The organism is Sphingomonas sp. 67-41 (assembly GCF_001899725.1).
Taxonomy (GTDB): domain Bacteria; phylum Pseudomonadota; class Alphaproteobacteria; order Sphingomonadales; family Sphingomonadaceae; genus Sphingomonas; species Sphingomonas leidyi.
This window is the reverse complement of sequence record NZ_MKWJ01000022.1, coordinates 906,842-1,131,276: the sequence shown is the minus strand read 5'-3', so window position 1 is coordinate 1,131,276 and position 224,435 is coordinate 906,842. Positions and strand designations below refer to the sequence as shown.

At 68.6% G+C, this 224,435-nt stretch carries 215 protein-coding genes, 1 tRNA gene and 1 riboswitch (2 of these 217 running past the window's edge); of the genes, 130 read left to right on the top strand and 86 right to left on the bottom strand.

All coding sequences use genetic code 11. The features are described from left to right. Both atpD and BGP17_RS16435 read left to right on the top strand, forming a co-directional pair. Positions 1–1,194, top strand: partial view of a F0F1 ATP synthase subunit beta gene (gene atpD / locus BGP17_RS16440; protein ID WP_286712730.1) — the 3' portion only. The gene continues 333 nt to the left of window position 1, outside the view; 1,194 of the gene's 1,527 nt are visible here — the last part of the coding sequence; the start codon falls outside the window, past its left edge; it ends in the stop codon at positions 1,192–1,194. Between the two features lie 126 nt (positions 1,195–1,320). Next, on the top strand, positions 1,321–1,578 hold the full coding sequence (locus tag BGP17_RS16435; RefSeq protein WP_167299498.1) for an ATP synthase F1 subunit epsilon: 258 nt from the start codon (positions 1,321–1,323) through the stop codon (positions 1,576–1,578). A gap of 117 nt (positions 1,579–1,695) precedes the next feature. On the opposite strand, the gene BGP17_RS16430 is transcribed toward BGP17_RS16435, so the two are convergent. Further along, positions 1,696–2,139, bottom strand: coding sequence for a DUF6265 family protein (locus BGP17_RS16430; protein ID WP_286712729.1), 444 nt, complete (start codon positions 2,137–2,139; stop codon positions 1,696–1,698). Between the two features lie 84 nt (positions 2,140–2,223). On the opposite strand from BGP17_RS16430, the gene BGP17_RS16425 reads away from it, so the two are divergent. The 5 genes from BGP17_RS16425 (at position 2,224) to BGP17_RS16405 (ending at position 8,293) form a co-directional block, all read left to right on the top strand. Beyond that, entirely contained in the window at positions 2,224–2,931 is a 708-nt protein-coding gene (locus BGP17_RS16425; RefSeq protein ID WP_286712727.1) for an AraC family transcriptional regulator, read from the top strand. 75 nt (positions 2,932–3,006) lie between these two features. Further along, a complete protein-coding gene (locus BGP17_RS16420) occupies positions 3,007–4,497 on the top strand; it encodes a hypothetical protein (protein ID WP_286712725.1) in 1,491 nt (496 codons plus the stop codon). A 56-nt stretch (positions 4,498–4,553) separates the two neighbouring features. Continuing rightward, positions 4,554–6,113 (top strand): TadA family conjugal transfer-associated ATPase, encoded by a 1,560-nt coding sequence (locus BGP17_RS16415; RefSeq protein ID WP_167299502.1) that lies wholly within the window; start codon positions 4,554–4,556, stop codon positions 6,111–6,113. 25 nt (positions 6,114–6,138) lie between these two features. After that, a complete protein-coding gene (locus tag BGP17_RS16410; RefSeq protein WP_286712723.1) occupies positions 6,139–7,293 on the top strand; it encodes an aspartyl protease family protein in 1,155 nt (384 codons plus the stop codon). A gap of 106 nt (positions 7,294–7,399) precedes the next feature. Then, the gene (locus BGP17_RS16405; protein ID WP_286712721.1) at positions 7,400–8,293 is read left to right on the top strand and encodes a retropepsin-like aspartic protease; all 894 of its coding nucleotides are present in this window, start codon (positions 7,400–7,402) and stop codon (positions 8,291–8,293) included. An 11-nt stretch (positions 8,294–8,304) separates the two neighbouring features. On the opposite strand, the gene BGP17_RS16400 is transcribed toward BGP17_RS16405, so the two are convergent. Continuing rightward, a complete protein-coding gene (locus tag BGP17_RS16400; protein ID WP_243857276.1) occupies positions 8,305–8,514 on the bottom strand; it encodes a hypothetical protein in 210 nt (69 codons plus the stop codon). A gap of 30 nt (positions 8,515–8,544) precedes the next feature. On the opposite strand from BGP17_RS16400, the gene BGP17_RS16395 reads away from it, so the two are divergent. Together BGP17_RS16395 and BGP17_RS16390 are read left to right on the top strand one after the other, a co-directional pair. After that, the gene (locus BGP17_RS16395) at positions 8,545–9,366 is read left to right on the top strand and encodes a class I SAM-dependent methyltransferase (RefSeq protein ID WP_167299505.1); all 822 of its coding nucleotides are present in this window, start codon (positions 8,545–8,547) and stop codon (positions 9,364–9,366) included. A gap of 49 nt (positions 9,367–9,415) precedes the next feature. Next, positions 9,416–10,471, top strand: a complete 1,056-nt coding sequence (locus BGP17_RS16390; RefSeq protein WP_286712720.1) for a methyl-accepting chemotaxis protein — start codon at positions 9,416–9,418, stop codon at positions 10,469–10,471. 37 nt (positions 10,472–10,508) lie between these two features. Here the strand turns inward: BGP17_RS16390 and phaR are convergent, their stop codons facing one another. After that, positions 10,509–11,087, bottom strand: a complete 579-nt coding sequence (gene phaR / locus BGP17_RS16385; RefSeq protein ID WP_286712719.1) for a polyhydroxyalkanoate synthesis repressor PhaR — start codon at positions 11,085–11,087, stop codon at positions 10,509–10,511. A 70-nt stretch (positions 11,088–11,157) separates the two neighbouring features. Between phaR and BGP17_RS16380 the strand changes: the two genes are divergently transcribed. The 3 genes from BGP17_RS16380 to BGP17_RS16370 all read left to right on the top strand — a co-directional run bounded on the left by BGP17_RS16380 (position 11,158) and on the right by BGP17_RS16370 (position 16,857). After that, on the top strand, positions 11,158–12,171 hold the full coding sequence (locus BGP17_RS16380) for a polyhydroxyalkanoate synthase family protein (protein ID WP_286712718.1): 1,014 nt from the start codon (positions 11,158–11,160) through the stop codon (positions 12,169–12,171). Positions 12,172–12,208: 37 nt separating this feature from the next. Then, positions 12,209–13,390 (top strand): acetyl-CoA C-acetyltransferase, encoded by a 1,182-nt coding sequence (locus BGP17_RS16375; protein ID WP_167299509.1) that lies wholly within the window; start codon positions 12,209–12,211, stop codon positions 13,388–13,390. A 242-nt stretch (positions 13,391–13,632) separates the two neighbouring features. Further along, entirely contained in the window at positions 13,633–16,857 is a 3,225-nt protein-coding gene (locus BGP17_RS16370; protein WP_286712717.1) for a TonB-dependent receptor domain-containing protein, read from the top strand. Positions 16,858–16,908: 51 nt separating this feature from the next. Here BGP17_RS16370 and alr read toward each other — a convergent pair whose 3' ends face one another. The 3 genes from alr to BGP17_RS16355 all read right to left on the bottom strand — a co-directional run bounded on the left by alr (position 16,909) and on the right by BGP17_RS16355 (position 20,899). Then, positions 16,909–17,925 carry an alanine racemase gene (gene alr / locus BGP17_RS16365; RefSeq protein ID WP_286712716.1) on the bottom strand — a complete coding sequence of 339 codons (1,017 nt, stop codon included), beginning with the start codon at positions 17,923–17,925 and terminating at the stop codon, positions 16,909–16,911. A 50-nt stretch (positions 17,926–17,975) separates the two neighbouring features. Next, entirely contained in the window at positions 17,976–19,562 is a 1,587-nt protein-coding gene (locus BGP17_RS16360) for an MFS transporter (RefSeq protein ID WP_243857277.1), read from the bottom strand. A gap of 74 nt (positions 19,563–19,636) precedes the next feature. Further along, positions 19,637–20,899 (bottom strand): NRAMP family divalent metal transporter, encoded by a 1,263-nt coding sequence (locus BGP17_RS16355; protein ID WP_167299513.1) that lies wholly within the window; start codon positions 20,897–20,899, stop codon positions 19,637–19,639. 181 nt (positions 20,900–21,080) lie between these two features. Here BGP17_RS16355 and BGP17_RS16350 point away from each other — a divergent pair, with 181 nt between their 5' ends. Next, positions 21,081–21,383, top strand: coding sequence for a fucose-binding lectin (locus BGP17_RS16350; protein ID WP_167299514.1), 303 nt, complete (start codon positions 21,081–21,083; stop codon positions 21,381–21,383). Positions 21,384–21,401: 18 nt separating this feature from the next. On the opposite strand, the gene metH is transcribed toward BGP17_RS16350, so the two are convergent. From metH to BGP17_RS16325, 5 genes are all read right to left on the bottom strand, one after another. Further along, positions 21,402–24,017 (bottom strand): methionine synthase, encoded by a 2,616-nt coding sequence (metH, locus tag BGP17_RS16345; protein ID WP_286712715.1) that lies wholly within the window; start codon positions 24,015–24,017, stop codon positions 21,402–21,404. Positions 24,018–24,039: 22 nt separating this feature from the next. Further along, positions 24,040–24,564 (bottom strand): GNAT family N-acetyltransferase, encoded by a 525-nt coding sequence (locus BGP17_RS16340; protein WP_286712713.1) that lies wholly within the window; start codon positions 24,562–24,564, stop codon positions 24,040–24,042. 2 nt (positions 24,565–24,566) lie between these two features. Beyond that, positions 24,567–25,613 carry a homocysteine S-methyltransferase family protein gene (locus BGP17_RS16335; protein WP_167299518.1) on the bottom strand — a complete coding sequence of 349 codons (1,047 nt, stop codon included), beginning with the start codon at positions 25,611–25,613 and terminating at the stop codon, positions 24,567–24,569. A 150-nt stretch (positions 25,614–25,763) separates the two neighbouring features. Beyond that, positions 25,764–26,678: a methylenetetrahydrofolate reductase gene (gene metF, locus BGP17_RS16330; RefSeq protein WP_243857278.1), complete on the bottom strand. Its 915-nt coding sequence runs from the start codon at positions 26,676–26,678 to the stop codon at positions 25,764–25,766. Further along, on the bottom strand, positions 26,675–27,628 hold the full coding sequence (locus tag BGP17_RS16325) for an ArsR/SmtB family transcription factor (protein WP_167299520.1): 954 nt from the start codon (positions 27,626–27,628) through the stop codon (positions 26,675–26,677). Before BGP17_RS16325 ends, metF begins: the two co-directional genes overlap by 4 nt. Positions 27,629–27,746: 118 nt before the next feature. On the opposite strand from BGP17_RS16325, the gene BGP17_RS16320 reads away from it, so the two are divergent. Genes BGP17_RS16320 through BGP17_RS16310 form a run of 3 tightly spaced genes read left to right on the top strand, consistent with a single transcriptional unit; the run spans position 27,747 to position 29,113 of the window. Continuing rightward, on the top strand, positions 27,747–28,001 hold the full coding sequence (locus BGP17_RS16320; protein WP_167299521.1) for a hypothetical protein: 255 nt from the start codon (positions 27,747–27,749) through the stop codon (positions 27,999–28,001). Between the two features lie 3 nt (positions 28,002–28,004). Further along, the gene (locus tag BGP17_RS16315; RefSeq protein WP_167299522.1) at positions 28,005–28,169 is read left to right on the top strand and encodes a hypothetical protein; all 165 of its coding nucleotides are present in this window, start codon (positions 28,005–28,007) and stop codon (positions 28,167–28,169) included. Next, a complete protein-coding gene (locus tag BGP17_RS16310) occupies positions 28,166–29,113 on the top strand; it encodes an aldo/keto reductase (RefSeq protein WP_286712711.1) in 948 nt (315 codons plus the stop codon). Before BGP17_RS16315 ends, BGP17_RS16310 begins: the two co-directional genes overlap by 4 nt. Here BGP17_RS16310 and BGP17_RS16305 read toward each other — a convergent pair. Continuing rightward, on the bottom strand, positions 29,110–29,952 hold the full coding sequence (locus BGP17_RS16305; protein ID WP_286712709.1) for a LysR family transcriptional regulator: 843 nt from the start codon (positions 29,950–29,952) through the stop codon (positions 29,110–29,112). The two genes, BGP17_RS16310 and BGP17_RS16305, sit on opposite strands and share 4 nt — an antisense overlap. Positions 29,953–30,040: 88 nt before the next feature. Between BGP17_RS16305 and BGP17_RS16300 the strand changes: the two genes are divergently transcribed. Beyond that, on the top strand, positions 30,041–30,814 hold the full coding sequence (locus BGP17_RS16300) for a nuclear transport factor 2 family protein (protein ID WP_286712708.1): 774 nt from the start codon (positions 30,041–30,043) through the stop codon (positions 30,812–30,814). A gap of 6 nt (positions 30,815–30,820) precedes the next feature. Here the strand turns inward: BGP17_RS16300 and BGP17_RS16295 are convergent, their stop codons facing one another. Beyond that, entirely contained in the window at positions 30,821–31,966 is a 1,146-nt protein-coding gene (locus BGP17_RS16295; RefSeq protein WP_286712707.1) for a serine hydrolase domain-containing protein, read from the bottom strand. 173 nt (positions 31,967–32,139) lie between these two features. Here BGP17_RS16295 and BGP17_RS16290 point away from each other — a divergent pair, with 173 nt between their 5' ends. Beyond that, positions 32,140–34,509, top strand: a complete 2,370-nt coding sequence (locus BGP17_RS16290) for a TonB-dependent receptor (RefSeq protein ID WP_286712706.1) — start codon at positions 32,140–32,142, stop codon at positions 34,507–34,509. A 126-nt stretch (positions 34,510–34,635) separates the two neighbouring features. After that, positions 34,636–35,037, top strand: a complete 402-nt coding sequence (locus BGP17_RS16285) for a hypothetical protein (protein ID WP_286712704.1) — start codon at positions 34,636–34,638, stop codon at positions 35,035–35,037. A 7-nt stretch (positions 35,038–35,044) separates the two neighbouring features. Here BGP17_RS16285 and BGP17_RS16280 read toward each other — a convergent pair whose 3' ends face one another. Then, positions 35,045–35,452 carry a GFA family protein gene (locus tag BGP17_RS16280; RefSeq protein WP_167299528.1) on the bottom strand — a complete coding sequence of 136 codons (408 nt, stop codon included), beginning with the start codon at positions 35,450–35,452 and terminating at the stop codon, positions 35,045–35,047. An 89-nt stretch (positions 35,453–35,541) separates the two neighbouring features. On the opposite strand from BGP17_RS16280, the gene BGP17_RS16275 reads away from it, so the two are divergent. From BGP17_RS16275 to BGP17_RS16255, 5 genes are all read left to right on the top strand, one after another. After that, positions 35,542–36,228 (top strand): helix-turn-helix transcriptional regulator, encoded by a 687-nt coding sequence (locus BGP17_RS16275; protein WP_167299529.1) that lies wholly within the window; start codon positions 35,542–35,544, stop codon positions 36,226–36,228. A gap of 68 nt (positions 36,229–36,296) precedes the next feature. Beyond that, positions 36,297–37,415 (top strand): DUF47 family protein, encoded by a 1,119-nt coding sequence (locus tag BGP17_RS16270; RefSeq protein WP_286712789.1) that lies wholly within the window; start codon positions 36,297–36,299, stop codon positions 37,413–37,415. Between the two features lie 9 nt (positions 37,416–37,424). Next, complete coding sequence (locus BGP17_RS16265) at positions 37,425–38,438, top strand: inorganic phosphate transporter (protein ID WP_167299530.1); 1,014 nt, start codon at positions 37,425–37,427, stop codon at positions 38,436–38,438. An 83-nt stretch (positions 38,439–38,521) separates the two neighbouring features. Continuing rightward, positions 38,522–38,887, top strand: a complete 366-nt coding sequence (locus tag BGP17_RS16260) for an ArsR/SmtB family transcription factor (RefSeq protein ID WP_167299531.1) — start codon at positions 38,522–38,524, stop codon at positions 38,885–38,887. Next, a complete protein-coding gene (locus BGP17_RS16255; RefSeq protein WP_167299532.1) occupies positions 38,868–39,356 on the top strand; it encodes an SRPBCC domain-containing protein in 489 nt (162 codons plus the stop codon). The genes BGP17_RS16260 and BGP17_RS16255 overlap by 20 nt, the downstream gene beginning before the upstream one ends. 117 nt (positions 39,357–39,473) lie before the next feature. Here BGP17_RS16255 and BGP17_RS16250 read toward each other — a convergent pair whose 3' ends face one another. Beyond that, the gene (locus tag BGP17_RS16250; protein WP_286712703.1) at positions 39,474–40,847 is read right to left on the bottom strand and encodes a helix-turn-helix domain-containing protein; all 1,374 of its coding nucleotides are present in this window, start codon (positions 40,845–40,847) and stop codon (positions 39,474–39,476) included. 234 nt (positions 40,848–41,081) lie between these two features. Between BGP17_RS16250 and aceA the strand changes: the two genes are divergently transcribed. Both aceA and BGP17_RS16240 read left to right on the top strand, forming a co-directional pair. Then, entirely contained in the window at positions 41,082–42,368 is a 1,287-nt protein-coding gene (aceA, locus tag BGP17_RS16245) for an isocitrate lyase (protein WP_286712702.1), read from the top strand. A 23-nt stretch (positions 42,369–42,391) separates the two neighbouring features. After that, positions 42,392–42,544 (top strand): hypothetical protein, encoded by a 153-nt coding sequence (locus BGP17_RS16240; protein ID WP_167299535.1) that lies wholly within the window; start codon positions 42,392–42,394, stop codon positions 42,542–42,544. Between the two features lie 41 nt (positions 42,545–42,585). Here the strand turns inward: BGP17_RS16240 and BGP17_RS16235 are convergent, their stop codons facing one another. After that, on the bottom strand, positions 42,586–44,046 hold the full coding sequence (locus BGP17_RS16235; protein WP_286712701.1) for an MFS transporter: 1,461 nt from the start codon (positions 44,044–44,046) through the stop codon (positions 42,586–42,588). 151 nt (positions 44,047–44,197) lie between these two features. Between BGP17_RS16235 and BGP17_RS16230 the strand changes: the two genes are divergently transcribed. Both BGP17_RS16230 and BGP17_RS16225 read left to right on the top strand, forming a co-directional pair. Next, positions 44,198–45,343: an acyl-CoA dehydrogenase family protein gene (locus BGP17_RS16230; RefSeq protein WP_286712700.1), complete on the top strand. Its 1,146-nt coding sequence runs from the start codon at positions 44,198–44,200 to the stop codon at positions 45,341–45,343. Between the two features lie 109 nt (positions 45,344–45,452). Further along, entirely contained in the window at positions 45,453–46,241 is a 789-nt protein-coding gene (locus tag BGP17_RS16225; protein ID WP_286712699.1) for an SDR family NAD(P)-dependent oxidoreductase, read from the top strand. Here BGP17_RS16225 and BGP17_RS16220 read toward each other — a convergent pair. From BGP17_RS16220 to BGP17_RS16205, 4 genes are all read right to left on the bottom strand, one after another. Then, entirely contained in the window at positions 46,238–46,540 is a 303-nt protein-coding gene (locus BGP17_RS16220) for a UrcA family protein (protein WP_167299538.1), read from the bottom strand. The two genes, BGP17_RS16225 and BGP17_RS16220, sit on opposite strands and share 4 nt — an antisense overlap. 84 nt (positions 46,541–46,624) lie before the next feature. Continuing rightward, the gene (locus BGP17_RS16215) at positions 46,625–48,067 is read right to left on the bottom strand and encodes a M56 family metallopeptidase (protein ID WP_286712697.1); all 1,443 of its coding nucleotides are present in this window, start codon (positions 48,065–48,067) and stop codon (positions 46,625–46,627) included. Beyond that, entirely contained in the window at positions 48,064–48,438 is a 375-nt protein-coding gene (locus tag BGP17_RS16210) for a BlaI/MecI/CopY family transcriptional regulator (RefSeq protein WP_167299540.1), read from the bottom strand. The genes BGP17_RS16215 and BGP17_RS16210 overlap by 4 nt, the downstream gene beginning before the upstream one ends. Before the next feature lie 77 nt (positions 48,439–48,515). After that, positions 48,516–50,771, bottom strand: a complete 2,256-nt coding sequence (locus BGP17_RS16205; protein WP_167299541.1) for an NADP-dependent malic enzyme — start codon at positions 50,769–50,771, stop codon at positions 48,516–48,518. A 227-nt stretch (positions 50,772–50,998) separates the two neighbouring features. Between BGP17_RS16205 and mutS the strand changes: the two genes are divergently transcribed. Together mutS and BGP17_RS16195 are read left to right on the top strand one after the other, a co-directional pair. Next, on the top strand, positions 50,999–53,578 hold the full coding sequence (gene mutS / locus BGP17_RS16200; protein WP_286712788.1) for a DNA mismatch repair protein MutS: 2,580 nt from the start codon (positions 50,999–51,001) through the stop codon (positions 53,576–53,578). Further along, on the top strand, positions 53,575–53,799 hold the full coding sequence (locus tag BGP17_RS16195) for a hypothetical protein (protein WP_167299542.1): 225 nt from the start codon (positions 53,575–53,577) through the stop codon (positions 53,797–53,799). Before mutS ends, BGP17_RS16195 begins: the two co-directional genes overlap by 4 nt. 51 nt (positions 53,800–53,850) lie before the next feature. On the opposite strand, the gene BGP17_RS16190 is transcribed toward BGP17_RS16195, so the two are convergent. Then, complete coding sequence (locus tag BGP17_RS16190) at positions 53,851–54,753, bottom strand: LysR family transcriptional regulator (protein ID WP_167299543.1); 903 nt, start codon at positions 54,751–54,753, stop codon at positions 53,851–53,853. Positions 54,754–54,852: 99 nt separating this feature from the next. On the opposite strand from BGP17_RS16190, the gene BGP17_RS16185 reads away from it, so the two are divergent. After that, positions 54,853–56,019 (top strand): MFS transporter, encoded by a 1,167-nt coding sequence (locus tag BGP17_RS16185; protein WP_167299544.1) that lies wholly within the window; start codon positions 54,853–54,855, stop codon positions 56,017–56,019. Positions 56,020–56,040: 21 nt separating this feature from the next. After that, a complete protein-coding gene (locus tag BGP17_RS16180; protein ID WP_286712696.1) occupies positions 56,041–58,104 on the top strand; it encodes a S9 family peptidase in 2,064 nt (687 codons plus the stop codon). Between the two features lie 11 nt (positions 58,105–58,115). On the opposite strand, the gene BGP17_RS16175 is transcribed toward BGP17_RS16180, so the two are convergent. After that, positions 58,116–58,436, bottom strand: coding sequence for a hypothetical protein (locus BGP17_RS16175; protein WP_286712694.1), 321 nt, complete (start codon positions 58,434–58,436; stop codon positions 58,116–58,118). Here BGP17_RS16175 and BGP17_RS16170 point away from each other — a divergent pair. Together BGP17_RS16170 and BGP17_RS16165 are read left to right on the top strand one after the other, a co-directional pair. After that, positions 58,435–58,911 (top strand): c-type cytochrome, encoded by a 477-nt coding sequence (locus BGP17_RS16170; RefSeq protein WP_286712692.1) that lies wholly within the window; start codon positions 58,435–58,437, stop codon positions 58,909–58,911. The two genes, BGP17_RS16175 and BGP17_RS16170, sit on opposite strands and share 2 nt — an antisense overlap. A gap of 148 nt (positions 58,912–59,059) precedes the next feature. Beyond that, entirely contained in the window at positions 59,060–60,007 is a 948-nt protein-coding gene (locus BGP17_RS16165) for a lipase family protein (protein ID WP_286712691.1), read from the top strand. A gap of 132 nt (positions 60,008–60,139) precedes the next feature. Here BGP17_RS16165 and BGP17_RS16160 read toward each other — a convergent pair whose 3' ends face one another. Beyond that, positions 60,140–60,772, bottom strand: coding sequence for an outer membrane protein (locus BGP17_RS16160; RefSeq protein ID WP_286712689.1), 633 nt, complete (start codon positions 60,770–60,772; stop codon positions 60,140–60,142). A 198-nt stretch (positions 60,773–60,970) separates the two neighbouring features. Here BGP17_RS16160 and BGP17_RS16155 point away from each other — a divergent pair, with 198 nt between their 5' ends. Together BGP17_RS16155 and BGP17_RS16150 are read left to right on the top strand one after the other, a co-directional pair. Beyond that, positions 60,971–61,147 (top strand): antitoxin, encoded by a 177-nt coding sequence (locus BGP17_RS16155; protein WP_286712688.1) that lies wholly within the window; start codon positions 60,971–60,973, stop codon positions 61,145–61,147. Position 61,148: 1 nt separating this feature from the next. Then, a complete protein-coding gene (locus BGP17_RS16150; RefSeq protein ID WP_286712686.1) occupies positions 61,149–61,427 on the top strand; it encodes a type II toxin-antitoxin system RelE/ParE family toxin in 279 nt (92 codons plus the stop codon). A gap of 111 nt (positions 61,428–61,538) precedes the next feature. Here BGP17_RS16150 and BGP17_RS16145 read toward each other — a convergent pair whose 3' ends face one another. Genes BGP17_RS16145 through BGP17_RS16130 form a run of 4 tightly spaced genes read right to left on the bottom strand, consistent with a single transcriptional unit; the run spans position 61,539 to position 63,683 of the window. Continuing rightward, on the bottom strand, positions 61,539–62,597 hold the full coding sequence (locus BGP17_RS16145; RefSeq protein WP_286712685.1) for a ribonucleotide-diphosphate reductase subunit beta: 1,059 nt from the start codon (positions 62,595–62,597) through the stop codon (positions 61,539–61,541). A 20-nt stretch (positions 62,598–62,617) separates the two neighbouring features. Beyond that, entirely contained in the window at positions 62,618–63,124 is a 507-nt protein-coding gene (locus BGP17_RS16140) for a hypothetical protein (protein WP_286712684.1), read from the bottom strand. Further along, positions 63,121–63,342 carry a hypothetical protein gene (locus BGP17_RS16135; RefSeq protein WP_167299551.1) on the bottom strand — a complete coding sequence of 74 codons (222 nt, stop codon included), beginning with the start codon at positions 63,340–63,342 and terminating at the stop codon, positions 63,121–63,123. Before BGP17_RS16135 ends, BGP17_RS16140 begins: the two co-directional genes overlap by 4 nt. Further along, positions 63,339–63,683 carry a hypothetical protein gene (locus BGP17_RS16130; protein ID WP_286712682.1) on the bottom strand — a complete coding sequence of 115 codons (345 nt, stop codon included), beginning with the start codon at positions 63,681–63,683 and terminating at the stop codon, positions 63,339–63,341. Before BGP17_RS16130 ends, BGP17_RS16135 begins: the two co-directional genes overlap by 4 nt. A gap of 101 nt (positions 63,684–63,784) precedes the next feature. Here BGP17_RS16130 and BGP17_RS16125 point away from each other — a divergent pair, with 101 nt between their 5' ends. After that, entirely contained in the window at positions 63,785–64,048 is a 264-nt protein-coding gene (locus tag BGP17_RS16125; RefSeq protein WP_286712680.1) for a DUF2171 domain-containing protein, read from the top strand. A gap of 2 nt (positions 64,049–64,050) precedes the next feature. Here BGP17_RS16125 and BGP17_RS16120 read toward each other — a convergent pair whose 3' ends face one another. After that, on the bottom strand, positions 64,051–64,527 hold the full coding sequence (locus tag BGP17_RS16120; protein ID WP_286712679.1) for an endonuclease domain-containing protein: 477 nt from the start codon (positions 64,525–64,527) through the stop codon (positions 64,051–64,053). Positions 64,528–64,591: 64 nt separating this feature from the next. Further along, complete coding sequence (locus tag BGP17_RS16115; protein ID WP_286712677.1) at positions 64,592–66,526, bottom strand: ribonucleoside-diphosphate reductase subunit alpha; 1,935 nt, start codon at positions 66,524–66,526, stop codon at positions 64,592–64,594. A 676-nt stretch (positions 66,527–67,202) separates the two neighbouring features. On the opposite strand from BGP17_RS16115, the gene BGP17_RS16110 reads away from it, so the two are divergent. The 3 genes from BGP17_RS16110 to BGP17_RS16100 all read left to right on the top strand — a co-directional run bounded on the left by BGP17_RS16110 (position 67,203) and on the right by BGP17_RS16100 (position 71,953). Next, a complete protein-coding gene (locus tag BGP17_RS16110) occupies positions 67,203–68,876 on the top strand; it encodes an MFS transporter (RefSeq protein ID WP_286712676.1) in 1,674 nt (557 codons plus the stop codon). Continuing rightward, positions 68,869–70,032 carry an HlyD family secretion protein gene (locus BGP17_RS16105; RefSeq protein ID WP_286712675.1) on the top strand — a complete coding sequence of 388 codons (1,164 nt, stop codon included), beginning with the start codon at positions 68,869–68,871 and terminating at the stop codon, positions 70,030–70,032. The genes BGP17_RS16110 and BGP17_RS16105 overlap by 8 nt, the downstream gene beginning before the upstream one ends. A gap of 289 nt (positions 70,033–70,321) precedes the next feature. Continuing rightward, complete coding sequence (locus tag BGP17_RS16100; RefSeq protein WP_286712674.1) at positions 70,322–71,953, top strand: amidase; 1,632 nt, start codon at positions 70,322–70,324, stop codon at positions 71,951–71,953. Between the two features lie 85 nt (positions 71,954–72,038). Here BGP17_RS16100 and BGP17_RS16095 read toward each other — a convergent pair whose 3' ends face one another. Beyond that, entirely contained in the window at positions 72,039–72,500 is a 462-nt protein-coding gene (locus BGP17_RS16095; protein WP_167299572.1) for a DUF2721 domain-containing protein, read from the bottom strand. Between the two features lie 42 nt (positions 72,501–72,542). Between BGP17_RS16095 and BGP17_RS16090 the strand changes: the two genes are divergently transcribed. The 3 genes from BGP17_RS16090 to BGP17_RS16080 all read left to right on the top strand — a co-directional run bounded on the left by BGP17_RS16090 (position 72,543) and on the right by BGP17_RS16080 (position 74,938). Beyond that, entirely contained in the window at positions 72,543–72,902 is a 360-nt protein-coding gene (locus BGP17_RS16090) for a SpoIIAA family protein (protein WP_286712673.1), read from the top strand. A gap of 51 nt (positions 72,903–72,953) precedes the next feature. Beyond that, positions 72,954–74,168, top strand: coding sequence for a GNAT family N-acetyltransferase (locus BGP17_RS16085; RefSeq protein ID WP_286712672.1), 1,215 nt, complete (start codon positions 72,954–72,956; stop codon positions 74,166–74,168). Between the two features lie 77 nt (positions 74,169–74,245). Continuing rightward, positions 74,246–74,938, top strand: coding sequence for a Crp/Fnr family transcriptional regulator (locus BGP17_RS16080; protein WP_286712671.1), 693 nt, complete (start codon positions 74,246–74,248; stop codon positions 74,936–74,938). Between the two features lie 28 nt (positions 74,939–74,966). Here the strand turns inward: BGP17_RS16080 and BGP17_RS16075 are convergent, their stop codons facing one another. The 6 genes from BGP17_RS16075 to lnt form a co-directional block, all read right to left on the bottom strand. Continuing rightward, a complete protein-coding gene (locus BGP17_RS16075) occupies positions 74,967–76,190 on the bottom strand; it encodes an aminotransferase class V-fold PLP-dependent enzyme (protein WP_353681879.1) in 1,224 nt (407 codons plus the stop codon). Between the two features lie 67 nt (positions 76,191–76,257). Beyond that, positions 76,258–76,938, bottom strand: coding sequence for a tRNA (guanine(46)-N(7))-methyltransferase TrmB (trmB, locus tag BGP17_RS16070; protein ID WP_286712669.1), 681 nt, complete (start codon positions 76,936–76,938; stop codon positions 76,258–76,260). Positions 76,939–76,976: 38 nt separating this feature from the next. Beyond that, the gene (locus BGP17_RS16065; RefSeq protein ID WP_286712667.1) at positions 76,977–77,807 is read right to left on the bottom strand and encodes an EAL domain-containing protein; all 831 of its coding nucleotides are present in this window, start codon (positions 77,805–77,807) and stop codon (positions 76,977–76,979) included. Positions 77,808–78,057: 250 nt separating this feature from the next. Then, a complete protein-coding gene (locus BGP17_RS16060; RefSeq protein ID WP_286712666.1) occupies positions 78,058–78,819 on the bottom strand; it encodes an EAL domain-containing protein in 762 nt (253 codons plus the stop codon). Between the two features lie 160 nt (positions 78,820–78,979). Continuing rightward, positions 78,980–80,194 (bottom strand): methionine adenosyltransferase, encoded by a 1,215-nt coding sequence (gene metK / locus BGP17_RS16055; RefSeq protein ID WP_167299580.1) that lies wholly within the window; start codon positions 80,192–80,194, stop codon positions 78,980–78,982. A gap of 72 nt (positions 80,195–80,266) precedes the next feature. Beyond that, the gene (gene lnt / locus BGP17_RS16050; RefSeq protein ID WP_286712787.1) at positions 80,267–81,805 is read right to left on the bottom strand and encodes an apolipoprotein N-acyltransferase; all 1,539 of its coding nucleotides are present in this window, start codon (positions 81,803–81,805) and stop codon (positions 80,267–80,269) included. 187 nt (positions 81,806–81,992) lie between these two features. On the opposite strand from lnt, the gene aguB reads away from it, so the two are divergent. Next, positions 81,993–82,844: an N-carbamoylputrescine amidase gene (aguB, locus tag BGP17_RS16045; RefSeq protein ID WP_286712665.1), complete on the top strand. Its 852-nt coding sequence runs from the start codon at positions 81,993–81,995 to the stop codon at positions 82,842–82,844. Between the two features lie 66 nt (positions 82,845–82,910). On the opposite strand, the gene BGP17_RS16040 is transcribed toward aguB, so the two are convergent. Then, positions 82,911–83,606, bottom strand: coding sequence for an aspartate/glutamate racemase family protein (locus tag BGP17_RS16040; RefSeq protein WP_455431359.1), 696 nt, complete (start codon positions 83,604–83,606; stop codon positions 82,911–82,913). Then, the gene (locus BGP17_RS16035; protein WP_286712664.1) at positions 83,603–84,208 is read right to left on the bottom strand and encodes a uracil-DNA glycosylase; all 606 of its coding nucleotides are present in this window, start codon (positions 84,206–84,208) and stop codon (positions 83,603–83,605) included. Before BGP17_RS16035 ends, BGP17_RS16040 begins: the two co-directional genes overlap by 4 nt. Positions 84,209–84,231: 23 nt before the next feature. On the opposite strand from BGP17_RS16035, the gene folK reads away from it, so the two are divergent. From folK to BGP17_RS15935, 20 genes are all read left to right on the top strand, one after another. Further along, positions 84,232–84,699 carry a 2-amino-4-hydroxy-6-hydroxymethyldihydropteridine diphosphokinase gene (gene folK, locus BGP17_RS16030; RefSeq protein WP_167299584.1) on the top strand — a complete coding sequence of 156 codons (468 nt, stop codon included), beginning with the start codon at positions 84,232–84,234 and terminating at the stop codon, positions 84,697–84,699. Further along, positions 84,696–85,100 (top strand): nuclear transport factor 2 family protein, encoded by a 405-nt coding sequence (locus BGP17_RS16025; protein ID WP_167299585.1) that lies wholly within the window; start codon positions 84,696–84,698, stop codon positions 85,098–85,100. The genes folK and BGP17_RS16025 overlap by 4 nt, the downstream gene beginning before the upstream one ends. A gap of 37 nt (positions 85,101–85,137) precedes the next feature. Then, positions 85,138–85,213, top strand: a tRNA-Lys gene (locus BGP17_RS16020). A gap of 388 nt (positions 85,214–85,601) precedes the next feature. Further along, positions 85,602–87,542: a TonB-dependent receptor plug domain-containing protein gene (locus BGP17_RS16015; RefSeq protein ID WP_286712663.1), complete on the top strand. Its 1,941-nt coding sequence runs from the start codon at positions 85,602–85,604 to the stop codon at positions 87,540–87,542. Positions 87,543–87,562: 20 nt separating this feature from the next. Next, a complete protein-coding gene (cobO, locus tag BGP17_RS16010) occupies positions 87,563–88,171 on the top strand; it encodes a cob(I)yrinic acid a,c-diamide adenosyltransferase (protein ID WP_286712662.1) in 609 nt (202 codons plus the stop codon). A gap of 190 nt (positions 88,172–88,361) precedes the next feature. After that, entirely contained in the window at positions 88,362–89,183 is an 822-nt protein-coding gene (locus tag BGP17_RS16005) for an ABC transporter substrate-binding protein (RefSeq protein ID WP_286712661.1), read from the top strand. After that, positions 89,180–90,172, top strand: a complete 993-nt coding sequence (locus tag BGP17_RS16000) for a FecCD family ABC transporter permease (protein WP_286712660.1) — start codon at positions 89,180–89,182, stop codon at positions 90,170–90,172. The genes BGP17_RS16005 and BGP17_RS16000 overlap by 4 nt, the downstream gene beginning before the upstream one ends. Continuing rightward, positions 90,166–90,939 (top strand): ABC transporter ATP-binding protein, encoded by a 774-nt coding sequence (locus BGP17_RS15995; RefSeq protein ID WP_286712659.1) that lies wholly within the window; start codon positions 90,166–90,168, stop codon positions 90,937–90,939. Before BGP17_RS16000 ends, BGP17_RS15995 begins: the two co-directional genes overlap by 7 nt. Next, positions 90,936–91,631, top strand: a complete 696-nt coding sequence (locus tag BGP17_RS15990; protein WP_286712658.1) for a phytanoyl-CoA dioxygenase family protein — start codon at positions 90,936–90,938, stop codon at positions 91,629–91,631. The genes BGP17_RS15995 and BGP17_RS15990 overlap by 4 nt, the downstream gene beginning before the upstream one ends. Continuing rightward, positions 91,630–91,813, top strand: a riboswitch (cobalamin riboswitch). (Overlaps the previous gene by 2 nt.) 144 nt (positions 91,814–91,957) lie before the next feature. Next, complete coding sequence (locus tag BGP17_RS15985) at positions 91,958–93,913, top strand: TonB-dependent receptor plug domain-containing protein (RefSeq protein WP_286712657.1); 1,956 nt, start codon at positions 91,958–91,960, stop codon at positions 93,911–93,913. A 14-nt stretch (positions 93,914–93,927) separates the two neighbouring features. Next, positions 93,928–94,464, top strand: a complete 537-nt coding sequence (locus tag BGP17_RS15980; protein WP_286712656.1) for a hypothetical protein — start codon at positions 93,928–93,930, stop codon at positions 94,462–94,464. Next, positions 94,464–94,871, top strand: coding sequence for a DUF1636 domain-containing protein (locus tag BGP17_RS15975; protein ID WP_286712655.1), 408 nt, complete (start codon positions 94,464–94,466; stop codon positions 94,869–94,871). Before BGP17_RS15980 ends, BGP17_RS15975 begins: the two co-directional genes overlap by 1 nt. After that, positions 94,868–95,881 carry a nicotinate-nucleotide--dimethylbenzimidazole phosphoribosyltransferase gene (gene cobT / locus BGP17_RS15970; RefSeq protein WP_286712654.1) on the top strand — a complete coding sequence of 338 codons (1,014 nt, stop codon included), beginning with the start codon at positions 94,868–94,870 and terminating at the stop codon, positions 95,879–95,881. Before BGP17_RS15975 ends, cobT begins: the two co-directional genes overlap by 4 nt. Continuing rightward, positions 95,878–96,432 (top strand): histidine phosphatase family protein, encoded by a 555-nt coding sequence (locus tag BGP17_RS15965; protein WP_286712653.1) that lies wholly within the window; start codon positions 95,878–95,880, stop codon positions 96,430–96,432. The genes cobT and BGP17_RS15965 overlap by 4 nt, the downstream gene beginning before the upstream one ends. Further along, positions 96,429–97,148: an adenosylcobinamide-GDP ribazoletransferase gene (locus BGP17_RS15960; protein ID WP_286712652.1), complete on the top strand. Its 720-nt coding sequence runs from the start codon at positions 96,429–96,431 to the stop codon at positions 97,146–97,148. The genes BGP17_RS15965 and BGP17_RS15960 overlap by 4 nt, the downstream gene beginning before the upstream one ends. Further along, positions 97,145–98,110: an aminotransferase class I/II-fold pyridoxal phosphate-dependent enzyme gene (locus tag BGP17_RS15955; protein WP_286712651.1), complete on the top strand. Its 966-nt coding sequence runs from the start codon at positions 97,145–97,147 to the stop codon at positions 98,108–98,110. The genes BGP17_RS15960 and BGP17_RS15955 overlap by 4 nt, the downstream gene beginning before the upstream one ends. Beyond that, entirely contained in the window at positions 98,103–99,041 is a 939-nt protein-coding gene (gene cbiB, locus BGP17_RS15950) for an adenosylcobinamide-phosphate synthase CbiB (protein WP_286712650.1), read from the top strand. Before BGP17_RS15955 ends, cbiB begins: the two co-directional genes overlap by 8 nt. Further along, positions 99,029–100,486 (top strand): cobyric acid synthase, encoded by a 1,458-nt coding sequence (locus tag BGP17_RS15945; RefSeq protein ID WP_286712649.1) that lies wholly within the window; start codon positions 99,029–99,031, stop codon positions 100,484–100,486. The genes cbiB and BGP17_RS15945 overlap by 13 nt, the downstream gene beginning before the upstream one ends. Next, positions 100,483–100,989, top strand: a complete 507-nt coding sequence (gene cobU / locus BGP17_RS15940; protein WP_286712648.1) for a bifunctional adenosylcobinamide kinase/adenosylcobinamide-phosphate guanylyltransferase — start codon at positions 100,483–100,485, stop codon at positions 100,987–100,989. Before BGP17_RS15945 ends, cobU begins: the two co-directional genes overlap by 4 nt. A gap of 67 nt (positions 100,990–101,056) precedes the next feature. Further along, a complete protein-coding gene (locus tag BGP17_RS15935; RefSeq protein ID WP_286712647.1) occupies positions 101,057–102,025 on the top strand; it encodes a hypothetical protein in 969 nt (322 codons plus the stop codon). On the opposite strand, the gene BGP17_RS15930 is transcribed toward BGP17_RS15935, so the two are convergent. Further along, positions 102,019–103,410: a LytR/AlgR family response regulator transcription factor gene (locus BGP17_RS15930; RefSeq protein WP_286712646.1), complete on the bottom strand. Its 1,392-nt coding sequence runs from the start codon at positions 103,408–103,410 to the stop codon at positions 102,019–102,021. The two genes, BGP17_RS15935 and BGP17_RS15930, sit on opposite strands and share 7 nt — an antisense overlap. 126 nt (positions 103,411–103,536) lie before the next feature. On the opposite strand from BGP17_RS15930, the gene BGP17_RS15925 reads away from it, so the two are divergent. Further along, complete coding sequence (locus tag BGP17_RS15925) at positions 103,537–104,613, top strand: serine hydrolase domain-containing protein (protein ID WP_286712645.1); 1,077 nt, start codon at positions 103,537–103,539, stop codon at positions 104,611–104,613. Positions 104,614–104,658: 45 nt separating this feature from the next. On the opposite strand, the gene BGP17_RS15920 is transcribed toward BGP17_RS15925, so the two are convergent. The 4 genes from BGP17_RS15920 to BGP17_RS15905 form a co-directional block, all read right to left on the bottom strand. Continuing rightward, positions 104,659–105,021 (bottom strand): EF-hand domain-containing protein, encoded by a 363-nt coding sequence (locus BGP17_RS15920; protein WP_167300467.1) that lies wholly within the window; start codon positions 105,019–105,021, stop codon positions 104,659–104,661. A gap of 33 nt (positions 105,022–105,054) precedes the next feature. Continuing rightward, positions 105,055–111,111 (bottom strand): autotransporter-associated beta strand repeat-containing protein, encoded by a 6,057-nt coding sequence (locus BGP17_RS15915; RefSeq protein WP_286712644.1) that lies wholly within the window; start codon positions 111,109–111,111, stop codon positions 105,055–105,057. 732 nt (positions 111,112–111,843) lie between these two features. Next, complete coding sequence (locus tag BGP17_RS15910; protein WP_286712643.1) at positions 111,844–112,590, bottom strand: FadR/GntR family transcriptional regulator; 747 nt, start codon at positions 112,588–112,590, stop codon at positions 111,844–111,846. Between the two features lie 96 nt (positions 112,591–112,686). Continuing rightward, positions 112,687–115,560: a TonB-dependent receptor gene (locus BGP17_RS15905; protein ID WP_286712642.1), complete on the bottom strand. Its 2,874-nt coding sequence runs from the start codon at positions 115,558–115,560 to the stop codon at positions 112,687–112,689. Between the two features lie 129 nt (positions 115,561–115,689). Between BGP17_RS15905 and BGP17_RS15900 the strand changes: the two genes are divergently transcribed. Beyond that, on the top strand, positions 115,690–116,724 hold the full coding sequence (locus BGP17_RS15900) for a sugar kinase (protein ID WP_286712641.1): 1,035 nt from the start codon (positions 115,690–115,692) through the stop codon (positions 116,722–116,724). Between the two features lie 14 nt (positions 116,725–116,738). Here the strand turns inward: BGP17_RS15900 and BGP17_RS15895 are convergent, their stop codons facing one another. From BGP17_RS15895 to BGP17_RS15865, 7 genes are all read right to left on the bottom strand, one after another. After that, a complete protein-coding gene (locus BGP17_RS15895) occupies positions 116,739–117,512 on the bottom strand; it encodes a TSUP family transporter (protein WP_286712640.1) in 774 nt (257 codons plus the stop codon). A gap of 81 nt (positions 117,513–117,593) precedes the next feature. After that, entirely contained in the window at positions 117,594–118,472 is an 879-nt protein-coding gene (locus BGP17_RS15890; protein WP_286712639.1) for a rhamnogalacturonan acetylesterase, read from the bottom strand. Between the two features lie 36 nt (positions 118,473–118,508). After that, a complete protein-coding gene (locus BGP17_RS15885; protein WP_167299610.1) occupies positions 118,509–119,261 on the bottom strand; it encodes an SDR family NAD(P)-dependent oxidoreductase in 753 nt (250 codons plus the stop codon). After that, the gene (locus tag BGP17_RS15880) at positions 119,258–120,553 is read right to left on the bottom strand and encodes an MFS transporter (protein ID WP_286712638.1); all 1,296 of its coding nucleotides are present in this window, start codon (positions 120,551–120,553) and stop codon (positions 119,258–119,260) included. The genes BGP17_RS15885 and BGP17_RS15880 overlap by 4 nt, the downstream gene beginning before the upstream one ends. A 3-nt stretch (positions 120,554–120,556) precedes the next feature. Continuing rightward, a complete protein-coding gene (locus BGP17_RS15875; protein ID WP_286712637.1) occupies positions 120,557–122,752 on the bottom strand; it encodes an alginate lyase family protein in 2,196 nt (731 codons plus the stop codon). Continuing rightward, on the bottom strand, positions 122,752–124,110 hold the full coding sequence (locus BGP17_RS15870; RefSeq protein ID WP_286712636.1) for a polysaccharide lyase 6 family protein: 1,359 nt from the start codon (positions 124,108–124,110) through the stop codon (positions 122,752–122,754). The genes BGP17_RS15875 and BGP17_RS15870 overlap by 1 nt, the downstream gene beginning before the upstream one ends. A 147-nt stretch (positions 124,111–124,257) precedes the next feature. Further along, entirely contained in the window at positions 124,258–124,773 is a 516-nt protein-coding gene (locus tag BGP17_RS15865) for a hypothetical protein (protein ID WP_286712635.1), read from the bottom strand. Between the two features lie 238 nt (positions 124,774–125,011). On the opposite strand from BGP17_RS15865, the gene BGP17_RS15860 reads away from it, so the two are divergent. After that, positions 125,012–127,126, top strand: a complete 2,115-nt coding sequence (locus BGP17_RS15860; RefSeq protein WP_286712634.1) for a TonB-dependent receptor — start codon at positions 125,012–125,014, stop codon at positions 127,124–127,126. A 43-nt stretch (positions 127,127–127,169) separates the two neighbouring features. Beyond that, on the top strand, positions 127,170–127,871 hold the full coding sequence (locus tag BGP17_RS15855) for a phosphatase PAP2 family protein (protein WP_286712633.1): 702 nt from the start codon (positions 127,170–127,172) through the stop codon (positions 127,869–127,871). Here BGP17_RS15855 and galE read toward each other — a convergent pair. Next, complete coding sequence (gene galE / locus BGP17_RS15850) at positions 127,862–128,860, bottom strand: UDP-glucose 4-epimerase GalE (protein WP_167299617.1); 999 nt, start codon at positions 128,858–128,860, stop codon at positions 127,862–127,864. The two genes, BGP17_RS15855 and galE, sit on opposite strands and share 10 nt — an antisense overlap. Before the next feature lie 68 nt (positions 128,861–128,928). Between galE and msrA the strand changes: the two genes are divergently transcribed. Then, positions 128,929–129,474 (top strand): peptide-methionine (S)-S-oxide reductase MsrA, encoded by a 546-nt coding sequence (msrA, locus tag BGP17_RS15845; RefSeq protein WP_167299618.1) that lies wholly within the window; start codon positions 128,929–128,931, stop codon positions 129,472–129,474. A gap of 19 nt (positions 129,475–129,493) precedes the next feature. Here the strand turns inward: msrA and aqpZ are convergent, their stop codons facing one another. After that, positions 129,494–130,225: an aquaporin Z gene (gene aqpZ / locus BGP17_RS15840; protein WP_286712632.1), complete on the bottom strand. Its 732-nt coding sequence runs from the start codon at positions 130,223–130,225 to the stop codon at positions 129,494–129,496. Between the two features lie 138 nt (positions 130,226–130,363). Here aqpZ and BGP17_RS15835 point away from each other — a divergent pair, with 138 nt between their 5' ends. Continuing rightward, entirely contained in the window at positions 130,364–131,071 is a 708-nt protein-coding gene (locus BGP17_RS15835) for an HAD-IA family hydrolase (RefSeq protein WP_286712631.1), read from the top strand. Here the strand turns inward: BGP17_RS15835 and BGP17_RS15830 are convergent. Further along, positions 131,068–131,946 carry an L-threonylcarbamoyladenylate synthase gene (locus BGP17_RS15830; RefSeq protein ID WP_286712630.1) on the bottom strand — a complete coding sequence of 293 codons (879 nt, stop codon included), beginning with the start codon at positions 131,944–131,946 and terminating at the stop codon, positions 131,068–131,070. The two genes, BGP17_RS15835 and BGP17_RS15830, sit on opposite strands and share 4 nt — an antisense overlap. Before the next feature lie 82 nt (positions 131,947–132,028). Between BGP17_RS15830 and BGP17_RS15825 the strand changes: the two genes are divergently transcribed. Further along, positions 132,029–133,720, top strand: coding sequence for an acyl-CoA dehydrogenase family protein (locus BGP17_RS15825; protein ID WP_286712629.1), 1,692 nt, complete (start codon positions 132,029–132,031; stop codon positions 133,718–133,720). A gap of 79 nt (positions 133,721–133,799) precedes the next feature. Here the strand turns inward: BGP17_RS15825 and BGP17_RS15820 are convergent, their stop codons facing one another. Then, positions 133,800–134,477, bottom strand: a complete 678-nt coding sequence (locus tag BGP17_RS15820) for an ArsR/SmtB family transcription factor (protein ID WP_086130533.1) — start codon at positions 134,475–134,477, stop codon at positions 133,800–133,802. Between the two features lie 97 nt (positions 134,478–134,574). Between BGP17_RS15820 and BGP17_RS15815 the strand changes: the two genes are divergently transcribed. Further along, positions 134,575–134,904, top strand: a complete 330-nt coding sequence (locus tag BGP17_RS15815) for an NIPSNAP family protein (RefSeq protein ID WP_286712628.1) — start codon at positions 134,575–134,577, stop codon at positions 134,902–134,904. Then, entirely contained in the window at positions 134,901–135,221 is a 321-nt protein-coding gene (locus BGP17_RS15810; protein WP_167299623.1) for an antibiotic biosynthesis monooxygenase family protein, read from the top strand. The genes BGP17_RS15815 and BGP17_RS15810 overlap by 4 nt, the downstream gene beginning before the upstream one ends. Here BGP17_RS15810 and BGP17_RS15805 read toward each other — a convergent pair. Together BGP17_RS15805 and BGP17_RS15800 are read right to left on the bottom strand one after the other, a co-directional pair. Then, positions 135,212–135,508 (bottom strand): hypothetical protein, encoded by a 297-nt coding sequence (locus tag BGP17_RS15805; protein ID WP_167299624.1) that lies wholly within the window; start codon positions 135,506–135,508, stop codon positions 135,212–135,214. The genes BGP17_RS15810 and BGP17_RS15805 overlap by 10 nt on opposite strands. An 8-nt stretch (positions 135,509–135,516) precedes the next feature. Then, positions 135,517–136,548: a glycerophosphodiester phosphodiesterase gene (locus tag BGP17_RS15800; protein WP_286712785.1), complete on the bottom strand. Its 1,032-nt coding sequence runs from the start codon at positions 136,546–136,548 to the stop codon at positions 135,517–135,519. 94 nt (positions 136,549–136,642) lie between these two features. Between BGP17_RS15800 and BGP17_RS15795 the strand changes: the two genes are divergently transcribed. Both BGP17_RS15795 and BGP17_RS15790 read left to right on the top strand, forming a co-directional pair. Beyond that, positions 136,643–137,554, top strand: a complete 912-nt coding sequence (locus BGP17_RS15795) for an XdhC family protein (RefSeq protein WP_286712627.1) — start codon at positions 136,643–136,645, stop codon at positions 137,552–137,554. Further along, positions 137,541–138,188: a nucleotidyltransferase family protein gene (locus tag BGP17_RS15790; protein ID WP_286712626.1), complete on the top strand. Its 648-nt coding sequence runs from the start codon at positions 137,541–137,543 to the stop codon at positions 138,186–138,188. Before BGP17_RS15795 ends, BGP17_RS15790 begins: the two co-directional genes overlap by 14 nt. Here BGP17_RS15790 and BGP17_RS15785 read toward each other — a convergent pair. From BGP17_RS15785 to BGP17_RS15770, 4 genes are read right to left on the bottom strand one after another with little or no spacing between them, the layout of a single operon-like run. Further along, a complete protein-coding gene (locus BGP17_RS15785; protein WP_167299627.1) occupies positions 138,157–139,365 on the bottom strand; it encodes an ABC transporter permease in 1,209 nt (402 codons plus the stop codon). The two genes, BGP17_RS15790 and BGP17_RS15785, sit on opposite strands and share 32 nt — an antisense overlap. Then, entirely contained in the window at positions 139,365–140,159 is a 795-nt protein-coding gene (locus BGP17_RS15780; protein ID WP_380925532.1) for an ABC transporter ATP-binding protein, read from the bottom strand. The genes BGP17_RS15785 and BGP17_RS15780 overlap by 1 nt, the downstream gene beginning before the upstream one ends. Continuing rightward, a complete protein-coding gene (locus BGP17_RS15775) occupies positions 140,077–141,492 on the bottom strand; it encodes an efflux RND transporter periplasmic adaptor subunit (RefSeq protein ID WP_286712624.1) in 1,416 nt (471 codons plus the stop codon). Before BGP17_RS15775 ends, BGP17_RS15780 begins: the two co-directional genes overlap by 83 nt. Next, on the bottom strand, positions 141,482–142,957 hold the full coding sequence (locus tag BGP17_RS15770; protein ID WP_286712623.1) for an efflux transporter outer membrane subunit: 1,476 nt from the start codon (positions 142,955–142,957) through the stop codon (positions 141,482–141,484). Before BGP17_RS15770 ends, BGP17_RS15775 begins: the two co-directional genes overlap by 11 nt. Before the next feature lie 157 nt (positions 142,958–143,114). Between BGP17_RS15770 and acs the strand changes: the two genes are divergently transcribed. The 4 genes from acs (at position 143,115) to BGP17_RS15750 (ending at position 148,473) form a co-directional block, all read left to right on the top strand. After that, on the top strand, positions 143,115–145,058 hold the full coding sequence (gene acs, locus BGP17_RS15765) for an acetate--CoA ligase (RefSeq protein ID WP_286712622.1): 1,944 nt from the start codon (positions 143,115–143,117) through the stop codon (positions 145,056–145,058). Then, the gene (locus tag BGP17_RS15760) at positions 145,055–145,558 is read left to right on the top strand and encodes an O-acetyl-ADP-ribose deacetylase (protein ID WP_167299632.1); all 504 of its coding nucleotides are present in this window, start codon (positions 145,055–145,057) and stop codon (positions 145,556–145,558) included. Before acs ends, BGP17_RS15760 begins: the two co-directional genes overlap by 4 nt. Before the next feature lie 73 nt (positions 145,559–145,631). Then, the gene (locus BGP17_RS15755) at positions 145,632–147,662 is read left to right on the top strand and encodes a M13 family metallopeptidase (protein WP_286712621.1); all 2,031 of its coding nucleotides are present in this window, start codon (positions 145,632–145,634) and stop codon (positions 147,660–147,662) included. Between the two features lie 139 nt (positions 147,663–147,801). Then, positions 147,802–148,473 (top strand): spermidine synthase, encoded by a 672-nt coding sequence (locus BGP17_RS15750; RefSeq protein ID WP_167299634.1) that lies wholly within the window; start codon positions 147,802–147,804, stop codon positions 148,471–148,473. Positions 148,474–148,806: 333 nt separating this feature from the next. Here the strand turns inward: BGP17_RS15750 and BGP17_RS15745 are convergent, their stop codons facing one another. Together BGP17_RS15745 and BGP17_RS15740 are read right to left on the bottom strand one after the other, a co-directional pair. Next, entirely contained in the window at positions 148,807–150,603 is a 1,797-nt protein-coding gene (locus BGP17_RS15745) for a peptide MFS transporter (RefSeq protein ID WP_286712620.1), read from the bottom strand. 153 nt (positions 150,604–150,756) lie between these two features. Beyond that, on the bottom strand, positions 150,757–151,068 hold the full coding sequence (locus BGP17_RS15740) for a hypothetical protein (RefSeq protein ID WP_286712619.1): 312 nt from the start codon (positions 151,066–151,068) through the stop codon (positions 150,757–150,759). A gap of 130 nt (positions 151,069–151,198) precedes the next feature. Between BGP17_RS15740 and BGP17_RS15735 the strand changes: the two genes are divergently transcribed. The 4 genes from BGP17_RS15735 to BGP17_RS15720 are packed head-to-tail and all read left to right on the top strand — an operon-like array spanning position 151,199 to position 153,116. Continuing rightward, entirely contained in the window at positions 151,199–151,798 is a 600-nt protein-coding gene (locus BGP17_RS15735; protein ID WP_286712618.1) for a nitroreductase family protein, read from the top strand. An 18-nt stretch (positions 151,799–151,816) separates the two neighbouring features. Next, complete coding sequence (locus BGP17_RS15730; protein ID WP_086128472.1) at positions 151,817–152,173, top strand: GntR family transcriptional regulator; 357 nt, start codon at positions 151,817–151,819, stop codon at positions 152,171–152,173. Positions 152,174–152,181: 8 nt separating this feature from the next. After that, positions 152,182–152,823: a hypothetical protein gene (locus BGP17_RS15725; protein ID WP_167299638.1), complete on the top strand. Its 642-nt coding sequence runs from the start codon at positions 152,182–152,184 to the stop codon at positions 152,821–152,823. Beyond that, positions 152,817–153,116: a putative quinol monooxygenase gene (locus tag BGP17_RS15720; RefSeq protein ID WP_286712617.1), complete on the top strand. Its 300-nt coding sequence runs from the start codon at positions 152,817–152,819 to the stop codon at positions 153,114–153,116. Before BGP17_RS15725 ends, BGP17_RS15720 begins: the two co-directional genes overlap by 7 nt. Here the strand turns inward: BGP17_RS15720 and BGP17_RS15715 are convergent. Continuing rightward, positions 153,113–153,823 (bottom strand): alpha/beta fold hydrolase, encoded by a 711-nt coding sequence (locus tag BGP17_RS15715; RefSeq protein WP_167299640.1) that lies wholly within the window; start codon positions 153,821–153,823, stop codon positions 153,113–153,115. The two genes, BGP17_RS15720 and BGP17_RS15715, sit on opposite strands and share 4 nt — an antisense overlap. Beyond that, positions 153,820–154,449, bottom strand: a complete 630-nt coding sequence (locus BGP17_RS15710) for a TIGR02117 family protein (RefSeq protein WP_286712616.1) — start codon at positions 154,447–154,449, stop codon at positions 153,820–153,822. The genes BGP17_RS15715 and BGP17_RS15710 overlap by 4 nt, the downstream gene beginning before the upstream one ends. A 50-nt stretch (positions 154,450–154,499) precedes the next feature. Here BGP17_RS15710 and phhA point away from each other — a divergent pair, with 50 nt between their 5' ends. After that, positions 154,500–155,369 (top strand): phenylalanine 4-monooxygenase, encoded by an 870-nt coding sequence (gene phhA / locus BGP17_RS15705; RefSeq protein ID WP_286712615.1) that lies wholly within the window; start codon positions 154,500–154,502, stop codon positions 155,367–155,369. A gap of 118 nt (positions 155,370–155,487) precedes the next feature. On the opposite strand, the gene BGP17_RS15700 is transcribed toward phhA, so the two are convergent. The 5 genes from BGP17_RS15700 to BGP17_RS15680 form a co-directional block, all read right to left on the bottom strand. After that, positions 155,488–156,462: a 50S ribosomal protein L11 methyltransferase gene (locus tag BGP17_RS15700; RefSeq protein WP_167299643.1), complete on the bottom strand. Its 975-nt coding sequence runs from the start codon at positions 156,460–156,462 to the stop codon at positions 155,488–155,490. Continuing rightward, entirely contained in the window at positions 156,462–157,169 is a 708-nt protein-coding gene (locus tag BGP17_RS15695) for a hypothetical protein (protein ID WP_286712614.1), read from the bottom strand. Before BGP17_RS15695 ends, BGP17_RS15700 begins: the two co-directional genes overlap by 1 nt. Next, positions 157,159–157,860 carry an SDR family NAD(P)-dependent oxidoreductase gene (locus tag BGP17_RS15690; protein WP_167299645.1) on the bottom strand — a complete coding sequence of 234 codons (702 nt, stop codon included), beginning with the start codon at positions 157,858–157,860 and terminating at the stop codon, positions 157,159–157,161. Before BGP17_RS15690 ends, BGP17_RS15695 begins: the two co-directional genes overlap by 11 nt. A gap of 118 nt (positions 157,861–157,978) precedes the next feature. Further along, positions 157,979–159,346 (bottom strand): methyl-accepting chemotaxis protein, encoded by a 1,368-nt coding sequence (locus BGP17_RS15685; RefSeq protein ID WP_286712613.1) that lies wholly within the window; start codon positions 159,344–159,346, stop codon positions 157,979–157,981. Between the two features lie 14 nt (positions 159,347–159,360). Next, on the bottom strand, positions 159,361–160,704 hold the full coding sequence (locus BGP17_RS15680) for a methyl-accepting chemotaxis protein (RefSeq protein ID WP_286712784.1): 1,344 nt from the start codon (positions 160,702–160,704) through the stop codon (positions 159,361–159,363). Positions 160,705–160,895: 191 nt separating this feature from the next. Here BGP17_RS15680 and sdhC point away from each other — a divergent pair, with 191 nt between their 5' ends. The 3 genes from sdhC to sdhA are packed head-to-tail and all read left to right on the top strand — an operon-like array spanning position 160,896 to position 163,502. After that, positions 160,896–161,321: a succinate dehydrogenase, cytochrome b556 subunit gene (sdhC, locus tag BGP17_RS15675; protein ID WP_167299646.1), complete on the top strand. Its 426-nt coding sequence runs from the start codon at positions 160,896–160,898 to the stop codon at positions 161,319–161,321. Further along, the gene (gene sdhD / locus BGP17_RS15670) at positions 161,314–161,703 is read left to right on the top strand and encodes a succinate dehydrogenase, hydrophobic membrane anchor protein (protein WP_167299647.1); all 390 of its coding nucleotides are present in this window, start codon (positions 161,314–161,316) and stop codon (positions 161,701–161,703) included. Before sdhC ends, sdhD begins: the two co-directional genes overlap by 8 nt. Beyond that, entirely contained in the window at positions 161,700–163,502 is a 1,803-nt protein-coding gene (sdhA, locus tag BGP17_RS15665) for a succinate dehydrogenase flavoprotein subunit (protein WP_167300471.1), read from the top strand. The genes sdhD and sdhA overlap by 4 nt, the downstream gene beginning before the upstream one ends. Positions 163,503–163,571: 69 nt before the next feature. Here the strand turns inward: sdhA and BGP17_RS15660 are convergent, their stop codons facing one another. Continuing rightward, positions 163,572–163,784: a helix-turn-helix domain-containing protein gene (locus BGP17_RS15660; protein WP_286712612.1), complete on the bottom strand. Its 213-nt coding sequence runs from the start codon at positions 163,782–163,784 to the stop codon at positions 163,572–163,574. 99 nt (positions 163,785–163,883) lie between these two features. Here BGP17_RS15660 and BGP17_RS15655 point away from each other — a divergent pair, with 99 nt between their 5' ends. From BGP17_RS15655 to BGP17_RS15640, 4 genes are all read left to right on the top strand, one after another. Next, positions 163,884–164,435, top strand: coding sequence for a hypothetical protein (locus BGP17_RS15655; RefSeq protein WP_286712611.1), 552 nt, complete (start codon positions 163,884–163,886; stop codon positions 164,433–164,435). A 113-nt stretch (positions 164,436–164,548) separates the two neighbouring features. After that, positions 164,549–165,523 carry a C13 family peptidase gene (locus tag BGP17_RS15650; protein WP_286712610.1) on the top strand — a complete coding sequence of 325 codons (975 nt, stop codon included), beginning with the start codon at positions 164,549–164,551 and terminating at the stop codon, positions 165,521–165,523. Position 165,524: 1 nt separating this feature from the next. Next, complete coding sequence (locus tag BGP17_RS23885) at positions 165,525–166,388, top strand: ATP-dependent Clp protease proteolytic subunit (RefSeq protein WP_353681878.1); 864 nt, start codon at positions 165,525–165,527, stop codon at positions 166,386–166,388. Between the two features lie 59 nt (positions 166,389–166,447). Beyond that, complete coding sequence (locus BGP17_RS15640) at positions 166,448–167,233, top strand: succinate dehydrogenase iron-sulfur subunit (RefSeq protein WP_167299651.1); 786 nt, start codon at positions 166,448–166,450, stop codon at positions 167,231–167,233. Positions 167,234–167,300: 67 nt separating this feature from the next. Here BGP17_RS15640 and BGP17_RS15635 read toward each other — a convergent pair whose 3' ends face one another. Beyond that, positions 167,301–167,492 carry a hypothetical protein gene (locus BGP17_RS15635; protein ID WP_167299652.1) on the bottom strand — a complete coding sequence of 64 codons (192 nt, stop codon included), beginning with the start codon at positions 167,490–167,492 and terminating at the stop codon, positions 167,301–167,303. Positions 167,493–167,622: 130 nt separating this feature from the next. On the opposite strand from BGP17_RS15635, the gene BGP17_RS15630 reads away from it, so the two are divergent. From BGP17_RS15630 to BGP17_RS15615, 4 genes are all read left to right on the top strand, one after another. After that, positions 167,623–168,081: a PaaI family thioesterase gene (locus BGP17_RS15630; protein WP_167299653.1), complete on the top strand. Its 459-nt coding sequence runs from the start codon at positions 167,623–167,625 to the stop codon at positions 168,079–168,081. A gap of 103 nt (positions 168,082–168,184) precedes the next feature. Beyond that, the gene (gene zapE, locus BGP17_RS15625) at positions 168,185–169,297 is read left to right on the top strand and encodes a cell division protein ZapE (protein ID WP_167299654.1); all 1,113 of its coding nucleotides are present in this window, start codon (positions 168,185–168,187) and stop codon (positions 169,295–169,297) included. A 30-nt stretch (positions 169,298–169,327) separates the two neighbouring features. Then, positions 169,328–170,104 carry a COG4705 family protein gene (locus BGP17_RS15620; RefSeq protein WP_286712609.1) on the top strand — a complete coding sequence of 259 codons (777 nt, stop codon included), beginning with the start codon at positions 169,328–169,330 and terminating at the stop codon, positions 170,102–170,104. Position 170,105: 1 nt separating this feature from the next. Then, positions 170,106–172,007 (top strand): glycoside hydrolase family 2 protein, encoded by a 1,902-nt coding sequence (locus BGP17_RS15615; protein ID WP_286712608.1) that lies wholly within the window; start codon positions 170,106–170,108, stop codon positions 172,005–172,007. On the opposite strand, the gene BGP17_RS15610 is transcribed toward BGP17_RS15615, so the two are convergent. Next, on the bottom strand, positions 171,964–172,503 hold the full coding sequence (locus BGP17_RS15610) for a winged helix-turn-helix transcriptional regulator (RefSeq protein ID WP_286712607.1): 540 nt from the start codon (positions 172,501–172,503) through the stop codon (positions 171,964–171,966). The two genes, BGP17_RS15615 and BGP17_RS15610, sit on opposite strands and share 44 nt — an antisense overlap. 61 nt (positions 172,504–172,564) lie before the next feature. On the opposite strand from BGP17_RS15610, the gene BGP17_RS15605 reads away from it, so the two are divergent. After that, the gene (locus BGP17_RS15605; protein ID WP_167299657.1) at positions 172,565–172,972 is read left to right on the top strand and encodes a VOC family protein; all 408 of its coding nucleotides are present in this window, start codon (positions 172,565–172,567) and stop codon (positions 172,970–172,972) included. Between the two features lie 4 nt (positions 172,973–172,976). Here BGP17_RS15605 and BGP17_RS15600 read toward each other — a convergent pair whose 3' ends face one another. Continuing rightward, complete coding sequence (locus tag BGP17_RS15600; protein WP_286712606.1) at positions 172,977–174,119, bottom strand: glutathionylspermidine synthase family protein; 1,143 nt, start codon at positions 174,117–174,119, stop codon at positions 172,977–172,979. Then, complete coding sequence (locus BGP17_RS15595; RefSeq protein ID WP_286712605.1) at positions 174,119–174,481, bottom strand: hypothetical protein; 363 nt, start codon at positions 174,479–174,481, stop codon at positions 174,119–174,121. The genes BGP17_RS15600 and BGP17_RS15595 overlap by 1 nt, the downstream gene beginning before the upstream one ends. A 100-nt stretch (positions 174,482–174,581) precedes the next feature. Between BGP17_RS15595 and BGP17_RS15590 the strand changes: the two genes are divergently transcribed. From BGP17_RS15590 to BGP17_RS15550, 9 genes are all read left to right on the top strand, one after another. Next, positions 174,582–174,911 carry a YbjQ family protein gene (locus BGP17_RS15590; RefSeq protein ID WP_086128170.1) on the top strand — a complete coding sequence of 110 codons (330 nt, stop codon included), beginning with the start codon at positions 174,582–174,584 and terminating at the stop codon, positions 174,909–174,911. Between the two features lie 5 nt (positions 174,912–174,916). Then, positions 174,917–175,207, top strand: a complete 291-nt coding sequence (locus BGP17_RS15585) for a hypothetical protein (RefSeq protein ID WP_286712604.1) — start codon at positions 174,917–174,919, stop codon at positions 175,205–175,207. Positions 175,208–175,367: 160 nt separating this feature from the next. Continuing rightward, the gene (mdh, locus tag BGP17_RS15580; protein WP_286712603.1) at positions 175,368–176,330 is read left to right on the top strand and encodes a malate dehydrogenase; all 963 of its coding nucleotides are present in this window, start codon (positions 175,368–175,370) and stop codon (positions 176,328–176,330) included. A gap of 110 nt (positions 176,331–176,440) precedes the next feature. Then, positions 176,441–177,016, top strand: coding sequence for a hypothetical protein (locus BGP17_RS15575; RefSeq protein WP_167299662.1), 576 nt, complete (start codon positions 176,441–176,443; stop codon positions 177,014–177,016). Between the two features lie 105 nt (positions 177,017–177,121). Next, on the top strand, positions 177,122–178,006 hold the full coding sequence (gene sucD, locus BGP17_RS15570; RefSeq protein WP_137862635.1) for a succinate--CoA ligase subunit alpha: 885 nt from the start codon (positions 177,122–177,124) through the stop codon (positions 178,004–178,006). 166 nt (positions 178,007–178,172) lie between these two features. Next, positions 178,173–181,109: a 2-oxoglutarate dehydrogenase E1 component gene (locus BGP17_RS15565; RefSeq protein ID WP_167299664.1), complete on the top strand. Its 2,937-nt coding sequence runs from the start codon at positions 178,173–178,175 to the stop codon at positions 181,107–181,109. A gap of 28 nt (positions 181,110–181,137) precedes the next feature. Further along, on the top strand, positions 181,138–182,340 hold the full coding sequence (gene odhB, locus BGP17_RS15560) for a 2-oxoglutarate dehydrogenase complex dihydrolipoyllysine-residue succinyltransferase (RefSeq protein WP_286712602.1): 1,203 nt from the start codon (positions 181,138–181,140) through the stop codon (positions 182,338–182,340). 198 nt (positions 182,341–182,538) lie between these two features. Continuing rightward, on the top strand, positions 182,539–183,933 hold the full coding sequence (gene lpdA, locus BGP17_RS15555) for a dihydrolipoyl dehydrogenase (protein ID WP_286712601.1): 1,395 nt from the start codon (positions 182,539–182,541) through the stop codon (positions 183,931–183,933). 87 nt (positions 183,934–184,020) lie between these two features. Continuing rightward, positions 184,021–185,349: a serine hydrolase gene (locus BGP17_RS15550; protein ID WP_286712600.1), complete on the top strand. Its 1,329-nt coding sequence runs from the start codon at positions 184,021–184,023 to the stop codon at positions 185,347–185,349. 101 nt (positions 185,350–185,450) lie between these two features. Here BGP17_RS15550 and BGP17_RS15545 read toward each other — a convergent pair whose 3' ends face one another. Next, positions 185,451–186,116 (bottom strand): YoaK family protein, encoded by a 666-nt coding sequence (locus BGP17_RS15545; protein WP_286712599.1) that lies wholly within the window; start codon positions 186,114–186,116, stop codon positions 185,451–185,453. 63 nt (positions 186,117–186,179) lie between these two features. Between BGP17_RS15545 and BGP17_RS15540 the strand changes: the two genes are divergently transcribed. Further along, positions 186,180–186,815, top strand: a complete 636-nt coding sequence (locus BGP17_RS15540) for a trimeric intracellular cation channel family protein (protein WP_167299669.1) — start codon at positions 186,180–186,182, stop codon at positions 186,813–186,815. Positions 186,816–186,826: 11 nt separating this feature from the next. On the opposite strand, the gene BGP17_RS15535 is transcribed toward BGP17_RS15540, so the two are convergent. From BGP17_RS15535 to sppA, 3 genes are read right to left on the bottom strand one after another with little or no spacing between them, the layout of a single operon-like run. Further along, positions 186,827–187,213: a hypothetical protein gene (locus BGP17_RS15535; protein ID WP_167299670.1), complete on the bottom strand. Its 387-nt coding sequence runs from the start codon at positions 187,211–187,213 to the stop codon at positions 186,827–186,829. 56 nt (positions 187,214–187,269) lie between these two features. Next, a complete protein-coding gene (locus tag BGP17_RS15530) occupies positions 187,270–187,845 on the bottom strand; it encodes a GNAT family N-acetyltransferase (protein WP_167299671.1) in 576 nt (191 codons plus the stop codon). After that, positions 187,842–189,734 (bottom strand): signal peptide peptidase SppA, encoded by a 1,893-nt coding sequence (gene sppA / locus BGP17_RS15525; RefSeq protein WP_286712598.1) that lies wholly within the window; start codon positions 189,732–189,734, stop codon positions 187,842–187,844. The genes BGP17_RS15530 and sppA overlap by 4 nt, the downstream gene beginning before the upstream one ends. A gap of 277 nt (positions 189,735–190,011) precedes the next feature. Here sppA and groES point away from each other — a divergent pair, with 277 nt between their 5' ends. The 4 genes from groES to pepF all read left to right on the top strand — a co-directional run bounded on the left by groES (position 190,012) and on the right by pepF (position 194,325). Then, positions 190,012–190,299 carry a co-chaperone GroES gene (gene groES / locus BGP17_RS15520; protein ID WP_086128153.1) on the top strand — a complete coding sequence of 96 codons (288 nt, stop codon included), beginning with the start codon at positions 190,012–190,014 and terminating at the stop codon, positions 190,297–190,299. Positions 190,300–190,378: 79 nt separating this feature from the next. Continuing rightward, positions 190,379–192,022, top strand: a complete 1,644-nt coding sequence (gene groL / locus BGP17_RS15515) for a chaperonin GroEL (protein WP_167299673.1) — start codon at positions 190,379–190,381, stop codon at positions 192,020–192,022. A gap of 86 nt (positions 192,023–192,108) precedes the next feature. Then, entirely contained in the window at positions 192,109–192,345 is a 237-nt protein-coding gene (locus tag BGP17_RS15510; protein ID WP_286712597.1) for a hypothetical protein, read from the top strand. Between the two features lie 117 nt (positions 192,346–192,462). Continuing rightward, a complete protein-coding gene (pepF, locus tag BGP17_RS15505; protein WP_167299674.1) occupies positions 192,463–194,325 on the top strand; it encodes an oligoendopeptidase F in 1,863 nt (620 codons plus the stop codon). Positions 194,326–194,362: 37 nt separating this feature from the next. On the opposite strand, the gene BGP17_RS15500 is transcribed toward pepF, so the two are convergent. Then, positions 194,363–194,659, bottom strand: coding sequence for an HNH endonuclease (locus BGP17_RS15500; protein ID WP_286712782.1), 297 nt, complete (start codon positions 194,657–194,659; stop codon positions 194,363–194,365). A gap of 35 nt (positions 194,660–194,694) precedes the next feature. Beyond that, entirely contained in the window at positions 194,695–195,282 is a 588-nt protein-coding gene (locus tag BGP17_RS15495; RefSeq protein WP_286712596.1) for an aspartyl/asparaginyl beta-hydroxylase domain-containing protein, read from the bottom strand. A 65-nt stretch (positions 195,283–195,347) separates the two neighbouring features. Here BGP17_RS15495 and BGP17_RS15490 point away from each other — a divergent pair, with 65 nt between their 5' ends. After that, entirely contained in the window at positions 195,348–196,487 is a 1,140-nt protein-coding gene (locus BGP17_RS15490) for a sulfotransferase family protein (protein ID WP_286712595.1), read from the top strand. Here BGP17_RS15490 and BGP17_RS15485 read toward each other — a convergent pair. Beyond that, positions 196,484–197,545 carry a mannose-1-phosphate guanylyltransferase/mannose-6-phosphate isomerase gene (locus BGP17_RS15485; protein WP_286712594.1) on the bottom strand — a complete coding sequence of 354 codons (1,062 nt, stop codon included), beginning with the start codon at positions 197,543–197,545 and terminating at the stop codon, positions 196,484–196,486. The genes BGP17_RS15490 and BGP17_RS15485 overlap by 4 nt on opposite strands. Positions 197,546–197,705: 160 nt before the next feature. On the opposite strand from BGP17_RS15485, the gene BGP17_RS15480 reads away from it, so the two are divergent. The 6 genes from BGP17_RS15480 to BGP17_RS15455 all read left to right on the top strand — a co-directional run bounded on the left by BGP17_RS15480 (position 197,706) and on the right by BGP17_RS15455 (position 206,571). Next, positions 197,706–199,094, top strand: coding sequence for a TIGR03013 family XrtA/PEP-CTERM system glycosyltransferase (locus BGP17_RS15480; protein ID WP_167299678.1), 1,389 nt, complete (start codon positions 197,706–197,708; stop codon positions 199,092–199,094). Continuing rightward, positions 199,095–201,152 (top strand): XrtA/PEP-CTERM system histidine kinase PrsK, encoded by a 2,058-nt coding sequence (gene prsK, locus BGP17_RS15475; RefSeq protein WP_167299679.1) that lies wholly within the window; start codon positions 199,095–199,097, stop codon positions 201,150–201,152. Further along, entirely contained in the window at positions 201,149–202,519 is a 1,371-nt protein-coding gene (gene prsR, locus BGP17_RS15470) for a PEP-CTERM-box response regulator transcription factor (RefSeq protein WP_167299680.1), read from the top strand. Before prsK ends, prsR begins: the two co-directional genes overlap by 4 nt. Continuing rightward, on the top strand, positions 202,503–204,584 hold the full coding sequence (locus BGP17_RS15465) for a tetratricopeptide repeat protein (RefSeq protein WP_286712593.1): 2,082 nt from the start codon (positions 202,503–202,505) through the stop codon (positions 204,582–204,584). The genes prsR and BGP17_RS15465 overlap by 17 nt, the downstream gene beginning before the upstream one ends. Before the next feature lie 85 nt (positions 204,585–204,669). Then, the gene (locus tag BGP17_RS15460) at positions 204,670–205,482 is read left to right on the top strand and encodes a DUF815 domain-containing protein (RefSeq protein WP_286712592.1); all 813 of its coding nucleotides are present in this window, start codon (positions 204,670–204,672) and stop codon (positions 205,480–205,482) included. A gap of 72 nt (positions 205,483–205,554) precedes the next feature. Beyond that, on the top strand, positions 205,555–206,571 hold the full coding sequence (locus BGP17_RS15455) for a sensor histidine kinase (protein ID WP_286712591.1): 1,017 nt from the start codon (positions 205,555–205,557) through the stop codon (positions 206,569–206,571). Between the two features lie 80 nt (positions 206,572–206,651). Here BGP17_RS15455 and BGP17_RS15450 read toward each other — a convergent pair whose 3' ends face one another. Further along, positions 206,652–208,442, bottom strand: coding sequence for an ABC-F family ATP-binding cassette domain-containing protein (locus BGP17_RS15450; protein WP_167299684.1), 1,791 nt, complete (start codon positions 208,440–208,442; stop codon positions 206,652–206,654). A gap of 98 nt (positions 208,443–208,540) precedes the next feature. Between BGP17_RS15450 and BGP17_RS15445 the strand changes: the two genes are divergently transcribed. The 4 genes from BGP17_RS15445 to BGP17_RS15430 all read left to right on the top strand — a co-directional run bounded on the left by BGP17_RS15445 (position 208,541) and on the right by BGP17_RS15430 (position 211,699). Continuing rightward, positions 208,541–208,849: a hypothetical protein gene (locus BGP17_RS15445; protein ID WP_286712590.1), complete on the top strand. Its 309-nt coding sequence runs from the start codon at positions 208,541–208,543 to the stop codon at positions 208,847–208,849. A gap of 20 nt (positions 208,850–208,869) precedes the next feature. Beyond that, positions 208,870–209,538: a response regulator transcription factor gene (locus tag BGP17_RS15440; protein ID WP_086128141.1), complete on the top strand. Its 669-nt coding sequence runs from the start codon at positions 208,870–208,872 to the stop codon at positions 209,536–209,538. A gap of 112 nt (positions 209,539–209,650) precedes the next feature. After that, positions 209,651–210,988 carry a sensor histidine kinase gene (locus BGP17_RS15435; protein WP_243857369.1) on the top strand — a complete coding sequence of 446 codons (1,338 nt, stop codon included), beginning with the start codon at positions 209,651–209,653 and terminating at the stop codon, positions 210,986–210,988. A gap of 222 nt (positions 210,989–211,210) precedes the next feature. Further along, positions 211,211–211,699 (top strand): hypothetical protein, encoded by a 489-nt coding sequence (locus tag BGP17_RS15430; protein WP_286712589.1) that lies wholly within the window; start codon positions 211,211–211,213, stop codon positions 211,697–211,699. A 38-nt stretch (positions 211,700–211,737) separates the two neighbouring features. On the opposite strand, the gene BGP17_RS15425 is transcribed toward BGP17_RS15430, so the two are convergent. Continuing rightward, positions 211,738–212,727: an LLM class flavin-dependent oxidoreductase gene (locus BGP17_RS15425; RefSeq protein ID WP_286712588.1), complete on the bottom strand. Its 990-nt coding sequence runs from the start codon at positions 212,725–212,727 to the stop codon at positions 211,738–211,740. 148 nt (positions 212,728–212,875) lie between these two features. Between BGP17_RS15425 and BGP17_RS15420 the strand changes: the two genes are divergently transcribed. From BGP17_RS15420 to BGP17_RS15405, 4 genes are all read left to right on the top strand, one after another. After that, on the top strand, positions 212,876–213,544 hold the full coding sequence (locus BGP17_RS15420) for a pyrimidine 5'-nucleotidase (protein WP_167299688.1): 669 nt from the start codon (positions 212,876–212,878) through the stop codon (positions 213,542–213,544). Continuing rightward, positions 213,541–214,359, top strand: coding sequence for a 2,3,4,5-tetrahydropyridine-2,6-dicarboxylate N-succinyltransferase (dapD, locus tag BGP17_RS15415; RefSeq protein ID WP_167299689.1), 819 nt, complete (start codon positions 213,541–213,543; stop codon positions 214,357–214,359). The genes BGP17_RS15420 and dapD overlap by 4 nt, the downstream gene beginning before the upstream one ends. A 263-nt stretch (positions 214,360–214,622) precedes the next feature. After that, the gene (locus tag BGP17_RS15410) at positions 214,623–215,387 is read left to right on the top strand and encodes a tryptophan 2,3-dioxygenase (protein ID WP_286712587.1); all 765 of its coding nucleotides are present in this window, start codon (positions 214,623–214,625) and stop codon (positions 215,385–215,387) included. After that, positions 215,384–216,496: an aminotransferase class V-fold PLP-dependent enzyme gene (locus BGP17_RS15405; RefSeq protein ID WP_286712586.1), complete on the top strand. Its 1,113-nt coding sequence runs from the start codon at positions 215,384–215,386 to the stop codon at positions 216,494–216,496. Before BGP17_RS15410 ends, BGP17_RS15405 begins: the two co-directional genes overlap by 4 nt. Before the next feature lie 50 nt (positions 216,497–216,546). On the opposite strand, the gene BGP17_RS15400 is transcribed toward BGP17_RS15405, so the two are convergent. Continuing rightward, entirely contained in the window at positions 216,547–216,846 is a 300-nt protein-coding gene (locus tag BGP17_RS15400; protein WP_286712585.1) for a UrcA family protein, read from the bottom strand. Positions 216,847–217,011: 165 nt separating this feature from the next. On the opposite strand from BGP17_RS15400, the gene BGP17_RS15395 reads away from it, so the two are divergent. Further along, complete coding sequence (locus BGP17_RS15395) at positions 217,012–218,598, top strand: winged helix-turn-helix domain-containing protein (protein WP_286712584.1); 1,587 nt, start codon at positions 217,012–217,014, stop codon at positions 218,596–218,598. Here BGP17_RS15395 and BGP17_RS15390 read toward each other — a convergent pair. Further along, the gene (locus tag BGP17_RS15390; protein ID WP_286712583.1) at positions 218,583–219,011 is read right to left on the bottom strand and encodes a CoA-binding protein; all 429 of its coding nucleotides are present in this window, start codon (positions 219,009–219,011) and stop codon (positions 218,583–218,585) included. The genes BGP17_RS15395 and BGP17_RS15390 overlap by 16 nt on opposite strands. Before the next feature lie 4 nt (positions 219,012–219,015). Continuing rightward, a complete protein-coding gene (locus BGP17_RS15385; protein WP_167299695.1) occupies positions 219,016–219,972 on the bottom strand; it encodes a P-loop NTPase in 957 nt (318 codons plus the stop codon). A 70-nt stretch (positions 219,973–220,042) separates the two neighbouring features. Here BGP17_RS15385 and hflK point away from each other — a divergent pair, with 70 nt between their 5' ends. The 4 genes from hflK to BGP17_RS15365 all read left to right on the top strand — a co-directional run. After that, on the top strand, positions 220,043–221,146 hold the full coding sequence (hflK, locus tag BGP17_RS15380) for a protease modulator HflK (protein ID WP_286712582.1): 1,104 nt from the start codon (positions 220,043–220,045) through the stop codon (positions 221,144–221,146). Then, on the top strand, positions 221,143–221,994 hold the full coding sequence (gene hflC / locus BGP17_RS15375) for a protease modulator HflC (RefSeq protein ID WP_286712581.1): 852 nt from the start codon (positions 221,143–221,145) through the stop codon (positions 221,992–221,994). Before hflK ends, hflC begins: the two co-directional genes overlap by 4 nt. A gap of 94 nt (positions 221,995–222,088) precedes the next feature. Next, entirely contained in the window at positions 222,089–223,585 is a 1,497-nt protein-coding gene (locus BGP17_RS15370; RefSeq protein ID WP_286712580.1) for a Do family serine endopeptidase, read from the top strand. Between the two features lie 71 nt (positions 223,586–223,656). Then, positions 223,657–224,435, top strand: the 5' portion of a protein-coding gene (locus BGP17_RS15365; protein ID WP_286712579.1) for a helicase HerA-like domain-containing protein. Its footprint extends 889 nt past the window's final position; 779 of the gene's 1,668 nt are visible here — the first part of the coding sequence; the start codon lies at positions 223,657–223,659; its stop codon lies beyond the right edge, outside the window.

Below are 224,435 nucleotides of genomic sequence, written 5' to 3'. Positions count from 1 at the left end.
GGCCCCGCCACGCTCGGCCGCATCCTCAACGTCGTCGGCGAGCCGATCGACGAGCGCGGCCCGGTCGGCACCGACCTGCGCGCGCCGATCCATGCCGAGGCCCCGCTGTTCGTCGACCAGTCGACCGAGAGCGCGATCCTCGTCACCGGCATCAAGGTCATCGACCTGCTCGCGCCGTACGCAAAGGGCGGCAAGATCGGCCTGTTCGGCGGCGCCGGCGTGGGCAAGACCGTGCTCATCCAGGAACTGATCAACAACATCGCCAAGGGCCATGGCGGCACCTCGGTGTTCGCCGGCGTCGGCGAGCGGACCCGTGAGGGCAACGACCTCTATCACGAGTTCCTCGACGCGGGCGTCATCGCCAAGGACGCCGACGGCAACGCGATCAGCGAAGGTTCGAAGGTGGCGCTGGTCTATGGCCAGATGAACGAGCCGCCGGGCGCCCGTGCCCGCGTCGCGCTGTCGGGCCTGACGATCGCCGAATATTTCCGCGACGTCGAAGGCCAGGACGTGCTGTTCTTCGTCGACAACATCTTCCGCTTCACCCAGGCGGGCGCGGAAGTGTCGGCGCTGCTCGGCCGCATTCCTTCGGCCGTGGGCTATCAGCCGACCCTGTCGACCGACATGGGCGCGCTGCAGGAGCGCATCACCTCGACCAACAAGGGCTCGATCACTTCGGTGCAGGCCGTGTACGTCCCCGCGGACGACCTTACCGACCCGGCGCCGGCGACGTCGTTCGCCCACCTCGACGCGACGACCGTGCTCAACCGCGCGATCTCGGAGCTCGGCATCTATCCGGCGGTGGATCCGCTGGACTCGACCAGCCGCGTGCTCGAGCCGCGCGTCGTCGGCCAGGAGCATTACGAGACGGCCCGTGCGGTCCAGTCGATCCTGCAGAAGTACAAGTCGCTGCAGGACATCATCGCCATCCTCGGCATGGACGAGCTCTCGGAAGAGGACAAGCTGACCGTCTCGCGCGCCCGCAAGATCCAGCGCTTCCTTTCGCAGCCCTTCCACGTCGCCGAAGTGTTCACCGGCATCGACGGCAAGTTCGTGCAGATCGAGGACACGATCCGCTCGTTCAAGGCAGTGGTGAACGGCGAGTATGACCATCTGCCGGAAGCAGCCTTCTACATGGTCGGCGGCATCGACGATGCCATCGCCAAGGGCAAGAAGCTGGCCGAAGAGGCGTAAGAGGAACACCTCCCTCTCTCCGCTTGCGGGGAGAGGGCCGGGGAGAGGGGCCTGAACGCCGGGCGCTCGATACTCCCCCTCTCCCCAGCCCTCTCCCCTGAAGGGGAGAGGGAGTAAGGTAAGAAAATGACCCTGCACTTCGAACTCGTCACCCCCGAAAAGCTCCTCCGCTCGGAGGAAGTGCACATGGTCGTCGTCCCCGGCACCGAGGGCGATTTCGGCGTGCTCGAAGGCCATGCCCCGCTGATGTCGACCATCCGCGACGGCAATCTCGAGATCTACAAGGCCGGCGCCACCACGCCGGAGACGATCCGCATCGAAGGCGGTTTCGCGGAAGTGAACGAGAAGGGCCTGACGGTCCTCGCCGAGAAGGCCGAAGGCTGAGGCCAGCCTGCGGGACCCGCCTGCCCGCTCCGTCATCCCGGTGAAAGCCGGGATTCCGGGGAGGCTCTCGTCCCGCCTAGAACGGCCCGGGATTCCGGTTTTCGCCGGGAGGACGCGTTACTTGGCGACCCGCCGATAGGCCCAGCGCATCGGCTTGCCGCCATCGGCCAGCGAAATCTCCGCCATCAGCATCTCGCCCTCGCGCCAATAGCGGATGCGCTGCGGGTAATCGTGTTCCGCGTTGACGAAGGTGACGCCCTGCGCCGCCGCGTCGCGCGCTGCCGCCCGGAAATCGGTCGCGGCCTGTCCGGCCGGCTCGGCATGGAAGACGAACCCGCCTGCATCGCCGCTGATCCGCATCGGCTCGCTCCGCTCACCCTTCGCGCTCGTCGTGACGGTGACGCCGCGCATCACCTGATCCGATCCCATCGGCTCCCAGGTCTCGCAGGTCGTGCGGCCGCCCCGCGGCTCGGTGCACCATTTGCCGACCAGCCAGCCGAACGGCATTTCCTGCGGACCGGCCAGGCCCAGTCCGGCGAGCAGAATGATGTTGGCGATCATCTCGATTCCTCCCTGTTCCGCGTCGCGCGATACGCTGCGCCGCCCGCACTGGCTTGAACCGACGCGACATGCGAGGCTGGCGCCATGGACTATGCCGAGCTGCCCTTGCCGCCCGCGCTCGCCGGCCTCGTCGCCGCGGTGTGGACGCTCGCCGCCAGCCAGCCGGGATGGGTGGAACATGAAGCGACGCCCGATGGCTGTGTCGAGCTGATCCGCCGCCATGCCGGCCGCTCCGAATGGCGGCGCGACCAGCCGGAATTTTTCGCCACCGGCCTTTCGGACCGTCCGATCCGGTTCGGCTTCAGCGGCGACGCGCGCTTCACTGCGATCAAGCTCTGGCCCTGGGCATGGCACGCGCTGGGCGGCGCGCCATGCCCCGGCTTCGCCGACGACTGGATCGCAGTCGCGCCCGATTCGGCGCTGGCGATGCTCCTGCAGGGCGATCCGGTCGCCAACCTTGCCGGCGCCTTGGCCAGCGCCGTGCCGCCGCCGCTAGCCCGGGCGATCCTGGCGTCGGACAGCGTCGCCACGATTGCCGCGCGCACCGGCCTGCCACATCGTCGCCTGCAACGCATCTTCGCGCGCGAGCTGGGGCTGGCACCGCGCACCTATTTGCGGCTGCTGCGCTTCCGCGAGGCCCTGCAGGACGTCCAGCAGGGCGCGGACACGCTCGCCGGCACCGCCGCCGCGCGCGGCTATGCCGATCAGGCGCACATGGCCCGCGATTTCCGGGCCCTTGCCGGCATGCCGCCCAGCAACGCCCGCGCCCGCGCCCGCGGACCTTTCCTCTAGCCGCGGCCGCTACCCGGTCTTAACTCCGTGCTCCTATCTTCCGGCGAGCGAGAAGGGGGACCCGAGACGATGGCAATGGCGCGCTGGCAGGGCCTCGAACGCGCGCGCCCGGCACTGTTCGCCCTGTTCCTGCTCGTCGCGCTGGCGGTGCGCTGGCCCGCCTATGGCGAGTGGAACTATGCCGTGGACGACCAGTATTTCGCGCTGGTCGGGCGCAGGCTCCTTGCCGGCGACCTTCTCTATGTCGACATCTGGGACCGCAAGCCGCCGCTCCTCTATCTGACCTATGCCGCGATCGCCCGGATCCAGCCATCGGCGCTGGCCTATCAGCTCGTCGCCACGGTCTTCGCCGCGCTCGGCGGCTATGGCACCGCGCGAATCGCCCGGCTGATCGCGCCCCTTCCGGCGGCGCCGATGGCCGGCATCGCCTATTGCGTGCTGCTCACGCGCTTTGGCGGCGGGAATGGCGAAGCGGCGGTGTTCTACAATCCGCTGATCCTCGCCACCGCCTGGTCGATCGCCGCCAGCATCGCGCAGTTGCGGCGCGGCGTGCTGCCGCCTCGGGTGCTGCTCGGCATGTTCACCGCCGGCCTCGCGATCGGCTTCAAGCAATCGGCGGGGTTCGAAGCCCTGTTCTTCGGCATCGCCACCCTCGCGATCCTGGCGCGCAGCGGCATGGACTGGCGCGCGCTGGCGGTTCGCGCCGCGGCGATGGCCGCGCTCGGCGCACTGCCCCTCGCCGCGATCGGCCTCGCCTATTGGTGGATGGGGCATTTCCCGCAGCTGTGGCAGGCGCTGGTGCTGTCGAACTTCGCCCGCGCCTATGATGCCGGCCGGATGACGCGCGCGCTGGCGCTGGCCGGGCTGTTGTGCCTTCCGCTCCTGTTCGCGGTCCTCGGCTATCTGCGCGGCCGCGCCAGCCGGCCCGCGCCGCTCGATTTCCTCGCCTGCTGGGCAGTTGCGGCAACCCTGGCCGTCGCGATCTTTCCCGGCCTCTATCTCCATTATGCCCTGCCCCTGCTGGCACCGCTGGCGATACTGGGCGCCCCCTTCTTCGCCCGGCCGGGAATCGGCGCGCTCGGCTTCGCCGCGCTGCTCGTCCTGAATCTCGCAACGTCGGACATGTTCGACCTGCCCGTCCGCGCGCGCGCCCGGCCTGCCGCCGCCGCATTGGTGGAGCAGGTGCGTCAGGTAACGCCGCATGGCAGGCTGCTGGTGTTCGGCATGCCGAGCTATCTCTATGCCGCGATCGGCAGCGCCCCGCCCACTATCCTCGCCTTCCCCGCCCATTTCTACGAAGGCGCGGAATCGGGCGCGAGCGGCATCGACGAAGTGGCCGAGCTGCGCCGCGTGCTGCGCGCGGAGCCCGAGACCGTCGTCGTCCAGGAGCCGCTTCCAGCCGCGCCGCTGAACGAAGCGAATGTCGCCCAGGTCATTCGCTATGTCCGCCGCTGCGAAGCCGTGCGGCGCATGACGATCTACGATCATGAGGGGGAGAAGCGCATGGCCGTCCATAGCGGCTGCGCCCGCGCCGCGCCCACATCGCCGCCGGCCGCGGAAGATTAGGCAAATCTCAAGCCTTCGCGGTTAACGCTCGCCGAACGAGGGGACATTGGATTCTGATGAGCGCTTTCGGACGACGCAGCGGATTGGGTGGTGGACCGGCAGGCCGGCCGGCGTTCGGTGTCGCACGGCCGATGCAGGGCGGCGGGCCGCTGCCGCGCCCGGTGGATCCCGCGCCGCTCGGCGGCGAGCAATTCCCGCCGATCAACTCGGTGCCGCTGCCCGGCCAGGGCGGCGCCGACGGGTTCGAGCAACGTGACCCGAGCGGCCCCAGCGTCGCCAGCGCAGAGGCGATGCAGCGCCTCGCCGATCGCCAGGCCGCGGCCGGCGAGCAGGGCAATTCGCGCGTCGAGGGATTCGAGGCCTCGATTCACCGCATCAAGGAACAGGTGCTGCCGCGCCTGCTCGAGCGCGTCGATCCCGAAGCGGCCGCGACGCTCAGCAAGGATGAGCTGGCCGAGGAATTCCGCCCGATCATCGGCGAGGTGCTCGCCGAACTGAAGCTCACGCTCAACCGCCGCGAACAGTTCGCGCTCGAAAAGGTGCTGGTCGACGAGCTGCTCGGCCTGGGGCCGCTCGAGGAGCTGCTCGCCGATACGGCCATCTCGGACATCATGGTCAACGGCCCCGAGCAGACCTTTGTCGAGCGCAAGGGCAAGCTCGAGCTGGCCAATATCCAGTTCCGCGACGAGGAGCATCTGTTCCAGATCGCGCAGCGCATCTGCAACTCGGTCGGCCGCCGCGTCGACCAGACCACGCCGCTGGCCGACGCCCGCCTGAAGGACGGCAGCCGCGTCAACGTGATCGTGCCGCCGCTGAGCCTGCGCGGCACCGCGATCTCGATCCGTAAATTCTCGGCCAAGCCGATCACGCTCGACATGATGGCCCAGGGCGGATCGATGTCGCAGAAGATGGCGACGATGCTGAAGATCGCGGGCGCCAGCCGCTTCAACATCGTCATCTCGGGCGGTACCGGCTCGGGCAAGACGACGATGCTCAACGCCCTGTCGAAGATGATCGACCCGGGCGAGCGCGTGCTGACGATCGAGGACGCGGCCGAACTCCGGCTGCAGCAGCCGCACTGGCTGCCGCTGGAGACCCGCCCGCCCAACCTGGAAGGCCAGGGCGAGATCACCATCCGCGATCTCGTCAAGAACGCGCTGCGCATGCGCCCGGACCGGATCATCCTGGGCGAAATTCGCGGATCCGAATGCTTCGACATGCTGTCGGCGATGAACACCGGCCATGACGGCTCGATGTGCACGCTCCACTCCAACTCCCCGCGCGAGGCGCTCGCCCGCATGGAGAACATGGTGATGATGTCGGACATCAAGGTGCCCAAGGAAGCGATCAGCCGCCAGATCGCCGATTCGGTCGATCTCATCATCCAGGTGAAGCGCCTGCGCGACGGCAGCCGCCGCGTGACCAACGTCACCGAGGTGATCGGCATGGAAGGCCCGGTGATCGTCACCCAGGAGCTGTTCAAGTTCGAATATCTGGACGAGAGCGCCGACGGCAAGATCATCGGCGAATATCGCTCGATGGGCCTGCGCCCCTATACGCTCGACAAGGCCAAGCAATATGGCTTCGACCAGGCATTGCTCGAGGCGTGCCTCTGATCGCCTGACCGGCTAGACCATGCCGGTGCTCGGCTTCCTCCTGCCCCTCGCGCTCGCCTCGGTTCCTCCCGTTTCCAGCGGCGCGGAAGCGAAGGACGGCATCACCCTGGCGTCCGACAGCGAAGCGCGCTGGATCGCGTTCGACCTGACGCCCTCCAACCAGATCCGCTTCGAGGCAGTGCTGAACGGCCGGCCCGTGCGCGCCGTGCTCGACACCGGGCTCACCAACACGCTCGCCACCCAGGATTTCGCCACCCGCGCGCGGCTCGCCGCCGGGCACCGCCAGCCCGCCCTGGCGATCGGCGGCGGCGTGGAAGTCGCCTGGGCGCCCGGCGGCACGCTCGTCATCGGCGGGCTCACCCGGCGCGGCGGGCGCATCGCCATCCCGGACGCGCCCGGCCAGGAGCGGTTCGGCGCGGACCTGCTGATCGGCAGCGACGTGCTGAGCTGCTGCGCGCTCGACATCGACTATGCGGTGCGCCGTTTCCGCATCCTGCCGACGGGCCGCCTGCCCTTCACCGGCACCACCGCGCCGCTCGCGCTCCAGCGCGACGCCGGCGTACCGGTCACCGAGATCCGCCTGGCCGGCACGCGCCTGCGCCCGATGATCGTCGATACCGGCGACGGCGCTTCGGTGACGCTGAGCCGTGCCGCCTGGGCCGGTGCCGATTATCGCGGCGCCGCCATCTCCACCACCCTGGGCTGGGGAATCGGCGGCCCCCTGGTCAGCGAAGTCGCGGTGGTGAACGGCTTCACGCTCGGCGGCGCCGCCCTGCCCGAGACCGAGCTGCGCATCGAGGGAGAGGGCGGCTATTCCGCCGCCGCGGGCGTTGCCGGCCGGATCGGCACCGGGCTGCTGCTGCGCTACCGGGTGCTGCTCGATCCGCGCGCCGGGCGGATGGTGCTCCAGCCCGGTGCCATGGCCGCCGCGCCGGTGCTCCGCTCGACCAGCGGGCTGCTGCTCGGTGCCGAGGGCACGCATCTGCGCGTGCTGCACGTGATGCGCGGCTCGCCCGCCGCCGAATCGGGCTGGCACGAAGGCGAGACGATCTGCGCCGCCGACGGCGTGCCCGTCGCCGGGCGGCCGATCGAATGGAGCGCAGGCGCGCCCGGCCGCACCGTGGCGCTCACGCTGTGCGACGGCAGCGAGCGCATGCTGACGCTGCGACAATTCTACTAGGGCATGCAGGGGCCGGGCACCGCCAGGCCCGTTGACCCGCAATCGATATAGTGCATTATATCAGCAACACACTTTGGGAGGGGGTTGTGCAATCATGGGCTGGAGAATGGCGCGAAACCTTGCCGCTTCGATCGCCGTGGCGGGGATCGGATCGAGCGCGGCCCTTGCCGGCCCCGAGCGGCCGCCGGTTTGCGCGCTGGTGGAGAAGGCGGGTGCCGATGCCCTGCTGAGCGTGCCCTTCCGCGTCGTCGACGGGCGCATCTATGTCGATGCGCGCGTCAATGGCGGCGGGCCCTACAGCTTCGCGGTCGATACGGGCGCGAGCGGCATGGGCCGCGCCGATGCCAGCCTGGTCGCGAAGCTGAAGCTGCCGGTCACCGGAGCCGCCGAGACCTCGGATGCCGTTGCCTCCGCGCGAGTCGATACCGTCCGCCTGGCTTCGGTCGAGCTCGGCGGGCTGGTTCGCCGCGACATCGAAGTGATGACGCGCGACTATAGCAGCAGGATGATGCCCGAGGCGGCGTTCGCCGGGATATTGGGGCGTGCCTTCTTCGCCGACGGGCTGCTGGTGATCGACTATCCGAAGCGAAGGCTCACCTTTACCAGGGGCCCGGGCCTGGCGCGCGGCACGGCGGGCGTGCTCGGATATGAGCGCGCCTTCCGCGTGCCCGTGACGATCGGCGCGATTTCGACCGAAGGCAATCTCGATACCGGCGCCAATGTAAGCTTCGTCCTGCCCAAGCCGCTCTTCGATCGCGTCGGCGGCGGCACGGTCGCGGCGGCGGGCGACGGAAAGCTGAGCAACACGGCCGTGAAGACCGGCAGCGCCACGCTGCGCGGCCCGTTCCGGATCGGATCCGCGACTCTCTCCGACATGACGGTGCGGGTTTCGGACAGATATCCCGAGCTTCTGGTGGGCGCCCATGCCCTGCAGCATTTCGCCCTGCTCGTCGATCAGCGTTCCTCCAGCGTCGCGCTTTGCCCGGCCGGGGCACCCTAGGCCGGCGGGGCTCAGCGCAGGTTTAGCGCCACGCTGGCCAGGATCACCGCGCCCAGCATCGCCATCACCTGGAGGAACTGCCAGGGCACATAGCCGACATCGTCGATCCGCGTGCGCCGACGGCGGCGATGCTCGCCCAGCGCACTGACCACCGCAATCGCCGCCGCGCCTGCCGCACCGAACCATAATTGTTGTTGCATCGAACCGAAGAACCCCCACATGCGCGGACGACATCTAGGGAGGGAATTCGCGTGCGCCAGACCCTGACCGTTCTTGCGGTGCTCACCACTGCCGTCGCCGTGGCCAGCGTCGCCACCGGGGCCCCGCGCACCCAGCGCTCGGCCATCGCCGAAGCGGTCGCCTCGCCCAGCCGCTCGCCGGCCAATGTCGCGCGCGATCCCTATCGCCATCCGGTCGATACGCTCAACTTCTTCGGCGTGAAGCCCGGCAACACCGTGGTCGAGATCTGGCCGGGCGGCGGCTGGTATACGGAGATCCTCGCGCCGCTCACTCGCGCCAAGGGCCAATATTATGCCGCGGTCGGCCCCGATTTCCCGAATGGCGGCAAGGCGGTCGAGGCGCTGAAGGCCAAGGACCCGGCGCTCTACGGCCATGCCAAGCTCGTCGCCTTCCCCGCCGAAGCCGGCCAGCCCAAGGTGGCCGACGGCACCGCCGACATCGTCCTCACCTTCCGCAACGTCCATAACTGGCGGATGGGCTACAAGCGCGGCGACCAGGACTATGCGCCCGAGGCGTTCCGCCAGATGTTCGCGATGCTCAAGAAGGGCGGCACGCTCGGCATCGAGGATCATCGCCTGCCCGAAGCGGCGAGCGACGCGCGCGAGAAGACCAGCGGCTATCTGAAGGTCTCCACCGTCCGCCGCCTGGCCGAGCAGGCCGGCTTCGTCTTCGTCGCCGCGTCCGAGGTCAACGCCAATCCGCGCGACACCGCCGACTGGCCCAAGGGCGTATGGACGCTGCCGCCCACCTATACGCTCAAGGACGTCGACCGCGCGAAGTACGCCGCGATCGGCGAGAGCGACCGGATGACGCTAAAGTTCAGGAAACCCTGATTTTTTCGTGCTAAACGAGGCATTAACCGTCTCGTCTTATCACTGACATGTGCCACGCCGAATTCGAACCCTTCTGTCGGTCCTCCGCGAGGAAGTAGACAGCTATGCCGCGACCAGCGAGGAAATCGCCGCGCGTACCAACCTGCTTGCGCTGAACGCGGCGATCGAAGCCGCGCGCTCGGGCGAGGCCGGGCGCGGCTTCTCGGTGGTGGCGCAGGAAGTGAAGGCGCTGGCGCAACAGGCGCGCGGCGCCTCGATCGAGTTCCGCTCCGAAGTGCGCGAGCGGCTCGCCATGGGCGCCGGCATCGCCGACGAGATGGTGAGCGAGATCGAAGGCACCCGCCTGGTCGAGCTCGCCCAGGCGCTGATCCAGAACGTCTCCCGCCACCTTTATGGCCGCAGCATCGATCTGCGCGTGATGGCGACCGATGCCGAGGTGATCGCGGCGCTCGAGGATCCAAGCCCCGAGACGATCGCCGCGGCGGACGCCAGGCTGGCGCTGCTCACCGAGATTTCTCCCTATTACGTCAACGCCTTCCTTGCCGACGACGCGGGCAAGGTGATCGCCTCGTCCGATCCGCATGCGCGCGTGCGCGGTGTCGACCTGTCGAGCGCTCCGCAATATCTGAACGCGATCCGCAGCCACCGGCGCGACGAATGGTTCACCGACGAAGTGTGGCTCAACCCCTATTCGGACCATCGCGCGGTGCTCGTCTTCGTCACCGGCGTGCGCCCGCGCGGCCGCGACGGACGGCCGCTCGGCGCCTTCTATCTCGAGTTCGACTGGGAGGGGCACATCCCCGCGATCATCTCCGACCTGTCGCTCTTCAGCGAGCGCGACTGGGGGCGGACCAGCATTTCGATCGTCGACGAACAGGATCGGATCGTCGCCACATCGGCGGGCAAGCGCCATGGCGAGCACGTCATGCTGCCGCCCAATGCGGTGCGCGGCGCCGAAGTGCGCGGCGACAACACGATCGCCTTCGCCAGCGCCACCGATTATCACGGATTCGGCGGGCTGGGCCTGCGCTGCGTGATCGAGCAGAAGATGCCCACGCTGGAGGAGATCCGCGCGGCGCTGGGCGTGCTGCGGGCGCGGGGGTGATATCCTCCTTCCCTCCCCCGGAAGGGAGGGGAGGAAGCTATTTGGCCAGCTTCTCGATCTTGTCCTGCAGCCGGGCGAGTTCGGCCTTGAGCGCGGCGACGTCGTCCTCGCCGCTCGGCGCGGGCGCAGGAGCCGGAGTAGCCGCGGGTGCCCCCGGCGCGCCCGGTGCCGTCCCGGGCTTGAATGCCTGAGTCGCCGCTTCGAAGATTTCCATGTTGCGCTTGGCCATCTCGGCGAAGGGCGAATTGGCGAAGGCGCCTTCCACTGCCGACTTGAACTGCTGCTGGTTGCGGCGGAAGCTCTCCATCGAGGCCTCGAGATAGCCGGGCACCATCGCCTGCATCGAATCGCCGTACAGGGCGATCAGCTGACGCAGGAAGTTGACCGGCAGCATGGTCTGGCCGCGCTGCTCCTCTTCCATGATGATCTGGGTGAGGACATTATGGGTGATGTCCTCCTCGGTCTTGGCATCGACGACCTTGAAATCGCGCCCCTCGCGCGTCATCGCGGCCAGATGGTCCAGCGTGATGTAGGACGAGGTTTCGGTGTTGTAGAGTCGCCGGTTCGCGTACTTCTTGATGATGACCGGACCGGTGCCAGCAGCGCTCTTCTTCATCTAAGGCCCCCAGGTGAGTGAAACATATCTATCATCGTTTCATTCTGCGGCGCAACACGGACCGCGCCCGTTGCCGCTGTTCCTTTCGCTGTTGCGCAGCGAGACCGCAGCATCGCCCGAGCGCCGGGCCGCCGCGCTTGCCGGACTGAAGGCCTATCAGCAGGCGGAAAGGCCACCGGAACGCATATTGCCGCCCGCGATCGCCACCGCCGGTCGCGCCGCGCTGCGCGACTATGGCGGAAGCGGTCCGCCGGTCGTCTTCGTGCCGTCGCTGATCAATCCGCCCTTCATCCTCGATCTCGCGCCGGGCAATTCGCTGCTCGAATGGCTGGCGACGCAAGGGCTTCGGCCGCTGCTCGTCGATTGGGGCGCGCCCGCGCCGGAGGATCGGAGCCAGGGCATCGATCATCACATCGCCGCGCTGCTGCTCCCCCTGCTCGATACGCTGGACGAACCGCCGCTGCTCGCCGGCTATTGCCTGGGCGGCACGCTGGCCATGGCGGCGGCGATGCTGCGGCCGGCACGCGGGCTCGTCACCATTGCCGCCCCCTGGCGCTTCCGGCGCTATGGCGATTTCGCGCGCGCAGCCATTGCGGCGCAATGGGAGGCCGCCCAACCGTCCTGCGCCCAGCTCGGCCTGGTGCCGATGGAAGTGCTCCAGGCCGGTTTCTGGCAACTCGATCCTGCCAGGACGATCGCCAAGTTCGAGCGATTCGCCCGACTGGCGCCGGACAGCGACCAGGCCCGCGCCTTCGTCGCGCTCGAGGACTGGGCCAATGCCGGCGCGCCGCTCACCCATGCCGCGGGGCAGGAGATGTTCGAGCGCTTCTTCCGCGCCGACCGGCCGGGCGCCGGCCGCTGGTGGGTGAAGGGCACGCGCATCCTCCCCGCGCGGCTCGCCTGCCCCGCGCTGGAGCTGCTCTCCACCACCGACCGCATCGTTCCCGCCGCCACCGCCGCCGGCCTGGCCGGGCGGCGGAGCCTCGCCCTCGGCCATGTCGGCATGATCGTCGGCGGCCGCGCGCGCGCAATGGTGTGGGAGCCGCTGCGCGACTGGCTTCTTGCCGCAGCGCACACTAGATAGCCGCCAAACGACAAAGACCATCCGCAGGAGTCCTTCCATGACCAGCCCGACCGACGTCGTCATCACCGCCGCCAAGCGCACCCCCGTGGGCAGCTTCCTCGGCGCTTTCGGCAGCACCCCCGCGCACGAGCTGGGCCGCATCGCGATCGAGGCGGCACTGGAACAGGCCGGCGTGAAGGGCGAGGAAGTCAGCGAAGTCATCCTCGGCCAGGTGCTCACCGCCGCGCAGGGCCAGAACCCCGCCCGCCAGGCTTCGATGGCCGCGGGCGTGCCCAAGGAAGTGCCCGCATGGAGCGTGCAGCAGGTCTGCGGCTCGGGCCTGCGCGCCGTGGCGCTCGCCGCCCAGGCGATCCAGACGGGCGATTCGACCATCGTCGTCGCCGGCGGCCAGGAGAGCATGTCGCTCGCCAACCACGCCCAGGCGCTGCGTGCCGGCGCCAAGATGGGCGACGTCGCCCTGGTCGACACGATGATCAAGGACGGCCTGACCGACGTGTTCAACGGCTATCACATGGGCATCACCGCCGAGAACCTCGCCGAGCAATATCAGGTCACGCGCGCCGAGCAGGACGCGTTCGCCGTCGCCAGTCAGAACAAGGCCGAGGCCGCCCGCGCCGCCGGCCGCTTCAAGGACGAGATCGCCCCGGTCACGATCAAGGGCCGCAAGGGCGACACCATCGTCGCCGACGACGAATATATCCGCGCCGGCGCCACGGTGGAGAGCGTCGCGGGCCTGCGCCCCGCCTTCAAGAAGGACGGTACCGTCACTGCCGCCAACGCATCGGGCCTCAACGACGGCGCCGCCGCGCTGGTGGTGATGTCGCGCGCCGAGGCCGAGAAGCGCGGCGCGCCGATCCTCGCGACGATCCGCAGCTGGGCCACCGCCGGCGTCGACCCGTCGATCATGGGCATCGGCCCGGTCCCGGCATCGCGCAAGGCGCTGGAAAAGGCCGGCTGGGCGATCGCCGACCTCGATCTGATCGAAGCGAACGAAGCCTTTGCCGCGCAGGCGCTGTCGGTGGGCAAGGAACTGGGCTGGGACGCGAGCAAGGTGAACGTCAATGGCGGCGCGATCGCCATCGGCCATCCGATCGGCGCTTCGGGCGCCCGCGTGCTCACCACCCTGATCTACGAGATGGCGAAGCGCGATGCGAAGAAGGGCCTGGCCACGCTCTGCATCGGCGGCGGCATGGGAATCGCCATGTGCGTCGAGCGCTGAGCGGCTTTCGTCGCGTTACGAAATGTTTCTAGCGGATGGGGCCTTAGCGTGTTGAAACGCTAAGGCACATTCTGAATATTACATTAACGCGCGCCAGTTTGAAATTTGGCGCGCTTGATAGTCTCTTTTTTGCAACACCGCGGACACAATTGCGCTGGCTAATATTTCCAGCCCTTGCGGTGCAGAAACACGTCCGGCTCATTCCTCCCTTCGGGCATTCCGCCCGAGGGGCAAAAGAACCAATGAAAATCTCTCACTTGCTGAGCGCGACGGCGCTCGCCGGGTCGCTATTGGCAACGCCAGCCTTCGCCCAGGATTCGCAGCAGGCGCCGGCCACGAACCAGACCGAAAAGGCGCAGGACGAGGAAATCGTCGTCACCGGTTCGCGCATCCGCATCCGCAACACGATCGACGCCGCCGTGCCGGTGCAGACGATCACGGCGACGCAGCTGCTGGGCACCCGTGGCGACGTGTCGCTCGGCGACGCGCTCAACCAGCTGCCGCAGTTCCGCTCGACCTTCAGCCAGGCGAACTCGACCGGCTCGATCGGCACCGCCGGCCTCAGCCTGCTCGATCTGCGCGGCCTCGGCACCTCGCGCACGCTGACCCTGATCAACGGCCGCCGCGTCGTGTCGGCCGTGCCGGGCAGCTACACGCCCGACGTCAGCACCATTCCCTACGACCTTGTCGACCGCATCGAGACCGTGACCGGCGGCCAGTCGGCCATCTATGGTTCGGACGCCATCGCGGGCGTCGCCAACTTCATCCTGCGCCGCGACTATGACGGCGTGCGCGTCCGCGCGCAGAGCGGCATCAGCACCTATGGCGACCGCGGCACCTATCTGGTCAGCGCGCTCGCCGGCAAGAACCTGATGGACGGCCGCCTGAACGTCACTGCCTCGGCCGAATACACCCACGCGAACGAGCTCTATTATGCCGATCGCGACTATCTGGGTGCCTATGGCGGCGTGCCGGGCTTCATCACCTCGCAGATCACCACCGCGCCGAACCGCAATTTCGACGGCATTCCGAACACCGCCTTCGTTCCGCGCGGCGTCGTGTTCGGCAACCGCTCGATCGGCGGCACCGTCATCACGCAGTGCCCGTCCACCGCGACCACGGCCAATGCGGCACAGCGCGCGGCGATCTGCACCGGCCAGAATTCGCCGACCGGCAGCCCGATCGCCTATAACTACATGTTCGAGCCCGACGGCTCGCTGATCAAGGACTCGCCCGCCACCACGGGCATGACCGACAATCGCGCGATCGGCGGCGGCATCCTGTTCGGCAAGTCGGCTTCGGGCGTCGAAGGCGCGATGCTCATGCCGAGCCAGGACCGCATCGTCGGCAACCTGCTGATCAACGGTGACTTCTCGCGCGCCTTCCGGCCGTTCGTCGAGCTCACCTATGCGCAGGTCAAGGTCCACCAGCAATCGGTGCAGCCGAGCTTCACCGGCGGCACGCTGAGCTCGACCTTCAGCGTCAACAACCCGTTCCTGACGACGGCCGCGCGCAACACGCTCACGACCATCCTGGCGCCCGGGGCGACGAGCTTCACGCTCAACCGCTTCAACAACGACCTCGGCACCCGCGCCGAGTTCCACAACCGCAAGACCTATCGCGGCGTCATCGGCGTTGGCGGCGACCTCAGCGACACCGGCAACCTGCGTTACGAAATCGCCGCCAACTATGGCCGCACCGAGAACTCCTATCGCACCGGCGGCAACGTGCTGGTCGCCCAGTTCAACCGCGCGGCGAATGCGGTGCTTGCACCGGCCGGCTATACGGGCTCGAACTTCGTGCTCAACGATGCGGGCCAGAAGGTGGTCTGCGGCGTCAATGCCGACGCCATCACGACCAATGACGACGCGGCCTGCTATCCGATCAACCTGTTCGGCGAGAAGCGCTACGACCAGCGCGCGCTGAACTACATCCTGCATACCTCGACTCGCAACCAATGGGCCGAGCAGCTCGATTTCACGGCCTTCGTGTCGGGTGATTCGAGCGGATTGTTCAGCCTGCCGGGCGGCCCGGTCGGCTTCGCGATCGGCGGCGAATATCGCCGTGAGGACGCCTTCTCCGGCCAGGACGCGGTCACCGCGTCGGGCCAGACCTTCCTCAACCCGGCGGCGACCTTCGATCCGCCCGCGGTGAAGGTGAAGGAAGCCTATGGCGAACTGCGCATCCCGCTGCTCGCCAACCTGCCGCTCATCCGCGAGCTGACCTTCGAAGGCGCCGCGCGCGTCTCCGACTATGGCGGCACCACGGGTTCGGTCTGGGCATGGAACGGCGGCGTCATCTGGGCTCCGCATCGCGACCTGCGCTTCCGCGGCACCTTCTCGAAGTCGGTCCGCGCGCCCAACCTGAGCAACCTCTATGCGACGGCGGCGACCACCTTCCAGAACAGCTTCACCGATCCGTGCGATCAGGCCGGCGGCACCAACGCGTCGAACAACATCACGACCAACCCGAACCGCGTGAAGAACTGCGCCGCGGCCGGCATCCCGACCACGATCACCTACACCGATCCGGTCTCGGGCAACGTGCTGACCCGTCCCTGGACCAACCAGACGACGGCCGGCCTGGCGGGCATCAACTCAGGCAACCCGAACCTGCTGCCGGAAAGCGGCTACAGCTTCACGGTCGGCACGGTGTTCACGCCCAAATTCGCTCCGGGCTTCAGCATCTCGGTCGATTACTACAATGTCCGCGTGAAGAACGTCATCTCGGGCCTCACCGGCCAGGCGATCATCAATCGCTGCTATGACGATCCCAGCGGCATCAACAACATCTTCTGCGCCGCGGTCTTCCGTCGCAGCAGCTCCAACGCCGTGGAGAACTATACCTTCAACGGCCAGTCGAATCGTCAGATCGACCAGTCGACCTTCAACCTGGCGCTTGCCGGCAACGGCAACAGCTTCATCAACCAGCCCTACAACTTCGCCAAGCTGGCAACGCGCGGCATCGACATCGACGTGGCCTATGACCACAAGTTCAATGACGATATCTCGATCAGCCTGCGCACCATCGTAAGCTATGTGATGGATCGCCTGTCCTACAGCTACATCACCGAGCCGAACCGCTACGACCGTATCGACAGCACGCTGGGCGATCCGAAGTGGCAGGGCCAGTTCACGGCCAACGTCAAGCTGGGCAGCGTCGATGTGAACTACAACGCGCGCTATGTCGGCAAGCAGATCGTCTCCGGGCTCGCCTACGAGACCTTCTTCCCGTCGCAGGGCCGCACGCCCACCAACCCGGATGCGCGTCCGTTCATCTATTATGATCCGATCATCTACCAGAGCGTGCGGGTCGGCGTGAACGTGACCAAGGACTATCGCCTGTACTTCGGCGTAGACAATCTCACCAATGAACTGCCGCCGTACGATGCGACCGGCACGGGCAACGATGCGATCTACCCGAACACGGGCCGCTTCTTCTATGCGGGCGCCCAGGTTCGCTTCTGATCCTTCGCTCCTGAAAACCGGAAAGGGCCGCTCGAAAGGGCGGCCCTTTTCTTATGCCCAGATCCGGTCGAAGCGCCCGCCGAGCCCGGTCAGCAGCTCATATTGCGAGAGGCCGCTCAGCGCCGCCGTCTCCGGCAGGCCATAGGACATCGCCACCCAGTCGCCCTCGCGCAGTTCGGGGAGCGCCGTCACGTCGATCGCAGTCAGGTCCATCGAGACGCGACCGATCACCGGCAGGCCGACGCCCGCCACCATCGCCGATCCCCTGCCGGAGAAGCAGCGCAGATACCCGTCCGCATAGCCAAGGTTGAGGATCGCCACTTCGGTATCGGCCGGCGCGATCCAGGTCGCGTTGTACCCCACGTTCTCGCCGGCGCGGACCCGGCGGCGCTGGAGGATCTGCGCCTCCGGCGTCGCCACCTGCCGGATCGCATCGTGCCCGGGGCGCTGCCGGCCGCCATAGAGCGCGATGCCCGGCCGGGTGAGATCGAAGGCATAGTCGGCCCCCAGCGCGATGCCCGCCGAATTGGCCAGGCTCATCCGCTTCGCCGGCGTCCTGCCCTTGAGCGCGCCGAAGGCGGCAAGCTGCCGGGCGTTGAGCGGCACGTCCTCGTCGGCCGAGACAAGATGGCTCATCAGCGTCTCGATCGCCAGCCCGTCGAGCAGGCCCGCGCCGATCTCCTCGGCCGAGACGCCGAGCCGGTTCATCCCGGTATCGACCATCACGTCGCACGGCCGCCCCGTCGGCTTCCAGCGCTTCACCTGCTCCGCCGTGCTCAGCACCGGCCGGGCATGGGGGGCGTCGAGCGCGTCTTCGGCGCGCACGCCGTGCAGCACCGAAACCGGGACGCCGAGGCCCGCGAGCGCCGCCGCCTCGCCCCAGGTCGCCACGAAGAAGTCGCGGCATCCCGCCTCGGCCAGCCGGGCCGCCACGTCGCGCGCGCCGAGCCCATAGCCATTGGCCTTGATCGCCGCACCGCACGAAGCGGCGCCGCCGAGTTTGGCCAGGTGCCGCCAGTTCGAGACGAGCGCGGCGCCGTCGAGCCGCAAGCGCAGGGGAGCAGTCATGCCCTTGCGGTTACGGGGTGCGCCCCCATGCCGCAATGGCTCTGACCCATTCAAAGATGGGGATGGACCTTGCGCGGCGGTTTCACCGTCTCGGTCAGCCCCAGCGCCGTCACCACCAGCGCCATCGCCACCACGGCGATGGTGTACCACAGCCCCGCATAGGGATCACCCGTGCGCGCGACGATATACTGGCTGATGAAGGGCAGGAAGCCGCCGAAATAGCCGGTGCCGAGATGATAGGGGATCGACATCGACGAATAGCGGATCCGGCTCGGGAACATCTCGCTGAGCAGCGCCGCGACCGGGCCATAGGTCGCGCCGGCCAGCGCCATCAGCCCCAGTATCGCCAGCACGATCACCGCGATATTGCCCGCCGAGGGCATGGTGCGTTCCAGCCTGTAGCCGGCCGCGGCGAGCGCGGCGTCGAGCCCGGCGGGGCTGGCATCCGCCACCGGCACGCCGCCGATCGTCACCACCACCGCCTCGGCCCGGTCGGTCTTGTAGGCGATGCCCTTCTTCGAGAGCTGGTCGAGGATCCGGCCACAGGCATCCACTTGCTTGGCCGCGAAGGGATCATAGGTGCAGTCGGGGCCCCGCACGACCACCGGCGTGCGCTTCGCCGCCTCCGCCAGCCCCGGATTGGCCGCGCCGCCGATCGCCCAGAACAGCGGGAACAGCAGCACCAGCGTCAGCGCATAGCCGATCACGATCGGCTTCTTGCGCCCGATCCGATCGGACAGATGGCCGAACAGGATGAAGAAGCCGCATCCGGCGAGCGCCGACCCGCCGCAGATCAGCTGCGCGGTGGTCGGGTCCATCCGCATCGGCCCGGTGAGGAAGGAAAGCACCGAGAACATCGAGGTGTACCAGATCACCGTCAGCCCCGCCGCGATGCCGAACAGCGCGACGAAGAGCCGGGGCAGGTTGCCCGGATAGGTAAAGCTCTCGAGGAACGGGTTGCTCGCCGTCTCGCCGGCGTCCTTGATCGCCTGGAACACCGGGCTTTCGGAAAGCTTCAGGCGCATCCACAAGGATATGGCGAGCAGCAGGATCGAGAAGAGGAAGGGCAGGCGCCAGCCCCATGCCTCCCAGGTCGCGGCCGGCATCGGCGCCTTGAAGGCGAGCACCACCGCCAGGCTGAGGATGAAGCCGCCGACCACGCTCGCCTGGATGAAGCTGGTGTGGAAGCCGGCGCGCCCGCCCGGCGAATGTTCGGCGACATAGATGGCGGCACCGCCATATTCGCCGCCCAGCGCCAGCCCCTGCGCCACGCGCATCAGCAGGATCAGCAGCGGCGCGGCGATGCCGATCGCGGCATAGCTCGGCACCAGGCCGATGCCGGCGGTGGCCAGGCCCATCACGGTGATGGTGACGAGAAAGGTGTATTTCCGCCCCATCCTGTCGCCCAGATAGCCGAACAGCACCGCGCCCAGCGGCCGGAACCCGAAGCCGACCGCGAACGCTGCCCAGGCGAGCAGGCTCGCCAGCACGTCGTTGCCCGCGGGGAAGAAAGTATGCTGGAGGATGCCGGTGGCGGTCAGCGTGCCCCAGATGAAGAAATCATACCATTCGAAGATGGTGCCCAGCGACGATGCGCCGATCACCAACTTGATGTCCTTGCCCGTCGGCTCCGCCATTGGGTCCCCTCCCGTGATCTGCGCGCGAGCTTAGCGGCTTCGGGATGGGCGACAAGACGGGGCCCGCCCCCGCTTCACCGCCACACCAGCATCGCCACTGCCGCCGCGCCCATCACCAGCGTCGCCGCCCAGCCGAACCAGAGCAGCGGCCCGTGAATGTGGAAGGCGCCCATCAGGCTGCGGCGCGTCGCGATCACCATCATCACCGCCATGATCGGCACCGCCGCGAAGCCATTGACCACCGCGCTCCAGAACAACGCCTGGATCGGCGGGATGCCCGACCAGTCGAGCCCGATGCCGAGCAGGGTCGCCAGCGCGATCACCCCGTAGAAGCCCGGCGCGTCGCGCACCCGGTATTCCAGCCCGCAGCGCCAGCCGCGCGCATCGCCCACGGCAAAGGCCGCCGAGCCGGCGAGCACGGGCACCGCGAGCAGCCCGGTGCCGATGATGCCGATCGCGAACAGCGCGAAGGCGAAGTTGCCGGCCACCGGCTTCAGCGCCTCGGCGGCGTCGGCGGCGGTGTCGATCCTGGTCACGCCCTGCACGTGCAGCGTCGCGGCGGTCGCCACGATGATCGCGATCGCGATCAGGTTGGAAAAGGCCATGCCGATGAACGTGTCGATCCGCATCCGCCGGATCTCGCCGGGCGCCTGCTCGGGTGCCTCGGTGAGCGGCCGGGCCCCGTCATGGTCCTCGACTTCCTCCACTTCCTGCGCCGCCTGCCAGAAGAAGAGATAGGGGCTGATCGTGGTGCCGAAGATCGCCACCACCGTGGCGATCGCCTGGGGCCCGTCGATCCTGGGCACTACCAGCCCCTTCGCCGCCGCCGCCCAATCGACATGCACCACCAGCACCACCGCGACATAGGCGAACAGCGACAGGGTCAGCCATTTCAGCACATGGGCGTAGCGGTGATAGGAGATGAAGACCTGCAGCACCAGGCAGAGCAGCGCGAAGAAGATCGTGAACCCATGGTCGCCCCAGCCCAGGACCAGCTGCGCCGCATCGCCCATCGCGGCGATGTCGGCGCCGATATTGATCGTGTTGGCGACGAACAGGATCGCGACGAGCAGGGTGAGCAGCCAGCCGGGCAGCACCCCGCGCATGTTGCGGGCCAGCCCGCGCCCGGTCACCCGGCCGATATGCGCGCTCACCAGCTGCACCGCCGTCATCAGCGGATAGGTGAGCACCATCGTCCACATCAGCCCATAGCCGAATTGCGCGCCGGCCTGGGAATAGGTGGCGATGCCGCTGGGATCGTCGTCCGCCGCGCCGGTGATCAGGCCCGGGCCGAGCTTCTTCGCGACCGAGGTTTCTTCCTGTCTGCTGGCGGTCATGCAGGCTCCGGCATCGTGACGAACAGGCGATGCTATCAGATAGCGCGCGATCCCGAACCAACCCAGATCGATGCGCCGGGCCGCACCGATCCGGACCGAATGCCGATTGCGCGGGCGCGGCTTACGCGGGAGCTTCCCCGCGGTTCGCCTCAGGGGACGCGAGCCGCAAAGGGGAGATCCTATGTCTGGAGACAATCCGAGCTATCCGATCGGCACCTGCTCGACGAGCTGGTTCGACGGCGCGCACGCGCTGCACATCCGCGTCTATTCGAGCGACGGCTACACGATCACCGAACGATGCGCGGACGGCAATGGCTGGACCACCGGCGCGACGTTTCCCGGCTCGCAGGCATCGGTCATCACCTGGGCGGATTCCGCCGGACAGCACCTTCGCCTCTATGTGACCAACGCGAACGTCACCACCGAATATTGCTCCGACCCGGGCACCCCGGGCTGGACCAAGGGCCAGTACGTCCAGCCCTGAACGGCGGCGCGGCCGGCCTCAGTCGAGGTTCGGCCGCAGCCAGCGGGTCGCCTGTTCCAGGTCGACGCCGCGCCGCGCCGCATAATCCTGGAGCTGGTCCTGCCCGATCCGCGCCACGCCGAAATACTCGGCCTGGGGGTGGCCGAAATAGAAGCCGGAGACCGCCGCGGTGGGCAGCATCGCGAAGCTCTCGGTCAGCGAGATGCCGGTGCGCTTGTGCGCGTCGAGCATCTTGAACAGGATCGGCTTCAAGCTGTGCTCGGGGCAGGCCGGATAGCCCGGCGCCGGGCGGATGCCGCGATATTCTTCCTTGATCAGCGCTTCGTTGGTCAGTTGCTCGCCCTCGGCATAGCCCCAGATCGAAGTGCGCACGAACTGGTGGAGCCGCTCGGCGAACGCCTCGGCCAGGCGATCGGCCAGCGCCTTGAGCAGGATGTCGCTATAATCGTCGATCGCGTTCTTGAAGCGCGCGAGATGCGGCTCGATGCCGTGGATGCCCACTGCGAAGCCGCCGATCCAGTCGCCCTGGGTATCGATGAAATCGGCCAGGCACATGTTCGCCCGCCCCTCGCGCTTGGCGATCTGCTGGCGCAGCATCGGCAGCGTGACATGATCCTCGTCGCCGACATGGACGATGATGTCGTCGCCCTTGCGGCGGCACGGCCACAGCCCGGCGACGCCGCGCGCGGTCAGCCATTTCTCCTCGACGATCCGGTCGAGCATCTTCTGCGCATCGGCGAACAGGCTGGTCGCACTCTCGCCGACCACCTTGTCCTCCAGGATCGCCGGATAATTGCCCGCCAGTTCCCAGGCGCGGAAGAAGGGCGTCCAGTCGATATAGCTGCGTAGGTCCTTGAGGTCCCAATCGGGGAAGTCGTGCACGCCCGGCATGCGCGGCTTGCCCGGCTTGAGGCGCATGTCCGCCTCGAATCCATTGTCGCGCGCCTTGTCGAGCGGCAGCAGCTCGCTCTGCCCGCGCCCGGCCCGCGCCTGGCGGACCTGCTCATATTCGGCCGCGATCCTGGCGACATAATCGTCGCGTTGGGTATCCGAGACCAGCGCCGTCGCCACGCCCACCGCGCGGCTGGCGTCGAGCACATGCACCACCGGGCCGGTATAGGCCGGCTCGATCCGCAGCGCGGTGTGCACGCGGCTGGTCGTCGCGCCGCCGATCAGCAGCGGCATCGTCATCTGCGCGCGCTGCATCTCCTCGGCGACGGTGACCATCTCGTCCAGGCTCGGGGTGATCAGGCCGGACAGGCCGATCATGTCCGCGTCATTCTCGTTGGCTGCCTTCAGGATATCGGCCCAGGGCACCATCACGCCCATGTCGATCACTTCGAAGCCGTTGCACTGGAGCACGACGCCGACGATGTTCTTGCCGATGTCGTGGACGTCGCCCTTCACGGTCGCCATCACCACCCGGCCCTTGGCCTTGGCGCCGGCCTGCTTCTCGGCCTCGATGAAGGGCATCAGGTGCGCCACCGCCTTCTTCATCACGCGGGCGGACTTCACCACCTGGGGCAGGAACATCTTGCCCGATCCGAACAAGTCGCCGACCACGTTCATCCCGTCCATCAACGGGCCCTCGATCACTTCGATCGGGCGGGCGCCGCGCGCCGCCAGCGCCGCACGGCACTCCTCGGTATCCTCGACGACATGCGCGTCGATGCCCTTGACCAGCGCATGCTCCAGCCGCTTCTCGACCGCCCAGCCGCGCCACTCCGCGGCCTGTTTCTCGGCCACCGCGTCGGTGCCCTTGAACTTCTCGGCGAGCGCGACCAGCCGGTCGCCGGCCTCGGGGTCCTTGTTGAGGATCACGTCCTCGCAGGCCTGGCGCAGCTCGGGCTCGATCTGGTCGTAGACGTCGAGCTGGCCGGCGTTGACGATCGCCATGTCCATGCCCGCGGGGATGGCATAATAGAGGAACACCGAGTGCATCGCCTTGCGCACCGGCTCGTTGCCGCGGAACGAGAAGCTCAGGTTCGAGAGGCCGCCCGAGATATGGCAATGCGGGCAGCGCTTCTTGATCTCGCGCGTCGCCTCGATGAAGTCGACGCCGTAATTGTTGTGCTCCTCGATGCCAGTCGCCACCGCGAACACGTTGGGATCGAAGATGATGTCCTCGGGCGGGAAGCCGATGCCGACCAGCAGCTTGTAGGCGCGCTCGCAGATCTCGATCTTGCGCGCCTGGGTGTCGGCCTGGCCGGTCTCGTCGAACGCCATGACGACCACGGCGGCGCCATAGGCCATGCACTTGCGCGCATGCTCGAGGAACTGGTCGACGCCTTCCTTCATGCTGATCGAATTGACGATCGGCTTGCCCGAGACGCATTTCAGCCCCGCCTCGATCACGTCCCATTTCGAGCTGTCGATCATCACCGGCACGCGCGCGATGTCGGGCTCGGCGGCGATGAGCTTGAGGAAGGTGGTCATCGCCTCGTGCGCGTCGAGCAGGCCCTCGTCCATGTTGACGTCGATCACCTGCGCGCCATTCTCGACCTGCTGGCGCGCGACCTCCACGGCCCTGGCATAGTCGCCGCCCATGATGAGCTTCTTGAACGCCGCCGAACCGGTGACGTTGGTACGCTCGCCGACATTGACGAAGTTGGTGGAGGAGGGAGTGTTCGTCATTTCTCTGTTCTTGTTCAAAGGTTCAGGCCGCGAGCGGACGGGCCAGCACGACGTCGTCGAAAAGCTGCCCGCCCACGTCGAAACGGCGCTCGCCCACCGGCACGAAGCCCTGTTTCCCGTAGAAGGCGAGCGCGCGGGCATTGCGCGCATAGACACCGAGCAGCAGCCGCGCATGCCCGGCCGCCCCGGCCACCGCCGCCGCCATCAGCGCCCCGCCCGCCCCGGAACCGTGGAAGCGGGAAAGCAGATAGATGCGCTTCAGCTCGACATCCCCCGGCCCGGCGCCGGGCAGGTCCGGCACGGCCAGTTGCGCGAAACCGACGGGCGCGCCGCCCGGCGTCGCCTCCAGGATCCAGGCGCGGCTGCCCCTGGCGAAATAATCGGCGAACCGATCGGGCGCATAGGCAGTGGCGCAATGCACGACGATCGCCGCGCCGGGCAGCACGCCCGCGAAGGTCTCGAGAAAGGTGGCGCTCGCCACGAGAGAGAGCGCGGCGATGTCGCCGGCGCCCGCCTCGCGGATGCTCCAGGGCTGTGGTTCCGCCATGCTCACGCCCCCATGACGAAGGGCTCGAGCCCGGCCAGCCGCGTCCGCACCTCCGGGGTCGGGATCGGGCGGGGGGGAAGGCTCGCCACTGCGTCCGCGATCGCCTTGATATGCTCCGGGGTCGAGCCGCAGCAGCCGCCGAGCACGTTGACCTGGCCGGCATCGGCCCATTCCTTGACCAGCCCGGCCGTGGTTGCCGGCGCCTCGTCATAGGCGCCCAGCTCGTTGGGCAGGCCGGCGTTCGGATAGACCATGATCAGCGTGTCGCAGAGCGCCGACAGCGTCTTGACGTGCGGGCGCAGCTGCTCGGCGCCGAACGAGCAGTTGAGCCCGATCGTCACCGGCTTCGCATGGCGCACCGCGTGCCAGAAGGCCTCCACCGTATGGCCCGAAAGGTTGCGGCCGCTCAGGTCGGTCAGCGTCATCGACAGCATGATCGGCAAGTCGCGGCCCAGCGCCTCGCCCGCTTCGATCGCCGCCATGATGCCGGCCTTGGCGTTGAGCGTGTCGAACACCGTCTCGATCAGCACGAAGTCGATCCCGCCCTCGACGAGCGCGTCGATCTGCTCGCGATACACGTCCTTGAGATAGTCGAAGTCGATCTCGCGATAGCCGGGATCGTTGACGTCGGGGCTGAGCGAGAGCGTCTTGTTGGTCGGGCCCAGCGCGCCTGCCACGAAGCGCGGGCGCCCATCCTTCGCTTCGAACTCGTCGGCGATCGAGCGGGCGAGCTTCGCGCTCTCCACATTGATCTCGCGCACCAGATGCTCGGCGCCATAATCGGCCTGGCTGATCCGGTTGGCCGAGAAGGTGTTGGTCTCGGCGATGTCCGCCCCCGCCTCGAAATAGGCGCGGTGGATCGACGCCGGCACCTCGGGCATGGTCAGCGCGAGAATGTCGTTGTTGCCCTTCTGGTCATGGCTCAGCCCCAGATCGCCGGCATAGGCGGCCTCGTCGAGCTTCCAGTTCTGGATCTCGGTGCCGAACGCCCCGTCGGTGATCAGGATGCGCTTGGCGGCTTCGGCCAGCAGTTTCTCGCGTACAGTCATATCGTTCCTCGATCCGCCCCGGCACGGGGAGGGAGACCATGCGAAACATGGTGGAGGGGGCTCTCCGCATTCCGATCCGCTGGTGGAGAGCCCCCTCCACCACGCCGCCGCGCGGCGCGCTTCCCCTCCCCGCGCCGGGGAGGGTCAAATTCATGCCGCCGCCAGCGCCGCCACCTTCGGCCGCACGCCCAGCAAGTGGCAGATCGCATAGCTCAGCTCGGCCCGGTTGAGCGTGTAGAAATGGAACTGGCGCACGCCGCCGGCATAGAGCTTGCGGCACAGCTCCGCCGCCAGCGTCGCCGCCACCAGCTGGCGCGCGGCGGGATGCTCGTCCAGCCCTTCGAACAGCCGCTCCATCCAGCCCGGCACCTGGGTTCCGCACATGCCCGCCATGCGCACCACGCTGGCGAAGCTCATCACCGGCATGATGCCCGGCACGATCTCCGCGTCGATCCCCGCCTTGGCCGCATCGTCGCGGAAACGCAGGAACGTCTCGGGCTCGAAGAAGAACTGGGTGATCGCCCGCGTGGCGCCCGCGTCGATCTTGCGCTTCAGATTGTCGAGGTCCGCCGCCTGGTTCGGCGAATCCGGGTGGCATTCGGGATAGGCCGCGACCGAAATCTCGAACGGATGGAGCCGGCGCAGCCCCGCCACCAGGTCCGCGGCATTCTCATAGCCGCCGGGATGGGTGCCGTATTTCTCGCCCGCCCGGGGCGGATCGCCGCGCAGCGCGACGATGTGGCGCACGCCGGCCGCCCAATATTCGCGCGCGACCTGATCGATCTCTTCCCGTGTCGCCTCGACGCAGGTGAGGTGCGCCGCCGCCGGGATCGCCGTCTCGCGCGCGATCCGCGCCACCGTGTTGTGCGTCCGCTCGCGAGTCGAGCCGCCGGCGCCATAGGTCACGCTCACGAAACGCGGCCCAAGCGGGCCGAGCGTCTCGATCGACTCCCACAGCGTCTCCTCCATCTTCTCCGTCTTGGGCGGGAAGAATTCGAAGCTCACATCGATATCGCCCGCCACGTCCGCGAACAGCGGCGCCGCCAGCGGGTCCAATATAGTCATGCGGCCTTCACCCCTTGCTTCGCTTCGCCGGTCTTGCGACCGAGCCATAATTTCACCGTCAGCTCGCCGCCTTCCAGCGTCTCCACCTTCACCGGCGCGAGCCCATGCGCCTCGAACCAGCCGAGCACCTGCTCGTCGGAGAAGCCGAGGCGCGTGTGCGCGTCCTTCTGCCGCAGTTCCTCGCGCTCGTGCGGCGCGAAATCGGCGATGAGCAGCCGGCCGCCCGGCGCCAGCACCCGCGCCGCCTCGCCGATCGCCGCGCCGGGCTGCTGCGCGAAATGGAGCACATGGTGCAGGATCGCGAGGTCCGCCCCGCCATCCTGCAGCGGCAGCGCATAGAGGTCCGCCTGCCGCAGCTCGGCATTGGCCAGCCCCTGCTCGGAAAGCTTGGCACGCGCAAGGCGCAGCATCTCGCTCGACCGGTCGATCCCCAGCGCGCGCTCGGCACGCGGCGCGAACAGCTCGAGCATGCGGCCCGTGCCGGTGCCGATATCGATGAGATGGCCGACCGGCCCATCGCCCAGCGCCGCGGCCATCGCCGCCTCGACTTCGCTCTCGGCGACATGGAGCGAGCGGATCGCATCCCATTCGCCGGCATTGCTCTCGAACCAGTCCGCCGCCGCGCTCGCCCGGTCGGCGCGCACCGCGGCGAGCCGCGCCTCGTCGGCGACCATCCAGTGATCGACTTCGTTCCAGGCATCGAGCGCGGCGAGCATCGGCTCCACCCTGGCCGCATCGCCCAGGCCGACGAACACCCAGCTGCCTTCCTTGCGCCGCTCGAGCAGCCCGGCATCGCACAATATCTTCACATGGCGCGAGACGCGCGGCTGGCTCTGGCCCAGCACCTGGGCCAGCTCGCCCACGCTCAGCTCCATCGAGCGGACCAGCGCGAGGATGCGCAACCGCGTCGAATCGGCAAGGGCACGGAAGATGGCGAGGGCGTTCTGCACGGCGGTTATAGATATAAAGATATCTTTATATGCGGTCAACGCACCGCATGCGCCTTGCGCGCGAGTCGCTCCCTCGGTTAGCCCTTGCCCGAACCATTCCGGAAAAGGGGACGCATCCATGCGCAACGCGCTCATCCTCCCGCTCGCGGCCGTCGCGCTGCTCGGGCTCTCGGCCTGCGGCAACAAGGCGAAGAACGAAGCGGCCGAGGCCAATGAAGCAGTCACGGGCGACAGCAACACGATGGGCGAGGCAGTGAGCGACGTGAACGCCGCCGAGAATGCGGCGTTCGGCGCCGCCGAGAGCAATTACGACCAGGCCGTGCCGGTCGGCAACGCCGCCGGCGAGGGCTCGGGCGACGAGATCACCGACTGATCCATGCGGCTCGCCCCTCTCCTCCTCCTGCTCGCCCTCGCCGCCTGCGGCCGCGGCGGATCCGATGACGCGCAGGGCGGGCTGAGCGCCGGCGAGTCCCGCCAGCTCGATGCGGCGGCGGCCGCGATCGACGCGAATGCGAGCCAGTCGAACGGAGCAGCGGAATGATCCGGCGGGAACTGGGCGCGAGCGGCATCGAGACGCCGCCATTGATCCTGGGCGGCAACGTCTTCGGCTGGACCGCCGACAAGGCGACCAGCTTCGCCGTGCTCGATCGCTTCGCGGAAGCCGGCGGCACGCTGATCGACACCGCCGACGTCTATTCGGCCTGGGTCCCCGGGCATCGGGGCGGCGAATCCGAGGCGATCATCGGCGAATGGCTCCGCGTCTCGGGCAAGCGCGGCAAGGTGAAGGTCGCGACCAAGGTCGGCATGCTCGACGGCGAAGGCGGCTCCAAGCTCGCGCCCGCGCGCATCGCCGCCGCCTGCGACGCCAGCCTTGCCCGCCTCGGCGTCGAGACGATCGACCTTTATTTCGCGCATCAGGACGATGACGCCGTGCCGCAGGAAGACGTGCTCGCCGCCTTTGACGGGTTGATCCGGGCCGGCAAGGTCCAGGCGATCGGCGCGTCCAACTTCCACGCCGCACGCCTCAAGTCCGCGCTCGACATCGCGACGCGCGACGGCCTGCCGCACTACCGGGCGCTGCAGAACGAGTACAACCTCGTCAGCCGCCACAAGTTCGAAGGCGAGCTGCAGGATCTGTGCGTCGAGCATAATATCGGCTGCGTGCCCTATTACGGGCTCGCCTCGGGCTATCTCACCGGCAAGTACCGCTCCGAGGCGGATCTCGGGAAGAGCGTGCGCGGCGGGCGGATGACGGCGTTCATGCAGGGCAAGGGCCCCGCCGTTCTGGCCGCGATGGACGAGATCGCGGCGGAGACCGGCGCCACGCTCGCCCGGATCGCCCTGGCCTGGGTCGCGGCGCAACCGGGCGTGACGGCACCCATCGCCAGCGCGACTTCGCTCGCCCAGGTCGAGGAGCTGGTGGGGAGCTGGAACCTGGCGCTCGACCGCGCGCAGCTCGACCGGCTGACGGCGGCAGGGGCCTAGGCAGGCGCCCCGGCCAGCCCGGCGATCCAGCGGGCATCTTCCGAGGCCAGGCGGTTGCCCATGCCGCATAGGATAAGGGTATTGCGCGCCACCGGCCCGCAGGGTTCGAAGCCGAAGGCGCGGGCGGCATCCTCGGGCGCGATGGTGAAGCCCCGCCCCGCGCGCACGCCGATCAGCGCCTCTTCCAGCTCGTTGCAGTGATCGCGGACCGCCAGGCCGGGCGGCTGCGCCGCCAGCACCTGGCCGAACCAGTGCCCGAACACATATTCATATTCGTCATAGGCGATGCACGGGGCCCGGGAGAGGTTGTCGCGCGTCGGCGGGCCGTCCGGCGCCCCGACCAGCCAGAGCGTTTCCTCGGCCACCGCGACGCTCTCGATCGGAGCGGCCACCACGCCGCGATAGGTGATCCCCAGGTCGATCACGCCGGCGCTGAGCCAGTCGAGGATCTGATCGTGCGAGCCCATGCGGAGAACGATGCGGCGCGTCCGCTCGGCCTCGCGGAAGACCCGGGGGGCCAGGCGATAGCGGCCGAAGCCGGTGACGCAGCCGATGCGCAGCGGCACGGCCGCCGGAGCCTCGCTGCGGACCTGCTCGGCGGCATGCGCGACCTCGGCGAGCGCCCGGTCGATCGCTTCGTACAGGGCCCGCCCCTCCGGGGTGAGGCGCAGCCGGCGACCGACGCGTTCGGCAAGCGGCACGCCCGCATCCCGCTCGAACCGTCGGAAATCGGCATGGATCGACGGCGGCGACCTGCCCTCGTTCCGCGCCGCCGCGTTGATCCCGCCCGCGCGGGCGACGGCATGAAAGGCAGCGGCACGACGCAGGTCGATCTTCATTCCATTTTTCCGAATAACGATGATCGATCTTACGAATATCGGAATGATCGAGCGAGGGCTATGCCGTCGTTCATCGGTGAGGGACAAGATGATGCTGACGAATATGTCCGCTTTGCTGGCGATGCTGGCATCGGGCTTCGCGACGCCGGGCGCCGCAGTCGAAGCCTATGGCGCCGCAGTTGCGGCGAACGACCCGGCGCAGCTGGCGGCCGCGTTCCAGCCGAGCGCGATCATGTATTGCACCGACGGCGCGGCAATCCGCGCGACCAGCCAGGGGGAATGGAAGCAGCGCATGCGCACCGCCGGGATGCCCGCCGGCCCGATCTCCACCAGGATCGCCTGGATCGACAGCGGCGCCACCACGTCGGTCGCGCGCACGGTCTCGGTGCGTGGCGACAAGGAATATGTCGACTACCTCCTGCTTGCCCGGCTCGCGGAGGGCTGGCGCATCGTCGGCAAGGTCTGCGAGGCGGGCGCGCGCCCGGACGAGGCCGGCGAGGCGGGCGTGCGGCAGGTTGTCGGCACCAAGCTCGCCGCGGATCGCGCCTGGGACGCCAAGCTCCTCGCGGAGAGCATCGACTCCAGGGCATTGGTGATGACGGTCGACGGCGGCGAATTCGTCGCGGCGACGCTTGGAGAATGGCAGGCACGCTATGTCGCCCGAAGATCGGCCTCCGGCGGCAGCCCCGCGACGCCGACGTCGATGGTGATCGACGCCCGCGGCGGCATCGGCACGGCGCGATGGTCCTTCCGCGGCACCGACGGCAGCGAATGGACCGATCGCGCGCTGATGATCCGGACCTCGCAGGGCTGGCGCATGGCCGCGCTGGCCTTCGCCAGGGAAGCGCCGGGTGCGAACTAGCCGGCCCTATTCCCCGAACCCATATTCCCAGCGATAGGGGACGCCGGTCTCGCCCAGCGCGGCGCGGACCAGCTTCGGAAACGCCCTTTCGATCCGCACGTCGTTGCCCAGGATCAGCACGCAGCGCCGACCCCGCTCGAGACAGACCATCGTGTTGGCGGTCACGTCGTTATGGCCGCCCTTGAACCAGCCCGGCCCCTGCGGCCCGGTGAAGGCGACCACGCCGAGCGCCGCCTTCGCATCGGTCCCCTCGCCCGGCCCGGCCGGATTGTCCAGGGTCGGGAACTGCGTCCTGCTCGCGATCGCCTGGGTCCCCCGCGCATATGCCACGCGCCACCGCTTGGGCAGGCCATAGCCGCGCACCATCGCCGCCGTCATTTCGGCGAGGTCGTGGATCGTGGTGTCCATCGATCCCGCCGCGCGCACCCGGCTGCGGTCGTCATGCGGCTCGGGCTTGCCCTGCGCGTCCCAGCCATCCGCCAGATTGGTTCCGAAGCCGTCCTGCCAGATCAGGCTCGTCCGCGTCATGCCGAGCGGCGCGAAAAAGCGGCGCTGCAATTCCTTCTCCACGCTCAGCCCCAGCCCCTGCTCGATGCCGAATTGGAGCAGCGAGATACCCTCGCCGGAATAGGCGTAGCCGGTGCCCGGATCGAAATGGAAGCGCAGCTTCCCGCCGGGCTCGAGGAAGGCGAAATTGGCGAAGCCGGTCGCATGGTTGAGCGCGTGGCGCGGCGTCACCCGGCGCCAGCGCGCATCGCCGGCCAGGTCGCCCCAATGCCCATAGGCGTCGAGATTGCCATAATCGGGCAGCGGCTTCGGCAGCATCGTCGCGATCGGCGCATCGAGGTCGAGCCTCCCCTCCGCCGCGAGTTCGGTCACCAGATAGCCGAACACCGCCTTGGTCAGCGACGCACCGTACATTATGGTGTCGGCGGTCAGCGGATCGCCCTTCGCGTTGCGCGCGCCATAGGCCCGCACCATGACCACCTTGCCGTCCGCGATCTGCGCGATCGCCACTCCCCTGGCGCCGGTCTCGGCCATCGCCGCGCGAACCGCCGGCTCCAGATCCACCGGCGGCGTATCCGCCGCAGCCGGTGCCGCGCCACCGAGCGCCAGCAGGCCGGCCAGCCCATATCGTACCGAACGACGCATCCCGCTTCCTCCCTGTTCAGGCCGGCATCCTGCACGATCGTTGCCGATCGGCAACACAAACCGAGCTTCGTGGATCGTCACTGAAACGTCGCACACTCGTAACGGTACCGACGCGAACCCTGCCTAGCGGCTCTCATGGGAGCGGCCCTCCGGTCGCTGGGATGGGAATGATCATGACCGATTTTTCGCGCCGGCTGCGCCACGGCCACGCCTACGCATTTCTGATGGCCTCGGCCGCCCTCGTCACGCTCGCGCCGGCCGCACATGCGCAGGACAGCGCCGCCGCCGTCGTCGACGCCAATGACGGCGATGGCGGCGACGAGATCGTCGTCATCGGCAGCGGCCAGACCCGCTCGGTCTCGACCCTGGTGCCGCAGAATCTCGACCTGCTGCCGCCCGGCACCAGCGTGCAGAAGGCGCTGAACTTCCTGCCGGGCGTGATGGCCCAGTCGATCGACGCGCTTGGCGTGAACGAGCAGTCGCTGTCGCTCCAGGTCCGCGGCTTCAACACCACCCATCTCGGCTACACGCTCGACGGCATGCCGCTCGGCGACGGCGCCTACAACAATTACAACGGCCTCACGATCAGCCGCGCGCTGATCTCGGAGAATCTCGGCCGGGCCGATCTCGCGACGGGCATCGCCGGCCTCGCCATCCCCTCGACCAGCAACCTGGGCGGCGCGCTCACCTATGTCAGCCGCGACCCGAGCAAGGACGCGGCGCTGGCGGTCAGCCAGACCGTGGGCAGCGAGAACAGCGTGCGCACCTTCGTGCGGCTCGACACCGGCGAGCATGGCGGCTTCTCGGCCTATGTCTCCGGCCAATATGTCGAGCAGGACCTGTTCGTGAACCAGCCGGCCTACAACAAGTCCACCGGCAAGCAGCTCAACGCCAAGCTGCAATACCGGGCCGACGGCATCCGGATCACTGCCTTTGCCGATGTCTCGCGCACCAATCAGGCCGACGACGCCTATCTGTCGAAGGACATGCTGAACCGCCTCGGCTGGGACTGGGGCGGCTATGCGCCGAACTGGCAGGCCTATGTCGGCGTCGCCGCCTGCACCGTGACCACCACGCCGTACAAGTGCGCCGCGGCCCCGGCGCCGCAGAAGAATGCCGACGTCACCTTCACCAACGGCCAGATCCTGCGCAACGACAATCTCTTCTACCTGGCCGGCGACTTCGAGCTGGCCAGGAACCTGAGTGTCCACACCCAGGTCTATCATCACAACGACAAGGGCGCCGGCAACAACTTCATCACCGGCCTTTCCAACCAGGGCACCACGACCACGGCGGACGACGTGCCGGTCCAGATCCGCGACACGCGCTACACGATCGATCGCACCGGCGTGCTCGCCAGCCTGAGCTGGAAGGTCGCCTTCAACGAGTTCCAGGCCGGCCTGTGGGTGGAGGACAATACCAGCAGCGCCGCGCGCTACATCTGGACCAACGTCACCGGCCCGTTCAGCCTGGCCCAGTATCTGGTCGGCCAGCCCAACACCGCCCAGTGGGTGCAGGAGACGCACTGGAAGACGCATCAATTCTATGTGCAGGACACGGTGCGCCTGTTCGACGATGCGCTCAGCATCGATTTCGGCTTCAAGAGCACCTATTCCAAATCGGATGCCCGCGCGATCCGCGGCATCGCCGTCGGGGCGCCGCCGGCCTCCAGCCAGTTCGCCAGCGGCACGCTGGTGGCCAAGGACAATTTCCTGCCGGAAGTCGGCGTGCACTGGCAGGTCGCGCCCGGGCACGAGCTGTTCGCCAGCTATGCCGAGAACATGGCCATGTTCCAGGGCGGCTTCAAGCTCGGCCCCCAGTCGGTCTCGCAGGCCGTGTGGGACGCGCAGGGCAAGTATCTGAAGCCCGAGACGTCGAAGAGCGTCGAGGGCGGCTATCGCTATGTCAGCGGCCCGCTCCAGGTCGCGCTGAGCGGCTATTACGTCAAGTTCGACAACCGCCTGCTCCAGTACAATCCCTGCCCGACCAACCAGCAGCAGAACCCGGGCTGCGGCAACAGCTTCCACAATGCCGGCAGCGTCACCAGCAAGGGCGCCGAGCTCGGCGTACTGTGGAAGCCGACGCCGTGGCTGAGCTGGTACAATTCGGCTTCGTTCAACAAGTCGACCTATGACGAGAATCTCAACTGGTGCACCACCACCTGCGTGGTGAAGCTCACTGCCGGCAAGCAGCAGGTCGATACGCCGAAGACGATGCTCGCCAGCGTCCTGACCGTGAAGCAGGGCGGCCTCTCGGCCTCGCTGCAGGGCAAATATACCGGCCGCCGCTATTATACCTACACCAACGACCAGAGCTTCGGCGGCTACACCACCTTCGATCTGGGCGTCAGCTACGACTATGGCTCCTTCGCCTATGTGAAGGACCTCAAGCTGTCGCTGAACGTCACCAACCTGACCAACAAGCGCTACGCGTCGAACTTCGACAGCAGCGTCTTCGCGCCGGACGATGCGGCGGGCACCGTGCTGGTGTTCCATTCCTCGGCCCCGCGGCAGGCCTTCGTCACGCTCAGCGCCGGCTTCTGAGCCGCCGCGCTGCGCAAAGGGAAAGGCCGGGGTTCACGCCCCGGCCTTTCGCGTTTCCGGCGCCCTCGTCCGCGGCGCGGAAGCGTCGAGTGTTGCCAGCCATCGCGTGCGATGCCAGCATCCCGCATGCCCACGTGCTACCAGTATCTCCGACAGGCTGTGGCGCACCTCGCCGCGGGCGCGGATACGCAGCACGCCCATCTCGAATCGATCCTCGGCCATCTCACGCCCGACGGCGACGCCTCCGGCTATGGCAATGACGAGCTCGCGCTGGAGCTGGACGACTTCTACCAGGCCGCCAACCACATGCACGAATGGGGCGAGATCAGCCGCGAGGAGATCGAGGCGATCCGCCCGCTCGACGCGATGCTGCGCACGCTGAGCGGAAAGGCGCACGCCGATTTCTGGCGCCGCGAAGCGCTCTGGTCGGATCCGCGCTGGGAGCAAGTGCGCGCGCTCGCCCGCCGGGCGCTGGCGCAGCTGCCCGACGAGGAACGCAGGAGCAGCTGGCAACCCGGCGCGGATTGACCCCGCCTCACAGGATCGCCTTCTCCGCCGGCTCCTGCCACCAGGCATTGTGCAGCCCGTCGGCATAGTTGACCGGTGCCGCCTCCAGCTCCGCGAGCGGCACGTCGTCGAGGCAGAGCACCTGCACCGAGACGAAGGCCCCCCCGATCTCCTCGACATAGCCGGACCCGAACGGCGCGATGCCGCAGGTCTTGCAGAAGCGGTGATGCCCGCTCTTGGTGCCGAACTGATATTCGCCCAGCGCCGCCTCGCCCGAAAGCAGGCGGAACTGTTCGGGCTTGAGCAGCGCCCCCCAGTTGCGGCGCTTGCGGCAATAGGTGCAGTTGCACTTGCCCGTCCCCGCCGCGAGATCGATGTCCGCCTCGAACGTCACCGCGCCGCAGTGACAGCTGCCATGATAGGTCTTCGTCGTCATTTCCTGGCTCCCGTTTGAACTCACGGGACTCGACCTACTGCCATGCTGCTGACAGCATGGTGTCAGCAGCATGGCAGTAGGATTCAGCAATGCGAAAAGCCGATCGCCTCTTCCAGATCGTCCAGATCCTCCGGCGTACCGCGCGCCCGGTGACTGCCGACGCGATCGCGGCAGAACTCGAGACGTCGAAGCGCTCGGTCTATCGCGACATCGCGGCGCTGATCGGCCAGCGCGTGCCGATCCGCGGCGAGGCGGGCATCGGCTATGTGCTCGAAAGCGGGTTCGACCTGCCGCCGCTGATGCTCACCACCGACGAGATCGATGCGGTCGCGCTCGGCGCCACCTGGGTCGCGGGTCATGCCGACGAGGGCCTGGCACGCGCCGCCGAGGATCTGCTCGCCAAGATCGCCGCCGTCCTGCCCGAGGAGATGCGCCCGTTCCTCGGCAACCCCGCCGCGCGCGCCGTCCCCGCCTGGGACCGGCCCCGGGACGGCATCGACGTCCCCCAGCTGCGCAGCTGGATCCGTGCCGGCCGCAAGCTTCACCTCGACTATGCCGACGAACAGGGCCGCGCCACTCGGCGCACGGTCTGGCCGCTGATGATCGGCTATAGCGACGCGACTCGCGTCCTGGTCGCGTGGTGCGAGCTGCGCGCCGGCTTTCGCACCTTCCGCCTCGATCGCATCGTCGGCGCCGAATTCCTCGACGCCGCGATCCCGGGCAGCCCGTCGCAACTCCGCGCCCGCTGGCTCAAGGAGATCCGGGAGCGCGGCTGAGGCTTGCGCGTGACACTAAATTGTAACAAACGCGGCACCCGCCATCCCGGCGCTCCGGAGTCCGCGCCATCCGCCAGATCGCCGCCCTGCCCTATCGCACCGAAGGCAATGCCGTCGATGCGCCGGTGCGCGTGCTGCTGGTCACGTCGCGCGAGAGCGGGCGCTGGGTGATCCCCAAGGGCAATCCCGAATCCGGCCTGCCCGCCCACACCGCCGCAGCGATCGAGGCAGAGGAGGAAGCCGGGGTGCGCGGCCCCGTCTGCCCGCTGCCGCTGGGCTCCTATCGCTATCGCAAGAAGCGCGGCAACGGCGCCTCGCTGATGATCGACGTCGACGTCTTTCCCCTGTCGGTCAGCCAGGAGCTGGTCGCCTGGAAGGAGCAGGGCCAGCGCGAACGCCGCTGGTTCAGCCTCGCCGAAGCCGCGGCCGCCGTCGACGAGCCCGATCTGAGCGATCTCATCCGGTCGTTCGGCCCGGCCGAGTTCAGGGCGGCGGCGCAGCGCAACGGCCTGCTCACCGCCGTCGCCCGCAAATCGAAAGTGCATCACATGTTCGCCTGGTTCCAGCGCCTGCTCCCCAAGACCGGCAATTTCTTCGAGATGTTCGAGCAGCACGCGCTCACCATCGTCGCTGGTGCCGACGCGCTTGCCCGGCTGCTCGCGGACGGCAACCGCGATCACATCCGCGAAGTGATCGAGCGCGAGCACGATGCCGACGAGATCATCCGCGAGATGCTGCGCACGGTGCGCGAGACGTTCCTCACGCCCTTCGATCGCGGCGCGATCACGTCGCTGATCGGCGCGATGGACGATGCGATCGACGAGATGCAGGCCGCCGTCCAGGCGATCGACCTCTACGAAGTCACCAGCTTCGACCAGGAGATGAAGGACATGGCGGCGATCATCGTCGATGCCGCCCGCCTCACCATGGAAGCGATGCCGCTGCTGCGCGACGTCGGCCGCAACGGCCCGCGCCTGCACGAACTGACCGAGCGGCTGGTGCGCATGGAAAGCCATGCGGACGAGATCCACGCCGCCGGCCTCAAGCGCGCGTTCAAGGAGCTCGGCCCCGGCGACCCGCTGGGCTTCGCCGTCCATCGCGAGCTGTTCAAGCATCTCGAGCGGATCGTCGACGCGTTCGAGGATGTCGCGAACGAGATCGACGGCATCGTGATCGACCATTCCTGACGCCGCCCGATGTACGAGCTTGCCTTTCCCCTGCTGGTCGGCCTGATCCTCGTCGCGCTGGCGTTCGATTTCCTGAACGGCCTGCACGACGCGGCGAACTCGATCGCCACCGTCGTCGCCACGCGGCTGCTGAAGCCGGTCCATGCCGTGGCCTTCGCCGCCGCATTCAACTTCGCGGCCTATTTCCTGACGATCGCCTTCCCCGCCTTGCACAAGGTGGCGGACACGATCGGCCAGGGGCTGATCGACAAGAACCTGATCACGCCCGCAGTGGTGTTCGGAGCGCTGATCGGGGCGATGTTCTGGAACGTGGTGACCTGGCTCAAGGGCATTCCGTCCTCCTCCAGCCATGCGCTGGTCGGCGGGATGATCGGCTCGGGCGTGGCGCATGCCGGGCTCACCGGCGTGAAATGGACCGGCCTCAACAAGACGCTGATCGCCATCGTCCTCTCGCCGACGATCGGCATGATCCTGGCCATGCTGGTGATGCTGGTCACCTCCTGGCTGTTCATGCGCGCCAGCTCGCGCACGGCCGAGCGCAGCTTCCGCATGCTGCACCTCGTCTCCTCCGGCGCCTATTCGCTCAGCCACGGCCTCAACGATGCGCAGAAGACGATGGGGATCATCACCGTGCTCCTCTATTCGACCGGCTATCTGCACGGGAAGTTCGAGGTGCCGCACTGGGTGGCGATCGCCTGCTATATCGCGATCGCGCTCGGCACACTGAGCGGCGGCTGGAAGATCATCGAGACGATGGGCTCGCGCATCACCAAGCTCTCGCAGCACCAGGGGTTCAGCGCCTCGCTGGCGGGCTCGATCGTGCTGTTCACGGCCTCGGCGCTCGGCATCCCGGTCTCGACCACCCACACGATCACCGGCGCGGTGATCGGCGCGGGCACGGCGCGCCGGGCCTCGGCGGTCCGCTGGGGCGTCGCCGGCAACGTCATCGCCGCCTGGGTGATCACCATCCCCGCCTCGGCGGCGGTGGGAGCTTTGTTCTACCTGCTGACGACGTTGTTCTGATCTCGCAGTCGGAACTGCCTCACCCATCCTGACCGTCGCCCCGGACTTGCACCGCGCGCCGGCATGCGCTAATACTGAACCATATGGTTCAGTATTTCGGCACCGCCCGCCTCGACGCTTCCTTCGCCGCGCTGTCGGACGCTACCCGGCGCGGCGTGATCGAGCAGCTCGCGCGCGCCGAAGCGTCGATCACCGATCTCGCCGAGCGTTTCCACATGACCCTCACCGGCATGAAGAAGCATATCGGCATACTCGAGCGCGCCGGGCTGGTCGTCACCGAGAAGGTCGGCCGGGTGCGGACCTGCCGGCTCGGCGCCCAGGACCTCGCCGAGGAGGCCGGCTGGATCGCCAGTTACCACCAGCGTTGGAGCGCCCGCTTCGATGCGCTGGACGACGTGATCGCGGAACTCAAAGCCAAGGAGAAAATGGATGGGCCTGAACGCCAATGACTTCGGCGCCACCACGGTAGCGCGCAAGTCGGATACCGAAGTCGAGGTCACGCGCGTCTTCGATGCTCCGCCACATCTCGTCTACCGGGCCTGGACCACGCCCGAACTGTTCCAGCGCTGGTGGGCACCCCGGTCGATCGGCGCGCCGATGCGCGTCCGCGAGCTCGATGTCCGCGTCGGCGGCGGCTACCGGATCGAGTTCGACGGGGAAGACGGTCAGATCTGGGCGTTCTTCGGCAAATATATCGAAGTCGTCCCGAACGCGCGCATCGTCTGGACCAATGAAGAAAGCGACAACGGCCCGATTTCCACGGTCACCTTCGAGGAACGGGATGGCAAGACGCTGTTGACCTTCCGCGAGCTCCACCCTTCGAAGGAAGCGCTCGACGAAGGCATTGGCGCCGCCGAAGGCATGCCCGAGCAACTTGCGCAGCTGGAGGAACTGCTGGCGGAATTGGCGGAGGGTTGAACGCCGGCACCGATCTCCCCCTGCCTGCAAGAGAGGGGGCGGGGGCGGGCCGGGTGCCGATCCCTGCATGGGTTGGCACCATCATGCAGCGCATCCGCCGAGCGCCAATCCGCCCCCCTAATCCCCCACGAACCCGAACGGCGTGACGCCGCTCTCGCGCTCATTGGCCAGGGTCGCGCGCCCCGCCGGCGGGGCGGAGCGCTGCGCGCAGTCCGGCCGGGTGCAGGCGCGGCAGCCCAGCCCCACCGGCACCGCTTCGCCCGCAAGGTCGACGCCGCGCGCCGCCGACAGCGCCCGCGCCTCGGCCGCGGCAAGCCCGATCCCCAGGGCGAAGCGCGCCCGCACTCCCTGCGCGCCCTGGGGCGTCCGCGCCCGCGACAGCGTGAACCAGCGCGCGCCGTCCTCGGTCTCGATCAGCTGGCCCAGCGTCTCGTCGGCCCGGCCGAACGCTTCGGTCAGGTTCCATAGCGGGCACAGCCCCGGCCCCTCGACGAGCGGCGACCCGCTCGCCCCGGCGAAGCGCTTGGAGACCTGCCCCGCCCGGTCCACGCGCATCACGAAGAAGGCCAGCCCCCGCGCGCCCACGCGCTGCAACGTGGTCAGCCGGTGCGCCACCTGCTCGAAGCTCGCGCCGAAGCGCCGCGGGAGCACCTCCATATCGTAGCCGGTCTGCTCGCAGGCCCGCAGGAACCGGCCATAGGGCATCATCACCGCCGCCGCGAAATAGCCGACCAGATGGCGCTGATAGAGCCGCTCGCCCATGCGATCGAGCCCGGCGCCGCGCACCAGCGCATCGATCTCGCCGCGCGCTTCCTGCGACAAGCGCTCGGCCAGCGCGAACGTGCGGCCCGGCATGTCGAGCAGTTCGGAAAGCTGCACCTGGCGCGCGTGCAGGTCGAGCCGCTTGAGCAGCCCCGGCATCACGTCCGCCGGCAGGATGCGCACCGAAAGCTGATGCTTCACCCGCAGCCGCTCGGCCATCGCGCCATAGGGATCGCTCGCCGCCTGGCGCAGTTCGTCGGCCAGCGCTTCGGCCGCGGCGTCGAGATCGGCGAAATGGCCGCGCCAGCGCTCGATCTCGCGGCGCACCTGCCGCCCCGGGTCGCCCGCGCCCTGGTCCGGCGCCGCACCGGCCCCGATCCGGTCATAGGTCCGCGCGAACGCCTCGGCCCCGCCGGGCGCGCCGGCCAGCCACTCCTCCATCTGCTGCCGGTCGATCTCGAGATCGGCGAACAGCGGATCGGCGAGTCGCCGCCGCAGCGCCTCCATCCCGCCGCCCGGCTCCGCCGCGGCAAGCTTGCGGGGATCGAAGTCGTATACTTCGGAAAGCCGCAGCATGAGCATGGCCGAGACCGGCCGCTGGTTTCGCTCGACCAGATTGAGATAGCTCGCCGACACCCCCAGCGCCTCGGCCATCGCCGCCTGGGTCAGCAGCAGCTGGCGGCGGAGGCGCCGCACGGCATGTCCCGCGAAAAGCTTCTGTTCGGCCACTTCTCCCGCCTTCGATTCGCTCTCCCGCCTGCGGGAAGGCATTGGGTTGTCCCGCACGCAATGTTCCGATGCGTTCATATCGAACGAGTCGGGGCGCTTTGTAAATAATTTACATCCTTTCAAATCAGAGAAAAGCCCCATGCACACCATGACCCCGCCAGGGGCCCATGGCCTCTCGCCAGGGACATCAGGGAATATCCATACAGGTTCGGCAACCTAGTCAAGGAACACACAATGCCGACGCGCTTCGAAGACCTGATCCCCGCCCCCACCGGCCGGTTCGACGGCATCGTGCGCCCCTATTCGCCCGAGGATGTCGAGCGCCTGCGCGGCTCGCTTGCGGTCGAGCATACGCTCGCCCGCCGCGGCGCGCTCAAGCTGTGGGAGCTGCTGCAGACCGAGGATTACATCAACGCCCTCGGCGCGCTCTCCGGCAACCAGGCGATGCAGATGGTCCGCGCCGGGCTGAAGGCGATCTACCTGTCGGGCTGGCAGGTGGCGGCGGACGCCAATACCGCCGGCCAGATGTATCCCGATCAGTCGCTCTATCCCGCCAATGCGGGGCCCGAGCTCGCGCGCCGGATCAACGCCACGCTCCAGCGCGCCGACCAGATCGAGCATATGGAAGGCGGCGCCCAGCGCGACTGGTTCGCGCCGATCGTCGCCGATGCCGAGGCCGGCTTCGGCGGCCCGCTCAACTGCTTCGAGATCATGAAGGCCTATATCGCCGCAGGCGCCGCCGGGGTGCATTATGAAGACCAGCTCGCATCGGAGAAGAAGTGCGGGCACCTCGGCGGCAAGGTGCTGATCCCCACCCAGGCGCATATCCGCAACCTCGACGCGGCGCGGCTGGCGGCGGACGTCGCCGGCGTGCCCACGGTGATCTGCGCCCGCACCGATGCGGAGAGCGCGCGGCTGATCACGTCGGACGTCGACGAGCGCGACCGCGAGTTCCTCACCGGCGAGCGCACGCCGGAGGGCTTTTTCCGCCTGAAGGACGGCACCGGCGTCGATCACTGCATCAAGCGCGGCCTGGCCTTTGCCGAGCATGCCGACCTGCTGTGGTGGGAAACCTCGAAGCCGAACATGGACGATGCCCGCCGCTTCGCCGAAGCGATCAAGAAGGAATTCCCCAACAAGATGCTGGCGTACAACTGCTCGCCCAGCTTCAACTGGGAGAAGAATCTCGACAAGGACGACATCGCCCGCTTCCAGCGCGAGATCGGCGCGATGGGCTACAAGTTCCAGTTCGTCACGCTCGCCGGCTTCCACCAGCTCAACTACGGCATGTTCGAGCTGGCCCGGGGCTACAAGGATCGCGGCATGGCGGCCTATTCGGAGCTGCAGCAGGCCGAGTTCGCGGCGGAGGCCAATGGCTATACCGCGACTCGCCACCAGCGCGAAGTCGGCACCGGCTATTTCGATGCGATCGCGACCACGCTGGCGGGCGGCAGCAGCAGCACCACCGCGCTCGCCGAGAGCACCGAAGCCGCCCAGTTCGTCACCACCGAAGCCGCCTGAACCAAGAGAAAGGAGTGATTGCCATGACCGAACCCCAGCGCAGCCGCGCCGTCTTCTCGACCGAGGACTTCCGCCTCATCCGCGAGGCGGTGGCCACCCATCTCGAGAAGGTGAAGGACGCACCCGAGTCGACGAAATACGCCAATCTCTATCACCGCCTGGGCCGCGTGGCCTGAGCGCAGACTTTCCTGGGGAGGAAAGGATGTCCGTCGGAAGGTCAGCTTCCGGCGGACATTTCCGCATTGCGGCCGGCGAGCGCCGCGATCCGCGCCTCATGCTCCGCCTTGCCGAAGGGGAAGAAGCGGTAAAGGATCGCCGCGGCGATCGCGAGCACGCCATAGACGACGAAGAACAGGATGGTGAGCCGGTCGACCGTCGCCATGGGCACCTGGCCCGGCCGGGCCGCCGCGGGAAAGTTCACCAGGTCGAGCAGCAGGCCCGTCGCCCAGATGCCCAGTCCGCTGCAGCATTTCTGGATGAAGAAGGATCCGGCGAAGAACACCCCTTCGTTGCGCCGGCCGGTCTCGATCTCCGAATGCTCGACGACATCGGCCATCATCGAGGCGCCGAGGATCGTCGCCGAAATGCTGCAGGTGACGTTGAGCGCGTAGATGGCGAACAGCGACGGGAGCAGCCAGGGCGTGCCGGGCGCCGGGAACAGGCCGAGCAGGCGCAGCACATAGGGCAAGGCGACCCAGAAGGCCGCCGCCGCCATCAGCCACATCGCCGCCCGGGGCTTGCCTAGCCCCCGCGAAGCCCGCGGCGCGACGAAGAAGGCGAAAAAGGCGCCGACCAGCAGCGAGAAGGCGATGATCGTGAAGTCCTGGTTCTGGAAACGCCAGACATGGGCATAGAGATAGCTCGACAGCGCGAAGCTCACGCCCTGCGCGGAATAATAGCAGAGGCCGGCAGCCATCAGGATCAGAAAGGCGCGATTCCGCACCGTCTCGCCCAGTTCGGCGAAATGGGCGCCGAGCGACTGGCGCGTGCGCTCCTCCGGCTGGGGCAGCCGCTTGATCTCGCCATGCGTCCCCAGCGCCGAGACGAGAATGGCAAAGGCCATGATCAGCGCGCTCGCCAGCGCGAAACCGGGATAGTTCTCGCGGACCAGCTGGCCATTGGGATGGCCGGGCGAAGGCCCGAGCAGCCAGGCATAGGCCAGGATCATCATCCCCAGCCCGCCGGCCCAGCCGAACAGGAAGCGATAGGCCATGATCCGCGTCCGCTCTTCATAGTCGGCGGAAAGCTCGGGGGTCAGCGCCTGGCTCGGCACTTCATAGGCACTCACCGCGGTGCGGACGAGCACCGACATGGCGAAGACCCAGGCGAGCATGCCGCCGTGCGAGAGCGCGGGCGGATTCCATAGCAACAGCCAGCCGATCGCGATCGGAATGGCCGAGGCGTACATCCAGGGATGGCGCCGCCCCCAGCGGCTCCGCGTCCGGTCCGAGAGGAAACCGATCGCCGGATCGGCCACCGCGTCGAGCAGCAGCGCGCACATGATCGCGAAGCCCACTTCGGCAGCCGGCAGCCCGAGGACCTGGTTGAAGAAGAACAGCAGGAAGGTCGAGAAGCAGAAGTCCTTCACGCCATACGCCACGGTGCCGAAGCCATAGGCGAGCATGATCGGCGTGCGGATTCGCCGTGCGGGCGGCACTGCCGCCTGGTTGCCGTCCATGCCCCTATGCTCCCTTTCGACCCATTTTGCCGCGCACCATATGTGCCGCAATCCGGGGGTCAACTGCAAGCTGTTGGAATATCGGGTATGGCTTGCTCCGGACCATATGGTCGGTATAGCCTTTGGCTTCGAACCTGAGGAACGCGTGGCCATGGCGCTCGACCCCGAAATCTTCGACACGCTGATCGATACGATCCGCCGCTTCGTCCACGAGCGCCTGCGCCCGCTCGAAGCCGAGGTGGAGGCCGCCGACGCCATCCCCGCCGAAGTGATCGCCGAGATGAAGGCGCTCGGCCTGTTCGGCCTGTCGATCGCCGAGGATTATGGCGGCCTGGGGCTGACGATGCTCGAGGAATGCAAGGTCGCCATCGAGCTGGGCCGCACCACGCCGGCCTTCCGTTCCAGCTTCGGCACCAATGTCGGCATCGGCTCGCAAGGTCTCGTCATGGCCGGCACGCCCGAGCAGAAGGCCGAATGGCTGCCGCGCATCGCCAGCGGCGAGATCGTCACCAGCTTCGCCCTGACCGAGCCGGACGTGGGGTCCGACAGCGGCGCAGTGAAGACCCGGGCGGTCCGCGACGGCGACGTCTATCGCCTCACCGGCACCAAGCGCTTCATCACCAATGCCGACAAGGCCGAGCTGTTCACCGTGATGGCCCGCACCGGCGATGCGCCCGGCGGCCGCGGCGTCTCCGCCTTCCTGGTGCCGCGCGACTTGCCGGGAGTCAGTATCGGCGAGCCCGAGAAGAAGATGGGGCAGAAGGGTGCCCGGGTGGCGGACGTGGTGTTCGACGGCACGCCCGTGCCCGTCGCCAACCGGCTGGGCGCCGAGGGCGAGGGCTTCCGCATCGCGATGCAGGTGCTCGATCGCGGCCGGCTGCACATCTCGGCGGTCTGCGTCGGCGTGGCCGAGCGGCTGATCGCCGACTGCGTCGCCTATGCCAGCGCGCGCGTACAGTTCGGCAAGCCGATCGCCGAGCACCAGCTGATCCAGGCGATGCTCGCCGATTCCAAGACCGAGGCGCTGGCGGCACGGGCGCTCGTGCTCGAGACCGCCGCCGCGAAGGACCGCGGCGCGAACACCACGATGGAAGCGGCGGCGGCGAAATATTTCGCCAGCGAGATGGTCGGCCGGGTGGCGGATCGCGCCGTGCAGATCTTCGGCGGCGCCGGGTACATCGCGGATTATGGCATCGAGCGACTCTACCGCGACGTCCGGCTGTTCCGCATCTACGAAGGCACCAGCCAGATCCAGCAACTGATCATCGCCCGCGAGACGCTGAAGCGGGGCGGCTAGTCTTCCTCTCCCCCTTCAGGGGAGGGGATCGGGGAGAAGGGCAGTGCGAGACGGTGGCAACATGCCCCTCTCCCCTGCCCCTCCCCTGAAGGGAAAAGGGAGTTAAGCTATGGACACCACGACATTATTCCGCCTCGACGGCCGCATTGCCCTCGTCACCGGCGGATCCCGCGGCATCGGCCGGATGATCGCCGAGGGCTATGTCGCCCAGGGTGCCAAGGTCTATGTCTCCTCCCGCAAGGCCGAAGCCTGCGAGGAGACTGCCGCGGCGCTCGGCCCGAACTGCATCGCCCTGCCGATGGACGTCTCGACCGTCGCCGGCTGCAAGGCGCTCGCCGCCGCGCTGGCGGAGCGCGAGGAACGGCTCGACATCCTGGTCAACAATGCCGGCGCGGCCTGGGGCGAACCGTTCGAGGGCTTTCCGGAAAAGGGCTGGGACAAGGTGATGGACCTGAACGTCAAATCGCCCTTCTTCCTGACCCAGGCGCTCTTCGATCTGCTCAAGGCGGGCGGATCGGGCGAACGCCCGGCCAAGGTCATCAACATCACTTCGATCGACGGCCAGCGGCTGAACCCGTGGGAGACGTACAGCTATCACGCTTCCAAATCGGCACTGATCTATTTGACCAAGCGCATGGCCGCCCGGCTGGTCCGCGACCATGTCAACGTCACCTCGATCGCTCCCGGCGCCTTCGCCAGCGACATGAACAAGGCGGCGCGCGATCATGGCGGCGACGTCGCTCGGGCGATCCCGGCCCGGCGCATCGGAGTGGACGAGGACATGGCGGGCGCCGCCATCTATCTCGCCAGCCGCGCCGGCGACTATGTCGTGGGCGACACGATCACCGTCGATGGCGGGCTGGTCAATGCGTCGCTGGGCGTGAGCATCGACGGCTAGCGCCGATAATATCCGCGCCGCACCCTGTCGGGCATTTCGGCGACCAGCGAGAGCCGCACCATGTCGAAACAATATCCCGCCTTGTTGCGGATCAACTGGGGTGCCGCGTCCCGGTCGTTGGTCCGGCAATAGGTGCGGGCCGCGCCGTCCAAGCGCTCCCGCAAGGCGGCGCGGCCCGCCCTGGTGTCCAGCTGCAGGTCGCCATAGGCAACCCGCAGCGCCGGCTCGCCGACCGGCATGGGCGGATGCGAGGCGCAAGCGCCGACAAGGGCAACGGACAGGAACAGGATCGAACGCATCGTCATTCTCCCTTCAAGTCGCCGGGCAAGCCGGCCCCGTGGCGCGAAAGCCGCGCTTCGGTTCGGTGGTGCCGGGTTGGGGGGCTAGTAGACGCCCGCCATCTGCTGGGCCTGCCTCTCCAGCCGGTCGGCTTCGTCCGCCAGTGATGCCCCCACGTTGCGATAGCCCTGGCGGACATCGAGCGGCAGGGCACGGTCATGGGCACGGTCGCGATATTCCAGCGCAGCCTTGCGCAGGCGCTGCACGGCGGCGAACCGCTGTTCCGTCGGCGGCGCGACTCTGCGTGCGGTGCCCGTGCCGGCCGGTGGAATTGCCTCGCCCATGGTCGGCATCGGCGCTTGGGCCCTGAACCGCGCCGCCGCCCCCGCAGCGCGCGGCACATCCCGGGTCGGGGCGGGAGTCGACGCGACCAGGGCCCTGGCCTTGGCCAGGACGCGTACCGACTCGTCATGCCGGGAAGAGGATGCCCGTGGCGCCGGCACCACAGGTGTCCGTGCCGGTTCCTCCCGCACCTGGGAAGGCGACATGGCGGGCGCCGGCCGGGCCGCCGCACGATCGCCTCCCGGCACGGCCGACGCCTGGGGCCGCTCGACGACCTGCATCGCGGCAAGCGGCGCAATCCCCAGCGGGATGCCACCGATCAGCAGCGCGCATGCAAGCCCGCTCGCCGGCTTGCGCGGGGCCGCATCGAGCACGCGCCGGATCCGCCGCGCCATCGCACCGCGCGCGACCGCCATGCCGCAAGCTGCATGCGCCCCGCATCCGCCGGCGACCGCAAGCAGCGTCTGCGCGTAATCGGCACGCCCGACATGCTGCAGCGCGTCCTCGTCGGCGGCCAGCTCGGTCTGGCGAGCCAGCTCGGCGACGAGCAGCCAGGCGAGCGGATTGCACCAGAACAGGGCCAGCGCCAGCCGAGCGGCGAGCATCGCCGGCCAGTCGAACCGGCTAACATGCGCGATCTCGTGCGCAATCACCGCGGCGGCGCGATCGGGGCGCCGCTCGATATCCGGGCCGATCAATATCGTCGCCGGCGCGATCCCCAGGCTCAGGGGCGAGGCAATATGAGGTGAAACCAGTAGCCGCACGGGCCGCCTCAAGGGTTTGGCGGCCCGTGCGAACACCTCCATCCACACGGGATGGGAGGCCGGCACCGCATGGCGGGTCCAGCGGTGCAACAGGAAGAGCCCGATGGCGAGGCGCAGCAGCACGAACGCGGCACCTCCCAGATAGGCCAGGGCGATCCAGTCAATCTCGGGTACGACAGGCGCCGCGGCGACGGGCAGCGCCGCAGCTTCGGCAATGGCGGGCAAGGCGGATAGCGGCGCGGCCGCCGGCAGCACCGCTATCTCGACCGCGGGCATCGCCAGGAGGAGCGGCGGCAGCAGCAGCAGCGCGGCCACGCCGGCGCGCAGCACCGCCACGCGCTGCGAAGCGGGCCGGCCGCGCAACGCCTGGCTGGCGAGCAGCGCGACACCGCAGGCGAGCGCGGATTTCCAGCCGAGCGCGATCAGCAGCTCCACGATCATTTCGCTTCCCCCCGCGCCTCGTCGATCGCGCGCTGGAGTTCGTCGACTTCCGCGCGGGTGAGCGCCTTCTCCATGCCAAGCAACGCCGTCGCGGCGCGCGCCGCCGAGCCCTGGAAGAAAGTATGCACGAGGCGCTGGAGCGCGGTCTCGGCCACCGAATCGGCCTGCTCCACCGGCCGGTAGACATAGGCCTGGTTGCGCGTGCTATGGCCGATCAGCCCCTTGGCCTCGAGCCGGCCCAGCAAGGTGCGCACCGCCGAATCGCTCGGCGGGTCGGTCAGCGCGCCGCGCACGGCGATGGCCGTGCCCTCGCCCAGGCTGCACAGCGCCTCGAAAACCTCGCGCTCGCGGCGCGGCAGCGATTCGATCACGACTCGACCTCCTCTGACCCGCTACATTTGTAGCATGCTACAAATGTAACAGGCAAGAGAGGTCGTGCTGGCCTAGATCAGCGTGCGATCCCGCCGGCCGCGAGCACCGCCAGCGTCACCAGTTCGCTGGCGGTCGCCGTCATCGGAGCGATCTGCACCGGCTTCTCCATGCCGATCAGCATCGGGCCGATGGTGGAATCGCCACCCAGTTCGCGCAGCAGCTTGGCCGAGATGTTGGCCGATTGCAGGCCCGGCATGATCAGCACATTGGCCGGGCCGGAAAGGCGCGCAAAGGGATAGTTCGCCAGCTGGCGCTTGTTGAGCGCCACGTCGGGCGACATCTCGCCCTCATATTCGAACTCCACCCCGCGCCCGTCGAGCACCTTGATGCCGCCGCGGACATTGTCGAGCCACTGGCCCTCGGGATTGCCGAAGTTCGAATAGCTGAGAAAGGCGACGCGCGGCTCATGGCCCATGCGGCGGGCGACGGCGGCCGCGCCCTCGGCGATGTCCGCCAGTTCCTCGGCATTCGGCCGCTCGTTCACGGTGGTGTCGGCAATGAACACCGTGTGCGACTGGCCGACCAGCACGTGCATGCCGAAGGGCGTGCGGCCCGGGGCATGATCGATCACGCGCTTCACCTGGCGCATCGATTCGGCCCAGGTGCGGGTGACGCCGGTGATCATTGCATCGGCATGGCCGAGCTGGAGCAGCAGCGCGCCGAAGATGTTGCGGTCGCGGTTGACCATGCGCTCGCAATCGCGGCGAAGGTAGCCGCGGCGCTGCAGGCGGCAATAGAGGAACTCCACCATCTGCTCGACCAGCGGCGAGTTGACGCTGTTGTGCAGCTCGAAATGCGCCGGATCGGCGCCAAGCGCCTTCAGCCGGTCGTGCACGCTCTCGCGGCCCACCAGCACCGGCGTGCCATAGCCGCCATCCTTGAAGGCGATCGCCGCGCGCAGCACGACTTCCTCTTCCGCCTCGGCGAAGATCACGCGCTTCGGATTGGCCCGTGCGCCTTCATACGCGAGCGAGAGCACCGACGTGGTCGGGTTCAGCCGCGCGCGCAGCGCCTGGCGATAGGCCGCCATGTCGGTGATCGGCTTGGTCGCCACGCCCGAATCCATCGCCGCCTGGGCGACAGCGGCGGGCACCAGCTCCATCAGCCGCGGATCGAACGGTGCCGGGATGATGTAGTCGGGGCCGAAGCTGTGCTGCACGCCATAGGCCGCCGCCACTTCCTCGGGCACCTGCTGGCGGGCCAGCTCGGCGAGCGCGGTCGCCGCCGCGATCTTCATCGCATCGTTGATCGTCGTCGCCCGCACGTCGAGCGCGCCGCGGAAGATGAACGGGAAGCCCAGCACGTTGTTGACCTGGTTCGGATAGTCCGAACGCCCCGTCGCGATGATCGCGTCCGGACGCGCCGCGCGTGCCTCGGGCGGGGTGATCTCGGGATCGGGGTTGGCCATCGCGAAGATGATCGGCTTCAGCGCCATGTGGTTGAGCAGCTCGGCGGGCAGCGCGCCTGCGGCCGACAGGCCCATGAACACGTCCGCGCCCTCCAGCGCATCGGCCAGCGTGCGGCGATCGGTGGCGACGGCATGGGCCGACTGCCACTGGTTCACCCCTTCGCGGCCCTGATAGATCACGCCGGTCCGGTCGAGCATCAGCAGGTTGCCGTGCGGCAGCCCCATCGCCTTGATCAGCTCGGCGCACGCGATCGCCGCCGCGCCGGCGCCGTTCATCACGACGCGCGTGTCCTTGATGTCACGCCCGGTCAGATGGAGCGCGTTGATCAGGCCCGCGGCGGCGATGATCGCCGTGCCGTGCTGGTCGTCATGGAACACCGGAATGTTCATCCGCTCCCGCAGCGTCTGCTCGATCACGAAGCATTCGGGGGACTTGATGTCTTCCAGATTGATGCCGCCGAAGCTCGGCTCGAGCAGCTCGACGCAGTTGATGAAGGCGTCGACGTCCTCGGTCTTCACTTCGAGGTCAATCGAATCGACATCCGCGAAGCGCTTGAAGAGAACGGCCTTGCCCTCCATCACCGGCTTGGAAGCCAGCGCGCCGAGATTGCCCAGCCCGAGGATCGCGGTGCCGTTCGAGATCACGGCGACGAGATTGCCCTTGGCGGTATAGTCATAGGCCGCCGCCGGATTCTCGGCGATCGCCAGCACGGGCACCGCCACGCCGGGCGAATAGGCCAGCGCCAAGTCGCGCTGCGTCGCCATCGGCTTGGATGCGATGACTTCGATTTTTCCCGGCCGGCCCTCGGAGTGATAGAGCAGCGCCTCGCGCTCCGAAAACTGGACGTTCGATTCCTCAGACATTCTTCTCTCCAGATTGCCTCCCCTTTAGGGGGGCCGTTCCGACGCCGCAATGTGCCGAATGCGACGGATTCCCATGCATCCGCCACGGATCGGCACGGATCGACCCGTCCAGATGTGCGGATTTCCGCACATCCGGCCTTTTCCCCAGGAAAATGCCCCGCCGGGGTGTTGATCGCGCACCGGGTTCCGCTAGGCCGCAAGCCATGTCCTCCGCAGCTCCCACCCCTATGATGGCGCAATATCTCGCCTTGAAGGCAGAAGCGGAGGATTGCCTGCTCTTCTACCGGATGGGCGATTTCTTCGAGCTGTTCTTCGACGATGCGAAGATCGCCAGCGCCGTGCTCGACATCGCGCTCACCGCGCGCGGCGAGCATGACGGCGAGCGCATCCCGATGTGCGGGGTGCCCGCGCATGCGATGGAGGGCTATCTCGCCCGGCTGATCAAGGCCGGCCACCGCGTCGCCATCGCCAACCAGACCGAGACGCCCGAGGAAGCGCGCAAGCGCATGGGCTCCAAGGCGCTGGTCAACCGCGCGATCATCCGCGTCGTCACCGCCGGCACGCTGACCGAGGAATCGCTGCTCGACAGCCGCACCGCCAATTGGTGCGCGGCGATCGGCGAGGCCGGCGGAAGCGTGGCGATCGCCTGCGCCGACATCTCCACCGGCCGCTTCGAGATCATCGAGAGCAGCGCCGACCGCGCCGCCGCCGAGATCGCCCGCCTCTCTCCCGCCGAGACGGTGGTCGGAGACGGCTCCGCCTTTGACGAACTCGCCACCGTCGTCCGCCCGCGAATCGATTTCGACAGCGCCGGCGGGGAAGCGCGGCTGAAGCGGCTGTTCGGCGTGGCGACGCTCGACGGCTTCGGCCAGTTCTCGCGCGCGGCGCTCGCCGCCGCCGGGGGCCTCGCCGCCTATCTGGAGCACACCGCCAAGGGAGCGCTTCCCTTCCTGCGCCCGCCGCGTGTCACGCGCACCGAAGCCGCGATGGCGATCGACGCGGCGACCCGCGAGAGCCTCGAACTCACGATCAGTTCGGCGGGCACGCGCAGGGGCAGCCTGCTCGATAGCGTCGATCGCACCGTCACCGGCGCCGGCGCCCGCCTGCTCGGCAGCGATATCGCCGCCCCGCTGATGGACCGGCCAGGCATCGAGGCGCGGCTCGATCTCGTCACCCATTTCCACGACGATGCGGGCCTGCGCGAGATGGTGCGCGGCGCGCTCCGGGCGATGCCCGATATCGGTCGCGCGCTGGGCCGCCTCGCCGCCGGGCGCGGTTCCCCGCGCGACCTGGGCCAGCTGCGCGACGGGCTCGACGGCGCCTGGCGCCTCGCCGAGCGGCTGGAGGCGACAGGCATCCCGCCCCTGCTCGCCGATCTCCTGCCCCAGATGCGCGGGCATGGCGCGCTGATCGACCTGCTCGGCCGCGCGCTCGTCCCCGAGCCGCCCATCGACGCCGCCAATGGCGGCTATATCGCCGAGGGCTATGACGCCGCGCTCGACGATCTGCGCGACGCGGGCGCCGGCGGCCGCCGCGCGATCGCCGCGCTCGAAGCCGAATATCGCACGCGCACCGGGATCGGCTCGCTCAAGATCCGCCACAACGGCGTGCTCGGCTATCATATCGAAGTGCCGGCGAAGAACGCCGATCCGCTGATGGCGCAGGACAGCGGCTTCACCCATCGCCAGACGCTGGCCGGCGTCGTCCGCTTCAACGCGCCCGAACTGCACGACGTCGCGGTCAAGGTCACCCAGGCCGGCGCTCATGCGCTCGCGGCCGAGGCCGCGCATCTCGAGGACCTTACCACCCGCGCGCTCGACGCACGCGAGCCCATTGCCCGCACCGCCGACGCGCTCGCCCGGATCGATGTCTCGGCCGGCCTCGCCGAGCGCGCCGCCGAGGGCGGCTGGGCGCGTCCGCACCTCGTCGAGCATGCCTGTTTCGAGATCGAGGGCGGCCGCCACCCGGTGGTCGAGGAAGCCGTCGCGAAGTCGGGCGGGCGCTTCGTCGCCAATGACTGCACCCTCTCCGAGTCCAGTCGCCTGTGGCTGGTCACCGGCCCGAACATGGGCGGCAAGTCGACCTTCCTGCGCCAGAACGCGCTGATCGCCGTGCTGGCCCAGGCCGGCAGCTATGTCCCCGCCGCCCGCGCCACATTGGGGCTGGTCGACCGGCTGTTCAGCCGCGTCGGCGCCTCGGACAATCTCGCCCGCGGCCGCTCGACCTTCATGGTCGAGATGGTGGAGACCGCCGCGATCCTCGCCCAGGCGACGCCGCGCAGCTTCGTCATCCTCGACGAAGTGGGCCGCGGCACCTCGACCTATGACGGCCTCGCCATCGCCTGGGCCGTGGTCGAGGCGATCCATGAGGACAATCGCTGCCGGTGCCTGTTCGCCACGCACTATCACGAGCTGACCCGGCTCGCCGAGCGTTGCGACGCGCTCACGCTCCACCATGTCCGCGCCCGCGAGTGGAAGGGCGACCTCGTCCTGCTCCACGAAGTCGCGGAAGGGCCGGCCGATCGCAGCTACGGCCTTGCCGTCGCGCGGCTCGCCGGCTTGCCGCCGGTGACGATCCGGCGCGCCAAATCCGTGCTCGACAAGCTGGAGGCCGGCCGCGCCGCCACCGGCGGCCTGGCCGCGGGCCTTGACGACCTGCCCCTGTTCGCCGCCGCCGCGATCGAGGAGGAGGAGTCCGTCGACGCGCTTCGCACCGAGCTGGGCACGCTCGACATCGACAGCCTGAGCCCCCGCGATGCGCTCGAGGTCCTGTACCGGCTCAAGGGCCTGGCGGCGGAAGGCGCATGAACGCCGCCGACCTCATCGACCAGTTCCTCGCCATCCTGCTGCGCGAAGTCGGCGGTACGCGGCGGCGGTGGCGGAACGTGATCGGCCCGGTGAAGCGCTACAGCGCCGCGACGCATCCGCATTGCAACTGGTCGATCACCCCCGGCGGCGAGGCCGAGGAGAATGCGGCGGTCGAGCGCATCGCCGACCGGCTGCGGGACAGGCATCCGATCATCGATTGAGCCCATGTCGCCGTCCCGGCGACGCCCGGCCTCGTTGCTCGCTGGCGATATTCAGGACCGCCCCAGCTTCTCCACCAGGAAATCGACGAAGGCGCGCACGCGTGCCGGGCGGGTGGCACCGCCGACATAGAGCGCGTGAATGTCCTCGCGATCGCCGGGGTTGAACGGCTCGAGCAGCGCGACCAGCCGCCCGGCGGCAACATGGTCCTCGACATGGAAGCTCCCGACCCGGACGACACCGACACCGGCAAGCGCGAGCTGGACCAGCGTCTCGCCATTATTCGCCTCGATATTGCCGCCGACGGGCAAGGCATAGTCGCGGCCGTCGCGCCGGAACGGCCAGACCGGCTCGGCGCGGCGGAAGTTGAAATTGAGGCAGTTATGCGCGTGCAGGTCCTCGGGCAGCGCTGGCGTGCCCATGCGCGCCAGATAGTCGGGCGAGGCGGCGATGGTGCGGCCGGTCTCGCCGAGCTTGCGGGCCGTGAGCGGACTGTCCGCCAGCGGGCCGAAGCGGATCGCGACATCGGCGCGGCCGCCCGCGACGTCCTCCAGCGTATCGCTGAGGCTGATGTCGACCAGGATGCCGGGATAGCGCGCGACGAATGCGCCGAGCAGCGGCACCACCGAGAGCCGGCCATGCGCCAGCGCGGCGCTGACCCGCAGGCGCCCGCGCGGCGCGGCCTGGTCGGCGAGCGCGCCCTCCACTTCGGCGATGTCGGCAAGGATGCGCTGGGCCGCGTGGAGATAGGCATCGCCCTCGGGCGTCAGCACCAGCCGGCGCGTGGTGCGCGTGATCAGGCGCACGCCCAGCCGGGCCTCGATCCGGCCGAGCGCGCGGCTGACCGCGGAAGGCGTGAGGTCGAGCCGGCGCGCGGCGGCGGAGAGGCTGCCCTCGCGCACTGCCGTCACGAAGATTTCCATCTCGCCCGATCGATCCGCCATGATGCGTGTCATTCGTGATTCCCAAGCACAGATGTTTCGCCTTTCGACGCTCTACTGGACGCGTGCATGCCGGTCCATTTGCATTGCCGCACAAATCCCGGAGCCCTATCCATGAGTCCCCGCCTCGCCCTCACTGCGCTCGCCATCGGTGCCTTCGGCATCGGCGTCACCGAATTCACGCCCATGGGGCTGCTTCCCGTGATCGCGGGGGATCTCGGCGTCTCGATCCCCGCCGCCGGCCTGCTCGTCAGCGCCTATGCGATCGGCGTTCTGATCGGCGCGCCGCTGATGACGCTGACCACCGGGCGGGTGCCGCGCCGCACGCTGCTGATCGCGCTCGCCGGCATCTTCACGCTCGGCAACCTGCTGGCGGCGCTGTCCGACAGCTATGCGATGCTGCTGGCGGCGCGGATCGTGACTTCGCTCAACCATGGCGCGTTCTTCGGCGTGGGATCGGTGGTGGCTGCCGGCCTGGTCCCGCCCGAGCGCCGGGCCGGGGCGATCGCGACGATGTTCATGGGCCTGACGATCGCGACGATCGGCGGCGTGCCGCTCGCCACCTGGGCGGGCGAGGCGTTCGGTTGGCGCGCGGTGTTCGCGGCGATCGCGGCGATCGGCGTGGTGACGATGGCGGCGTTGCGGCTGTTCGTGCCGGCGCTGCCCGGCCAGGCGGACGCCGATATGGGCGCGGAGTTGCGCGTGTTGGGCCGCGGACCGGTGCTGTTCGCGCTGGCGCTGACCATGGTTGGATTCAGCGCGATGTTCACCGTCTTCACCTATATCGCGCCGATCCTGCGGGAGGCGGCCCATGCTTCCACCTTCCAGGTGACGGCGGCGCTGGTGCTGTTCGGCATCGGCCTCACCGCGGGCAATTGGCTGGGCGGGCGCTATGCCGATCGCTCGGTCGAGGCCGCGCTGGTCACGATGACGGCGGCGCTGGCGGTGCTGCTGGTGCTGTTCGCGCTCGGCATGTTCTCGTTGCCGGTGGCGATGCTCCTGCTGCCGCTCTGGGGGGCGGCGAGCTTCGCGCTGGTGCCGCCGCTGCAGATGCGCGTGATGGACGCCGCGCACGAGGCGCCCAACCTTGCCTCGGCGATGAATATCGGCGCGTTCAACCTGGGCAACGCGATCGGCGCTGCGCTGGGCGGCGAAGTGATCCGCCAGGGGCTGGGCTATCCGGCCGTGTCGCTGGCCGGCGCGGCGATGGCGCTGGCCGGGCTCGCGATGGTGCTCGCGCCCCGGCTGGCGCGGCGACGGCGGGCAGTGGCGGTCGGCTGAGGGGCGCGCTAGGGAAGGCCGATGACCGACTTTCCCAAGCCGCCCGTCGCCGCCACGCGCCCGCACAGCTTCACGCGCCACGGCGTCACGATCGAGGATCCCTGGGCCTGGCTCAAGGACCCGGCCTATCCCAATGTCGCCGACAAGGACGTGCTCGCCTATCTCGAGGAAGAGAACGGCTATTTCGAGAAGGTGATGGCGCCGCTCAAGCCGCTCAGCGAGACGCTGTTCACCGAGATGCGCGGGCGGATCAAGGAAGACGAATCCACCGTTCCGCAGAAGGACGGCGATTGGCTCTACTGGACCGACTACGAGACCGGCGGCGAATATCCGCGCTGGTGGCGGCGCCCCGTGGGCGGCGGCGCGGACGTGATGATCCTCGACGAGCCGGCACTGGCCGAGGGCAAGGAATATTTCCGGCTCGGCGCCTTCTCGGTGAGCCCGGACGGACGGCTGCTCGCCTATGCCGTCGACGACAACGGCTCGGAGCGGTTCGAAGTCCGGGTGAAGGACCTCGAGACCGGCGAATTGCTGCCGGACACGATCCCCGGCATGCTCTCAGAAATCGTCTGGACCGCGGACTCCCGAGGCTTCCTCTATGGCCTCGCCAACGAGAACTGGCGGACCGACAATGCCCGCTGGCACAGGCTCGGCGAGCCCGTGGCGCAGGACGTCGAGCTCTTCAAGGAAGCCGATGAGGGCTACCGCGTGGCGGTGGGCGAGACTCAGTCGCGCAACTATCTGCTCGTCTCGACCGGCGACCATGTGACCAGCGAAGTCTATCTCCTCTCGCCCGAGGATCCTTCCCGGCCGATGGTCTGCGTCAGCCCCCGCAAGCCGGGCCGCGAATATGACGTGGACGAGCATGACGGCACGCTGTTCATCCACACCAACGACGTCGATCCGCAGTTCCGGCTGGTAACCGCGCCGGTGGCGGCGCCCGGCGAATGGACCGAGCGCATCGGCCCGTCGGCGCATTTCTACATGACCGGCGTGACCTGCTTCGCCGACTATTTCATCGTCGAGGGGCGCGAGGACGGGCTCGATCAGATCGAACTCCACCGCTACGACGCCGCCATCGCCCCGGTACGGCTGAAATTCCCCGAGGCCAGCTATGTCGCCGGGCTGGGCGACAATCCCGAATATGCGATGGACAAGCTGCGCATCGGCTATGAGTCGATGGTCACGCCGGGCACGGTCTATGACTATAGCGTCGCCACGGGCACGCTCGAGACGCTGAAGGTGCAGGAGATCCCGTCGGGCTATGACGGATCGAAATACCGCACCGAGCGGCTGAAGATCGCCGCCCGCGACGGCACCGAGGTGCCCGTGTCCATCGTCTATCCCAAGGACTTCCCCAGGGACGGCACGGGCAAGCTCTATCTCTATGCCTATGGCGCCTATGGCTATGCGATCCCGCCCGGCTTCTCGACCAGCCGCATCTCGTTCCTCGATCGCGATGTCGCCTTCGCCATCGCCCATATCCGCGGCGGCGACGATCTCGGCCAGCAATGGTATCTCGACGGCAAGCTCGAGAAGCGCACCAACAGCTTCAACGATTTCGTCGATGTGGCCAGGGGGCTGATCGACCGGGGCTTCACCCATGCCGGCGGCATCGCCATCGCGGGCCGCTCCGCGGGCGGCGAGCTGATGGGCGCGGTGATCAATTCCGATCCCGACCTGTGGGCAGTGGTCGTCGCCGACGTGCCCTTTGTCGACGTGCTCAACACCATGCTCGACGAGAGCCTGCCGCTCACCCCGGGCGAATGGCCCGAATGGGGCAATCCGGTGACGGATCCGGCGGCGTTCGCGCTCATCCGCTCCTATTCGCCCTATGACAATGTGACTGCCCAGGCCTATCCGCCGCTCTTCATCTCGGGCGGGCTCAACGATCCGCGCGTCACCTATTGGGAGCCCGCCAAATGGGCCGCGAAGCTGCGGGCGACGCGGACCGACGACCAGGTGCTGGTGCTCAAGACCAACATGGGCGCCGGCCATGGCGGCAAATCCGGCCGGTGGGAAAGTCTGCAGGAAGCTGCCGACGAGATGGCGTTCGTGCTGTGGAAGCTCGGGACCACAGCCTGAGTCCCGCCCGACTATCCCACCGGCCGCACCGCGAGGCGGGTCTCGCGGTGGCATTGGTGGCAGAAGGCGAAATCGAACGTCTCGCTGAGCGCCCAGGCCTGGGAACTGACGTCCCATTCTGCCCAGGCGTCGCGCGTAACGGCAACACCGCCGCAACGTTCGCACGCATACTCGACCCGAGGAGCTTCGCCTTCTGCCACGCCCGGCAGCATAGGGGATCTCCGATCCGTTTCGGCGGTAACCATCTCCATAATGGACAAGGTTGCGCGGCCGTTGCGGATCAGAGGAAGGAGGCCTAGCCTCGCCTTCTCCGACCAAGGGAGCGAATCCATGCGCACTTCCATGCTCGCACTCGGCGCCGCGGCGGCGCTGTTCACCGGCCTCGCGGCCACCGCCCCGACCAGCCGCGCCGTCGCCGCCGATCCGGCCGCGGACGTGATCGCCGGCCGCAAGGCCGCCTTCCTGCTGTCCGGCGCGCTGTTCGGCCAGATCAAGGCGGGCATCGATCGTGGCGATGATCCCAAGGCACTGGGCTTCGCCGCCCGCGCGCTGGCCGGCTGGGCCCGGGCGATCCCCGGCATGTTCCCCGCCGGCAGCGGCGCGGCGCCGTCCGAGGCGCAGCCCGCCGTTTGGAGCGACCGCGCCGGCTTCGAGGCACGCGCCGCCGACTATGCCGCAGCGGCGACCAAGCTCGCCGAGCTCGCCAAGGCCGGCGACAAGGCCGGCTTCGCCGCGCAGTTCGGCGAAGTGGGCAAGGCCTGCAAGGCGTGCCACGATGCCTATCGCAAGCCCGACGACCATCATTGAGCAAGCCCGCCCGGGCGCCCGGTTCCGGTTCAGCGCAACGAAAGCGCGGCTTCGCGATTTTCGACTCCGGTGTTAACCCTAATTGCCTGTGCACCATCCGCCGGGGCAAGGCTGTATGGTTCGGGGAGTATTGCCGATGCACGACTGCATGAAACGCCGCCTGCTCTACGCTTCCAGCCAGGCCTATCAGCCGGCCATGCACGTCCATGGCCGCAATGTCGGCTGGATCGAGGCGCCCTTCGTCGTGCGCCGCGAGAGCGCGCTCGGCCAGCGCCAGATCGACCAGGCGCTGGTCGGCCGCACCTCCCAGGGCGTGGTGGTGGCGTTCCGCGGCTCGCTCCCGCCCTTTTTCGGCAGCGCGCATGACGGCTGGGACGTGGTACTCGACTGGCTGAACGACGCCTTCTCGCTGTGCGTCGAGGATTCGCATTATGGCGGCGGCGTGCATTTCGGCTTTGCCGAATCGACGCGCCGGCTGTGGAACGACGCGGGCTCGGGCCCCGGCGTGCGCACCGCGATCCAGGCAATGCTCGACCAGAGCCTGCTCGACCGCAAGGCACGGCGGCATCTGTTCGTCACCGGCCATAGCAAGGGCGGCGCGCTCGCCAATCTGGCGGCGATGCGATCGGCCCAGGTGAAGGAATGGGCGGACCTGCCGGTGAGCGTCGCCACCATCGCCGCGGCGCGCGCCGGCAATGCCGATTTCGCCGCCAGCTATGACCGCACCCGCATCGCCTGCCTGCGCTACGAGATGCCGGGCGACGTGGTGCCGCATCTGCCGCTGAGCCCCGCCACGCCGGCCTGGGCGCGGGCGATCGCACGCGGCGTGTTCCCCCGGCTCGCGACCGCCGATTATCGGCCGGTGGGGCTGCTCGTCGCGCCGCCGCCTGCGCCCAAGGCGGGCCACCAGGCCTGGGCCGGCTCACGCCGCCCGGTGCGCAGGCTGCTCGACCGGCGCGGCACGGGGCTCGAGGCGCTGACTCCGGCGATCCTAACTGCGCATGCCATCTGCCCGGGCAGCGGCTATGACCGGCTGATCTGCGACGGCGAAGCGGTGTGCGATCACGGCCAGGAGCCGAAGCGCAAGCGGGCCTGAGCGCGCGGGTTCGGCCGCTACGAGTCCGTTTCCGTACAAGGGCTTCCGAGCCCCGGACCGAGTCCGGCATCGACACGACGAAGCAAGCGGCGGCGCGCGCCCCCGGGGAGCCGCGCCGCCGTTGCCGTGCCGTCAGAAGTGCGCGATCAGGCCGGCCATCGGGCGGAAGCTCTTCGCGTTGTTGAACGTGTTGATCTCCATGCGCAGGCGCACGCCGCTATTGCCGGTGACGCCGCCCAGGCCGATGTCCCTGGGCCCGACCTCGACGCCGGCGCCATAGGTCATCGCGTGATAGTCGCGGCTGTCGTTGCCGAGCGCGTCGAAATTGACCCATTGATAGCCGACCTTGCCATAGATCATGCCGCTCTCGCCCGCGCGCAGGCCGAAGCGGCCGGCGGCGCCATATTCCCAGTCGATATCGCCCTTGATGCCCTTGGCGACATTGCCCTCGGCACCGACGAAGACCGGCCCGAGCGGAATGTTGATGCCGGCGACGCCCTGGACCAGGGCACCGTCATAGGCCTTGCCGCTCGCGGGAATCGGGATGCCGGCGTTGGACTGGCGATCGAACCGCTCATAGCCGCCCAGGATGCCGATATAGGGCTCGATCCCGAAGGCGCGGGTGCCGTCGGGCGCGGTCCTGGCCGGCATGGCGGTGGCGGCCGTCTCGGCAGGAGCGCTGTCGGTGCCGGCATCCTGCGCCTGGGCGGCGGGGACGACGAAGGGCAGCGCGGCGAACGCCGCGGCGGCAAGGAGTTTACGCATGTCGGGGGAACCTCGTGGCTATTTCAAACACTCGCCCCGCCGAAGGCGACCCAGATACGCGGGCGCTGGCGGCGGGGCATGGGGTCAATGCACGAGGAGTCCGCCGGGTTGCATTGCAGCATGGAATTGCGGCGGGGGTGTTGCATAGGGGACACGGTTGGGGTTTCGGCAGGAGTGCGAAGCTGGTATTTTCCTGACATGACCCGCGAACGCTCCCTGTTCGACGAACGTGACCCTGCTGCCGAAGCGGCAGCGGATGCGCGTGCCGAGGCCGATGTGAGGGCGAGCCGGCTGGTGGGGCATGATGCCGTGAAGCGCTGGATCGCTTCCTGGGGAACCGAAGCACCGCTGCCCCGTCCCAAAACCGGCGAATAGCTTGCGCAAGATCGTCTGGACCGAGGAGGCGATCAGCCATCTCGAAGCCATTCTTGCCTATGTCTCCGCATTCAATCCCGGCGCGGCATCGCGGCTGGGCGAACGTCTGATCGCGGTGGCGGACAGCTTGGCGGCGTTCTCCGAGCGTGGTCGCGACGCAGGCGAAGGCCGGCGGGAAATGACCAGCGTCTGGCCCTATATCCTGCGATATCGGGTGAAGAGCGACACGGTCATCATCCTACGCATCCGGCATGGAGCGCGGGATGAGGTGGAGGAATAGGAGGAGATTGGCTACCGGGTTGTTCCAAGCGTGTGTGGGCGGCCATTTCGACCACCCACACTTCACGCGGCCCCAACCTGGATCATGCAGGCCTTGGTCGCCTTGGGGCAATCACTCCGCCGCGATCCCCGCCTTCGAGAACATGTCCGGCCCGCCGTCCCCGCCATCCTCGTTGGCGACCGGCGTGATCTTGGCCTTCTGGCGCTTGTCGAACGAATCCCACACTTCGTTCCATGCACCCCGGGTCGCCGCCTTCGAATATTCCGTCGCGCGGGTCTCGAAGAAATTGGCGTGCTCCACGCCGTTCAGCAGCGGGGCGAGCCAGGGCAGCGGATGCTCCTCGACCATGTAGATCGGCTTGAGGCCGAGCTGGCCCAGGCGCCAGTCCGCGATGTAGCGGACATATTTCTTGATCTCCTTGGGCGTCATCCCGTTCACCGGGCCCATCTCGAACACCAGGTCGATGAACGCGTCCTCGATGCGCACCGTCTTCTGGCACATGTCGAGAATGTCGTCGCGCACCGACGGGGTCAGGCAGTTGCGCTCCTTGCAGAAGGCGTGGAACAGCTTGATGATGCCCTCGCAGTGCAGGCTCTCGTCGCGCACCGACCAGGACACGATCTGGCCCATGCCCTTCATCTTGTTGAAGCGCGGGAAGTTCATCAGCATCGCGAACGAAGCGAAGAGCTGCAGCCCCTCGGTGAAGCCGCCGAACATGGCCAGCGTCTTGGCGATGTCCTCGTCGGTATCGACGCCGAAGGTGCTCAGATAGTCGTGCTTGTCCTTCATCTCCTTATACTGGAGGAAGGCGGCATATTCGGTCTCGGGCATGCCGATCGTGTCGAGCAGGTGCGAATAGGCGGCGATGTGGACCGTCTCCATGTTGCTGAATGCCGTCAGCATCATCTTGATCTCGGTCGGCTTGAACACGCGGCCATATTTCTCGTGGTAGCAATCCTGCACTTCCACGTCCGCCTGGGTGAAGAAGCGGAAGATCTGGGTGAGCAGGTTGCGCTCGTGATCGGTGAGCTTCTGCGCCCAGTCGCGGCAATCCTCGCCCAGCGGCACTTCCTCCGGCAGCCAGTGGATCTGCTGCTGGCGCTTCCAGAACTCGAACGCCCAGGGATATTCGAAGGGCTTGTAGGTCTTGCGGGCTTCGAGAAGCGGCATTGGGGTTACTCCGTGACGAACTAGATGAACTTGAGGACGAGAAGGACGGCGGAGACGCCGATGAAAGCGAAGCCGAGTCCACGCGAGACGTCGGCACGCGTGCCGTGGATGGAGGAAGGATCGATCAGGTAGCGCACGCCGACCAGCAGCAGGACCAAGGGCAGGAAGCCGTCGATCCACACGGGCGGGCTGCCCAATCCGAGCGGGCGCACGAGCAATGTGAGCGCGAAGACGCCAAGGGACAGGCAGAGGAAGGGCAACAGCACGACCAGCGGCCGGGCCAGCCAATTCTGGCGCGGGCGCATGCCCTCCGCCTCGGCCTGGGCCAGATCGACCTCGATGCTGCGCAGTTCCTCGAAATACCAGTCCTGCCCGCGCGCAAGGCGGCGTTCGCGGCGACGATGGAGCCGGGCCAGCCGCGCATCGATCCCGAATACCGGATCAAGCACCCGGCCGAGCGCCCAGCCGGCCACGAAGATCATGGCACCGAGAGGCAGCGCCAAGATCAGGAACAGCGGCGTGCTCATGCCGCCCCTCCCGCCAGCGTGAACGCCGCCGCGAAGCCGCCGAGGAACAGGCCGAGCGCGAAGAGCATCATGCCGGCGATGCGCAGGGCATAGGCCGTCGCCTCGGCCTCGGGCAGGCCGAGCGCACGGCGGACCCGGCCGGGGCGGGCAAGCGCCGTCAGCCCCGCGGCGCCCGCGGCAGCGGCCAGCCCGGCCATCAAGGCGATGCTGCGCGTCATTCGTGGTCGATCACCCGGCCGCCGCGCTCGCGCACGATGCGGTCGCGATAGACGATGCGCGTCACCCGGTGCCCGCGATTGGCGCCGACGCCGAATACGCAGATGCCGAGGAAATAGCCGAAGTCGTACCAGCCGCCATTGTTGGGCACGGCATAGACGGCGACTTCGGGCATCAGCAGCGAGAGGAACCAGGCGACCGGGAAGATGAAACCGTGCCACAGGCCAAGCAGGAAGCCCGGCGCTTCCGGCTGTACGGCGCTCGGCACCTGCTTCGCGCAGGCGGCAAGCAGCAGCAAAGCGGCAAGCGGCAGGGCGCGCCAGGACGTGCGGACATGCTTCATGCGATCCTCCTTTCGGATGGGCGACGGGCGGCGCAGGCGGCTGCATCGTTTCCCGGCCGCGTGCGTTGAGCGAACGAACCATCCCCCCAAGGAGACCCGGCATGAGCGATGTGCGTGCAATCCAGGAGCATATGGAAGTGATCGGCGCCGACGGCGTCCATGTCGGCACGGTCGACAAGGTCGAAGGCAGCCGGATCAAGCTCACCAGGAAGGACAGCGCCGTCGAGATCGAAGGCGCGACCGGCAGCCATGCCGGGCATCATCACTATGTCTCGATCGGCCTGGTCGCCGGCGTGGAAGGCGACAAGGTGCGCCTGTCGGCCACCGCGGCCAATGCGGTCGAGATCTTCGAGGAAGAGGCCTGAGTTCACAGCCCCTCTCCCCGTGGGAGAGGGGCAAGCCGCGAAGCGGCGCGGGGTGAGGATGAGCGCGACGCACCATGCGATAGCGCGCCCTCGCCCTTTCTGTCGCTAGCGCAATGGGGGGCCTCCCTCTCCCTCAGGGAGAGAGAGATTTGCGCTACAACGCCCTCGATATTCTCCAGCACGTCATTGTTCCAGAACCGCAGCACCCGATAGCCTTCATTCTCGACGAAGCGCGTACGTCGCGCATCATATTCGGCGGCTTCCGCGTGCTGCCCACCATCCACTTCGATGACCAGCCTTTCGGCGAAGCACATGAAATCCATGCGATACGGCCCGGCTGGAGCCTGAAAACGCCACTTCCGATCGGGAAAAGCCTCGCGCAGCGAACGAAGGAGCCGCCTTTCAGCCTCGGTCGCGTTGCGGCGCAATTCCCGAAGCTGGGAAACCGTACCGGACGGCTGATCCTGATAGAGGCGCATTCGCCCTCACCCTTCCGCCGCTTCGCGGCTCCCTCCCTCTCCCGATGGGAGAGGGATTCTCACCTCACTGGCAGGCCAGGCACTCATCATAATCCGTCGACTCGCCCAGATTGAACTGCGGCTTCTCGATCGTGTTGTCGGCCTCCACGCCGCCCGCGAAGCCGGCGCGCTGCACCGACTTGGAACGGAGATAATAGAGCGACTTGATGCCGAGCTCCCAGGCGCGGAAGTGGAGCATCAGCAGGTCCCACTTCTCGACGTCCGCCGGGATGAACAGGTTCAGCGACTGGGCCTGGTCGATATAGGGCGAGCGATCGCCGGCCAGCTCGAGGATCCAGCGCTGGTCGATCTCGAACGAGGTCTTGTAGACGTCCTTCTCTTCCGGGCTGAGGAAGTCGAGGTGCTGGACCGAGCCGCCCTGCTCGAGGATCGAGTTCCACACCGCATCCGAGTTCTTGCTCTTCTCGCTGAGCAGCTTCTCCAGATAGGGATTCTTGACCGAGAACGAGCCCGACAGCGTCTTGTGCGTGTAGATGTTGGCCGGGATCGGCTCGATACAGGCCGAAGTGCCGCCGCAGATGATCGAGATCGACGCGGTGGGCGCGATCGCCATCTTGCAGCTGAAACGCTCCATCACGCCCATGTCGGCCGCGTCCGGGCACGGCCCGCGCTCCACCGCCAGCGCCATCGACGCCTGGTCGACCTGCGCCTTGACGTGCTTGAACATGCGCAGGTTCCAGCTCTTCGCCATTGCGCCCTCGAACGGGATGTTCCGCGCCTGGAGGAAGGAGTGGAAGCCCATCACGCCCAGGCCGACCGAACGCTCGCGGCTGGCCGAATAGGCGGCCTTTTCCATGCCCGGCTCGGCCCGGTCGATATAATCCTGCAACACATTGTCGAGGAAGCGCATCACGTCCTCGATCATGCCGGTCTCGCCCTTCCACTCGTCCCAGGTCTCGAGGTTGAGCGAGGAGAGGCAGCACACCGCGGTGCGCTCATTGCCCAGATGATCCTTGCCCGTGGGCAGCGTGATTTCCGAGCAGAGGTTCGACGTGGAGACCTTGAGGCCCAGATCGCGATGATGCTTGGGCATGTTCGAGTTCACATGGTCGGCGAACACGATATAGGGCTCGCCGGTGGCAAGACGGGTCTCGACCAGCTTCTGGAACAGCGCGCGCGCATCGACCTTGCCCCGCTCGGACTGGTCCTTGGGCGAACGCAGCACCCATTCCTCGCCGCCCCGCACCGCTTCCATGAACGCATCGGGGATCAGCACGCCGTGGTGCAGGTTCAGCGCCTTGCGATTGAAGTCGCCCGACGGCTTGCGGATCTCGAGGAACTCCTCGATCTCCGGATGCGAGATGTCGAGATAGCAGGCGGCCGAACCGCGGCGCAGCGAGCCCTGCGAAATCGCCAGGGTGAGCGAATCCATCACGCGCACGAACGGAATGATGCCCGAGGTCTTGCCGTTGAGGCCCACCGGCTCGCCGATGCCGCGGACATTGCCCCAATAGGTGCCGATGCCGCCGCCGCGCGAGGCGAGCCAGACATTCTCGTTCCAGGTGTCGACAATGCCGTTCAGGCTGTCCGGCACCGAATTGAGGAAGCAGCTGATCGGCAGGCCGCGGCCGGTGCCGCCGTTCGACAGAACGGGCGTGGCGGGCATGAACCACAGCTTCGAGATATAGTCGTAGATGCGCTGGGCATGCGGCTGATCGTCGGCATAGGCCGAGGCGACGCGCACGAACAGGTCCTGGAAGGTCTCGCCGGGCAGCAGATAGCGGTCGCGCAGCGTCTCCTTGCCGAATTCGGTGAGCAGCGCGTCGCGCGAATGATCGACCTCGACATCGAACGCGCGCGGCGCAACCGCCTTGCTGTCGTTCCGCTTGCGCGCCTTCGGTGCCGCCTTGGCGACATCGCTCGCAGCCGGCTTGCCGGCAGTGGCGGGGGCTTCGGCGACGGTCTCGTTCACGCTGTTTTCCGTGTCCCTGAATTCCATGACTCTCACCCCTGAAAAGCTTCACCGGCCTTCCCCCGGGGGAAGGCATCAAATCCCGACTCGAAGGGGCTGCCGATCCTAGCATCGACGCGGCCGCGCGCGAAGAACAAAACATGTCCATCGCACTTCGTCCCAGGCACGAATCGACCCGTTCCGCATATGGGTATGCGGCGGCGCGTCCACCAGTGCTTGAGCTTGCCCCTCAGTGCAACCACAACAGATTGTGCCAATCCGAGTCCGCGCACAAGACCCGAAATGGTTAATTTCCACAACGTTTCGTCGCTAAAATGACTCGGTTCGTGGCACCTGCATATCTGCTGCAATGCCGCGACGCGCGGACTTTCCTAGGGTTTGCGAAAGGCAAGGGAACGAACGCGGAACGTTAATTTTTTTCGCGTGGAGGAATCCGGGGGACCACAAGGGCTTGTGGTCGGCCGCATGATCGCACCGCAGAGGATGGCGATCGCGGCGCGGACGCATCCGCCTTCCGCAATCATCTCCGCAAAGGCCGGATGACGGATGGAATCTCGGAGTTCCGGGCTCCCTTGCCCTCCCGGTGCGCAGTTGCAGTCCACGCAACCGAGCGTTGCCGATTGCGCGATATTCAATCAGACTTGCCCGGGTCTAGAGGCAGTCCTTTGGCGGATCGTTTCGCCGCGAGCGGGATTATGTCGGGATGGCAACGAACGGGGCAGCGACGGGGGAGCAGCCGGAATGGCAGCCGGCCCCGCACGAGCGCTCGCCGATCCCCGGTTCGCCCCCTACCCCCTGGCACCCGCCGCTGCGGCGCGCGGCCTATATATCGGTGGCGGTACTGGTGATCCTGTCGGGTTCGCTGGGCAATGCGATCGTCACCGCGAACCTGACGACCCTGCAGGGATCGCTCGGGCTCTATTCGGCCGAGATCCAGTGGCTGCCGACCGTCTATGTGATGACGAATGTCTGCGCCAACATGGTGCTGATCAAGTTCCGCCAGCAGTTCGGCATCCGGCTGTTCACCCAGATCTTCCTGGGCGCCTTCGCGCTGACCACCGCCGGACACCTGATCGCGCACAGCTTCGCGACGGCGGTGGCGGTGCGCGCGCTGAGCGGGATCGCGGCCGCCGCGTGCAGCACGGTGGGGCTGCTCTACATGGTCCAGGCCTGGACGCCCGAGCACCGGCTGAAGGGCATCGTGATCGCGATCAGCCTGCCGCAGATCGCCGTCCCCCTCGCCCGCCTCTTCCCCAGCGAAGCCTTCGAGCCGGATCGCTGGCAGACCATGTATCTGTTCGAGCTGGGCCTGGCCCTGTTCTGCCTGGCCGCGGTGCGCCTGCTGGTGCTGCCGCCGGTCGAGCGGATGAAGGTGTTCGAGCCGCTCGACTTCGTCACCTTCCCGATCTTCGCAGGCGGCATGGCGCTGCTCTGCGCGGTGCTGGGCATGGGCCGGGCGCTGTGGTGGTTCGAGGCGCCATGGATCGCGCCGGCGCTGATCGGGGCGATCGTGCTGCTGCCGATCGCCTGGCTGATCGAGCATCACCGCGAGCGCCCGCTGCTCAACACCCGCTGGCTGGCGAGCCGCGACATCGTGCGCTTCGCCTTCGTCTCGATCCTGGTGCGCGTGGTGCTTTCGGAGCAGACGATCGGCGCGTCGGGGCTGCTCACCGTGCTGGGCATGGGCAACGACCAGATGCGGATGCTCTATCTGGTCGTGCTGCTCGCGACGCTGGCCGGCGTGGTGGTCGGCGCGCTCACGCTCGATCCCCTGTTCCTGGGCAAGCCGATCCTGATCGCGCTGGCGCTGATCGGCCTGGGCGCCTGGCTCGATTCGGGTTCGACCAACCTCGTCCGCCCGCACGACATGTATTTCAGCCAGGCGCTGCTGGGCTTCGCCAGCGCACTGTTCATCGGCCCGGCGATGCTGATCGGGCTGACCCGCGCGCTGCGCGAGGGCCCGACTCATTTCGTCAGCTTCTCGGCGTTGTTCGGCATCACCCAGAATCTGGGCGGCCTGTTCGGATCGGCGATGCTCGGCACCTTCCAGGTGATCCGCGAGCGGGCGCACGGCAACGCCATCGTCGCGCAGCTGGCGAGCGGCGATCCGCTGGTGGCGCAGCGGCTCCAGCAGAATGCCGGCGCCTATGGCCGGGTGCTGATCGATCCCGGCCTGCGCCAGGCCGAGGGCGCGGCGATCCTCTCGCAGACCGTGACGCGCGAGGCGAACATCCTGGCCTATAACGACACTTTCCTGCTGATCGCGGCGATCGCGGCGGGGACGATCTTGTGGGTCTTCATCCCCATCATGCGGATCCGGCGCGAGAACCTGGCGCGCGCCGCGGCCGAGCAGCAAGCAGGAGCAAGGAATGGCTGATCCGACAACCCCGGCGATCGAAGCGGAAGCGAAGCCGGCGCCGGCGCCGGCCGCCGTGCCCGCGCCGAGCGAGGGTGCGGATCCGCCGCCCACGCCCGAGGTCGCCGCGCGCCGCTGGGCCCCGCCCCGCCTCTCCTGGACCGCCATCGCGATCGCCGTGCTGCTGGTGCTGGCGGGCATCGCGGCAGTGCTGATGGCGTGGCAGGTCTGGCCCTTTGCCGGGAACGTCCAGTCGACCGAGAATGCCTATGTGCGCGGGCAGGTGACGATCATCAGCCCCCAGGTGAGCGGCTATCTCACCGACGTGCCGGTCCAGGATTTCGCGACCGTGAAGGCAGGCGACGTGCTCGCGACGATCGACGAGCGCATCTATCGCCAGCGCGTCGACCAGGCGAAGGCGAACGTCGCCAGCGCCCAGGCGGCGCTCGCCAACAACCCGCAACAGGCGGCATCCAAGACCGCGGCCTTTGGCTCGCAGGAAGCGGCGGTCGCCTCGGCCCAGGCGCAGCTCGCCAAGGCGCAGGCCGATTTCAGCCGGATCGACGCATTGGCGAAGCAGGGCTTCATCACCCGCCGCGATCGCGACGCGGCGCTCGCCGCGCTGCGCACCGCCCAGTCGGCGGTGGCACAGGCCCAGGCGGCGCGGACGGTGGCGAGCGAGGACATCCGCAGCGTGACGGTGAACAAGGGCGGGCTGGTCGCCGCAGTGGATGCGGCCAGGGCGGCGCTCCATCTCGCCGAGATCGACCTCGCCAACACGGTGATCCGCGCGCCGGTAGCAGGTCAGCTGGGCGAGATCGGCGGGCGGCGCGGGCAATATGTCACGGCCGGCACCCAGCTGATGGCGCTGGTGCCGCAGACCCTATGGGTGACCGCCAATTTCAAGGAAGCGCAGACGGCGAAGATCCGCCCAGGCGCCAAGGCGAGCTTCCGGGTGGACGCGCTGGGCGGCGCGAAGCTGAACGGCACGGTCGAGCAGCTGGCGCCGGCGGCGGGATCGGAGTTCGCGGTGATCCGCAGCGACAATGCGACAGGCAATTTCGTGAAGATCCCCCAGCGGATCGCGGTGCGGATCCGAATCGATCCGGGCCAGCCCGCGGCGGCACGGCTGCGGCCGGGCATGTCGGTGGAGGCAAGCGTGGAGGTGGGGCACTAGAGTCGCGGCACATCCGGCGCACCCCGTCCCCGCCATCCCCTCCCGCCCCACCACCCCGTCCCAACCCCGTCATCCCCGCGCAGGCGGGGGCCCAGGTTTCTCTGCAGCATCGCCCGTGACTCTTGGTTCCCCGCCTGCGCGGGGATGACGAAAAGGGGGTATTTGGCCCAAGCGATACGTGTCCCAAGGGGGATAGGCGCCCTTGCGATCCGCCCTCCGCTTGCAGGGCCCGGCGCACGCGCTAGGCTGGCCGCGCAACGAGATTCGGGGACGGCGCATGCGAACGGGAATGACGGCTCTGGCGGTGACTCTGGCATGGACGTCGCCCGCATGGGCACAGGAAGCGGCCCCCGCCCCTGCCCCCGCCCAATCCGACATCGTGGTCCAGGAAACGCCGCGCCCGCTTCCCACCGTCGAGGAACAGTCGATCGATGCGCTGCGCACCGCGCTCGCCGACGGGAGCATGAGCAGCGGCTATATCGTCGATGCCTATGTCGCGCGGATCGGGAAGCTCGACCGCGCCGGGCCGACGCTGCGCTCCGTGATCGCCGTCGCGCCGGGCAAGGACCTGCGCGCCGATGCGCGCGACAGCGACGACCGGCGCAGGGCGGGCAAGCCGCTCGGCCCGCTCGACGGCATTCCGGTGCTGATCAAGGACAATATCGAGACGCAGAACATGCCCACCACCGCAGGCAGCCTGGCGCTCGCCAACAACGACACCGGGCGCGACGCGCCGCTGGTCGCGCGGCTGCGGGCACAGGGCGCGATCATCCTCGGCAAGACCAACCTCTCCGAATGGGCGAACATCCGCTCGAACAACTCGATGAGCGGCTGGAGCGCCATGGGCGGCCTGGTGAAGAACCCCTATGCGCTCGACCGCTCCGCCTGCGGCTCGTCGAGCGGATCGGGCGCGGCGGTCGCGGCGAGCCTGGCGGCAGTCGCGGTAGGCACCGAGACCGATGGATCGGTGGTGTGCCCGGCGGCGATGAACGGGCTGGTCGGGCTCAAGCCCACGCTGGGGCTGATCAGCCGCACCGGCGTGGTGCCGATCAGCCACAGCCAGGATACGCCCGGGCCGATGGCGCGCTCGGTGAAGGACGCGGCGATCCTGTTCGGCGCGATGGTGGGCAGCGACCCCGCCGATCCGGCGACCAAGGACGCGGACAAATATCGGAAGGACTATGCGGCAGGGCTGTCTCCGGACGCGCTCAAGGGCATGCGGATCGGCTATTGGAAGCCCGAGATGGCGGCCGACCTCGCCGCGCGCTTCGACAAGGCGCTCGCCGAACTCGGCGCTGCCGGCGCGGTGCTGGTCGAAGTGAAGGTGCCTGAGCTGAAAGGCCTGGGCGAGGCCGAGGGGCTGGTGCTCCACACCGAGTTGAAGGCCGACATGGCCGCCTATCTCGCCACCACGCCGGCGAGCGTGGGCGCGAAGACGCTCGCCGACCTGATCGCCTTCAACGCGGCGCACGAGGAAGCCGAAATGCCGTTCTTCGGCCAGGAGACCTTCATCAAGGCAGACAAGTCCAAGGGCCTGGACGATCCCGAATATCAGGCGGCGCGCGAGAAATCGGCGCGCATGGCCGGGCCCGAGGGGATCGACGCGATGCTCAAGGCCGCGGATGCGCGGATCCTCGTCACCCCGACCTATGGCACGCCCTGGCTGAGCGACCCGGCGCATGGCGACCAGTTCCAGGGCCCCTCGGCAAGCGAGCTGCCCGCAGTCTCGGGCTATCCGCACCTCACCGTGCCGATGGGCCTGGTGAACGGGCTGCCGGCCGGCCTGTCCTTCATCGGCACGGCCTATGCCGACGGGCTGCTGCTCAAGGCCGGCTATGCCTATGAGCAGGCGACGCACGCCCGGGTGGCGCCGCAATATCTGCCGACGATCCCGGCGGACCTGGGGCCGCGGACGCCCTAGGTCCAGAACGCATTCGACGAACCCCGTCATCCCCGCCCATGCGGGGGCGACGAAGGAAAATCAGATACTTGCCTGGGTTCTCAACCTAGCGTTTCCCGTCCAGCTCCAGCAGTTCCTCGCGGACATGGATCGCCTCGAGCGACATGCGCACCTCGAAGAGGAAGTAGATCAGGCCCGCCATCAGCAGCAGCATCGAGACGATGAAGGCGCTCGCCACCCAGATGCCGACATGCAGGTTGCTGAGCCGCGCGACGAACATCATCGCGACGACGAAGCAGATGGCGAGGGCGCTGGCCGTGCACAGGAAGATCGCGTTGTTGATCACCGATATGCGGCGATCGATGATCCGCAGCTCCCAGACGTGGCGATCATGCTCGGGCCCGGTGGATCGCGGGTGGAGCTGTTCGATGTTGCGCGCGCGATCGACGATGCGGGCGAGCCGGCCGACCATCACGTTCAGGAACGCCCCGATGCCCGCCAACAGGAACACGGGCGCGATCGCCGCCTGAATCGTTTCCGAAACCGTGGAGAGATAGGGTCCTTCCATGCGTCATGCGTTATGACCGGGGAACCGAACGGAGTGAAGCCCATGATGCAGTTCGAGACCGATATGGATGCCGGGGTGATCGAGTTCACCGTCGACGGCGAAGTCACCCGCGCCGAATATGACGCCGCGGCCACGGAAATGGAGGCAGTGATCGCGCGCCACGGCAAGCTGTCGGCGGTCGCGGTGATCCGCAGCTTCGCCGGCATGGAGCTGGCGGCGTGGTGGAAGGACATCAGCTGGGGCGTGGGGCACCTCACCAGGATCGGCCGCGTCGCGGTGGTCACCGATATCGGCTGGATCGTCGCCGCCAGCCGCGCCACCGGATGGATGGTGCCGGGCGAGCAGAAGATCTTCACGCCCGAGGAGCTGGACGCCGCCCGCGCCTGGGCTCGCGGCGGATGACCGCCGGCGTCATCACGGCTTGGTAACGGGTGCCGCGCTAGAAACATGGCCATGTCGAAGCCGATGCTGCTCGAGGAATTCACGCGCCTGCCGCCGGCGCTCACCATCGATTGCGTCGACGGGCTGGCCGGCGCGATCGACGCCGTGGCCGCCCGCGCGCGCCCGTCGCACCGCTTCCTGCGCTATGGCTGGTTCGCCGCCGCGCTCCGCACCTATGGCGGCCATGCCCGCACGCTCACCGTGGCGCGCGAGGGCGAGCCCGTCGCCGCGCTGCCGATCGTCGCCGCCGGGCCGGCCTGGGCGAAGCTGGCTGCGATCCCCGGCTGCTACTGGCCCTTCCGCAGCTTCCCCGTCCGCGAGGATGCCGGGGTCGAGGCGATCGAGGCGCTGCTCCCCCGGCTCGCCCGCGCGGCGCGCGCGCTGCGCGTCGGGCCGGTCTATGACGGCGATCCCGGGCTCGAGCTGCTCAAGGAAGCGGCGCGGAACCGGGGCTGGGCGGTGCTCGACCGGTTCGTGGCGGACAGCTTCCTGCTCGACATCGCCGCCGAGCGCGCCGAAGGCACCTGGCCGCGCAACTCGACGCTCAAGAAGAACCGCTTCCACGAGAAGCATCTGGGCGGGCACGGCGAACTCGACTGGAGCTTCGTCCACGGCGTCGGCTGGGACGAGGCGGCGTTCGAAGCGCTCGCCGGCATCGAGGAGAAGAGCTGGATCGCGGCGCGGACCGACGGTTCCGACGCCAAGTTCACCGCGCGCGGCCATGGCGGCTTCTGGCGCGCCGCCGCCGAGGATCCCGTCATCGCCCGGATGCTGTGGACGGCGCTGCTCCGCGTCGACGGCGCCCCTGCGGCCTTCTCCTTCGACCTCAATGCCGGCCCGCTCAAATATGCGATCGCGAACAGCTATGATCCGCGCTTCGCCAAGCATTCGCCGGGCAAGCTGCTCTATTATCGCAACCTCGTCCGCGCGATCGAGGACGGCATCGCGGCCGTGGACTGGGGCGCCGGCGACAGCGGCTACAAGCAGGTGATCGGCGCCGCGAAGGGCCCGGCGATCCGCGACTGGCTGTTCGTGCGGCCGGGGATCGACGCGCTGGCCGGCAAGCTGCTGCGCGGCGCCTGGAAGCGCACGGGCCGCGCCGAGACCGGATCAGCGCCGGCGGAAGCGAACCGCGTCCTCGATGCTGAGGAAGGCGACCGTGGCGATGAAGAACGCAAAGGCAGCGGCAACCAGACAGAGATACATGGGGCACTTCCCGGCTCGTGACGTGACGTGCCGCGTGCCTGCCCCCTGGGACAATCCGTCGCTTTGACCTTCGTCAAACCACCTCCGATATGCGGCGCATGATTGCCGCCCATATCTGCTCCGGCTGCGCGGTGCGCGACCGGGCGCTCTGCGCCAGCCTCGACGATGTCGAGCTCGATACGCTCAACGCGCTCGGCCAGCGGCGCCGGCTGACGCGCGGGCAGACGCTGGTCTGGGCAGGCGAGGAGAGCCTGGTCTGCGCCAATCTGCTCTCCGGCGTGCTCAAGCTCAGCGCCGTCACGCCCAACGGGCGCGAACAGGTGGTGGGGCTGCTCTACCCGGCCGATTTCGTCGGCCGGCCCTGGGCCGAGCTGGCCGACTTCACCGTCACCGCGCTCGGCGACGTCGAGCTCTGCGTCTTTCCGCGCAAGCCGTTCGAGCGCGTGCTCGAGGACCATGTCCGCATGGAGCGGCTCCTGCTCCAGCGTACCTTGGCGGCGCTCGAAGAGGCACGGGGACGGATGCTCGCCCTCGCCCGGCTCTCGGCGCGCGAGAAGCTGGCCGGCTTCCTCCTCGACCTGGCCGATCGCGTGCAGGGCTGCCGCGCCACCGCCTCCGGGCCGGTGACCTTCGACTTCCCCCTGACGCGCGGCGAGATGGCGGAGGTGCTGGGGCTGACGATCGAGACGGTGAGCCGCCAGCTGAGCAGGCTCAAGGCCGAAGGCGCGATCAACCTGATGGGCGCGCGGGGCATCACCATCCGCGACCGGACGTTGCTGGAAGCAGCCTGAGACTTCCCGTTCCTCCCCGGCGGGGGAATCAGGATGCCACTTTCCGCAGCGCCGCGACGAAGCGGTCCACCTCCTCCATCGTCGTCGCCAGCGCCGGCGTCACCCGCACGCAGCTTCCGCTCGCCAGGCCGTCGCGGTGCACGGTGAAGATGCCATGCTCGTCGAGCAGGCGCCTGGCCAGCGCGACATTGGCTTCGTGCGATGTCCGGCCCTTCAGCCGGAACGCAGTGATCGCGCCATAGCTGCCGGGATCGTCCGGCGTGAGCACCTCGACATTCGCCAGCGCCCGCGCAGGGCGGACCCAGCGATCGCGCAGCGCCCGGAGCCGCGCCTGCTTGGCGGCGGCACCGATGCCTTCGTGGAAGTCGAGGGCCGCAGGCACCGCGAGCAGCGCCGCATAGTCGACCGTGCCGGTATGGACGCGGGACCGGATGTCCGCGGGGTTGGCGCCGGCTTCGGCGGGGTCGATATCGATGTCCGTCAGCCGGCCGTCCCGGATCACGATCGCGCCGACGCCGAGCGGCGCGCCGATCCATTTGTGCAGGTTGATGCCGATGAAATCGGCGGCGAGATCGGGCAGCCTATAGTCGATCTGGCCGACGCCGTGCGCGGCATCGACGATCGCATCGATGCCGCGGAGCCGGGCCATCGCCGCGATCTCGGCGACCGGCAGCACCAGGCCGGTGCGGTGGCTGACATGGGTGAGCAGCACCATGCGAAGGTTGGGATGCGCGGCAAAGGCCTGCGCATAGGCATCGATCACCGCCTGGCGCGTGGCGGGCAGCGGCAAGGCGATCTTGATCACTTCCGCGCCGCGCCGGCCCTTCAGGCTCTCCATGCAGGCCTGCATCGCGTCATAGTCGAGATCGGCATGAAGCACCGCGTCGCCGGGGCGCAGGCGGTTATAGCCCAGGATCAGCGCGCGCATCGCTTCGGTCGCGTTGCGGGTGAAGGCGATCTCCCCGGTTCCCACGCCCATCGCGGCGGCCACCCGGGCGCGGACCGCCTCGATCTCGCCGGGCATTTCGCGCCGGGCAAAGAAGCTGGTGTCGCGGTTCACGCGATCGACATGGGCGCGATAGGCGGCATGCACCGGCCGCGCCATCATTCCCCAATTGCCATGCTCGAGCTGCGCAACCTTGCGCGTGACGTCGTATTGCGCGGCGATGCCGGCCCAGCGCTCGTCGTCCGCCGCAAGGGCCGGGGCGACGGGCATCGCGGCCGCGGCGGCGAGCAAGGTCCTGCGGTCCATCATTCCCCTCCTCCCGATCCGGCGCCGCACGGATAGCAGCGGGGCCAGCGCCGCACCATGCAGCGGCCTATCGGCGGATGTAGCGGAAGTACCACACTTCATGGCCCTGGCGCCGCGCCTTGCGCTCGTAGCGCGTTTCGGGCCAGTCCGCCGGGCGGGTGAGGAAATCCCGCGCGGTCTTCGCCTGCCATGCGAAGTCGCGGCGCTGGTCCATGATCATCATCGACCAGCGGCAATAGGTCGGATCGTCGGTGCCCAGGCGGAACTCGCAGCCGGGCTTGAGCTTCGCCGCGATGATGTCGAGCGGACCATGGTTCATCATCCGGCGCTTGGCATGGCGGGCCTTGGGCCAGGGATCGGGATGAAGCAGGTAGAGCCGCTCGAGGCTGGCATCGGGCAGCCGCTCGAGCACTTCGAGCGCGTCGCCCATGTGCAGGCGGACATTCTTGAGATCGCCGTCGCGGACATGGCCGAGCGCGCCGACCACGCCGTTGAGGAAGGGCTCGCAGCCGATAAAGCCGTGACCGGGGCGCATCGCGGCCTGGCCGGCGAGATGCTCGCCCGCGCCGAAGCCGATCTCGAACTCGAGGGGGCGATCGTCGCCGAAGAGAATGGCCGAATCGAGCGGACCCGATTCGGGCAGGCTCACCTGCGGGAGCAGCTCCTCGACAAGGGCGGATTGGCCCTGGCGGAGCTTGTGGCCCTGGCGGCGGCCATAGAGACGGCGGATGGAAACGGGATCGGACACGGGCCGCCTGTTAGCGCCCCGGACGCGGAGGACAAGCGTTAGAGCGCCTGGGCGAACGCGGCAGGCGCCGCCGGACGCATCGCGGCCATGCGCTGGTGCGCGGCGAGGCGGCGATGCTGGGGCACCGTCGCGCGCGGCTCGCGGCGGGCGAGGCGCGCGCGCGGCAGCGGGCGGCTGCGGGCCGGCGCGATCCAGTCGCCCTGCATGTGGCGGATGCCCATCGTGCACAGCAGGACCAGGTCCTCGCGGCGCGCGACGCCATTGGCGATCAGCGTCACGTCCATGTTGCGGGCAAGGCGCAGCACGCCCTCGACGATCACTCGGCGCGAGCTGCTGTCGGCGATGTTGCGGACGAGGCCGGCATCGAGCTTGACGAAGCGCGGCGTGAAGCGGCCGAGCAGGCGGACGGCAAGCGGGCCGACGGCGAAATTGTCGAACGCGATGGCAATGCCGCGGTCCAGACATGCCTGGGCCAGTGCCGCGATACCGGCCAGGTCGCCGCGCTCGTCGGCGTCGATTTCGAGGACCATGCGGTCGAGCGGCACGCGATGCGCGATCGCGGCGCGGAAGAGATGGGCGAGCAGCGCCTCGGGCGCGCCGCAGGCGGCGGCGACGGGAACCGCGAGCAGCGCCTCGCCGTCGAGCAGCCCGGCATCGGCCGCGCCGGCGATCGCGCCGCGGATCCGCGCCACTTCGAGCCGGAGACGGGCTTCGGGGGCAAGCGCCGCGGCGACCCGGCCGAAGCCGCAACCATCGACGGTGGCGATCGCGGCCCAGGCGAAGGGCTGGCCCGAAGTCGCGGCGATCATCGGCTGGAAGGCAATGGCGAGACCGGACTGAAGCGCGGCTGGAGCAGGTTCGGTATGCATGATGCTTCCTTTCTGCCCTTCGTTAAAAATGGTTAACGCCGCCCGCTCCATTCCGTGCGTCGCCGAAGGGGGATTCTCCCCATGGGGATTCTACCGGGGAAGGCGATGGCGGATTCCGCTTGCCTCACGCGAATCCGCGAGTCGTGCCACGGGGAAAGAATCGGCGTCGAAACGACCCCGGGGCAAATTACCACCGAAATGGTTTCTTTTCTGGAGACCGATGCGGGAACTGCGCGCGGCGAAGCGCGAATCAGGCCGCGTTGCGCAGCGCCGGCTGCGGCAGGCTGCCCGTGGCGGGTGCGCCGACATGGGCGCCCTGGACGAGCGGCACGCCGAAGCTGCGGATGCGCTCATAGACCGGCTCGCTGTCCACGCCAGCCGCGACGATGCGCAGACCCAGGCTCTGCATGCGGCGGATGAGGTCCTCGATGGCGATGCGGCGCGACCAGCTGGACGCGATGGTGCTGACCAGCTCGGGCTCGATCGTCACCGCATGGGGCGCGAACTTGCCGCAATAGGCGAGCCCCGATTCGTTGGGGCCGACGCCGTGAAAGGCGACGACCGGGCCCAGCTTGTTGAAGACATGCATGATGTCGGCGAGTTCGGAGCTGGTGATCGCCTGATAGTGGTGGAGCGTGAACACCAGCCGCTCCGCGACGATGCCATATTGGCGGGCGGTGAGCAGCGCCGGCTGGATATGCTCCGCCGGATCGCCGATCGCCGGGGCGCTCAGCGGAATGGCAAGCCGCCCGCCCGAGCTGGCGAAGCCCGCCGTCGCGGCCCAGCGCACCGCGGCAACCGCGCAGCGGCGGTCGACGTCGCGGCGCTGCTCGGCCGAGAGCTGGTCGAAATCGCCCGTGGCGGGCGCGCCGTCGCGGAGCGCCTGTGCCTCATAGGCATGGATGCGCCCGCCAGCGATCTCGGCGATGGGCTGGAAGGCGATCGCGAGCCCGGTGCCGGCGCCAGGGGATGCTCCGCTCTCCGGAACCATCATCGAATTCTCCGACTCCACCGACTCGCTCCTTTCCATTCCTTCCTGATGAAGAATTACGGTTGCCCAGTGCTTTATAGGATGGCCCGTACGAATACGTATCGAAGCGGCGCAACGAAAAGCCCCGCGCCGGCAGATGCGGCGCGGGGCTGTGATGTTCGGCAGGCCGAGGCCGGCGGGATCAGGCGGCGAGCGCGGCCTTCAGATCCTCGACCAGGTCGGTCTTCTCCCAGGGGAAGAAATCGCCCTCGGGCTTGCGGCCGAAATGGCCATAAGCCGCCGTCTTCGAATAGATCGGCTTGTTGAGCTGGAGGTGCGTGCGGATGCCGCGCGGCGTGAGGCCGCCCAGCTTCTCGATGCCCGCGATCGCCGCCTCGATCTTGTCGTCCGAGACCGTGCCGGTGCCGTGCGTGTCGACATAGAGCGACAGCGGCTTGGACACGCCGATCGCATAGGCCAGCTGGATCGTCACGCGCTTGGCCAGGCCGGCGGCGACGATGTTCTTGGCGAGATAGCGGGTGATATACGCCGCCGAGCGATCGACCTTGGTCGGGTCCTTGCCCGAAAAGGCACCGCCGCCGTGCGGCGAAGCGCCGCCATAGGTGTCGACGATGATCTTGCGGCCGGTGAGGCCGGCATCGCCGTCCGGACCGCCGATCTCGAACGAGCCGGTCGGGTTGATGTGATACTCGGTCTCGCCCGAGAGCAGCTCGGCCGGGAGCAGGTCGGCGACGACCTTCCTCACATAGGCCTTGAGCTCGGCTTCCTTGTCGCCCTCGTCATAGCCCTTGCCGTGCTGGGTCGAGACGACGATCGCGGTGGCCGCGACCGGCTTGCCGTTCTCGAAGCGCAGCGTGACCTGGCTCTTGGCGTCCGGCTCGAGGAACGGCGCCGCGCCCGAATGGCGATCGGCGGCCATGCGCTCGAGGATCTTGTGGCTGTAGTCGAGCGTCGCCGGCATCAGGTCCGGCGTCTCGTCGCAGGCGAAGCCGAACATGATGCCCTGGTCGCCGGCGCCCTCGTCCTTGTTGCCCGAGGCGTCGACGCCCTGCGCGATGTGCGCCGATTGCGGGTGCAGGTTGTTCTCGAAGCGGAGCGTCTCCCAGTGGAAGCCCTCCTGCTCGTAGCCGATGCGCTTCACGGTGTCGCGGACGGCCTTCTCGACCTCTTCCTGCACGCCCGGCGCCCAATTGCCCTCGGTGTCCATGATGCCCTTGCCGCGGATCTCGCCGGCAAGGACGACCAGCTGGGTGGTGGTCAGCGTCTCGCAGGCGATGCGGGCCTCGGGGTCCTTCGACAGGAACAGATCGACGATGGCGTCGGAAATCTGGTCCGCGACCTTGTCGGGATGGCCTTCGGAAACCGATTCGGACGTGAAGAGATAGTTGGAACGCATGGAAATTCCTCTTGTGGGGAGGAAAGCCGGGCCGTTGCCATGCCCATATAAAGCTTTCCTTATATCACGCCCCTAGCGGGCGAAGCGCCGAAACGCAATCGCGAACACCACCAGGGCCAGCGCGACGAGCAGCGCCAGCCAATTGCCGAGCCGCGCGAAGAAGGTGGGCGGCAGGGGCGCGGGGAGCGGCACTTCCACCGCGCCCTCCTGCCCCGCCGGCACCGTGCCGAGCAGGCGGCCACGGGCGTCGATCACGGCGGAAACGCCGGTGGGCGTGGCGCGCAGGATCGGCAGCCCCTCCTCGATCGCCCGCAACCGCGCCTGGGCGAGATGCTGCACCGGCCCCCAGCTGCCGAACCAGGCGTCGTTCGACGGGTTGAACAGGAAATCCGGGCGATTGCGCTGGTCGATGATCTGGCCGGAGAAGATGATCTCGTAGCAGACCGCGACGCCGGCCCTGCCGAAGCCGTCGACGGCGAGCGTGCGCGGACCGGGGCCGGGGATGAAGTCGATCTCGCCCATCACCAGCCGGGCGAGGCCGAGCGGCGCGAGCAGCGTGCGCATCGGCAGATACTCGCCATAGGGCACGAGATGCGCCTTGTCGTAGCGCCCGCCGAGCATGCCGGCGGGATCCACCGTCCACACCGAATTGCCCGCGCCGGTCAGCCGGTCTCCGTCGAAGAACAGCGCATTGCCGCCGACCATCGCACGGTCCCGGGGGCCGAGCAGCCCGCCGATCCGCCCGCGCACCCAGCGCGGATCGCCTTGCTGGTAGAAGCGCTGCGGATAGCCGTCCTCGACATAGTAGTTGACCATGCCCTCGGGCCACACGACCAGCCGTGGCACGCCGCCGGGCTGGCCGCTCCATTCGGCCAGCTTGGCGAGGACGCGCGGGGCATAGTCCGGCCGGTCGACGCCTTCCTGCCCGATATTGGGCTGGACGACGCGGACATGCGGGCGCGTGAGGTCCTCCGCCGGGCGGCCGGGATTGAGCGCGAACCCGCCGGCGAGCAGCAGCGCGGCGGTGGCCAGCGGCACGCGATACTGGTGCTGGCTGGCGAGATAGAGCGCGCCCGCGACGATCAGGGTTAGCCCCGACAGCGCATAGGTGCCGGTGAAGGCGGCAAGCTGCGCGATCGGCGTCGGCACCCAGATCGCCGCCACCGGATTCCACGGATAGCCGGTGAACAGCGTGCCGCGCAGATATTCGGTGACGATCCAGGCCGAGGCGGCGGCAAGGACGAAGGCGAGGTCCGGCTCGTTCCAGCGCGCCTTCACCATGCGGGCGAAGCGCCAGGCGAGGCCCATCGCCACCGCCGGATAGACCGCGAGATAGAGCGCCAGCAGCAGCACGGCGAAATAGCCGAGCACGGGCGGCATCTTGTCCTGGAAATCGAAGGCGTGCTGGATCCAGTTGTTGCCCAGGGTGAAATGACCGGCGCCGAACACCCAGCCGCGCAGCAGCGCCGCCCTGGCGCTCGGCGCGTGCCAGGTCAGGTGCAGCAGCACCGCGAGGCAGATCAGCGTGACGGGCCACCAGTCGAGCGGGGCGAATCCGGTGGCGGAGAGAAAGCCGGCAAGCAGCGCGACGAGCAGGGGGCGGGACAGCATCGTCTGGATGCTTAACCGATCCATCCCCTTTCCGTCATCCCCGCCTGCGCGGGGGTGAGGGAAAGGAGCACTGTCTCGAGGAGATGGGCGCCAAGCGCATCCAGGGTAACGAAGCAGCTCGACGACCGGCCGCGAAAATCGTGATCCCAGGTAGCGAAAATCACGCATTCCCCCTATGTGCCGCGCCATGACCGAGATCACCGTCGCCGCCCTGCAGCTCGCCTTTTCCAACGACATCGACGCGAACATCGCGAAGGTCTCCGCCCATGTGCGCGAGGCGGCCGCCCGGGGCGCGCAAGTGGTGCTGCCGCCCGAGCTGTTCGAAGGCGAGTATTTCTGCCGGGTGGAAGACGAAGGCCTGTTCGCCAATGCGAAGCCGACCGCCGAGCACAAGGCGGTGCTGGCGATGCAGGCGCTCGCCGCCGAGCTGAAGATCCACATCCCGACCAGCTTCTTCGAGGCGGACGGGCCGCATCATTACAACAGCCTCGCGATGATCGGCCCCGACGGCCGGATCGCCGGCGTCTATCGCAAGAGCCACATTCCCGACGGCCCCGGCTATGAGGAGAAGTTCTACTTCCGCCCCGGCAACACCGGGTTCAAGGTGTGGAACGGCCCGGACAAGGCCACGCTCGGCGTGGGCGTGTGCTGGGACCAATGGTATCCGGAGACCGCCCGCGCGATGATGCTGATGGGCGCGGACATCCTGTTCTATCCCACCGCGATCGGCAGCGAGCCGCATGACGAGAGCCTCGACACCGCGCGGCTGTGGCGCCGGGCGATGGTGGGGCATGCGGTGTCGAACGTCGTCCCCGTCGTCGCCGCCAACCGCGTCGGCACCGAGCATGGCCAGACCTTTTACGGCACCAGCTTCATCACCAACGAGCGTGGCGACATCCTGGCCGAGCTGGACCGCGAGGAGGAAGGCGTGATCGTCGCGACGCTCGACCTTGCGCTGGCCAAGCGCCACCGCGCCGCCTTCGGCTTCTTCCGCGATCGCCGGCCGGATCTCTATGGGCGGCTCGCGCAGGACATCTGACCCCGCCTGGCGGCCCGTCACCGGACGCGCTGCGCGATCGCTGATTTCCCGCCCCAGGCCTCGGCCCTAGCCCAGCGCAAACTCCAGCGCGGCGAGCGCATGCAGGCGCGTCGTGTCGAACAACGGCACTTCGCTGTCCCCTGGGCCGACGAGCAGCCCGATCTCGGTGCAGCCGAGGATCACGCCCTGCGCCCCGGCCGCCGCCAGCTCGGCGATCACCCCGCGATAGAGGGCGCGCGATTCCTCGCGGATCACGCCACCGACCAGCTCGTCATAGATGATGCGGTGCACGGCGGCACGCGCCTCCGCGCCGGGCAGGAGCACTTCCAGCCCGAAGCGCCGCTCCAGCCGTTCGCGGTAGAATGGCTGCTCCATGGTGAAGGCCGTGCCGAGCAGGCCGATCCGCGCGATCCCCGCCGCGCGGATCGCCGCCCCGGTGGGATCGGCGATGTGGAGCATCGGAATGCCGATCGCGGCCGCGATCCGGTCGGCCACCAGGTGCATGGTGTTGGTGCACAATAGCAGGCAATCGGCGCCCGCCGCCTCGACCGCCCGGGCCTCGGCCGCGAGCTGCTCGGCGAGCGCATCCCAGGCGCCGGCGTGCTGGAGCCGCTCGATCTCCCCGAAATCGACCGACAGCATCACGCTGCGCGCCGAATGCGGATGCCCCAGCCGCGCGCGCGCCTCGCGATTGAGCAGCGCATAATATTGGGCCGAGCTCTCCCAGCTCATGCCCCCGAGCAGGCCGATCGTCTTCATCATCGGAATGCTCCCGGCCCCGCCAAGGCAATGGCCCGTTCCACCACCGCCTCGAGCATCGCGGGCGTCAGCCGCCCGGTATTCTGGTTGTAGCGCGAGCAGTGATAGCTATCGACCAGCCACTGGCCGCGATGCAGGCGGTGCTCGGCGCCATGGGCGAAGCGCACCTTGGGCAGCTTGCCGCCCATCGCCTTGACCGCCGACTGATGCGCGATCTGGCCGAGCGCGAGCACCACCGGCGCCCGGAGCTTCGCCGCCAGGAAGGGCCGGCAGGCATGGATTTCCGCAGGGTCGGGCTTGTTCTCGGGCGGCAGGCAGCGGACTGCGTTGAGGATCACCACGCCCCTGGGTTCGCCCTTCTCGGCCAGCCCGAACTTCTCCAGCGTCGCGAACAGCAGCGCGCCCGAATCGTCGCCGGTAAAGGCGCGGCCGGTGCGGTTCGCGCCATGCTTGCCGGGTGCCAGGCCGACGATCGCGATCGGCGCATTGGGATCGCCCAGCGCGGGCACCGGCGCATTCCACCAGTCGGGATGTTCGGCGCGCAATTGTTCGCGCAGCGTGACGAGGCGCGGGCAGAGCGGGCAATCGCGGCTTGGCTGGAGCATCCCCGCGCGATAGGCCGCCCGGCATGGCGAGGACAAGCTATGCCATCGCGATCGGATCGAACCGGCGGGGTCGCCATGGCAGCCCCGCGCGGGAAGTCGCGGCGGCGATCGACGCGCTGGGCGGCGTCACCGCCGTCTCCCCGATCCTGCACACGCCGCCGCTCGGCCCCTCGAAGCGCCGCTTCGCCAACGCCGTCGCGCTGATCGAGAGCGACGAGCCGCCCCCCGCCCTGCTCCGCCGGCTGAAGGCGCTCGAGCGCGGCTTCGGCCGGCGGCGGGGGCGGAACTGGGGGGCGCGGGTGATCGATCTCGACATCATATTGTGGTCGGGCGGCAGCTGGGGCGAGCCGGCGCTCACCGTGCCCCATCGCCTGTTCCGCGGCCGCGAATTCGTGCTGGCGCCGCTCGCCCGGGTCGCGGCGGACTGGCGCGATCCGGTGACCGGGCTTAGCGTGCGCCAGCTCGCGGCACGGTTACGGAGGAAGCGATGATCTGGGCGTTGCTGGCGCTGGCCGATCCCGATCCGGGCCTGGTCGCCTTTGCCGATGCGTTCGACCGGGCGCAGCTGCGCCAGGATCGCGCGGCGATGGAGGCGATGATCGCGGACGACCTGGTCTATATCGACGGCTCGGGCAGGCGACAGGGCAAGCAGGCGTTCATCGATGGCTGGATGACGCCGGGCGACCGCTATGATCCGCTCGTGCTGACCGACCGGGTGATCGTGTCGCTCGGGCCGGATGCCGGCGTGGCCAATGCCGAGACGGTGCTGGGCGGCATCTCGGGCGGGCGGCGCTTCTCCAGCCATTTCCGCTTCGCCGACACGTTCCGCAGGACGAACGGCCGCTGGCAGGTCGCGCATGTTCAAGTGACGCGGATCGAAGCGCGACGTTGACCCGCCCGGCCGGCCCGCCTAGGGGCGACGCTGGTGTGGGTCCGTAGCTCAGTCGGTAGAGCAAGCGACTTTTAATCGAGAGGTCCCGGGTTCGAATCCCGGCGGACCCACCACCGAATGATCGCGCCGGTGCCCCGGAAGGGGCTTAAACGGGAATGCGGTGCGGACGGGCCTTCCGTCCAATTCCGCGGCTGTCCCTGCAACTGTAAGCGGCGAGCGCGATGCACTTGCTCCCCGATTCGAGGGAGCGGCCACTGGATCGCCGATCCGGGAAGGCCGTGCATCGTGCCTTGACCCGCGAGCCAGGAGACCTGCCGGCGCAACGGTCGCTCTTGCCCTGGTCCAGGGGATGGCCAAGGCACGGTATCTCTCCGTCTGAGCGACGACCAAGCGGCCGGGGCCGCTTCGGTGCCGTGCGACGGGCAAGTGCCCGCCCGTCGCCCGCATCGGCCGTTCGCGGCGGGCCCCGCCCTCGTTGCACGGGCGCAGGGGGGACTACCCATGTTGAAGACCAGTTTCGTCTCGCTGATCGCGATCGCCGCCGCTCTGCCGGCCCATGCGCAGGACGCCGACCAGGCCACCGACCCACAGGACGCGATCATCGTCACTGCCTCGCGCTCGGGCGACGGCGTCGCGCTCAAGGACCTGCCCGCCTCGGCCACGGTGATCGACGCGGAAGCGCTCGACCAGCGCCAGACGCGCATCGTCTCCGACGTGCTGCGCGACGTGCCTGGCGTCGCGGTCAGCCGCATCGGCGCGATCGGCGGCCAGACTCAGCTGCGCATCCGCGGCAGCGAGGCCAATCACGTCCTCGTCCTGATCGACGGGATCGAGGCGGCCGACCCCTATTATGGCGAATATGACCTCGGCACGCTGATCGCCGATCCGGCGGCGCGGATCGAAGTGCTGCGCGGCCAGCAATCGTCGCTCTACGGATCGGATGCGATCGGCGGCGTGGTCAACTACATCACGCTCTCGGGCCGCGAGGCGCCGGGCTATGGCGCACGGGCCGAAGGCGGCTCGTTCGGCACCTTCAGCGGCGCCGCCCGCGCGGCCGGCGCTTCGGACACGCTGGACTATGCGGTCTCGGGCAGCTGGTATCACACCAAGGGCTATCCGACGGCGCGGGGCGGCACGCGCGATATCGGCTCGGACAGCGTCGGCGCCAGCGCCAAGCTGGGCTGGACCCCCGCTGCCAACCTGAAGGTCACCGGCGTGCTGCGCTACAGCCATACCGATGCCGAGACCAACAACAGCGAGAGCAATCCGGCGAGCCCGCGCTTCGGCTATACGGTCGACAGCCCGGGCGTGCGCTTCACCAACGAAGCGTTCTACGGTCTGCTCAGCGCCGAACTGACCGCGCTCGACGGCCGCTGGACCAACACGCTTTCCGGCCAGTTCGCCGACACCACCCGCACCGGCTACAAGCCGAGCGGGATCGACTATGGCGACAAGGGCCAGCGCTACAAGGGCTCTTTCGTGTCGAGCTTCCGCTTCGGCACCGACGCGATCACCCACCGGCTGACCGCCGCGGTCGACTGGGAGCGCGAGCAGTTCCGCAACACCACGCCGGGCACGGGCTCGCCCTATGACGCCTTTCGCGGCCGCCGCAGCACCGACAATCTCGGCCTGGTCGGCCAATATGAGCTGACCGCCGGCGATTTCACCGGCGGCGCCTCGGTGCGGCACGACGACAACAACCGCTTCGCCGACGCGACCACCTGGCGCGTCCAGGCCGGCTATCGCCTGCCGACCGACACGCGCGTCCACGCCGCCTATGGCACCGGCGTGAAGAATCCGGGCTATTACGAGCTCTTCGGCTTCTCCAGCGGCACCTATATCGGCAATCCGAACCTCAAGCCGGAACGATCCGCGGGCTGGGAAGCCGGGATCGAGCAGAGCTTCTGGGACGGCAAGGCGACGATCGGCGCGACCTATTTCGATTCGAAGCTGACCGACGAGATCTACATCACCTATCCCGCGCCGAACTACACGGCGACGCCCGGCAACCGCACCACCGATTCCAAGCAGCACGGCGTCGAAGTGACCGCCAGCCTGCGCCCGATCCGCCAGCTCCGGATCGACGCGGCCTATACCCATCTGAAGGCGACCGAGGACGGCGTCACCGAAGTTCGCCGCCCGGGCGACATGGCCAGCGTCAACGCCACGCTGTTCAGCAAGGACGAGCGTTTCTCGACCACGCTGACCATACGCTACAACGGCCGGATGGACGACCTGGCCTATATCGACCCAAGCTATGTGCCGGTGCGCGTCTCGCTCAAGCCCTTCACGCTGGTGAACCTCAACGCGCAGTACAAGCTGAGCGACCGCTTCTCGGTATTCGGGCGCGTCGAGAACCTGTTCGACGTGAAATATGAGGAAGTGTTCAGCTTCGCGACGCCGGGCGCCGCCGCCTATGGCGGCGTGCGCGTCGCCTTCTGAAGCGCAAGGGGGAAGCGGCCGTGAAGCAGCGCACCGACGAAGAACACAATGCCAGGATGAGGAAGGTCCAGGCGGCCCAGGCGAAGAAGCTCGCCACCAAGACGGTGGAGAAGGGCCTGGTCATCGTCCATACCGGGCCGGGCAAGGGCAAGACCTCCGCCGCGCTCGGCATGGCGGTGCGCGCGATCGGGCACGGCATGAAGGTGGGCATGGTCCAGTTCGTGAAGGGCGCCATGGCCACCGGCGAGAAGGCGGTGTTCGACCGCTTCCCCGACCTGATCGCGTTCAAGCCGATGGGCGAAGGCTTCACCTGGGACACCCAGGACCGCGCGCGCGACATCGCCGTGGCGCGCGAAGCCTGGGAGGAAGTGAAGCGGATGATCGCCGATCCGGACTATGCGATGGTGATCGCCGACGAGCTCAACATCGTGCTGCGCTACGATTATCTGCCGACGGACGAAGTGCTCGCGGCGCTGGCCGCCAAGCCGGCGATGAAGCACGTGATCATCACCGGCCGCAACGCGCCCCAGGCGCTGATCGACGCGGCCGACCTCGTCACCGAAATGGCCCAGGTGAAGCACCCCTTTCGCGAGCAGAACGTCAGGGCGCAGGCGGGAATCGAGTTCTGATGATCGATCCCCGCGCTCACCTACATGTTCCCCGGCAAAGGCCGGGCCCCAGTTGCCACGGCGTTCGAGAGGCTCTCTCGGTTCACCAACTGCGCCGAAGCCGGGCCCCGGCCTTCGCCGGGGAACGGGAAGGCTCTTTCTGATGGCTTCCCGCATCAGAATCGCAGCGCTCGGCCTACCACTGCTTGCTTTGGGTGGCGCAATCTCGTGGGCGAGCACCGACGCGCCCACACCGCCATCGGCGGGCAAGCCGAAGCGGATCGTCTCGATCAACCTGTGCGCCGACCAGCTCGTCCTCGCGCTCGCCGATCGCGAGCAGATCGCCGGGGTAACCCGCAACGCCACCGATGCCGAGATGTCGGGCGAGTCGGCGAAGGCGCGCGGGCTGCCGGTGCTGAAGAATTCGGCCGAGCAGATCCTCGCGATCGATCCCGACCTGATCATCGGCATGCCGGCCAGCCGCAGCGCGCCGATGCGCGCACTGAAGGGCCATTCCTACAACCTGCTCGACCTCGAGACCGCCAACACGGTCGACGAGATCTACGTCTCGATCCGCCAGACCGCCGCGGCGGTCGGCCATCCCGAGCGCGGCGACGCGCTGGTCGCGCGCATGCAGGCGCAGCTCGCCGGGATCGGCAGGTCGGGCGGCGGCAAGGTCGCGGCCTATTATCAGCGGCGCGGCTTCATGACCGGCACCGGCACGCTGATCGACGATCTGATGCGCCGCATGGGGCTGGTGAACCTGGCGGCAAAGCTCGGCAAGCCGCCGCTCTCGCAGCTGAGCATCGAGGAGATGGTGGCGGCCCGGCCCGACTATCTGATCGTCGAGAGCGCCACCGACAAGGTTGCCGACCAGGGCACCGAGATGCTCCACCACCCGGCGCTGGCCGGCATTCCCCGGATCAGCATTCCCCAGGCCTGGACCGTATGCGGCAGCCCCGCCTATGTCGACGCTGCGCGGGGGATGGCGCGGCAGCTGGCCCGTTTTCAGGATCGGACCCACGCCCGATGACGATTTCCCGCCCCTTGCTGATCGCCGGGCTGATCGCCCTCACGCTGGCCGCCGCGATCGGATCGATCCTGTTCGGGCCGGTCCATCTCTCGCTCGCGCGGATGATTGCCGCCTTCACCGGCCATGGCGACAGGATCGCCACTACCATCCTGCTCGAGCTGCGCCTGCCGCGCATGCTGCTGGGCCTGGGCGTGGGCGCGATGCTCGGCCTGGCCGGCGCCGCGCTGCAGGGCTATCTGCGCAACCCGCTCGCCGAGCCTTCGGTGCTGGGCACGTCCAACGCCGCGTCGCTCGGCGCGGTCGCCGCGCTCTATTTCGGGCTGGCCGCGCTGCACCCGGTGGTGCTGCCGGTGCTGGCGGTGCTGGGCGCGCTGCTCTCGCTGGCCGGCCTGTCGGCGCTGGCCGGCCGCTCGGAGAGCCCGCTCACCCTGATCCTCGCCGGCATCGCGATCGCCACCCTGGCCACGGCCGGCGTCAGCCTGGCGCTCAATCTTTCGCCCAATCCCTTCGCGGCGATGGAGATCATGACCTGGCTGCTCGGCAGCCTGGAGAACCGCTCGTTCGAGCATGTCTGGATCGCCTATCCCTGCATCGCCATCGGCGGGCTGCTGCTGCTCTGGGACGGCCGCGCGCTCGATGCGCTGACCTTGGGCGAGGACGGCGCGCAGGCGCTCGGCGTCGATCTGCGGCGCACGCGCATCCGGCTGCTGCTCGGCACCGCGATCGGCGTGGGCGGCGCGGTGGCCGTGTCGGGCGCGATCGGGTTCATCGGGCTGATCGTGCCGCACCTGGTCCGCCCGCTCACCGATCGCAGCCCCTCGGCGATCCTCATCCCCTCGGCGATCGGCGGCGCGGCGCTGCTCACCTTCGCCGATGTCGCGGTGCGGCTGATCGACACCCGGAACGAACTGAAGCTCGGCGTCGTCACGGCCTTTCTCGGCGTGCCGGTCTTCCTGATCCACCTGATGCGGGAGCGCCGGCTATGGTGAGCATAAGCCTCGAACAGGTCGGCGTATCGCTCGGCCGCCGCACTGTGGTGCGGAACGCCAGCGCCACCTTCCGGGCCGGCGCCCTTGCCGGCATCGTCGGCCCCAACGGCGCCGGCAAGTCGACGCTTGCCCGCGCGATGCTGGCGCTGGTGCCCCATATCGGGCGCATCCTGGTCGACGATGCGGAAGTCGCGACGATGCCGCGCGCCGAACTCGCCCGCCGCGTCGCCTATCTGCCGCAGGGCCAGACCCTGCACTGGCCGCTCACCGTCGAGCGGCTGGTCGAGCTCGGCCGGCTGCCGCATCTCGCCCCGATGTCGCGGATCGGCGATGCCGACGGTGCCGCGATCGAACGGGCGATCGAACGCGCCGATATCGCCGCTCTGCGCGACCGTGTCGCCACCGAGCTTTCGGGCGGCGAGCGCGCCCGCGTCCTGCTCGCCCGCGCGCTGGCGGTGGAGGCCCCCGCGCTGATCGCCGACGAGCCGCTCGCCAGCCTCGACCCCGGCCACCAGATCGACGTGATGGAACTGCTCCATGGCGAGGCCCGCGCCGGCGCGCTGGTGATCGCGGTGCTGCACGACCTCACCATGGCCGCGCGCTATTGCGACCGGCTGGTACTGATCGACCGGGGCACTATCGTCGCCGACGGAACGCCCGCCGAAGTGCTGACCCCGGCCAATCTCAAGTCGGTCTACGGCATCGACGCGCGCGTCGAGCTGGCCGGCGACTGGCCGACGGTCACGGCCCTGGGCCGCAGCCGGTGAGCGACGACGCGGCCTTCTACCGCGACCAGGGCCATGTCGCGCTGCCGCTGTTCGATCCCGCCCTGGTGGAGGCCGCCCAGGCCGACATCGCCGAGCATATCGACCGGCTCTCGCATGCCATGTACCTGCCCTTCGACAGGAGCTGCCCCGACGCGCCGCTCGCGGAGCGGCTCGACCGCATCTACGCGCACGACCGCAGCCAGGCGAACCTGCTGCGCGTGGCGATCTGCACCGATGCGCATCGCGGGCCCCGCCTCCAGGCAATCGCCAACGATCCGCGCCTGCGTGCCGAAGCCGAGCGGATCGGCGAGCGCGCGCTGGCCGGCCAGGTCGTCCGCGTCCGCGCCAGCATCGCGAGCTTTCCCGAGCATCGCCACGCCTGGCACAGCGACGTCGCCCGCGACGACGGCGTCGCCTGCGGCCAGGTCTGGACCACTGCCTGGATTCCGCTCTGCGATGCCGGCCCCGGCAATGGCGGGCTGGAGATCATCCCCGGCCGCCAGCCCGCCCCGCTCGCCAGCCAGACCGACAACGGCCTCAGGATCACCGAGGAAGCGATCGCCGGCCTGCCGCGCCTCCAGCCCGAATGCCCGGCCGGCACCGTGCTGTTCCTCGATCGCTTCACGCCGCACCGCACCCTGCCCGCCGACAGGGCGCGCTTCGCGCTTGTCGTCTGGATGAAGGCCGCCTAAGGCCACCCGCGCGACAGGTTCCCCGGAGACGGGGATGAAAAGGGAACGGGACAATCCCGGCTGCCCCTGCAACTGTAAGCGGCGAGCCATCGGCCTCATGCCATTGGGTGTTGCACCCGAGAAGGCGGCCGGACCGGCAACGACCCGCGAGCCAGGAGACCTGCCCGTCGCGGTCGTCTTTCGTGCGGACAGGGTGTGCCGGGCGGACGGGGGTGAACCCGAGCGACGACAAGGTTGGCCGCGTGCGTGCGCGGACGATGTCGTTCGCCCCTGGCGGCAGCGGCGTCGGCCTTGCACGGATGCGGCGTCGTCATGGGTTGCACGCAATGAAGTCCGTTCTCCGTTTCTCCGCCTCGCTCCTCGCCCTGGCCGCCGCGCCCGCGGCCTTCGCCCAGCAGGCCCCCGCGCCCGATGCGGCGGCGGCCGAGGACAGCGACCAGATCACCGTCACCGCCACCCGCGCGCCGGTGAACATCGACCAGGTCCCCGCCTCGATCACCGTGCTAGACAAGGCGGCGATCGACCGCAGCCAGGATATCGGCGCGACCGAGCTGCTGCTCCGCACGCCCGGCATCAGCGTCTCGCGCAACGGCGGCTATGGCACCTCCACGTCGCTGCGCATCCGCGGCGCCGAGGCCGATCAGACCGTGGTGGTGATCGACGGGGTGAAGCTCAACGATCCGGCGGCCACCGGCGGCGGCTACAACTTCGCCAACCTGCTGGTCGGCGACGCGTCGCGCATCGAAGTGCTGCGCGGGCCGCAATCGATCCTGTGGGGCAGCCAGGCGATCGGCGGCGTGGTCAACATCGTCACCGCCGCGCCGGAGAAGCCGCTGGAAGGCAGCTTCGACATCGAGGCCGGATCGCGCGAGACGGTGAGCGCCCGCGCCGCGATCGGCGGCCGCACCGGGCCGCTCAGCTGGCGCGTCGGCGGCCAGAGCTTCACCACCGCCGGCATCTCGGCGATCGCCCCGGCGTTCGGCGGCAAGGAAACCGACGGCTATACCAACCGCAGCGCCACCGGCCGCGCCGAGCTGGCGCTGGCGAGCAACCTCAGCGTCGAGGTGCGCGGCTATTATTCGAACGGCCGCACCGAGATCGACGCGACCACCGGCGACAGCAGCGACTATTCGCTGAACGAGGAGTTCGTCGGCTATGCTGGCGTGAACCTCGCCCTGCTCGGCGGCCGGCTGCGCAACCGCTTCGCCTATGCCTATACCGACACCGATCGCGACAGCTACGGCCCCACCCGCGCCCGCCCGCTGAGCTTCGAATCCAACGGCCGCAACCAGCGGCTGGAATATCAGGGCAGCTTCGCCTTCACCAAGCGCGTCTCGGCGGTATTCGGGCTGGAGAACGAGAATTCGAAGTTCCGCAGCCGCTCGCCCGCGGCTTCGCTCGCCACGCCGCTCCCGGCCTTCGCGCGCGGCAATGCCGAGATCACCAGCGCCTATGCCCAGCTGAGCGTCGAGCCGATCGACGGCCTCACCCTCAATGGCGGCATCCGCTACGACGATCACAACCGCTTCGGCGGCCAGACCCTGTTCGCGGCAGGCGGCGTGTGGCGCCTGTCGACCGGCACGATCCTGCGCGCCAGCTATGGCGAAGGCTTCAAGGCGCCGACGCTCTACCAGCAGTTCAGCGAATATGGGAACACGGCACTCGATCCCGAGCGGGCCAAGGGCTGGGAGGCCGGTGTCGAGCAGCAGCTGTTCGGCCGCAAGCTGACCTTCGGCGCGACCTATTTCGAGCGCACCACCACCAGCCAGATCATCTTCAACAGCTGCACCGCGACTTCGACCGTGCCGCTCTGCTTCGTGCCGGGCACCACCACGCGCCGCTCGGGCTATTATTCGAACGTCTCGCGCGCCGAGGCGCACGGCATCGAGGCCGCGGGAGCCCTCAAGCTGGGCGGCCTCACGCTCGACGGCAATTATAGCTGGATCGTCGCCGAGGACCGCTCGCCGGGCACCGCGAATTTCGGCAAGTGGCTGCCGCGCCGTCCGCAGAACAGCGCCAACGGCTCGATCAGCTACGCCTTCCCCTTCGGCCTCACCACTGGCGCCGCGATCCGCTGGTCGGGCCACAGCTTCGACAATGCGGCCAACACGACGCGGCTCGACGGCTACACCCTGGTCGACCTGCGCGCCGAGCTGAAGGCCGGCGACAATCTCAGCGTGTTCGCCCGCGCCGAGAACCTGTTCGACGAGACCTACATGACCGCCTATCGCTACGGCACGCTGGGCCGCAGCATCTATGCCGGCATTCGCGGGCGCTTCTGATGGGAGAAGACAATATGACGCAGGCACGCGCCTCCACCTTGTGGATCATGCTGCTCACCCTGGCGAGCATGGCGACCAGCTTCGCCCTTGCCTGCACGGCTCCGGTCGCGGCGCTCGCCGCGCTGGCGGCGGTGCACATGCGCCGGCGCGACGGGATCGCGCTGGCGCTCGCCGCCTGGGGCGCCAATCAGGCGGTGGGCTTCCTCTTCCTCCATTATCCGCACGACCCGAAGACGCTCCTGTGGGGCGTCGGGCTGGGTACCGCGGCGGCGGGGTCGGCGATCGGTGCCTATGCGGCGCTCGCCCGGCTGCGGGTGCGGTCGACCGCCGCCGGGCTCGCCATCGCCTATGTCGCGGCGTTCGTGGCGGGGAAGCTGGTGACCCTGTGCTGGGCGGCGGTGCTCGGCGGCGTCGCGATCACGCTCCATCCCGGCTATTCGCTCGACCAGTTCCTGCGCAACGGCGCGATCCTGATCGGGCTCTACGCCTTCTACCACCTCCTGCGCGCGCTCGGCATGCCCGCACCGCGGCAGAAGCTCGCCGCCGCCTGATGCTGAAGCGCGTCGCGGACGGCCCGGCGGTCGTCGCCTGCAACACCTGTCGCCACTCCGCCGATGCCCGCGAGGATGGCGACGGCGTGCGCGGCGGCGCCCGGCTGGTCGCGGCGCTGCGCAAGGTGCAGGCGAGCGACGCGCGCTATGCCGGTGTCGCGGTCCAGGAGATGCCCTGCCTGTTCGCCTGCACCGATTTCTGCACCGTCCATCTGCGCGCGCCCGGCAAGATGGGCTATGTCCTCGGCCGGTTCGCGCCGGACGAGGACAGCGCGCGCGCCATTCTCGACTATGCCGTGCACCATGCGGCGAGCGAACATGGCCGGGTGCCCTTCCAGCAATGGCCGGAAGGCGTCAAAGGGCATTTCGTCACGCGCACCCCACCACCTGGATACGTCGCCGAATGACCTTTGCCTCGCCCGCCGATTTCCGCGCCGCGCTTGCCGATCTCCGCGGCCCCGATCAGGGCGCCATCGCCGCCGCCCGTGCCCGCCAGGCCGAACTGACCAAGCCGGTCGGCTCGCTCGGCCGGCTCGAGGACATCGCGCTCTTCCTCGCCGGCTGGCAGGGCACCGCCCGGCCGCGGATCGCCCGCGCCCGTGCCGCGATCTTCGCCGGCAATCACGGCGTGACCGTGCACGGCGTCAGCGCCTTCCCGGCGAGCGTGACCGCGCAGATGGTCGCCAATTTCGAGGCCGGCGGCGCGGCGATCAACGCGCTGTCGGGCGCGGCGGGGCTGGAGCTGGTGGTGACCGCGCTCGATCTCGACAAGCCCACGGCCGACTTCACGATTGGCCCCGCGATGACCGAGGCCGAATGCCTCGCCGCGCTGAATGCCGGCGCCGCGGCGGTGGCCGGGGATCTCGACCTGCTCACCATCGGCGAGATGGGCATCGGCAACTCGACCGCCGCCGCCGCGCTCTGCCTGCGCAGCTTCGGCGGCACGGCGGCGGACTGGATCGGCCCCGGCACCGGCGTGGATGCGGAGGGGATCGCGCGCAAGACGGCGGTGGTCGAGCGCGCCCTCGCCTGCCACCTCGATGCACCCGCCGACGCGTTCGAGACGCTGCGCCGCGTGGGCGGGCGCGAGATCGCCGCGATTGCCGGCGCCGTGCTGCGAGCGCGCCGGCTCGGCATCCCGGTGGTGCTCGACGGGTTCATCGGCAGCGCGGCGGTCGCGCCGCTCGCCGCCGACAATGCGGCGATCGCCGCGCATTGCATCGCCGGCCATGTCTCGGCCGAGCCCGGCCATGCCCGTCTGCTCGCCCGGCTCGGGCTGGAGCCGCTGCTGGCACTCGGCATGCGGCTGGGCGAGGGCAGCGGCGCGGCGGTGGCAGTCGGCGTGATCCGCGCCGCGCTGGCCGCGCACGACCAGATGGCGACCTTCGCCGAAGCGCAGGTATCCGGATCGCTGTGACCAGCTTCGCGCTCCATCTGCTGCGCCACGGCGCACCCGTCCTGCCCGGGCGGCTGATGGGGCATACCGATGGCGAACCGACGGCCGAGGGCATCGCGGCGTGCGCGGCACAGGCGGCGGATCTGGGCGCGGCGCATCTCGTGAGCTCGGACCTGCTCCGTGCCCGCGCGGCGGCCGAAGCGATCGGAACGCCGATCCTGGACCCGCGCTGGCGCGAGCTGGACTTCGGCGCATGGGACGGGCTGGCGCCGGACCGGGTCGATCCCGACGCGCTCGCCGGCTTCTGGGCGGACCCCGATGCCAATCCGCCGCCCGGCGGCGAGCGCTGGTCGGAACTGGTCGCCCGCGTCTCCGCGGCGCTGGGCGCGCTGGCGCCCGCACCCACGGTCGTCGTCACCCATGGCGGGGCCATCCGCGCCGCGCTGCATCTGCTGTGCGGCTTCGAACAGCACCAGCTCTGGGCGCTCGACCTGCCCTATGGCGTGCTGGTCTCGTTGCGCGTGTGGCCGGGCGCGCGGCCGACCGCCCAGATCATGGGCCTCTATCCGTGAAGGGGCTGATCGTCGCGATCCAGTTCCTCACCAGACTGCCGACGCCGCGGATCGCGGTGAGCGGCGCGGAATTCGCCGCCTCGATGCGCTGGTTCCCGGCAGTGGGGCTGATCGTGGGAGCGATCGTCGCGGCCGGATGCCGGGCCGGCGCGGAGGTCGATCCGTGGACGGCCGCGCTTGCGGGACTGGTGCTCTGGGTGGCAGTCACCGGCGCGCTGCATCTCGACGGGCTCGGTGACATCGCCGATGCCTGCGGGGCCGCGCACAAGGATCGCGACCGCGTCCTGGCGGTGCTCGCCGACCCCCATCTCGGCAGCTTCGGCGCGGTGGCGATCGGGCTGCAACTGCTCGCCAAGCTGCTGCTGCTGCACGCGCTGGTCGCAAGCAGCGCCTATGCCGCCATTGCCCTGATCCCGTTCGCGGCGCGCATCGGGCCCCTGTTCTGGACGCGCTGGCTGCCCGATCTGCACGCCGGCCTCGCCGCGCGGTTTCGCGACGCGGTGCGCCCGATGGACCTGGCGATCTGGACGCTGGCGCTGCTCGCCGCCGCCTGGTTCTCGCCCAGCCTGCTCGCCACCCCGCTGCTGCTGTTCGGCTGGGCCGCATGGCTGTGGCGCAAGCTCGGCGGCATCTCGGGCGACGGCCATGGCGGCGGGATCGAAGCGACCGAGACCGGCCTGCTCCTCGCGGCGCTGCTCGTGGCACGGTTCGCATGAGCGGCTGGACCTGGCATGGCGGCGGGATCGAAGCCGCGCGGCGGCACTTCGGCGGGAGCGGCTGGCTCGACCTGTCGACGGGCATCAACCCCCATCCCTGGCCCGGCGCCGATGCAGTGGCGATCGACTGGCGGCGCCTGCCCGAACGCCAGGAACTCGCCGAACTCGAAACCGCGGCCGCCGCATATTTCGGCCTGGACCCCCGCCATGTCTGCGCCGTGCCGGGCACCGAGATCGGGCTGCGACTGGCCGGCAGGTTGCTCGGGGGGGCGGCACAGTTCGCCGCCCCCAGCTATCGCACCCATGGCGAGATGATCGCGAACGCCGCGCCGACCGATCTCGACGACGCGGATGACGGCACGCTGATCCTCGCCAATCCGAACAATCCCGACGGGCGCGTTCTTGCCCCGGCGCTGCTGGGCGCGCTGCTCGGCCGGCGCACCGACGACGCATGGCTGCTGCTCGACGAGGCCTTTGCCGATGTCGATCCGGCGCTGAGCCTGGCCGGCCGGATCGGCGACGCACACCGCCTGGTGATCTTCCGCTCCTTCGGCAAGTTCTTCGGCCTGGCCGGCGTGCGGCTGGGCTTCGTGCTCGGGCCTGCCCCGCTCCTCGATGCGCTCCGGGCGGCGCTCGGCGCCTGGCCGGTCTCCGCCGCCGCCATCGCCATCGGCACCGCCGCCTATCGCGACCGCGCCTGGATCGACGGGATGCGCGGGCAGCTCCCCGCCCAGGCCGCCGCGCTCGACACGGTGCTGCGCGAGGCGGGCCACCGCCCGGCCGGCGCCTGTCCGCTCTTTCGCCTGATCGAGGTGGCGGACGGCATGGCGCTGTTCGAGCGGCTGGCACGCCGCGCGATCCTCACCCGTCCCTTTGCCGATCGGCCGCACTGGCTGCGCATCGGCCTGCCACCCGACGAAGCCGGCCGCGCACGGCTCGCGGCGGCGTTGGCCGATGGCTGAGCCGATCGCCCTTGCCGCGCTCATGCTCGACGCCGCGCTGGGCTGGCCGGACGCGCTCTATCGCCGGATCGGCCATCCCGTCGGCCTGTTCGCGCAGATCATCGGCGCGTGCGAAGCGCGGTGGAACCGGCCCGAGCGCAGCTTCGGCACCCGGCGCGCGCTGGGCATCCTCGCCTTGCTGCTGCTGATCGCGCTCGTCGGCGGCGCCGGCTGGATCGCCCAGCAGCTGCTCCTGCGGCATCTCGGCCCCTGGGGCTGGCCCGCGGTCGCGGCGCTCGCCTGGCCCGCGCTCGCCCAGCACAGCCTGTTCGATCATGTCCGCCCCGTCGCCCGGGCGCTGGCCCAGGGCGACCTGTCCGCCGCGCGCACGGCAGTGGGCAGGATCGTGGGCCGCGACACCGCGATGCTCGACGAAGCCGGGGTGTCGCGCGCCGCGATCGAGAGCCTGGCCGAAAGCTTCTGCGACGGCGTGGTCGCGCCCGCCTTCTGGCTGCTGCTGCTCGGCCTGCCCGGAGTGTGGACCTACAAGGCGATCAACACCGCGGACTCGATGATCGGCCATCGCGAGCCGCGCTGGCGGGCGTTCGGCTGGGCCGCGGCGCGCGCCGACGACCTGCTCAACCTGGTTCCCGCGCGGCTTTCCGGCCTGCTGCTCTGCCTTGCCGGCCCTGGCGGCTGGCGGATCCTGTGGCGCGACGCCGGCAACCATGCCTCCCCCAATGCCGGCTGGCCCGAAGCGGCGATGGCCGGTGGACTGGGGCTGCGCCTTGCCGGCCCGATCGCCTATGACGGCGTGATGCACGACAAGCCCTGGATCGGCGACGGCCGCGATGACGCGGACAGCGGGGACATCCGCCGCGCGCTGCGCATCTATGTCCGTGCCTGCCTGCTGCTCTGGCTCGTCGCGGGAGGCATGGCATGGGCGCTCTGATGCTGCAGGGCACCGGCTCGGACGTGGGCAAATCGGTGCTGGTCGCCGGGCTCTGCCGCGCCTTCGCCAATCGCGGACTCGCCGTGCGCCCGTTCAAGCCGCAGAACATGTCGAACAACGCCGCGGTGACGGCGGACGGCGGCGAGATCGGCCGCGCCCAGGCATTGCAGGCGATCGCCTGCCGCGTGGAACCGCATAGCGACATGAACCCGGTGCTGCTCAAGCCCCAGGCCGATCGCACCTCGCAGCTGATCGTGCAGGGCCGGGTGCGCGGCACGCTCGGCTCCGGCAATTTCCGCGAAGCGCGCGGCAGCCTGATCGCCGAAGTGCTGGCGAGCTACCGCCGGCTCCGGGCGGAATGCGACCTGGTGGTGGTCGAGGGCGCCGGCTCCCCGGCCGAGATCAACCTGCGCGCCGGCGACATCGCGAACATGGGTTTCGCCCGCGCCGCCGGGGTGCCGGTAGTGCTGGTCGGCGACATCGACCGGGGCGGCGTGATCGCGGCGATCGTCGGCACCCGCGCGGTGATCGAGCCCGAGGACGCGGCGATGATCCGCGGCTTCCTGATCAACAAGTTCCGCGGCGATCCGGCACTGTTCGAGGACGGCTATCGCGCGATCGAGGAACGGTCCGGCTGGCCGGGCTTCGGCGTGGTGCCCTGGCTGGCCGCCGCCGTTCGCCTGCCCAGCGAGGATGCAGTGGTGCTGGATCGCGGCGCGCCGCGCGGCGGAGGGCGCAGGCTGGTCGCGTGCCCGATCCTGCCGCGCATCGCCAATTTCGACGATCTCGATCCCCTGAAGCTGGAGCCGGGCGTGGAACTGGCGATGGTGCCGCCCGGCACGCCGATTCCGGGGGATGCGGCGCTGATCGTGCTGCCCGGTTCCAAGGCGACGATCGCCGATCTCGCCTTCCTGCGCGCCCAGGGCTGGGACATCGACATCCACGCCCATCATCGCCGCGGCGGCGCCGTGCTCGGGCTGTGCGGCGGCTACCAGATGCTCGGGCGCAGCGTTGCCGATCCGCTGGGGATCGAGGGGCCGCCGGGGCAGGTCGAAGGGCTCGGCCTGCTCGATGTCGCGACCAGCCTCGCGCCCGGCAAGATGCTGCGCCAGGTGGCGGGCGTCGCACTCGGCGCACCCGTCCATGGGTATGAGATGCACATGGGCGAGACGACCGGCCCGGACACGGCGCGCCCCTTTGCGCTGCTCGACGGGATCGGCCCCGAAGGCGCGATCAGCCGCGACGGTTCGGTGATGGGCAGCTATCTCCACGGGCTGCTGGCCGCGCCCGAAGCGCGCGGCACGCTGCTCGCCCGGATCGGCGTGGCCGGGTCGGGCCGCGACCATGCGGCGGACGTCGATGCCGCGCTCGACCAGATCGCCGCCGAACTCGAATGCCATGTCGATGTCGATGGCTTGCTGCAACTGGCCCGGGGGACTTCATGACCAGGCTGTTCGTCCTCGGCGGCGCCCGCTCGGGCAAGAGCCGCTATGCCCAGCAGCGCGCCGAGGCGCTGCCCGGCCGCCACGTCTTCGTCGCCACCGCCGAAGCCTGGGACGCGGAAATGGTGGAGCGCATCGCCCGGCACCGCGCCGATCGCGACGCGCGCTGGGAGACGGTGGATGCACCGCGCGACCTGTCCGCCGCGCTCGATGCCGCGAGCGGCACCGGGGCGGTGGTGCTGGTCGACTGCCTCACGCTCTGGGTCAGCAACCTGCTGCTCGCCGATGCCGATATCGAGCAGGCGACGGCCGGGCTCCGCGCGGCCATTGCGCGCTTCGACGGCCGGCTGATCCTCGTCGCCAACGAAACCGGCCTCGGCATCGTGCCGGACAATGCGCTGGCACGCCGCTTCCGCGATGCGGCGGGGCGAGTCAACCAGGCGGTCGCGGCGGTGGCCGAGGAAGTGACGTTCATCGTCGCCGGCCTGCCGATGCGGGTCAAATAGCCCGTTCGGAGCGTTGGAGCCCCCGGGATGGCATGATAATCGCGGAAGCGCAGTTCGGGAGTGCAACATGGGAGTGCCGGTCAAGATCCTGCTCCAGACCACGATCCCCATGATCGCGGACGATTGGAACATCACGCGTTTCTCGATGCTACGCGAACACCTGGCCGGGCTGGCCGGCGAGGACGGCATGCCCATCTTCGAAGTGACCGCGCGCAACCGCACCGCCCCCGGCGCGCCCGATCCGGTGCTCTCCACGCTCGACCGGTCCGACTATGCGGCGCTCTGGCTGTTCGCGGTCGATACCGGCGACGGGCTCACCGCCGAGGATTGCGCGGCGATCGGCCGCTTCCGCCGGAGCGGGCGCGGCCTGTTGGTGACGCGCGACCATATGGATCTGGGCTGCTCGGTCTGCTCGCTGGGCGGCGTGGGCGCGGCGCATTTCTTCCACAGCCACAATCCCGATCCCGAGCAAGACCGCCGCGTCGACGACGATCGCGAGACCGGCGACATCCGGTGGCCCAATTATCATTCGGGCGCGAACGGCGATTTCCAGGAGATCGCGATCCTCGGCGACGTCCATCCGGTACTGCGCGACCCGGATGCGGCGGGCGGGCTGATCCGCTTCCTGCCCGCGCATCCGCACGAGGGCGCGGTCGGCGCGCCGGCGGACGATCCTTCGGCACGGGTGGTGGCGATGGGCACCAGCAAGGCCAGCGGGCGCGCGTTCAACATCGCCATCGCCTTCGAGCCTTCGGAACAGGGCGGCCCGGCCTGGGCGGAATCGACCTTCCACCATTTCGCCGACTATAATTGGGATCCCGCCCGCGGCTGCCCCAGCTTCGTCGCCGAAGCGCCCGGCCAGGGTCTTGCCGCTTCGCCCGAGGCGCAGGCCTCGGTCCGCAACTATGCGCGCAACCTGGCCTTGTGGCTGGCCGGCCGCCTGCCCATCGACGAACGGGCCCGGCAGCGCGACCGCGAGCTGGACGAGGCGCTGAAGGAAACCTTTCCGGCCAGCGACCCGCCTGCGATCTACTGATCGCGCCAGGCCGCCAGCGCCGCGCGATAGGTGCGGCCGACCGGGATCGAACTCCCGTCGATCAGTTCGATCGGCCCGCCCCGGTGCAGCGCCGCGACGCTTGCGCCGTTGACGGCATGGCTGCGGTGCACGCGTATCAGATGCGGTGCCGCCATCCGCACCAGCGCACCGAGATTGACGGTGACGAGCAGGTCGCGCCCGTCGGCGAGATGGACGCGGCAATAATCGTCCTCGGCCTGCGCGCGCAGCAGGTCGCCGCTCGCGATGCGATGCTGCACATTGCCGTGCGGCAGCGTCACATAGGCCGGTACGGCTGGCGCCGGCATCGGTGCTTCCACCGGGACCGCGCGCCTGGGGAACGCGACGGCGGCAAGGAAGGCCGCGGCCAGCAGGTAATAGCCGGAATCCAGAAAGCCCGGCACGAGCGACGACCAGAGCAGCGCCAGCCCATAGCCGCCCAGCAGCACCCGCATCCGCCCCCGCCCGAGTGCCGCGCCCGCCACCGCGGCGCCCGCGCCGGCACGCAGCGCCCAGAGCGCCTTCGCATCCCAGGCCGGCAGCAACCATGCCCCGCCCACCGCCAGCGCCGTGGCCGACAGCAGCAGCAGCCGCGCCCGCCGCTCCACCAGCGCGCCGGCCAGCCATGCCAGCAGCAGCGCGCCGATCCCCGCGAGCAGCGCCACCACGAAGAGCCGGGTCACCTGCCAGGGATAGGCATAGGTCAGCATCAGCTTCGACGCCTCGGCCACCGCCTGCGCCAGCACGACGCCGCCCAGCAGCGCGGCCACGCGCCCGGTTCCGGCGAACAGCTGGAGCAGCAGGGCCGCCGCCAGCAGCCCCAGGGCGATCAGCGTCGGCAGATAGGCGCGCAGCACGCTGCGCAGCGGCTCCTGCGGCGGGCCGACCGCGAGCCGGTGCACCGGCCGGCCGACCGGCACCCAGCGATGATGCGCGGAGAACCGCACCTCGACCAGATTGTCCCCCGCGCGCAGCCGTTCCCAGGGCACCGGGAAGCTCGCGGTGAACCTGCCGGGCACTTCGCGCGCGCGATCCGGGCCGACTCGGCCGTTGACGCCGATCACCGCGCCGTTCCACCGCACCTCGGCACTCGCCATCGCCGTCACGTCGACCGCCAGCGCCTCCTCCCGCCGCGGATCGGCGATCCGCACCACGCGCCGCATCACCGTGACCGGCGCGGCGAGCGACGCGCCGGTCGGCTCGCCCCAGCCGCACGCGGCATTCGAGGGACAGATCCACCATGCCGGCGCCCTCGGCTGCGGGGCCGGCACGGGCCGGGGCCACGCCGCGATCCCAAGCGCGGCCAGCCCGGCAAGGAGCAGGAACGACGCGATCAGCGATGCGGGGACGCGTTCACCGACCGCCACGAACGCTCACCGATTGGCGGTGGCGATCCGGCGGAGCCGATCGCAGGAGTGGATGGAACGCCCCATGGCGCGTTCCTGACGTTCGCGCCGGGATCGCGCAAGGGGCCCCCAAGGGAGAATCGAGAAGTGGAGCATATCGATCGCCGCATGCTGATGGCCGGCATGATCCTGCTGCCCGTCACTGCCCGCGCCGCGCGTCTCGGGAGCGGTGCGGAGCAGGCCGGGCTCGACGCACTGGTGCGCAAATGGGCGAACGAGCAGGGCTTCAGGGGCCTGGTCGCGCTCGGCCGCAAGGGACACGCAACCGCGAGCAGCGCCCAGGGCTTCGCCAATGTCGAGATGCGCCTGCCGTTCGATCTCGACGTGCCGATGGCCATCGCCTCGATCTCCAAGCGGATCACGGCGGTGGCGGTGATGCGGCTCGTCGAGCGCGGCCAGTTGGCGCTCGACACCCCGATCGCCCGCTATCTTCCCGCCTATCGCAAGGATATCGGCGCGCAGGTGACGCTGCGCCACCTGCTCTCGAACAGCAGCGGCATCCCCAACCAGTTCGGCGCCGTGGTGCGCGCCCGGCCCGAGCTCTTCGGCAAGGACATGCCCGCCGGCGAGGCGGTTTCCCTCTTCGCCTCCGGCGATCTCGTGTTCGCGCCCGGTACGCGCTTCGACTATGCGCTGACCAACTGGATCCTCGTGCTGGCGATCCTCGAAACGGTGTCCGGCGCACGATTCCCGGATCTCGTCCGCAACCTGGTCACCGCGCCGCTCCGCCTGGGCGCCACGCGCCTCGAGCAGCTCGGCGATTCCATGTCCTACCGCACGCTCGATCCGCCCACCGTCTGGGCCTCCCCCACGGCCGATTATCTTGCGGCCGGCGGCGGCTTCTGCGGCACGGGCCGCGACCTGATGCGGTTCGCCCATCGGGTCTATGGCACGTCCTTCCTCACCGCCGATTCGCGCCACGCGCTGACGACAATCGAAGTGGCGTCCGATCATTATGCGCTCGGCGGCCGCGTCCGCGAGGTGACGATCGCGGGGAAGGCCGTGCGCTGCGCCTGGGATACCGGCAATCGCGCGGGCTATCGCTCGGTGCTCGGCCACCGGCTCGACGGCAAGGGCACGGTGGTGGTGCTCAACAACACCGGCTATTCGCAGAAGACGATGGACGAAGTCGCCGAAGCGGCGCTCCGCCTTCAGGCCGGATAGGCCGGCGCCTTCCCCCGGCCCATGTCGCCGGGGGAAGGCGCAGGATCACGGCGCTTCGTCGGCGTCGATCACGCCATTGTGGTTGGCATCGGCCTTGTCGAACTTGGCGAGATCCTCCGCCGCCAGCTCCGCGGCGCTGACATAGCCGTCGCCATCCGTGTCGAGCCGCTTCAGGCGGCGATCGACCTTGGCCTGGTCCATCGTCTCGCCGCGCTTCTCGGCCGACTTGGTCATGAAGGCGAGCAGTTCGGCCGGGCTGCCCTTGCCGTCACCATTGGTGTCGAGGCTCCTGAACTTCTTGGCCGAGGCCGCCTGGGCCTCCGCGCGGGTCTGGCCGGCCTTCTGGGCAAGCGCCTGGCCGGAGACCAGCAGCGCCGCGACGGTCACGGCGATCTTCACATTCTTCATTATGTCCACTCTCCTTGCATGCTCATATCGTGATCAGAACCGGAAGCCGGCGCTGGCCCGGGCGCCGACGCTCGAGCCGCCGCCGCCGGTCTCGCCGCGCACGCCCAGGCCGAGCATGAAGCGGCCGACATTGGTCGCGGCGTCGAGCCGCCCGGTCAGCGTGGTCCTGCCGAACTGCGCGCCGCGCGCCGCGAAGCCATTGCCGGTGTCGATGAACCGGAACATCCGCCGGGTCTCCGGATCGTCGATATAGGAGCGCCCGCCAATGTCGCCGGTCAGCGTCACGCCGCCCATCGCCGCGGTGCCGCGCAGGCCATAGCCGGCCAGGCTGGTGGTCGTCCGCGCCTTGCCGGCGATCAGCGCCGCCGCGCCGCCCCATTCCTGCGCCCGATCGAACGTCGTCGCATTGACGCTTGCCCCCAGATAGGGCCCGACCCGTACGCCCTTCCCCAGCGGCGCGAGATAGGCCAGCTCGCCGAAAGCGGTATAGCCATGACCGTCGCCCGCCCCGCTCAGCTGGTTGGCCAAGCCGCCAAAGGCCACCCGGCGATCGGTCGAGAAGGTGTTCGCCGAATAGCCGAGGCCGCCGGCGATGCGCAGGCCGTGCAGCGTATAGCCGAAATAAGCGAAGGCCGAATTGCTCACCAGCTTGCCGTCGCTGGCGCGCGCATCCAGGCGGACATCGTTGCTGGCATAGCGATAGGAGAAGCCGTAGCGCAGATTGTCGCCGGTCATCTCGATGCCGCCCGCGAGCACCCGGCGGTTCGATTCGATCCCGGCCAGGCCGTCGCGCGCGCCGGCCTTGAGCTGGCCGACATCCCCCGCCATCCATAGCGTCCGCTTCTGCTCGCGCGGCCCGTCGATCCGGCCGATCAGCTCGCGCGCCGCGTCATGCCCGTCGCGCGCCGCCACCGTCATGCCCGCCGCGAACACTTCGCCGGAAAGCTGGTCGAAGGCGCCGCGCGCATCGCCGGCGTTGAGGCCGATCACTGCGTCGAACACCCCGCCCGAGCTCTGCGCGCCGACCGCGGCGGCGACCGCCATCTGGTTCGGCGTCTGCGCCACCGCGCCCAGGCTGACATCGTTGCGCAGCAGGCGCAGCTGCACGCTCGCCGCATTGTAGACCAGCGAGGGCGTGAGGAAGGCAAGGTCGGTGACGACGCTGCCGAAACTGCCCGTCACGCTCGATCCGGAAAGGATCGTATAGGTGGTGAGCGGCAGGAAGTTGGTCTGCCCCCCGGTCAACACCGACACGGCACCGCCGTTGATGGTCACCGCCCCGGTGGCGACGATCTGGTCCGAGAGCCCGGTGGGCGAGACTTCGACCTGATAGGTCGAGCCCGCTGCAAAGGTCAGGCTGCCATTCACGTTGAGCGTGCCGATCGAATTGCCCGGCGCCACGATGCCGGAGACGGTGAGCGCGCCCACCCTGCCCGAGCCGCCGATGCGGCCGGTCGCGCCGATCGTCACCGCTCCCGCGAGCGAGCCGTTCACCACCAGCAGGCCGTCGTTGATCGTCGTCGAGCCGGTATAGGTGTTGGCGCCGTTCAGCGTCAGCGTGCCGCTGCCCGACTTGACCAGGCGGCCGGTGCCCGAGAGCACGCCCGAATAGGCGGAGGCCGCGGCGGCGTTCACGGTCAGCACGGCGCTGCCGAGCGCGATGCCGCCGTCGCCGGCCAGGCCGCCCACGGTGGTCGCGAAGTTCGCCAGATTGACCGCGCCCGGCGCCGTCACGGTGAGCGTGCCGGTGCCGAAGGCATTGGCAACGCCCGCCGTCAGCGTGCCGCCGGTCACTGTCGTACCGCCCGAATAGGTGTTGGCGCCGCCCAGCGTGAGCGTGCCGCTGCCCGATTTCACGAAGCTGCCGGTGCCGCCGATCACGCCGGTGAAGCTGCTGGTCGCGCCTATGCTGGCGGCGAGCGAACCGCTGCCGAGCAGGATGCGGCCCGCGCCGCTCAGGCCCGAGACCGATGCGGCCGCGCCGTTGACGTCCAGGGTCGCCCCGCTCGCGACGCTGAGCGCGCCGCCGCCGATCGTGCCGCCGTCGAGCCGCAGCGTGCCGGCCGAAACCGTCGTCGCCCCGGCATAGCTGTTCGCGCCGGCCAGGGTGAAGGTGCCGCTGCCCGTCTTGGTGAGCCCGCCGCTGCCGCTGATCGTGCCGGCATAGCGCGTGTCGGCATTGCCGCCGCCGGTGGTCAGGCTGCCGCCCGATAGCGTCACGCGGCCATCGCCCGCCAGGCTGGCCACCGTCTGCGAGGCGGCGAGATCGAGCGTCGCGCCCGCCGCGATCGTCACATTGGTGCCGCTGGGCAGCGCGCCGTCCACGCCCGCGCGCAACGTGCCACCGGCGATGCCGGTGGCACCCGCATAGCTGTTGGCGCCGCCCAGGATCAGCGTGCCGCCATCGAGCTTGCTGATCCCGCCGGCGCCGCCGATCCCCGCGCCGATGGTCGCGCGCACGCCCGGATCGACACGGATATTGGTCTGCGCATCGGCCAGGCTCAGGCTGCCCGTGCCCGCGACGATCGCATAGCCATCGGTCATGAACTGCATGCCGGTCACGCCGATCGCGCCGTCGACGGTGACGGTGCCCGCCGCGCCCTGGAACACGGCGAAGCGGCTGCCCCAGCTGTCGTTCGCCGTGCCGTTCGCGTTGGTCCAGTTGGTGCGCGTCCCGGTCCAGCTGCCCGAACCGCCGCCGACCGCGCCGTTCGCGATGGTGCCGGCACCGTCCCAGAACTGAATCTCGGGAACGATATTGTCATAGACCAGATTGACCTGCTGCCCGACCGAGGTCTGCAGGTTGATGTGCGGTGCGTTCGCGCCGGCCGGCAACGTGCCGATCGTCAGGCCGTTGTCGATGAGCGTGCCGCTATAGTCGATCAGGCGGTAGACGCCGACGCCGAAGCCGCCCAGGTCGGTGACGTTCAGCGTGCCGCCGAGCGTCAGGTCGCCGTTGACCTGGATGCGGTCGCTCGCGCCCGCCAGGTTCGGCGTGCCGAGCCCCATGTCGAGCACCGAGCCGGCGGACAGGACCAGTCCGCCGGTGGTGAGCGTTCCCGCCCCCGCGCCGCCGGCCGCGAGATGCGCGCCGTCGGCGATCGTCACCACGCCCGCCGCGCTGCCCGAGCCGGAAAGCGTCGCGCCGCCGGCGACGGAGACCGCGCCGGCAACGCTGCCGTCGAGCTGGAGCGTGCCGGCATTCACCTGGGTCGCGCCGAGATAGGCATTGGCGCCGCCGAGCGTCAGCGTGCCGCTGCCGGTCTTGGTCAATCCGCCATTGCCGCTGGCGACGCCGGCGAAGCTGTCATTCGCATCGAGCCCGCCAGTGGTCAGGTTGGCGCCGAGCAGCACGCTGCCCGCGCCGTTCAGGCCGCCCACGGTCTGGTTCGCGCGGATGTCGAGCGTCGCGCCGGTGGCGACCGAGACGTTGCTCGTCGCCGGCAACGCGCCGCCGCTCAGCGCCACCAGCGTACCGCCCTGCACGTTGGTCGCCCCGGCATAGCCGTTCGCGCCCGCGAGGATCAGCGTGCCGGCATCGTTCTTGATCAGGCCGCCGGTGCCCCCGATCGCCGCGCCGATCGTGGCGGTCAGGCCCGGGTCGACGCGGATGTTGGTCAGCGCGGTGTTGGTGGTCAATGTGCCACTGCCGGCGGCGATCGCATAGCCGTCGGCCATGAACTGCGCGCCGGTGAACAGGATCGTGTCGTCCACCGTCACCGTGCCCGCCGCGCCGCCGAACACGCCGAACGCGCCCGCCCAGCCGCTATTGCCGGTCCCGGCCGCATCGGTCCAGTTGGGGAAGCTGTTGGTCCAGCTGCCGCCGCCGCCCTGGGCCACGCCGTCCCCCGAATTGTCGGTGCCGTCCCAGAACTGGATCGTGGCCGCCGCCGGGGTGCCGTAGATCAGGTTCACCTGGGTCGCGACCGAAGTCTGGATGGTCATCAGGCCGCCATTGGCACCGGCGGGCACGCCGCCGATCACCAGGCCGTTGTCGGTGAGCGCGCCGCTATAGTTGATCAGCCGGTAGACGCCCTCGCCGAAGCCGCCGACGTCGTGCACGTTGAGCGTGCCGTCGAGCGTGAGGTTGCCGTTCACCTGGATGCGATCGCCGGTGCCGGGAGCGGCGAGGTCATAGTTGAGCACCGAGCCGGCGGACAGGATCAGCCCGCCGGTGGTGAGCGTGCCGACGCCGCCATTGCCCGGGGCAAGGGTGGCGCCCGAAGCGTCGAGCACGCCGCTCACCTGCCCCGCGCCGGAAAGGACGGTGCCGGCCGCCATGGTCACCGCGCCCGACCAGAGGCCGGAAAGCGCCACGCCGCCGCCGTTGATGGCGAGCACGCCGTTGGTGGTGTTCTGGCCCGAGAGGGTCAGCATGCCGCTGCCCACCTTGGTGAGGCCGCCGCCGATGCCGGCGACGCTGCCGTTCAGGCCGCGGACGACGCCCGAGAAGATCGTGTCGCCGCCGAGCCCGCCCGTGGTGAGCGTCGCCCCCGCGGTGCGGCCGGTATCCACCGTGCCGCTGCCCGAAAGATTGCCGATCGTCTGATTGTAGCCGATCTGGGTGCTGCTGCCCGAGCCGTCGACGCCGTTCAGGTCGAGCGTGCCGCCGCTGCTCAGGACCACTGCCGAATTGGCCGAGAAGCTGTTGGCGAGCAGGCCGGTGCGCAGCATGCCGGTGCCGCTGATGATCGTGTCGCCGGCATAGCTGTTGGCGGTGGTCAGCGTCAGATTGCCGCTATTGGCCAGCTGCAGGCCGCCGGAGCCGCCGATCGCTCCGGCGGTCTGCAGGTTGCGCGTGCGGTTGTAGATCAGCGTGCCGTTGTTGAGGATCGTGCCGTTCACCGAGCCGCCGCTGGTGGCGTCGTAATCGTCGAAGCGCAGCGTCGCGCCGGCAGCGATGGTCGCGCCGTTCGCCAGCGTCTGGCTGTTGATGATGCCCCAGGCGCCGCCCTGGACGTTCAGCGTCTCGAAGCCGGAGGCATTCACCAGCACCTGCGAGCCGGTGCCGGTGAGGTTGAGGATGTCGGTGACGGTGGTGCCGCTGACCGGATCGCCGTTCCAGCCCGCCAGATAGCCGTTGATCGTCGCGCCGGTTTCCACCGTCACCGTGTTGGTGACATTGGTGTTGGGGGCAGGCGCGCCGCTGAAGGTCACGGCGTTGGTGGAGGCGCCGGTGGTCGTGCTGCCCGCCGCCAACGTCACGTTGTTGACCGTGCTCAGGCCAAGGTTGATGCGGATCGCCTCGCGCCCCAGGGGGCTGGAGCCGCTGCTGACGCCGCCATTGGCGCTGCCGCTGATCGTGCCGCGATTGACGATCGTGGTATTGCCGGTACCGAACACGCCGAACGCGCCGGTGATCACGCCGGTCGCCTCGTTGGTGAGGGTCAGGGTGCCGCCACTATGGCCGCGCACGCCTTCGCCCTGGCTGGAGGGCGCGCCGTTGAGCAGGCCGGTGCCGGTGATCGTCCCGGCATTGGTGATGGTGGTCGTGCCGCTGCTCTGGATGCCTTGCGCGCCGGTGATCGATCCGCCGGCCTGATTGTTCAGCACCAGGCTGGCGGACGCCAGGCTGAACTCGATGCCCTGCGGCGCGGCCCCGCTGAAGGCTGTGCCCTGGGACAGGCTGACGATCGTGCCGGAATTGGTGATGGTGACCAGGCCCGTGTCGGGCCCCGTGTCGCCGGTCGAGCCCTCCGCGAAGCGGATCGCGTCGTTGTTCGCCCGGATGATGCCGGTGTTCACGATCGTCGCCGTGCGATCATAGAGTCCCGCGGGCGCGCTGTTGATCCCGCGCCCGCCGCCGGTGCCGTCGGTCGATTCGATCGTGCCGTTGTTGGTGACGACGACGCCGGCGCCCGTGCTCCCGTTGTTGATGTTGACCGCCTGGCTGGTGCCGGCGGGGGTCGAGATCGCCCCGCCCGCCGCCACGGTCACCGTGCCGGAGCCGCTGACGCTCACGCTGCTCGTGCGCGTCGTCCCCGCGCCGATGGTGGTGTTCTGCGCATAGGCCGTGCCGGGCAGCGCCACGAAGCAGGCCGACAGGAGCAGGCGGGTGCGCACATTGCGGGCGCGGATCGAAAAGGTCATGAGTCTTCCTCCCCATCGCGGCGTCTTCGGCCGCATCGGTCATCGCCAGTCGCCTGGCCGCTGGTGATTTCGTCGGGCCCTGCGCCGCAGGCGCCTGCCCCCACCGCCCCCCGGCGGCGGCGTGTCGGCTAGGCCGGCGTCCGCATCGTCGCTTGCACTCCCATCGCGCACCTCTCTGCTCGTTTCCGGCTCTTCCCGGCCTGGACGGACCGGTTGCGGAATTATGGGCGATAAGGCCCGATCCACCATCCGGAGTCAATAGAATGGTTAGTCCAGGATAATGATATTGGTCCGGTTATAGAACGGACATCATGACGTGACATTGGTGTGCACCGGCATTGGCGACCACGCGGTCGCACATGGGCGACGCGCAACGGCACTTGCAGCCGCATGCACGAACCCCACAGAGCACAGGGCCGCGTGTGGTCAGGCCAGTCACTCCCCAGCCGATTCCGATTGTCCGAAGCATTTGCCCGAAGCCGCCCCGATATGGCGGCCGCCCGCTAGGGTCCCGGGCGATTGTCCTTCGCGTGTTTCAGCATCCCAACCTCTCCCTGTACCGGCGCTTGTCTGTCAGATGGTTTTGGTTACCGGTGTCATACCAATAGGGCGTAGTTTTGCACGGAAGTCAAGGGACTGGTCAGGCCAACTCCGGGACAAGGGCGCGCGACATCGCACCACGGCCCGTGCGACACGATCCGGGAGCTCGGGAAACGCGCCGCGGCGCGCGGCTCAGCTCAACTGTGCGCTGATCAGGAAGCGGTTGCGGCTGGCCTCGGCCTTGCGGCGGAGCTCCAGGATCTCGCGCTCTTCCGAGGCCTTCAGCATCGCTTCGAGCAGGCGGCTGAAATGCTTGCGCATCGCCGTGCGCGCCGCCGCCGAATCGCGCTTCTTCAGCGCCTCGAGCACGGCGGCGTGCTCGTCGTGGCGGCTGTCCTCGTCCTTGCCGCAGACCGAGGCGTGAAGCGCGCAGATCTCGGGAATCTCGGTGCGCATCCGCCACAGGCTGTTGATCACGAACATGATCGCCTGGTTGCCCGAGGCGCTGGCTATGGTGAGGTGGAAGGCGCGGTCCGCCTCGGTCGCGGCGGCGCTGCCCTCCTCCGCCTCGTCCATCGCGGCCACCAGCGATTCCAGCACCTGGATCTGCTCGTCGCTGATCGTCGGCGCGGCCAGCGCGGCCGCTTCCGATTCGAACAGCGAGCGCGCCTCGGTCAGTTCGAATGCGCTCACCGCCGGCAGCGCGCCCATGCCCTGCTCGCCCCGATCGCAGACATAGACGCCCGAGCCGGTCTTGATCCGCACCAGCCCCTGGGCCTGCAGCGCGATCTCCGCCTCGCGGATCGTGACGCGGCTCACCCCCAGCCGCTCCGCCATCTCGCGCTCGCCGGGCAAGCGCGAGCCGGGAGGGAAAGTGCCCTCCGCGATCATCGCCGCGATACGCTCGGCGATATCCTGGAAGAGACGGCGTTCAGCCATGTGGATCCTCGATCAGCTTGGTCTATCTCCCAGCAATGCCCCAGACCGGCAGCATTTGGAATAGGCAATTGGTCCGCACCGCCGCACTCGCCCAGATCAGCGCAGGCGGACGCGGAAGCTCAGGAAATATTGCGGCCCGTAATATTCGACGTTCCGGGTGCTGCCGACCACCGGCATGTACTCGACGCGCGGCGCGTTGAAGAGGTTGAGCGCCTGGAAACGGATATCGGCAATCTTGCTGATCCTGTAGCTCAGATTGGCATCGAAGGTGTTGTTGCCCTCGACATAGCGCAGCTGGGTATTGTCGCTGGTGAACGCCTGATAATAGCGCGAGCGATAGCGATAGATGCCCTGGAGCGAGATCGGCCCGATCTCGTAAAAGGCCTGGGCCGAGAAGACGTGCTTCGAATAGCCGCTCAGCCCCGCCGGCGGGATCAGTCCGGGGATCAGGTTGCCCGTCCCGCTGTCCACCACGTCGCCGTAGCGGATGTCCTGGGTCTTGTAGTTCGACCAGGCGTAATTGTAGCTCAGCTTCACGCCCAGCCCGTCGAGCGGATGCGGCAGCCAGCTGAACCGGTTCGAGGCAGTGATCTCCAGCCCGTAGAGATCGGCCTTGTCGTTGCTGTTTGCCGTCTGGGTGACCGGCACGGCATAGTCCTGGCCGCCGATCGTGAAATTCTCGTCGGTGGTGATCGGGATCTTCCCGCCGCTGAAGCGCTTGTAATAGGCGGTCGCGGCGAACAGCGTGTCCTTGTTGGCATAATATTCGAACGCCAGGTCGCCGTTCCACGACATGGTCGGCTTCAGCCGCGGACTGCCGGTGGCGATGATCGAGTTGATCGCGTCGGTGACCGAAGTGAAGCCGTTGCCCACCTCGAGCGTGATGGTGCGGCCGGCGCCCAATGCGCTCGGCGCGGGGCGCGACATGGCGCGATAGACGCCCGCGCGCACCCGCATCCGGGGCGCCACGTCGAAGATCGCGTTGACGCTGGGCAGCCAGCGCATCGTGCCTGCGGCGATCCTGGTATCGGTGAAGCTGCCATTGGCGCGCAGCGAGATGGTGCCGTCGCTGTTGTTGATCACGTCGAGCCCCGAGCGCAGGCCCCGGGCGGTCACTTGCGTGTGCACGCCGCGCACGCCGAAATTGCCGCGCACCGGAATGCCCGCGAACCGCCCCGAATAGGTCGCCATCGCATAGCCGGCCCAGGTCTCTTCGGTGACGTCCGAATTCTCCACGGCGCGCAGGTCGCCGCTGTTGCCCGGATCCTCGGTGCCCAGATAGTTGCGGAACTGGCAGAGCACGTCGAAGGTGGCGTAGCCGGCGATCCCCCGGCTCGGCGCGTCGGCGAAGAAGTTGCGCTCGGGAAAGGGCGTGCGGCAGGCCAGATTCACTCGACGATCCACCGCCAGGTCGTTCTGGTCGATGTTCACGTCGTTGCTGTAGCCGAAGAATTTCCGCTTGGCCCAGCGCCCGCCGATATCGATCCGCTCGAGGAAGCCGTCGAGCTTGTAGCTCGCATCGAGCCGGGCCGAATGGATCTCGTCGTCGCGGCCGTCCTGCGAGCGGGTCAGCCGGGCATCGTCGCTGAACACGTCATGGTCGGTCGGATCGAAGCGCGGATCATAGGTGAAGGCCGGCAGGAAACTCTGCGTGAAGTCGACATGATAGGGGATGCGCTGGTTGTTGATCGGCGTGCGCACGCCATAGATGTCGAACGGATCGGTGCGCAGGCGGACCTGGCGGGTGATGTCGAGCCGCGTCGTGTGCGAATAGCCGAAATCGGCGGTCACGGTGAGCCGATCCGCCGGCTTCCATTCCACATTGCCGCCAAAGCCCAGATATTTCTCGTCGCGCCGGAACAGGCCCGACACCGTCTGCATCGTCGCCGAACCGTCGGCCGAAAGCATCTGGTGGTTGTCGCCGACCACGACGTTGTGAAGGTTGTAGCGCCCCTCGGCGGTGCCGAAATCGTTGCGCTGCTCGCTATATTGGCGCCGCGAATATTGCAGGTCGAGATTGACGTCGATCGTCGGGCTCGGCTGCCATTGTACCGCACCGAACACTGCGTTGCGCAGGTCCGACGTGATCATCTGACGATAGAGGTACGAGTTGGAGGCATGATAATAGGGCGTGCCTGCATTGCCCTGCTGGCGCGTCACTTCGGTGCAGTTGGTGGTAGAGACCAGGGCGGCGTTGCAGGTGAACCAGGTCGTACTGGTATAGAAGCGCTCGACCGGATCGTTCACGTCGTTGCGCTGATAGCCGATCGAGATGCCGAGCCTGCCCAGCGCGCCGATATCGAACTGGTCGATATAGCTTGCCGTCGCGCGGTAGCCATAGGGGCTCCGGCCGGCGATCCGGTCCTGATAGGGATTGAGGTTGCCCTTGATCTCGGCCTGGATCTGGCGGCGCTTGTGGTCGAGCGGCTTGCGCGTCTCGAGCTCGATCAGGCCGGCCACGCCGCCCTCGATCAGGTCCGCCTGCTGCGTCTTGTAGATCTTGATCGCGTTGAACAGCTCGGACGGGAACTGGCCGAAATTCACTGCCCGGTCGCCCGAGCCGTTGGTCGCCTCGCGCCGGTTCAGCGTCGTCATGCTCAGGCCCGAGCCGAGGCCGCGGATCGAGACTTCGGTGGGACCGTAATTGGCACGGTCGATCGAAGCGCCGGTAATCGTCGCGATCACTTCGCCGACCGACTGGCCGGGCAGCTCGCCGATCTCCTTCGACGACACCGCATCGACGATCGCGTCCGAATCGCGCTTGGACTGGATCGAAGTCTGGATCGTCTCGCGGATGCCGGTGACGACGATCCGATCTTCCCGGCTCTGCTCCGTCTCGGGCGTGCCCGCCGGGGCGGGCGCGCCGTCCTGGGCCTGCGCCGGCACCGCCGCCAGTGCCGTGGCGATCGATACGCCCGCCAGCAACAGCGCGCGCGCGCGCACGCACGCCCGGATCGAGACCATAGCCATTCGAATCCTCCCCGATTGTATTCTTATACCAATTCTATGAACCTGTGGTGCGAATGATGTCAATGTTATCTTGATACCAATTATCCAATCCGCTTAGTGCGGCATCGCGGAACGGGATAGGAGGATTGGATGGCAACCGGATCGACCAGGGACGGACCAGCGCGAGTCATCGGCTTCGGCGAAGTGCTCACCCGGCTTGCGACACGGGGCCGGGTCCAGCTGCCCCAGGCGCACGGCTTCGACCTTCATGTCGGCGGGGCGGAGGCCAATGTCGTCGCCGCGCTGGCCGCGCTCGGGCACCGCACGGCGCTGGTCTCGGCGATTCCGCATGGCGGTCTTGGCGACGGCGCCTGGCGTGCGCTCGCGGCCGCGGGGGTGGATCTGGCTCCCAGCTTCCGCGCGCCCGGCCGCCAGGGCCTGTACTTCCTCAGCCCCGGCGGATCGCTGCGCCCCTCCGAGATTCTCTACGACCGCGCCGGCAGCGCGTTTGCGGCGCATGACTGGTCGGCATTCGACTGGTCCGCGGCGTTCGCGGGCGCCGAATGGCTCCACGTCTCGGGCATCACGCCCGCGCTCGGCCCCGCTCTCGCCGCGGCCACCGGCGCGGCAATGGCCGCCGCTCGGGCCGCCGGCATGCGCGTGTCGTTCGACGGCAATTATCGCGCACGCCTGTGGGAGAATTGGGACGGCGAGCCACGCGCCATCCTCACCGGCCTGGTCCGCCGGGCCGACCTGTTCTTCGCCAATCACCGCGACATGACGCTGCTGCTCGACCGGCCCTTTTCGGGCGATGGCGCGGCGCGCCGGCGCGAGGCTGCGCTGGCCGGGTTCGCGGCCTTCCCGAATCTCGAATGGATCGCCTCCACTGCCCGCCAGGTCGAGACCGGCGACTGCCACCGCCTCGCCGCCCGCATCGACACGGCCGATGCCGGCTTCCAGACGCGCGAAGTGACGATACCCGGCATCGTCGACCGCATCGGCGGCGGCGACGCCTTCGCCGCGGGGGTGCTGCATGGGCTGCTCGAAGGCGTTTCGGCACCGCGGGCCGCCGAGCTGGGGCTGGCGCTGGCCTGCCTCAAGCACAGCGTGCCGGGCGACATGGCGCTGTTCTCGCGCGCAGAGGTGTCAGGCTTCTCGGGCGAAGGCGCGGACGTGAGGCGCTGACCGCGCTTCGGAAGCTAGAACCACCGCCAGATCGGGTTCGCCGGATCGGCCAGCAGCTTCACGGTCAGCGCCGCCGAAAGCAGCACGAGCAGCGGCCGCACCCCGCGCCCGCCATAGCGGATCGCCAGCCGCGCGCCGATCTGGTTGCCGGCCATGTTCGCCAATGCCATCGCGATGCCGAGCCCCCAGAGCAGCTTGCCGCCCGCGATCATCGCGAGCAGCCCGGCAAGATTGGTCGAGAGGTTGAGGAACTTGGTGTTGCCGATCGCGCGGACCAGCCCCAGCCCGGCCAGCGCGACCAGTACGGTGGTGAAGAACGAGCCCGTGCCCGGCCCGAAGAACCCGTCATAGAAACCGATGCCGGTGACGATCAGCGTGAGCCCCGTCGGCCCGATCCGGGCGTGGCGATCGGCCTCGCTCATCTTCGGGGCGAGCAGGAAATAAAGCCCCATCAGGATCAGCAGGATCGGGACGAAGGCAGTGAGGAACGACGGGTTCATGAACTGCAGCGTCGTCGCCCCCGCCGCCGCGCCGGCAAAGGCGCCGCAGGCGGGCAAGGCGAAGCGGCGGAAATCGACATGGCCGGCACGGGCATAGGTGAACAGCGCCGATCCGGTGCCGCAGGCGCTGGCCAGCTTGTTGGTCGCGATCGCCGAGACGGGCGGGATGCCCGCCGCCATCAGCGCCGGCAGCGAGATCAGCCCGCCGCCGCCCGCCATCGCGTCGATCGTGCCGGCGAGCAGCGCCATGGTGACGAGGAAGGCGAGGATGTCGGGGGTGAGGTGCATGGCCAGCCCGATAGGACAGGCGCGTCCGGGGAAAAAGAGGGGCGCGGCCGAGGGAGTCGAACCGCGCCCCAGGGACGGAGCTCAGGGGAGCAGCTGGCTGCTCAATTCGGGAATGGCGACGGCGAGGTCGTACGCGACGATCCTGGCGAACACCTTGGCGCCTGCCTCGCCGACATGGGTATAGTCGAACTTGGCGGCGATCCGGCCGCGCGGGCCGGTCTTGGGCAGTGTCGAGGACGGCGGCGCCTCGGGCGCCGGGCGCGGGCGCAGCGTGGTGCCGGCCCTGGCCGCGGCCACTTCCTCGGCAAGCGGATCGGCCATCGCCAGCTTCATCGATTCGACCGCGCCGAGCTGCTCGACGGCCCTGGCGCTGTCGCGGTTGAGATCGACGAGCGGCACCTTGTTCTCGAGCGCGACCTTGCGGACGGCATCGGCCCAGCCAGCCAGCGTGTTGTCGAGCCGGCCGCCCCGGAATTCGCGGCGCGACAGCGGCGTAACCAGTACCGGCACCGCGCCCGCGGCACGCACGTCGAGCACCATCTGCTTGAGGTTCGACGGGAATTCGTCGGCGAGGTCGGTCCAGCGCTCGGCCTTGGTCGACTGGTCGTTATGCGCGAACTGGATGAGGACATATTTCCGCGCATAGCCCGCCGCCCGCGCCTCGCTCATCGCGATCTCCCATGAGCCTTCGGCGCGGTAGCTGCGGGTCGAGCGGCCGCCGCGGCCCAGGTTGAGGCACGCGACGTTCGACTTGACGTGATAGGCGCAGAACGCGGACGCCCAGCCGCTGCCGGGCGCCATGGTGGAATCGCCGACCAGGATGATCTTGTAGGCGGAGATCGGCGGCGCATCGACGCGCTTCTCCCGCTTCTCGAGCGGAGGCTGGGCCTCCGCAGCCTGGGCGAAGGCCGCCCCCGGCAGCGCCGCCAGCGCGGCCAGCATGATTGCCGTCTTCAACATTCCCCATCCTCCCGGTTGCGGCGCTTCCTCCCCCGATCAGGAGAAGCCGAGCCCGCCATTGATGTCCATGTTCACTCCGGTCAGGAACGACGCGTCGTTCGAGGCGAGGAAGACCACGGCCGAGGCCACTTCGTCCGGATGCCCTTCGCGGCGCAGCGGCGTGTTGCCGGCCACCGCCCTGCGGCCCTCGGGCCTGGAGAAGATGTCGTGGAAGCTGGTGCCGATCAGCCCCGGGCACAGCGCATTGACGCGGATGCCCTGCGGGCCCAGTTCCTTGGCCAGGCTGCGCGTGAAGGTCATCAGCGCGCCCTTGGCAGTCGCGTAGATCGCAGCGCCCGGCCCGCCGCCGTCGCGGCCGGCGAGCGAGGAGAGATTCACGATCGCACTGCCCTCGCCCAGGTGCGGCAGCACGGCCTTGGTGACGAGGAAGGCCGACTTCAGGTTCAGCTCCATGACCTGGTCGAAGAACGCCTCGTCCATGTCGGCCAGCGTCTTGCGGGCGACCATGCCGCCGGCGACGTTCACCAGCACGTCGACACGCTGGCCGAATGCCGCAACGGTCTCCGCCACCAGCCTCGACACGTCTTCGGGCCTGGTCACATCGGCCTGTACCAGGATCGCGGTGCCACCGGCCGCCTCGATCTCGGCCACGGTCGCCTGCGCGGCCTCGGCGTCGCTGCGATAGTTGACCGCGACCCTGGCGCCTTCCGCCGCCAGCTGCAACGAAACCGACTTGCCGATATCACGCCCGCCGCCGGTTACGATGGCGACCTTGTCCTTCAATTTCATGCTGAGTCCTGCTTGGTCTGGAGAGTTGCGTCCGCGATGCGCGGCACGCCGCGCCCGAGGATCAGAATGGCGAGAAGCGCGAGCGGCACGATCGCCGCGGCCAGCGCGAAGATCGGCGCATAGCCCTGGGCAGTCATCACCGGCACCAGCCAGGTCGTGATCAGCGTGCCGGCCACGGCGGCGGTGCCGCTGATGCCGGCAAGACTGCCGACCGCGCCGCCGGCGAAATAGTCGCCCGGCATGGTCTGGATGTTGTTGATCGCCACCTGGAAGCCGAACAGGATCACCGCGATCAGCAGCACCGCCGCCAGCGGGGTGGAGGCCTGGGCAGTGAGCAGCAGCGCCGGCAGCATGATCGCGCAGCCGATGGCGATGGCGAGCTTGCGCGCCGCCAGCGCGCTCCAGCCCCGGGCGATCAGCACGCCGGAGAACCAGCCGCCGAGGAGACTGCCCAGCATCGCGCCGACGAACGGCACCCAGCCGAACATGCCGATCTGCTTCACGTCGAAACCGAAGGTCTCGGCCAGGTAGATCGGCAGCCAGGAGACGAACAGCCACCAGACCGGATCGAGGAAGAAGCGCCCGAGCAGGATCGCCCAGCTCTGGCGATAGCGCAGCAACGCCAGCATCCCGGGCGCCGGCGCCGCGCCTTCCGGGGCCTCCGCCGTTGCGGGACGCGCAGCGATATGGGTGCGCTCTTCATCGCTCAGCCAGGGATGGCGATCGGGATCGGCGCGATAGACGAACAGCCAGGGGACCAGCCAGACAAGGCCGAGCACGCCGACCAGCACGAAGGTCGCCCGCCAGCCGAACGCACCGTAGAGCGCGGCAACCGCCGGTGCGGCGATGATCGCGCCGATCGCGGCACCTGCATTGAAGATGCCTTGGGCGAAGGCGCGCTCCTGCGGCGGGAACCACAAGGCATTGGCCTTGACCGCGCCCGGCCAATTGCCCGCCTCCGACACGCCGAGCGTGACGCGCAGGCAGAGCAGCGCTCCCAGCGAGCGGACCAGGGCATGTGCGCCGATCGACACCGACCAGACGGCGATCGCGATGACGAAGCCGATCCGCGTCCCGATCCGGTCGAGCAGCTTGCCGAACAGCGACTGACCCGCGGCATAGGCGATCATGAACATGGTCACGAGCAGCGCATAGTCCGCCTTGCCCGCGCCGATGTCCCTGGAAACTGCCGGCCACATCACGGCAAGCGCATTGCGGTCGATATAGTTGATCACCGTGACCAGCCCGATCAGGCCGATGACGAGCCAGCGCAGGCCCTTGACCTTGGCCACGGCTCAGTTCCCCTTGCCCGTGTCGAACCGGGAGAAATGGCCCTTCCAGTCGAGCTTCCTGCCGTCGACCGTCGCCGAGTGGACGGCGCCGGCATCGGCCGAGAAGGCGATGGCGAGCGTGACGCCGCGGCCGTCGGCGAGCTTGATCGTGATCACGTCCGCATCCCCGGTACGGACATGGGTGAAACCCTTCACGCGGCTGTTGCTCGCGGTCGTCTTCTCTTCTCCCGCGTCGTAGTTGCCGTGCGGCTCGAGCAGGTTGACGAACCGGGCGCTGGCCGCCCCGCTCACCCGCTCGATCAGCAGCGGCTCGCGGCGCAGGTTGAACCTGGGATCGTTCGCCCCGCTCTCGCCCAGGATGACGCTGGCGCCGGCCGGCGCGATCATGCGGTAGGTATAGAAGCGGTTGTCGTTGATCCAGGTAACCGCGCCATTCTCCGGCCCCGGCGCGCCGGTCGCGTCGACCCAGATGTGCTGATAGCCGTTCGCCTTGCCGAGCACCGGCCGCTCCGCGGCGTTCGACTGGAGCGGGAAGCCGATCGCGGTGATCTGGCCGGCATAGTGGAGCGGCAGGTCATAGGTGGCCGGCTTGTCGCCGGTCACGTCGAGCAGGTCGACGATCATCGGGCTCTCGATGCCGTCCACCGGCAGCTGGACCAGCGTACGGCGATAGCGCACCCCGGGATAGGCATCGGTCATCTCGGCGGTGCTCACCGTCGCCTGCGGCGTGCTTGCCCAGAACAGCTGCTTCGGCGCGAGCTTGTCGCCGACCCTCCACTTGCCGCCGAAATTGCTGGTCTCGTTCACGACGAGCGTGTTGTGCGCGACGGTCTGCTTCGCCCAGCTCTCATTTTCCTTGAGGTAGCGCCCGCCGTCCTTGCTCTCGACATTGAGGAAGCGTGCCGCGCCGTAATCGGTCACGATTGCATGGCCATTGTCGTAGAGAATCCAGTGCAGCTTGTCGAAATGGCCATGCCCCATGCCCATCGCGCTGTTCTTGGCGACGAGCACCTGGTCGGTGTCGGCGGGCCCCGAACGCATGATGGCGAGGCCGCCCATGTCGCCCCTGGGCCCATCGCGCAGGAACTGCGAGGCGAAGGGGAAGGGCTGGGCCTTGCCCGCCGCCAGGTCGCGCGCCACCATCAGGCCGTCGGGCGTCAGCACGGTGCGCCCCTGCCATTTGGCGATCGAGAGCAGCGCCGGATCCCTGGTCGCCTCATAGCCGATCGCCACCGATTGATAGAGCTCGTCGGTCTTCAGGCTCTTGTCCGGCATCGCGTCGTTGAACGGGAAGAAATACCCGTCATAGGTCGTCTGGATCGAAGTCCGGATCGCCTTCAGCAGCACGCCGTCGCGGTGCTGGAAGATCTTCAGTTCGGGCTGGTTCGCCGCGATGAAGCGCGCGAACAGCACGAAGGGCAGCATCGCATAGCGCTGGTAATAGGGCCCTTCGACATAATAGCCGTCGGGCGAGAAAAGCTGGTCGATCTGCGCCAGGAAGCCGAACTTGCCGTCGCGCTTCAGCCCCTTCAGCGCCACCTCGACGAAACCCGCGTCGCGCAGCGTGTAGCCGATCATGCCCACCGCGGCGCAGGCCCAGGTGGCATGGTTGTGGATCTGGTCGAACTCCTCGGCCTGGCCGGCCGAGAGGAAGGTCGCCATCGGGCGGAACACCTTGTCATCGATCGTCGCGCGGTCGTCGGCGCTCAGCGTATCGCGGATCGCGTCATAGCCCTGCACCGCATAGACCGCCCATACCGCGTCGTTGAGGCTCTGCCAGAAGAGCCGGCCCGGCCGCTGGTCGCTCGCCGCCGGATGGTTGCCGAGCGTCGGGTAGAGCCTGGCATATTCGAGCAGTTCGGCCTTGGCGAAATCGGCATAGCGCTGCTCGCCGGTGATGCGGAACAGGAGCCCCGCGCCATAGATGGCGGTATAGTTCCGCTTGTGCTGCTCGTGCGTGTAGCCGCCGCCGGGATCCCTGGGCTGGGGCACCACCACGCCGGCCTTGATCGCCTTGTCGACTTCGCGGCGGACGCGCTTCAGCTCGGCGGCGAACAGCGGATAGGCTGTGGCCTCCGTCGCGGCGGCCGCCATCTCGGAAGCGCGAAACAGCGTGGGCTGCGCACCCGGCACGGTCTGCGCAATGGCGGGCGCGCCGAGCAGACAGGTGCCGGCGAGGAGAAACGCGAAACGAGTCATCAATGGCTTCCCGGAAGCGGCGAGGCCGCAGGCTTGGCGTACCAGGAGACACCCGTCTCCTCGCGCGCGATGGGCTTGAGCGTGCGATCGACACCGAGTTTCGCCAGTGCCGGATCGGTCGGATAGAGCAGGCCATTGGCCGCGCGCGCGAGCGTCACCGTCCGGCGAGCCATCGCCATGGGCAAGGCGGCGGGGCCGGGCACGGACATCACGTTGCCGGCGAATGCGATTCCGGCGATGTCCGCCTTGACGACGAAGGGATCGCCGCGCTTCGCGTTGACGAAGAGATTGTCTACGAACCGGGTCGAGATCGGCGGCAGCGACAGCTCCTCGTTCGCGCCGTTGCCCAGCGTCACCGCCGCCGCGTCGATCATGCTGTTGCGCGCGATCAGCGCATCCTCGACCTGGGCATAGCGGTTGAGCGGCGAATTGGGCACGCCGTTCATCAGCGAGATCGCGCTATACGGCCCTTCGCCGGCCAACCCCTCCAGATAGTTGTTCCGCACGATCTGGCGGCGGTTGATCACGCGGATGCCGCCGGTGCGCTTCACGCCATTGCCGAAGAAGACATTGTCCTCGATCCGGTTGCCGTGCCCATGGCGCATCACGAACGCGCCCTGGCTCTCGACCACGGTGTTGCGACGCAGGATGTTCGCGCCCGACTTGATGGAGACGATCTCGGCTTCGCCATCGCAGCGCTCGAAGAAATTGTCCTCGACCACCGTGAATGAATCGCTCTGCGATTCCTGGCTGGTGCCGATACGGATGGTCTCGCCCCCATTCTCGCCGAGTGGCGGACGGGGGCCGAAATAATTGTGATCGATGCGGTGATGGTTCTCGAGCGGCAGGTTCGCCGCGCGCACCACGACGAGCATCGCCCCGCCATGCGCCTTGCCGGCGAAATGCGAATGGTCGACTCGGTTGTTCCGCCCATAGAGCGACACCCAGTGATCGGTCCTGGCAGCGTCGGGCGGGCCATAGCCGTCGACCACCACGCCGGTCAGCCGCGAATTCTCCGCCCAGCGCTTCGCCCCGTCGCGAAAGGCGATCAGTTCCTCGTCGCCGCCATGGCCGTCCCTGAAGACGAGATCGGACACGACCAGCCAGTTGCCCGCCATGCGCAAGCTCGACCGACCGGTGAGGATCACCTTGCCCGGCGTCTCCGCCGTCAGCGTGATCGGCTTGTCCGCCTGGCCCGTGGCCGAGAAGCGCACCGCGAAATCGCGCCACTCGCCATTGGCGAGCACGATGCGGTCGCCCGGCGCCAGCAGCTTCGCCGCGGCGGCATATTCCTGCTGATCATGGACAAGCATGTCCCGCGCGCCCGCCGGAAGGGCGGAAACCGCAATCATGATCATCGACAGCGCCCAGGGTCGCAACGGATCCTCCCAACCGGCTCTGATGGCCGATGTGGGTGGGCTACCAGTCTGGCGCGCTATGTGCAAGCCAGTTTAAATACCAATTTACTGGACCGGAACTGGCATAATGGTTCTATACCATGACGGTCAGCCGCGAAGGCGGCCGGCGAAGAGCGGCGCGAGCGTCACTGCACCGGCGCCGATCAGGATCGCGGCCACCGCCGGCTCCAGTTCGTCGGCAAGCCAGAAATAGGCCGCGGCCCCCGCCGCCGCGGCAAGGGCCAACCCCGCCAGCAACGATGCGGCGCGCAGCAGCGGGCCGGCGCGGCGCGGCCAGCCGTCGACGATCCGGCGAACCCGATCCAGCGTCGCGGCGGAGAAGCCCGCAGCCTCGGCACGCATGGCTTCGCCGGCATCGATCGCCGCGCCTTCGAGCCGGTACAGGATGGCGAAGCGACGAAGCGCCTCGAGCCGCGGGTTGGCAAGGCCGGATAGCCGGCGCGAACCGAACAGCATCGCCCCCAGCCGCTCGATCCGGTGCGGCGCGCGCAACGAGGCACGGCCGTCCGCCTGGGAAAGCTGGAGCGTGCGCAATTCGAGCGGGCTCAGCACGGCCCCGGCCATGCCTTCCAGCAGCGCGGCCCGGCTATCGAGATATGCCATTGCAAATTCTCCTGTTCGACGAGCCGCTATCTAGGTGCGGTGCACGCGCCGGATTAGTCGCGCGCGCGGCATCGCAAGGTTTCCGCAAATGCAACGATCCCCAGACGGAGCGACGCCGCGTCGCCCGCAAGCGCCCGCGGCGGCCAGTCGGTCCGGAAGCGGGACAAAAGAACTTGATACCTTATATCATCGCGATTACCGCGGCGCGGCAAGTTTCATGGTTCGGGAAGATTCGTCGATGTTGCGTCCGTTGCTGCTCGGTTCCGCCGCCCTGCTCGCCCTGCCCGCCCATGCCCAGAGCGATATGGGCGACACGGTGGCCGCAGCGCCGGCGAGCGACACCGGCAGCGCCGCGACGGCGCCGCAGGATCATGACCAGCCGGGCGCCCAGATCGTCGTCACCGGCACCCGGGCCCGCAACACCGCCGACGTGCTGGGCGGCACCGCCGTCCTCGCCAAGGAGGAGCTGACGCGCGACCTGCGACCGACGATCGGCGAGACGCTGGCACAGCAGCCGGGCGTCTCGGCCTCGTCGTTCGGCCCCAATGCCTCGCGGCCGGTGCTGCGCGGCTTCATCGGCGCGCGCGCCCCGCTGCTCACCGATGGCATCGGCAGCATCGACGTGTCGAACACCTCGGCCGATCACGCGCCGATCATCAACCCGCTCACCGCCGATCGCATCGAAGTGCTGCGCGGACCGACCGCGCTGATCTTCGGCCCCTCGGCGATCGGCGGCGTGGTCAACGTGATCGACAGCCGCATCCCGCGCCACATGCCCCAGGAAACGGTCCATTTCGACGGCATCGCCAGCTATGGCAGCGCCGCCGACGAGCGCTCGGCCTCGGGCGCGGCGGACGTGCCGGTGACGAGCAAGATCGTCCTCCACGCGGACGGCAGCTTCACCCAGACCGGCGACCAGCGCACCGGCGGCTATGTCCTGTCGCCCGCGCTCCGCGCCCAGGCGGCGGCGAGCGCCGATCCTGCGATCCAGGACCTGGCCGACCTCAAGGGCAAGGTGCCCAACACCGCCGCCAAGACCTGGGACGTGGCCGGCGGCGCCGCGATCATCGACGGCAACAACAATCTCGGCTTCTCGGTGAGCCATTTCGACACTTTCTACGGCGTGCCGATCCGCTACTCGCTCGATCCGTCGATCGAGGCGGAGCAGGTGCGCCTCCATGCGCAGCAGACCCGCGTCGACATCCGCGGCGAAGTCGATACCGGCGGCGGCATCTTCCGCCAGATCCGCACGCGCCTGGCCGCGGCCGACTACAAGCATTCGGAGATCGCGGAGGACGGCGCCATCGGCACCACCTTCTACAATCAGGGCTATGAAGGCCGGCTCGAGCTGGTCCAGACCGCGCGCGGCGGCTGGGAAGGCATGATCGGCGGCCAGTTCAGCCTGCGCGACATGCATGTGGTCGGCGACGAGAAGTTCCTGCCCAAGAATTCGGCGCAGCAATTCGGCCTGTTCACGCTCCAGTCGCTCGACATGGGCCCGTTCAAGGCCGAGGCGGCGGCGCGCTTCGAGCATAACATCGTCGATGCCCAGGCCGATGCCGATATCGGCAACCCCGCCTATAACCGCACCTTCAACAGCTTCTCCGCCTCGCTCGGCGCCAGCTATGCCGTGGCCCAGGGCATGCGCTTCGGCATCAATGTCTCGCGCGCCGAACGGGCGCCGACCCCGGAGGAGCTGTTCGCCGACGGCCCGCACGCCGGGACGCAGGCGTTCGAGATCGGCAACCCGAATTTCGGCACCGAGAAGAGCTGGGGCGTCGAGGCGACCTTCAAGGGCTCGGGCGACGGCTTCGCCTTCTCGACCGCGGCCTATTACAACTGGTTCACCGGCTATATCTACGACACGCCGACCGGCGCGACGCGGGACGACCTGCCGGTGTTCCAGTACAATCAGGCAAATGCCCGCTATTACGGCTTCGAGGCCGAGGGCTCGTTCCGCATCGCGACGGTGAAGGACTTCACGATCAACACCACCGCGCTGGCCGATTATGTCCATGCCGAGATCGTCGGCACCGGCCCGGCACCGCGCATTCCGCCGCTGCGCATCAATGGCGGGATCGAGGCGACCTCGGACCGCTTCACGCTTCGCGGCGAAGTGGAGCATGTGTTCGACCAGACGCGCATCTCCGCCTTCGAGACGCCCACCAACGGCTTCACCTTCGTCAACGCCTCGATCTCGTGGAAGCCCTGGGGCGCTGGCTCGAACACCAGTCTGCAGCTCTCCGCGAACAACATCTTCGACGTCGAGGCCCGCCGGGCCGCGAGCGTGCTGAAGGACTATGCCCCCCTGCCGGGCCGCGACATCCGCGTGACCGCGCGCATCCAGATCTGACGGCGCCCAATCCTCCCCCTCCCTCTCCGGGGGAGGATTGGCTATGGCGGACCCGATGCACCCCGACCCCGAAGCCCCGCCCACTTCCCGCCGCCTGCCCTGGCCGGTCCTTGCCGCTTCGGGCTTCGCGCTGTTCCTCCTCGCGCTGCTCTGGTTCGGGCACGAACTGGTCGAGGGCGACGGCGCGGCAGTGGACCGTGCGATCATGCTGGCAATGCGGGCGGACGGGCATCCGATCGGCCCCGCCTGGCTGCCCTCGGCGGTGCGCGACGTGACCGCGCTGGGCAGCACTACGGTGCTGAGCTTCCTCGTGCTGGTCGGCGCGATCTTCCTCTGGCTCGCCGGCCGGCTGCGCACCGCGCTCCTCCTCGTCGGCGCCACTGCGCTCGGCTCGCTCACCGTGGAGACGATCAAGGCACTCGTCAGCCGTTCGCGGCCCGACCTGGTCGGGCGGCTGATGGAGGAGACCTCCAAGAGCTTCCCGAGCGGCCATGCCGCGCTGAGCGCGATCGTCTACCTCACGCTCGCCACCCTGCTCTTCCCGGTACTGCCCGATCGCCGCATCCGCGCCTTCGTGCTCGCCGTCGCGCTGCTCCTCACCCTGTCGGTGGGAATCAGCCGCGTCTATCTGGGCGTGCACTGGCCGAGCGACGTCGCCGCCGGCTGGGCGTTCGGCGGCGTCTGGGCGATGCTATGGTGGCGGATCGAGCTGGCGCTGCTGGACCGCCGCGGCCCTCAGCCCTGACGCTCGGCCAGCTTGCGCTCCCAGGCGAGCGCGTCCTTGACGATGCCCTCCAGGTCGTCGTGCTTCGGCCGCCAGGGCAGCGCTGCCAGGATCGCGCCATTGTCCGCGATCAGCGCATCGGGATCGCCTGCGCGGCGCCCCTCCAGCCTGCGTTCGATCGTTACATTGGTGACCCGGTCGACCGCATCGAGCACCTGGAGCACCGAGAAGCCGCGGCCATAGCCGGCGTTGAGGATGTGGCTCTCGCCCGGTCGCGCGATCAGCAGGTCGAGCGCATCGACATGCGCGGCGGCCAGGTCGCTGACATGGATATAGTCGCGTACGCCGGTGCCGTCGGGCGTATCGAAATCGGTGCCGAAGACCGAGACATGGCCGCGCTTGCCCGTAGCCGCCTCGACCGCGACCTTGATCAGGTGCGTCGCCCCCGCGGTCGACTGGCCGGAGCGGCCCTGCGGATCGGCGCCCGCGACGTTGAAATAGCGCAGCGCCGCATAGTTGACCGGGTGCGCCGCGGCGACGTCGCCCAGCATGATCTCGGTCATCAGCTTGGACATGCCATAGGGGTTGATCGGCCGCTTGGGGCTGTCCTCGCGCACCGGCACGACCTCGGGAATGCCATAGGTCGCGGCGGTGGAGGAGAAGATGAAATGCTTCACCCCCTCGGCCACCGCGCTCTCGATCAGCGCGCGGCTGGCCGCAGTGTTGTTGCGATAATATTTGAGCGGATCCGTCACGCTCTCCGGCACCACCACGGAACCGGCGAAATGCATGATCGCGATCACGCCATGCGCGCGGATCGCGGCACGCACCTTCTCGTCATCGGCAATGTCGGCGACCACCAGCGCGGCACGCGGATCGACCGCCCAGTCGAAGCCGGTGACGAGGTTGTCGACCACCACGACCTTCCAGCCGGCATCGAGCAGCGCCAGCACGGCATGGCTGCCGATATAGCCTGCCCCACCCGTCACCAGCACCGTGCCTTCGCGCATCTTCGACCTCGTCCCTTTGCTCGGGCCTCGCTCAATCCTATCTTTGCGCCGATAGCAAGGAGTTCACGATGACCATCGAGACCGCAACGCTGGCCGGAGGCTGTTTCTGGTGCACCGAGGCCGTGTTCAACGACGTGATCGGCGTACAGTCGGTCGAAAGCGGCTATATCGGGGGAACCAGGGAGAACCCGACCTACAAGGAAGTCTGCTCGGGCACGACCGGCCATGCCGAGGCGATCCGGATAGGCTTCGACACCGACCAGATCAGCTATGGCGAGATCCTCGACATCTTCCTGGCGACGCACGACCCGACCCAGCTCAACCGCCAGGGCAACGATATCGGCACCCAGTATCGCTCGGCGATCTTCCCGCATTCGGCCGAACAGGAGCGCGAGGCGCTGGACGCGATCGACCGGGCCCGCCCCGACTGGCCAGAGCCGATCGTCACCGCGATCGAGCCGCTCGGCCAATGGTGGCCGGCCGAGGACTATCACCAGGAATATTGGCAGGGCGACGGCCAGCGGAACCCGTATTGCCTGGCCGTGATCCCACCCAAGCTGCGCAAGCTCCGCAAGAGCTTCGCCGCGCGGAGCAAGGAAGGCGCGACGGCCTGACGCCGCGCCTCCCCTCGCCTCATTCCGCGGGCAACGCTTCGCCTTCGATCGGCGGGCGCTTGCCCGCATCGGCGCCCAGCGCCTTGTAGACGAAGCCGCCGAGCAGGCCGCCGACGATCGGCGCGATCCAGAACCAGACGAGCTGCTGCAGCGCGATGCCGCCCTCGAGCAGTGCCGGCCCGGTCGAGCGCGCCGGATTGACCGACGTGTTGGTGACGGGAATCGAGATCAGGTGGATCAGCGTCAGCGCCAGCCCGATCGCGATCGGCGCGAAGCCGGCCGGGGCGCGGCTGTCGGTCGATCCCATGATCACCATCAGGAACATGAAGGTCAGCACGACTTCGATCGCCATGGCCGATTCGAACGAGAAATGGCCGGGCGAATGCGCACCGAAGCCGTTGGAAGCCAGGCCGCCGGCAAAGCCCGGCCCGCCGCTGGCGATATACCAGAGCAGCCCCGCGCCGATCACCGCGCCGATCACTTGCGCGATCACGTAGAGCGGGATGTCCCTGGCCGGGAAGCGGCCGCCGGCCCACAGGCCGAAGGTAACGGCCGGATTGAGGTGGCAGCCCGAGATATGGCCGATCGAATAGGCCATGGTGAGCACGGTGAGGCCGAAGGCGAGGCTGACGCCCGCCAGCCCGATACCGACATCGGGGAACGCAGCGGCAAGCACGGCACTGCCGCATCCGCCGAAGACGAGCCAGAACGTGCCGATCAGTTCGGCGAGCCCGCGTTGCACATTGCTCATGATATTGCCCTCCTGCTGTTTCCGGTCTCTCTCCCAAACCCCCAGACCTGCGCAGATTTGTAAGTCTTCGGCGCCCGGAATGCAAAGCGTGGCGGATCGCAGTTGCGGCACGGCGGCGGCTGTGGTGAGGGAAGGGCGATGACGCTTCCCGATCGCAGCTTCGCCGCCTTCCTGTTCGACATGGACGGAACGCTCGTGAACAGCCTGGCCGTGGTCGACCGGGTGTGGCGCGCCTGGGCGGCCCGGCACGGCATCGCGGCCGATCCGCTGATGGCGGCCCTGCACGGTGTCCGCGCGATCGAGACGATCCGCCGCTTCGCCCCTGCCGGCGTGGATGCCGAAGCGGAGACGGAGGCGCTCACCCAGGCCGAGATCGACGATGTCGACGGCCTGGCGGAGATCGCCGGGGCCGCGGCATTCCTGTCCCGCCTGCCCGCGGATCGCTGGGCATTGGTCACCTCGGCGCCGCGCGCGCTGGCGCTGCGCCGGCTGGCGGCAGCTGGCATGGCGCTGCCGGAAGTGGTGATCACCGCCGAGGACGTGGTGCACGGCAAGCCCGCCCCCGATTGCTTCCTCGCCGCCGCCAAGCGGCTCGGCGTCGCCATCGGCGATTGCCTGGTGTGGGAAGACAGCCTCGCCGGCCTCGCCGCCGCCGACGCGGCCGGTGCCGCGGCGATCGCGATCACCGAGGCGCATCGCGGCGCGCTCGACACCCCGCATCCGATGCGGGCCGACTATCGGGGCCTCGACATCGAGACCGACGCGCGGGGCTGGCTGAGGCTGGTGGATGCAAACCGGCTTCCCCGCCATCTCCCTTCGGAGCCGTCGGCCGGATGCCGGACCTAGTGCGCGGCGCGGCGCAACCGGTCGTTGATCGCCACGCCGATGCCGGATTCGGGGATCGGCGCCACGGCGATGGCCCGCGCGCCGCTCGCATCGGCACGGTGCAGCGCGTCGAACAGGTTGGCGGCGGCTTCGGTGAGGTCGCCGCCGGCGGACAGGGTTTCGGCGCCGCCGATCGCGCCGAAGCCGATCAGATACTCGCCGTCCTTCGCCTCGGCCGCGTTCAGCCGCACCGGCTTGGAGGGGGCATAATGGCTGTCGAGCTGGCCCGGCGCGGTGATCCTGCCGTCCGGCACGGCGATCGCGAGCCCGAGATCCTCGGCGCCGAGCGGGCCCGGGCGCAGGATGCGCTCGCCCATCACGATCGTCGACTCCACCCCTGCCGAGGTCGCGCCGTCGTCGATCACCAACGGGATCCGCCCCGCAAGGCTCCGGACGACATGCTCGGCCCGGGTCGGGCTGATTCCGCCGCTGGCATTGGCCGAAGGCGCGGCCAGCGGCTTGCCGGTTGCCGCCAGCAAGGCCTGCATCGCGCGGTGGCGCGGCACCCGGATCGCAATCGTGTCGAGCCCGGCGGTAACCAGCGACGCGATGCCGGCATCCGGGCGCACGGGCAGCACCAGGGTCAGCGGCCCCGGCCAGAAGCGCATGGCGAGATCGCGCGCGCGATCGTCGAAGACCGCGATCCGCTCGGCGGCGGCAAGGCTCGGCACATGGACGATCAGCGGGTTGAAGCTGGGCCGCCCCTTGGCGGCATAGATGCCCGCCACGGCACGCGAATCGGTGGCGTCGGCGGCAAGCCCATAGACGGTCTCGGTGGGTATGGCGACGCATTCGCCGGCGCGAATCAGCGCCGCCGCCTCGGCGATCGCGGCCATGCCGTAGGGTAAGGTGCGCGGATTTGTCGGGCTCACGCCCCGCGAGCTATACGGCGCGAAACCAGACCACAAGAGAGGCCCCATGTTCACTCCCGCCACCGCCGACCAGCGCTTCGTGCTCGAGACCATCGTCCGCCTGGGCGAGATCAGCGAGGAGGCGGGGGAGATGACCGATGCGGTGCTGGAGGGCGCCGGTGCGTTCGCGGCAGGCGAATGGGCGCCGCTCGAGCGGGAGGGCGACACCATCGGCCCGAAATGGACGCCGGAGGGCGTGAAGATGCCCGCCGGGTTCGCGGATGCGTACAAGGCCTATGTCGAGGGTGGCTGGGGCACGATCGGCTCGCCTGTCGAGCATGGCGGCCAGGGCCTGCCGGTGAGCCTGTCGATCGCGGTGCTGGAGACGTTGGGCACGGCGAACATGGGCTTCGCGCTGGCGCCGATCCTGACGGTCGGCGCGGTCGAGGCGCTGATGCACCATGGCACGCCCGAGCAACAGGCCCTCTACCTGCCCCACCTCTCGACCGGCGCCTGGACCGGCACGATGAACCTCACCGAGCCGCAGGCCGGCTCGGACGTCGGCGCGCTCAAGACTCGCGCCGAGCCGGCCGGGAACGGTAAGTGGAAGATCACGGGCACCAAGATCTTCATCTCGTTCGGCGATCACGACATGGCCGAGAACATCGTCCACCTCGTCCTTGCCCGCACGCCGGGCGCGCCGGCCGGCACCAGGGGCATCTCGCTGTTCCTGGTGCCGAAATACCGGCTGCGCGAAGACGGCGCGCCCGGCGAATTCAACGATGTCCGCACCGTCTCGATCGAGCACAAGATGGGACTGCACGCCTCGCCCACCTGCGTGCTGAGCTTCGGCGACCATGACGATTGCATCGGCGAGCTGGTCGGCCCCGAGCTGGGCGGCATCCGGGCGATGTTCACGATGATGAACAATGCCCGGCTCAACGTCGGCCTGCAGGGCGTGCAGGTGGCCGAGCGCGCCACCCAGCGTGCCGTGGCCTATGCCCGCGAGCGCGTGCAGGGCTATCGCGGCGGCGAGCAGGTCGCGATCGTCGAGCATCCCGATGTCCGCCGCATGCTGCTGCGGATGAAGGCGCAGACCCAGGCGGCGCGGGCGCTGGTCTATTACGCCTTCGGCCAGCTCGACCGGGCCCGGGCCGGGGATGCTGCGGCGGCCCAGCGCGTCGAGCTGCTCACGCCGCTCGCCAAGGCGCATGGCACCGATCTCGGCAACGAAGTCGCCAGCCTGGGAGTCCAGGTCCATGGCGGCATGGGCTATATCGAGGAGACGGGCGCCGCCCAGCATTTCCGCGACGCCCGCATCACGCCGATCTATGAAGGCACCAACGGCATCCAGGCCGCAGACCTGGTCGGGCGCAAGCTCGGCATGGACAATGGCGGGACGCTGCTCGGCTTGCTTGGCGAGATGCGCGAGGATGCCGAGGATACCGGCCTGCTCAACCTGATCGACGCGTGCGAGGAAGTCGCCCGCAACCTGCTGGGCAGCGAGATGGATGACCGGTTGGCTGCCAGCTATCCGTTCCTGACGATGCTCTCGACGGCGGTGTGCGGCTGGCTGATGGAGGCGAGCGGCCGCGCCGCCGCGCGCAGCGAGGGCGATCCCGCGTTCCTGAAGATGAAGCAGGCCGCGACACGCTTCTATGTCGCTCAGATCGTGCCGGAGGCGATGGGGCTCAAGCCGGCCGCCATGGCCAGGGCGGAAATGCTCTACGCGATCGATGCCGAGGGCTTCGCCGCGTAGAGCTTCCCCCTTTAGAGCCTGGGAGCATAGCGGAAGCCCGCGGACAACTCGCCGGATTTTGGCGCCGAATTGGCTGGATTTACAATGCAATCCCGAACCAGCGCGCCAATGCCGCCTCGCCGGCGCGCGTCACTTCGAGTGCGCGCGTGCCCTGGCGGGGCCGCACCCAGCTGCGCGCGACGAAATGGCGGTAAAGCGCAGTGGCGGGCGCGCCGGCGAGATGCGGGCGGCGCTCGCTCCAGTCGAGACAGGCGCGGCACGGCGCATCGAGTGCCGCCTCCGCGACGCCGAGCTCGCCGAGCAACGCCACGCCCGCGCCGGTGAGCGCCGCGCCATCATGGCCGAGCACCAGCTGGCCGCGCTCCGCCATGCGCCCGGCGATCGCGACGGCGAGTTCGCCGGCGAGATGGTCGTAGCAGGTCCGCGCGCGGCGAAGGCCCGCGTCGCGCGGCCCGGTGACGGGGAGCGGGCGGCGCGACAGTTCCTCGGCGACGCTCATCACGCTCTCGACCATCTGCGCGACTCCGGACGAGGCGAGGCGGAAATAGCGATGGCGGCCCTGCGCGGCGGGCGCGATCATTCCCGCTTCGGCGAGCCGGGCGAGGTGGCCGCTCGCGGTCTGCGGCGTCACGCCGGCGAAGCGCGCCAGCTCGCCCGCGGTAAGCGCGCGACCATCCATCAGCGCGAACAGCATGTTGGCGCGCGCGGGATCGCCCATCAGCGCCGCGGTCTCGGCAAAGGCGGAAATGCGCTGCATGCCTGCATCATGCCCGTGCGGGCCGGGCAATGCTACGGCGCCGGCCGAAGCATCATGCGCCCCTCGGGCGGCAGAGGAGCGGCGGAGGAGAAACCCGATGCTGACCTGCTTCATCCGCTACGAGATCGAGCCCTTCGGGGCACAGGCCTTTGCCGAATATGCCCGTGCCTGGGGCCAGGCGATCCCGCGCTGCGGCGCCGACCTGATCGGGTATTTCGGCCCCGCCGAAGGCTCCGCGACGACGGCCTATGGCGTCTACGACATCGATTCGCTGGCTGCCTACGAGACCTATCGCGCGCGCCTCCGCGACGATCCGGTCGGCCGCGCCAATTATGATTTCGCCGCGCGCGAAAGGTTCATCCGGCGCGAGGACAGGATTTTCCTCCGCCGCGTCCCCGCACCGCACGCGCCGCTGGTGCGGCCATGATCGCAGTGCTGTTCGAAGCCTGGCCGGCGGAAGGCCAGGGCGATCGCTATCTCGCCATCGCCGCCGCGCTCGGTTCGGAACTGGCGGCGATCGACGGCTTCCTGGGGATCGAGCGGTTCGAGAGCCTTTCCGAACCGGGCAAGCTCCTGTCGCTTTCCTGGTGGCGCGACGAAGCCGCGATCGCCGCCTGGCGCGGCTTCGGCCCGCATCGCGCGGCGCAGGCCGAAGGGCGTGCGGCAATCTTCCGCGACTATCGGATCAGAGTCGCAGCGGTCGTGCGCGGCTATGGCATGCACGACCGCACCGGTCAGTTATAGCGACTGCCGCCCGGATCGGCGCGGAAGCCGTTGTCGCCGCCCGCGCAACGCGCGTCCTCGGGATGCTTCTTGCAGAGCTTGCGCAGTTCCTTGCCCTCGCGCGCTTCCTGCTCGCGCATCTTGCGGCCATAGTTGCGATCGGCCTCGTCCTGGCTGGTCGTCGCCCAATCGGCCGCCTTCGCGCCCGCCTTCACCGGCAGGGTGGCCACATCGACCACCGTCTTGGCGATGCAGCCGCCGCCGAGCAGCGGCAGCATCGCGCAGATCGGAACCAGAAGCTTGCGCATAGAAATCCTCATCCCCCCGCCCGCGGCGCGTCCCGCGCCTCGACACCGACATGCGGGAAATCGGTGAAGAAACCGTCCACGCCCAGCCCGATGAAGTACAGGATCTCGTCCTTCAGTCGACCATGGTCGACCGGATTTGCGCCGGAACGGTAGTCGGGCAGGAGGAAGAAGTTCTCCGCCCGGAACGTCCAGGGATGGAGCCTGAGCCCCGCCGCATGCGCATCGGTGACCAGCGTGGTGGCCGGGCCGGAGGCCGGCTGGATCATCGTCAGCTCCGGGCCGATGCCATAGGCATAGGCGGCCACCGCCTTCAGCCCCTCGGGCGTGGCCATCGCCTTGTAGCTGGGCTGCGCGCCGTCCGCCGGGCCGCCGCTCCCCGCCATCAGCTGGATCAGCCGCACCCGTGTCATCTTCTTGAGCTTCTTGAGATTGTCGACTTCGAACGACTGGATGAAGACCGGCGCGTCGGCGCGGTCCCAGCCCGCCGCCTTGAGCTTGTCGACCAGCCGCTGCTCGAGCGGCAGGCCGATCGAGGCGAAATAGGTCGGGTGCTTCGTCTCGGGGTAGATGCCGATCGTCCGCCCCGTCTCCTTCGACGCCCGCTTCGCGAGGGCGATCACGTCGTCGAGCGTCGGGATTCCGGCCTGGCCGTCATATTTGGTGTTGCCCGGGCGGAGCTTGGGCAGTCGCTCCTTGGCCCGCAGCGTCTTCAGCTCGGCGAGCGTGAAATCCTCGGTGAACCAGCCGGTGAGCTTCTCGCCGTCGATCGTCTTGGTCGTCCTGCGCGCGGCGAACTCGGGATGGTCCGCCACGTCGGTCGTATCGGCGATATTGTTCTCGTGCCGGGCGACGAGCACGCCGTCCTTGGTCGGCACCAGATCGGGCTCGATGAAATCGGCGCCCTGCTCGATCGCGCGCTGATAGGAAAGCAGCGTGTGCTCGGGGCGCTCGCCCGAGGCGCCGCGATGCGCGATGACGATGACCTTGTCGGCTTTCCCATGCATGGCATGATCCTGCCCCAACGCGGCGCCCGGCACCATCAGCATCAGCGCCGCAATCAGTGATCTCGTCACGAAACTCTCCCTTCGCTACGAAATCGGGCCTAGGCTCCGGATGTGACGGTTGCGAGGCGATATGGCGGATAACGACAGCGTGCTTGCGGCGGCCCGCGCCTGGCAGGGCGCGCGGCTGGCGCTGGCCACCGTCGTCTCGACCTGGGGATCGGCGCCCCGGCCGGTCGGGAGCCATATGCTGGTCCACGAGGACGGCCGGTTCGAAGGCTCGGTCTCGGGCGGCTGCGTGGAGGCCGACATCCTCCAGGCCGCCGCCGAAGTGATCGCCGGCGCGCCCGCCATGGTGAAACATTATGGCGTGGCCGATCCAGCCGCCTGGGAAGTGGGCCTGCCCTGCGGCGGCAAGATTTCGGTGCTCGTCCAGCCCGTCTCCGAAATGGGCTTCCCCCCGGCCCTGTTCGACGCGATCGACGCCGCGCGCGGCCGGGGCGAGCCCTTCGATGTCGGCACCGACCTCGCCACCGGTCGCTCGGCGCCCGGCCCAGGCGGGTTCCGCAACCGCTACGATCCGCCGCGCCGGCTGCTGATCGTGGGCGCCGTCCAGATCGCCCAGTCGCTGGCCGGCCTGGCGCGCGAGATCGGCATCCGCACCCATGTCATCGATCCGCGCGGGAGATTTTTGACGCCCGAGCGTTTTCCCGGGGTGATGCTCGACGACCGCTGGCCAGACGAAGCCGTGACGGCGCTCCGCCCCGATCCGGCCACGGCGGTGGTGACGCTCAGCCACGATCCCAAGATCGACGACGCGGCGCTGGTCGCGGCCCTGGGCTTCCCGACCGGCTATGTCGCCGCGCTGGGTTCGCGCAGCAGCCATGCCGCGCGCCGGGAACGGCTGGCCGCCGCCGGGATCGCGCCCACCGATCTCGATCGCATCCAGGGGCCGGCCGGCCTTGCCATCGGCGCGATCGGCCCCGCCGAGATCGCCCTTTCCATCGCCGCAGCCATGGTGAAGACCTTCCATGATCACCCCTGACCAGACCGCCCTGATCCTGCTGGCCGCCGGCCGCTCCCGCCGCTTCAACGACGGCGACAAGCTTGCCGAGCCGTTCCTCGACAAGCCGCTCGCCTATCATGTGGTGACGGCGCTGGAGCGCATTCCCTTCCAGGCGCGGATCGCCGTCGTGTCCGCCACCACGCTCGATTTCGCCGCCCTGGGCTATGACGTGGTCGAGAACCCGGATCCCGCGCTCGGCCAGGCGCGCTCGCTCGGCTTCGGCGTGGCCCGCGCGCAGGAACTGGGCTGCGAGGCGGTGCTCGTCGCGCTGGCCGACATGCCGCGGGTCACCGCCGCGCATGTCCACCGGCTGATGGATGCCGCCGACGGCCCGGCGACCATTGTCGCCTCTTCGGACGGCGTGCAGCCCATGCCGCCGGCCCTGTTCGGCAAGGACATGTTCCCCATGCTGATGCAGTTGGAGGGCGATCACGGCGCGCGCGACCTGATCCGGCGGGGTCACCACGTCATCGCCCCGCCTGCCGAGCTGGTCGATATCGACACGCAGGAAGACCTGCGCGCCCTGCGCGAGCGCTACGGCCTGCGTACCGACGGCCAGCCTGAGCCGCCGCCCGCGCGCGTCACTCGTGACGAAGCGCGTCGATCGGATTGAGGCTGGCCGCGCGGCGCGCCGGGAAATAGCCGAACACCACGCCGATGATCGCCGAGATCGCGAAGGCGATCACGTTGATCTGCACGTCGAACAGGAAGGGCAGCGAGCCCAGCCACGACATCAGCGCGACGGCGAACTGCGCGATCAGCAGGCCGATGACGCCGCCCAGCATCGACAGCACCACCGCCTCGACCAGGAACTGCAGCAGCACTTCGCTCGCCACCGCGCCGATGGCTAGGCGGATGCCGATCTCGCGCGTCCGCTCGGTCACCGACACCAGCATGATGTTCATGATGCCGATGCCGCCGACGATGAGGCTGATCATCGCCACCGCGGCGACGATCTGGGTGAGCAGCGTGGTGGTGCCGGTCAATGCCTGGCTGATCTGGGCGGTGTCGAAGATGTTGAAGTCGACATCCTTGCCGCCGGTGATGTTGCGGCGTTCGCGCAGCAGGTCGGTGATCGACGACTGGACCTGGGCGCTGTCGTAATCGGGATCGGTGCCGACCAGCATCAGGCGCACGTCGGGATTGCCGGTGAAGCGGCGCTGCACCTGCTTGATCGGCATGATGATCACATCGTCCTGGTCGCCGCCGAACCCGGCCTGGCCGCGGGTCTGGAGCACGCCGATCACGTCGCACGAGATGCCGTTGACCCGGATCCGGCCGCCCACCGCGCTGCCGCCGCGGAACAGGTTGGTCCGGATCGTCGTGCCGATGATGCACACCGCCTTGCCCGCCTGCTCCTCCGGCCATGTCCAGTAGCGGCCCTCGACCAGCGGCCAGGGCTGGACCTGGAAATAGGCGTTGGTGGTGCCGTTGACCGTCGTCGACCAGTTGGCGCCGTTGTAGATCACGGTCGCGGTGGTCTGTGCCTGGGGGGCGACCGCGGTGACGCCGGCGACCTGGTCGCGGATCGCGGTGACGTCGTCCGCCTTGAAATCGGGCGGGCGCGGGCCGCCGCCGCCGCGGCCGAAGCCCTGGCCCGGACGGATCTGGAGGATGTTGGTGCCGAGCGCCGAGATCTGCTGCTGCACCGCCGCCGTGGTCGCCTTGCCGAGCGTCACCATGGTGACGACCGCGGCGACGCCGATGATGATGCCGAGCGTGGTCAGGAACGAGCGCAGCTTGTGGCGCAGGATCGACCGGATCGCGAGGATGAAGGTGGTGCCGAACATCAGTGCCCCACCGCCTCGCCCTGGCGATGCTTGTCCTCGATCCGCTCGACCAGCCCGTCCTTGAAATGCACGATGGTATGCGCGAACGCCGCCATGTCGGGCTCGTGCGTGACCATCAGCACGGTGATGCCGCTCGTCTTGTTGAGATCGGTGAGCAGTTCCATGATCTCCACCGAACGCTCCGAATCGAGGTTGCCGGTAGGCTCGTCGGCGAGCAGCACGTCGGGACTGGTGACGATCGCCCTGGCAATGGCGACGCGCTGCTGCTGGCCGCCCGATAGCTCGGCGGGGGTATGATCCCACCATTGCTTGAGCCCGACCTTGTCGAGCGCCGCCATCGCCGTTTCGCGACGCTGCTGCTTTGAATCGCCGCGATAGAGCAGCGGCAGCTCGACATTCTCGAGCGCGCTGGTGCGGGCGAGCAGGTTGAAGCCCTGGAAGACGAAGCCGAGATATTTGCGCCGCAGCAACGCGCGCTGGTCCCGTTCCAGCTTCTCGACATGCACGCCCTTGAACAGGAACTCGCCGCTGGAAGGCACGTCGAGGCAGCCCAGGATGTTCATCGTCGTCGACTTGCCCGAGCCCGATGGCCCCATCACCGCGACGAAATCGCCGGCCTGGATGTCGAGGTCGATGCCTTTCAGCGCCTGGAACTGCGTCGCCCCCTCGCCATAGCTCTTGGTGACGCCGCGCAGGCGGATCAGCGGTGCCTCACTGTCCGCCACGCTGGCCTCCGGCGCCGCCGCCGCCCTGGCGCCGCTGCCCGCCGGAGCGGCGCTGGCCCGAGCTGCCATCGGCGAGCTGGCCGGTGATGACCTTGTCGCCCGGTTTCAGATTGCCGCCGGTGATCTCGGTCACGGTGCCGTCGGTGCTGCCGGTCGTGACCGGCACCTCCTGCGGCTTGCCGTCGGCGCCGAGGATATAGACGCTCCGCTCGCCGGCACGGTCGCCGGTCGCCGTCTTCTGCTGCTGCCCGCCGCCGCCGCGCCGCGGGCGGCTGGGGACCAGCGCGCCGGCGATGCCGCCCTTGGCGCTGCCGCCACTCGCGCCCTGGGCAGTGGCGGCCGGCGTGAAGCGCAGCGCCGCATTGGGCACGAGCAGCACGTTCTGGCGCGACATCGTCACGATGTCGGCCGTCGCGGTCATGCCTGGGCGCAGCTGCTCGTTCGCATTCGAGACCGAGAGATCGGCGGCATAGGACACGACCTGGTTGGCGGTCGTGCTCGTGGACGAGGTCGAGGAGCTCGCATCCTGCACCGACAGGTTGGAACCGACCTCGACGCGGGTGATCTTCGCCGGGAAGGTCTTGCCCGGGAAGGCGTCGACGGTGAAGGTCGCGTCCTGCCCCTCGCGCACCTGGCCTACATCGGCCTCGTCGATCGCCACTTCCAGCTTCATCTGCGACAGGTCCTGCGCGATCACGAACAGCGTCGGCGTGTTGAACGAGGCGGCGACGGTCTGGCCGGGGTCGACCTGGCGCGCCAGGATGACGCCGGTCACCGGCGAGCGGATGATCGCCCGCGTACGCTGCGTCTGGGCCGAGGACAGCTGGGCGCGCGCCGACGTCACATTGGCGTTGGCCGCATTGAGATTGGCCAGCGCGCGATTGCGATCGCCGATCGCGCCGTCCATCTCCGTCTTCGCCGGCACCTTGCCGCCCGAGAGCCGGCTGACTTCCTGGAAGCGCGCCAGCGTGGCGTTGTTCTGCTCCAGCGTCGCCCGCGCCTGGCCCACGGCCGCGACGTTCGCCGCGAGCGTCGCCTCGGCCTGCCTGACCTGATCGTCGAACTGCGACGGATCGATCAGCGCCAGCGGCTGGCCGGCGGTGACCCGGTCGTTGACGTCGGCCAGCACCTTCACGACCTGCCCCGACAGCTGCGAGCCCACGGTCACCTGGTTGGTCGGCGCCAGCTTGCCGGTGGCGGAGACGGTGACGGTCAGGTTGCCCCGCGCGACATCGTCGGTGGCGTATTTGACTTCGTTGCTGCTGCCGAAGAAGTGCCAAAGCAGCAGCGCCGCCAGCAGGACGCCGATGCCGATCAGGCCCCATTTGAGCCAGCGCCGCCACCAGGGGCGCGGGGGCGTGCCCAGAAAGGCGTCGAGATTCTGGTTGGGATCAGTTGCCATTCGCAGTGCCGCCTGTGGTGGGAACGGTGGGGGTGACGCTCGGATCCCAGCCGCCGCCCAGCGCCTGGTAGAGCTGGATCAGCGCCGTCGCCGCGTCCGAGCGCGCCGAGACGACGCCGTTGCGCGCCGAGATCAGCGCGGACTCGGCCTGGTTGAGCGTAGTGAAATCGGTGAGGCCCGAGCGATATTGCATGCGCGCCAGCAACGCCTGGTTGCTCGACGCTTCCAGCGCGACCGCGAATTCCTGCTGGCGGCGCTGCGCCGTCTGCAGCGCGACGATCGCGTTCTCGACATCCTCTAGGCTGGTCAGCACGGTCGACTTGTAGGCGAGGAACGCACCGTCCGCGGCGGCTTCGGCCGAACGGACCTGGCTGGCGCGGCGGCCGCCGTCGAAGAGCGTCTGCGCGATGTTGGCGAAGAGGCGGCCGGTGATCACGTCGAAGATCGAGGCGAGCGCGGTGCTGCCCGCATCGATGCTGCCGCCGATCGACAGCTGGGGATAGAGCTGCGCGGCGGCGACGCCGATGTTCGCGGTGGCGGCGGCGAGGTTGCGCTCGGCGGCCCGCACGTCCGGCCGCTGGCGCAGCGTGTCGGCGGGGATGCCGGCGGCAACGCTCGCGGGGCCGGCGGGGATCGGCTTCACCGCTTCCATCTCGGCCTTGAGCGCACCCGGCGCCTGGCCGGTCAGCACGCCCAGGCGCGCGACATAGCCGTTATAGCTCGCCTCGAGCGTCGGGATCGATGCGGCCAGCTGCGCCCGGCTCGCCCGCGCCTGCTCCTGGTCGAGCGAGGAGACGAGGCCCGCCTGCAACCGCCAGCCGGCGATCTGGAGATTTTCGTCCGCGATCCCCAGGCTGTCGCGCGCATTGGCGATCTGCGCCTGCACCACCCGCGCAAGCACATAGTTGCGCGCCGTTTCGGCCTCAGCGGAGATCAGCACCGTCGCAAGATCATAGCCGCTCGCCGCATAGGATGCCCGCGCGCCTTCCACGCCGCGGCGCACCCCGCCGAACAGATCGACCTGATAGTTCGCATCGGCGCCGAGCGAGAAGCTGGTCGCGCCGCCCTGCGAGAAGCTCGTCACCGTGCCGTCGGGCAGGGTCGTGGTGCTGGAGCCGCCGCGCAGCGGCTCGCTGCGCGACACGCCGCCGGAGACGCTGAGGCTCGGAACCAGGTTCGCGCGCTGCTGCACCAGCGACTCCCGCGCCTGGCGGAGCCGGGCCACGGCCTGGGCCACGTCGAGATTCGCCGCCTGGGCACGCTGTACCAGGCTGGCCAGCATCGGATCGTCGAACCGGGTCCACCATTGGCTCAGGTCTTCCCGGGCCTTCTGCCCGGCGGAGACGGACCAGCCGTCCGGCACGCCCAGCTCGGATGCGGGGCGCGGATGATAGTCCGGGCCCACCGCGCAGGCGGATAGCGACAAGGCGAGCAGGATGCTCGGGGTCAGCGGACGATTGGCCATGGCACTCTAGATGTTTCCAAAGCCGTTTCGGTTCCAGAAGAATATTGTCGCAGTCTGTCGCCGGCCATGCCGGATCATGCGCGGAAACATATTCTGCGCTTGGCGTGGCGCGCGGGCTTGGGCAGAGAGGCCCCAACGAAGCGAGGAGCCCGTAGCGATGAGCGATACCATCAGCGTCCACCCCGTACCGGAAAGCTGGGCGCGCAGCGCCCGGGTGGATGCTGAAGGCTATGAGAAGCTCTACGGCATGAGCCTGGCCGATCCGGGCAGCTTCTGGCTCGAGCAGTCGCGCCGGCTGGATTGGGTGAAGCGCCCGGAGATCGCGGGGGACTGGTCGTTCGAAGAGGCGGACTTCCGGATCAACTGGTTCGCGGACGGCAAGCTGAACGTTTCGACCAACTGCGTCGACCGGCATCTCGCGAAGCGGGGCGACGCGGTCGCGATCCTCTGGGAGCCGGACGCGCCGGACGAGGCGCCCCGGCGCTACACCTATCGCCAGCTCCATGCCGAGGTTTGCCGCTTCGCCAACGTGCTGAAGGCGCAGGGCGTCCGCAAGGGCGACCGCGTCACCATCTACATGCCGATGATTCCCGAAGCGGCCTTCGCGCTGCTGGCCTGCGCGCGGATCGGCGCGATCCACTCGGTGGTGTTCGGCGGCTTTTCCCCGGAAGCGCTGGCGGGCCGCATCACCGATTGCGATTCCGCGGTGGTGATCACCGCCGACGAGGGCCGGCGCGGCGGCAAGAAGGTGCCGCTCAAGACCAATGTCGACGCGGCCGCCCAGCACGTTCGCTGCCTCGAGAAGGTGATCGTGGTGCAGGCCACCGGCGGCGACGTGCCGATGCAGGAAGGCCGCGACATCTGGTATCACGCGGCCGCCGCGGACGTTCCCGCCGACTGCCCGGCCGAACCGATGGGCGCCGAGGACCCGCTGTTCATCCTCTACACCTCGGGCTCGACCGGCAAGCCCAAGGGCGTGCTCCACTCCTCGGGCGGCTATCTGCTCTGGGCCAGCCTGACCCACGAGCTGGTCTTCGACTATCGCCCCGGCCAGGTCTATTGGTGCGCGGCGGACATCGGCTGGGTCACCGGGCACAGCTATATCGTCTATGGTCCGCTGGCGAACGGCGGCACCACGCTGATGTTCGAAGGCGTGCCCAACTGGCCCGATGCCAGCCGCATCTGGCAGGTGGTCGACCGCCACAAGGTCGAGATCCTCTATACCGCCCCTACCGCCTTGCGCGCGCTGATGCGCGAAGGCGACCAATATGTCGCCAGCACCTCGCGCCAGTCGCTCAAGCTGCTGGGCACGGTGGGCGAGCCGATCAATCCCGAGGCGTGGCGCTGGTATTACGACGTGGTCGGCGAGGGCCGCTGCCCGATCGTCGACACCTGGTGGCAGACCGAGACCGGCGGCCACATGATCACCCCGCTGCCCGGCGCCACGCCGCTCAAGCCCGGCTCCGCCACCCGGCCCTTCCCCGGCGTCGACCCGCAGATCGTCGACGGCGAGGGCACGGTCCTCCACGGCGCGACCGAGGGGAACCTCGTCATCGCGCGCAGCTGGCCCGGGCAGATGCGCACCGTCTGGGGCGATCATGCCCGCTTCTTCCAGACCTATTTCACTACCTATCGCGGCAAGTATTTCACCGGCGACGGCTGCCGGCGCGACGAGGACGGCTATTACTGGATCACCGGCCGCGTCGACGACGTGATCAACGTCTCGGGCCACCGCATGGGCACCGCCGAAGTGGAGAGCGCGCTGGTGCTCCACCCCAAGGTGGCGGAGGCCGCGGTGGTCGGCATGCCGCACGACATCAAGGGCCAGGGCATCTATGCCTATGTCACGCTCAACGCGAACTGCACCGCCGACGAGGCACTGCGCGCCGAGCTGACCAGATGGGTGCGCACCGAGATCGGCCCGATCGCCACGCCCGACGCGCTCCAGTTCGCCCCCGGCCTGCCCAAGACGCGCTCCGGCAAGATCATGCGCCGCATCCTGCGCAAGATCGCCGAGGGCGACGTCTCGTCGCTGGGCGACACTTCGACGCTCGCCGATCCGTCGGTGGTCGACGACCTGGTGAAGAACCGGGTGGGATGAGCGAGGATCGCATCCGGATCGTCGAGGGGGACATCACCCGCCTCGACGTGGATGCGATCGTCAACGCGGCGAAGAACTCGCTGCTCGGCGGCGGGGGCGTGGACGGCGCGATCCACCGCGCCGCCGGCCCGGAACTGCTCGCCGAGTGCCGCACGCTGGGGGGCTGCGCGACCGGCGATGCCAAGCTCACCAGAGGCTATCGCCTGCCCGCCGGGCATGTGATCCACACCGTCGGCCCGGTCTGGCATGGCGGCGGGCATGGCGAGCCCGAACTGCTCGCCAGCTGCTATCGCCGCTGCTTCGAGATCGCCCGCGCCCATGGCTTCCGCACGCTCGCCTTCCCGGCGATCAGCTGCGGCGTCTATGGCTATCCGATCGCGGCGGCGACGGGGATCGCGGTGGCCGAGGCGCGCAGGGCGCTGGCCGGGGATCCCGAGCTCCAGCTGATCTTCGCGACCTTCGGGGCCGAAGTCACTGCCGCCTATCGCCGCGAATTATAGCCTGAAACCCGTTGCGAGTGTAACTACCCGGCGTTACATCCGGCTAACACAGTCTTTCGGGGGAATCCTCAAAATGAAGATCAGCAACATGGTGCGTCTCGCCGCCGGCGTGGCACTGCTCGCCGTCTCGCCGGCAATGGCGCAGACCGCCAAGCCGAAATATGGCAGCTTCGGCGTCGACCTCTCCGCGCAGAAGCCGGGCGTGAAGCCGGGCGACGATTTCTGGGCCTTCGCGAACGGCGGCTGGAACGACCGCGTCGAGATCGCCGCCGACCGCGCCTCGGCCGGCTTCGGCACGCTGCTCTCGATCGAGGCCGAGGCGAACGTCCGTGCGATCCTCGACGACATGGCGAAGAATCCCACCGCCTATGGCGCCTCGGGCAAGCGGGTCGGCGACTTCTATGCCAGCTGGATGGATGAGGCCGGCATCGAGAAGCTCGGCACCGCGCCGCTCAAGCCCTATCTCGCCAAGATCAACGGCGTGAACAATCTCGACGCGCTGCAGGTGCTGTTCGCCACCGTCGGCTATGCCTCGCCGGTCGAGCTGGGGATCATCCCCGACCTCGCCGATCCCACCCATTATACCGCGGTTACCGGCCAGGGCGGCCTGGGCATGCCGCGCGACTATTACCTGCTCGAAGGCGCCAAGTACGACGCGTTCCGCACGGCCTATCGCGCCTATGTCCAGAAGATCCAGGAGCTGGCGGGCATCCCCGACGCCGCCGCCAAGGCCGATGCGATCGTCGCGCTCGAGACCGCGATGGCCAAGGTCCAGTGGTCGCCGGCCGAAAGCCGCGACATCGCCAAGCTCAACGACCCGCAGACGCTGGCCGGCCTGAAGGCCAAGGCGCCGGACTTCAACTGGGCGCTGATGCTCAAGACCGCCGGTCTCGAGAGCTCGCCCAAGGTGCTGATGACGCAGAACACCGCCGTCACCGCGCTCGGCAAGCTGATGGTCGCCACGCCGCTGCAGGCCTGGAAGGACTATCTCGCCTATCGCTTCGTCAGCGACCATGCGCAGTTCCTGCCCAAGGCCTTCGACGACACCCGCTTCGCCTTTTATTCGCAGACGCTGTCGGGCGTGAAGGTGCAGCGCGAGCGCTGGAAGCGCGGCGTGCAGCTGGTCAACGGCGCGCTCGGCGAGGCGGTCGGCGCGATCTACGTCTCGAAATATTATCCGCCCGCAGCCGAGAAGCAGATGGCCGAGCTGATCGAGAATCTGCGCGGCTCCTACAAGGAGCGCATCGCCGCCTCGACCTGGATGGACGAGGCGACCAAGCAGAAGGCGCTCGCCAAGCTTGCCGCCTTCGAACCGCGCATCGGCCACCCCGACAAATATATCGACTATTCGTCGTTCAAGGTCGTCCGCGGCGACCTGCTCGGCAATGCGATGCGTTCGGGCGAGTTCCAGCACGAGCTCGAACTGTCGCGCTTCGGCAAGCCGGTCGACCGCACCCTGTGGGACATGACCCCGCAGACGGTGAACGCCTATTACAACCCGCTCTCCAACCAGATCACGTTCCCGGCCGCGATCCTGCAGCCGCCCTTCTTCGATCCCAATGCCGATCCGGCGGTGAATTATGGCGCGATCGGCGCGATCATCGGCCATGAGATGGGCCATGGCTTCGACGACCAGGGCAGCCAGTTCGGCCCGACCGGCAAGTTCGAGAACTGGTGGACCGACGGCGCCAAGAAGGCGTTCGGCGAGCGCACCGCAGCACTCGTGGCTCAGTATGACGGCTATGAGGCCATTCCCGGCACCAAGGTGCAGGGCAAGCTGACGCTCGGCGAGAATATCGGCGATCTGGGCGGCGTCGAGGCGGCATATGGCGCCTTCCAGAAATACCAGGCCGAGCATGGCAAGGCGCCGGTGATCGGCGGGTTGACCGGCGACCAGCGCTTCTTCCTGGCCTATGCCCAGGCCTGGCAGACCAAGCTGCGCGAGGACACCGCCCGCCAGCTGGCACTGACCGACCCGCATTCGCCGGCCGTGTTCCGCGTCAACGGCATCGTCCGCAACGTCGACGCCTGGTACAAGGCGTTCAACATCCAGCCGGGCGACAAACTCTACCTCGCGCCCGAGCAGCGCGTGCATATCTGGTAAGCCCCCAAGGCTTCGCCCAATGCAGCGGCCCGGCAGCGATGCCGGGCCGTTTGCGTTCCTGCGCGCGCCTTCCCGGCCCGGCGGCGATCGGGCCAAATCCTGCATTGCAACCGCATGCCCGGGCGCGGCAAAGGGGCGCATGACTCCACGCGAACTCATCGATACCGCGATCGTCCCCGGCGGGGGCGAGGCGCTGCGGCTGTTCCGCCGCGGGCGCGACTTCATGATCGTGCTCGATCGCAACGAGCTGATGTCGAGCCGGATGAGCGGTTCGGAGGAAGCGCTGGCGGTGATGAGCTGCGAGCGGCTCGACAACCCGGCGCCGCATCTGCTGATCGGTGGCTATGGCATGGGCTTCACCCTGCGCGCGGCGCAGGCGGCGCTGGGCCCGGACGCCAGGCTGACCGTCGCCGAGCTGGTGCCGGAGATCATCGCATGGGCGAAGGGGCCGATGGCCGAGCTGGCCGCCGGCTGCCTCGACGATCCGCGCGTCGACGTGGTGCTCGACGATGTCGCCGCGGTGATCGGCCGCGCGCGCGCGACCTATGACGCGATCCTGCTCGATGTCGACAACGGCCCCGACGGGCTCACCCGCGACGCCAACGACCGGCTCTATTCGCCGCGCGGGCTGCAGAAGCAATGGGAGGCGCTCAAGCCGGGCGGCGTGCTCGCCGTCTGGTCCGCCGCGCCCGACAACGCCTTTGCCCGGCGGCTGAAGGATACCGGCTTCCAGGTGGAGGAAGTCGCGGTGCGCGCACGCAGCAACGGCAAGGGCCCGCGGCACGTGATCTGGTTCGGGCGGAAGCGATAGGCACGCGGCTTCGCTACGCCCGCGTCACGATTGCAAATCCCGCAATCCAATCCCCAACCCATTGCAGTTGCGGAAAGCGCAACCCTGAACCATCTGAACATGCTGCATTGCAGCAAAGCAATGCTCGCATGAGGGTTTCACGATGTTCTCGCTTATCTCGCTCTTCCTTGCCGCGCGTCGCGAAGTCACGCTGCCGGTCGCCGTTCAGGCGCCGCGCGTCGCCGCCGACGAGCAGGCCGAGCTGCGCCTCGCCGCCTGAACGGGCGGCACCGCAGACGCAAAAAGGGGGAGCGTCGCCGCTCCCCCTTTTCGTTTGCGCGGAAGGCGCGGCGCCTATTTCACGCCGTGCATCCAGTATTTCAGCGGCCAGCTCAGCAGCAGGAGCAGCACGCCGAGGATGATCGCCGCGATCGAAATGGTGGTGAACACGTCGACATAGACGAGCAGGCTGGTCTTGAGGTTGGTCACCTGGCCACCCACCGTTTCGACGCTGGCGAACTGCGCGACGACGCCGGCGACATATTGCGCCACCGAGATCGACAGGAACCACACGCCCATCATCAACCCGACCACGCGCGCGATCGACAGCTTGGTGATCATCGACAGGCCCACCGGCGAGATGCACAGCTCGGCGAAGGAGTGGATGAAATAGAGGCCGGCGAGCCACCAGATGCCCACCTGGAAATTGGCATCGGCATATTGCGCGCCCCAGACGAGCAGCAGGAAGCCCGCCGCCACGCCGATCAGCGCGATGCCGAACTTCACCGGGATCGACGGCTCCAGCCCGCGCTTGGCCAGCGCCGTCCACAGCAGCGACATGAACGGCGCGAGCAGCACGATGAAGGCAGCGTTGAAGAACTGGGTCTGGCCCGCGGTGATGGTGAACAGCCCGAACACGGAGAGATCGGTGTTGCGGTCCGCGAACAGGGTAAGCGACGAGCCCGCCTGCTCGAACAGCGTCCAGAACACGACGTTGAAAACGATCAGCACCATCGCCGCCAGCATCATCTGGAACTCGGTCCTGCTGCCCGCGAAGAACGACCAGATCAGGATCGCCGGCACGCCGATCAGGAACGAGCCGAACAACAGCTTGCCCATCAGCGGCAGCGAAACGACATAGCCGATAAAGCCCGAGCCCGCGGCGGGCGCGGCGGAATGCATCAGGTTGACGTAGAGCAGATAGAAGAGCGGCACGACGCAGAGGGCGACCGCATAGATGATCCATTGCTGCGAATTCACACCGGGCTTGGCCGGCGGTTCGCCATAGCCGTCGAGCTTGCCGCCGTTGAACTGGATCAGCGACCACGAGATCATCATGCCGATCGCGGCGAGGCCGAAGCCCCAGCTCCAGCCATAGGCCACGGCGAGCCAGGGGCAGAGGATCTGCGAGAAGAGCGAGCCGGTGTTGATGCCCATGTAGAAGATGGTGAAGCCGCTGTCGCGTCGTCGGTCACCCTGCTCGTAGAGCTCGCCGACCATGGTGGAGATGTTCGGCTTGAAGAAGCCGTTGCCGACCGAGACCATCGACAGCGCGATCAGCATCACCATCACGTAGAAGGCATTGCGATCCGCGCCGGACTCGAACTTGCCCTTCTCGACCTTGCGCGCGACCGCACCGGCGTCGAGCAGGTCGACGCTGCCGTCGTCATTGCCCTTGATCTCGAGCTTCTTCGCCCCGTCGACGACGTAGCGGACTTCCTTGCCCTCGGCCGACTTGCCGATCGAGACTTCGTAGCGCTGGCCGTCGATCGTCGCATGGGGCTTGGCGGTGGGGCCGCCGAAGCAGAGGATCAGATAGCCCAGCGACATGACGATCGCGCCGAATTTCACCGCGCGCTTCGAACCCAGATACTGATCGGCCAGATAGCCGCCGATCAGCGGCGTGAGATAGACGAGGGCGGTATAGCCGCCATAGAGGCCGGTCGCCTCGCGATCGCCGAACATGAAATGCTGCGTGAGATAGAGCGTCAGCAGCGCGCGCATGCCGTAATAGCCGAAGCGCTCCCACATCTCGGTGGTGAACATGCGCGCCAGCTGGCGGGGATGCCCGAACCACGTCTTCTCCGCGGCGGGATTGACGTGGGTGATGTCCGGCTCTGCCGGACTATCGGCGGTTGGAGTGTCGACCATGCGGTTTATTGCCCTTTGATATCGGTTCCGGGCTCGGGGCCCGGCGCATGGGCGGCCAAACTAGACGGAATGAAGCCGCTGTAAAGCATGGGCCGGCGCGACATCGCCGCACCGGCGCCCGCCGCGCCTATCCTGCGGATCTCGGGTCCGCGCTCATTGGAGCAAGATGTTCGTGCCGGGCCGGAGGATCTGCTGAAGCACGGTGCGCGTCTTCGGGCCGTGATAGGTGAAGGGAAACGACGTGGCGCCGACCGTCGTCTGTATCTGGAACAGGATGCCCGAGGCGATGAAGCTCGAACAGGGACGGGGCAGCGCGGTGGCGATGCTGAGCGTCCCGCTCGTCCCCTGGCCCCAGCTGACGCTGCGCACCATGTTCATGACGGCGCCCAGCGCATGGGCCTGCGCTCCCTCCGGATGCTCATGGCCGTCGCCATGCATATCCTTCGAGGTTTCTTGTTGAGACATGACCGCGAGACTCCCGGACAGGTTCGTACCGGCGGCGATCTGAGCACCTTCATCGTTGCGCAGTCGAATCCTTTCTGGTCCGCGACGGTGGCGTTTGCGCGCGCGCCTTCCACTCCCTAGATGCCCGGCCATGGTCCTGAACGATAGCTCCAGCCTGCTCGCCCATCTCCGCACCCGCCGCTCGGGCAAGCCTCGCGACATGGCCGGGCCCGGGCCCAGCCCGGAGCAGCTCGACGCGATGATCGAGATCGCCGCCCGCACGCCCGATCACGGCAAGCTCTTCCCCTGGCGCTTCGTGATCGTGCCCAAGACGGCGCGGGCCGCGCTGGGCGAGAAGCTCGTCGCGATATTGCGCAGCGAGAAGGCGGACTGCACCGCACGCGACGAGGAGGCGGCGATCCAGTTCGCCACTCAGGCGCCGGCGCTGGTGGTGGTGCTCTCCGCGCCCGTGGTGCCGCACAAGATTCCGGCATGGGAACAGGAGCTCTCCGCCGGCGCGGCCTGCATGAACCTGCTCCATGCCGCGCATGCCCTGGGCTTCGCCGGCGGCTGGCTGACCGGCTGGGCCGCCTATTCGGATGCCGTGCGCGACCTGTTCGGCGAAGCGCCGCAGAAGGTCGCGGGATTCGTCTTCATCGGCACCCCTGCCGCGCCGCTGGAGGAGCGCCCCCGGCCGTCACTGTCCGAAATCGCACATAAGTGGAATCCGGGGTATGGACCCGCTGCCTGATTGGTGTATTATGGCAGCATGACAGCGCTAGAGCACGAGGACAGCCCGGTCTACCTCAAGCTGCGCGCCAGCATCGCCGCGGCGATCCTGCGCGGGCAATACCGGGCAGGGGATCAGCTTCCGTCGGTGCGCGCGCTGGCGGCCGAGCACGGCGCCAATCCGCTCACGGTGGCCAAGGCCTATCAGAGCTTCCAGGACGACGGCTATGTCGAGGTCCGGCGCGGCGTCGGCATGTTCGTGCTGCCGGGCGCGGTGGAGAAGCTGCGCATCGCCGAGCGCGAGCGCTTCCTCACCGGCTATTGGCCGCGGGTGAAGGAGCATATCGCGCTCCTCGGCCTCGACGCCCGGGAATTGTTCGACCGCGAAACCGTCTGAACCGGACGATGGCCCGCTGGCCCGGCGCGCGCGCGCTGCCGTTCATCGCCGCGCTCTCCTGGCTCTGTCTGGGCGCGCACGAGCTGGCGCATCACCTGACCGGCCGCATCGTCTGCGGCGCCTGGGGCGGCATGACGCTGGCCACCTTCACCTTGCCCGAGACATGCCCGGATTCGGCCGCCTGGATCGCGGCGCTGGCCGGACCGGCGCTGAGCTGGCTGCTGATCTATGCCGGCGTCGCGCTGCGCGGGCAGCTGGGCCTGTTCCTGATCTTCGCCAACCTGCCGCTCGCGCGCATCGTCACCGTGGCGACGGGCGGCGGCGACGAGCGGATCATCGGCAAGGCGCTGTTCGGCGAAGCCCTCGCCTTTCCCGCGATGGTGGCGATCACGATGGCGCTCGCGCTGCCGCCGCTGATCCTCGCCTGGGGCCGCTTGCCCCGGCGGCACCGGCTGGCGGGCTTCGCGGCGCTCCTGGTGCTGCCGCTGTTGTGGGATCTGCTCTTCAAGCGCATGGCGATGGGCGCGTTGCTGCCCGCCGACCCGGTGTGGAACGGCGTACCGGCCGTGATCCTCGCCAGCCATCTCGTCGCGGCGGTGCTCCTGATCCTCACCTGGCCGCGCACCGCGACGGAGCGGTTTCCATGCTGATCATCACCGGCACCTTCCGCCTGCCGCCCGCCAATCTCGACACGGCGCGGCCGGTGATGGCGGCGATGGTCGCGGCGAGCCGTGCGGAGCCCGGCTGCCTGCGCTACAGCTATGGCGAGGACGTGCTCGATCCCGGGCTGATCCATGTGACCGAGCATTGGGCGGACCAGGCCTCGCTGGCGGCGCATGGAGCGAGCCCGCACATCCGGGAATGGCGCGCGACCTGGCCCGGGCTAGGCATCGGCGCGCGCGACCTGACGCTGTTCGAGGCAGGTGCCGGCCGGCCGATCTAGGCCCAGCCTCCCAATATCTCCGCCACGGCGCGAAGCACCTGCGGCTTCATCTGGACGAACAGATGGCTGCTGCGCACCTCGAGCGCACGGCACGCCGCGTCGTTGCCTTCGCGGCAGATCAGCCCGTTCACGAAGCCGTCGCTGCGGCTCCAGATCGCGGCGCTCGGCATGGGCAGCGGGCGCGCGGCCTCGGCCAGCCGCTCCACCACTGCCGGATCGGCGATCTTCTCGCCGGTGAGCAGTTGGAAGGGGCGCCAGACATTGGTGGCGCTGGGCGGTCCGGCAAAGGGCGAGCTGATGGTGAGCACCGCGCGCACCAGATCGGGGCGGCGATGCGCGACGATGCGGCTCATCACGCCGCCGAGCGAGACGCCGATCAGCGTGACCTTCCCACCGGTCTCGCGCTGGATCTCCTCGACTCGGGCGATCAGCTTCTCGCACTCCGGCCCGACGGTGCGCACGCCGAAATTGCGGCCGAGCCGCCAGGGATAGGGACGATAGCCGAGCCGGCCCAGCATGGCGCGCAGCACGAAGTTGGAGCGATCGGTGTTGCACAGGCCCGGCGACACCAGCACCGGCCGGCCGTCGCCCCGGGCGAGCCCGGCGAGGCGGAAACGGGCGAGTTCGGCCAGGGTCATCGCGGCACGGGCCGGTTCGAGCGCAAGGGCAAGGCGGGGCGGCGGCTCGGCGGCCGTGCGCGGGATCATAGCCACAGCATCACGCCCCAGGGCAGCGGCGTCCAGATACCCATCCGCACGCCCGCCTCGCGCAAGCCCCCGCCCGTCCATTCGTTGCAGGTACGGAGCGCGCTATAGCCGCCCTTGGCCGAATAGAAGGCGTCGCGCGTGCCATAGCCGCGCACCACCGGCCCGGCGGCAAAGGTGCCGCGGACATAGGCGACCAGCCGGCGATATTCCTCGGGCCGGAGCAGCACCGCGCGCACCGATCCGTCCGCGCGCGGCTCGGGCACATGCTCGACGTGGAGCACGGTCGATCCGGCGCCGGCCATTGCCTTGGCGGTGCGCCACAGGTTGATGTCGCGCCACCGGGCGGTGTGGAGGTAGAAATCGCGATTGCCCCAGCCGATGGCGAGATAGGGCTCGGCACCGTAGCGGGGATCGGCCAGATGCTCGGGCCGGGCGATGTCGCGGAAGGCGGCGGCGGGCAGGATCAGGTCGGTGTGCGCGCCATTGTCTGCCACATAGATGCGCACGCCCGTCGCAGGCGGCGCGCGCCCGCTGTTGGTGGCGAACCCGGCGCCCAGCGCCGCGGCGGCGAGATAGAGGACCACAGGCAGCACCAGCGATCCGATCAGTCGTACGAGAACCCGCAACCGGCCATCCCCCATTTCGCACCTGCACCATGGCATGCTATGCTATTTTCATGGCTCAAGACACGCATGTGCTCGATCGCCCGCCCGAGGGTGCATCGGCCGACTGGACGATCCCGCAGAACTGGCAGGCCTATACGGCCGAAGAGCATGCGACCTGGGACAGGCTCTATGCGCGCCAGGCCAAGCTGCTGCCGGGCCGGGCGAGCAATGCCTATCTGAAGGGCCTCGACGCGCTGCGCCTTTCCGAATCGGGCATTCCGAACTTCGAGGAGCTGAGCGAGCGGCTGATGAAGCTCACCGGCTGGCAAGTGGTCGCAGTGCCCGGGCTGGTGCCCGACGATGTGTTCTTCGATCACATGGCCAATCGCCGCTTCGTCGCCGGCAACTTCATCCGCCGGCCCGACCAGCTCGACTATATCCAGGAGCCGGACGTCTTTCACGACGTGTTCGGCCATGTGCCGATGCTCGCCGATCCTGTGTTCGCCGACTATCTCGAGGCCTATGGCCGCGGCGGCAACCGGGCGCTCGAGCTGGGCGCGCTGAAGCAGCTCGGCCGGCTCTATTGGTACACGGTGGAGTTCGGGCTGGTCCGCGAGGACGGCGACCTGCGCATCTATGGCGCCGGCATCGTCTCGTCCTTCGCCGAAAGCGTGTTCGCGCTGGAAAGCGCCAGCCCCAACCGCATCGGCTTCGACCTGAAGCGCGTGATGCGCACCGATTATCGGATCGACGACTTCCAGCAGAATTATTTCGTCATCCCGAGCTATGCCGAACTGCTGCGCGCCACGGTGGAGACCGATTTCGCGCCGCTCTACGACGAGATTCTCCGCCAGCCGGACATCCCGATCGCCGAGATCCTGCCGGGGGACGACGTGGTCACCCGCGGCACCCAGGAATATGCGCGGTCGAAGGCCTCCTAGGGTCGAGGCTCGTTCGGCGAACCCCGTCACCCCCGCTCGGGCGGGGATGGCGAACGAAATCAAGGTCTTGATCGAGATTTGATCCCGGCGCCCCTCCGCAGGGCGGGGGAAAGGATCGTCACCAGCTCCCGAACCCCGGCGCCTCACCCTTGCCGCGGCTCAGCCGGGTCACCCGTTCCGTCCCATAGCGCACCCGCTTCGTCAGCGTCAGCGTCGGCCAGTCGCCGCGATCGGCGCGGTGGACCAGGCGCAGGCCCTGGCGGCGATAGGCCTGGGCCACCGTCTCGGCCTGCCCCGCCAGCAGCCCCGCCAGAATCAGCGTGCCCCCCTCGGCCAGCACCGCGCCGATGCTCGGCGCCAGCTCGACCAGCGGGCCGGCAAGGATGTTGGCGATGACCAGGTCATAGGGCGCGCGGCCGATCAGCAGCGGATGCTCGACGCCCGCCGCGGCGGCCAGCGCCAGCGCGCCCTGCCCGCCGCCCAGCCTGATGCCGTTGCGCTCGGCATTCTCGGCAGTGACCGCGACTGCGCGCGCATCGATATCCGACGCCGTGGCATAGGCGCGCGGCCAGAGATGGAGTGCCGCGAAGGCGAGCAGGCCGGTGCCGGTGCCGAGATCGAGGACGTTCTCGAAGCGCTTGCCCTCCTGCTTCAGCCGGTCGAGCGCGAGCAGGCAGCCCGAAGTGGTCGCGTGCGTGCCGGTGCCGAAGGCGAGGCCGGCATCGATGCGGAAGGCCGTGGCACCTTCGGGCACCTTGCCCTTGTTGGTAGCGGTATGGACGTAGAAGCGGCCGGCATGGACCGGCTCGATCCCGGCCTGGCTGAGCGTCACCCAATCGGCGTCGCGGATCTTCTCGGCGACCGCCTTCACGCCCTTCGCGCTCGGCACCAGGGCGCGCACCGCGTCGAGCGCGGCGCTGTTGGGCTTCGATTCGAAGAAAGCCTCGAGCTGCCAATGGTCGGGATCGTCCTCGATCCGCTCGCTGGTCAGCAGCACGGGCATCGGCTCGATGCCGAACAGTGCCTCGTCATCGGCATCGATCGCCTCCGCTTCGGCGCGGGTGCAGGGCAGGATGAGCTTCCAGCTCGACATCAATCGATCTCCACGGGACGCGCGACGACCACCTTGAGATCGGGGATCTCGATCGCGCGATATTGCAGCTTGCGGCCCTGGCGCATCAGCAGCGCGAGGCGGGTCGGGCTCTGCATCCAGGCCTTGTCGATCCCGTCTACCCCGGCGAGCAGATAGGCCTGGCGCCCGGTGGCGAGATTGCCGACCAGCACATCCTGACCCGTGCCATCGGCGGCGCGGACGCGGAACACATAATAAGCGAGCGGGGCCTTTTGCGTGTCCACGCCTTCCTCCCCCGCACCGGCCATCGCCGGCAGATACTCGCGGGAGAGGATCCGGCGGCCATTGTCCGGCAGCAGCTTGCGACTGGCGCCGCTCGCCTTGTCGAGCAGGATCACGTTGCGCTCGTCCGGGGCGCCCCCGCCCGAATAGGAGCCGGCATCGCCGCGCCGGATCGAGGAATCGGTGGCGATCACGATCTCCTGCGCGTTGGTGCCGTGCAGCGGATTGACCGCCGCGACGGCGAAGACTTCCTTGGCGGCCTTGGCCTCGACCTGCGCCGGAGCATCGGCATTGCCCCGCCCGCGCGTGAGCATCATGCCGCCGACCAGGACCACCGCCAGGATCACGATGCCCGCCCCGACCACGGCCAGCGCGCCGACGAGGAGCCCGCCGACGAAGGGCGGGCGCGCGGCCAGGGGGAGCCGGGGCCCGGGGCTATCGGACATAGCTCGCCCCGTTGATGTCGAGCACTGCCCCGGTCATCGAGGGCGGCGCGGCAAGCGCGCAGAAACGGGCGAGCACGGCCACTTCGTCGGCGTCCGCCACCCGGCCGAGCGGGATGTCCGCGAGCAGCTTCTCGCCGCCGCGGCTGGCGAGATAGTCGTCGGCCATGCCGGTCATGGTGAAGCCCGGGCAGATCGCGAAGGCGAGGATGCCGCTGCGCGCATAGCCCCGGGCGATGCTCTTGGTCATGCCGACCATGCCCGCCTTGGACGCGGCATAGTGCCAGTGCGCCGGGCTGTCGCCGCGATAGGCGGCGCGGCTCGCCATGTTGACGATGCGCCCGGGACGCCCCCCGGCCTGCCAGTGGCAGATGGCGAGGCGGCAGAGTTCGGCCGAAGCGGTGAGGTTGACGCGCATCGTCCGCTCCCAGTTCGCTACCCAGTCGTCATGCTCGATGTCGAGCGGATTGCTCTCGAACACCCCGGCATTGTTGATGAGCACGTCGATCCGCCCGTCCAGCGCATCGAGCGCCTGGTCCCACAGGGCCCTGGGCGCCGCCGGATCGGCGAAATCGGCGGGTATGCCGCTCCTGGTGCCCTGCCCGATCAGGCGAACCGCGTCGTTCCGGAAGCTGTCGGCGATCGCGGCGCCGATGCCGCGGCTCGCGCCGGTGAGGAGAATGTGGGTGGCCATGCGCCTGCCTAGCCGCTTCGCCCTGTCCCCGCCATCCCCGCGAAGGCGGAGGACCAGAGCAGCAAGTGCTGTCCCGCTTGCCCCTGGAGCCCTGCCTTCGCGGGAATGACGAAGCGCTTCAGGCAGCGACGCTGCTGGAGAAACTGTCCGCGGCAGCGCGCAGCTTGTGGAGACGATCGTCGACTTCGGCCACGTCCTTCTGGAGCGTGTCGATCTCATGGGTGACCGACTTGGTATCCTCGCGGATGGCGCCGATGGTGGCGGACATGGAGTCTGCGGCAAGCGCCGTCTCGTCGACCGCGGCGGTGATCGCGGTGACGGTCTGCGCCTGGACTTCCATCGCGACGCGGATGCGGTTGGCGCTTTCCTGCACCTCGCTCACCGTCGAGCGGATCGAGGCATTGGTCTCCACCGTGCTCCGCGTCGCCGACTGGATCGCCGCGATCTTCGCCGCGATGTCGTCCGTCGCCCGCGCCGTCTGGTTCGCCAGGCTCTTCACTTCCTGCGCCACCACTGCGAAGCCGCGCCCGGCATCGCCCGCCCGCGCCGCCTCGATCGTCGCGTTCAGCGCCAGCAGGTTCGTCTGCCCGGCAATGTCGCGGATCAGCCCCAGGATCGATTCGATCGACTTGGCATGATCGCTCAGCGCCTCGCTCATCCCCACCGCGTCGGTCGCCTGCGACGACGCACGCGTCGCGATCCCCGCCGCAGCTTCCACTTCCATCCGCGCATCCTCGATCGCCCGGATCAGCCCCGCCGCCGTCTGCGCCGCCTCGCGCATCGCAACCGCAGACTGTTCCGCCGCCGCCGCAACTTCCGATGCCTTGCCCAGCATCCCGCGCGCCGAGCCCGAGGCGCCCTGTGCCTGCACCCGGATGCGATTGGCGAGGCCGGTCGCGCCTTCGATCGATTCGGAGATGCTGGCCTTGAACTGCAGCGAGCGATCGCGGCGCGCCTGATCGGCCTGGGCGGCATCGCGCGCGCCGAGATGGCCGGCCATCAGATCGGCCTCCGCCATCGCCATGCGCTGCACCACGTCGCACAGCCGGGCGAGCCTTTCCCCGTCGTTCGGCAGCGCCTCGCCCAATGCGCGCATCGTCTCGCTGTGCGCGAAGGAAAAGGCCGCGACCAGTGCCGGCAGGGAGATCCCGGCCTGATAGGTCTCGACGGCGTAGCTGCACACCATCTCGACCCATTCCTCGCTGAAGGGCTTCTCGAACTTGACCGTGCCGTAGCGGGCACCGCGGGCGACCTGCTCCTCATAGCCCTTGGGATCGTCGAGAATCCTGCGCATCGGCAGGCTCGTCGGCATCGCCTTGAAGTGGCGCCAGAACGCTTCCGCGATCTCGCGCTGGCGATGGCCGATCAGCGCGACGATCTCGCGGCAGCCGGTCTCGATCAGGCCGTCCCAATCATATTCGCGGCGGTGGTCCTCCACCGTGCGGGTGCCTCCGCTCCAGCGGCCGGGCTTGCGGGTTCCTACCATCTCGTATCTCCCCCTCAGGCCGCGACCTTGGCAATGAAATCGCTGGCGCTGCCCTTCAGGCTGCCCAGCTGGCCCTCCAGCGCCGCAAAGCCCTGGCCCACCCGATCGATCTCGCTCGCCACGGCCTCGGTATCCTCGCGGATGGCGCCGATGGTGGCGGACATGGAGTCTGCGGCAAGCGCCGTCTCGTCGACGGCGGCAGTGATCGCGGTGACGGTCTGCGCCTGGACTTCCATCGCGACGCGGATGCGATTGGCGCTTTCCTGCACCTCGCTCACCGTCGAGCGGATCGAGGCATTGGTCTCCACCGTGCTCCGCGTCGCCGACTGGATCGCCGCGATCTTCGCCGCGATGTCGTCCGTCGCCCGCGCCGTCTGGTTCGCCAGGCTCTTCACTTCCTGCGCCACCACTGCGAAGCCGCGCCCGGCATCGCCCGCCCGCGCCGCCTCGATCGTCGCGTTCAGCGCCAGCAGGTTCGTCTGCCCGGCAATGTCGCGGATCAGCCCCAGGATCGATTCGATCGACTTGGCATGATCGCTCAGCGCCTCGCTCATCCCCACCGCGTCGGTCGCCTGCGACGACGCACGCGTCGCGATCCCCGCCGCAGCTTCCACTTCCATCCGCGCATCCTCGATCGCCCGGATCAGCCCCGCCGCCGTCTGCGCCGCCTCGCGCATCGCAACCGCGGACTGTTCCGCCGCCGCCGCAACTTCCGATGCCTTGCCCAGCATCCCGCGCGCGGAAGCCGAAGTATGGCTGGCCTGGACGCGCAGCTGCTCGCCCTCGCGCGAGGCGCGCTGGACGGTGCCGCCGATCGAATCGCGAAAATCCTCGGCAAGCCGGTCGCGCGCGGCCTGGGCGCTGTGCTCGCGGTACATGTTGTAGATCTCGACCGTGATGTCGCCTTCGAGCGCGGAGAGCCGCATCAGCGTATCGATCAGGCCGGCGAGTCGCTGGTCCTCGGTGCCGACGCGGCGGATCAGTATCTCGAGCGCCACCCGGTCGCTCGCGCTGATCATCGAGAGCAGCGCCATCGGCGGCACGTTCGCGGCATAGGCCGCCGCGACCGAGCGCTCGATCGACTCGATCCAGGCGCGGCCCTCGGCGTCGAGGAAGCGGTTCCTGAGGAAGACGACGCCGAGATCGATCATCTTCTGGGTATCGTCGGGCGCCCAGCTGCGCTCGTCGGCGAAGCAGCGCAGCCATTGCTGCCAATAGGCCTCCGAGACCGCGCGAATCTCCGGCTCCAGCGCTTCCCAGGCGGCGCGGCCCGAAGCGGCGAGCGAGCCTTCGAAATCGAAGATGCGAAGCCGGGCGCGCACGTCGATGCGGGCGGCCGTGGAGCCCGGTGCCGGCAGATCCTCAAGCGAAACGGCGTTGGTCACGAAACTTGTCCCCTTTGCGGCCGCGGGACGATCGGCCACTTGCTCCGGGATATGCCGGCGAAGTGGTTAAGGCGGGGTTAGCCAAGCCGGATGCCGTGCATGCCAGCTTGCATCCGGCGGCATCGGGATTAAGGAGACGGCACCGACCGAGGAAGGACATAATCTTGGCCAATGTGCGCAACGAAGCGCGACCGCTGTCGCCGCATCTGTCGATCTGGAAATGGGGGCCCTCCATGGCGGTCTCCATCACCCACCGCGTCACCGGCAGCGGCATGGCGACCGTCGGGACGATCCTGTTCGTCTGGTGGCTGGTCGCCCTCGCCTCGGGCCCGGCGGCCTATGCGGCGTTCCTCGACCTGTTCACGGTCAAGTCCGGCGCGCTCAACATCGCCGGCTATGTCTTCGGCATCGGCCTGACCCTGTCCTTCTTCCAGCACATGAGCTCGGGCATCCGCCACCTGTTCCTCGACCAGGGCGCCAATTTCGAGCTCAAGGCCAACAAGACCACCGCGACGCTGACCTATGTCGCTGCGGTTCTCCTCACCGCGGCCTTCTGGGCCTATATCATCTGGGGGAAGACCAATGGGTAACGGCACCAGCATCGGCAAGGTCCGCGGCCTCGGCTCGGCGCATGAAGGCGCGCATCACTGGTGGCATCAACGGCTCACCGCCGGCGCCAACCTGATCCTGACCCTGTGGTTCGTGCTCAGCATCGCATTGCTGCCGGCCTATGACTTCGAGACCGCACGCCACTGGATCGCCCAGACCCAGGTCGCCGTGCCGCTGATCCTGCTGGTCCTCACCACTTTCTATCACTTCCGCCTCGGCCTGCAGGTGGTGATCGAGGATTATCAGCACGACGAGACGCACATCGTGCTGATGGTGCTGCTCAACTTCTTCACGCTGGCGGCGGGCACCACCGCCATCTTCTCGATCCTCAAGATCGCCTTCACGGCGGGAGCAGCGCTCTGATGTCCGCGTACAAGATCATCGATCACACCTATGACGCGGTGGTGGTCGGCGCCGGCGGCTCGGGCCTGCGCGCCACCATGGGCTGTGCCGAGGCGGGCCTCAAGACCGCCTGCATCACCAAGGTGTTCCCGACCCGCAGCCACACCGTGGCGGCGCAGGGCGGCATCGCCGCGAGCCTGGGCAACAACACGCCCGACCACTGGTCGTGGCACATGTTCGACACCGTCAAGGGCTCGGACTGGCTCGGCGACCAGGATGCGATCGAATATATGGTCCGCGAGGCGCCCGCCGCGGTCTATGAGCTCGAGCATGCCGGCGTGCCGTTCAGCCGCAACGACAACGGCACGATCTACCAGCGCCCGTTCGGCGGCCATATGCAGAACATGGGCGAAGGCCCTCCCGTGCAGCGCACTTGCGCGGCGGCCGATCGCACCGGCCACGCCATGCTCCACGCGCTCTACCAGCAGAGCCTGAAATACGACGCGGACTTCTACGTCGAATATTTCGCGCTCGACCTGATCATGGAGAACGGCGCCTGCCGCGGCGTGATCGCGCTGTGCATGGAAGACGGCTCGATCCACCGCTTCCGCAGCCATGCCGTCGTCCTCGCGACGGGCGGCGGCGGCCGGGTCTACCAGTCGGCGACGTCGGCGCACACCTGCACCGGCGACGGCAACGGCATGGCGCTGCGCGCCGGCATCGCGCTGCAGGACATGGAGTTCGTCCAGTTCCACCCGACCGGCATCTACGGCGCCGGCGTGCTGATCACCGAGGGCGCGCGCGGCGAGGGCGGCTACCTCACCAACTCCGAGGGCGAGCGCTTCATGGAGCGCTATGCCCCTTCGGCCAAGGACCTTGCCAGCCGCGACGTGGTCGCGCGCTCGATGGCGATGGAGATCCGCGAGGGCCGCGGCGTCGGCAAGGAGAAGGATCACATCTTCCTTCACCTCAACCACATCGATCCGAAGATCCTGCACGAGCGCCTGCCGGGCATCACCGAGACCGGCAAGATCTTCGCCGGCGTCGACCTGACCCGCCAGCCGCTGCCGGTGGTGCCGACCGTGCACTATAACATGGGCGGCATCCCGACCAATTATCACGGCGAAGTCGTCCACAACAAGGACGGCGATCCGGATGCCGTGATCCCCGGCCTGTTCGCGGTCGGCGAAGCGGCCTGCGTGTCGGTGCACGGCGCCAACCGCCTGGGCTCCAACTCGCTGATCGACCTGGTCGTGTTCGGCCGCGCCACGGGCCTGCGCCTCAAGGAGCTGCTCAAGCCCGGCATGAAGCACAACGAGCTGCCCAAGGGCTCGGAGGAGTTCGCGCTCGGCCGCCTCGATCACTTCCGGAACGCCAAGGGTTCGCGCCCGACCGCGGAGGTCCGCGCCGACATGCAGAAGACGATGCAGCGCCACTGCGCCGTGTTCCGCGACAGCGCGCTGCTCGCCGAGGGCGTCGGCCACATGCAGGAAGTGTACAAGGGCTTCCAGGACGTGGGCATCCAGGACCGCTCGCTGATCTGGAACACCGACCTGGTGGAGACGCTGGAGCTCGACAACCTGATCGGCCAGGCCGTCGTCACCATCGAGTGCGCCGCCAACCGCAAGGAAAGCCGCGGCGCGCACATGCACGAGGACTTCCCCGAGCGCGACGACAAGAACTGGATGAAGCACACCGTCGCCACCTTCGAAGGCTGGGGCGGCAAGGGCGGAAAGACCGAGATCGATTACCGCCCGGTCCACGACTACACGCTCACCGACGAGATCGAGTACATCAAGCCGAAGAAGCGGGTGTATTGATCCTTCCATCCAAGGTTCGAAGGGCTCGTTCGCCAGGTGCGAACGGGCCCTTTTCCTATCCGGTCGCGACTAGGCCGCCTTCCCGAACCGCTCGACCTTGATATCCTCGGCATGCGCGCGAACGCTCGCCAACGCATACGCACTCTGCATGCGGAGCAGCGCATCTGCCTTCACCCCGAACGCTTTCTCGAACCGGATCGGCATTTCGGCCGGCAAGCCCTTCGACCTGCCCGTTTCGACAAGGCTCGACAGCGCCTTGTGCCGGATCGCCTCGATCAGCACTTGCGCAAAATGGGGACATGGCCGTCAAGCGTCACTTCACATTCATTCGCTTGACACCGCCCCTGCCGCCACGAGAGTGCGCGGCATGGGGGCACATCGATGAGCGGGTTCGAATTCAGCTTTTCCCTGTTCGGCCTGCTGCTCGGCCTTGCCCTGGCCGAGGGGCTGGGCGGGCTCTCGCGCGCACTCAAGGCGCGGCACGAGGTGCGGATCGGCTGGGCGACCGCGCTGCTCGGCATCTTCGTATCGTGCGACGTCGTCACCTTCTGGATGTATGGCTGGACGCTGCGCGACCTGCTCAAGCTTAGCTGGCCGATGCTGTTCGGCGGCTTTCTCGTCACTGCCAGCTACTATGTCGCCGTCTCGCTGATCTTCCCGAGCGACTTCGCCGAATGGCCCGACCTCAATGCCTATTTCGACAAGCATTACCGCAAGGTGATGGGCGCCGTCCTACTCTGCAACGTCGCGCTGATGGCTACGACCGTCGCGCTGTTGGGCCCGAAGGGCATGTTCACCGTTCGGGTAATCGTCCTCACATGGTCCTTCTTTCCGATCTCGCTGGTCGCGATCTCCGTCAGGAACCGGCATATCGTGATGGCCTGCCTGATCTGGCTGATCGCACTCTATCCGCTCGCCGCCATCTGGCATTGAGGCCGGGCGCTCCCCAGATGTCGTGACGGGACGGGATTTCCGTCCCCGCTTGACACCGCTCCCGCACCCGCGAGAGTGAGGCGTTAACGATCTCCGGGGGGTTCGGGCCTGCCATGCGTATCGCGTTCGCCATCCTCGCGGCGGCTGCCGCGCTCGCCGTCACGCCCGCTACGGCCCAGTATCGCGCGCCGGAGCACAAGGCGGAATGGCCCGGGATGGTCTCGGGCAGCGATGGCATCGAGGGGCTCGATCCCGGCCCCGAGCTGCAGCGCGGGCGATCGGCCAGGGCAATGCTCGCCGATGCCCGCAAGCTGAACGTCGCGCTCGCCGCGCTCCAGCCGCAGCGCAAGGCACTGGTCGACGCCTATGTCGTCTCGGTCGCGCTCGACAGCGATCCGGTGTTCGTGCGCGAGGCGCGCGAGGCGGGCAAGGTGCTCTCGCGCCGCTTCGATGCCGCCGGGCGCACCATCGTGCTCGCCGGCAGCACCGGCACCATGCCGAGCGAATTGCCGAACGGCTCGCTGACCAGCCTCACGCTCGCGCTCGCCCGGGTCGCCGAAGTGATGGACAGGGAGCAGGACGTCCTCGTCCTCTACACCACCAGCCACGGCGCCAAGGTAGGCATCGCCTATCATGACGGCGACGAGGGCTATGGCGTCCTGAGTCCCAGGCGGCTCCAGGCGCTGCTCGACGAACTCGGCATCCGGAATCGCGTGCTGATCCTCTCGGCCTGCTATTCGGGCATCTTCGTGGGGCCGCTGTCCAGCCCCGACACCGCATTGTTCACCGCCGCCTCCTCCGACCGGCCGAGCTTCGGCTGCCAGGCCGACAATGACTGGACCTTCTTCGGCGACGCGATGATCAACCATGCGCTGCGCAAGAACCAGCCGCTCGAAAAGGCGTCGGACGAAGCGCGGATGATGATCGGCGAATGGGAGGGTGCGGCGCGGGTGCCGCCCTCCAATCCGCAGGTGGCGATCGGCGATCATGTCGCGACCTGGCTGGCGCCGCTCGAGGCGCGCATGCCCCAGACCGATACGCCCCCCGTCGGCCGCCCGGCGACCGACGCGCTCAAGGCCGGCGGATGAGATGGCCGAGCAGGAGACCCTTCTGGAGCGATTGATCCCCGGCGAGCTGGAACACCAGATCCCCGCGGCGATCCAGAAGGCGCTCCCGGGCGGCTTCCGCAACCGGCTGCTGCAGCTCGGCCTTGGCCTGCTGATCACCTTCGGCTTCGCGTTCATGGTCCGCCGCTGGGTGGAGCGACGCGAGGCGCGGCGCCGGGCGCTTGCGCCGCGACCGGCCGCCCCCGCGCTCCCGCCCATCCCCGAGCCCGAAGTGCTCGCGGCAATTGCCGGCACGCACGAACCGGAGCCCCTGCCCGACGACGGCATCCAGGCGACGCGCTACCCGCTGCTCGCCCGCCCGCACGTCGCGCTGTCCGGCCCGGTCGACCAGGCGATGTACGCCAGCTTCCGCGCGCAGCTCGGCGCCGCGCCGAAGCAGGGCGCGCTCGTCGTCTCGCTCTCGACGCCGGGCGGCGATCCCGAAGTCGCGCGGCTGATGGGCGACGAGATCCGGCTGCTGCGCGAATATTCGGGATGCGAGACCCTCTTCGTCGGCAAGGTCGCGGTCCATTCGGCCGGCGTCGCCTTCATGGCCGCCTTCCCCCCCGACAAGCGCTTCCTCACCCGCGGCACGCGGCTGATGCTCCACCCGCGCATCCTCGCCCGCAATGTGGAGATTGCCGGCCCGCTCGACAGCTGCGCCGCCAGCCTCAAGGCCATGCTGCACGAAATCGAGGAAGCCGCGCGGATCGAGGAAGAGGACTACCGCGCCCTCGTGGCGGGCTCGCGCCTGTCCTTCGAAGACCTCCAGGCCCGCGCGCCGGCCGCCCGGGACATCGCGGCGGAGGAGGCGCGTTCGCTGGGCCTGGTGCTCGACCTCATCTGAGAGGTTGAGCGGCGCGGCGCGATTGGCTATCGCGCGCCCAAGCATAAGGAACCCCCTCGATGGCCCAATTCCGCCTTCCCAAGAACAGCCGCATCTCCACCAAGGGCCGGGAGCACAAGGCGGATCCGGGCGCGACGAACGTCAAGACGTTCAAGATCTACCGCTACGATCCCGACACGGGCGAGAATCCGCGCTACGACAGTTTCGAGATCGACCTCGACGAATGCGGCCCGATGGTCCTCGACGCGCTGATCAAGATCAAGTCCGAGCAGGACTCGACGCTCACCTTCCGCCGCTCGTGCCGCGAGGGCATTTGCGGCTCGTGCGCGATGAACATGGACGGGCGCAACGGCCTCGCCTGCACCACCGCGATCGAGGATATCAAGGGCGACATCCGCATCACGCCGCTGCCGCACATGGACGTGATCAAGGACCTGGTGCCCGACTTCACGCATTTCTACGCGCAATATGCCTCGATCAAGCCGTGGCTGCAGACCGTGTCGACCACGCCCTCGGGCAAGGAACGCCTCCAGAGCCCCGAGCAGCGCGAGAAGCTCGACGGCCTGTACGAGTGCATCCTGTGCGCCTGCTGCTCGACTTCGTGCCCGAGCTACTGGTGGAACAGCGACAAGTTCCTCGGCCCGGCGATCCTGCTCCAGGCCTATCGCTGGCTGGCGGATTCGCGCGACGAGATGACCGGCGAGCGTCTCGACGAGCTCGAGGATCCCTTCCGCCTCTATCGCTGTCACACGATCATGAACTGCGCGAACGTCTGCCCCAAGGGCCTGAACCCGGGCAAGGCGATCGCCGAGATCAAGAAGATGGAAGCCGAGCGCACGCTGTAACGGATGGAAACGCCCAGCGGGGCCCGGCACCCGGCCGAGCCCCGCGTCGAGGATGATGGCTGCGGCCTTAGTAGGGCGTCCTGCAGCCGGCATCGCGATAGGGCGTCGGGCTTGCCAGTATCCATCCGCTTCCCGGCGAGGTCTGCGCGCAAGTGATGAAGCCGTTCAACTTGCTCGCCCAACGATAAAATGGCGCAGGAGGCGCGGCGGCGGCAGAACCCGCCACGAGAAGCGAGATCGCCAGAATGACTTTCTTCATTGCTTTCTCCTTTCCAATTGGAATGTTCAGCGAGATTCACGTCTTCGAATCTCGGTATCTATTCTTGTAGATAATGATGACAGCCTGAAGAAACGCACCGCAGATCAGTCCATAATGGATAAGCATCGGCATGATTTCTGATCCGGAATCCGATTTCATTCATGAAGACGCTGCCGACCACCCCGGCTGGAAGCGGTGGGAGTTGCGCGACCCGACGCGCTTCAACGCTTTTCTCGGCCCGATCCTGACGCGGATCGAGGATGGCAAGGCGCTGGTCCGGATGGTGCCGGGGCGCGAGCATTCCAATCTGCGCGATTCCACCCATGGCGGCGCGCTGCTCGCCTTCATGGACGTGGCGTTGTTCGCGGCGGCGCGCAGCTTCGGCATGATCTCCGCGGGCGGCGCAGTGACGCTCGATCTCTCCGCCCAGTTCATCGGCACCAGCACGATCGGCCGGCCGATCGTCGCCGAGATCGAATTGCTGCGCGAAACGGGGCGCATGCTTTTCATGCGCGGCGTGATACGGCAAGGCGAAGCGACCATCGCCAGCTTCCTCGGCACCATCCGCAAGAGTTCGCCCCCCGCATGACGCTTTCCTCCCCCATCCCCGCAGGAGCGAGGATCCAGAGCCACGACGGACATCGCCCACGATGCCCGGCCCCTTGCCTGCGCGGGAGTGGCGGGGAGGGAAAATGACCAGCGTGATCGAACGCTATCGCGCGCTGGTGAAGGCCGGCGAGCTTCGCCCCGATCCCGAACAGGCGATCGCCGCCGAGCGGCTGCACAGGCTCGCCGGCGAGCTGGAGGCGGTGCCGAAAAAGGGCAGCATCCTGTGGCGCGCGCTCGGCCGCCTGCCCGAGCCGCCGCGCGGGCTCTATATCTGGGGCAGCGTCGGCCGCGGCAAGTCGATGCTGATGGACCTGTTCTACGAGAGCGTGAACATCCGCCGGAAGCGCCGCGTCCATTTCCACGAGTTCATGCTCGAAGTGCACGAGCGGCTGAACGAGGAGCGCAAGAAGGACACGCGCGATCCGGTGGTGAAGGTCGCCGATGCGATGGCCGAGGACGTGCGCCTGCTCGCCTTTGACGAGATGGTGGTGAACAATCCCGCCGACGCGATGATCCTCTCGCGCCTGTTCACCGAGATGATGGGCCATGGCCTCACCATGGTCGCGACGTCGAACCGCCCGCCGCGTGACCTCTACAAGGACGGATTGAACCGCACGCTGTTCATTCCCTTCATCGAGCTGATCGAGACCAGGATGGACGTGGTCGCACTCAACGGGCCCACGGATTACCGGCTCGACCGGCTCGGGCGGATGGACACCTGGCTGGTGCCCAATGGCCCGGAGGCGACGAAGCAGCTCTCCGCAGCCTTTTTCCGCCTGACCGACTATCCGGTCGAGGATGCCGCGCATGTGCCGAGCTGCGCGCTGCCGGTGCAGGGCGGACGCGAGCTGCACGTGCCGAAATGCCTGAAGGGCGTCGCGGTCTTCTCGTTCAAGCGGCTGTGCGGCGAGGCGCGCGGCGCGGCTGACTATCTCGCCATCGCCCGGCGCTTCCACACCGTGATCCTGGTCGGCATCCCCAGGCTGGGGCCCGAGAACCGCAACGAGGCGGCGCGCTTCGTCACGCTGATCGACGCGCTCTACGAGCACAAGGTCAAGCTGCTCGCCGCCGCCGATGCCGAGCCGCAGCATCTCTACGAAGCCGGCGACGGCCGCTTCGAGTTCGACCGCACCGTTTCCCGCCTCATGGAAATGCGCTCGGATGCCTATCTGGCGGAGGGCCACGGCGAACGATAGGCTGCCGACTCCGGCCAGCGGAGACGGCAAATGACTCGGGATCAGCGCGACTTCGTCACCAAGGTGCCTGCGGTCACCCTGGGCTTCTGGATCATCAAGATCCTCGCCACCACGCTCGGCGAGACGGGGGGCGACACCGTCTCGATGACCTGGGAGATGGGCTATCTCGCCAGCACCGCGATCTTCGTCGTTCCCCTGGTCCTGCTCGTCGCCTGGCAGATCGCGGCCAGGCGCTTCCACCCCTTCCTCTACTGGGCGACGATCATCGCCTCGACGACGGCGGGCACCACCATGGCCGATTTCGCCACGCGCTCGCTGGGCATCGGCTATACCGGCGGCTCGGCCCTGCTGCTCGCCTGCGTGCTCGGCGCGCTGGGCCTGTGGCACGCGGCACTGGGATCGGTCTCGGTGGACACGGTGCGCTCGCCCCCGGCCGAGGGCTTCTACTGGCTGACCATCACCTTCTCGCAGACACTCGGCACCGCCCTCGGCGACTGGGCGGCGGACGATGGCGGCCTCGGCTATGCCGGCGGCGCGATGCTGTTCGGCGGCGCGCTCGCGGGGCTGGCATTGCTCTATTACCGGACCCGGACGAGCCGGGTCGCGCTGTTCTGGGCCGCCTTCATCCTCACTCGGCCGCTCGGCGCGACGGTGGGCGACTTCCTCGACAAGCCGATCGCCAAGGGCGGGCTCGATTTCAGCCGCCCCCTCGCCTCGGCGGTGCTCGCCGCGGCGATCCTCGTGCTGATCCTCGTCATTCCGCAGCGCCCGGGCACGCATCCGGGCGGCGCATCCCAGGGAGAGTAAGTTGCAGCCGATCACCATATCATGGTGCGCGCTCGCGCTCGCGCTGACACCGTTTACCGCCTCCGCCCAGACCCTGGCCGCCGCCGATATGCGCCCGGGCCGGAGCCTCGACGGTGCCTGGCACTGGTCGGTCGACCCCTATCGCGACGGCGTCGCCGGCTTCCATGGCGGCCCGCCGGGCGAGAGCACCGCGCGCTTCCAGGACAGGATCCAGGCCGACGAGGCCGAGAAGCGCCCGACCGCGCTGTTCGAGTTCGACATGCAGCGCTCGCCGGTCACGCACCTGCCCGGCAGCTGGATCGGCCATGCGCCCGAGATGCGCTATTATCAGGGGCTGGTCTGGTATCAGCGGACTTTCGACTGGCAGCCCGCCGGCCCGGGCAAGCGCGTGTATCTCCGCTTCGGCAGCGCCGACCATGCCGCCAGCGTGTTCCTCAACGGCAAGCCGGTGGGCAAGCACATCGGCGCCTTCACGCCGTTCGCCTTCGACGTGACTGCGCTACTGCGGCCCGGGAGCAACCAGATCACGCTGGGCGTCGATTCCGCCCGGACCGACAGGGACGTGCCCCCGCCGGTCACCGACTGGGAAACCTATGGCGGCGTCACCCGTTCGATCCGTCTCGTCACCGTGCCGGAGACGTTCGTCGACGATGCGTTCGTGCGGCTGGGCAGGGACGGCCGCATCGCCGTTTCCGCCCGCCTGCTCGGACCCAAGGCCGCAGGCATGCCGATCCGCCTGGCGATCCCCGCGCTGGGTGCCGCGCTCGAGGGCCGCACCGATGGCGAGGGAAACTGGACCGCCAGCCTCGCCGCTCCGCGCGCGCTCCGGCGCTGGTCGCCCGACAACCCGACGCTCTATGACGTCGAGATCGCCGCCGGCGCGGATCGCTTCACCGACCGGATCGGCTTCCGCACGATCGCGGTGCAGGGCGACAGGATCCTGCTCAACGGCAAGCCGATCTTCCTGCGCGGCATCTCGATGCACGAGGAGGAATTGGGCAAGGATCCGGTGCGCGCGATGAGCCCCGCCGCCGCGCGCGCCCTGTTCGCCGAGATCAAGCAGGGGCTCCATGGCAATTTCGTACGCCTGGCGCATTACCCGCACGACGAGGGCGCCACGCGCCTCGCCGACGAGATGGGGCTGCTGGTGTGGAGCGAAGTGCCCGTCTATTGGCGCGTCGCCTGGGACGACGCCGATACGCTGGCGACCGCGCGCCGGATGATCGCCGAGAATATCCGCCGCGACCGCAACCGCGCGGCGATCATGCTGTGGAGCGTCGCCAACGAGACGCCGGTAAGCGACGCCCGCAACGCCTTTCTGCGCACGCTGATCGGCGACGTCCGCGCGCTGGACGACAGCAGGCTGGTGACCGCCGCCCTGCTCAGCACGCGCCAGGGCAAGGTGATGCGGATCGACGATCCGCTGGTGGCCGACCTCGATGTGATGGCGATCAACACCTATAATGGCTGGTATTCGGACGACCCGCTCGCCGCGCTCCCGAGCTTCGAATGGCGGAGTCCGGTCGACAAGCCGCTGATCTTCTCCGAATTCGGCGCGGATGCGCTCCATGGCTATCACGACGACGCCGCCGCCCCGCACAAGTTCAGCGAGGAATATCAGGCCGAATATTATCGCCGTACGCTCGAAATGGCGGCCAAGGTGCCGTTCCTGCAAGGGCTGAGCCCCTGGATCCTCAAGGACTTCCGCTCGCCGCGCCGGCAGCACCCGGTCTATCAGCAGGGCTGGAACCGCAAGGGCCTGATCTCCGAGACCGGCCAGCGCAAGCTGGCGTTCGCGGTGCTGGCCGAGGACTATGCGAAGCGGGAGAAGGCGGAGCGCCGATGCCCCTCTCCGAACGCTACCCGGCCATTGTCGCCGCGAAATCCGCGCCCTTGCCCGTGAGCGCGTAGAGCGGCAGCGGCGGATAGCGATCCTCGAGCTTCCGCCGCACCAATGCCTCGTCGATCACGGCCTTGAGCGTGGTCGACAGCGCACGCGGCGTCACCGGGGCGAGGCGCGCCTGGATCTCGCCGAAGCGCGTCCAGTCCGGACCCAGTCCGACGACCAGCGGCAGCGACCAGCGCGGCAGGTCGCCCGGCCCCAGCTTCAGCCGCGCCCGCGCCGCCTCGATCCGCGCGCACAAGGCGGCCACCGCCAGCCCGGCTTCGGTCAGCACATATTCCGGGCGCAGCGGGTGGCCATGGCCGGGATTGGGCACCACCCAGCCGCACGCCTTCAGATGGACGAGGCACCGCGTCAGGCTGTTGTGCGGCAGGTCGAATGCCCGCGCGATCACGGCGAAGCGCGAGCCGTGCTCGCGATGGAGCAGCGCCAGCACCGGGATCGCCCAGCGATTGGCCTCGAGCATGCGCAGCAGCGGCACGGGTTCGGGGGGCATTGACTCCATCGTCAAATTCATATCGACTATATAAATGGCACTATAGATTCGGAGATCGGAAATGGCAACCACGCTTGCGGCCCCGGCCCGCGCCGCACTCGGCTATGACGGCGCCCTCACTTGCGCGATCAATGTCAGCGACCTCGATGCCGGCATCGCCTGGTATCGCGACACACTCGGGATGGAGCTGCTCTACCGAGTCGATGAGATCGCCTGGTGCGAGTTCGAGAGCCCCGTCGCGCGCGTGTCCGTCGGCCTCGCCCAGGTCGAGCAGGTGATCCAGGGCGGCGGCGCGACGCTCACCTTCGGCGTGGTCGATCTCGACGCGGCCAAGGCGGTGCTCGATGCCGCCGGCGTGCGCCAGGATGGGCCGGTGCAGGAGATCCCCGGCATGGTCCGGCTGCTCACCTTCTACGATCCCGACGGCAATGCCCTGATGTTCGCCCAGGACCTCTCGGGGCAGGGCTGAGGCCTCAGTCCTCGATGACGTGCGGCACGAAGCGCGCAGTGTTGCCGGTGATGAGGCCGTCCTCGCGGATGCCCATGCCGGCCGGCGCCCCGTCGACGATCCAGGCGCCGATCACGGGATAGCCGCCGCCGAAATCGCGCAAGGGGTAGAGCGCCTGGTAGATCCAGCCGCTCTCGTCATAACGCCCGCCGGTTTCCGCGACGACCTCGCCCCCGCGCAGGATCGAGACATTCGCCCCCTCGCGCCCGAGCAGCGGCTTGGCGACCTGGTCGCCACCGGGCAGCCGGCGGCGGCTGGCGGGGAGCAGGTTGGGATGGCCGGGAAACAGCTCCCAGAGCACCGGCAGGATCGCCTTGTTGCTCCAGATCATCTTCCAGATCGGCTCGATCCAGCGCGTGCCGCCCAGGCTCTCCAGCAATGCGGGCGCGAACTCCTCGGCGAGCAGCCATTCCCAGGGATAGAGGTGGAAACAGTTCTCGATCGCCCGGTCCCCCAGGTCGACGAAACGCCGCGCGTCATGGCTCCACCCGATATCCTCCATGCGGATCGCCGTGGTGGCGAGCCCGGCCGCCTGCGCCGTGTCGCGCAGATAGGCGATGGTGACCGTGTCCTCGCCGGCATCGTCCGCGACATGGGCGAAATGCACATGCCCGCCCGGCAGCAGCGGCGCGATGTCGCGCCATTTGTCGACGAGCTTCTCGTGCAGGCCGCTATATTGGTCGAGCGCGGGGAAGACGGCTTCCTTCCAGTCCCACTGGATCACCGCGGCCTCGATCAGACTGGTCGGCGTGTCGCAGTTGAACTCGAACAGCCTGGGCGGGCCGTCCCCGGCATAGCCGAGGTCGAAACGGCCGAAGTTGAGCGCGGGCGGCTCTTCGTCCCAGGCCCGCCGGATCGCGGCCCAGGCCGGCTCGGGAATGCCGAAGCTGCCGAGCAGGTCGTTGGCGAGGACATGCTCGCCCGCCGCCAGGAACAGCCGGTAGAGCTCGGCGGTCGCTGCCTCGATTTCGTCGATTTCCCGGGGTTCGAAGCGATAGCAGGCGCTTTCGTCCCAATAGGGGCGCCCGTCCATGCTGTGCCAGACGAGGCCCAGCGCCTCGACCCGCACCTGCCAGTCCGGCCGCGGGGCGACCGGGGTGCGTCGCATCACCCGCCTCCGAAGCCGCCATGGAAGCCGGCCGAGCGCCCGAAGCCCCCGCGCGAGACCGAGCCCCTGCTCACGCTCGAATAGGAGACGCCGGCGCTGGGCCGCGTGGAGCCGCCCCGGGCGACCTCTCCCATTTCGGGCACGCGCTGGCCGCGCCCGACATAATAGGCGTGCGCGCCGCCCGCGCCCCCGCCACGGGCGCTGCCGCAATTCGCATCGGCGATGCGGCGGCCGGCACCGTCGACGCACATCCGGGTGGGCTGGTTCGCAACCAGCGCCCCGCCGCCGCAGCCGCTCGCCAGCAGTGCGGCGGACGTCGCCACCGTCACCTTGAGCGCCGAGAAATCGATCTTTCCGTGCATCCCACCCCCCGCTCGGGCAGAGAGCTATCAGCACGGCGTGGCGCTTGGCAATCCATCCGCACGCCGGCAGGATGCAGGCAACGACTCAGGGGATGGAACCATGATCGTCACCACCACCGAGAATATCCCGGGCCACAGCGTGGTCCGCACCTTGGGCCAAGTGTTCGGCGTCGTCGTCCGCAGCCGCGGCATCGGCGGCAACATCAGCGCCTCGCTACGCTCGATCGTCGGCGGCGAGATCCCCGAATATACCCGGCTCGTGGAGGATGCGCGCCGCCACGCGATCGACCGGATGGTCGCCAACGCCCATGCGATGGGCGCCAATGCGATCGTGATGATGCGCTTCGATTCGGGCGAGATCGCCCAGGCGATGAACGAAGTCGTCGCCTATGGCACTGCGGTGGTGCTCGATCCGGCTCCGCTGGACTGATCCCGATGCTCCGCCTGGTCGTGACGGTCGCGGCGGTCCTGTGGTTCGTCGCGGCGGTCGCGATGACCGTGCTGGACACTGCCGCCTGGCCGATGCTGGCCATGGCCGGCGTGCTGCTGCTCGGCACCCTGTTCGAGCGCTTCCATTATCGCGGCGCCGACGGCCCGTTCGACCCGGCCGGCTGGCACCCCACCACGGAGCGCTTCCGCGACGAGGAGACCGGGCGGCTCGTGACCATATGGTTCAATCCCGCCACCGGCGAACGGCGTTATGTCGATGCCGGCGACGAAGCGTAAGTCACTTATTGCACTTGCGAATTAGTTGCAAAGATAATCCGGCACCCACGGTTTTCATGGGTTGCGACTCTCCTATTATAGGCCTAAGCCGCCGTCGCTTTCACCGGCGCGCCGGTACGCGCGTCTGTGTCCGGTTGAACCAGACCCATAGGGAGTTTCCATGGCCCGCAAGAAGATCGCGCTGATCGGCGCCGGCAACATCGGCGGTACGCTCGCCCACCTCGCCGCACTCAAGGGCCTGGGCGACATCGTCCTGTTCGACGTGGTCGAGGGCGTGCCCCAGGGCAAGGCGCTCGACCTGAGCCAGTGCGGCCCGGTCGAGGGCTTCGACGCCAGGATCACCGGCTCGAACGACTATGCCGACATTGCGGGCGCCGACGTGATCATCGTGACCGCCGGCGTCGCCCGCAAGCCGGGCATGAGCCGCGACGACCTGCTCGGCATCAACCTCAAGGTCATGAAGGCCGTGGGCGAGGGCATCGCCGCCAACGCGCCCGACGCGTTCGTGATCTGCATCACCAACCCGCTCGACGCGATGGTCTGGGCGCTGCGCGAGTTCTCGGGGCTGCCGCACACCAAGGTGGTCGGCATGGCCGGCGTGCTCGACTCGGCCCGCTTCAGCCACTTCCTCGCCGAGGAATTCCAGGTCTCGGTCAAGGACGTGAACTCGTTCGTGCTCGGCGGGCACGGCGACACCATGGTCCCCGTCCTCGAATATTCGACCGTCTCGGGCATCCCGGTCAGCGACCTGATCGCGATGGGCTTCTCGACCAAGGAGCGCATCGACGCGATCGTGCAGCGCACCCGTTCGGGCGGCGGCGAGATCGTCGGCCTGCTCAAGACCGGCTCGGCCTTCTACGCCCCCGCCACCTCGGCGATCGCGATGGCCGAGAGCTATCTCTACGACAAGAAGCGCGTCCTGCCGGCTGCCGCGCACCTGACCGGCCAGTACGGCGTCGACGATCTCTACGTCGGCGTGCCGATCATCATCGGCAAGGACGGCGTCGAGAAGATCATCGAGATCAGCCTGACCGACGAGGCCAAGGCCAACCTCGCCGTCTCGGTCGACGCGGTGAAGGAACTGCTGGTCGCCTGCAAGGCTATCGACGGCTCGCTCGCCTGATATGCTGAAGCGCCCTCTCGCGCTGCCGTTGCCGGCCGTGATCCGCAAGGGGATCGCGGCCGACACCGCGTCGCGAGGTGCGTCCGAACGACGATGGCTGGGGGAATGAGATGAAGCGGATCGCGCTGTTCGTTCTTGGCCTCGGCGTCGCCCTGCCCGCCGCCGCGCAGGAGGCAACGCCCACCGCACCGGCCGAGCCGGTGCCGCTGTTCCAGGCTGCCTGCGTCAGCGGCGCGGTGCGGCTCAACAAGAGCGTCGCCGAGGCGATGACCTTCGCGACGCTCCCCGCCGCCGCCCAGCGCGCGCTCGGCGCGAGCACCGTCGCGACGCGCGGCGAGGCCGAGAAGCTGCCCGTCCCCGTCGCCGGCCAGGTGGGCAACCCCATCTATCGCATCGCCGGCGGCCAGCTCTATCTTATGCCGCCCACCGCCCAGCCCAGCGGCACGCCGATCGGCGACAGCTGCATCGTGCTGTGGCACGCGCTGTCCGACGAGGATTATTTCGCGGCGCGCAAGCTCGTCCTGCCGAACGAGGAAGCCGTGCCGCTGACCGCGCGCCCGACCGCGAGCGCGCTCGGCGCCTCGGTCGCCACCGCCCCGCACGACAGCGTTCGCCTGACCGCCGCCGCCTTTGGCGGCTGGGTCGTGCTGCGCTCCTCCCCGCTAGACGCCAAGACGGGGCAGTGAGCGCATGAGCCCGGGGCCCCGCATCCATTTCACTGCCCCCACCGCGCGCGGCGGACCGCAGCCGGTCCGCCTGTCGGTACAGATTCTAGAGAAGGACAGTAATCGGTGAGCATCCTCATCAACAAGAATACCAAGGTCATCACCCAGGGGATGACGGGTGAGACCGGCACCTTCCATACCCAGCAGGCGCTCGCCTATGGGACGCAGATGGTCGGCGGCGTGACTCCCGGCAAGGGCGGCACCGAGCATATCGGCCTGCCCGTGTTCGACACCGTCGCCGAAGCCGTCACCAAGACCGGCGCCGACGCCTCGGTCATCTATGTGCCGCCGCCCTTCGCCGCCGACTCGATCCTGGAAGCGATCGACGCCGAGGTTCCCCTGATCGTCTGCATCACCGAGGGCATTCCGGTGCTCGACATGGTCAAGGTGAAGCGCGCCCTGTCCGGCTCCAAGTCGCGCCTGATCGGCCCGAACTGCCCCGGCCTGCTCACGCCGGGCGAGTGCAAGATCGGCATCATGCCGGGCTCGATCTTCTCGAAGGGCTCGGTGGGCGTCGTCTCGCGCTCAGGCACGCTCACCTATGAGGCGGTGTTCCAGACCACCAATGCCGGCCTGGGCCAGACCACCGCGGTCGGCATCGGCGGCGACCCCGTCAACGGCACGAACTTCATCGACGTGCTCGAGCTGTTCCTGGCGGACGACGAGACCAAGTCGATGATCATGATCGGCGAGATCGGCGGCTCGGCCGAAGAGGAAGCCGCCCAGTTCCTGATCGACGAGGCCAAGCGCGGCCGCAAGAAGCCGATGGCCGGCTTCATCGCGGGCCGCACGGCGCCTCCGGGCCGCCGCATGGGCCATGCCGGCGCCATCGTCTCGGGCGGCCAGGGCGGTGCCGAGGAAAAGATCGCGAAGATGGAAGAAGCGGGCATCCGCGTCGCGGCCAGCCCGTCCGAGCTGGGTTCGACGCTTGTGGAAGTGCTCAAGGGTTAACCCTTCTCTCCCTGGGAGAGAAGGCATGGAGGCCTGGCGGCTCGCTGCCCGGCCGGAGTTGGATGAGGGGGATCTCAGTTCCCATATCCCCCTCGACCTCCCACTCGGCCTTGCCGAGCGGGCCCCTCCCTCTCCCCAGGGGAGAGGGAATGAAGGAAGCGCTATTATGGGCTATGAAGGCCTGGATTTCGAGCAAGTCGCCGGCGGGGTGAGCCCCGCCTTCGTCGAGACGCTGTACCGCCGCTACAAGGCGGACCCCACCGGCATCGAGCCGCAGTGGCAGCAGTTCTTCGAAGGCCTCGAAAGCACGGCCTCGGGCCCGAGCTGGGCCAATCCGCGCTGGCCGCTCGACGAGACGGATGCCCTCACCGCCGGGCTCGACCCGACCCAGATGGAACCGGCGCCCAAGCCCGCCAAGGGCGGGGCCGCGCCTGCCGCCAAGCCCGCCGGGCCGGCTGCGTCGGAAGCCGATATCGCCCGGGCCGCCGGGGATTCGATCCGCGCGATGCTGCTGATCCGCACCTATCGGGTGCGCGGCCACCTCGCCGCCACGCTCGATCCGCTCGGCCTCGCCCGCCAGGACGTGCCGGCCGACCTGACGCCCGAATATCACGGCTTCACCGGCGCCGACCTCGATCGCCCGATCTATCTCGGCGGCGCGCTGGGCCTGGAAAAGGCCACCGTTCGCGAGATCGTCGACATCCTGCGCGCCAATTATTGCGGCAATGTCGGCCTCGAATACATGCACATCGCCGATGTCGAGGAGCGCCGCTTCCTCCAGGACCGGATGGAAGGCAAGGACAAGGCCATCCAGTTCACCCCGGACGGCAAGAAGGCGATCCTCTCCAAGGTCATCGAGGCCGAGGAGTGGGAGAAGTTCTGCGGCAAGAAATATGTCGGCACCAAGCGCTTCGGCCTCGACGGCGGCGAAGCGATGATCCCGGCGATGGAAGCCATCATCAAATATGGCGGCCAGCTCGGCGTGCGCGAGATCGTCTACGGCATGGCACATCGCGGCCGGCTGAACATGCTCGCCAACGTGATGTCGAAGCCCTATCGCGCGATCTTCCATGAATTCTCGGGCGGCTCGTCCAACCCGGATGACGTCGGCGGCTCGGGCGACGTGAAATACCATCTCGGCACCAGCACCGACCGCGAGTTCGACGGGATCAGCGTCCATATGTCGCTGGTCGCCAATCCCTCGCACCTCGAGGCCGCCGATCCGGTGGTGCTCGGAAAGACGCGCGCGATCCAGACGATCGCCGGCGACCTGCAGGAGCATACCGGCTCGCTGCCCGTGCTGCTGCACGGCGACGCGGCCTTTGCCGGCCAGGGCATCGTGTGGGAGTGCCTCGGCTTCTCGGGCATTCGCGGCTACAATACCGGCGGCTGCCTGCACTTCGTCATCAACAACCAGATCGGCTTCACGACGAGCCCGCAATTCGCACGCTCCTCTCCCTATCCGTCGGACGTCGCCAAGGGCGTCCAGGCGCCGATCTTCCACGTCAACGGCGACGATCCCGAAGCGGTCACCTTCGCCTGCAAGATGGCGATCGAGTTCCGCCAGACCTTCAAGCGCGACGTCGTGATCGACATGTGGTGCTATCGCCGCTTCGGCCATAACGAGGGCGACGAGCCCTCGTTCACTCAGCCGCTGATGTACAAGGCGATCCGCCAGCATCCGTCGGTGAGCGTGGTCTATGCACGCAAGCTGATCGGCGAAGGCGTGATCGACCAGGGCTTTGTCGACGAGCGTACCCGGCAGTTCAACCTGCTGCTCGAGGGCGAGTTCGAAGCGGGCAAGTCGTACCTTCCCAACAAGGCGGACTGGTTCGGCGGCCGTTGGTCGGGCCTGTCGGCGCCTGTCGATACCGAGAATGCGCGGCGTTCGGTCGACACCGGCATCGAGAAGAAGCTGTTCGACAGCCTCGGCCGCACGCTGACCGAGGTTCCCGCCGATCTCGAGATCCACAAGACGCTGGGCCGCGTGCTCGACGCCAAGCGCGCGATGTTCCAGACCGGCGAGAATTTCGACTGGGCGACGGGCGAGGCGCTGGCCTTTGGCGCGCTGCTGTCGGAGGGCTATGGCGTGCGCCTGTCCGGCCAGGATTCGGGCCGCGGCACCTTCTCGCAGCGCCACGCCGTCTGGGTCGACCAGCGCGACGAGCATCGCTACATCCCGCTCAGCACCATTCCGCACGGCACGTTCGAAGTGCTGGATTCGCCGCTCAGCGAATATGGCGTGCTCGGCTTCGAATATGGCTATGCGCTGGCCGATCCGAAGACGCTGGTGCTGTGGGAAGCGCAGTTCGGCGACTTCGCCAACGGCGCGCAGATCATGATCGACCAGTTCATCGCCGCGGGCGAAGCCAAGTGGCTGCGCGCCAACGGCCTGGTGATGCTGCTGCCGCACGGATATGAGGGCCAGGGCCCCGAGCACAGCTCGGCGCGCCCGGAGCGCTATCTCCAGCTCTGCGCGGAAGACAATATGCAGGTCGTCAACATCACGACGCCGGCCAATTATTTCCACCTGCTGCGCCGCCAGATGCACCGCAACTTCCGCAAGCCGCTGGTGCAGATGACGCCCAAATCGCTGCTGCGCCACAAGATGGCAGTGTCGAAGGCCGAGGATTTCCTGGGCGACAGCCATTTCATGCGCATCCTGTCGGACCCCAATGCGCCGGCGGATACCGATGTGAAGCGCCTGGTGCTCTGCTCGGGCAAGGTCGCCTACGACCTGATCGAGGCGCGCAACGCGGCGGGCGATGGGAACACCGCGATCGTCCGTATCGAACAGCTCTATCCCTTCCCGGGCGAGGCGCTGGCCAAGCGCCTGGCGCGCATGCCCAATGTCGAGGAAGTGATCTGGGCGCAGGAAGAGCCGAAGAACAACGGCTATTGGACCTTTGTCGAGCCCTTCATCGAAGCCAGCCTGGCCGAGGCGAAGTGCAAGGTACGGCGTCCGCGCTATGCCGGCCGCGCGCCGGCCGCGGCGGTCGCCACCGGCCTGATGAAGCGCCACCAGGCCGAGCAGGGCGCGCTGATCGCCGATGCCCTTGGCCACAATGTCCGCGACGAGATTCGTCGCACCCGCAACAACTGAGACCGTCCCCAGGGAACGAGGAAAGACAATGGCAGACGTTAAAGTCCCGACACTGGGTGAATCGATCACCGAAGCCACGCTCGGCGAATGGCTGAAGAATCCGGGCGATCCCGTGCAGCTCGACGAGCCGATCGCGAGCCTGGAGACCGACAAGGTCTCGGTGGAAGTGGGCAGCCCGGTCGCCGGCGTGATGGGCGAGCAGCTCGTCAAGGTGGGCGACACGGTCGAGGTCGGCGCGGTGATCGCCCTGGTGAGCGAAGGCGGCGCCGGCGCCGCACCGAGCCCGGCTCCCGCCGCGGCACCGGCCCCGACGCCCGCGCCGGCCGCCGCGCCCGCGACCGAGGCCGCCGCGCTCTCGCCCTCGGTGCGCCGCGCGGTGCTCGAGACCGGCGTCGATCCGTCGACCGTGCAGGGCACCGGCAAGGACGGCCGCCTGACCAAGGACGACGTGATCGCCGCGGCCAGCAACAAGCCGGCCCCTGCCGCCGCTCCGGCGCCCGCCGCCGCGCCGGCCGCTTCCTCGGCCAATGGCCGCAAGGAAGAGCGCGTCAAGATGACGCGCCTGCGCCAGACCGTCGCCAAGCGCCTGAAGGAGGCGCAGAACACTGCCGCGATGCTGACCACGTTCAACGACGTGGACATGACCGCGGTGATCGAGGCGCGCGCCAAGTACAAGGATCTGTTCGAGAAGAAGCACGGCGTCCGCCTGGGCTTCATGGGCTTCTTCGTGAAGGCCGCCTGCATGGCGCTCAAGGACATCCCGGGCGTCAACGGCTCGATCGAGGGCGACGAGATCGTCTATCATGATTATTGCGACATCTCGGTCGCCGTCTCGGCCCCGCAGGGCCTGGTGGTGCCAGTGATCCGCGACGCGGAGACGCTGAGCGTCGCCGGCATCGAGCGGACGATCGGCGACTTCGGCAAGCGCGCCAAGGACGGCACGCTGAAGATGGAAGAAATGAAGGGCGGCACCTTCACCATCTCGAACGGCGGCGTGTTCGGCTCGCTGATGTCGACCCCGATCATCAATCCGCCCCAGTCGGCCGTGCTCGGCCTGCACCGCATCGAGGACCGCCCGGTGGTCCGCGACGGCCAGATCGTGATCCGCCCGATGATGTATCTCGCGCTCAGCTACGACCATCGCCTGGTCGACGGCCGCGAGGCAGTGACCTTCCTCGTCGCGCTGAAGAACGCGATCGAGGATCCGACCCGACTGCTGATCGACCTGTAAGGCGGTCGTAAAACTGACTTGCTCCGCCACTAACCCTCATGGGTTGCAGGCGGGGCGGGTCATCCTATGTGGTTGTGGAAGCGCAAGCGGAGGCAGGAAGAAGCAGCCTCCCCGATGATCGAGCCGGCCCCGGCGCCCGCGGAAACTCCTCCGCCCTCGCCGCCGCCAGCTCCCGTCGCAGAGACGAAAGAGAAGCAAATGGCCGATTATGATTTCGACGTGCTGGTGATCGGTTCGGGCCCCGGCGGCTATGTCGCGGCGATCCGCGCGGCGCAGCTGGGCCTCAAGACCGCATGCGCCGAGAGCCGTGCAACGCTGGGCGGCACTTGCCTCAACGTCGGCTGCATCCCCTCCAAGGCGCTGCTCCACGCCTCCGAGCTCTATGAGGAAGCCGCCAGCGGCAAGCTCGCCAAGCTCGGCATCAAGACCCCGACGGTCGAGCTCGACCTCGACGCGATGCACGGCCAGCGTATCGACGCGGTGAAGGGCCTGACCGGCGGCATCGAGTTCCTGTTCAAGAAGAACAAGGTCGAATGGCTGAAGGGCCATGCCAGCTTCACCGGCAAGGACAGCGTCAAGGTCGGCGACCGTGAGGTGCGGGCGAAGAACATCGTCATCGCCACCGGCTCCTCGGTCACTCCGCTGCCGGGCGTCGAGATCGACCAGAAGGTCGTGGTCGACAGCACCGGCGCGCTCGAACTGCCCAAGGTCCCGCAGCATCTCGTCGTCATCGGCGGCGGCGTGATCGGCCTGGAGCTCGGCTCGGTGTGGCGCCGCGTCGGCGCCAAGGTCACCGTGGTCGAGTTCCTCGACCAGCTGCTGCCGGGCATGGACGGCGAAGTCCGCAAGGAAGCGGGCAAGCTGTTCAAGAAGCAGGGCATGGAGCTCAAGCTCTCCACCAAGGTGACCGGCGTCGCCGTCAACGGCGGCAAGGCCACGCTCACCCTGGAGCCCTCGGCCGGCGGCGCTGCGGAAACGCTCGAGGCGGACGCAGTGCTGGTCTCGATCGGCCGCCGTCCCAACACCTCGGGCCTGGGCCTGGAGGCCGCCGGCCTCTCGACCAACCAGCGCGGCCAGATCGAGATCGACCACGACTTCCGCACTTCGGTCCCCGGCATCTGGGCGATCGGCGACGTCGTTCCCGGCCCGATGCTCGCGCACAAGGCCGAGGACGAAGGCATTGCGGTGGCCGAGAACATCGCCGGCCTGACCGGCATCGTGAACCATGACGTGATCCCCTCGGTCGTCTACACCTGGCCCGAGATCGCCGGCGTCGGCCTGACCGAGGAACAGGCCAAGGAGCGCGGCGAAGTGAAGGTCGGCAAGTTCCCGATGATCGCGAACTCGCGCGCCAAGACCAACCACGAGCCGGACGGCTGGGTGAAGGTGATCGCCGACGCCAAGTCGGACCGCGTGCTCGGCGTGTGGATGATCGCCTCCGTCGCCGGCACGATGATCGCCCAGGCCGCCCAGGCGATGGAGTTCGGCGCGACCAGCGAGGACATCGCCTATACCTGCCACGCGCACCCGACCCATTCGGAAGCGTTCAAGGAAGCCGCCATGGCGGTCCAGGGCAAGCCGATCCACATCTGACCATCGCCTCCCTCTCCCGATGGGGGAGGGAGTTGAAGCCGCTTCCATTGCGTGTTAGTGAACTAACACACTTTGGGAGGAACCTTCATGCGCCATTTCGTCCTCGGCTTCGCGCTCGTCTGCGCCGCGCCTGCCTTTGCCCAGGACGTGGCGCGGATGGACAAGGTCGCCGCCGCCGAAGCGGATAGCGGTGCCTTCATGGGCGCGGTGCTCGTCGCGCAGGACGGCAGAATCCTGTTCGACAAGGGCTATGGCTCGGCCAATCTCGAATGGAAGATCCCGAACGACGGCGAGACCAAATTCCGCCTCGGCTCGATCACCAAGCAATTCACCGCCGCTTCGATCCTGCTGCTCCAGGAGCGCGGCAAGCTGCGCCTCGATGCGCCGGTGAAGACCTATCTGCCCGATGCCCCCGCGGCCTGGGACAAGGTGACTGTCTTCCACCTGCTCACCCATAGCGCCGGCATCCCCAACTTCACGTCGTTCGACGAATATTCGGCATCGAGGACACAGGCGACCACGCTCGATGCGCTGATCGCCCGTTTCCGCGGCAAGCCGCTCGATTTCGCGCCGGGCGAGCGGCACAGCTATTCCAATTCGGGCTATGTCCTGCTCACCGCGATCATCGAGAAGGCGAGCGGCCAGCCCTATGCCGCCTTCGTCGCCGAGAACCTGTTCAAGCCGCTCGGCATGGCCGATAGCGGCTATGACAGCCATGCGCAGGTGATCCCGCACCGCGCGTCCGGCTACAGCCCGCGCGCCGGGCTGGTGGTCAATGCCGACTATATCGACATGTCGATTCCGCAGGGCGCGGGCGCGCTCTATTCGACCACGCACGACCTGCTGAAATGGGAAACGGGGCTGTGGGGCGGCAAGCTGCTCAAGCCCGAATTGCTCGCGGCGATGCGGACGCCCTACAAGGACAATTACGCGCTCGGCATCGTCGCCGTCGCCAGGGACGGCAGCACCACCTTGTCGCATGGCGGCGGCATCGAGGGGTTCAACACCTGGCTCGGCTATGATCCGGACCGCAGGATCACAGTGGTGGTGCTCGCCAATCTCAACGGCAACAGCGCGGACAAGCTCGGCGCCACGATGATGACGCTGGCGCGCGGCGGCACGATCACGCTGCCGAGCGAGCGCAAGGCGGTGAAGCTCGAGCCGGCCCTGCTCAAGGCCTATGAAGGCACCTATGAAGCGAACCCCAATTTCAGCTTCACCCTCCGCGCCGAGGGCGACCGCCTGATCGCCCAGGCGACCCGCCAGCCGCCGCTCGACCTGTTTCCCGAAGCGAAGGACCGCTTCTTCTTCCGCGCGGTGGACGCGCAGATGGACTTCACCCGCGATGCGTCGGGCAAGATCGTCGGCGCGGTGATGCACCAGAATGGGCGCGACCAGAAGGCCGTGCGGAAATAGGGCTCCGGCCCGCCATCGTCGCGCCCGCGTCTCGAGCAGCGCCCCTCAGCCTGCCGAGTCGACGTGAAGACGGGCATGCCAGGCCGGGCAGCGCCCCTCTATCAGCGAACCGCCCAGGGGCCGGCCAGCTTCGGCCGGATCCGCATCAGCGCGAAGGCGAGCACCGCGCTGGCGATCGGCGCCAGCCACAACGCCGTCCAGCCCCAGCGAAGATGGCTCGCCGCCCCCATCACCGCACCGGCGACGAAGCCGAGCCACAGGAACAGATAGCGCGCCCAGGCCCAGCGATCGGGATCGCCCATCAATGCGCCGGCCAGCTTCTGCCCCATCTTGACCAGCGATCCGGTCATATAGGTGACGCCGATCGTCGCTTCGCCCTCGCGGTGGAGGATGCCGTTCTCGCAGCCCATCGCCATGGCGAGGAAGATCAGCACGATCGGCCCCGGCGCCAGGCTGGCGAGCGTTGCCGCGGCGACGAGCAGCGCCGTCACCACCAGCATCAGGCTTTCGCGGAACCGCGCCTGGCGCCAGCGCGTCACCACGCTGGCCAGGATCACGCCGCTGACGAAGCTCATCACCAGGCCGCCGGCCACCGCCGCGTCGCCGGGCAGGTTGCCGCCCAGGCCCACGCCCAGCCGCGTGCTGTTGCCGCTCATGAACGAGGCGAAGAAGCCGCCCAGGCTGGTGAAGGCCAGGGCATCGACGAAGCCGGCAAGCGCGGCGAGGCAGATGGCGATGACGACAAGCGGAGACTCGGTACGCTGCATGGCCGCAGTCATGCCCCGGATGCGCGTTTGACAGCAAGCCGGTGCCGGAGAGAAACAAGACGGATGGACGCCGCTCTCGCCGCTGCCCGCATCGGGCCGATCCTGCCCTGGCTCGACATGTTCGGCATCGCGCTGTTCGCGGCGACCGGCGCGCTGGCCGCCGCGCACCGGGCACAGACCTTCGTCACCGCCGCCTTCTTCGCGCTCGTCACCGGGGTAGGCGGCGGCACGATCCGCGACCTGCTGATCGGAGCGCCGGTATTCTGGGTGCACGACGCGACCGTCGCCGCGCTGATCCTCGCCGTCGCGGTGCTGGTGTGGAGCACGCCGCAGCGCTGGTGGAACGACGCGACCTTCGCGTGGCTCGATGCGCTGGGCCTGGCCGCCTATGCCGCGTTCGGCGCGGCCAAGGCGCTGGGCTATGGCATTCCGCCAGTGCCGGCGGCGGTGATGGGCGTGGTCACCGCCTGCGCGGGCGGCATCATCCGCGACGTGCTGGCAGGCGAGCCCTCGATCCTGATGCGGCCCGAGCTCTACGTCACCGCCGCCGCGCTCACCGCCACGCTGCAGGTGGCGCTGGCGCTCGCCGGGCTGCCGGTCTTCGCCGCCGGGCTGCTCGCCGCCGGCGCCGGCTTCGGGCTGCGCGCTGCCGCCATCCGGTGGAAACTCGGCCTGCCCGCCTATCGCGGCCGGCGCTGAGGAAGCGGGGGCTATTCCTCCAGCAACCAGGCGATCGCTTCCTCGCGATCGCCGAAGATGCCGATGTCGGGACGAACTTCGCGAAGCCGCTGCACCTGCAGGCGGGCCAGCGCAGTGACGACGACAAAGGCCACCTTGCGCGCCCATAGCGGACGCACGGCTTCGTTGTTGAAGGTGTTGATGATCAGCTCCGCCGTGGCCTGCGGGACGACCGGGATGCTGCTGGCATCGTAGAGCGTGACATGCTGCCCCACTTCCGGGCCGAAATCGCGGACGGCGGCACGCAGTTCCTCGCCGATCCAGGCCGCATCCTCGGGCGAGAGCATGGCTTTCAGCCTGAGATCGATCAGCTTGCGCTCGCGATCGACGCGAAGGCTGTGCAACTCGGAATCAGGCATACGCTACTCGTATCCGGCACAAGGACGGTGCGAGGATAGTCGGCGCCGCGCGGCCCTCAATCCCGGACAATCCCCATATCCGCGAATTTGCGGGGTTCGACGGGGGGCACGCGCGGCTCGTTCAGCTCGCACTGCCAGAAGCCGACATCGATCCATTGGCCGTGCTTGAAGCCCACTTCGCGATAGACGCCCTGGCGGCGAAAGCCGACCGCTTCGTGCAGGCGGATCGAGCGGTCGTTCGGCAGGGTGATCGTGCCGATCGCATGGATGAAGCCCTGGGCCCGGAGCGTGCCGACCAGCGCCTCGTAGAGCAGCCGGCCGACGCCCGATCCGCTCGACGCGTCGGTCAGGTAGATCGACGTCTCGCAGACATAGCGATAGGCCGGGCGGTCGCGGAACTTGCCGGCATAGGCATAGCCGATCACGCCGGCATCCGGATCATTGGCGCTGGCGCCGCCCGTCGTCGCCACGATCCAGGGATAGAGGCCCTCGCTCGCATGCATCCGCTTGCGCATCTCCGCCTTTTCGGGCGGCTCGATCTCGAACGAGGCGGTGCCGGTGAGCACATGCGGCGCATAGATCGCGGCGATGGCGCCGGCATCGTCCGACGTGGCTGCGCGGATGCCGATCACAGGCCGAGCCGCGCCGCGATCGCGTCGAACAGGCGGGCATCCTCGAGGCTGCCGGTCGCCGGGCCGAAGCCGCCGCATTCGAGGCAGCGCGCCTGGACCGAGCCGCCGGTGGCGAGCCGCCTGGCATCGCCCAGCGCCTGGGCGAGCAGCGCGCGCTGGCCGATCGCGGCGCGGGCGAACAGGTCCGCCCCGGCCGGCTGATCGGCCCAGTCGCCGTCCTCGTCCTTGTCGTCGGCGAAGCTGGCGATCAGCTTGGCCCAGCTCGAAGGCTCCTTCTCGAGATAGACGGCATGGACCTTGGCCGGGTCGAGCTTGGCGCGCCGCGCGGCCTCGGCGATCGCATCGTCGATCCCGCCGAACCGGTCGACCAGCCCGATCTGGTGCGCGGTGCCGCCGATCCAGACCCGGCCCTGGGCGATCTCATTGACGCGCTCCGGCGTCAGCTTGCGGGCGCCCGCGACCAGCCCGACGAAGCGCGCATAGCCCGCCTCGATCGCCGACTGGAGCAGCGTGTCCGTCTCCGCATTGGTGCCGCCATAGATATCGGGCTGGCCGCTGAGCGGCGTGGTCTTCACCCCGTCCGTGCCGACGCCGATCTTGGCGAGCGTCTTCTCGAACGTGGGGATCACGCCGAAGATGCCGATCGAGCCGGTGATCGTGTTGGGCTCGGCAAAGATCGTGTCGCCCGCGGTCGACACCCAATAGCCGCCGCTCGCCGCGAGGCTGCCCATCGAGATCACCACCGGCAGCCCCTGCGCCTTGGCCTGGAGGATCGCCTGGCGGATCTGCTCCGAGGCGAGCGCCGAGCCGCCCGGCGAATCGACGCGGACCACCAGCGCCTTCAGCTTCTTGTTCGCCAGGCCCTTGAGCAACGCCGCGCTCACCGTGTCGCCCGCCGCCCTGCCGGGGCCGCCCTTGCCGTCGACGATCTCGCCGGCGACGGTGATCACGCCGATCGCGTCGCCGCCGGTGGGCAGCGGATGCGCGGCCACGAAATCGGCCAGCTTGATCCGGTTGAAATTGCCTGCCGGCTTGCCGCTCGGCGCGCCGGCGATCTCGGCGACGCGCTTGCCGAAGGCAAGCCGGTCGCCCAGCTTGTCGACGATGCCCATCGCCAGGTTCGCCTTGGCGATGTCGCCCTTTGCCGCCGTCACCGTTTCCGCGGGCTTCGCCAGATAGTCGGCGATGCGCGCCTTGGGCCGCGCCTTGGCGATCTCCTGCCGCCACTGGTCGAGGATCTGCTGGTACATCGCCAGATCGGCTTCCTTGGCCTCGGGCGACATGTCGCTGCGCATATAGGGCTCGACCGCCGACTTGAACTTGCCGACGCGGTAGATGTGCGCATTGACGCCGAGCTTGTCGATCAGCCCCTTATAGTAGAGCCGCGTGCCGCCCGGGCCCGCGAACATCGCGCCGCCCAGCGGATTCACCCAGATCTCGCTCGCATTGGCGGCAAGCGCATAGCTGTCGTCGGTATAGGCGGTGGCATAGGCGAGCACGGGCTTGCCCGCCGCGCGCACCTTGCCGACCGCTGCGGCAACTTCGCTGATCGCGGCGGGATAGCCGCCCGTGAAGCGATCGAGATCGAGCACCACCGCCTTCACATGGTCGTCGCCCTTCGCGGCATCGAGCGCGCGCACCACATCGCGCAGCCGTTGCTGCTTCACCGTGCCTGCGCCACTGAGCCGGGAGAAGGGATCGGCCTCCTCGGGCTGCTCCACCAGCGCGCCGTCGAGCGCCACCAGCAGCGCGCCGTCGCGGATCGATCCGGGATTGGGCTTGGCGGACAATGCCGCGAACAGCATCGTGAAGAACAGCAGCATGAAGACCAGGACCAGAAAGTCCTTGATCCCCACCAGGATCTTCCAGGCGCCCCGAACAAGCTTCACGTGCCGCTCCCATGCGAAGGAATATGCCCGTGGTGCTAGAGGATCGCGGGGGACGCGTAAATGCCCCTGCCATTGCGCGGGAACGACCATTTGTCTCGCAGCGAGAGCCCTTGCGTCGCTTCGCGGGTGCCGGGCCGGGGGTCGGCGCCACCTAAATTTGCAACGGCGCGCCGCGCCCTGGTTGACGCGGGCGGATCGGCTTCGCATATCGCGCCGGCTGGCACTCACCCCGAGCGAGTGCCAAATCCGAGATCAACCCTGAAGTAAGGATCAGGCAATGAACTTCCGTCCGTTGCACGACCGCGTGCTCGTCCGCCGCGTCGAGGCCGAAGCCAAGACCGCCGGCGGCATCATCATCCCCGACACCGCCCAGGAAAAGCCGCAGGAAGGCGAAGTCGTCGCCGCCGGTTCGGGCGCGAAGAACGAGAAGGGCGAGATCACCCCGCTCGACGTCAAGGCCGGCGACCGCATCCTGTTCGGCAAATGGTCGGGCACCGAGGTCAAGGTCAATGGCGAAGACCTGCTGATCATGAAGGAATCGGACATCCTCGGCATCATCGGCTGAACCCGGTTCCCGGCCCCGCCGCGTGCGATGGGGTCGTGGCTTTTATGACTTTCTGAACGAATTTTGAGAGGTAGGAACAATGGCTGCGAAAGACGTCAAGTTTTCGCGTGACGCCCGTGAGCGCATCCTGCGCGGCGTCGACATCCTCGCCGATGCGGTGAAGGTGACCCTGGGCCCGAAGGGCCGCAACGTCGTGATCGAGAAGAGCTTCGGCGCGCCGCGCATCACCAAGGACGGCGTCACCGTCGCCAAGGAAATCGAACTCAAGGACAAGTTCGAGAACATGGGCGCGCAGATGATCCGCGAAGTCGCCTCGAAGGCGAACGACACCGCGGGCGACGGCACCACCACCGCCACCGTGCTCGCCCAGGCGATCGTGCGCGAGGGCATGAAGTCGGTCGCGGCCGGCATGAACCCGATGGACCTGAAGCGCGGCATCGATCTCGCCGTGACCAAGGTGGTCGAGGACGTGAAGTCGCGCTCGAAGCCGGTTGCCGGCACCAATGAAGTCGCCCAGGTCGGCATCATCTCGGCCAATGGCGACAAGGAAGTCGGCGAGAAGATCGCCGAGGCGATGGAGAAGGTCGGCAAGGAAGGCGTGATCACCGTCGAAGAGGCGAAGGGTCTCGAATTCGAGCTCGACGTCGTCGAGGGCATGCAGTTCGACCGCGGCTATCTGTCGCCCTATTTCATCACCAACCCCGAGAAGATGTCGGTCGAGCTCGCCGATCCGTACATCCTGATCCACGAGAAGAAGCTGTCGAACCTCCAGTCGATGCTGCCGATCCTCGAGGCGGTCGTGCAGTCGGGTCGCCCGCTGCTGATCATCGCCGAGGACATCGAGGGCGAGGCGCTGGCCACCCTGGTGGTCAACAAGCTGCGCGGCGGCCTGAAGGTCGCGGCCGTCAAGGCGCCGGGCTTCGGCGATCGCCGCAAGGCGATGCTCGAGGACATCGCGATCCTCACCAAGGGCGAAGTCATCTCGGAAGACCTGGGCATCAAGCTCGAGTCGGTTACCCTGGGCATGCTCGGCACCGCCAAGCGCGTCACGATCGACAAGGACAACACCACCATCGTCGATGGCGCCGGTGAAGCCGATGCGATCAAGGGCCGCACCGACGCGATCCGCCAGCAGATCGAAGTAACCACCAGCGACTATGACCGCGAGAAGCTCCAGGAGCGTCTCGCCAAGCTCGCCGGCGGCGTGGCCGTGATCAAGGTCGGCGGTGCCACCGAAGTCGAGGTGAAGGAGCGCAAGGACCGCGTCGACGACGCGCTGCACGCGACCCGCGCGGCCGTGGAAGAAGGCATCGTTCCGGGCGGCGGCACTGCGCTGCTCTATGCCACCAAGGCTCTCGAGGGCCTGAAGGGCGCGAACGACGACCAGACCCGCGGCGTCGACATCATCCGCAAGGCGATCACCGCGCCGCTCAAGCAGATCGCGCAGAACGCCGGCCATGACGGCGCCGTCGTCGCGGGCAAGCTGCTCGAGGGCACCGACACGTCGCTCGGCTTCAACGCCGCGACCGACGTGTACGAGAACCTGGTCGCCGCCGGCGTGATCGACCCGACCAAGGTCGTCCGCACCGCGCTGCAGGATGCGGCCTCGGTCGCCGGCCTGCTCATCACCACCGAAGCGGCGGTGAGCGAGCTGCCGGAAGACAAGCCTGCCATGCCCCCCATGGGTGGCGGCATGGGCGGCATGGGCGGCATGGACTTCTAAGTCCCGCCACTCAGGCAAGAAGACGGGCGGGCCGGGGAGCGATCCCCGGCCCGCTTGCTTTGCGCCGAACTGGAATGGTTAAGCGCTTGACCCGCCAGAAACAGTGGGGAAATGAATGGAAAACTTGTTTTGGGGGTCTGCAAGTGTTCAGTTGGTTTGGTGGTCGTGTGCGTTGCCTGGGGGGGCGGCACGAGCGTTCCGAGAAACATGCCCAGCGCATCGGCGAGGGCGAGAAATTTGTCAGCAAATGCCGGTATTGCGGCGTGCACATGACCCGGCGTGCCAAACGCGACTGGATCGTGACACCCAAGGGCGCCCGCTGAGCCGCGGCGTGCTGGCGTCATAGGACGACAAAGCACTTCCTTTCATCTCGAAATCGCGACAGATTGGCCGCCTCACCACGGCGCCGGCCTACAGGCGCGTTCTCGGGGAACTGGAACATGACCGAACTTTCTCGTCGCGAGGCGCTGGCTGCCGCCGCGTTCGCCGGCGCCGTCGCCGCCTTGCCGGCATGGGCCCGCCAGGCCGCCGCGCCCGCCGGGGCGCAGTGGGACCTGAGCGAACTCTATCCCAGCGAGGCCGCCTGGGAAGATGCCCGCAAGCAGGCGCTCGCCGCAATTCCCGCCGTCGCCAGGTTCAAGGGCCGCCTTGGCGAAAGCGCCGACGTGCTCGCCGAGGCGCTGGTGCTCCAGTCGGACCTCGGCCGCACGATCGGCCGCATCTACACCTATGCCAGCCTGAAGGGCGACGAGGACGTCCGCATCTCGGCCAACCAGGAGAAGCTGGCGCAGGCGCGCGACCTCTACACCGCGTTCGGCGAGGCCAGCTCCTGGACCTCGCCCGAGCTGCTGACGCTCGGCAAGGCGAAGATCGACGCCTTTCTCGCCGCCAATGCGACGCTGCGTACCCGGTTCGACTTCGCATTGGCCGATACGCTGCGCCAGGCCGAGCACACGCTCTCGCCCGAGGGCGAGGCGATCCTCGCCAGCGCCAGCTCGCCGCTCGCCGCGCCGGGCGAGATCTCGGGGCAGCTGCGCTCGTCGGACATTCCCTGGCCGACGATCACGCTCTCCACCGGCAAGCAGGTCCGCCTCGATTCGCAAGGCTATTCGCTCAACCGCGACGCGCCGAGCCGCGAGGACCGCAAGGCAGTGTTCAACGCCTTCTGGACCGCGCACGGCAAGTTCCAGAACTCGTTCGGCGCGACCTATGGCGCCAAGGTGCGCGGCGACATCTTCTATGCCAAGGCACGGAAATACCCGACCTCGCTCGCCCGCGCGCTTTCCGGCAACAACGTGCCCGAGACCGTATACCGCACGCTGGTGGCCGAGGCGAACAAGGGGCTGCCCCAGCTCCACCGCTATTTCGAGCTGCGCCGCAAGATGCTCAAGCTGCCGGACATCGGCTATTACGACATCTATCCGCCGCTGGTATCGATGGACCGCAGCTACACGCTCGACCAGATGCGCGCGACGACGCTCGAAGCCGTGAAGCCGCTCGGCCCCGACTATCAGGCGCGCATCGCCAAGGCGACTGCGGCCAAATGGATGGATCCCTGGCCCCGCGAGGGCAAGCGGCCGGGGGCCTATATGAACCCCGGCGCGTTCGACGTGCACCCCTATCTGCTGCTCAACCTGAGCGACAAATATGACGGGATGAGCACCTATGCCCATGAATGGGGCCATGCGCTCCACTCGCTGCTCGCCAATTCGACCCAGCCCTATGACAAGGCCGACTATCCGATCTTCCTCGCCGAGATCGCGTCGACCCTGAACGAGCAGCTGCTGTTCGCGCACCTGATGAAGAACGCGAAGACCAAGGAGGAGAAGCTCTTCTATCTCGGCCAGCAGATGGAGAATTATCGCGGGACCTTCTTCCGCCAGACCATGTTCGCCGAATTCGAGCTGAAGGCCCATGATATGGCTGAGGCGGGCGAAGGCCTGTCGGGCGCCAAGTTCACCAAGGTCTATGGCGAGCTGCTGCGCACCTATCACGGGCCGAACATGATACTCGCGCCCGAATATGCCAACGAATGGGCGTATATCCCCCATTTCTACAACAGCTTCTACGTCTACCAATATGCCACCTGCATCTCGGCGGCGACCTTCTTCGCCCAGTCGATCCTGAAGGGCGGCCCGAAGGAGCGCGACAACTACCTGTCGGTGCTGAAGGCGGGCGGGTCCGACTATCCGACCGAGATCCTGAAGCGCGCCGGCCTCGACATGGCCAGCCCGGCTCCGTACCAGGCGCTGGTCGCGGACTTCAGGAACGTGCTCGACCAGGCCGAGGCGCTGATCGGCTGAACCCGTTCCTCCCTCGGCGCCTTGCTCCGGGGAGGAATCAGGATGCCTTCCGCCGCGTCGGCGCATGGAAATCGGGCGGCTTGTCCGCGATCCATGCGACGAAGCGGCGGATGTCCTCCGACCGGAGCAGCGCCGCCATCGTGGGATAGACCCGCGCCAGTTCGGCGTTGCTCGCGCAGGCATGGATGGTGCGGTGGCAGATCGGATGGAGCGGCACCGTCTCGCGGCCGCCCTCGCTCTTCGGCACGACATGGTGCCATTCGGCCCGCCGGCCGAGCGGGCGGGCGCAGAGCGCGCAGGCCTCCGCCGGCGGCGCATCCGCCGCGGCCGCCATCGCCGCCGCGACCTGCTTGCGCCGGACGCGCCCGCTCATCCTTCGAGCTGGCGCAACAGCCAGTCGTCCACCACCAGGTCGAGCACCAGATGGACGCGCGCGCTCCGGCCCCGGTTCGCCACGCTGTGCGGATCGGCGAGGCGCAGATACCAGGCCTCGCCCGGCGCCATCGTCACGCGCGTGCCGTTCAGCCGGAAATCGACATCGTCGCTGGTCAGCACCGGCACATGAATCCGCGCAAAGCCCTGGGCGGCGTCGAGATCGAAATCCGCATGCTCCTTGATCACCGATCCCGCCGCCAGCCGCATCAGCCGCACCGAGCGGACCGGACAGGCGAACGCGTCGATCGCCGCCGACAGGGCCGGCATCCGCGCGCGCCACGGCGTATCGACGAACGCAGTGACGCCGGGCGCCGAGTAGATCTGCTGGACCGGATGGGCGGCGCCGGCCGGCGCGCGCAGCGGCAAGGCGCTCCACTCGCCCTCATAGTTCCGCTGCACGAAATGCGCGGTCCAGTCGCCACGCTCGAGCGCGGCGATGTCGGCGGCGAGCGGCGCGGGATCGAAGGCAAGCGGCAGTCGCACCCGATCGGGCCAGGCGGATTGTGCGGATATGGTCGCCATATTAGCCTGCCTCTCCCTTCCGCATGAGCCTATCCCGGCCCTCGATGATTGCAATGCCACCAACCATGCTCGACCGATTCCGCGCCGCCGTGATGGCCGATCCGCAGGCGCAGGCGCACCTCGCCGAACCCCGCGAACCGGCGATATTCGAAGCCCGTGCGCTCGCCTGGGCCGCCGCGCGCGGCATCGCGCTCACCGCGGCCGATCTGATCGAGGGCGGCCGCCCAGACCCCGCCGGGATGCATCGTTTCCTCCAGGCGCCGGTCGCCCGGCACGATTGGCCGGCCCGGGGCTGGCTGCCCATCGGCTTCGCGGCTTTGCCCGAACCCGCGGTCGATTGGTTCAACTTCGCCAACATCTCCCCGGGCAGCCCCTTTTTCGAGGATGCGGTGCGCGAAGCGGCGGGCCGGCCGTTCAACCGCCTGTTCCGCACCGCCACGCCGCTCGCCAGCTTCCTTGGCCGCGCGGATCCCCGGCCGCCTTCGGGCTTCATCTTCCACATGTCGCGCTGCGGCTCGACGCTCGTCTCGCAGATGCTCGGTGCCGCCCCGGGGCATGTCTCGATCTCCGAGGCGCCGCCGCTCGACGCAATGATCCGGCATCGCTTCCCCGATCCGGAGATGCAGGTCGACGCGCTGCGCGCGCTGGTCCATGCCTATGGCCGCGGCGCAGGGCATCTCTTCGTCAAGCTCGACAGCTGGCACACCCGCGCGCTGCCGCTGCTCCGCCGCGCCTTCCCGGAGACGCCCTGGATCTTCCTCTATCGCGAGCCGGTGGAAGTCCTGGTTTCGCAGCTGCGCCTGCGCGGCGTGCAGACCGTGCCCGACCTGGTGCCGCTCGAATGGTTCGGCCTCGCGCGCGAGGATGCGCACCTCCCCGAGCGCGCCTTCATTGCCCGGATACTCGAGCGGACCTGCAGCGCGGTGATCGAGCAGGGTGCGGACAAGGGGCTGCTGATCAATTACGCCCAGCTGCCCGAGGCATTCTTCGACCAGATCCTCCCCCATTTCGGCATCGCCCCCGACGCGGCGGCGCGCGACGCCATGGCCGCGATGGCAAGTCGCCATTCCAAGGCCCCGTCCGCGCGTTTCCAAGCCGATGGCGAAGCGAAGCAGCGCGAAGCCGATGCCGAGCTGCGCGCCATCGCCGACCAGTATCTCGCCCCGATCTTTGTCGAGCTCGAGGCCCGGCGCCTCGCGACCTAACCGCCCTTCTGCATCGCCTCGATGATCTTCTTCACTTCCTGGCTGCGCCCGCGCGGGAGGACGAGCACGTCGTCGCCCGAAGCGACCACGATCAGGTCCTCGACGCCGACCAGCGCCACGCGCTTGCCGGGCTCGGCACGGACGAGGCAATTGCTCGATTCGATCACCACCGCATCGCCGCGCACCACGTTGCCGCCGGCATCGGCATGGCTGATCGCATGCAGCGCATCCCAGCTGCCGACGTCGCTCCAGCCCATCGTCACCGGCACCACCGCCACGCGCGGCGCCTTCTCCATCACCGCATAGTCGATCGAGTCCGACGGGCTGGCGGCGAAGCTCTCGGCATCCGGCCAGATCCGGGCGCCATCGCGCCGGCCGTTCGCCATCGCCTGCTGCGCCGCATGCAGCATCCCGGGCGCATAGCTCGCCAGCGCCCCCAGATAGGCATCGGCGCGGAACAGGAAGATGCCGCCGTTCCAGGTATGGCCGCCCTCCGCAAGCATGGCCTCGGCCTTGTCGCGCGCCGGCTTCTCGACGAAGCGCTCGACGCGGTGCACGCCCTCGGCCAGCACTTCGCCCACCTTGATCCAGCCATAGCCGGTCTCGGCCGCGTCGGGCGTGATTCCGAAGGTGATCAGCCACCCCTCCTCCACCAGCGGCAGCGCGGCTTCGATCGCCAGGTGAAAGGCGTCGACATCGGCGATCACGTGATCGGACGGCATCACCAGCAGCGGCTCGGCGCCGCCGCCCGCGGCGATCGCGGCGAGGGCGATGGCCGGCGCGGTGTTGCGCCCCATCGGCTCGAGCACCAGTGCGCGCGCGGCGCTGTCCGCGGCGGCGAGCTGTTCCTCGACCATATCGGCGTGATGCGCGTTGGCGACGACGATCGGCCGGCCGAATCGCTCGCCGGCGGCGCGCCGCGCCGTGAGCTGGAGCATCGTTTCCTCGGCGGTCAGCGACAGGAGCTGCTTGGGTTTCTCGGCCCGCGACATCGGCCAGAGTCGGGTGCCCGATCCTCCCGACAGGATGACAGGAACGATCGGCTTCGAGTCCGGCATGTGTTTCGAACCTCCTGAAGATTTCGCAATGCTGCGATTTGCCCCCGGGGTCAAACACATGGGTTGCGGCATTGGTGCCGGCGCGCGACGGATTTTTCCGCGAGCCCGGCCGGCGTCGCCATGTCGGATTTGTTTACACTTCTGCACTAGAGCGGGTCCCATGATCCGGCTGTTCAAGCATTACGTGCCCAACGCGGTGCTGCTGCTCGGCTTTCTCGACATCCTGCTGCTGGCGATGTCGGGCGAGCTCGGCTGGATGCTGCGCGCACACCAGCTCGGCATCGGCCTGCCGCTGATGCAGGAACGCTGGCCGCAGCTCGTCAGCTATGCGCTGTTCCTCGAAGTCGCGATGGTCGCGGTCGGCGTCTATGGTGCCGATTCGCTCCAGTCGCTGCGCTATGCGATGGCGCGGCTGATCGTGGCGATCTCGCTGGGCGTGATCGGCTTGAGCGTGCTCTATTTCCTGATCCCCGAGATCGGCTTCTGGCGCTCGAACCTGCTCTACGCGATGGGCTGCTCCATCGCGTCGCTGATCGCGCTGCGCATCCTGCTCGGCAAGGCGCTGGGCAGCCAGGCGTTCAAGCGCCGCATCGTCGTGCTCGGCGCCGGCGCGCGGGCACAGCGTCTGAAGGATCTCTCCAAGACTCCCGGCGCGGGCTTCGTCGTGGTCGGCTATGTCGCGATGAGCGAAGCCAATCGCGTGATCCCCGAGGCGATCGCCCGCGATGCGATCTACAATCTCGCCGACCATGTCGTGGTGCTCAACGCCAGCGAAGTCGTCCTCGCCCTCGAGGAACGCCGCAACGCGCTGCCGCTCAAGGACCTGCTGCGGATCAAGACCACCGGCGTGCACGTCAACGAGATCTCGACCTTCCTCGAACGCGAGACAGGCCGCGTCGACCTGGACAGCGTCAATCCCAGCTGGCTGATCTTCTCCGACGGCTTCTCCTCGGGCCGCATGCTGTCGAGCCTGTTCAAGCGGCTGTTCGACATCGGCGCCAGCCTGGTGCTGCTCATGCTGATGCTGCCGATCATCCTGCTCACCGCCATATTGGTGAAGCTGGAGAGCAGGGGCCCGGCATTCTACCGCCAGCGCCGCGTCGGCCTGTACGGCACCGGCTTCGACGTGATCAAGTTGCGCTCGATGCGCCAGGACGCGGAGGTCGACGGCAAGGCCGTGTGGGCGGAGAAGGACGATCCGCGCATCACCCGCGTCGGCCGCGTCATCCGCAAGACGCGGATCGACGAGCTGCCGCAGTGCTGGAGCGTGCTCAAGGGCGAGATGAGCTTTGTCGGCCCGCGCCCGGAGCGCCCCCAGTTCGTCGAGGATCTCGAGGCCAAGCTGCCCTATTATGCCGAGCGCCACATGGTGAAGCCGGGCATCACCGGCTGGGCGCAGATCAACTATCCCTATGGCGCATCGATCGAGGATTCGCGCCAGAAGCTGGAATACGACCTCTATTACGCGAAGAACTATTCGCCGTTCCTCGACGTGCTGATCCTGCTCCAGACCATCCGCGTCGTGCTGTTCCCCGAAGGCGCACGCTAGATGGGGGCGCTGCTGCTCTGGCTGCACGCGCTCGCAGCGCTGCTGTTCGGGGCGCTCGCGCTCTGGGCGTGGCGCACCGATCTCGCCGGGCTGCCGCGCCGCCCGCTTGCCTTCGCGCTGGCCGCCACCGCGTTCTGGGCGCTCGCCATCGCCGGCATCGGATCGACCGATTTCGCCAGCTGGTTCGCCGAGACGCTGCGCAACCTCGCCTGGCTCGGCTTCATGCTGGTGCTCCACCGCCGTGACGCGCAGACCCGCCCGCCGATCGCGCTGGGCACGGTCTATGGCGTCGTCGCGCTCGTACAGATCGGCGCATTGGCGCTCACCCTCATCGCCTATGCCGATCCCGAACCGATAGTGGCGGCGCAGACCGCCAATGCCGCGGTGCTGCTGCGCATGCTCGTCGCCGTCGCGGCGCTGGTGCTGGTCCAGGCGCTCTGGTCGGCGCTGAGCCCGGCCGCCGGCGGACCGCTGCGCACGCTGGTGCTTGCGCTTGCCGGCATCTGGTGCGCCGAGCTCGGGCTCTACACGATCGCCTATCTCGCCGCCGAGTGGCGGATCGAGCCGCTGGTGCTGCGCGGGCTCGCCTATCTCGCCGTCGCCCTTGCGATCGGCGCCGTGCTCCAGCGCAAGGGCGAATGGAAGATCGAGGTGTCGCGCGCCGTCACCTACCAGTCGCTCTCGCTCGTCGCGGTGGGCGTCTATTTCGCGCTGCTCGCGCTCGCCACGTCCGCGATCGCCACCGTCGGCGGCCCCAATGCCCGCATCCTGCAGACCGCCTTCGTGCTGGGCTCGACCGCGGCGATCCTCACGCTGGTCGCCAATAGCTGGCTGCGCGCCTGGCTGAAGGTCAAGCTCGCCAAGCACCTCTTCCGGCACCGCTACGACTATCGCACCGAATGGATGCGCTTCACCGAAACGCTCGGCAATCCGCAGGGCGGTGCCGCACTCGACGAACGCATCGTGAAGGCGATCGCCGACCTGACCGAGAGCCCCGCGGGGGTGCTGCTCGTCCCCGATGCGGGCGGGCTCGGCGTCGGTGCGAGCTGGAACTGGGACCGCGCGACGCTGCCGATCGCCAGCGACACGGCGCTGGGCGGCCATCTCCAGGCAAGCGGCCGGATCATCGAGCTCGACGCGGTCCGCCGCAGCGAGGACCATCTCGACGCCGCCGTCGTGCCGCAATGGATGCTCGACCTGCCCGAGGCCTGGGTGATCGTACCGCTGCCGCATCTGGCCGAGCTCGCGGGCGCGATCCTCCTCGCCCGCCCACCGCTCGACCGCGCGCTCGACTGGGAGGATTTCGACCTGCTGAAAGTGGCCGGCCGCCAGGTCGCCTCCTATCTCGCCGAGGCCCGCGCGCAGGATGCGCTCGCCGAGGCGCAGCGCTTCGACGAATTCAACCGCCGCTTCGCCTTCATCCTGCACGACATCAAGAACCTGGTGAGCCAGCTCACCCTCACGGCACGCAACGCCGAGCGCCATGCCGACAAGCCCGAGTTCCGCGCCGACATGGTGGCAACGCTGCAGAGCTCGGCCGAGCGGATGAACGGGCTGCTTGCGCGCCTCTCCCAGCATCATCGCGGCCGCTCCGAGGCGCCGCATGCCATCGAGATCGTGGCGCTGGTCGAGCGAGTCGCCACCCAGCGCAGGGGCCAGCATCCGGTGGTCACTTCCGGCGTGCGCAGCGCCATCGCCCATGCGGATCCGGCAAGCCTCGAGCAGCTGCTCGGCCATCTCGTCCAGAACGCGATCGATGCCAGTCCGGCGAACGAGCCGGTGACGCTCGCGGTCTCGGCCGATGGCGAGCGGGTGGCGATCGACGTGATCGATCTCGGGATCGGCATGTCGCCAGGCTTCATCCGCGACAAATTGTTCAAGCCCTTCGTCTCGTCGAAGGAAGGCGGGTTCGGCATCGGCGTCTTCGAGGCGCGCCAGCTCGCACATGCCATGGAGGGCCGCATCGAAGTGACGTCGCGCGAAGGCAAGGGCACGCGCTTCCGCGTCATCCTGAAGGCCGCGCACCCCGCCGATCTGGGCATGGGGAGGGCCGCATGAGCGACGCCCCCGCCCCGACCAGGCTGCTGCCGAAACTGCTCGTCGTCGAGGACGATGCCGGGCTCCAGCGCCAGCTGCGCTGGGCCTATGACGGCTATGAGATCTTCACGGCCTCCACGCGCGAGGAAGCCATCGCAGTGCTGCGGGCCGAGGAGCCGCCGGTGGTCACGCTCGATCTCGGCCTGCCGCCCGATCCCGACGGCACCACCGAGGGCTTCGCCACGCTGGAGACGATCCTGTCGCTCCGCCCCGACACCAAGGTGATCGTCGCCTCCGGGCACGGCGCGCACGAATCGATGCTGCGCGCGATCTCGCTGGGCGCCTGGGACTTCTACCAGAAGCCGATCGACATCGACGCGCTCGGCCTGATCGTCGCCCGCGCCTTCCATGTCCATGCGCTGGAAGCCGAGAATCGGCGCCTGGCCGAACGGGTCGAGGCTGGCGCGGTACTGGGCGGCATGCTCACCGGCGCGCCCGAGATGCTCAAGGTCACCCGCACGATCGAGCGCGTCGCCAGCGCCGACGTGTCGGTGATGCTGCTCGGCGCCAGCGGCACGGGCAAGGAACTGCTCGCCCGCGGGCTGCACGACAAGAGCGGGCGCAAGGGGCGCTTCGTCGCGATCAACTGCGCGGCGATCCCCGAGACCCTGCTCGAAAGCGAGCTGTTCGGGCACGAGAAGGGCGCCTTTACCGGCGCGGTGAAGACCACCGAGGGCAAGATCGAGCTGGCCCAGGGCGGCACGCTGTTCCTCGACGAGATCGGCGACGTGCCGCTGCCGCTCCAGGTCAAGCTGCTGCGCTTCCTCCAGGAGCGCGTGATCGAGCGCGTCGGCGGGCGCCAGGCGATCGCGGTGGACACCCGCATCGTCTGCGCGACGCATCAGGACATCGACGCGATGGTCGCCGACAATCGCTTCCGCGAGGACCTTTACTACCGCCTTGCCGAGATCGTGGTGCGCATCCCCAGCCTGGCCGAGCGGCCGGGCGACGCCGGCCTGCTCGCCCGCCATTTCCTCCGGAAATACGCCGGGCAGATGAACACCGCTGCCCGCAGCTTCGCGCCCGACGCGCTGGCCGCGATCGATGCCTGGGGCTGGCCCGGCAATGTGCGCGAGCTCGAGAACCGCGTGAAGCGCGCGGCGATCATGGCCGAGGGCAAGCACGTCACCGCCGGGGATCTCGATCTCGACGCGCAGGCGGGCATCGAGCCCGTCAACCTGAAGGCCGCGCGCGAGCTCGCCGATCGCAAGGCGATCCGTCATGCGCTGGCCCGCGCCGAAGGCAATATCTCCGGCACCGCCCGGCTGCTCGGCATCAGCCGCCCCACCCTCTATGACCTGATGAAGGCCTATGACCTCCAGCCATAGGCGCGCCCGCGCCAGATCCTCGGGCTTCGGCGTGCGCGGCGTGCTGGTGATCGGCATCGCGCTGGCGGTGCTGTTCGCCGTGCTGATCGGCTGGTTCACGCTGGCCCCCGGCCGGATGGGCAAGGCCGAAGCCGCCCAGGCCACCGAGCGCGCCGAGGCGATGCTCAAGGCCGACGACGCCAACGGCGCACGCGATCTCGCGGCGGAAGCGGTGCGCGGCGACCCCGACAATGGGAACGCCCATATCGTCCTCGCGCGCGCACTGCTCGCGCTGCAGGACGGCGTCGGCGCCGAGGGAGAGATCCAGCGCGCGGTCGATGCCGGCTACGACGCCGCGGCCGTGCCGCAATGGCGCGCCGAGGCATGGGTGCTTCAGGGCAAGACCGACAAGGCGCCCGCCGAGGCCGACAAGGCGCCGCAGAAGCTGCGCCCCTATGGGCTGCGCATCCGCGCGCGGGCGCTGACCGCGACCGGCGACTATGCCGGCGCGCAGAGCGCCCTCGACCAGGCCCTGCATCTCGCACCCGACGATGCCGGCCTCTGGACCGATATCGCCCGCTTCCGCTTCGCCGCCGGCGACCTTCTCGGCGCCGCCGAGGCTTCGGACCGTGCGGTCAAGCTCGCGCCCGGCTCGGTCGACGCGCTGGTCGTGCGCGGCGAGGTGGTCCGCAGCCAATATGGGCTGGTCGCCGCGCTGCCCTGGTTCGAACAGGCGCTCAAGCGCGATCCCGCCCGCCACGCCGCGCTGATCGAATATGCCGCCACCCTGGGCGACGCCGGCCGCACCGTCGACGCGCTCGCCGCCACTCGCCGCGCGCTCGCCGCCCGGCCGGGCAGCCCGCAGGCGCTCTACCTCCAGGCAGTGATCGCCGCGCGGGCCGGCAATTTCGACCTCTCCCGCTCGATCCTCGAAAAGACCGGCGGCGCCATCGACGACCTTCCCGGCATGATGCTGCTCGGCGGCACGCTCGACCTGGAGAAGGGCGATTACGAGCAGGCGATCGAGAAGCTGACCGACCTGGTCGGCATGCAGCCGATGAACATCACCGCGCGCAAGCTGCTCGCCATCGCCCTGCTGCGCACCGACCGCGCCCGCAACGCGATCGACATGCTGCGCCCCGTGGTCGCCCGCGCCGATGCCGACAGCTATGCGCTGACCCTGGCCGCCCGCGGCTTCGAGCGGATCGGCGACCGCGACAGCGCATCGCACTTTCTCGACCGTGCCGCCTTCCCGGCGACCGGCGAATCGGCGGCGTTCAGCGCCGACGACAGCACCGCCACGCTCGCCGCCGATGCGGCCCGGCAGCCGGGCAACCCGGAAGCGGCGCTGCCGCTGATCCGCGCGCTGATCGCTGGCGGCGACAAGGCCGGCGCCCTCGCCCGCGCCCAGGAAATCGCCGCCAGGAATCCCGGCGCCGCCGCCGCGCAGGTGGTGCTCGGCGACATGCTGATGCTGCTGAACCGCCCGGCCGATGCCGCCGCGGCCTATCGCCGCGCCGCCGACCTGCGCTTCGACGAGCCGACCCTGCTCCGCCTGGTCGACGCGTTCGATCGCGCGGGCCGGCGCGAGGATGCGGCCAACGCACTCGCCCTGTTCCTGTCGCAGAACCCGGCGAGCATCCCGGCGCTGCGCCTCTCGGCCCATTGGCAGCTCGCCGGCGGCGACTATGACGCGGCGATCGATTCGCTGGAGGACATCCGTGCCCGCATCGGCGACGGCGACGCCGTGCTGAACGCCGAACTGGCCGCCGCCTATGCCGGTGCCGGCGAAACCGGCACCGCAGTCGATTTCGGCGAGGCGGCCTATGGCCTCTCCCCCGCCAACCCCGCGGTGGTCGACGCCTATGGCTGGGCGCTGTTCCTTGGCGGCGACAAGGACGGCGCGCTCGAGCTGCTCCGGAAGGCAGTGATCCTGGCTCCCCGGCATCCGGGCCTGCGCTGGCACCTGGCCCAGGTCTATGCGGCGCTGGGCCGCAAGGCCGAGGCGAAGGAGCACGCCCAGGCCGCGCTGGCCGATCCGGGCTTCACCGACCGGGCGGCGGCCCTGGCGATGGCCAACGGCTGACCCGACGCCTGACAAGCCGCACCCACAGGGGCTGAAAGCGAAGTTGGGGGTGAGCCGGCGACGGCACCTCGCTATAGCCACCCCCATGAACGAAGAGATCCTCGCCCGCATCGCCGATGCGCTCGACCGGCTCGCTCCGCCGCCGCCGCCGCCCGCCGATCTCGAGGCGCATCCCGCCTATGTATGGCGCGGGCATGGCCTGGCCCCGGCGCGCGTGTTCGATCCGCTTCCGATCGAGATCCTGCGCGGCGTGGATTCGCAGCGCGAGGCGCTGGTGGCGAACCTCACCCGGCTTTCCGAAGGCCATGCCGCGCAGGACGTGCTGCTCTGGGGCGCGCGCGGCACCGGCAAGTCGGCGCTGGTGAAGAGCGCGGTCGCCGCGGTTCAGGCACGGGGCGGGCGCCTCGCCCTGGTCGAGGCGGTGACCACCGAACTCGCCACCCTGCCCGAACTGTTCGGACTGCTCGGCACGACCGGCCGGCCCTTCGCCGTGTTCCTCGACGATCTCGGCTTCGACGGAGCAGGCGATGCGCGGGCATTGCGCTCGCTGCTCCAGGGCGGAGCCGAGGCCCGGCCGAACAACGCGCGGCTGCTCGTCACTTCGAACCGCCGCCACCTCGTCGTCCGCGACATTGCCGAGCAATCGAGCGCGATCAATCCGCGCGATTCGGCGGACGACGGCCTGGCGCTGGCCGACCGGTTCGGGCTCAGCCTCGGCTTCCATGTCGTCGACCAGGACACCTATGTCGACATCGTCCGCGCCTATGCCGATGCGCATGGCCTCGGCTTCGATCCGGTCGACGCGATCGGCTGGGCAACGCGGCGCGGCAGCCGTTCGGGACGGGTCGCATGGCAATATGTGATTGACCTTGCAGGAAGATCGGGGCGCAATCTGTAATTGCACTGATCCAGATCAAAAAGACCGGCGAGGACGCTTGACTCTCATCGGCGGCCAGTCCCTGCTCGCGCCATGGGGCGAATAGGCGAAACCGATCTTCTCGACCGGCTGGCGCCGAGCGGGCGTGGCACATGGATCGTGCAGCTTGGCCTGGGGTTGCTCGCCACCGCCATGGCCATCGGGCTGCGCACCGCGATCGACAGCTTCGCGCCCGCCGCCGGCCCCTTCGTGCTCGGCTTCCCCGCCATCCTGATCGCGACGCTGTTCGGGCGGTGGCAGGCGGGGCTGCTCACCGGCGTGCTCACCTTGCTCTACAGCTGGTATTTCGTGCTCCCGGTGCGGCACACGCTGGCGCTCAAGTCGCCGGACGAAACCGCGCGGCTGGCGCTGGCGGCGATCAACTATCTGGCGGTGATCGTGATCGCCGAGCTGTTCCGCCGCGCCGTGCGCCGCGCCTCCGACGAGCGCGACCGCGAGATAGCCGAGCGCGACCTGTTCCTCGAGGAATTCGATCACCGGGTGAAGAACAATTTCACGCTGGTCGCCGCCCTGCTCGACATGCAGCGCCGCCGCGCACGGGAGGCGGAGACCCAGGCGGCCCTCTCCTCGGCGCTCGCCCGGGTGGACAGCATCGCCCGGGCGCACAGGCACCTCTATCGCGGCGCGGCGGCGTCGCACGGCGCAGTCGACATGGCGGTCTATCTCGAGGAACTGAGCGCGGCACTGGCCGATGCGCTGTTCCTGCGCGGCGCGATCACGCTCGACTGCGCGTGCGACCATGGCGCGATCCCGCGCGACCGCGCCGTCTCGATCGGGCTGATCGTCAACGAACTGGTGACCAACGCCGCCAAGCACGCCTTTGCGGGGCGCGAAAGCGGGCGGATCGAAGTGCGGTTCGAAGCGACGCCGCAGGGCTGGAGGCTGGTGGTGCGCGACGACGGCGTGGGCATGCCCGCCGATGCCAAGCCCCGCAAGGATGGCGGGCTCGGCCAGAAGCTGATCGACGGCTTCGTCCGGCAGGCACGCGGCACGGCGACGACGGAGACCGGCCCCGGCGGGACGGTGGTCACGGTGGTGCTGGAAGCTTGAGCCAGGCAGATCATGCCCAAACCCCCGCCACCCCCGGGACAAGGCCGGGGTAACGGTCGGCATTGCGGCGCCGTCGCGCCTCAGCCCAGCGCTTCCACCATCTCCGCCAGCTCCAGCCAGCGCATCTCCGCCGCGTCCTTCTCGTCCCGCAGCTTCGAGATGCCGTCGCTGAGCTTCGAGAACCTGCCCGGGTCCTTCGCATAGAGATCGGGATCGGCCAGCGCCGTCTCGTCCCTGGCGATCTGCGCCTCGATCTCCTCGATCCGCCTGGGCAGCAGATCATAGTCGCGCTGGTCCTTGTAGCTGAGCTTGGTCGCCCTTTTCGGCGCTTCGGCCGCCGGCACGGGCTTGGGCGCGGCCTTCCTCGCCTCGATCTTCGGCCGGCGCTTGGCTTCCCAATCGGCATAGCCGCCGACCACCACGTCCACCATCCCCGATCCGTCGAGCCCGAGCGTCACCGTTACCGTGCGATCGAGGAAATCGCGGTCGTGGCTGACGATCAGCACGGTGCCTTCGTAATCGGCGATCACTTCCTGGAGCAGGTCGAGCGTCTCGAGATCGAGATCGTTGGTCGGCTCGTCGAGCACCAGCAGGTTCGAATGACGAGCGAACTCGCGCGCCAGCAGCAGCCGCGAGCGTTCGCCGCCCGATAGCGTGGCGATCTTCGCCTCGGCGATCGAGGGGTCGAACAGGAACTCCTTGAGATAGCCATGGACGTGCTTCCGCACGCCCAGCACCTCGACCCAGTCGCCGCCGTCCGCCAGCACGTCACGGACGGACTTGGCGGGATCCATGAGACTCCGCTGCTGGTCGATGATCACTCCGTTCAGCGTGTTGGAGAGCTTCACGCTGCCTTCGTCGGGCTGGATCTCGCCGGTCAGGAGCTTGAGCAGGGTCGACTTGCCCGCGCCGTTCGCGCCGACGATGCCGATCCGGTCGCCCCGGGTGACGCGGAAGGTCAGGTCCTTGATGATCGTGCGCTGATTCTCCCCGGCGCCGAAGCGCTTGGTGACGTGCTTGGCGTCGATCACCACCTTGGTATTGCTGTCGTCGGCGGCGGTGGCCAGCTTGGCGGCCCCCTGCGGCCCCATCATCGCGGCGCGGGTGGCGCGCATTTCCTTCAGCTTCTCGAGCCGCCCCTGGTTGCGCCGGCGCCGGCCGGTGACGCCGCGCTGGAGCCAATGCTCCTCGATCTTGAGCTTGGCATCGAGGCGCTGCGCGTTGCGCTCCTCCTCGGCATAGACCTGGTCGGTCCAGGCCTCGAACCCGCCGAACCCGACTTCCGCGCGGCGGATCGTGCCGCGGTCGAGCCACAGGGTCGAGCGGGTGAGGCGGGTGAGGAAGGTGCGGTCGTGGCTGATCACGATGAACGCGCCGGTGAAGCGGCTCAGCCAGTCCTCGAGCCACTCGATGGCGGCAAGGTCGAGATGGTTGGTCGGCTCGTCGAGCAGCAGCACGTCGGGGTTCTGCGCCAATGCCCGCGCGATCGCGGCGCGGCGGCGTTCGCCGCCCGACGCCGTCTTCGCGTCGCGGCCCAGGTCGATGCCGAGCTGGTCGGCGATCGCCTCCGCCTCGTGCCGGGGCGGGGCGTCGCTGCCGGAAAGCACATAGTCGAGCAAGGTCGCGCAGCCTTCCATCCGCGGCTCCTGCTCGAGCAGCACGACATGCGTGCCCGGCACGATGGTGCGGCGGCCCTCGTCGCCGTCGATGCTGCCGGCGATCAGCTTGAGCAGCGTCGTCTTGCCCGCGCCGTTGCGGCCGATCAGCGCCAGCCGGTCGCGCTCGCCGATATAGAGGTTCAGGCCGCGGAACAGCCAGCCATGGCCCTGGACGAGACCGAGATTTTCGTAAGCGAGGACAGGTGCAGCCATGCGCGCCACCTAGGGGCCCGCGACGGGCCCGGCAAGTTACCGCCGGCTGAAGCGTGCGTTCAGGGGCTATTCAATGCCCGGACCCTATGCCATCTGCCATGAAGATGTTGGTGACGCCCATCCTTTGCGCCTGTCTGGCGGCGTTCGCGCCCGCCGGGACTGCGGCTGCGCAGCCGGATGGGCATCAGGATTCGGACGGCCGCCCCCGGCGCCAGGCCGGGCCGCCGCTCTCGGTACGCGAGATCGAGCGTCGCGTGGTGCCGCGGTTGCCCGGGGCCCAATATCTCGGTTTCGACTATGATCCCGCAACGGAAGTTTACACGCTGAAGTTCCTGCGCAATGGATCGGTGATCTGGGTGGACGTCGACGGCCGGACCGGCGCGATCGTCCGCAAAACGGGCGATTAGGGCCCGGCGAGGGGAATGACATGCGACTGCTGATCGTCGAGGATGAGCCGAACCTGGGGCAGCAGCTCCGCAACGCGCTGGAAGGCGCGGGCTATGCGGTGGATCTCGCCACCGATGGCGAGGAGGGCCTCTATCTCGGCTCCAACGAGCAATATGACGCGATCATCCTCGATCTCGGCCTGCCGGAGATCGACGGGCTGACCGTGCTCGACCGCTGGCGCAAGGAAGGCAAGACCACCCCGGTCCTGGTGCTCACCGCGCGCGACAGCTGGTCGGACAAGGTGGCCGGCCTCGATGCCGGCGCCGACGACTATGTCGCCAAGCCGTTCCAGACCGAGGAACTGATCGCCCGGCTGCGCGCCCTGATCCGCCGCGCCTCGGGCAATGCCTCCGCCGAGCTGACCGCGGGCGACATCCGGCTCGACACGCGCTCGGGCAAGGTCACGCGCGGCGGCGAGCCGGTGAAGCTGACCGCCCAGGAATACAAGCTGCTCAGCTACCTGCTCCACCACAAGGGCAAGGTGGTGAGCCGCACCGAGCTGATCGAGCATATCTACGACCAGGATTTCGATCGCGATTCGAACACGATCGAAGTCTTCGTCACGCGCATCCGCAAGAAGCTGGGCGCCGATGTGATCACCACCATCCGGGGCCTGGGCTACAGCCTGGAAGAGCCGGCCGACGCCTGAGCGGATGGCACGGCTCGCCCAGACTCTAGGCGGGCTGCGCCGGCGCCTGTTCGGTCGGCCCCTCACCGAGCCGGAGCCCGTCGCGCCGGGCGAGGTGCCGTCGCGCCACTATATGCGCACCACCGGATCGGTGAGCCGGCGCATGCTGCTGGTCGCCACCGCCTGGATCATGCTGCTGCTCGTCGGCGGCGGCATCGCGCTCGACCGGGTGCTGGTGACCACCGTCACCAAGAATTTCGACGATCAGCTCGACTATCTGCTCAAGGCGATGATCTTCTCCGCCGAGCTCGACCAGAATGGCGACGTGATGCTCAACCGCGAGCTCGCCGACCAGCGCTTCCTCGAATATAATTCCGGCGCCTATTGGCAGATCAGCGGCAAGGGCCACGAAGCCTTCCCCTCGCGCTCGCTCTGGGACCAGAAGCTCAAGGTCGACCAGCAGCACAGCGACACCAACGTGCACGTCTATGACAGCCGCCAGCTTCCCGGCCAGCTGCTGCGCGTCGCCGAGCGCGACGCCGTGCTGCCGGGATCGAACGTGCGCTGGCGCTTCCAGGTGGCGCAGAGCCGCGAGACGCTGGACGGGCAGATCGCCCAGCTGCGCCGCACCCTGGTGCGCAGCTTCGTGCTGCTCGGGCTCGGCCTGGTCATCATGGTGGCGCTGCAGACCTGGTACGGGCTGCTGCCGCTGCGCCGGGTGCGCCAGGAGATCGCGCGGCTGCGCGCCGGCGAATCGACGCGCGTCGAAGGCGCGATGCCCGCCGAAGTCGCGCCGATGGTCGAGGAGCTCAACGCGCTGGTCGAGCATAACGACCGCCAGGCCGAGGAGGCCCGGCGCCATGCCGGCAACCTCGCCCATGCGCTCAAGACGCCGCTGAGCGTGATCATGAACGCGGCGGCCGCCGGCCAGCCCGACCTTGCCCAGGCCGTGATCCGCGAGGCGCGCACGATGCGCCGCCAGATCGACCATCACCTCGCCCGCGCCCGCGCCGTCGGCCGCCGCGGCTCGGCGCACAGCCGCGCCCAGGTCTGGCCGTCGATCGAGGCGGTCGAGCGTGCGGTCGCCCGGCTCTATCCGAATGTCCGCATCGACATCGACGGACAGAAGGACCTGGTCGCCCATATCGAGCGGCAGGACCTGGACGACCTGCTCGGCAACCTGGTCGAGAATGCCGCCAAATATGGCGGCGGCAGCGTGTTCATCACCGCCGGGGTGCAGGCCGGGTTCGTCGAGATCCTCGTCGAGGACGACGGCCGCGGCATCCCCGAGGCCGATCGCATCCGCATCTTCGATCGCGGCGTGCGGCTGGACAGCGGCAAGCCCGGCACGGGCCTGGGCCTCGCCATCGTGCGCGACGTCGCCGAAATCTATGACGGCACCGTCAGCCTCGAGGAAAGCGAGGATCTGGGCGGCCTGCTCGTGCGCCTGCGCCTGCCCGCCGCCAGCTGAGGCGATTGCAACAAACTGAAATTCGGCTGCGACGAACCGGACGCAGAGCGTTCGCGAACTCGCGGATTGCCCTCTTTTGTCCGTCGGGTCACGTGGCGGCGCCGGTTTCTGGGGCCGGCGCCGCCCAATCGCGATCCGCCGCCATATAGTCCTTTGTTTACAACATATTAGCACTCATGTGCTAGACTCCGCTCCGGGGATTGTAGACGCGAAGGACCAGCGATGACTTCCATTTCCTCGATAGCGCAGCGGATGGATGCGCGGATCGCGGCGGCGGCCTCGGCCGGCACGATCAGCGCCGACGATCGGGATGCGCTGCGCGGCGCGCTCGGCACGATCGATTCCAGCCTCGCCTCGGATCATCCCGGTAGCGGTACGGGCGGCATGAAGGGCCGGATCGACGGACTGATCGACGCGCAGACGAGGCGCGGCGCGCTGACCGACGACCAGGCGGCCGAGCTCAGGCGCTTCTTCGCGGAGGGGCCCGATGGCGGCCCCGGCAGCCCGCCGCCATCGGGCGACGAGATCCCGGGCGACGACACCGGCACCCCGATCAGCGAAGCCGCGGCGCGCCGGCTCGATGCGATGTCCGCCTTCCTCCAGAAGCTGCGCGACGCCGCCGCGTCGGGCACCACCACCTATGGCGGCAATGCCGGGACGCGAGGCAATGGCGATTCGGCGACCGGCTGGGTGATCGACCGGCAGGCGTGATCGCCTGCCACGATGCGTCATGCCCCGCTCAAATCGGCCTAGAGCCCCCGCATCGCCTCGGTGGCGAGCGACAGGCTCTTCCTGCGGGCCTGGTGATCGAACATCGCGCTGGTGAGCATCAGCTCGTCGGCGCCGGTGCGGGCGATGAAGGCGGCGAGCTGCGCGCGCACCCTGTCCGGCCCGCCGATCGCACTTGCCGACAGCACCTGATCGAGCATCGCATTGCCATGCCCGCCCAGCGTTTCGCGATAGCCCTGCACCGGCGGCGGCAGCTGGATGCCCTTGCCGGTGGTGCGGATCGCGACAAAGGCCTGTTGCTGCGAGCTGGCGAGATACTCCGCCTCCGCATCGGTATCGGCGGCGAAGACGCTGAAGCCCAGCATCAGATGCGGCTTCTCCAGTGCCGCGGAGGGGCGGAAGTTGCGGCGATACGCGTCGATCGCCTCGTCGAGCAGCCCGGGCGCGAAATGCGAGGCAAAGGCATAGGGCAGCCCCAGCATCGCCGCGAGCTGCGCGCCGAACAGGCTGGAGCCGAGAATCCAGATATCGACCTTCGCTCCCGCGCCCGGCGTGGCGCGGATGCCGGTGCGGCCATCATCGGCGAAATAGCTCTGCAGCTCGGCCACGTCGCGCGGGAACTCGTTGCCGTCGCTGCCCAGGCCCCGGCGGATCGCGGCGGAGACGCGCTGGTCCGATCCCGGCGCGCGGCCGAGGCCGAGATCGACCCGGCCGGGGAAGAGCGCGTCCAGCGTGCCGAACTGCTCGGCCACCTGCAGCGGCGCATGGTTGGGCAGCATGATCCCGCCCGCGCCGACCCGGATCGTCGAAGTCGCCTGGCCGACATGCGCGATCACCACCGCGGTGGCGGCGCTCGCAATGCCGTCCATCCCGTGATGCTCGGCCACCCAGTAGCGGGTGAAGCCGAGCCCTTCGACATGGGCGGCCAGATCGGCGGCGTTGGCAAGGGCCTGGGCGGCGTTCCCGCCCTGGACGATGGGAACGAGGTCGAGCAGGGAATAGGCAGTCATGGAGCGCCAGATGGGGAGGCCCAGCACGCTCTGCCATAAAGTTTTCATCGTCGCCGCCGAAGCAATCATCCGTCGCCGCGGCTCATATCCGTCGCCCCGGCGAGAGAAGCCTTGATAGCCCGGCCCGCTCGGCCTAACCGCCCCGGACATGGACCCCGCCCTGTCGCACATCCGCAACTGGATCTTCGATCTGGACAACACGCTCTACCCGGTGAGCGCCAACCTGTTCGCGATGATCGACGCGCGGATCGGCCAGTATGTCCAGAACCTCCTCGGGCTCGACGCAGCCGAGGCGCACAAGGTGCAGAAGGGCTATTTCCACGCGCACGGCACCACGCTGGCCGGGCTGATGGCCGAGCACGGCACCGATCCCCACCATTATCTGGCGGACGTGCACGACGTCGACATGAGCGTGCTCGAAGTGAACGAGACGCTGGTCGCGGCGCTCGCCCGCCTGCCCGGCCGCAAGCTCGTCTTCACCAACGGCGACGCCCCCTATGCGACGCGGGTGCTCGACAGGCTCGGCCTGGGCGCCACTTTCGAGGCGATCCACGACGTCCATGCGACCGGCTATCGCCCCAAGCCGGATCCGTTGGCCTATCGGGGCCTGTGCGACGCGTACGGCCTCGACCCGGCGCACAGCCTGTTCGTCGAGGACATGGCGCGCAACCTGGAGCCCGCCAAGGCGATCGGCATGACCACGGTGTGGATCGACAATGGCTCCGAACAGGCGCCCGACACGGAGCGCGGCTTCATCGACTATACCGTCAACGATCTCGGAGCCTGGCTCCACAGCATCCTGGAGACTTCCGAATGACCGACCTGCAGACGACCATCGACGCCGCCTGGGAAGACCGCGCCAATCTGGGCTTCGGCACCGAGGGCGCGGTACGCGAGGCGGTGGCCGAGGCGCTGAACCTGCTCGACCGTGGCGAAGCGCGCGTCGCCGAGCCGGTTTCGGATGGCTGGCAGGTCAACCAGTGGCTGAAAAAGGCGGTGCTGCTCAGCTTCCGCCTCAACGACAACCAGGTGATCCAGGGCCCGGGCGGCGCCAACTGGTTCGACAAGGTGCCGTCGAAGTTCGCCAATTGGGGCGAGGACGCGTTCCGCCAGGCCGGTTTCCGCGCCGTGCCCGGCTCGGTCGTCCGCCACGGCGCGCATATCGCCAGGGGTGCGGTGCTGATGCCGAGCTTCGTCAATATCGGCGCCCATGTCGGCGAGGGCACGATGGTCGACACCTGGGCCACCGTGGGCAGCTGCGCGCAGATCGGCCGGAACGTCCATCTGTCGGGCGGCGTCGGCATCGGCGGCGTGCTCGAGCCGCTCCAGGCTGATCCGGTGATCATCGGCGACGGCGCCTTTATCGGCGCGCGCGCCGAAGTGGCCGAGGGCGTGCGCGTCGGCGAAGGCGCGGTGCTCTCGATGGGCGTCTATCTCGGCGCCTCGACCAAGATCATCGACCGCGCCACCGGCGAAGTGCATCGCGGCCATGTCCCGCCCTATTCGGTGGTGGTGCCGGGCACGATCCCGGGCGAGGCCGGCAAGCCCGGCCTCTATTGCGCGGTGATCGTGAAGACGGTGGACGCGCAGACCCGCTCGAAGACCGGGATCAACGAGCTACTGCGCGACTGATCCTCGCCGGATGCCGGTCACGGTGCCCGCCATGCGCAACCCATGGGCGGGGTCGGCGGCGACCGATCGGCGGCGCGCATGCGCACGAATGCCGTCCCCTTGCCCCGGGGACGGTAGAAGCGGCGGGTGATGCCGGTCAGGTCGGCGGATCGATCGCGCCGCGGGCGAACGGCCGGAAAGGGCCATGGCGCGACCCCGCCCCGCTCGATCGCTAGGGCCACGAAAACGGATGCAGGGGCCACCGCCAGGCGATATGCCGGGGCATGACCGAAAGCATGACCTATGGGCGCTATCTCGCCCTCGACCAGCTGCTCGCAGCCCAGCATCCGCTGTCGGACCGGCATGACGAGCTGCTCTTCATCATCATCCACCAGACCAAGGAACTCTGGCTCAAGCAGATGATCGCCGAGCTGCGCGCGGCGCTCGATCTGGTCCGCGCCGACAAGCCGGTGGAAGCATATAAGTCGCTCGCCCGGGTCAGCCGCATCCAGGCGGTGATGACGCTCAGCTGGGACGTGCTCGCGACGATGACGCCCACCGACTATACGCGCTTCCGCGAAGTGCTGGGCACCAGCTCGGGCTTCCAGTCGGACCAGTTCCGCGCGGTCGAGACGATGCTGGGCCTGCGCGGCGGCGGCGTGCCGGGGCCGCTCACCACGCAAGTCGCGGCGCTGCCCAGCCTGTGGGACGAAGCGAATGCCGCGCTCGCCCGCGCTGGCTTCGCCGTGCCGCCCGAGGCGCTGGAGCGCGATTGGCGCAAGCCCTATGTACCCAGCAAGGCAGTCGAGGATGCCTGGGCCGAAGTCTATCGCGACACCACGCGCTGGTGGGAGCTGTACCAGCTCGCCGAGAAGCTGGTCGATATCGACGATGCGCTCTCCACCTGGCGGCACAAGCACGTCATCACCGTGAGCCGGGTGATCGGCATGAAGCCCGGCACCGGCGGCACGCCCGGCGTCCCCTATCTCGAATCGACGCTGGCCAAGCGCGCCTTCCCCGAACTCTGGACGCTGCGGACCCAGCTGTGACGGGCTACAAGCACCTGTTCCAGCGCGCGCTGGCGGCGGCGCCCGAGCGGCTGCACTTCGCCGCGCATTCGCATCATCTGTGGCCCGATGCCTCCTATGTCGGCCAGCTCGCCGCCTGGGAGGACGGCGTGCGCCTTGCCGACCGCAAATGGGAGCGGGTGATGGGCGAGATCTGGCCCGCGGCCCAGGCGCATGTCGCGGCCGAACTCGGGCTGCCCGATCCGGGCACCCTGGTGTTCGCTCCGAACACCCATATGCTGCTGCTCGCCATCGCCTCGGCGCTGCCGCGCCGGCCGCTGCGCATCCTTGCCAGCGACGGCGAGTTCCACAGCTTCCGCCGTCAGGCCGCGCGCTGGGAGGAAGCGGGCACGGCGATCGTCGAACGCGCGCCGCTGGACCGGATCGCCGAGCACGCGAAGGCGGGCGGGCACGACCTGATCTTCGTCAGCCAGGTCCAGTTCGGCACCGGCCATGTGCTGAAGGACATCGCCGCGCTCGCCGCGCTCGCCCGGCCCGACGGCCCCTGGGTGGTGATCGACGGCTATCACGGCTTCATGGCGCTGGAGACCGACCTGTCGGCGGTGGCCGACAAGGTCTTCTACCTCGCCGGCGGCTATAAATACGCCATGGCCGGAGAAGGCTGCGCGTTCCTCCACGCCCCGCCCGGCTTCGGCCCGCGGCCGGAAGTCACCGGCTGGTATGCCGAGTTCGAGGACCTGTCGCTGCCGCCGGGCAGCATCGGCTACGCCCCGGACGGCCGCCGCTTCCTGGGCGCGACCTTCGATCCCTCGGGCATCTACCGCTTCGTCGCGGTGCGCGACATGCTGCGTGAGGAAGGCCTCACCACCGCGGCGATCGCGGCGCATGTCGACGGCCTGCGCGCGCAACTGCTCGCCGGCCTGCCGATCGCGGCCGAGCTGCTCAATCCGGGCAGCCCCGCGCGCTTCCTGGCGCTCCGCTCCCCGAACGCCCAGCGCTGGAAGGCCGTGCTGGAAGCCGAGGAAGTGATCACCGATGTGCGCGGCGACGTGCTGCGCATCGGCTTCGGCCTCTACCAGGACGCGCGCGACGTGGTGCGGCTGATCGAGGCGCTTTCCGAACTCCGCTAGAAAAAGCGGCCGGGCGGGCAATGCGCGGCCCTGCCCGGCCGTGAGGAAGTTCAGCGGCGCGCGACTCGCGCGGCGCCCCAGCGAGCGGCCAGCTGGCGGCCGACGTCGCGCTCGACCGTGGCGCGGCAGCGCTGGATCCGGCCCACTTCGTCCTGGTCGGCGCCCGCATAGGAACCGCAGACCTGCTCGGTCGCGGCGGCGAGGCGGCGGTCGAGCGCGGCGCGCCCGGCGGCGCTGTTCAGGTCGAGATCGGCATGGCGAACGGTGGCGCTTCGCTCCGGCCGGCCCTCGGCCAGGGCAGGGACGGCGAGCAGCGTGGCGGCGGCGAGGGCGGCGATGAACCTGGGCATGTCTGGCTCCCTTCCATGGGGATTTCCGGCATCGTGCCGGGACCTCGATCTGATCGCCCGGAAAGCGCCCGGCAGAGAGGATGACGAGCCGATGAAGAGCTGATGAAATGCCGATGATTCGCCGATAGGGTGGCGCGCGAAGCGAAATACGGAGATGGGAGGGGCGTGGAGGGCCGCATCGATCTGGCACATGAAGCGGCGTTTCGGCTGGGCGGGCTCGAAGTGCGCCCGGCGCTGCGCCAGCTCGCCCGCGACGACGGCACCGAGGAAGTGCTCGAACCGCGGGTGATGCAGGTGCTCGTCGCGCTCGCCAGGGCAGACGGCGCGATCCTGAGCCGTGACGACCTGACTCGCTCGTGCTGGGAGGGGCGCGTCGTGGGCGAGGACGCGATCAATCGCGTGATCTCGCGCCTGCGCCGCGCCGCCGAGGGGATCGGCCAGCGCAGCTTCCGGATCGAGACGGTCACCAAGGTGGGCTACCGGCTGGTGCGCGCGGGCGATGCCGCCGATCTTCCCATATCGCGCGACGCCGCGCTGGAGGGGATGCGCACCGAACTGCGCCGCCTGAAGCTCGATCGGCGCGCGATGTTCACCGGGGCCGGCGTGGCGCTGGCCGCGAGCGGCGGGTTCCTCGCCTGGCGCCGCTTCGGCACGGCGCCCTCCGTGCCGGGGCAGCAAAAACCGCCCGAGGACATTGCGCCACTGATGATCCAGGCGCAGATGGCGATGACCCAGGGCACGGTGGAGGGCAGCAACCAGGCGATCGGCCTGCTGCGCCGCGTGGTGCTGCTGCGGCCCGACTATGCCGATGGCTGGGGCCTGCTCGCCCTATCCTACTCGGCGGCGGCGGTCGGCTGGCCGCAACGGTTCGAAGCGGACATGCGCACCCGCGCCGCCGAGGCGCGTCGCCGCGCGCTGGCGCTCGATCCCCGCAATGCCTATGCCCTCGCCGCGGAGGGGCTGGGCAAGCCGGTGCTCGGCAACTGGCTCGCCGCCGAGCGCGGGCTGCGCACCAGCCTCGCCCAGCATCCCGGCAACGAGATGCTGACCAGCGCGCTGGCCGGCATGATGCTGGGCGTGGGCCGCTGCGCGGAGGCCGCCAACCTGCTGGACGGGATCTGGAGGCGCATGCCGCCCAATCCGGGCCTCGCCTATACGCACATCCAGACCCTGTGGGCCACCGGCCGGCTCGACGAAGCCGACAAGGCGATGGACGATGCGGTCGCGCTGTTCCCCACCCATTTCGCGGTGTGGTTCACGCGCTTCTACGTGCTGATGTATACCGGCCGCGCGCGCGAGGCGATCGCGCTGGGCGAAAATCGCGAGACGCGCCCGACCGGCATCCCCGACTGGAATTTCGAACAGGTGCTGACGGTGGCGCGCGCGATGCTCAGCCGGGCACCGCGCGATATCGACGCCGCCGTCGCCGCTGCGCTCGAAGGCGCGCATCGCGGCGCGGGCTTCGCCGAGAACGGCATGCAGTTCCTGTCCGCGCTCGGCCGGCCGGACGAGGCCTTTGCCGTCGCCGACGCCTATTTCTTCGCCCGCGGCTTCGATCCGGGCGAGCTGCGCTTTTCCACCGAACAGGGCACCTATACGCGGCGCAGCGCTCGGCGCACCCATATGCTGTTCCTGCCCTCGACCACGGCGATGCGCGCCGATCCGCGCTTCCTGCGCCTTGCCGAGGAGATCGGGCTGGTCCGCTACTGGAAGGACGCGGGCGTGCGACCCGACTATCAGGCGACGGGCTGAATCCCCAGCCGGGGGATCTCGATCGCCGGGCAGCGATCCATCACCACCTTGAGGCCCGCCGCCTCGGCACGGGCGGCAGCTTCGGCGTTGATCACGCCCAATTGCATCCACACCGCCCTGGCGCCGGCAGCGATCGCCTCGTCCACCGCCTCGCCGGCGGCCTGGGGGCGGCGGAAGATGTCGATCAGGTCGATCGGCTCGCCGATCTGGGAGAGCGCGCGGAACACGAACTCGCCATGCACATGCTCGCCGGTGATCTGCGGATTGACCGGGATCACGCGGTAGCCCTGGCGCTGGAGAAAGGCCATCACGCCATAGCTCGGCCGATCGGGCCGATCGGATGCGCCGATCATCGCGATGGTGCGCACGCTCTCCAGCAGCGCCCTGATGTCCTCGTCCCGCGTCAGCGGCATCGCTTCATCCTTTCAGCCAGTCGTCCACCCGCCCCGCCAATCCGGCAAACAGCTGGGCCGCGGGTCCGTTCCCCGCGGCCGGCGGCTCGCCCGCGTCGGAAGCGGCGCGGATCGCCATCTCGAGCGGCACGCGGCCGAGGAACGGAATGCCGAGCTTCGCCGCCGCCGCCTCGGCGCCGCCCGCCCCGAACGGATCGGAGACTTCGCCGCAATGCGGGCAGGCATAGCCCGACATGTTCTCGATCAGGCCGATCACCGGTACGCCGGCCTTGTTGAACAGGTCGATCGCCCGGGTGGCGTCGATCAGCGCCAGGTCCTGCGGCGTCGAGACGATCACCGCGCCTGCCGGCTTGTGCTTCTGGATCATCGTGAGCTGCACGTCGCCGGTGCCCGGCGGCAGATCGAGCACCAGCAGCTCGGCATCGCCCCAATCGGCATCGACCAGCTGGCCGAGCGCGCCGCCCGCCATCGGCCCGCGCCAGGCGATCGCCTGCCCCTCGGCCACCAGCCCGCCCATCGACAGCATCGGCACGCCGAAACGGGTCTCGACCGGCAGCAACACTTTCTCACGCGCCTGGGGCCGCACGCCCTCCACGCCCATCAGCCTCGGCTGCGAGGGGCCGTAGATGTCGGCATCGACCAGCCCGACCCGGCGCCCGCGCGCGTGCAGCGCGATGGCGAGGTTGGCCGCGACGGTCGACTTGCCCACTCCGCCCTTGCCGCTCGCCACCGCGATCAGCCGCCGGGTGCGGCGCTCGCTGGTCATCAGCACGCGCACCGCGTCGATCCCCGGCAGGGCGGCAGCGGCGGCGCGGACATCGGCTTCGAGCTCTGCGCGCGCGGCTTCGCCGAGCCCGGTCACGTCGAGCACGATGCTGGCGCGGGCCCCTTCGAGACGGGCAGTGGCACGGCCGGCGGAGACGGGTTCGAGCGCGGCCGCAAGGGCTTCATTGTCGGTCATCGCGTGCCAGATAGGCGCACAATCGCCGCGCGCCACTGTAAATCCGCGCGCACGCCCCTATAAAGGCGCAATGGCAAACCTGATGAGCTGGCTGGGCAAGGCCGGTATTCTGCAGAACGAAGCCCCCAAGAGCCCCTGGGGCTCCGGCGGCGGCAGTGGAAATGGCGGTGGCTCGGGCGACGGCAAGGGCGGCTCCGGCGGCGGGCCGCGCAACCCCTGGTCCTTCCCGCCCGAGGGGCGGCGCCCCCGCTCCGGCGGCGGCGATGGCGGCGGTGGCGGCCTGTTCGAAGAGCTGTTCCGCCGCGCGCGCGGCGGCGGCTTTCCCGGAGCGCCGGGCGGCGCCCGGCTCTGGGCCCTGGTGATCGTCGGCCTGTTGCTGATCTGGGTGATCTTCACCAGCTTCCACACGATCGGCCCGCGCGAGCGCGGCGTGGTCACCACGCTCGGCCGCTATACCGGCACGCTCGATTCGGGCGTGAAGTTCACGTTGCCGGCACCGATCCAGATGGTCGACGTCGTCGATGTCGGCAGCGTGCGCACCGAGAAATTCCCCGAGAGCGGCGCCAACCTGATGCTCACCGGCGATCAGAACATCGTCGACCTCGCCTATTCGGTGAACTGGTATATCACCGACGCTGCCGACTATTCCTTCCAGATCAAGGATCCGAAGGAAACGGTGAAGGATACCGCCGAGAGCGCGATGCGCGCGGTGATCGCCACCACCACGCTCACCGAGGCGATCGGCGAGGGCCAGGGCAGGATCTCGTCCGACGTGCAGGCGGCGATGCAGAAGATCCTCGACGAATATCATGCCGGCATCCGCGTCCAGAGCGTCGCGCTCACCAAGGCCGCCGCGCCCGAGCAGGTGGACGACGCCTTCAAGGCGGTCCAGGCCGCGCAGCAGGGCGCCCAGGGCGCACGCAACAATGCCAATGGCTACGCCCAGCAGGTGATCGCCGTCGCGCAGGGCGAGGCCGCCGAGTTCGACAAGATCTACGAGCAGTACAAGACCGCTCCCCAGGTCACGCGCCGCCGCCTCTATTACGAGACGATGGAGCAAGTGCTCGCGCGCACCAACAAGACGATCGTCGAGGCGCCCGGCGTCACCCCCTATCTGCCGCTGCCGGGGATCCGCCCCGATGCCGGCAAGGCCCAGCAGGGAGACCAGAAATGACCTGGCTGCGCAGCCCCATCGGCATCGCCGTCGCGCTCATCGTCGCGGTCATCGTGATGATGAGCACCGTCGCGATCGTGCCCGAGACCAAGCAGGCGGTGATCCTGCGGCTCGAACAGCCCAAGCGCGTGGTCAATGCCTGGCGCTCGGGCGAGACGTTCGGCCGCACCAATGCCGGGCCGATCTTCCGCATTCCGTTCATCGACCGGATCGTCTGGGTCGACAAGCGCGTGCTCTCGGTCGACCTGCCCAACGAGCCGGTGCTCTCCACCGACCAGCTGCGGCTCCAGATCGATGCCTATGCCCGCTTCCGCGTCACCGATCCGCTCAAGATGGTCGTCTCCATCGGCACCGAGGAGCGCGCGCGCGACCAGCTCCAGCCGCTGTTCCGCTCGGCGCTGCGCAACGAGCTCGGCAAGCGTCCCTCGGCGGTGCTGCTCAGCCCGGAGCGCGGCCAGGTGATGGACAATATCCAGGGCGCGCTCCAGCAGCTCGCCGCGCAATATGGCGTCTCCATCGTCGACGTGCGGATCAAGCAGACCGAGCTTCCCTCGGGCTCGCCGCTCGACAGCGCGTTCGAGCGGATGAAGACGGCGCGCTACCAGGAAGCCAAGACGATCGAGGCCCAGGGCATGAAGGACGCGCAGATCATCCGCGCCAACGCCGACGCCCAGGCCGCGCAGATCTATGCCCAGGCCTTCAACAAGGATCCGGAATTCTATGATTTCTGGCGCGCGATGCGCTCGTATCGGACGACGTTCCTGAATACCGATCCGGCCAAGGGCGATACGTCGATCATCCTGTCGCCGAACAATTCCTATCTGAAGGAATTCATGGGGCAACGATGAGCCTTTCGATCCGTTCATATTCAATCGCCGTTCAGCATTTCGGCGCAAATATTCCGTTCGAACGCTTTTCCTTCGTCTGAGAGGACCGACTCACGTGCGTTACGCTTACGCTCTCACTACCGCCATCCTGCTGAGCGGCGCCGCCGCGACGATGACGCTCAACCAGCCGGCCGGTGCGCAGACCGCGCAGAACGAGCCCGGCGCGATCCAGGCCGCCGCGCCCAAGGCCGGTGCGCCGATGAGCTTCGCCGACATGGTCGCCAAGCTGCAGCCGGCGGTCGTCAACATCTCGACCACGCAGCGCGTGACGATGAACGCCAATCCGTTCGCCGGCACGCCGTTCGAGGCATTCGGCGGCGGCAACCAGCCGGTCACGCGCCAGGCCGAATCGCTCGGCTCGGGCTTCCTGATCTCGGCCGACGGCTATGTCGTGACCAACAATCACGTCATCTCGGCGGGCGCGCGCGGCGCCACCGTCGAATCGATCACGGTCACCCTGCCCGACAAGCGCGAGTTCAAGGCCAAGCTGATCGGCAACGACGCGCAGTCGGACCTCGCCGTGCTCAAGATCGAAGGCACCAACCTGCCCTTCGTGAAGTTCGGCGATTCGACGAGCGCCCGGGTGGGCGACTGGGTCGTCGCGATCGGCAATCCGTTCGGGCTGGGCGGCTCGGTTACCGCCGGCATCGTCTCGGCGCTGCACCGCGTCACCGGCCAGGGCGGCGCCTATGACCGCTTCATCCAGACCGACGCCTCGATCAATCGCGGCAATTCGGGCGGCCCGATGTTCGACCTGAACGGCAATGTGATCGGCATCAACTCGCAGATCCTGTCGCCCACCGGCGGCAATGTCGGCATCGGCTTCGCGATCCCGGCGGAAGAAGCCAAGCCGGTGATCGACACGCTGATGAAGGGCGGCAAGATCGCCCGCGGCTATCTCGGCATCGGCATGCAGGACCTGACCGACGACATCGCCGACGGCCTTGGCGTGCCCAAGGGCCAGGGCACCGTCGTCGCCCGCGTCGAGCCGGGCCAGCCGGCGGAGAAGGCCGGGCTCAAGCAGGGCGACGTGATCGTCAAGGTCGACGGCAAGGCCGTCACGCCCGATCAGACGCTGTCCTATCTCGTCGCGAATGTGAAGCCGGGCACCCGCGTGCCGCTCGAGCTTTACCGCGACGGCAAGCGCCAGACGGTGAACATCGTGGTCGGCACGCGCCCCCCCGAGGAACAGCTCGCCCAGTTCGATCCGAACGACGAGAATTCCGGCCCGGGCGGCGGCGACACGGAGACGATGGCCGCGGCTTCACTCGGCGTGCAGGTGGCACCGCTCACTCCGCAGATCGCTCAGAGCGTGGGCGTCAACCCGAGCACCACCGGCGTGGTCGTGCTCCAGGTGAGCCAGGCGAGCGACGCGGCGGGCAAGGGCCTGCAGCGCGGCGACGTGATCACCACGGTCAACCGCCAGCCGGTGGCCAGCGCGGCCGATGTCGCCAAGCAGGTCCAGGCGGCGAAGAGCGCGGGCAAGGGCAATGTCCTGCTCTGGGTCCAGCGCCGCGCCCTTGGCCGCTTCGTCTCGGTCGGCATCAACTAAAACCCTGCCCGATCGGGCTGACGAATGCCCGTTTCTCCTCTATCCCGGACTCCCAGGTTAGGAGTCGACGGATGGCGGGAGAGACGGGCATCTTCATTGGCGCGGGCGCCGGCGGCGCGAAGCCGCAGTCCCTGGTCCTCAGGCGCGCCAACCGGCACGGGCTGATCGCGGGTGCGACCGGCACCGGCAAGACGGTGACGATCCAGGGCATCATCGAGGGCCTCTCGAACGCCGGCGTCCCCTGTTTCGTGGCGGACGTGAAGGGCGATCTGTCCGGCCTCGCCATGGCCGGCTCGCCCACCGCCAAGACGCACGAGATCTTCAAGGCGCGCGCCGCCGAGATCGGCCTGGCCGACTGGGCCTATGCCGATACGCCGGTGCAGTTCTGGGACCTGTACGGCGAGCAGGGCCATCCGATCCGCACCACCATTTCCGAGATGGGCCCGCTGCTGCTCGCCCGGCTGATGGACCTCAACGAAGTGCAGGAAGGCGTGCTCACCATCGCCTTCACCGTTGCCGACAAGGACGGGCTGCTGCTGCTCGACCTGGACGACCTGCAGGCCATGCTCGCCCACTGCGCCGAGCGGGCGGACGAGCTCACCGCCACCTATGGCAATGTCTCGAAGCAATCGGTCGGCGCGATCCAGCGCTCGCTGCTCCAGCTGCGCAGCCAGGGCGGCGCCAATTTCTTCGGCGAGCCGGCGCTCGCGATCCAGGATTTCCTGGGCACCGACGACAAGGGCCGCGGACTGGTCAACGTCCTCGCCGCCGACAAGCTGATGTCCAGCCCCAAGCTCTATGCAACCTTCCTGCTCTGGCTGCTCTCCGCGCTATTCGAATCGCTTCCCGA

Excerpts from the sequence above, each read along its gene's own strand:
- BGP17_RS16435 (WP_167299498.1), top strand. The coding sequence starts at position 1,321 with ATGACCCTGCACTTCGAACTCGTCACCCCCGAAAAGCTCCTCCGCTCG.
- BGP17_RS16430 (WP_286712729.1), bottom strand. The coding sequence starts at position 2,139 with ATGATCGCCAACATCATTCTGCTCGCCGGACTGGGCCTGGCCGGTCCG.
- BGP17_RS16425 (WP_286712727.1), top strand. The coding sequence starts at position 2,224 with ATGGACTATGCCGAGCTGCCCTTGCCGCCCGCGCTCGCCGGCCTCGTC.
- BGP17_RS16420 (WP_286712725.1), top strand. The coding sequence starts at position 3,007 with ATGGCGCGCTGGCAGGGCCTCGAACGCGCGCGCCCGGCACTGTTCGCC.
- BGP17_RS16415 (WP_167299502.1), top strand. The coding sequence starts at position 4,554 with ATGAGCGCTTTCGGACGACGCAGCGGATTGGGTGGTGGACCGGCAGGC.
- BGP17_RS16405 (WP_286712721.1), top strand. The coding sequence starts at position 7,400 with ATGGCGCGAAACCTTGCCGCTTCGATCGCCGTGGCGGGGATCGGATCG.
- BGP17_RS16400 (WP_243857276.1), bottom strand. The coding sequence starts at position 8,514 with ATGTGGGGGTTCTTCGGTTCGATGCAACAACAATTATGGTTCGGTGCG.
- phaR (WP_286712719.1), bottom strand. The coding sequence starts at position 11,087 with ATGAAGAAGAGCGCTGCTGGCACCGGTCCGGTCATCATCAAGAAGTAC.
- BGP17_RS16375 (WP_167299509.1), top strand. The coding sequence starts at position 12,209 with ATGACCAGCCCGACCGACGTCGTCATCACCGCCGCCAAGCGCACCCCC.
- BGP17_RS16370 (WP_286712717.1), top strand. The coding sequence starts at position 13,633 with ATGAAAATCTCTCACTTGCTGAGCGCGACGGCGCTCGCCGGGTCGCTA.
- alr (WP_286712716.1), bottom strand. The coding sequence starts at position 17,925 with ATGACTGCTCCCCTGCGCTTGCGGCTCGACGGCGCCGCGCTCGTCTCG.
- BGP17_RS16360 (WP_243857277.1), bottom strand. The coding sequence starts at position 19,562 with ATGGCGGAGCCGACGGGCAAGGACATCAAGTTGGTGATCGGCGCATCG.
- BGP17_RS16355 (WP_167299513.1), bottom strand. The coding sequence starts at position 20,899 with ATGACCGCCAGCAGACAGGAAGAAACCTCGGTCGCGAAGAAGCTCGGC.
- BGP17_RS16350 (WP_167299514.1), top strand. The coding sequence starts at position 21,081 with ATGTCTGGAGACAATCCGAGCTATCCGATCGGCACCTGCTCGACGAGC.
- metH (WP_286712715.1), bottom strand. The coding sequence starts at position 24,017 with ATGACGAACACTCCCTCCTCCACCAACTTCGTCAATGTCGGCGAGCGT.
- BGP17_RS16340 (WP_286712713.1), bottom strand. The coding sequence starts at position 24,564 with ATGGCGGAACCACAGCCCTGGAGCATCCGCGAGGCGGGCGCCGGCGAC.
- BGP17_RS16335 (WP_167299518.1), bottom strand. The coding sequence starts at position 25,613 with ATGACTGTACGCGAGAAACTGCTGGCCGAAGCCGCCAAGCGCATCCTG.
- metF (WP_243857278.1), bottom strand. The coding sequence starts at position 26,678 with ATGACTATATTGGACCCGCTGGCGGCGCCGCTGTTCGCGGACGTGGCG.
- BGP17_RS16320 (WP_167299521.1), top strand. The coding sequence starts at position 27,747 with ATGCGCAACGCGCTCATCCTCCCGCTCGCGGCCGTCGCGCTGCTCGGG.
- BGP17_RS16315 (WP_167299522.1), top strand. The coding sequence starts at position 28,005 with ATGCGGCTCGCCCCTCTCCTCCTCCTGCTCGCCCTCGCCGCCTGCGGC.
- BGP17_RS16310 (WP_286712711.1), top strand. The coding sequence starts at position 28,166 with ATGATCCGGCGGGAACTGGGCGCGAGCGGCATCGAGACGCCGCCATTG.
- BGP17_RS16305 (WP_286712709.1), bottom strand. The coding sequence starts at position 29,952 with ATGAAGATCGACCTGCGTCGTGCCGCTGCCTTTCATGCCGTCGCCCGC.
- BGP17_RS16300 (WP_286712708.1), top strand. The coding sequence starts at position 30,041 with ATGATGCTGACGAATATGTCCGCTTTGCTGGCGATGCTGGCATCGGGC.
- BGP17_RS16295 (WP_286712707.1), bottom strand. The coding sequence starts at position 31,966 with ATGCGTCGTTCGGTACGATATGGGCTGGCCGGCCTGCTGGCGCTCGGT.
- BGP17_RS16290 (WP_286712706.1), top strand. The coding sequence starts at position 32,140 with ATGACCGATTTTTCGCGCCGGCTGCGCCACGGCCACGCCTACGCATTT.
- BGP17_RS16285 (WP_286712704.1), top strand. The coding sequence starts at position 34,636 with ATGCCCACGTGCTACCAGTATCTCCGACAGGCTGTGGCGCACCTCGCC.
- BGP17_RS16280 (WP_167299528.1), bottom strand. The coding sequence starts at position 35,452 with ATGACGACGAAGACCTATCATGGCAGCTGTCACTGCGGCGCGGTGACG.
- BGP17_RS16275 (WP_167299529.1), top strand. The coding sequence starts at position 35,542 with ATGCGAAAAGCCGATCGCCTCTTCCAGATCGTCCAGATCCTCCGGCGT.
- BGP17_RS16265 (WP_167299530.1), top strand. The coding sequence starts at position 37,425 with ATGTACGAGCTTGCCTTTCCCCTGCTGGTCGGCCTGATCCTCGTCGCG.
- BGP17_RS16260 (WP_167299531.1), top strand. The coding sequence starts at position 38,522 with ATGGTTCAGTATTTCGGCACCGCCCGCCTCGACGCTTCCTTCGCCGCG.
- BGP17_RS16255 (WP_167299532.1), top strand. The coding sequence starts at position 38,868 with ATGGGCCTGAACGCCAATGACTTCGGCGCCACCACGGTAGCGCGCAAG.
- aceA (WP_286712702.1), top strand. The coding sequence starts at position 41,082 with ATGCCGACGCGCTTCGAAGACCTGATCCCCGCCCCCACCGGCCGGTTC.
- BGP17_RS16240 (WP_167299535.1), top strand. The coding sequence starts at position 42,392 with ATGACCGAACCCCAGCGCAGCCGCGCCGTCTTCTCGACCGAGGACTTC.
- BGP17_RS16235 (WP_286712701.1), bottom strand. The coding sequence starts at position 44,046 with ATGGACGGCAACCAGGCGGCAGTGCCGCCCGCACGGCGAATCCGCACG.
- BGP17_RS16230 (WP_286712700.1), top strand. The coding sequence starts at position 44,198 with ATGGCGCTCGACCCCGAAATCTTCGACACGCTGATCGATACGATCCGC.
- BGP17_RS16225 (WP_286712699.1), top strand. The coding sequence starts at position 45,453 with ATGGACACCACGACATTATTCCGCCTCGACGGCCGCATTGCCCTCGTC.
- BGP17_RS16220 (WP_167299538.1), bottom strand. The coding sequence starts at position 46,540 with ATGCGTTCGATCCTGTTCCTGTCCGTTGCCCTTGTCGGCGCTTGCGCC.
- BGP17_RS16215 (WP_286712697.1), bottom strand. The coding sequence starts at position 48,067 with ATGATCGTGGAGCTGCTGATCGCGCTCGGCTGGAAATCCGCGCTCGCC.
- BGP17_RS16205 (WP_167299541.1), bottom strand. The coding sequence starts at position 50,771 with ATGTCTGAGGAATCGAACGTCCAGTTTTCGGAGCGCGAGGCGCTGCTC.
- mutS (WP_286712788.1), top strand. The coding sequence starts at position 50,999 with ATGATGGCGCAATATCTCGCCTTGAAGGCAGAAGCGGAGGATTGCCTG.
- BGP17_RS16195 (WP_167299542.1), top strand. The coding sequence starts at position 53,575 with ATGAACGCCGCCGACCTCATCGACCAGTTCCTCGCCATCCTGCTGCGC.
- BGP17_RS16190 (WP_167299543.1), bottom strand. The coding sequence starts at position 54,753 with ATGACACGCATCATGGCGGATCGATCGGGCGAGATGGAAATCTTCGTG.
- BGP17_RS16185 (WP_167299544.1), top strand. The coding sequence starts at position 54,853 with ATGAGTCCCCGCCTCGCCCTCACTGCGCTCGCCATCGGTGCCTTCGGC.
- BGP17_RS16180 (WP_286712696.1), top strand. The coding sequence starts at position 56,041 with ATGACCGACTTTCCCAAGCCGCCCGTCGCCGCCACGCGCCCGCACAGC.
- BGP17_RS16170 (WP_286712692.1), top strand. The coding sequence starts at position 58,435 with ATGCGCACTTCCATGCTCGCACTCGGCGCCGCGGCGGCGCTGTTCACC.
- BGP17_RS16175 (WP_286712694.1), bottom strand. The coding sequence starts at position 58,436 with ATGGATTCGCTCCCTTGGTCGGAGAAGGCGAGGCTAGGCCTCCTTCCT.
- BGP17_RS16165 (WP_286712691.1), top strand. The coding sequence starts at position 59,060 with ATGAAACGCCGCCTGCTCTACGCTTCCAGCCAGGCCTATCAGCCGGCC.
- BGP17_RS16160 (WP_286712689.1), bottom strand. The coding sequence starts at position 60,772 with ATGCGTAAACTCCTTGCCGCCGCGGCGTTCGCCGCGCTGCCCTTCGTC.
- BGP17_RS16155 (WP_286712688.1), top strand. The coding sequence starts at position 60,971 with ATGACCCGCGAACGCTCCCTGTTCGACGAACGTGACCCTGCTGCCGAA.
- BGP17_RS16145 (WP_286712685.1), bottom strand. The coding sequence starts at position 62,597 with ATGCCGCTTCTCGAAGCCCGCAAGACCTACAAGCCCTTCGAATATCCC.
- BGP17_RS16140 (WP_286712684.1), bottom strand. The coding sequence starts at position 63,124 with ATGAGCACGCCGCTGTTCCTGATCTTGGCGCTGCCTCTCGGTGCCATG.
- BGP17_RS16135 (WP_167299551.1), bottom strand. The coding sequence starts at position 63,342 with ATGACGCGCAGCATCGCCTTGATGGCCGGGCTGGCCGCTGCCGCGGGC.
- BGP17_RS16130 (WP_286712682.1), bottom strand. The coding sequence starts at position 63,683 with ATGAAGCATGTCCGCACGTCCTGGCGCGCCCTGCCGCTTGCCGCTTTG.
- BGP17_RS16125 (WP_286712680.1), top strand. The coding sequence starts at position 63,785 with ATGAGCGATGTGCGTGCAATCCAGGAGCATATGGAAGTGATCGGCGCC.
- BGP17_RS16120 (WP_286712679.1), bottom strand. The coding sequence starts at position 64,527 with ATGCGCCTCTATCAGGATCAGCCGTCCGGTACGGTTTCCCAGCTTCGG.
- BGP17_RS16115 (WP_286712677.1), bottom strand. The coding sequence starts at position 66,526 with ATGGAATTCAGGGACACGGAAAACAGCGTGAACGAGACCGTCGCCGAA.
- BGP17_RS16110 (WP_286712676.1), top strand. The coding sequence starts at position 67,203 with ATGGCAACGAACGGGGCAGCGACGGGGGAGCAGCCGGAATGGCAGCCG.
- BGP17_RS16105 (WP_286712675.1), top strand. The coding sequence starts at position 68,869 with ATGGCTGATCCGACAACCCCGGCGATCGAAGCGGAAGCGAAGCCGGCG.
- BGP17_RS16100 (WP_286712674.1), top strand. The coding sequence starts at position 70,322 with ATGACGGCTCTGGCGGTGACTCTGGCATGGACGTCGCCCGCATGGGCA.
- BGP17_RS16095 (WP_167299572.1), bottom strand. The coding sequence starts at position 72,500 with ATGGAAGGACCCTATCTCTCCACGGTTTCGGAAACGATTCAGGCGGCG.
- BGP17_RS16090 (WP_286712673.1), top strand. The coding sequence starts at position 72,543 with ATGATGCAGTTCGAGACCGATATGGATGCCGGGGTGATCGAGTTCACC.
- BGP17_RS16085 (WP_286712672.1), top strand. The coding sequence starts at position 72,954 with ATGTCGAAGCCGATGCTGCTCGAGGAATTCACGCGCCTGCCGCCGGCG.
- BGP17_RS16080 (WP_286712671.1), top strand. The coding sequence starts at position 74,246 with ATGATTGCCGCCCATATCTGCTCCGGCTGCGCGGTGCGCGACCGGGCG.
- BGP17_RS16075 (WP_353681879.1), bottom strand. The coding sequence starts at position 76,190 with ATGGACCGCAGGACCTTGCTCGCCGCCGCGGCCGCGATGCCCGTCGCC.
- BGP17_RS16065 (WP_286712667.1), bottom strand. The coding sequence starts at position 77,807 with ATGCATACCGAACCTGCTCCAGCCGCGCTTCAGTCCGGTCTCGCCATT.
- metK (WP_167299580.1), bottom strand. The coding sequence starts at position 80,194 with ATGCGTTCCAACTATCTCTTCACGTCCGAATCGGTTTCCGAAGGCCAT.
- lnt (WP_286712787.1), bottom strand. The coding sequence starts at position 81,805 with ATGCTGTCCCGCCCCCTGCTCGTCGCGCTGCTTGCCGGCTTTCTCTCC.
- aguB (WP_286712665.1), top strand. The coding sequence starts at position 81,993 with ATGACCGAGATCACCGTCGCCGCCCTGCAGCTCGCCTTTTCCAACGAC.
- BGP17_RS16040 (WP_455431359.1), bottom strand. The coding sequence starts at position 83,606 with ATGATGAAGACGATCGGCCTGCTCGGGGGCATGAGCTGGGAGAGCTCG.
- BGP17_RS16035 (WP_286712664.1), bottom strand. The coding sequence starts at position 84,208 with ATGCTCCAGCCAAGCCGCGATTGCCCGCTCTGCCCGCGCCTCGTCACG.
- folK (WP_167299584.1), top strand. The coding sequence starts at position 84,232 with ATGGCGAGGACAAGCTATGCCATCGCGATCGGATCGAACCGGCGGGGT.
- BGP17_RS16025 (WP_167299585.1), top strand. The coding sequence starts at position 84,696 with ATGATCTGGGCGTTGCTGGCGCTGGCCGATCCCGATCCGGGCCTGGTC.
- BGP17_RS16015 (WP_286712663.1), top strand. The coding sequence starts at position 85,602 with ATGTTGAAGACCAGTTTCGTCTCGCTGATCGCGATCGCCGCCGCTCTG.
- BGP17_RS16000 (WP_286712660.1), top strand. The coding sequence starts at position 89,180 with ATGACGATTTCCCGCCCCTTGCTGATCGCCGGGCTGATCGCCCTCACG.
- BGP17_RS15995 (WP_286712659.1), top strand. The coding sequence starts at position 90,166 with ATGGTGAGCATAAGCCTCGAACAGGTCGGCGTATCGCTCGGCCGCCGC.
- BGP17_RS15985 (WP_286712657.1), top strand. The coding sequence starts at position 91,958 with ATGAAGTCCGTTCTCCGTTTCTCCGCCTCGCTCCTCGCCCTGGCCGCC.
- BGP17_RS15980 (WP_286712656.1), top strand. The coding sequence starts at position 93,928 with ATGACGCAGGCACGCGCCTCCACCTTGTGGATCATGCTGCTCACCCTG.
- BGP17_RS15975 (WP_286712655.1), top strand. The coding sequence starts at position 94,464 with ATGCTGAAGCGCGTCGCGGACGGCCCGGCGGTCGTCGCCTGCAACACC.
- cobT (WP_286712654.1), top strand. The coding sequence starts at position 94,868 with ATGACCTTTGCCTCGCCCGCCGATTTCCGCGCCGCGCTTGCCGATCTC.
- BGP17_RS15955 (WP_286712651.1), top strand. The coding sequence starts at position 97,145 with ATGAGCGGCTGGACCTGGCATGGCGGCGGGATCGAAGCCGCGCGGCGG.
- cbiB (WP_286712650.1), top strand. The coding sequence starts at position 98,103 with ATGGCTGAGCCGATCGCCCTTGCCGCGCTCATGCTCGACGCCGCGCTG.
- BGP17_RS15945 (WP_286712649.1), top strand. The coding sequence starts at position 99,029 with ATGGGCGCTCTGATGCTGCAGGGCACCGGCTCGGACGTGGGCAAATCG.
- cobU (WP_286712648.1), top strand. The coding sequence starts at position 100,483 with ATGACCAGGCTGTTCGTCCTCGGCGGCGCCCGCTCGGGCAAGAGCCGC.
- BGP17_RS15935 (WP_286712647.1), top strand. The coding sequence starts at position 101,057 with ATGGGAGTGCCGGTCAAGATCCTGCTCCAGACCACGATCCCCATGATC.
- BGP17_RS15920 (WP_167300467.1), bottom strand. The coding sequence starts at position 105,021 with ATGAAGAATGTGAAGATCGCCGTGACCGTCGCGGCGCTGCTGGTCTCC.
- BGP17_RS15915 (WP_286712644.1), bottom strand. The coding sequence starts at position 111,111 with ATGACCTTTTCGATCCGCGCCCGCAATGTGCGCACCCGCCTGCTCCTG.
- BGP17_RS15910 (WP_286712643.1), bottom strand. The coding sequence starts at position 112,590 with ATGGCTGAACGCCGTCTCTTCCAGGATATCGCCGAGCGTATCGCGGCG.
- BGP17_RS15905 (WP_286712642.1), bottom strand. The coding sequence starts at position 115,560 with ATGGCTATGGTCTCGATCCGGGCGTGCGTGCGCGCGCGCGCGCTGTTG.
- BGP17_RS15900 (WP_286712641.1), top strand. The coding sequence starts at position 115,690 with ATGGCAACCGGATCGACCAGGGACGGACCAGCGCGAGTCATCGGCTTC.
- BGP17_RS15895 (WP_286712640.1), bottom strand. The coding sequence starts at position 117,512 with ATGCACCTCACCCCCGACATCCTCGCCTTCCTCGTCACCATGGCGCTG.
- BGP17_RS15890 (WP_286712639.1), bottom strand. The coding sequence starts at position 118,472 with ATGTTGAAGACGGCAATCATGCTGGCCGCGCTGGCGGCGCTGCCGGGG.
- BGP17_RS15885 (WP_167299610.1), bottom strand. The coding sequence starts at position 119,261 with ATGAAATTGAAGGACAAGGTCGCCATCGTAACCGGCGGCGGGCGTGAT.
- BGP17_RS15875 (WP_286712637.1), bottom strand. The coding sequence starts at position 122,752 with ATGACTCGTTTCGCGTTTCTCCTCGCCGGCACCTGTCTGCTCGGCGCG.
- BGP17_RS15870 (WP_286712636.1), bottom strand. The coding sequence starts at position 124,110 with ATGATCATGATTGCGGTTTCCGCCCTTCCGGCGGGCGCGCGGGACATG.
- BGP17_RS15865 (WP_286712635.1), bottom strand. The coding sequence starts at position 124,773 with ATGGCATATCTCGATAGCCGGGCCGCGCTGCTGGAAGGCATGGCCGGG.
- BGP17_RS15860 (WP_286712634.1), top strand. The coding sequence starts at position 125,012 with ATGTTGCGTCCGTTGCTGCTCGGTTCCGCCGCCCTGCTCGCCCTGCCC.
- BGP17_RS15855 (WP_286712633.1), top strand. The coding sequence starts at position 127,170 with ATGGCGGACCCGATGCACCCCGACCCCGAAGCCCCGCCCACTTCCCGC.
- galE (WP_167299617.1), bottom strand. The coding sequence starts at position 128,860 with ATGCGCGAAGGCACGGTGCTGGTGACGGGTGGGGCAGGCTATATCGGC.
- msrA (WP_167299618.1), top strand. The coding sequence starts at position 128,929 with ATGACCATCGAGACCGCAACGCTGGCCGGAGGCTGTTTCTGGTGCACC.
- aqpZ (WP_286712632.1), bottom strand. The coding sequence starts at position 130,225 with ATGAGCAATGTGCAACGCGGGCTCGCCGAACTGATCGGCACGTTCTGG.
- BGP17_RS15835 (WP_286712631.1), top strand. The coding sequence starts at position 130,364 with ATGACGCTTCCCGATCGCAGCTTCGCCGCCTTCCTGTTCGACATGGAC.
- BGP17_RS15830 (WP_286712630.1), bottom strand. The coding sequence starts at position 131,946 with ATGGCCGCGATCGCCGAGGCGGCGGCGCTGATTCGCGCCGGCGAATGC.
- BGP17_RS15825 (WP_286712629.1), top strand. The coding sequence starts at position 132,029 with ATGTTCACTCCCGCCACCGCCGACCAGCGCTTCGTGCTCGAGACCATC.
- BGP17_RS15820 (WP_086130533.1), bottom strand. The coding sequence starts at position 134,477 with ATGCAGCGCATTTCCGCCTTTGCCGAGACCGCGGCGCTGATGGGCGAT.
- BGP17_RS15815 (WP_286712628.1), top strand. The coding sequence starts at position 134,575 with ATGCTGACCTGCTTCATCCGCTACGAGATCGAGCCCTTCGGGGCACAG.
- BGP17_RS15810 (WP_167299623.1), top strand. The coding sequence starts at position 134,901 with ATGATCGCAGTGCTGTTCGAAGCCTGGCCGGCGGAAGGCCAGGGCGAT.
- BGP17_RS15805 (WP_167299624.1), bottom strand. The coding sequence starts at position 135,508 with ATGCGCAAGCTTCTGGTTCCGATCTGCGCGATGCTGCCGCTGCTCGGC.
- BGP17_RS15800 (WP_286712785.1), bottom strand. The coding sequence starts at position 136,548 with ATGGTGCCGGGCGCCGCGTTGGGGCAGGATCATGCCATGCATGGGAAA.
- BGP17_RS15795 (WP_286712627.1), top strand. The coding sequence starts at position 136,643 with ATGGCGGATAACGACAGCGTGCTTGCGGCGGCCCGCGCCTGGCAGGGC.
- BGP17_RS15790 (WP_286712626.1), top strand. The coding sequence starts at position 137,541 with ATGATCACCCCTGACCAGACCGCCCTGATCCTGCTGGCCGCCGGCCGC.
- BGP17_RS15785 (WP_167299627.1), bottom strand. The coding sequence starts at position 139,365 with ATGTTCGGCACCACCTTCATCCTCGCGATCCGGTCGATCCTGCGCCAC.
- BGP17_RS15780 (WP_380925532.1), bottom strand. The coding sequence starts at position 140,159 with ATGGCAGCTCGGGCCAGCGCCGCTCCGGCGGGCAGCGGCGCCAGGGCG.
- BGP17_RS15775 (WP_286712624.1), bottom strand. The coding sequence starts at position 141,492 with ATGGCAACTGATCCCAACCAGAATCTCGACGCCTTTCTGGGCACGCCC.
- BGP17_RS15770 (WP_286712623.1), bottom strand. The coding sequence starts at position 142,957 with ATGGCCAATCGTCCGCTGACCCCGAGCATCCTGCTCGCCTTGTCGCTA.
- acs (WP_286712622.1), top strand. The coding sequence starts at position 143,115 with ATGAGCGATACCATCAGCGTCCACCCCGTACCGGAAAGCTGGGCGCGC.
- BGP17_RS15760 (WP_167299632.1), top strand. The coding sequence starts at position 145,055 with ATGAGCGAGGATCGCATCCGGATCGTCGAGGGGGACATCACCCGCCTC.
- BGP17_RS15755 (WP_286712621.1), top strand. The coding sequence starts at position 145,632 with ATGAAGATCAGCAACATGGTGCGTCTCGCCGCCGGCGTGGCACTGCTC.
- BGP17_RS15750 (WP_167299634.1), top strand. The coding sequence starts at position 147,802 with ATGACTCCACGCGAACTCATCGATACCGCGATCGTCCCCGGCGGGGGC.
- BGP17_RS15745 (WP_286712620.1), bottom strand. The coding sequence starts at position 150,603 with ATGGTCGACACTCCAACCGCCGATAGTCCGGCAGAGCCGGACATCACC.
- BGP17_RS15740 (WP_286712619.1), bottom strand. The coding sequence starts at position 151,068 with ATGTCTCAACAAGAAACCTCGAAGGATATGCATGGCGACGGCCATGAG.
- BGP17_RS15735 (WP_286712618.1), top strand. The coding sequence starts at position 151,199 with ATGGTCCTGAACGATAGCTCCAGCCTGCTCGCCCATCTCCGCACCCGC.
- BGP17_RS15730 (WP_086128472.1), top strand. The coding sequence starts at position 151,817 with ATGACAGCGCTAGAGCACGAGGACAGCCCGGTCTACCTCAAGCTGCGC.
- BGP17_RS15725 (WP_167299638.1), top strand. The coding sequence starts at position 152,182 with ATGGCCCGCTGGCCCGGCGCGCGCGCGCTGCCGTTCATCGCCGCGCTC.
- BGP17_RS15720 (WP_286712617.1), top strand. The coding sequence starts at position 152,817 with ATGCTGATCATCACCGGCACCTTCCGCCTGCCGCCCGCCAATCTCGAC.
- BGP17_RS15715 (WP_167299640.1), bottom strand. The coding sequence starts at position 153,823 with ATGATCCCGCGCACGGCCGCCGAGCCGCCGCCCCGCCTTGCCCTTGCG.
- phhA (WP_286712615.1), top strand. The coding sequence starts at position 154,500 with ATGGCTCAAGACACGCATGTGCTCGATCGCCCGCCCGAGGGTGCATCG.
- BGP17_RS15700 (WP_167299643.1), bottom strand. The coding sequence starts at position 156,462 with ATGTCGAGCTGGAAGCTCATCCTGCCCTGCACCCGCGCCGAAGCGGAG.
- BGP17_RS15695 (WP_286712614.1), bottom strand. The coding sequence starts at position 157,169 with ATGTCCGATAGCCCCGGGCCCCGGCTCCCCCTGGCCGCGCGCCCGCCC.
- BGP17_RS15690 (WP_167299645.1), bottom strand. The coding sequence starts at position 157,860 with ATGGCCACCCACATTCTCCTCACCGGCGCGAGCCGCGGCATCGGCGCC.
- BGP17_RS15685 (WP_286712613.1), bottom strand. The coding sequence starts at position 159,346 with ATGGTAGGAACCCGCAAGCCCGGCCGCTGGAGCGGAGGCACCCGCACG.
- sdhD (WP_167299647.1), top strand. The coding sequence starts at position 161,314 with ATGGGTAACGGCACCAGCATCGGCAAGGTCCGCGGCCTCGGCTCGGCG.
- BGP17_RS15655 (WP_286712611.1), top strand. The coding sequence starts at position 163,884 with ATGAGCGGGTTCGAATTCAGCTTTTCCCTGTTCGGCCTGCTGCTCGGC.
- BGP17_RS15650 (WP_286712610.1), top strand. The coding sequence starts at position 164,549 with ATGCGTATCGCGTTCGCCATCCTCGCGGCGGCTGCCGCGCTCGCCGTC.
- BGP17_RS23885 (WP_353681878.1), top strand. The coding sequence starts at position 165,525 with ATGGCCGAGCAGGAGACCCTTCTGGAGCGATTGATCCCCGGCGAGCTG.
- BGP17_RS15640 (WP_167299651.1), top strand. The coding sequence starts at position 166,448 with ATGGCCCAATTCCGCCTTCCCAAGAACAGCCGCATCTCCACCAAGGGC.
- BGP17_RS15635 (WP_167299652.1), bottom strand. The coding sequence starts at position 167,492 with ATGAAGAAAGTCATTCTGGCGATCTCGCTTCTCGTGGCGGGTTCTGCC.
- BGP17_RS15630 (WP_167299653.1), top strand. The coding sequence starts at position 167,623 with ATGATTTCTGATCCGGAATCCGATTTCATTCATGAAGACGCTGCCGAC.
- zapE (WP_167299654.1), top strand. The coding sequence starts at position 168,185 with ATGACCAGCGTGATCGAACGCTATCGCGCGCTGGTGAAGGCCGGCGAG.
- BGP17_RS15620 (WP_286712609.1), top strand. The coding sequence starts at position 169,328 with ATGACTCGGGATCAGCGCGACTTCGTCACCAAGGTGCCTGCGGTCACC.
- BGP17_RS15610 (WP_286712607.1), bottom strand. The coding sequence starts at position 172,503 with ATGCCCCCCGAACCCGTGCCGCTGCTGCGCATGCTCGAGGCCAATCGC.
- BGP17_RS15605 (WP_167299657.1), top strand. The coding sequence starts at position 172,565 with ATGGCAACCACGCTTGCGGCCCCGGCCCGCGCCGCACTCGGCTATGAC.
- BGP17_RS15600 (WP_286712606.1), bottom strand. The coding sequence starts at position 174,119 with ATGCGACGCACCCCGGTCGCCCCGCGGCCGGACTGGCAGGTGCGGGTC.
- BGP17_RS15595 (WP_286712605.1), bottom strand. The coding sequence starts at position 174,481 with ATGCACGGAAAGATCGATTTCTCGGCGCTCAAGGTGACGGTGGCGACG.
- BGP17_RS15590 (WP_086128170.1), top strand. The coding sequence starts at position 174,582 with ATGATCGTCACCACCACCGAGAATATCCCGGGCCACAGCGTGGTCCGC.
- BGP17_RS15585 (WP_286712604.1), top strand. The coding sequence starts at position 174,917 with ATGCTCCGCCTGGTCGTGACGGTCGCGGCGGTCCTGTGGTTCGTCGCG.
- mdh (WP_286712603.1), top strand. The coding sequence starts at position 175,368 with ATGGCCCGCAAGAAGATCGCGCTGATCGGCGCCGGCAACATCGGCGGT.
- BGP17_RS15575 (WP_167299662.1), top strand. The coding sequence starts at position 176,441 with ATGAAGCGGATCGCGCTGTTCGTTCTTGGCCTCGGCGTCGCCCTGCCC.
- BGP17_RS15565 (WP_167299664.1), top strand. The coding sequence starts at position 178,173 with ATGGGCTATGAAGGCCTGGATTTCGAGCAAGTCGCCGGCGGGGTGAGC.
- odhB (WP_286712602.1), top strand. The coding sequence starts at position 181,138 with ATGGCAGACGTTAAAGTCCCGACACTGGGTGAATCGATCACCGAAGCC.
- lpdA (WP_286712601.1), top strand. The coding sequence starts at position 182,539 with ATGGCCGATTATGATTTCGACGTGCTGGTGATCGGTTCGGGCCCCGGC.
- BGP17_RS15550 (WP_286712600.1), top strand. The coding sequence starts at position 184,021 with ATGCGCCATTTCGTCCTCGGCTTCGCGCTCGTCTGCGCCGCGCCTGCC.
- BGP17_RS15545 (WP_286712599.1), bottom strand. The coding sequence starts at position 186,116 with ATGCAGCGTACCGAGTCTCCGCTTGTCGTCATCGCCATCTGCCTCGCC.
- BGP17_RS15540 (WP_167299669.1), top strand. The coding sequence starts at position 186,180 with ATGGACGCCGCTCTCGCCGCTGCCCGCATCGGGCCGATCCTGCCCTGG.
- BGP17_RS15535 (WP_167299670.1), bottom strand. The coding sequence starts at position 187,213 with ATGCCTGATTCCGAGTTGCACAGCCTTCGCGTCGATCGCGAGCGCAAG.
- groES (WP_086128153.1), top strand. The coding sequence starts at position 190,012 with ATGAACTTCCGTCCGTTGCACGACCGCGTGCTCGTCCGCCGCGTCGAG.
- groL (WP_167299673.1), top strand. The coding sequence starts at position 190,379 with ATGGCTGCGAAAGACGTCAAGTTTTCGCGTGACGCCCGTGAGCGCATC.
- pepF (WP_167299674.1), top strand. The coding sequence starts at position 192,463 with ATGACCGAACTTTCTCGTCGCGAGGCGCTGGCTGCCGCCGCGTTCGCC.
- BGP17_RS15500 (WP_286712782.1), bottom strand. The coding sequence starts at position 194,659 with ATGGCGGCCGCGGCGGATGCGCCGCCGGCGGAGGCCTGCGCGCTCTGC.
- BGP17_RS15495 (WP_286712596.1), bottom strand. The coding sequence starts at position 195,282 with ATGGCGACCATATCCGCACAATCCGCCTGGCCCGATCGGGTGCGACTG.
- BGP17_RS15490 (WP_286712595.1), top strand. The coding sequence starts at position 195,348 with ATGCTCGACCGATTCCGCGCCGCCGTGATGGCCGATCCGCAGGCGCAG.
- BGP17_RS15485 (WP_286712594.1), bottom strand. The coding sequence starts at position 197,545 with ATGCCGGACTCGAAGCCGATCGTTCCTGTCATCCTGTCGGGAGGATCG.
- BGP17_RS15480 (WP_167299678.1), top strand. The coding sequence starts at position 197,706 with ATGATCCGGCTGTTCAAGCATTACGTGCCCAACGCGGTGCTGCTGCTC.
- prsK (WP_167299679.1), top strand. The coding sequence starts at position 199,095 with ATGGGGGCGCTGCTGCTCTGGCTGCACGCGCTCGCAGCGCTGCTGTTC.
- prsR (WP_167299680.1), top strand. The coding sequence starts at position 201,149 with ATGAGCGACGCCCCCGCCCCGACCAGGCTGCTGCCGAAACTGCTCGTC.
- BGP17_RS15465 (WP_286712593.1), top strand. The coding sequence starts at position 202,503 with ATGACCTCCAGCCATAGGCGCGCCCGCGCCAGATCCTCGGGCTTCGGC.
- BGP17_RS15460 (WP_286712592.1), top strand. The coding sequence starts at position 204,670 with ATGAACGAAGAGATCCTCGCCCGCATCGCCGATGCGCTCGACCGGCTC.
- BGP17_RS15455 (WP_286712591.1), top strand. The coding sequence starts at position 205,555 with ATGGGGCGAATAGGCGAAACCGATCTTCTCGACCGGCTGGCGCCGAGC.
- BGP17_RS15450 (WP_167299684.1), bottom strand. The coding sequence starts at position 208,442 with ATGGCTGCACCTGTCCTCGCTTACGAAAATCTCGGTCTCGTCCAGGGC.
- BGP17_RS15445 (WP_286712590.1), top strand. The coding sequence starts at position 208,541 with ATGAAGATGTTGGTGACGCCCATCCTTTGCGCCTGTCTGGCGGCGTTC.
- BGP17_RS15440 (WP_086128141.1), top strand. The coding sequence starts at position 208,870 with ATGCGACTGCTGATCGTCGAGGATGAGCCGAACCTGGGGCAGCAGCTC.
- BGP17_RS15435 (WP_243857369.1), top strand. The coding sequence starts at position 209,651 with ATGCGCACCACCGGATCGGTGAGCCGGCGCATGCTGCTGGTCGCCACC.
- BGP17_RS15430 (WP_286712589.1), top strand. The coding sequence starts at position 211,211 with ATGACTTCCATTTCCTCGATAGCGCAGCGGATGGATGCGCGGATCGCG.
- BGP17_RS15425 (WP_286712588.1), bottom strand. The coding sequence starts at position 212,727 with ATGACTGCCTATTCCCTGCTCGACCTCGTTCCCATCGTCCAGGGCGGG.
- BGP17_RS15420 (WP_167299688.1), top strand. The coding sequence starts at position 212,876 with ATGGACCCCGCCCTGTCGCACATCCGCAACTGGATCTTCGATCTGGAC.
- dapD (WP_167299689.1), top strand. The coding sequence starts at position 213,541 with ATGACCGACCTGCAGACGACCATCGACGCCGCCTGGGAAGACCGCGCC.
- BGP17_RS15410 (WP_286712587.1), top strand. The coding sequence starts at position 214,623 with ATGACCGAAAGCATGACCTATGGGCGCTATCTCGCCCTCGACCAGCTG.
- BGP17_RS15400 (WP_286712585.1), bottom strand. The coding sequence starts at position 216,846 with ATGCCCAGGTTCATCGCCGCCCTCGCCGCCGCCACGCTGCTCGCCGTC.
- BGP17_RS15390 (WP_286712583.1), bottom strand. The coding sequence starts at position 219,011 with ATGCCGCTGACGCGGGACGAGGACATCAGGGCGCTGCTGGAGAGCGTG.
- BGP17_RS15385 (WP_167299695.1), bottom strand. The coding sequence starts at position 219,972 with ATGACCGACAATGAAGCCCTTGCGGCCGCGCTCGAACCCGTCTCCGCC.
- hflK (WP_286712582.1), top strand. The coding sequence starts at position 220,043 with ATGGCAAACCTGATGAGCTGGCTGGGCAAGGCCGGTATTCTGCAGAAC.
- hflC (WP_286712581.1), top strand. The coding sequence starts at position 221,143 with ATGACCTGGCTGCGCAGCCCCATCGGCATCGCCGTCGCGCTCATCGTC.